Source organism: Oceanospirillum sediminis (assembly GCF_014164585.1).
GTDB lineage: Bacteria > Pseudomonadota > Gammaproteobacteria > Pseudomonadales > Halomonadaceae > Oceanospirillum > Oceanospirillum sediminis.
The window spans coordinates 96,068-265,265 of sequence record NZ_JACJFM010000003.1; the positions used below are offsets into that span (position 1 = coordinate 96,068).

Genomic DNA, 169,198 nt, shown 5'->3' on the forward strand with positions numbered 1-169,198 from the left:
TGAAGATGACCCTGATTTGAGAGAGGCGCTGGTTGATACGCTGGAGCTGGCTGATTTTGATGTCACTGAGGCTGATTGTGGAGAAGCTGCTATAGCCTGTATTTCAGGAGGTTCATTTGATCTGATAGTCTCTGATGTCAATATGCCTGGAATTGACGGGCATGAGTTGTTGAAGCACGTTGTGAATCGTCACCCAGGGCTGCCGGTATTGTTGATTACGGCTTATGGCAGTATTTCTAATGCTGTTGATGCTATGAGGCAAGGGGCGGTAGATTATCTGGTGAAGCCATTTGAACCGGACACTCTGGTTGATCTTGTGCGTAAATATGCTAAAGGTCAGGCTGAACAGAAGTCTGATGATCCGGTTATGGTCAGCGACAGAAGTCAGCATGCTTTTGGTTTGGCGAAGAGGGTTGCTGTAACAGACTCTACTGTTTTGATTGCAGGTGAAAGTGGTTCTGGTAAAGAAGTTATTGCCAGTTATATTCATAAGTACTCTCATAGAGCTGATCAGCCTTTCATTGCAATTAACTGTGCAGCTATTCCTGAAAGCATGCTGGAAGCGACTTTGTTCGGGCATGAAAAAGGTGCTTTCACTGGTGCTGTAAATAGCGCTCCCGGGAAGTTTGAGCAAGCCAATGGTGGAACGCTGTTGCTGGATGAGATTTCAGAGATGGCATTGGATTTGCAGGCAAAACTACTGCGGGTGCTTCAGGAGCAGGAAGTCGAGCGTGTTGGTGGCAGGAAAACGATCAAATTGGATGTTCGTGTTATCGCGACAACAAACCGTAATATGCAGCAATATATCGCTGACGGTAAGTTCCGTGAAGACTTGTTTTATCGTTTAAATGTTTTCCCTATAACGCTTGCGCCATTGAGAGAGCGCGCTGACGATGTGGTACCTCTGGCTGAGCGCTTGTTTGGCAAGCATACTCAGAAGATGGGGCGACCCGGAGTACGTTTATCTGATTCAGCAAAGATTGAACTCAGCAATTATTTGTGGCCGGGTAATGTCAGAGAGCTGGAAAATGTCGTGCAGAGGGCTCTTGTTCTTCAACCTGGGGATATCATAGAAGCGGAAGATCTTTGCATAGAGACAGGAAGTCTGGCGGAAAAAGTTCTCCGAGCGGATGTATCCGTAGCAGGGGAGCAGGGAAGTGGCGGACAATCTTTCAAAGATGTATCTGTTATGTCATCTCAGCCAAAAGACCAGTCCTCCGGAGGGGTGCTTGAATCCGGTTCGCTGGGCGATGATCTTCAGCAGAAAGAGTTTGAGATGATCATTGCTGTGCTGAAAGAGGAGCGTGGCAGAAAAAATAAAGCGGCTGAACGGTTAGGTATCAGTCCAAGAACATTGCGTTACAAGATGGCCAAAATGAGAGATGCAGGTATTGATGTGGATAAAGCCATTGCAATGATCTGATCTTAAACTGGCATTTTGTTATGTATCAGTTATAAAATACAGGAAATGTATTTTCAGTTTGCGTGTCAGGCGTAAATGAAGGTGTAGGAGAGGATTATGGTTGATCGGGCCGATATATCCAGTGTGTTGGATCAGATTCGCTCAATGCAGTCAGAGTTGAATCAGACAAGCAGAGTAGCAGCGCCAGTTAAGCCTGCAGATAATGTTCAGGGATCAGAGGATATCCCTGATTTTGCAGAGATGCTGAAAAATGCTATCGACAAAGTGAATGAGACGCAGAAGACGGCTAGCGCTTTGCGTGAGTCCTATGAAATGGGTGATCCTGAGGTTGATATTACTCAGGTAATGATTGCTTCTCAGAAGTCAACCGTCGCATTCGAAGCAATGACTCAGGTAAGAAATAAGCTGGTCACGGCGTATCAGGAAATTATGAGAATGCCAGTATAATCACTGGTCTAACTGATCTGGTTGGGAATCGGGTGAATGGATAATCCATCAGAGGAAAATGCGCAGGCATCAACTGAGCAACAGAATAATCAGGCTCAAGCTTCAGATCAGTCCTCCAAATCTGATCCAGCAAAGAAGCAGTCAGGCTTCAGCAATGTCATGGATGGGTTTAATAGCCTGGATATGTTCAGGCAACTGGGTTTGCTGGCCGGGTTTGCTGCGAGTATCGCGATTGGTTTTGCTATTGTTCTCTGGTCTCAGGAAAAAGATTACCGACCGCTGGTCAGCAGTATAGGCGAGTATGACTCTCCGGCTATTGTTGATATATTAGAGCGTAATGGGATTGGCTATAAAGTAGATCCTCAATCTGGAGCATTGCTTGTTCTGGCTGATAAAATTTATGAAGCCAGAATGAAAATTGCCGCTTCTGATGTAGCTCGAACAGATACGGTTGGTTATGAGTTACTTGATCAGGAACAAGGATTAGGTACCAGCCAATTTATGGAAAGCGCCCGATACAGACGTAGTGTAGAGGGTGAACTGGCCAGAACTATTTCCAGTCTTCAGCCTGTTCGTGGGGCGCGAGTTCATCTGGCTATTCCTAAGCAATCCGTTTTTGTGCGTGATTATCGAAAACCTTCCGCTTCTGTGTTTCTGAACCTGCAAAGTGGCGCTGCGCTGGATGCAAGTCAGGCTAATGCTATTGTTAATCTGGTCGCAACCAGTATTCCCCAGCTGGACCCGAAAGATGTCACTATTGTTGATCAGCGTGGGCGGTTGTTATCTCAGGTAGATGCCCAGGAATCGGATAAACAGATTCAGCGGCAATTCGAATATTCCCGTAAACTGGAGCGTGTTCTGACAGAGCGCGTCAGAAGTATTCTGGAGCCAGTTCTGGGGCCGGGCAGATATCAGGCTGCAGTGTCTGCAGAGATTGATTTTACCGAAACTGAGCAGACAGAAGAACTTTATAATCCTGATTTACCGGCGTTACGTAGTGAACAGGTTCTGAATGAACAGCGGGTTGGGGATTTTAATAATGCGGGTATTCCCGGAGCTCTTTCCAATCAGCCTCCTGCGCAGGTTGCTGTTCCAGAGGATGTTAATGGAGAGGGTGCTGGTGGCATAGGGCAAGCACAGAATAGCAGAAAGCAGGCTACCAGAAACTTTGAACTTGACCGGACAATCAGCTACTCCAGAAATCATCTTGGTCGTGTAGATCGGCTGACAGTTGCTGTCGTAGTGGATGATATTATTATTCGTGAGCCTGAAAGTGGAGAAGTTGTTCGGAGAGCCTGGGATGAGAACGAGTTGCGAAGGCTGGAGGTTCTGGTTCGGGATGCGGTTGGTTTCAATGCTCTGCGAGGCGATAGTGTCAATGTAGTGAATTCTCCTTTTGCTGATTCAGGCGATGGTCAGTTTGAAAAGCCTCCGTTCTGGCAAGAACCCTGGTTCTGGGAGATTGCTAAGCAGGTTCTGGCAGGTTTGTTCGTTCTTATCCTGATTTTTGGTGTACTAAGACCTATTCTGAAGAGTCTTGCAACCGCCAAAGATGCTGATGACGGTGTGGATGCAGAAGATGAACTGACGCCTCTTGATGATTTGGGAGAAGATCAGGTTACTTTGTCTGCGGCAGATGATCCTTTGCTAGCTGGACCAAACGAAGCCTTTGAGCGGCAGTTGAATGCTATTAAGGCGATGATTGCAGAGGATCCTGGGCGAGTGGCTCAGGTAGTAAGACAATGGGTGATTGCAGATGAGTGATGAGGAATATCAGGAACCGTTAGGATCTGTTGACAGGGCTGCTATTCTTCTCATGACACTGGGTGAGGCTGATGCTGCCCAGGTTCTGAGGCATATGGGGCCAAAAGAGGTTCAGCGTGTCGGGATGGCTATGTCTCAGTTGCAGCATGTATCCAAGGATCAGGTTGAAGAAGTTCTGGGAGATTTTCTGGATGCTGCTGGTAATGTAACCAGTCTTGGCGTTGGCGCTGATAGTTATATCAGGCGTATGCTGACAGAGGCGCTTGGTGAAGATAAAGCAAATGGCCTGATTGACCGGATTCTATTAGGCGGCAATACTACAGGGCTTGATACACTGAAGTGGATGGAGCCTCGTGCTATTGCGGATATTATTCGTTATGAGCACCCTCAGATTCAGGCGATTGTGATGTCTTATCTGGATGCTGATCAATCAGCAGAGGTGATGGCATTTTTTGATTCCAAAGTGCGGCTGGATGTTATTCTCAGAGTCGCTGCACTTGAGTCGGTCCAGCCCCAGGCTTTGCAGGAACTGAATGATATTCTTGAAAAACAGTTCTCTGGTAGCAGTGGTACACAGACTACCAGTATGGGGGGTATTAAGGTTGCCGCTAACATCATGAATAACCTTGAAAGTTCACTTGAGGGTGAGCTGATGGAGGCTATTAAAGAAGTTGATGAGCAGCTTGGCGAAGAAATTGAAGATCTCATGTTTGTATTTGATAACCTGGTGGATATGGATGACCGGGATATTCAGGTACTGTTGCGTGAGGTTAACCCTGATAACCTGGTGCTGGCACTGAAGGGTGCAGAAAGTCGGGTGCAGGAGAAAATTTTCAAGAATATGTCGAAACGTGCCAGTGAACTGTTGCGTGATGATCTTGAAGCCAAAGGGCCTGTCAGGGTTAGTGAGGTTGAGCAGGCCCAGAAAGAGATCCTGGCTATTGCCCGACGTCTTGCTGAAGATGGAGAAATCACTCTGGGCGGCGGTGCTGACGAAATGATCTGATAATGAGTGACTTATGGCCGCAAATAAGCAAGGTATGTGGACCAGCGAAGAGCTGGAAGCTTTTGAAAAATGGGAGATGCCGGACTTAACCGGCATCTCCCTTCGTAGTTTTAGCCGTGGGAAAATGTCTGATGGCATTGTTCCGCCCGAAGACGAGCAGGAAGACGTTGAAGAAGAGCTACAGCTCCCAACACAGGAAGAGATTGATCAGATCAGGCAGGAAGCTTATGACTCTGCTTATGCAGAAGGAAAAGCACAAGGTCTGCATGATGGCAGTGTTCAGGGACGCGAAGAAGGCTTTCTGAAGGGAAAAGCGGAAGGGTATGAAGATGGAAAGGAGCAGGGGTATCAGGAAGGTTTGTCTCAGGGGCAGAGAGAGATTGATGCGGCTTTAACTCAGCTGAATGATCTGATGGCTCAGTTGCATGAGCCAATTGAGCAGCAGGCAGACGAAATTGAAGGTGTTCTGTATGGATTGCTGGAGAAACTGGTAACGATTATAACCCGAAAGGAGCTGCACCTGTCATCTGACTCGGTACTGGAAATTATCCGAGAGTCGCTGGAGCTATTACCAAGAAATAGCGAACGAATCAGAGTTTTTGTCAGTCCTCAGGATCTTGATCTGGCTAAAAGACAGTCTGAAGGCAGTCTTGATCGATGGCATGTTTATGCTGATGCTGCCCTTCTGCCTGGAGGGTGTCGTGTTGAGACGATGAATAGTCTTGTGGATGCCTCCGTTGAGAACAGGTTATCAGACTTGTTAGAACAGGTTGTGGCGGGTCGCTATAGCCAGGATCTTCCTTAAGCAAATATTCTGTAAATGGATAAAGTTACTGCTTCCGGAGAAAATAATGAGCAACTTAGCTGAACGTCTTGTCCGCTATCAGCCTTCTGTATCGCTGAAACCCAGATTAAAGTCTGAAGGTCGCTTGATACGGATGGTTGGGCTAACGCTGGAGGCTGTAGGGTGTGATCTGCCTGTCGGGAGTTACTGTTCGGTTGAAACCTCATCTGGTGCTTTTGTTGAAGCGGAAGTGGTTGGTTTTTCTGAGGACAGGCTGTTCTTAATGCCGGTAGGTGTCGCAGAAGGGTTGAAGCCGGGAGGCCGGGTTATTCCTAATGATAAGGCCATGAACATCCCCGTGGGGCCTGAGTTATTAGGAAGAGTACTGAATGGTATTGGTGAGCCTATTGATGGCGGAGGGCCTATTGCCTCAAAAGAGACAACCACGCTGCATGGTAAAATTATTAATCCTCTGGACAGAAAACCTATTGATGCGACGCTTGACGTTGGAATACGCTGTATTAACTCTTTATTTGCAGTGGGTCAGGGGCAGCGGTTAGGACTGTTTGCAGGTAGTGGTGTGGGCAAGAGTATGCTGCTGGGTATGATGACCCGGTTTACTGAGGCCGATATTATTATTGTGGGGCTGGTGGGTGAAAGGGGCAGAGAGGTAAAAGAATTTATTGAAGAGATTCTTGGTAAAGAAGGTCTCTCCCGATCTGTTGTGGTGGCTTCGCCAGCTGATGATTCAGCATTAATGCGGCTGCGTGCTGCGATGTTAACGACCTCGATTGCCGAGTACTTCCGTGATCAGGGTAAAAAAGTCCTTATGCTAATGGATTCCCTGACTCGATTTGCTCAGGCTCAGCGTGAAATTGCTCTGGCTGTTGGGGAGCCTCCAGCCACCAAAGGTTACCCTCCCTCCGTATTTGCAAAAATTCCTCAGCTGGTTGAAAGAACAGGTAATGGTAAAGAAGGCACTGGCGGTTCAATTACTGCGTTTTATACTGTGCTGACAGAAGGCGATGATCAGCAGGACCCTATTGCTGACGCTACCAGGGCTATTCTGGATGGGCATATTGTTTTATCTCGTCGCCTGGCAGAAGAAGGGCATTATCCAGCCATTGACCCGGAAGCTTCAATCAGTCGAGTAATGCCTCAGGTTGTTTCTGAAGAGCATCTTAAAAGTGCGTACCGTTTTAAACAGATCTATGCAAGATATCAGCAGAGTAAGGATCTGATTAGTGTTGGAGCTTATTCTAAGGGTTCTGACCCGGAGATTGATCTGGCTATAACGATGATGCCGGTCATGAAGCAGTTTCTGCAGCAAAACCTTAGAGAAAAAGTGGATAGTGTTTCCAGTTTTCAGCAAATGCACATGTTGATGAATTACTCTGAAAACTCTCCGGAAAAAAAACCGTAGTGTGAGTCAGGAGAGATCCCATGAAGCGTTCTGAGCGATTGAAAAACATTATGACCCTGGCCGAGAAAAAAGAAAATGATGCGGCAACGGCTTTGGGAGTGCTTAAAAATAAAATTGAGAGTGAATTGCAGAAAAAAAGCCAGCTGAATGAATTTGAAGTGGAATACCATCAGAAAATTACTGATGCAGGGCGTCAGGGGGTCAAAGGCAGTGATCTGAGACGCTATTATGGGTTCATGTCGCACCTTAACTCTGCTGCAGAGCAACAGGAAAAGCATATATCTGAACTGGAAAAGCAGGTTGGACAGGTGCAGGCGTACTGGCTTAAGACCCGTGGAGAATTGAAAGCTTTTGAAAGTCTGGTTGATAAAGCAAAGCAAGAGGAAAAGCTGGTTGCAGACAAACAGGAGCAAAAAGTGTTTGATGAGCTATCAGGCATGATGCATTTCAGAAATAAAACGTCTTAACAATATGGCATGAGCCTTGCTGAATAACCTGATAAATGAAAAATATCAGGTGGTCATATGGCTTTACATCAAGCTCAATCTATATCTGTGTCAGAGTTTCTTGCCTCTGGCCAGGGTAGGCAAAAAGTAAAAGCTAATAACACTGGCATGCGCTTTCAGGATACTTTCAGCTCTTTCTCTGCTGAATATAATCAGCAGCGGCAAGTCGGAGGTGTGTCAGAACGTAAAGACTTTTCTGCCCCTGGCAATAACCGTCCGTCAGGCGGTAATAGTTTGCCTGGGAGATCTGATCGGATTGCAGATGCCCATGCACCGGGAAAACGGGACTCTTCTCCTGGCTCAGGTGTATCGGCAAACAGTGAATATGCTCCCAGAGCAAGGCTCTCGGACGTTGATAGCAGATCTGATACAGTCTCGTCTGTAAGTGATTCGGAGTTATCAGCTAAAGCTTCTTCCGAAGACTCTATTGATGATGAAGGAATAAATCTGTCAGAAGAGCTGGAGTCTCTGGGCCTGGACCAGAATGAGTTGAAAAAGCTGATATTGGAAAAAACGGAGCTGTCAGAGGCCGAATTTGATCGTTTGGCTGAATCACCAGAGCAATTCATGGCTGAGCTGGAAAACTGGCTGCAGGATGATGAGCTAGGGGCCGAAATTCTGGCTTTGATGGATAACCCTATGGCTTTTCAGCAGCTGCTTCAGATGACGCAGAATGTTTCCGTTAATCAGTCAAAAGATACGGGGCAGGTTAAAGAGAGCAGTGCTTACTCTGGCGATAAAAATGAAGGCAAGGGCAGTTCAATGGCTAATCTGGTAGATAAGCTGTTGAGTGGTAAGCAGGCTGACCAGGAAGCTATGGAGGAAAATTTAAGTAAGGAAAAATTGATGGAGCAGATAATGACGGCGCGCGTAGGTGCTCGCATTGACTCTGGTTCTGGATTTTCCTCTGTTTTTTCCGGTGAGGTTTCTTCTCTTAATGGGGCGTTATCAGGTATAACGTCTGCTACAGGTAATATCCCCCAGAGTGCCCAGAACTCCGGGGGGCATCAGCTACCGGTGCTAAGGGGGTTACCCGGACAGCCCGGTGCTACTGAAGCACTTTCAGAGCGCATTATGATGATGCGTTCGAAAAATATGCAGATTGCAGAGATAAAACTTGATCCTCAGGAGTTAGGAGCGCTTGAGGTAAGGGTGAAAGTTGTTAATGATGTAGCAAATATCCAGTTCCATAGTCCTAATCAAGGGGTAAGGGAGGCTTTAGAGTCTCAGATTGTAAAGTTAAGAGAGATGATGGATGAGTCTGGGCTGACTCTGGGTGATGTAGGGGTTTCTGATCAGTCCTTGTCTGAGCAGCCGGATGAACATTTTGCTGATAGTGGTGTTTTCTCTGATAGTGGGAATTCAGGGGCTTCGTTAACTGATGAAGAGTCTGTTCAGAATACATCTATGCATATCCAGAGGCATCAGGCTCTTGGACTGGTTGATTATTTTGCCTAGTATCAGGACGACCTGATTTAATTTACTATATCAGCTAACTTTTTGATAACTCAGATTATTAGTTAGAAATCAAGGGGCCTGAAATGGAAGATTTGAACGAAGAAAAAAAAAGCAGTAAGAAAACAATCATTATCATTGTTGTGGTTGTCTTGCTTTCTATTGCGGCAGCGGTAGGAGGGGCACTGTTTTTCATGGGTAAAATACCGGGAATGGAAAATAATGCTCCTGCAGCAGCTGCAGTACCAACAGGTCCGCAGATAACCCCTAGTAATTCTGTCTATTATGCTATGGAACCAGCTTTTGTTATTAATTTCCATGCAGGTAGAAAGCAGCGTTTTATGCAGGTCTACGTTGCGGTAAAGGCTCAGTCTGAAAGTGCTTTGTCACAGGTAGAACAACATAGCCCTGTTATCAGAAATAATCTGAATGTTCTTTTCGGTAAGCAGGATTTTGAGAGCCTGCAAACTCCGGAAGGTAAAGAAGAAATGCGTCAGGCTGCAACCCAGGCGGTTCAGGAAGTACTGGCTAAATATGGTAACGGAGCCACAATTGATGAGGTTCTGTTTACAAACTTTGTAATGCAGTAGGGGCATAAAATATGTCAATGCAGGATCTCCTGTCTCAGGATGAAATTGATGTTCTTCTGCATGGTGTAGAGGATGATGATCTACCGACAGAAGAGGAAGAGTCTGATGCCGGAGATGTGCAGTCATATGACATCACGAGTCAGGACAGAATTGTTCGTGGGCGTATGCCCACCCTGGAAATGATCAACGAACGTTTTGCCCGTTATACACGTATTAGTCTGTTTAACCTGTTGCGAAGAAGTTCTCACGTAACGGCTGGTGGTGTACAGATTATGAAGTTCGGGGAATATGTTCATACTCTGTTCGTACCTACCAGTCTTAATCTGGTAAAAATGAGGCCGCTAAGAGGTTCGGCCTTGTTTGTAATGGATGCCAAACTGGTTTTTAAACTGGTTGATAATTTCTTTGGCGGCGATGGGCGGCACGCCAAGATTGAGGGCAGGGAGTTTACGCCGACTGAGATTCGGACGGTTCAGAAAGTTCTGGAACAGGTCTTTGTTGATCTGAAAGAGGCCTGGAGTTCTGTTCTTCCACTGAACTTTGAATATATCGGCTTTGAGGTAAACCCCTCAATGGCAAATATTGTAAGTCCAAGTGAGGTCGTAGTTGTCAGCACTTTCCATATTGAACTGGATGGTGGTGGTGGTGATATGCATATCACTATGCCTTATTCTATGATTGAGCCTGTCAGGGAGGAGCTTGATTCTGGTGTTCAGAGTGATGTGGATGATGTTGATGAACGTTGGGTGAGAGCGCTTCGTCAGGACGTTATGGAAGCTAAGATTCCTTTAAATGTTAAAGTGGTAGAAAGGGAAATTGCTCTGGGGCAAATTATGGGTCTGGAGGAGGGCGATATTATCCCTGTTGATATGCCTGAACATGTGACCTTGCTGGCAAATAATATTCCTACGTTTAAATGCAAGCTGGGGCGCTCCGGAGAAAATATGGCCTTAAAAATAGTCGAGCAGGTTAAGCTTCAGCGCTAAAGCCAGTGGCTTTATGGAATTGAGTGGTGGTGATCTATGAGTGATGAAAATAACGAAGTAAACCAGGATGAAATGGCTGATGATTGGGCTGCAGCTATGGATGAGCAGACTGAAACTGAAGCTGGTGATGCCGATGACTGGGCTGCAGCGATGGATGAGCAGAGTGCTGATGGTTCAGATGATGAGTGGGCGGCTGCTTTATCAGAGCAGGAAGAATCTGAAGGGATTTCTGAGGATGATATAGAATCTGCCCCTCTGGAATATCTGGAAGATGATGGTGGCTCTATGTCGATGGATGATGATAATCCGAATCTGGATGTCATTATGGATATCCCTGTTACCATTGCTATGGAAGTTGGCAGTACTGAAATCGCCATTCGCAATCTGTTACAGCTTAATCAGGGGTCGGTGATCGAGCTGGACCGGCTGGCAGGTGAACCTCTGGATGTTAAAGTCAATGGCACTTTGATTGCGCATGGTGAGGTGGTCATGGTAAATGAAAAATTTGGTATCCGTCTGACTGATGTGGTCAGTCCATCAGAACGAATTAAAAAGCTACGCTAATTTGAAAATGCGATTTTTTTTATCAATTTTCCTGATTATTTTATTATCAGCATTGAGCCCGGTAACATGGGCTCAATCTGTTTCTTCGGCCTCCCCTGAAGCTGTAGTGGATGGTGCGGGTTCAAACACCTCTTTATTGATTGGCGCAGAAAAAAAAAGCATTTTCTCGGATCAGAATCATATTAACCGGAATCTGGAAAGTGTCGCCTTATCACTCGCACTTGTCCTCTTATTGATTTTTATTCTTGCATGGTTTGTTAAGCGGTTTGCACCTGCCGGAATATCTGTTAATCAGAAACAAATGAGGATACTATCCGTACTGCCTCTTGGAGGGCGGGATAAGCTAATGCTAATTGATATTTATGGTACTCAGATGGTGGTTGCTTCAGGATCATCAGGGGTCAATTGCCTGCATGTTTTTTCAGAACCGGTTTGTTCTGACAATCAGCCTGAAGATAATAAATTTCAGGGCGTATTACAGCAGTTTATGAAAGACAGAGCTAAAAACAGAGATCAGGATTGATGTTGCGTTTACTTTTGATACTGTCCGGCTTTATGTTCTTCAGCCAGGGAGTTATGGCTGAAACAGGAATTCCGGCTGTTACTATGGTGACAGGAGAAGATGGTTCACAGAGTTATACTGTGACAATTCAGATTCTGGCCATCATGACGGCTCTGACTCTTATTCCTGCCGCACTGATTATGCTGACGTCTTTTACAAGGATTATCATCGTTTTTGCAATTCTCAGGCAAGCTCTGGGGTTGCAGCAGTCTCCCTCAAATCAAATTCTGATTGGTCTTGCGCTGTTCCTGACTTTTTTTATTATGACTCCGGTCTGGGAAAGGATTAATGCTGATGCCCTTCAGCCTTATCTGAATGAGAGTATAGAAGCGCTGGATGCTGTTGAGCGGGCTAAAAAACCTATTACAGAGTTTATGCTGGCTCAGACCCGGGAAGATCATGTTGACCTGTTTGCACGTATTGCAGGTTATGAACAGTTTGCATCAGCAAAGGATATTCCATTTAGTATCCTTGTACCTGCTTTTATGACCAGCGAATTGAAAACTGCCTTTCAGATAGGTTTTATTGTCTTTATTCCATTTCTTGTTATTGATCTGGTAATTGCCAGTATTCTGATGGCAATGGGTATGATGATGCTTTCTCCTATTATTATCTCTCTGCCATTTAAAATTATGCTGTTTATTCTTATTGATGGGTGGGCTTTGGTGATGGGAACTCTTGCATCGAGTTTCGGTGCCGGATAGCCGGTAGGGAGCCAGAATATGACACCATCTGTAGTCGTAGATATTCTCCGTGAGGCAATGTTTCTTATTATGCTCATTGTCGCTGTTATGGTTGTTCCTAGTCTTCTGGTTGGCCTGATTATCAGTGTATTTCAGGCGGCAACCCAGATTAATGAGCAGACGCTGAGTTTTTTGCCTCGTTTATTTGCTACTTTGCTGGCTATTGTGATTGCGGGCCCGTGGCTGGTCAGGTCATTGTCAGAGTTTGCAACGCGTTTATACACCAATATTCCATTTCTCATAGGCTGACCTGTGCCTGCTGTAATTACAGATAGTATGATTGTGGAATGGGTGGCTGGATTTTTACTGCCTCTGTTTCGCATTACCGGCTTCTTTATGGCTATTCCTCTTATTGGCTCACAGATGTTGCCTGCAAATATGAGGCTTGCTTTATCTGTAATGATTACCTTGATGGTTATGCCGCTGTTACCCCCTGTTCCTGAGATTGACCCGGTCAGTGTTGAGGCGTTTTTACTCATTGCTCAGGAAGTTATGATTGGGGTTGCCTTTGGTTTTGTTGTCCAGATTGTGTATCAGGTGTTTGCTCTGGCAGGGCAAATTTATGCGATGCAGGCAGGACTGGGTTTTGCTTCTATGGCTGACCCTGCGAACGGTGTTAATTCGACTGTTATCGCACAGTTTCTTGTTATCGGCGGAAATATGTTGTTTGTTTCGATGAATGGACATCTGGCCCTGATACAAATACTGGCGGATAGTTTCAGGATGATTCCTATAGGTTTCGCAGGTGTAAATCAGGAGTTCTTCTGGCAGATAGCTAATATGGGAGGGTGGTTGTTTGCCGCATCTTTCCTGATTGTTATTCCGGGTATCACTGCTCTGTTGATGGTCCAGGCCGGTTTGGGTATCGTTACCCGTGCCGCACCACAGCTGAATGTTTTTTCTCTTGGCTTCCCATTTATGATGACATTCAGCTTGTTGATAGCCTGGATTGGACTCACTACAATTACTGACCATTTTGAAGCGGTTTTTGACTATGGTCTGGGGTTCCTCAGGGACTGGATTGAATCGAGGGCTGTTCACTAATGGCAAAGGAAAATGAAGACGGGCAGGAGAAAACCGAAGAACCCACCGCCAAACGGCTAGAGGAAGCCCGGAAAAAAGGAGATATTCCCAGATCAAAAGATCTTAATACCATGTTGTTAACGCTGGTCGCAGCCGGGTCTCTGCTTGTTTTTGGTCCTGGAATTGCTGATGTTATTCTGGATATCTTTCATTATAATTTTTCCATTAACCGAGAAGATATTTTTGATACGCAGGGGATGTTCAGGCATCTGACACAGTCCGTTAAAGAAGCTATTCTGGGGTTATTGCCTATGATGGCTGTTCTGGTGCTAGCTGCATTGATTGCTCCGATTTCTTTAGGCGGATGGAATTTCAGTACTGAAGCGCTGACTCCGAAGTTTAGTCGTTTAAATCCCATTGAAGGTATTAAAAGACTTTTCTCTCTGAACTCTCTGGTTGAACTCGTAAAGTCGATAGGCAAGGTCGCTGTTGTCGGAGTCTCTGCCTATCTGGTGTTTCATGCCTATAAATTAGAGTTGCCATCTCTTTCCTGGATGGCTCCTGAGTTTGCCTTTGGTAGGATGGTAGAAATTCTGGCCTGGGTCGCTATCTGGATTAGTAGCTCGCTTATTCTGATTGTGTTAATTGATGTGCCATTTCAGCTCTATCAACATAATGAGAAAATGAAAATGACCCTTCAGGAAGTCAAGGATGAGATGAAAAATACTGAAGGTAAACCTGAAGTTAAAGGGCGAATCAGACAGTTGCAACGTGAGATGGCGAACCGTCGAATGATGTCTGATGTTCCTCAGGCAGATGTCGTGATTACCAACCCGACTCATTTTGCTGTAGCTCTGAAATATGAAGATGGACAGATGGGGGCTCCGGAGTTACTTGCTAAAGGTGGGGATGAAGTCGCATTTAAAATCAGAGAGATTGCTGATGCTAACGATATACCTGTATTGCAAATTCCCCCACTTTCCAGGGCGATTTATTACAGTACTGAAATAGGTGAATCAATACCTGAAGGTCTGTATATGGCCGTTGCTCAGGTGCTGGCTTATGTTTATCAGTTGAAGCAGTCCTCTAAGGGTAAGGCTTCGCACCCGGGGAAAGCTCCGTCGCCTGATATCCCGGATGAGTACAAAAAGTAAAATAAATTAAGCAGTTGCTAACAACTATGCCTGATATAGTATTGTTGGTAGCATTAGCATTAATACGATTAATCGCTGCCAGAGCAAGGGCAAAATGGAAAAGACAGAAGTTTTCAACAAAATACGGAGTTTCCCTTATAGTGGGCTGGGGATTCCTGTACTGATCCTTGTGCTATTGGGCATGATGACTTTGCCCATGCCTGTTTTTCTGTTGGACCTTTTATTTACCTTTAATATCGCTTTATCAATCATTATTCTGCTAGTGGCTGTATATTCATTGCGGCCGCTGGATTTTGCTGTTTTTCCAACCATTCTTCTGGTTGCGACACTGCTAAGGCTGGCACTTAATGTAGCCTCAACACGTATTGTACTTCTGAATGGCCACGAAGGTGGTGATGCTGCCGGTAAGGTTATTGAGGCTTTCGGAGCTGTTCTGATTGGCGGTAATTACGTTGTTGGTCTGGTCGTATTCCTGATTCTGATGATTATTAACTTTGTTGTGATCACTAAGGGTGCAGGTCGAATATCTGAAGTAAGCGCTCGTTTTACACTGGATGCGATGCCCGGTAAACAGATGGCTATTGATGCCGACCTCAATGCGGGGCTGATTGATCAGGATGAAGCTAAAAAACGTCGTGAAGATGTGGCTAATGAGGCTGACTTTTACGGGGCTATGGATGGTGCCAGTAAGTTTGTCCGGGGTGATGCCGTTGCAGGTATTCTTATTCTGGTTATTAACGTTATTGGTGGTTTAGGCATCGGTATGATGCAGCATTCTCTGGAGTTTTCAGATGCTCTGGAGAAATATGTATTGTTGACGATAGGTGATGGCCTGGTCGCTCAGATTCCATCGTTATTACTTTCTGTTGCTGCCGCCATCATGGTGACACGTGTGAACAGTTCAGAAAGCATCGGTCAGCAGGTTACCGGACAGATGTTTGCTTCCCCCCAGGCATTGCTTGTTACTGCGGTAATTATGGTTGTGCTGGGTGTTATTCCGGGAATGCCGCATGTGGTTTTCCTGAGTCTGGCCGCAATCGCTGGTGGTGGTGCCTGGGCAATCAATTACTTCGGCGAAAAGAAAAAAGCGGAAGAAAGAGAAGAGAAGAAAAAGCAAGAGATGGAAATGCCTTTGCCTGATGCTGAAACTGTGAATCAGAAAGAGCTGGGCTGGGGTGATGTGCCTATGGTTGATTTGTTAGGGCTTGAGGTGGGTTACAGGCTCATTCCTCTGGTTGATAAAAACCAGGGGGGACAGCTTTTAGGGCGAATTAAAGGTATCAGAAAGAAATTGTCGCAAGAGTTGGGTTTTCTGGTACCTTCTGTTCATATACGGGATAATCTGGAGCTTTCGCCAACAGCGTATCGTATTTTACTTAAAGGTGTTGTTGTTGCTGAAGCTGAAGTTTATCCTGACCGGGAAATGGCAATTAATCCTGGGCAAGTTTTTGGTGAGGTGCCAGGCATCGCTGGTAAAGATCCCGCGTTCGGGCTGGACGCTATCTGGGTTGAAGCCCAGGATCGGGATGAAGCTCAGGCTTTAGGTTACACTGTTGTTGACTCCAGTACTGTTGTTGCTACTCAGCTGAATCAGATTATGCAGAATTATGCCCATGAGCTTATAGGGCATGATGATATTCAGCATCTTATGGATGGATTATCAAGAGGTTCTCCTAAGCTTTCTGAGCAGTTAGTGCCAGATAGTCTTTCGTTGAATCAGTTGCTGAAAATTATCCAGAATCTGTTGCAGGAAAGTGTGTCTATCCGTGATTTTCGAACCATTGCTCAGGCTTTGGTAGAGACAGCCCAGTCAACTCGGGATATTGGTCAGCTGACGTCTGCTGTGCGTGTTGCACTATCCCGGTCAATTGTTCAGTCTATTTGTGGTCCCGGGGTTGATTTGCCTGTTATTACATTAGAGCCACAATTGGAACAGGTTTTGCTACAATCAGTACAGCAGGCGGCCCAGTCAAATGTTGAAGATAATCTTGTGCTGGAGCCTGCTATGGCAGAGCGTTTACAGCAATCGCTGGCTGAGGTTGCACAGCAACAGGAAATGATGGGGAATCCGGCAGTGCTGGTGGTTGCCGCTCCTATACGGCAGGTGCTTGCCCGTTTTGTTCGCTATAGTGCTCAACCGGTCCATGTGCTGTCGTACCAGGAGATTCCTGACAATAAACAAATTACTATTGTGGCTACGGTTGGACAACAATAAACTTACTCGTAGTATGGGAATGTTTCGTAATGCCTGAATTGAAGGATATTGGATAGTATGAAGGTCAAACGTTTTTTTGCTCCGGATATGCGCCAGGCGATGAAACTGGTACGGGAAGAGTTTGGCTCTGATGCTGCGATTTTATCGAACAATAAAGTTGCAGGTGGTGTTGAGATCGTTACTGCAGTGGACTATGACGCGAGTGTTCTGCGTCAGCCTGCCAGTGGTTTATCTGAAGATCAGCCTGATGCACTTACAGAGTCCCTGGCAGATGCTCTGGCAAAAGCCAGGGATGTTATTGATCAGGCTCAGGATGATTCAGGCATTGTCTCTGATGCCAGTGCCCAGCTTAAAAGGCAGAACCAGTCACTTTCACAGAGAGATAATGCGGAAGCTATGGTAGGGGCTCTGGGCGGCACGCAGCGAAGAAGTGATGAAAGTGCAGCTATGAAGGCTATGCAATCTGAAATTCAGGGTTTACGGGAGTTACTCCGTGAGCAGATGAAAGAGTCTATGGCAGAGCGAAAGCCCGTTGAGGCAATGGTTCAGAAGAGGCTTAAGCGGATGGGGGCTTCAGAGGCCTTTATTCAGCGCATAATCAGTGCCATTGCTCTGGACGACAGTGCGCGTTTTGCTGATGCATGGAGTAAGGCTGTCGAGCAGTTACGTTCTGGTGTGATGTCCGGATCTTCAGATATTATTGAGCAGGGAGGAGTCGTTGCTTTTCTCGGCGCAACCGGAGCAGGTAAAACAACCGTAATAGGGAAACTGGCTGCGGACTATGTGTTGAAGCATGGTGCTGACAATATTGCTCTGGTGACAACAGACAGTTACCGTATTGCCGCATATGAGCAGTTAAGAACTTTTGGCAGAATACTGGGTGTGCCAGTCAGAGTCGTTGATGAAAGAAACCCGCTTGAAAGTGCTTTGAAAGCCCTGAAAAGCAAAGCACTCGTTTTAATTGATACTGCTGGGTTGAATAGCCATGACCCGGCTATGAATGATCAGTTCAGAATGCTTGAATCAGCATCAACGCGGATACGCAAGTATCTGGTTGTCAGTGCTACCAGTCAGGCCAGTGTGCTCCAGTCTTCTTATGATTTATATAAACCTCAGGGGCTGAATGGGTGCGTGGTGACTAAGCTGGATGAGGCGGTTAGTGGTGGTGAAGCTATGAGCCTGATTGCTGATAATCGCTTACCTGTCACTTACATTTCAGAAGGTCAGAGAATACCAGATGACTTACGTAGTGGTGATAGTCACTACCTTGTGGGCAGAAGTCTTGAGTTGCTCGAAATGCAGGAAGCGGGTGATTGATTATTGGGGGGCACTAGTTTATGGCTCTGGTAATGATGAACTCTGGGATGTATAACTCCCAGAATGAGCGAAGCAACCTGGTAGAGAAGCATGCCGGGCTGGTTAAAAAGGTAGCTCAGCATTTGATGGGCCGCTTGCCATCCAGTGTCCTTCTGGATGATTTAATTCAGGCTGGCATGATTGGTTTGATTGAAGCTGCACAGAAGTTTGATGGTTCTAAAGGTGCCAGTTTTGAGACTTATGCCTCGATACGTATACGAGGGGCTATGCTTGATGAAGTTCGTCGGTATGATTGGGCTCCAAGGTCTGTACATAGAAACAGTCGACGAGTCAGTGATGCGATTAAGGCTGTCGAGTCTCGCACAGGCAGAGATGCCAGGGATAAAGAAGTGGCTGAAGAGCTGGGAGTCAGTCTGGACGAATATAATGGATATCTTCAGGATTCAGCTGGCACTAAACTTTTTAGTTTTGATGAGATTACAAATCAGGAAGATAACAGCTTTGATATTCCTGATTCAGAATCTGAAGAGCCTTTTGAATCGGTAGAGGGGCATGCGTTTCAGGGGGCTCTGGCTGGTGCTATTTCTGAATTGCCAGAGAGAGAACAGACGGTTCTGGCTCTGTATTATACTGAGGGTATGAACCTTAAGGAAATTGGGGCTGTTTTGTCTGTTAGTGAATCAAGAGTCAGTCAGATTCACAGTCAGGCCGCTCTGAGGCTGAGAAGTCGATTGAGTGAGTGGAAATAATTATTTTAACTCTTTGATATATACATATTTGTAGTATTCTAGTAGTGGCAAATAGGTGAGTGGAGGTTGCCTTGGATAAGAATATGAAAATTCTCATTGTGGATGATTTTTCCACGATGAGAAGAATTGTGAAAAACCTGTTACGTGATCTTGGTTTCACCAATACACATGAAGCAGATGATGGCCTGACGGCTTTGCCAATGCTGGAGACCGGTAATTTTGATTTTCTGGTAACTGATTGGAATATGCCCGGGATGACAGGATTTGATTTGCTGAAAACCTGCAGAGCAGATCCTAAACTTAAGGATATACCGATTTTGATGGTGACTGCTGAAGCTAAACGTGAGCAGATTGTTGCTGCGGCTCAGGCAGGTGTGAACGGGTATATCGTTAAGCCGTTTACTGCAGCAGTGTTGAAAGAAAAGATCGATAAAATCTTTGAACGTCTTGAGCAGAAATAAAGTTCAGTTTCTGATTTGCGGGTAGACAGATATTCATTTAAATAAAGGTTTCTGGTTATGGCTCTGAATAGCCCGGGTGAGCAAACAAGTGAATTTGAACAAATTCTCAAGGAAAGTACTTCTGAACTTATCCAGAAGGTTGAAAGTGGAAACCTTTCTGATGCGGTGAATCTGATTCAGCGCATCAATGATGAAAGAAACCGCAATTTATATCTGGAAGTTGGACGACTTACTCGCGCCTTGCATGATGCCATCACTAATTTTCATATTGATGTTGGGGTTGCAAGCCCGGCTACAGAAGAGATGTCTAAAATGGCAAATGCAACCGACAGGTTGAATTATGTTATTAAAATGACACAAGATGCTGCAAATCAGACAATGGATAAGGTTGATGAGAGTGCTCCTGTTGCCGATCGTCTAAGAGATCAGGCCGGGGCGCTCAGGAAGGACTGGGCTAGACTGGTGCGCAGGGAAATGAAGCCAGAAGAGTTCCGGGAGCTCTATCGCCGTATTGATGATTTTTTAAGAGAGACTGAAGAGCAGTCTGATTCCCTGTCTGGAAATTTTAATGAGATTATTCTGGCTCAGGGCTATCAGGATCTGACAGGGCAGGTTCTTGTAAAAGTAATCAGCCTAGTTCAGGAGATAGAAGAAAACCTGGTTAACCTGGTATGTATGGCTGGCCAGGTCGATAAAATTTCTGGCATTACTCATGATGACAGTGACCGGGAAAAACCAGAAGCTCATGCTCCTGAAGGGCCAATCATTAACGCTGAAGAACGCGTGGATGTGGTTTCAGGTCAGGATGAAGTTGATGACTTGCTATCCAGCCTTGGTTTTTAAGGAGAGTTATGGATGAGCTTTGATGTCGATCAGGATATTTTACAGGACTTCTTGATTGAAGCTGGAGAAATCCTGGAACAACTGTCTGAGCAATTAGTTGACCTGGAACAGTCACCTGATGATCCGGATCTGTTAAATGCTATTTTTCGTGGCTTTCATACCGTAAAAGGCGGTGCAGGTTTCCTCCAGCTTACACCTCTGGTTGATTGTTGCCACGTAGCTGAGAACGTATTTGATACTTTACGTAAACACCAGAGGCAGGTTACTCCTGAGCTGATGGATGTTGTGTTAAGTGCTCTGGACACTGTCAATGAAATGTTTGACGAGGTTCGCTCGGGACAAATGCCAGATCCGGCTGAAACCGAATTATTGAATCAGCTGGAATACTATGCGCAGCCAGAAAGCGAAGCTGGAGAGCCTCCTGTTTCTGCTGGAGCTGATATTACTGAACCTCCTGCGGCTCCTGTTGAAGAGTCGGTGGTTCCAGAGCCTCCGGTTGCTGCTGTTAATGATGCCGAAGGTGATATTACAGATGCTGAGTTCGAATCTCTTCTGGATGCTCTGCAAGGGGAGGGTGGACCCCCTTCAACCCCGGCGACTGCATCCGATCCGGTCAGTACTTCTGGAGATGTGCCTGCTTCTGGTGGTGATGATATCACAGAAGAAGAGTTTGAGGCCCTTTTAGACCAGCTGCATGGTGCGGGACAGTCTCCTACATCTGTTGAAAATGAGAATACCCCTCCTGCAGCTCAGTCGTCAGCTGGTGTTGCCGGTGCATCTGGTGGTGATGATCTTATCACTGATGATGAGTTTGAAGCCTTGCTTGATGAACTGCATGGTTCTGGCGGTGCTCCTGTGCAAAAGTCAGAGCCTTCAGTTCCGACCGCTCCTGCCGTCAGTAAATCACCTGAGCCGCAAAAAGCAGCTCCTGCTGAAGTCGCTTCGACACCTGCTACTCCCTCGCCTGCCAGGCCTGCAGCAGAAAAGAAAGTTGTGGCGAAAAAGGATGCAGCGGCTCCTGCTGCTGAGGCGACAGTGCGGGTAGATACCAGCCGTCTTGACGATATTATGAATATGGTTGGTGAGCTGGTTCTTGTGCGAAACAGGCTGGTACGCCTGGGTGGAGAGAGTTCTGATTCTGAGTTAGCAAAAGCGGTTTCCAACCTGGATGTTGTCACCGCAGACCTCCAGACTTCTGTTATGAAGACCCGGATGCAGCCAATTAAAAAGGTTTTTGGCCGTTTCCCAAGGGTTGTGCGGGATCTGTCTCGTAAACTGAAGAAAGAAATTAATTTGCGTTTGATCGGTGAAGATACCGATTTGGATAAAAACCTGGTTGAAGCTCTGGCAGACCCTCTTATTCACCTGGTGCGAAACGCGGTTGATCATGGTGTGGAGCTACCTGATCTACGGGAACAAAAAGGTAAGCCCAGAGTGGGTGAGGTTGTCCTTGCTGCAGAGCAGGAAGGTGATCATATTCTGCTGACTATTACGGATGATGGTGCCGGCATGAATCCGGATGTACTACGTAGGAAGGCGGTAGAGAAAAATTTGCTGGACCAGGATGCAGCTGATCGTTTATCTGATCAGGAAGCGTTTAATCTTATTTTTGCAGCAGGCTTATCCACTAAAGAGCAGATTTCGGATGTTTCTGGCCGTGGTGTGGGCATGGATGTTGTAAAAACTAAGATCTCGCAGCTGAATGGTACAATTAATGTCTGGTCCGAAGAGGGTAAAGGTTCCAGAATTATTATTAAGGTACCTTTGACTCTGGCTATTATGCCGACTCTGATGATTATGTTGGGAGACCAGACATTTGCCTTACCTCTGGTGAATGTGAATGAAATCTTCCAACTGGATATTTCCAGGGCAAATATCGTTGATGGTCAGGAAGTTCTGGTTATCAGAGAGAAAACCTTACCATTGTTTTATCTGAAGGAATGGCTTGTTCCTGGTGCAGATGTCAGCAGAGATCTTAAAAGCGGGCATGTTGTTGTTGTGTCTGTAGGGACTCAGAAAGTGGGCTTTGTTGTTGATCAGCTGATTGGTCAGGAAGAAGTGGTGATTAAGCCTCTTGGTGATATGCTGCATGGAACGCCGGGTATGGCAGGTGCAACTATTACAGGGGATGGCCGTATTGCTTTGATTCTGGATATTCCGGGCATGCTTAAGCACTACGCCAGTTCAACCCGATAATATACCGGTTTAAGGATTTTATATGCCCATAACCGTATTAGTTGTAGATGACTCGGGTTTTTTCCGGCGCAGAGTCTGCGAACTGTTGAGCAGTGATGATCGGATTAAGCCAATAGGAACAGCCTGTAATGGCCGGGAAGCAGTTGAAAAAGCAATTGAGCTCAAGCCTGACGTAATTACTATGGACTATGAAATGCCAGTATTAGATGGCATTTCAGCTGTTCGTGAAATTATGCAAAAGGCTCCTGCCCCTGTACTAATGTTCTCTTCCCTGACACATGAAGGGGCCAGAATTACTCTGGGAGCTTTGGAAGCTGGGGCAGTTGATTACCTGCCTAAAAATTTTGAAGATATTTCCCGAAGACCGGATGAACTGGCAAAAGTTCTTTGTGAGAAAGTAATTGCTGTTTCCCGTAGCAGGCGTTCTGGTCTGTCAGCCAGTTTAACATCAGGTGGGCGTAGCAGCCGGTTAAACAGAGGAATTGAAAAAGCTCCTGCAGAACCTTCCAGACGAATGGCAAAACCGGCGATTGATCAGTTTGCTGTCAGGCCTGTAAAAACGTCTGTGGGAGTTGCTCCCTCCAGGGCTGTAGTGAAGGGTTCCCCCAAGCGATATGATCTGGTTGCTATCGGGACATCAACAGGTGGCCCTATGGCATTACAGTCCGTTCTTACCAGTTTGCCTGCAGACTTTCCAGCTCCGGTTTTATTAGTACAGCATATGCCCGCTGCTTTTACCGGAGCGTTTGCAGAAAGGCTTAATGGCTTATGTAAGATTACAGTAAAAGAAGCTGAAGACGGAGATCCGATTAAACCCGGATTGGCTTTACTGGCTCCGGGCGGGAAGCAAATGGTTGTGGATAAAAGGGGGAACTGCGTAAGAATTCTCCCTGGAGATGAAAGGCTGAACTATAAGCCCTGCGTTGATGTAACTTTTGGGTCTGCGGCAAAATCTGCATTGGGTAATATCCTTGGTATTATCATGACAGGAATGGGAGCGGACGGACGAGAGGGGTGCCGAATGCTGAAAGAAAAGGGTGCTACAATCTGGGCTCAGGATGAGGATAGTTCAGTTATTTATGGTATGCCTATGGCTGTTGCAAAAGCAGGGTTAACAAATGAGATTCTGAGCCTGGATGATTTAGGACCCCGGCTAATCTCTGATGTTGTGCGATAAGCTCTGTAACTAACTGGTATTTTTAAGGAATCATTCATGCATGTATGGGCTGTGGCTAACCAAAAAGGTGGTGTAGGTAAGACCACCTCTACGGTGACTCTGGGCGGTCTTCTGGCCGACAGAGGTCATCAGGTCCTGCTGCTGGATCTGGATCCACATGGTTCGTTAACCAGTTATTTTAAATATGATCCTGATGGTTTGCAGAAAAGTGCCTATGATCTTTTTCAGCAAGGAAAAAATATTCCAGAGGACTTACCCCAGAGTCTGCTAATGGACACGGGGCATGATCGGTTAAAGCTGATCCCTGCTTCAACTGCTCTGGCAACATTGGAGCGTCAGGTTAGCGCTCAGGGTGGTATGGGGTTGGTGATTTCACGGGCTCTGGCTTTATTGTGGAACAGATTTGATTATGTATTGATTGATAGTCCTCCTGTGCTGGGGCTTTTGATGATTAATGCTCTGGCTTCAGCGGAGCATTTGATTGTGCCTGTACAGACTGAGTTTCTGGCGATTAAAGGCCTGGAACGTATGATGCGGACCTTGCGTATGGTCACTAAGGCTCGCAAAAATGAATTGCCCTACACCGTGGTGCCAACTTTATATGATCGAAGAACTCAGGCTTCGGTACAGAGTTTACGATTGTTGAGGAACTCATATCCGGAGAATATCTGGAACTCTATGATTCCGGTGGATACGAAATTCAGGGATGCCAGTATGGCTGGTATGCCGCCATCGATGCTTGATTCGCAAAGCAGAGGGGTGCATGCGTATAGTGTTTTGTTGAAACATTTGCTGGAAAAGCAGGCGGATCATCGCCAGAGAGATAAAATATCCGGGGAGCGGTAATCGTTATGGCATCTCACAGCAGTAATGACTTTTCATCACCTCAGGAAGCTATTGAAGGGTATCTTGAAGCTCTGCTACAGGATGTAGCTGATTACGAGGAGCCTGAAGGGCTGCAATCCGACTCAGGTGCTGATAGTACTGAGTCTGACACGGTAATTGATGTAAAGCCTGATCTTGCTGATGCTTCTGGCTGGGAAGCTGAACCAGAGGATACCGGACGCGTCTTTTCTCCTTCTGGTTCTGTCAGGGAATTATCAGGTTTTGCTTCAGCTGATTATTCTCCTGAAGTACAGACTCAGGCTGCGACTCATGAAAGTAATGCAGAAGCGCCGTTAGCATTTAAAGAAGATGCTGCTGTTATTATGCCTGATCTTCAGATTGCTGAAGAGGAAATCACTCATGAGCCTGATATTCAGATCAGCGATGAAGTTCAGGTTGAAGATATTTCCATATCCGATGTTCAGGCAGAACCTGAAATTATCGTTGAAGATGAGCTGGAAGACGATATCTCTCTGGAAGATTACGGCGTTACAGAAGATATTGCGGATAGTATTGAAGAAACAGAAACAGAAACAGAAACAGAAACAGAAACAGAAACAGAAACAGAAACAGAAACAGAGCTTACAGAGAACTCTGGCTGGGCAAATGGTAAACCTGTATGGGCTCAGGAGCGGTTTGAGTGCTTATTGTTTAAAGTAAAAGGATTAACTCTTGCAGTACCTCTGGCTGAGCTGGGGGGGATACATAAAAGAGAGAAGGATCTGACACCTTTATTCGGACAACCCAGCTGGTTTCTGGGCATTATGCGCAATAACCAGATGAATATTGGTATGGTCGATACAGCCCAATGGGTTATGCCCGAGTATATCAATGGTACGCACAGCACGGATTATCGTTTTGCTATTCATATTCACAATAGCGAATGGGGTCTGGCTTGTGATGAGGTTGCTGAGGCAATTTCTCTTGATCCGGATGAGGTAAAATGGCGAACAAGTCTGGGCAGACGCCCATGGCTTGCTGGTACTGTTGTTGGCCATATGTGTGCATTGATTGATGTAGCAGCTTTCGCCAGGCTGCTTGATAGTGATAAAGTCCCTGTGGATCTTCAGTCCCTTGATATGGATGAAGAATAAGCAGGTTTGAGAAAGATTTAAACTTAAGGTTATCTTGTCTTTGCAAGGTTTTCGATTATAACGGAGCATTCGCATGGCTAATGTTGTTCAAGCTAAAAATGCAGGGTCTGAAGATCCGATTTTGCAGTATGTGACTTTTCGTCTGGCTGATGAAACCTATGGCATTAATGTTATGCAGGTTCAGGAAGTACTGCGTTACACTGAAATTGCGCCAGTTCCAGGTGCGCCAGCCTATGTTCTGGGCATTATTAACCTGCGTGGTAATGTTGTCACCGTCATAGATACCCGTCAGCGCTTTGGTCTTATGAATGCAGATACCACTGATTCAACTCGCATCGTTATTATTGAAGTTGAGAAACAGGTGGTAGGCATTCTGGTTGATTCTGTTTCTGAAGTGGTTTATCTGAGAGAGTCAGAAATAGAAACTACACCAAATGTGGGTAATGAGGAAAGCGCTAAGTTTATCCAGGGTGTTTGTAATAAGAATGATCAGTTACTTATTCTGGTTGAACTGAATAAGCTGATGTCTGATGAAGAGTGGGCTGAGGTTGCAGCTTTATAACAGGTTGCATACAGAGAGCACTTTTTTATGCAGGATTTACTTATCTATATTCTGATTCTGGTTCCTGTTTTACTGGCCATAATTGCTCTGGTTTCAGTTTCTGGTTCAAAGAAACAAATTAATGAGCTCAGACAGCAGTTGGTGGAAAGTAAACAAGAAACAGAGGCTCTGGTTCAGGCTTTACGAAATGAAACTCATGCGATGGGCAGTGGCTCTATAGGTATTGGTCAGAGACTACAGGAAGTTGAGAAGAAACTGAATCTGACAGTAGAGAAACAAGTTGAACTTGAACAGAAGGATTCTGGTAGCTTGCCTTATACTTATGCCATCAGGTTAGTCGAAATGGGCGCAAGTTCAGATGACCTTGTAGAGAATTGTGGACTGGCTCGGGTAGAGGCTGACTTGATTTCTCTGGTGCATTCTGGCAGCAAGAGGAAAGGTTATAGCTCAGGCAGGCAGAATGCTGCACATATCTGATTCTATCATCCAGAAAGAATGATAACGGTACTATATTAGTGCCGTTTTTATTTTCAGAGCATTATCATTCCAGGTTAAAAATAGTTGAAGAACTCTTTTGTTTGATGAACATCAGGCTAAACAGATATTTGTCATGAGTAGTGCTTTTTTAAGCGGGCTTTTCGGGATGCCTGGTCAGGAGTCACTTTATTGGATTTTTTGTTTTCCAGTTGGTAGACAAACGCAATGACTTCAGCAATAGCCAGATAAAGCGTTTCAGGAATTTCATCACCCAGTTCAACCTGAGCTAAGGCCATCGTAAGTTCAGGGTCTTCATAAATAGGTACATCAAATTCTTCTGCGAGCCTGAGAATTTCTTCCGCTATCAGGTCATCTCCTTTGGCAGTAACCTGAGGGGCACTATGGCGACTCTTGTCATACTTCAGGGCAATGGCTGATTTATTATTTTTTTTCATGCTTTCATATCAAGTAATGAATCTGAATGATTAGTATGGTCAGGTTTCCCTGTCAGACAGCGTGTTTCTTCTACTACTATACCCAGAGAAGATAACCTTTCTCTCAGATCTCTGATGTTCTGGCTGACAACCGGCAGGCTTTCATCTTGTTCAACCCATATTCTGCTGCTGAGCTGCTCATTCTGATATATCAGCCGGGCATGCATTTTTCCAAGAAGAGGAGGGTTGAAAGTAAGGTTAATGATCCAGCGCTTTTGGTATTCGCAGCCGGGTTCAGGCTGTTGATCTTCAGGCCAGACTTCTTGCTCTGCATTTATTTTAACTTCAGATAGTTGCTGGTTAAAGTTCACAGTAATATCTGTTTGCAGAGAAGGAGCAATCTCAGCTCCTTTCCCTGCCTGACTGCTTTGTAATTGATTGCTTCGAATCCTGGCCATTCCTTCCAGCAGCGCCCGGCTTAACTGGTTTTGCTGAAATAGCTTTGTGCCATCTCCGGCTCCATCATTTTTTTGCCTGTTTGTTCGTTCATCCCGATCTGATGTTCCTTTACCAAGTCTGGCCATATGGCGGAATAGCTGAGCAAAGGCACCTTTCAGATCATCTGAACCGATGGCCTGTATTGGTTGATTACCTGTCGTTATAGCTGTTTGTAGTGCCTGTAAAACAATAGCTTCATAAAACACCCCGCTTCTCTGAATGTTACTTCTGACCTCCTGACCTGATGGTGACCCTTTTACAGGAATATTCAGAGGATGTTTACTAATTGTTTCTATTGCTTGTCGAACGTCTGCTGATAGCTGCTGAACAGGCCCAAGCTGAGGCAGCTGGTTCTGCACTTTGGTCAGAGTTTCTCCCATTGGCCTCTGAATAGGTAAAGACTCTCTGAGAGCCATTTGTACCTTGTTCTGAATCGCCTCGTTTTTATTGTCCGTACGAGCAGAGGTAATTGCATCAGCTGTTTTTACAGGAAGATCAGTTTGCTGATTGGTTGTAGAGTTTGTCTGCTGGCTGACTTGAATCTGTGTCTGGGATGAGGGAGCTGTAGATCCTGCAGAAGGAGGTAGCAGGATATTGCCTGCTGTTGCTGGCCTCATCTGGCCAAGAGGTAAAGAAATACTTTGTCCAGAGGAGTTTGATATTGGCCTTACAGGGGTATCGGGCAATTGAGCTTTCACGATATCAATCTGTTGTCCCACCCCTTGTTTTATTACCAGCTGAGAGCCTGCAGCCAGAGGTTTTAGTTGAGGAATAACCACCGTTCTGCCTGTGTCTGGAATATATATCTGGGCTTTACTTGTCACCTGTTGCTGCTGGCTTGCTGCTGATTGTGTTTGCTGTACCTGTCCGGTTTGAGTCTGAGCGGGTTGGGCGGTTTGCCCGGTACTTTGTCCCTGGGCAGGCTGACTTTGCACCGGTTGTCCCTGAGGCTGCGTTGGATTAGCGCCCTGGCTGGGCTGAGGTTGTGCGGCCTGTTGTCCACCGGTCTGTGTTGTCTGAGTCGGCTGAGATGCTGGTACTGGCTGTTGTGTGGTTTGCGTCGGCTGAGATGCCGGTACTGGCTGTTGTACAGTCTGTGTTTGCTGTGCCTGTCCGGTTTGAGTCTGAGCGGGTTGGGCGGTTTGCCCGGTACTTTGTCCCTGGGCAGGCTGACTTTGCACCGGTTGTCCCTGAGGCTGCGTTGGATTAGCACTCTGGCTGGGCTGAGGTTGTGCGGCCTGTTGTCCACCGGTCTGTGTTGTCTGAGTCGGCTGAGATGCCGGTGCTGACTGCTGTAACGTCTGTGTTTGCTGTACCTGTCCGGTTTGAGTCTGAGCCGGTTGGGTTGGTTGCCCGGTACTTTGTCCCTGGGCAGGCTGACTTTGCACCGGTTGTCCCTGAGGCTGCGTTGGATTAGCGCTCTGGCTGGGCTGAGGTTGTGCGACCTGTTGTCCACCGGTCTGTGTTGTCTGAGTCGGCTGAGATGCTGGTACTGGCTGTTGTGTGGTTTGCGTCGGCTGAGATGTCGGTGCTGACTGTTGTACAGTCTGTGTTTGTTGTACCTGTCCGGTTTGAGTCTGAGCCGATTGGGTTGGTTGCCCGGTACTTTGTCCCTGGGCAGGCTGGCTTTGCACCGGTTGTCCCTGAGGCTGCGTTGGATTAGCACTCTGGCTGGGCTGAGGTTGTGCGGCCTGTTGTCCGCCGGTCTGTGTTGTCTGAGTCGGCTGAGATGCCGGTGCTGACTGTTGTAAAGTCTGTGTTTGCTGTGCCTGTCCGGTTTGAGTCTGAGCGGGTTGGGCGGTTTGCCCGGTACTTTGTCCCTGGGCAGGCTGACTTTGCACCGGTTGTCCCTGAGGCTGCGTTGGATTAGCACTCTGGCTGGGCTGAGGTTGTGCGACCTGTTGTCCACCGGTCTGTGTTGTCTGAGTCGGCTGAGATGCTGGTACTGGCTGTTGTGTGGTTTGCGTCGGCTGAGGTGCCGGTGCTGACTGTTGTAAAGTCTGTGTTTGCTTTACCTGTCCGGTTTGAGTCTGAGCTGGTTGGACGGTTTGCGTTGTCTGAGATGCCGGTGCTGACTGTTGTACAGTTTGTGTTTGCTGTGCCTGTCCGGTTTGAGTCTGAGCGGGTTGGGCGGTTTGCCCGGTACTTTGTCCCTGGGCAGGCTGACTTTGCACCGGTTGTCCCTGAGTCTGCTTTGGATTAGCGCCCTGGCTGGTCTGAGGTTGTGCGGCCTGTTGTCCACCGGTCTGTGTTGTCTGAGTCAGCTGAGATGCCGGTGCTGACTGTTGTACAGTTTGTGTTTGCTGTACCTGTCCGGTTTGAGTCTGAGCGGGTTGGGCGGTTTGCCCGGTACTTTGTCCCTGGGCAGGCTGACTTTGCACCGGTTGTCCCTGAGGCTGCGTTGGATTAGCGCTCTGGCTGGGCTGAGGTTGTGCGACCTGTTGTCCACCGGTCTGTGTTGTCTGAGTCGGCTGAGATGCTGGTACTGGCTGTTGTGTGGTTTGCGTCGGCTGAGATGTCGGTGCTGACTGTTGTACAGTCTGTGTTTGCTGTACCTGTCCGGTTTGAGTCTGAGCCGGTTGGGTTGGTTGCCCGGTACTTTGTCCCTGGGCAGGCTGGCTTTGCACCGGTTGTCCCTGAGTCTGCGTTGGATTAGCGCTCTGACTGGTCTGAGGTTGTGCGGCCTGTTGTCCACCAGACTGTGCTGTCTGAGCGGGTTGATTTGGACTGGTTTCCGTTAATACGATTCCCAGAGCTGATTGCCCACGAACCAGGCCTGTACTCCCTTCAACTGTGGTTCGGGCTGGGCCGTTCGGAGATGTGCTTAACTGTACCTGGGCTGCAGGTTGTGTATGATTACCCGCTTTTACCTGAGCTGGACCCTGGATTGATGTCTGGGCTGTATTAGCTGTAGTAGGCGTTGTTTGTGTTGATGCAGGAGAAACTGCAGCCTGACTTGTATTGGCAGTCTGAGGCTGTGTTGGTACAGCAGTAGTCTGACGAGCAGCCTGATTATCGCCCTGTGCCTGAGATGGGCTGGTTGCCTGGCCTGATGTGTTTCTGGCCGGAGCGTTTTGCCCTGATGAAGTCTGTTCCTGACGAGTTTTGTTTACTGGTTCTAACATATCAGCCTTTTCGCTACGTAAGACCTTGATGCAGGTCTGTGGCGCAAAATTAGGAATCGTAGTAAAGTGCGCACTCTTTTGATTATGTAGATATCGGCAGGTTCGTCAAAAAGGTTATATCTGTGCAAGAGCTGCTTTCCGGGCAAAACCTGGCCTGTGAACGGGATGACCGTTTGTTGTTCAGTGAGCTGAGTTTTTCGTTGAGTTGTGGTGATGTACTGCAAATCGCGGGTCCCAATGGTACAGGCAAGACAACCCTGCTGCGAATGCTGGCTGGTCTTTTGCCTGATTATGAGGGTGAAATCTGTTTTAAGGGTCAGCCTGTGCTGGAGGATCCGGAGCGATTCCGGGAAAATCTGCTATACATAGGTCATCATCCAGGTATAAAACTGAATCTGACACCTGAAGAGAATCTCCGTTGGTACCAGGCTCTTTACCGCCCGGCAAGTGCAGAGCAGATTCATTATGCACTGGCCAGGGTAAAGTTGACCGGATATGAAGATGTCCCCTGCTACACATTATCTGCCGGACAACATCGCAGGGTTGCTCTTGCCCGACTTTTTCTTCACCCGGCGCCGCTCTGGATTCTGGATGAGCCCTTCACTGCTATCGATCAGGGTGGAGTGAAAGAAATTGAACAGCTTCTGGCAGATCATGCCCGGCAGGGAGGGGGCGTGATTCTGACGACTCATCATAATCTTTCATTACCTGCGGAACTTAAAGTGATAACTCTGGGTCAGAGCAGGCAACAAAAAGAAAGTTTTCATGAAAAAGACAGTCAGTTGAATACTGAACAGGTGACTGAGCAAGATCCCTTTACTGTTGATCAGAGAGGTGAACATGACTGATTCATCTGTTGGTCAGATCAGTACCTGGCGGGCGTTTACCGGAACACTGAAAAGAGACCTGTTACTGGTGTTCCGTCGCCGTTCGGACATTGTCAATCCGCTGTTGTTTTTTTCTATTGCCGTGACGCTATTTCCTTTGGGTATAAGCCCGGAGCCAGAGTTTTTATCAAATATTGCCGCTGGTGTACTGTGGGTCTGTGCTTTGCTTGCGACCCTGTTATCACTGGATAGCCTGTTTCAGCAGGATATGGCCGATGGTTCACTGGAACAGCTGGTGATTAGCCCTCATCCGCTGTTTATTCTGGTGCTGTCGAAAGTGCTTGTGCACTGGCTGGTGACAGGGTTGCCCCTGACTCTGCTGGCACCTCTACTGGCTGTTATGATGTTTCTGCCTGACGAAGGCTTTGGCACCCTGTTTATTACCCTGTTACTGGGAACGCCAACCCTGAGTCTGATTGGAGCGATTGGTGCAGCGTTGACCGTCGGTTTGCGCAAGACAGGAGTGCTCCTGACGCTGCTGATTCTGCCTCTGTATATCCCGATCCTGATTTTTGGAACAGGGGCTGTAATGGCAACGAGTAATGGAATGGCTGTAGGTGGGCATCTGGCGATACTGGGGGCGATGTTTCTCATTGCCCTTGTGATGGCTCCTCTGGCGGCTGGTGCAGCGCTTAAAATTAGCCTGAATGGCTGATGGCGTCATTAACAGTCTGATGAAATACTCCTGACTGACAATGATCTGGCCAAATATGAAAATGAGAATTCTGGTAGATAATGATGTTTGAGACGTTTAGAACCTGGTTCCACCGGATGGGCTCTCCTAAGTGGTTTTACGATATCACTGGGCGCTGGATTCCCTGGTTTGGTGGTATTGCTGCTCTTTGCTTACTGGTTGGTACTGTCTGGGGGTTGTTTTTTGCCCCTCAGGATTACCAGCAGGGCAATAGCTTCCGCATCATTTATATCCATGTGCCAGCGGCAATTCTGGCTCAGTCGATTTTCTTTACTATGGCCATTGCTGGCGGTATAGGATTAATCTGGAAAATGAAAGTGGCTGATATGGTGGCGAAATCCTGTGCGCCAATTGGTGCCACCATGACATTTATTGCTTTATTCACCGGGGCTGTATGGGGTAAACCGACATGGGGAGCCTGGTGGGTCTGGGATGCCCGACTGACATCTATGCTGATTCTGCTGTTTCTGTATTTTGGTGTGATTGCTTTGCAGTCTGCATTTGACAGTAAGCAATCAGCTGCCAGAGCCAGTGCTATTTTGTCACTGGTCGGTGTTGTTAATATCCCAATTATTAAATATTCCGTGGAGTGGTGGAACACTCTGCATCAGCCAGCAACCTTTACGCTGACTGAAAAACCGGCGATGCCCATGGAAATGTGGATGCCATTGCTGGTGATGGTGATTGGCTTTTATTGCTTCTTTGCCACAGTGCTGATGATGCGTACCCGCAATGAAATTCTGGAGCGGGAGAAGCGTACACAGTGGGTTCAGGGTTTATTGAGTAGTCAGTGATGCATTTTGATTCTTTTGCCGATTTTATCAGCATGGGGGGGCATGGCCTGTATGTCTGGATGGCATACGGCCTGACAACAGTGCTGTTAGTCATTAATTTTGTTTTACCTGTGATGCACAAGCGTCAGTTAGTCAAGGAACAGGCGCGTAAGATGCGTCGGGAGCAGCAGACACCATGAACCCGAAACGTAAAAAGAAACTTATTCTGCTCAGTTCTATGGTGGTTGCCGTCGGAATTGCTGTTGGCCTTGTACTGTATGCGTTGTCAGAGAACATTAATCTGTTTTATACGCCGACTCAGATTGCTGAAGGCGAAGCTCCTGTCGGGCAACGTATCCGTGCCGGAGGCATGGTTGTTGACGGCAGTATTAAGCGGGCGACTGACAGTCTGATGGTTCAGTTTGCTGTAACGGATTATAAGCATGAAGTGGTAGTGCAATACACAGGTATTCTGCCTGACCTGTTCCGTGAAGGTCAGGGTATTGTCACTATGGGGGCTATGGATGCTGAGGGAATTTTTCAGGCATCTGAGGTACTGGCTAAGCATGATGAAAACTACATGCCGCCAGAGGTTGAAGAGGCACTGAAAGCCAGTGGCCATCAGGCAACCGCTCAGCAATAACAGACACCGCGTTATTTCCATATCAGCACAGCCTTCGGGCTGTGTTGTGTTATCTGATCTGCCGAGGTTGATATGACCGAACTCATGATCCCTGAACTGGGGCATTATGCGCTGATTCTCGCGTTGGTGATGTCTTTTATTCAGGCCATTGTTCCAATGCTGGGAGCCCAGCTGAAAATGACCAGCTGGATGAGCTTTGGACCATCGATGGTCTGGGGACAATTCTTCTTCACCACATTGTCATTTCTGATTCTGACTTACGCGTTCATTGCCGATGACTTTTCGGTGGCCTATGTTGCGAATCATTCTAATACGGCGCTACCGACACCTTACAAAATCAGCGCGGTATGGGGAGGGCATGAAGGTTCTTTATTGCTCTGGGTCTGGATTTTATCGGCCTGGACGATGGCTGTAAGCCTGTTCAGTAAGAGCCTGCCGGAAGATATGCTGGCCCGGGTCTTGTCTGTGCTGGGCCTGATCAGTATCAGTTTTATCTCTTTTGTTCTGTTAACGTCAAATCCGTTTGAGCGTCTGTTACCTCAGATTCCGCCAGAAGGGGCTGACCTGAACCCTCTGTTGCAGGATTTTGGTCTGATTGTTCACCCGCCAATGCTGTATATGGGGTATGTCGGTTTTTCTGTTGCTTTTGCCTTTGCGATTGCAGCTTTGATCAGTGGACGGCTGGATACAGCCTGGGCGCGCTGGTCTCGTCCGTGGACCAGTGTTGCCTGGGCTTTTCTGACTCTGGGTATTGCTCTGGGTAGCTGGTGGGCCTATTACGAACTGGGCTGGGGCGGCTGGTGGTTCTGGGACCCGGTTGAGAATGCGTCTTTCATGCCCTGGTTAGTCGGTACGGCGCTGATGCATTCTTTGTCAGTGACAGAAAAACGAGGTGTGTTTAAAAACTGGACTGTATTGCTGGCAATCTTTGCTTTCTCGCTGAGCTTGTTGGGTACTTTCCTGGTACGTTCTGGCGTACTGACGTCGGTACATGCTTTTGCAACGGATCCTGAGCGTGGCTATTACATTCTGGCTATGCTGGCAATCTGTATTGGTGGCTCTTTTGTGCTGTATGCCTTGCGAGCGCCTGAGATTAAAGCGAAAGTTGGTTTTACCTGGCGTTCCAGGGAGGCTTTATTACTGATCAATAACATCCTGCTGGTTGTGGTGATGGCAACGGTTCTTCTGGGGACCCTGTATCCTCTGCTGCTGGATGCCTTAGGCTTGGGAAAAATTTCAGTTGGACCTCCGTACTTTAATGCTCTGTTCGTACCTTTGATGAGTTTGCTGGGTATCTTTATGGGGCTTGGTGCGGTTTCCCGCTGGAAAGATATTAGTGTGGATGTGCTGAAACAGCGTGTCTGGCTAGCCGGTATTATCAGTGTGGTTGTTGGCGCGGCTCTGCCTTTTATCTGGAATGGTGAGTGGAATGGTTATGTCTTTGTCGGCATTATGCTGGCGTTATGGATTACCCTGACTCAGCTCAGAGACATGACGGACAAGCTGAAGCATAAAGGCTGGAGCGTAAAAAGTCTGAAAGGGCTGGGGCGCAGTTACTGGGGTATGGTACTGGGACATATTGGCGGAGCCATCACAGTGGTCGGTATGGCTATGGTGTCGAACTACAATGAAGCCCAGGATATCCGTATGGAAGTGGGTAGTGTTGTTGAAGTGGGAGCTTACCGCTATGAAATGACTGATATCCGTCATGCTGAAGGCCCTAACTGGACTGCAGAAGAGAGCGTTATTAAGGTCTGGAAAGGTGATTCTCTGATTACAGAGTTACATCCGCAGAAACGCCGCTATACCGCACGCAATCAGGTGATGACTGAAGCCGCTATTGACTGGGGTATTTTCCGGGATATCTATGTGGCGATGGGTGAACCTCTGGGGGATGGTGCCTGGGCAATCAGGGTTCAGCATAAACCTTATGTACGCTGGTTATGGATCGGGGGCGTCGTAATGACTCTGGGCGGATTGCTTGCTGCAATGGATAAGCGATACCGTCGTATGGTTGCCCGTAATTCTCAGACGAAAAAAGATAAACAACTGGCAGGAGCTTCCGCATGAAACGTCGTTTAATCCTGTTTATTCCTCTGATTGTCGCTCTGGTACTGGGCCTGTTTCTCTGGCAGGGACTGAAACTTGACCCCAGGGAATTGCCCTCTGCACTGATAGGTAAGCCTTTCCCTGAATTTACACTGAGTACCGTACAGGATAAGAACGCTCAGATGACTCAGGACGCTCTGAAAGGTCAGGTATCTCTGGTAAATGTCTGGGCAACCTGGTGTGTGTCCTGCCGACAGGAGCACCCGGAGCTGGTACGTATTGCTAAAGAGACAGGTATTCCTGTTTTCGGATTAAATTATAAGGATACTCGTCCGGAAGCGATTCGCTGGCTGGATGAATACCTGGACCCGTACCAGTTCAGTTTGTTTGACGCTGATGGTCGTGTCGGGCTGGATCTTGGAGTCTATGGTGCACCTGAAACTTACATCCTGGATAAAGACGGTATTATTCGCTATCGCTTTGTAGGGGTGATTGATCGCAATATCTGGCTGAATGAGTTACTGCCGGAGGTGAACAAATGGCGATAAATCCACTGGTTCACTGGCGGCAATCACTGCTGGCCATCACCCTGGTGCTGTTTGCTTCTCTGGCTCAGGCAACCATTGAAGCAATGGAGTTCAGAGATGAAGGACTCAGAGAGCGTTATCAGCACCTGGCTTTTATTCTTCGTTGCCCGAAGTGCCAGAATCAGAACATTATTGATTCGGATGCACCCATTGCAGCCGATTTGCGAAAACAGGTTCACCGCTTACTGCACGAAGGTTATCCGGACGATCAGATTATCGATTTCATGGTCGCCCGTTACGGTAACTTTGTGTTGTATGAACCTCCGGTGAATTCACTGACTTACCTGTTATGGTATGGCCCGGCTGTGTTGGTCGTGATTGGTGCTATTGTTGTGATCCTGCTGTTAAGAGGTCGCAAAAACAGTACAGGTAAACAGGAATCAGATATCTCTGAGGCTGATCGTGAGCGTCTGAATAATCTGCTGAAAGATAAGCGAAACTGATATGAATACACTCTGGATTGGCATTGCGGCACTGACTGCTATGTCTGCGATTTTTGTGCTGTTGCCTCTGGTCAGAAAGCGTAATGTGACATCTGAGCTGAGCGAGTCTGAGCGTACGGAACAGAACGTAGCTATGTTTCGACAACGGCTGTCAGAACTGGAAAATGAACTGACGCAGGGTAACCTGATGCCTGAACAGTTTGAGCAGATGAAATCAGAACTGGAACAGACCCTGCTCGATGATGTTGGCGATAAAGATGCGCCTGTGCTTCGCTCGACTCGTCCCGGATGGGTGCTTAGTCTGGCTCTGGCAGCTATGATTGCAACAGGTTCGCTGGGCTGGTATCTGACAAAGGGCAATGCGATGGCCCTGGAAATGACTATGGCCCGGCAGAATGGTCAGGTACCTTCGGTCGCTGAGCTGACAGAGAAGCTGGAACAGACTCTGGCTCAGAACCCGGATAGTGCTGAAGGCTGGTATCTGTTATCCCGAACCTACATGAATCAGGGGCGCTTTAATGATGCTGCCAGAGCACTGGAAAATGTAATTCGTCTGGATCGTTCTGCGGCAGCACTGGCGCAGTATGCTCAGGCACTTTACTTTGCCAACCAGAATCAGATGAACGCCCGGATCGATCAGTTGCTGACAGAAGCACTGGCACTGGACCCGAACGAAGCGGCAGCCCTGGGAATGCGGGGAATTGAGGCATTTGAAGCCGGTAACTATCAGCAGGCCATTGCCTTCTGGCAGCAATCTCTGCCTCACATTACAGATCAGAACAGTATCGCGGCATTAAATGCTGGCATTGCAGAAGCTGCGAAACGCCTGAAAGCCTCTGGCGTTGCACTGGACCCGGCTCTGGCTGGAGCAAGTATTACGGTTGAGGTCAGCATTTCTGATGAAATGAGAGCGAATACCAGCCCTGAGGATACGGTGTTTGTATTTGCCAGAGCACCTCAGGGTGGCCCTCCAATGCCTCTGGCTGCTGCCCGCCTGACTGTGGCAGATCTGCCTGTACAGATCACTCTGGACGACACCATGGCGGTAGCACCTATGGCGCGTTTATCCAGTGCAAAAGAGGTTAATCTGGTTGCCAGGGTGGCAAAAGCTGGTACACCGGAACCGCAGCCAGGAGATTTACAGGGGCTTCAGGGACCTTTCCCGGTATCTCATCCGGAAACTGTCCGGCTGATAATATCTGATCGTATACAGTAATTGCGTACTGTATTTATATACTGCACAATGCAGGTTTTACAAAGCAGGGCACAAGCCCTGCTTTGTTCTTTTGTGCGGTAGAAAGTTTTTGTTAGCAAACATCTTTATGTTCTGCTTTTGTTGGTCGACATACGTACTTTGTCCCATCTTTTCTGATTTTCTATCTGGATTCATCTGTTAGCAGGTAACAACCGGCTATGCGCCTGAAGTGTATTCGTCTCGCTGGCTTTAAATCTTTTGTTGATCCGACCACGGTGCCATTTACGAAAAATATGACCTGTGTTGTCGGACCAAATGGTTGTGGCAAGTCCAATATTATTGATGCTGTACGCTGGGTTATGGGGGAAAGCTCAGCAAAACATCTGCGCGGTGAGTCCATGACCGATGTGATCTTTAATGGATCTACTGCCCGAAAACCTGTTGGACAAGCTTCAATTGAGCTGGTGTTTGATAACAGCGATGGCAGTCTTCAGGGGCAATATGGTCAGTATGCTGAAATCGCATTGAAGCGTCAGGTAACCCGTGAGGGGCAGTCCAGCTATTTTCTGAACGGCACTAAATGTCGTCGAAAGGATATCACTGAAATTTTTCTGGGTACTGGCCTGGGCGCGCGCAGTTATGCCATTATCGAACAGGGCATGATTTCCCGCCTGATTGAAGCCAAACCTGAAGAATTACGAACCTTTATCGAAGAAGCCGCAGGTATTTCCAAATACAAAGAGCGTCGTAAAGAGACTGAAAGTCGCATGCGCCGCACTCAGGAAAACCTGGATCGTTTGCTTGATATCCGGGAGGAGCTGGAGCGTCAATTACAACGTTTACAGCGTCAGGCAGAAGCAGCCCATCGTTATCGTGAACTGAAAGCACAGGAGCGTCGTTTAAAAGGTCAGTTACGGGCTATTCGATGGCGTGACCTGGATCATCAGGTCCGGCAGTTTTCTGGTGTGATTGGTGATCTGGAAATTCAGTCTGAAAAACATCTGTTTGCTCTGCGCCAATCAGAAACTGAGATTGAAGAGAGCCGTCAGCAGCACCAGGAAGCTAATGATCAGCTGGAAAAAGTACAGGCGAGCTTTTATGAGCTGGGTAATCAGATTACCCGGCTGGAACAGCAAATGACCCACCGGCAGCAGCGTGGACAGCAGTTGCAGATTGAAATGGGTGAGGTTGATCGCCATATTCAGGAAAACCTGCAGGAACAACAGCAGGATAAGAGCCGTCTGTCCGATGTTGAGTTGACTCTGGCTGAGCTGGAACCTGAGTTCGAAATGCAGCAGGAAGCCAGTGAAACTCTGGAACTGAGTCTGGAAGAAGCAGAAGAAAATGTTCAGCAATGGCAGCATCGCTGGGATGGATTTAATCAGAAAGCTCAGCAATATCAAAGAGACGCAGAAGTTGCTCAGGGGCGTATTCAACAGCATGAGAGAAGCCTGCAGGATCTGAAACAACGTCAGCAACGTTTGCTTGATCAGCAAAGCACTCTGGAGAGTCCGAAAGAGCAGGATGAAGAGCTGGAAATGATGCAGGAGACAGCTCTGGAATATGAGCTGACACTGGAGCAACTTGAAGAAAAAGCCTCTGTGCTGAAAGAGCAATTACAGCATTGTCGCAATCAGCTGACTATGCAGCAGCAACAGCTGGATCAGACCCGGGAACAGCAACAGATTAACCGGGGACGTATGGCATCACTACAGGCATTGCAGGATGCGGCTCTGGCCAGTGATGACCAGAAACAGCAGGACTGGCTGAAACAGCAGGGGTTAGCCAATGCGGTCAGACTGGCTCAGCAATTAAGTGTTAATGAAACCTGGTCGCTGGCGGTAGAAACCGTACTTGACTCCCAGTTGCAGGCAATCCGCTGTAAAAGTCTGCAACTCCCTGAATTGGCCGGGCAGTTGGACGGTCTGGAGCAGGCTGAGTTGTCATTCAGTCTGACTGATCATGTATCAGGGCTGCCATCAGAACAGACTCTGGCTTCTCAGGTAACTTGTGATGGCGCTATACCTGAAGTGCTTTTTCGGGTAGTGATGGCCCATTCTCCTGAACAGGCTATGGAACGCCTGGCACGTTTACCGGATGGCTTCTCTGTGATTACCGCTTCTGGAATCTGGATTGGTCCGGGTTGGCTCAGGTATCAGAAAGGTAATCATCAGGCTCAGGGAATGCTGAACAGAGCCCGCGATATAGACGCTCTGCAGCAAGAACTGGAATTGAATGACGGCCATCTGTCTGAACTTGAGGCGCAGCTCCAACTCAAGCGCGAAGAACAACAGAATATTGAACATCAGTCTGCACAGGTTGCTGATCAGCGGATGTCTGTTCAGCAGCAGAAAGGAGAGCTGGATGGTCAGATTAAAACCCGGCAGATGAAGCTGGAACAGTTTAATGAGCGTCAGCGCCATCTGAGCGAAGAGCTGGATCAGGTCAGGCATAAACTGGAGGAAGAGCAGAGCCTGCTGGAAGAATCCAGGGAAGAGTGGCAACTGGCACTGGAACAGACTGAGTTATTCGCTGAAGAAAAAGAGGAACTGCAGGCCGATCGTAACCGTCATAGGGAAGAGTATGACCGCCAGAGGCAAATGGTTCGTTCAGAAAGGGAAAAACTGCATCAGTTGGCACTGAAAAGGCAGGAACTCACAGGCCAGCAACAACTGGCTGCAACAGGTATTGAGCGCATAGAGCAACAACTGGAGCGTCTGAGAGAAAAGCGTGAACAACTGACAGAAGAGCTGGAATTGCTGCGAGAACCCGCGGAAGGGGGGGATGATCTGCTGGATGAACTGATTGAGCGGCGAACAGAGGAGGAGCAGAAACTGATCCGATTCAGAGATCAGGCTCAGCAACTGAACGAAGCCATGCGTAAAATGGAAAAATCCCGTTCAGAGCATGAAAGAGATCTTGAGCGGGTTCGGACTGAGCTGGAAAAGATGCGTATGCAGCAGCAGACACTGTCGGTTCAGCGTGAATCGATCAATGAGCAGCTGGATGAAATTGGTGGTGACCTGCAGGAGTTACTGAGAGAGCTTCCTGAAGAAGCTACTGCGAGTGTCTGGCAGGATCGTCAGTCAGAAGTCACAGAGAAGATTAAACGCCTGGGGGCAATTAATCTGGCAGCGATTGAAGAGTATGAGGCTCAGCTGGAGCGTAAGCAGTATCTGGATGCTCAGAATGACGAACTGACTGAAGCACTGGATATGCTGGAAAATGCTATCAGAAAGATTGATAAAGAGACCCGGCAAAGGTTTAAGCAGACTTTTGATGATGTTAACAGCTGGTTGCAGCGACTGTTCCCGAAAGTGTTTGGCGGAGGCAGTGCCTGGCTGGCGTTAACCGGTGACGATATGCTGGAAACCGGTGTGTCTATTATGGCCCGGCCACCGGGTAAGAAAAACAGTACGATTCATTTGCTGTCCGGTGGTGAAAAAGCCCTGACGGCGATTGCACTGGTTTTTTCTATTTTTCAGTTGAATCCGGCACCCTTCTGTATGCTGGATGAGGTAGATGCTCCATTAGATGATGCAAATGTTGGGAGGTATGCCAATATGGTTAAAGAAATGTCGACTCATCTACAGTTTATTTATATCAGTCATAATAAAATTGCCATGGAGATGGCTGACCATCTGATGGGTGTCACCATGCAGGAGCCTGGTGTATCCCGCATTGTTGCGGTAGATATTGATGAAGCATCGGCATTAATTGATGTTTAGCAGACTGCATGTATAAAAAGTGTACAAACTATCGTAAAATAGTGATTAATTGACGTTTTTTATTGACAGGATTTTTTCTGCATGGGTTTACAAGAGTTGCTGATTGTTCTTGGCGGCGTGGTGATTGTGCTGATTATTGTCGATGGTATCCGACGTATGCGCAAACCGACTGAGCCGGATCAGCCAGAAGAAGAAACAGAATCTGATCCGGAAGATAAGGCTCGCCGGGAGGAGATTCGACGCGAACTGCCTAATGGCGGAGCTCGAGTGGTAAAAACTCATAATCCGGAAACGTTCGAAAACGATCCATTTCCAGTCCTGCGCAATGAAGTTGAGATTGATGCCAACTACGTACCCTCAGAGCAGACAGATGCTCAGGAAGATAAGATATCTGATAAAGCTTCTTTTACAATGCCTGAGCAGATGATGCCGGAGGCGACTGATAATGTCCATAGTGAATCATCTGTTAATATCGATAATCCTGCACCTGAGCCAGAAATAACGGCTCAGCAGACGGTTTCACCGGATGATATTCCGGAAGAGATAGATAGAACGGACAGCGCCTACTTTGATCATTTCTGTCAGCCTGAATCAGCCGAAGCTGATATTCAGGCTGAGATGCCCGCCACAGCCCCTGCTCCGTCAGCATTGGATGAGCCTGTTTATTATGCTGAGTCTTCTGAGCCGCCTTCTGCTGGTGAGGCTACAGCGATAACGCCTTCTGAGGGTAGTATCTCTTATGATAATGGCGTGGCTGCCGGCACTGCGGATAGCTTTCAGCCTGTTCAGGCTGATGATCATGGTTATGTTACGCAAGTTAATTCGTTCGAATCGCAATCGGGTTATGAACCTGAAGAGATTGTTTCTGACTATTCTGATATTTCAGGTGATTCGCCTGCAATTGCTCCGGTATCTGCTCCGGAAGACACTGTATCTGAAGATATTACTGTACCGATGGAGGAAGCCTTCCGGGAGGAAGTCGAACGCCGGGCTGATTCAGAAGAGGCTCTGCAGCAGGAAGTGGCTCAGATGTTTGAGCCTAAAGAGCCAGAAGCCAAAGAAGATCCGGTTCAGGCTGCCATACGTCGGATTAAGGGTAAGCACACCGGTCCAAGGCCTTCTGAAGTGGCAAAGCGTCGCCTGAAAAGTGATCTGGATAAACAGGCTCCGTCAATTACCGTTCCCCCCGAGCCTGCTGCTGATCCCGGAACTTTTGTTGCTGAAACATCTGAATCTGTTGAAATGATGAATCCGGCAAATATTCCGGGTATGGTATCTGATGCTATGCCACTTGAATCGGCTACGACAGCCAGGCCTGTACCTGACAATGGGGTTCGTATCAGAGAAAAACCCGTCAAACGTAAGCCTGTGATGTCTGAAGAGGAAGAGCGTTCTCAGTTCGCCGGAGCATCTGAGTTAATGATTCTTCATGTTAAGTCAAAAGATCCGGCTGGCTTCCCGGGAGCGACATTGCTGCACATTGCTCTGGCGTGCGGCATGCAGGTTGGAGAGATGCAGGTTTTTCACCGTTTCAGGAAAACCGATACCGGTCCAAAAATAGAATTTTCGATGGTTAGCTCGGTTAATCCGGGTACCTTTGATATTGATTCTATTGATGAACTCTATGTACCAGGTGTGTCTTTTATTATGGCTCTGCCTGCTCCTGAGAGCAGTCAGGAGTGCTTTACTCTGATGCTGGAAACGGCGAAAGTCGTCGTTAAAAACCTGAATGGTGAACTGCGGGATGAAAACAGAGGTGTGATGACTCCTCAGACTGTGGAACATTACCGGCAGAGAATTCAGGATTTTGAACGCCGTCGCCAGCTGGCTGAAAAAGCGGCGAGTCGTTAATACGTTTGCCTGCTTGTTGTTCTGATGTGAATTGCCTTATAAAAGGTCACAGAGATGTGACCTTTTTGACGTTTATCCCGAATAACTGATACTGAATTATCCACATGCCTGGCCTGACTGTTTTATCGACTACCTGATCCCGGGTTTTTGTTACCAGAACTATAACGAGTTCCCTCATGCCGTTACTCCAATCCGAAGATATGTTTTCTGACTCTGATGCTGCGAAAGAAGTAGCTGAGTTAACAGCTCAGCTGAATGATCATAATTACAGATACTATGTCCTGGATAATCCCAGTATTCCGGATGCAGAATATGATCGCCTGATGCGACGTCTGCAAGATCTGGAGGATGCTCATCCGGAGTTAAGAGTTTCTGATTCTCCTTCTCAGCGAGTGGGTGCATTGCCGTTATCCGAGTTTTCTCAGGTGCAGCATGTTATCCCTATGCTATCGCTGGATAATGCGTTTGGTGATGATGAATTTTCAGCATTTGATCGGCGTCTGAAGGACCGTCTTAAGTCTGATGAAGACATAGAATTTGCCTGTGAGCCTAAACTGGATGGTATTGCGTTGAGCCTGCGTTACGAAGAGGGCTTACTGGTTCAGGCTGCTACTCGTGGTGATGGGCAAACTGGTGAGGACATTACTCAGAATGTCAAAACCATCGGTTCTGTACCTTTGAAACTTCTGGGTGAAAATCTGCCACCGGTATTGGAAGTGCGTGGTGAAGTTTATATGCCAAAGACAGGGTTTGAGCGGTTGAATAGGCTGGCTGCTGAAGCCGGAGAAAAGGTTTTTGTTAATCCGCGTAATGCCGCTGCTGGCAGTTTGCGCCAGCTTGATAGCCGGATCACTGCCCGGCGTCCATTAGAGTTTTGTGCTTATAGTGTTGGCGATGTATCGGCTAACTTCCTGCCTGATAAGCATGCTGATATCTTGCAGATGCTGAGTGAGCGAGGATTTCGTCTGAACCCGGAGCTTCGTGTTGTAACCGGGGTGCAGGCTTGCCTGGAATATTATCGTGATTTAGGTGCCCGTCGCGATGAGTTACCTTTTGAAATCGATGGCATTGTCTTCAAGGTTAACGAGCTGGCATTACAGCAAAAGCTGGGTTTTGTATCCAGAGCTCCTCGTTGGGCTATTGCTTATAAATTTCCGGCCCAGGAAGAGATGACCGAATTGAAAGAAGTTGAATTCCAGGTCGGCCGTACCGGAGCGATTACACCGGTTGCTCGCCTTGAGCCGGTATATGTTGGTGGTGTGACCGTATCTAATGCAACCCTGCATAATGCTGATGAGATTGAGCGTCTTGGTGTGATGATCGGGGATACTGTTGTGATACGGCGTGCGGGCGATGTTATTCCCCAGATTGTTTCTGTGGTACTGGAGAAAAGGGCAGGCAGAGATAATTTGAAAGAGATTACTTTTCCGGATGCCTGTCCGGTCTGCGGTTCTGAAACAGAGCGCGCAGAAGGCGAAGCCGTTGTACGCTGTGCCGGGGGACTGGTATGTGGTGCTCAGCGTAAGGAAGGGCTTAAACATTTTGCATCCCGTAAAGCACTGGATGTGGATGGCCTGGGCGATAAGCTGGTTGAAATGCTGGTGGATCAGGGGTTGGTGCAGTCTTTGCCTGATCTGTTTCATCTGGATGTGGATAAAGTGGCTGCTCTGGAACGGATGGGGCCTAAATCTGCTCAGAATCTTGTTGATGCACTGGAGAAGAGTAAACAAACGACTCTGCCTCGTTTCATCTACTCTCTGGGAATCCGGGAAGTAGGTGAGGTCACTGCCAGTCAGCTGGCGAAATATTTCCTGGCACTGGATGCAGTCATGGCTGCAACTGAGGAACAGTTACTGGAAGTACCGGATGTTGGCCCTGTCGTTGCTCATCATATTGTGACCTTTTTCCGTCAGGAACATAACCTGGAGACACTGAAGGCTCTGATAGCTGAAGGAATCCACTGGCCAGAGATTGAGGCGGCTCCTGCAGCAGAAGAGCTGGCACTGGCTGGTAAAGTGATTGTGTTGACTGGTACGCTCAGCACTATGGGACGCAGTGATGCAAAAGTCCGTCTGGAAGCTCTGGGTGCTAAAGTAACCGGGAGTGTATCTAAGAAAACAGACCTGGTGATTGCCGGAGAGGCGGCGGGTTCAAAGCGGGCCAAAGCGGAACAACTGGGCATCGATATTCTGGATGAAAGCGGTTTGCTGGATTTACTGGCTGAGCATGAGTAAAGTACCCCGCTAATAAAATCGGGCAGGGAATGTTGAGGGGATTCTTTCTGTGAAGAGTAAAGGTGTGTCGGAGACAGTTCGTCGAGGTTCTGTACCCATTGTGATGGCTTTAACACTGAGCGGGCTGGCGGGGTGCGCTGTTGCACCTCCGAACAATACCAGCAATGCCTGCGATATTTTTACTCAGTATCCTGATTGGTATGCTTCAGCTAAAGCGTCGGAAAAGCGCTGGGGAACGCCTGTGCCTATTATGCTGGCGATCATCAATCAGGAATCAAACTTCAGAGCGGATGCTAAGTCCGGGCGTTATGACTTCCTGGGAATTCCTCTGTTCCGGAAGTCGACATCATATGGTTATGGTCAGGCTCTGACATCAACCTGGGATGATTATCAGAGTGCTACTCAGAAACCGCTGGCACGACGTAATAGTTTCCATGATACCGTCGATTTTATCGGCTGGTATAACTATCAGAGCTATGAGCGCAATAAGATTGCGCGCAATGATACCTATTATCTTTATCTGGCCTACCATGAAGGGCATACCGGATATGCCAACCAGACCTATAAAGATAAGCAATGGCTGAAAGATGTTTCAGATAAAGTGGCCAGACAGGCTATGACGTATGACCGTCAGATGAAAGAATGCCGGACTCGATTTGATCCGGATGCATCTGGCTGGTCACTATTCCGTTGATATCCAATCTGATTTTGTCATCAAAGCCAGTATGTAACTACCTTTACAAGGCATATTATTATGATTGAAGTGCCATACCGGGATATTTCACCGGATGCACTGCAAGGATTGCTGGAGGACTTTGTCACACGTCAGGGATATGACACTGCAGAAACGGAATTAAGTCTGGAAGATCTGGCTGCTCAGGTACGCCAGCAGCTGATCACAGGACAGTTGACCATCGTTTATGATGGTGTGACAGAGTCTGTGACAGTACTGACTAAACAGGAGTATCATGCTCGTTTACAGAGTGCCGGATTAAACTCCTGATGGCTTACACGGTGAGCAATGCAAAGGGTCTGTGTTGTACAGGCTCTTTTTTCATTTTGTCCTGATGACCTGTCTCTCTTCTGAATATCGACAGCATACTACATGCTGCCCAGCAACAGATATCCGTGAAAAAGCCTTGTCATATTGCAAGTGCGGAACTGACAATGCTCCGAAGTATAATTACTTCGATTTCAATCATCATACCGATCAATAGTTTTATCAGTGATATCACTCTGGAATGATTTTTCTTCACTGGATTATTAACTACCCTGATTAATGATGTGCTTTATATGAGTATTCAAGGGTGTGTCCCGGAACTGGCCATGATATGGACGACAGGATAAGTTTCTGGCGCTTTAAAGGTCTCTATCTGTTTTCCTCTGGCCTGGAGTAATCGAAAGTAATCCGATAAAACATCAGAGATTATGAATCCTGATACGGGTTACTAGCGTATATGAAATCAAGCTAGCGTTAAATGATCAGGTAGCGATTGTATGCTCTGGTCCGATTGGTATTTTAACAATACGGATCATGCCTGATAGATACAGACCTGTCGGCTTTTAATGGGACGACTATGAAAAAGATTATTCTACTCAGTGTACTTGCAGCCGTAATCGCTGTGTTTTTTGCCTTTGATCTGGACCAGTATCTGACACTGGAAGGATTAAAAGCCAGTCAGCAGCAACTGGAAACCTGGCAGACAGAATCACCTGGGCTGACAACGCTGGTGTTTTTTCTGGTGTATGTTGCTGTAACGGCCTTATCGTTACCTGGTGCGACCATTATGACTCTGGCGATTGGGGCTGTATTTGGTCTGTTCTGGGGGCTGGTACTGGTATCTTTTGCTTCAACTGTCGGGGCAACTCTGGCCTTCCTGGTAGCGCGTTTTGTGCTGAAAGACAGCGTACAGGCAAAGTTTGGTAATCGGTTAGAAGCGATTAATCAGGGGGTAGAGCGTGAAGGAGCTTTCTACCTGTTTACCCTGCGTCTGGTGCCAGTGGTGCCTTTCTTTCTGATTAACCTGTTAATGGGCCTGACCCCAATTAAAACCCGGACTTTCTACTGGGTGAGTCAGCTGGGTATGCTGCCAGGTACTCTGGTGTACGTTAATGCCGGTACTCAGCTGGGTCAGGTGGATAGCTTAGCTGGCATATTATCGCCGGGTATTATCCTGTCATTTGTACTGCTGGGTATTTTTCCGATTCTGGCGAAAAAATTGCTGGATCAGATCAAACAGCGCCGTGTTTATCAGGGCTACCAGAAGCCTGCCCATTTTGATCGTAACCTGGTGGTGATTGGTGGTGGTGCGGCAGGTCTTGTCAGTGCTTATATTGCTGCAGCAGTCAAAGCGAAAGTGACTCTGATTGAAGCCCATAAAATGGGTGGTGATTGCCTGAACTATGGTTGTGTGCCATCTAAAGCGCTGATTAAAAGTGCCAAAGTGGCTCAGCAGATGAAAGACGCTGAACACTATGGCCTGGAATCGGTACAGCCTCGGTTCAGTTTCCGCAAGGTGATGCAGCGTATCCATGATGTGATTGCAAAGGTTGAGCCCCATGACAGTGTGGAGCGTTATACCAGCCTGGGTGTTGAAGTGTTGCAGGGCTATGGCAAAGTAATTGATCCCTGGACGGTAGAGGTCAGGCTGAATGATGGCGGTGTGCAACGTCTGACAGCCCGCTCGATTGTGATTGCTGCCGGTGCTCAGCCATTTGTTCCACCGATTCCGGGGATTGAAGATACAGGCTATCTGACCAGTGATACTCTGTGGGAAGAACTGGCAAAAGAAGACGATATTCCTGAGCGTATGGTATTGCTGGGTGGCGGGCCTATTGGTTGTGAGCTGGCACAGAGTTTCGGGCGGCTGGGCTCCAGGGTGATTCAGGTGGAGCGTAATCCACGTCTGATGATGAAAGAAGATCCGGAAGTGTCAGAGCTGGCTAAGGCCGCGCTGGAGAAAAGCGGTGTGACCGTACTGACCAGCCATGATGCGGTGCGTTGTGAACTACGTGGTGATGACAAGGTACTGATTCTGAGTTATCAGGAAAACGGTGAGCCAAAAGAGAAAGAGATCGTCTTTGACCGTCTGATCTGTGCTGTAGGGCGTACTGCCCGTCTGACCGGTTATGGTCTGGAAGCTCTGGGTATTGAAACGGAGCGCACTGTGATTACGAATGAGTATCTGGAAACCCTGTATCCGAATATCTACGCGGCGGGTGATGTGGCCGGACCTTATCAGTTTACTCATACTGCGGCACACCAGGCCTGGTATGCGGCTGTGAATGCGTTGTTTGGCGAATGGAAGAAATTTAAAGCAGATTATTCGGTGATTCCATGGACTACCTTTATTGATCCTGAAGTGGCTCGTGTTGGTCTGTCAGAATCAGAGGCGAAAGAAAAAGGTATTGCTTACGAAGTAACCCGTTATGGCATTGATGATCTGGACCGGGCTATTGCAGACAGCACGGCAGAAGGTTTTGTTAAGGTGCTGACTGTACCGGGCAAAGATAAAATTCTGGGCGTCACTATTGTGGGTATCCATGCGGGTGATTTGCTGGCTGAGTTTGTGCTGGCGATGAAACAGGGACTGGGCTTGAATAAGATTCTGGGTACGATTCACACCTATCCGACTCTGGCGGAAGCCAATAAATATGTAGCCGGTGAATGGAAAAAAGCCCATGCACCGGAAAAACTGCTGGCCTGGGTTGAGAAATATCATGACTGGAAGCGTGGTAAGCCCCAAACAGGTTCTGCAGCGGAAAAGAGCCGTGCTCACTCTGGTAATCAGGCCTGAGATAATTGATTATCCGAGTCTGAAACCTTATAAAGCAGACCTGAGTAGCAGAGTGCTACTCAGGTCATCTGGTACTCAGTGTCATAGGCATCATACTGGATAATATGAACAAGGATGACTTTTTGTTCTATTGGGGGTCGCTATCGATGGCCTGCTCATGATGGTTGCTGAGGGTATCAGAGGAGGCTTGTCCAGCCAGATCCCGAGTATTTTTCTGAATTGTAACTGAAGCAAAGATACTCAGAATAAAAGACATGCCGTAAAAGCCTTTTTCACTTGGAGTCAGCGTGGCATTCCAGAGACCTGTCACCAGTAGAAGTATGGCGGCAATCAAAGACAACCAACATAACAGATAGTAAATTCGGGTGACGGGAATACCTTCCATTTTATCCCGCACAGATTTCTGCAGTGATATCGCAGCGAACAGACCAAATAACATAACGGTCAGGTAATAGCCTTTTTCATTTAGCGGCATATCCGAGTTCCAAAGACCTGACAGATAAGCCCCCAGTCCGGCTGATAAGGCCAGCCATGAGGCTGCGACAAAAGTCGGAGTAGGTTGATTGACCGGTTGATTCGACATGTTGTCTGATACTCCTTTTCCAGAATGGTTATCGCATATTACACATCTGATCTGCTATTCGCTATGAAAGCTCTGATCTGATATTGCCCCCCTGTGCCAGGATAGTTGTCCAACCAGGAATATTTTATTGGCCTTAAGGAAAGCTTAAGTCTGTTGCGCCAGGCTTATAGTCAGCAGAACCGGATAGAGGGGCAGGAAATGTTTCAGAGCCTGTATGCACTGGTTATGGTATATATCGTGATTTTGCAATTACTGAGCAGTTTTTAAAATAGATATGATAATTCGGGAATAACAGATGCGAATTTTACTGGTGGAAGATGAAATATCTCTGGGGGAAGGTCTGCAGACGGCGCTGAAACCAGAAGGGTATACTGTTGACTGGTTAAGTGATGGCGCACAGGCTTTGCAGGCTCTGGAAACAGAAGTGTTTGATCTGGTGATCCTGGATCTGGGTCTGCCACGAATGGATGGCCTGACAGTACTGAAAAAAGCCCGGAGTAAAGGAAAGGATCTGCCCGTTCTGGTTCTGACGGCACGCGATGCGATTCAGGATCGCATTGATGGCCTGGATTCAGGGGCTGATGATTACCTGACAAAACCATTTGATCTCACAGAGCTTAAAGCCCGTCTCAGAGCGCTGCTCAGGCGTAGCTCCGGTCGTTCTCAATCCCTGATCGTTTTTGGAGATATCAGCCTGAACCCGGCAGGCCAACAGGTGTACTATCAGGGAAACCCGGTGAACCTGACACGTCGGGAATATACGTTGCTTCATGAGCTGATTAGCCAGCCTGGACATGTTTTTACTCGGGATACACTACAGCAATTGTTATATGGCTGGGATGAAGATGTAGAAAGTAATGCAATGGAAGTGCATATTCATCATCTTAGAAAGAAGCTGTATTCAGAATTGATTCGCACGATCAGGGGGATCGGTTACGTGATCGATCCGCATCATTAATCTGTACTGTGGTAACTCTGTTGTTTTCAGTCTGAAATAATGCATCACTCTGATTGTTATCGTCAGAGTGTTTTTATCCGGAGAATCTGTCTTGCTCAGAACCTGTCTTTGTTTCAGCCGCTCATTAATCAGCCGTGTTACCCCATCTATGCCGGCCTGGCTCTCCCGGCGTTTGCCTCAGTCGATTCGTCGTCGGACTCTGTTGGTTGTACTTTTGCTGCTGACATTTTTTAGCCTGCTGATCAGTATTATCAGTTTTAAAGATGCCAGTCATGAAACAGAAGAATTGTTTGATGCCCGGCTGGCACAGCAGGCGCGTATTCTGCAGGCTTTAACCCTTGGGATTGATGCTGCTGATTTACCCGAGCAGAAAAAGCAGGCTTTGCAAACCAGCATCAGTCATGCTCTGATCCAGAACCAGGAGAAAGCGCACAAATATGAGAATAAAGTAGCTTATCAGGTCTGGCGTCGGGAGGAGCTGCTATTCCAATCTGACAGTGCGCCCGCAGGACAGTTGAGTACCAGGCAGAAAGGATTTGATCAGCGTGAGCACCTCAGGTACCAATGGCGGACATTTACCCTTTCAGATTATCAGAGTGGTATCAGGGTGATTGTGGCCGAACGAGAGGATGTTCGTGGTGAACTGGTTGATAAAATTGTGGCACAGACCCTGGCTCCTGATCTGATTAGCTTGCCGTTAATGGGGATTCTGATGTGGTGGGCAATTGGTTGGGGGCTGTCTCCTTTGCAACATCTTGCCCAACTAATCCGTAATCGTGATCCGGGTAATCTGGAAGCAATAGAACTCAGACCGTTACCTGATGAGCTGGCTCCTGTGCAATATTCTCTGAACAGTCTGCTGGAACAGATTCGTAGCATGATGGCCAGAGAGCAAAGGTTAATTGCTGATGCGGCTCATGAACTTAGGACACCGCTGGCAGTACTGAAAATTCATGCTCAGAACGCAATGCAGGCAGAAACATCAGATGACAGAAATCAGGCCCTTGAGCAGATGGTGAATGGGGTTGACCGTTCAGCACGCATTGTCTCTCAGTTGTTAACTCTGGCGCGTCTGGAGCACCAGCAGGGAGATGAGGCTTTTATTTCAACTCAACTGATACAGGAGAGTCGTCAGCAGCTGGCTCAGTTAATGCCTCTGGCATGGGATAAATCTGTTGAGGTCAGCCTTGAAGCAGATGAGACCCTTAACTGGGAGACATATCTGGAAAAAGGCTGTCTGGAAATTATTCTTCAGAACCTGGTTAGTAACAGTGTTAAATTCTCGTCGGAAGGCAGTGATATACAAGTGGAATGGCAACAGAGTGATGATGGATTTTCTTTGATTGTCAGAGATAAAGGGCCTGGTGTACCCGATGAAGTACTGAATCGGATGACGGAACGTTTTTTCCGCTCTGGTCATGGGGCAGGAGCAGGGCTGGGGCTGTCTATTGTACAGCGTATTGTTGAGCGTCATGGAGGGAGTATGCGATTAAGTCATGCATCTCCCGGATTACGGGTTTGTCTGGTTTTCCCGCGCACCGGGCTAGTCGATACAGGAGCTAATTCAGAGTTTTTCAGTTAAACTTCTTCACAATTTAATAAAGAAAATACTTGTTTTTGAGCGGCAATTCTGATCAGGGTTTTGCCGCTTTTTTATAGATAACACGCAACGAGCTGCCGCTTCCTTAAAAATAATTGTGTCTTTAGTAATTCCTTTTTTGCGGTTTTATCGTTTTTTGTTTGGTTTTTTGCTGATTTTATCATCCTTTTTTCTGATCTTTTTCTTTTGGCATAGCTTGTGCTTTGACAGGAAGTAGATAAAGAGTAAGGGGGTAAAACTATGTTAGGCCAGATCCTTAAAAGCACGCTGGGCATGCCTGCAAATATGCTGTCAGTGTCAAAACCTGATCCTAATGCCAGAGATGCCACAGATAAACGGCATCAGGATTTTGAAGAGTCTGCAAAGCATCACTATGAAAATATTGATCTGTCTGCAGCGGGTAGAAATTTAAAAAATACGGAAGATGAAATTGGCGTTGACTGGAAAGGGGTTACAACTCTGGCCGGGCGGCTGAATAGTAATCTGCAGGCTGTGTTTACCCAGTATGGCATTGACACCAGTAAACCAATCAGAATTAACGTTAATCCCTTTACGGGCGTGCCTGTGGTTGGAGATCATCCGGATAAAGATCGTATTACGTCGTTGTTGCAGAATAAACCAGAAATTGTAAAACAGATTCACACGATTAACTCTGTTGCCAGCTACAGTCATCAGGCAGCTCAGAGAGAGAATCCACCGCCATCGGCGCCTGTATCACCTCAGGCTAGTCGTGTTCAGTCTGCTTTGAACCAGTATGCGCAGAATTCGCAGACCAGTCTGGTATCGATTCAGTACGATAAGCTGAACGGTCTTATTGTGAATGTTAATAATCAGTCAGTGACTTCTGTTCCGGCAGAAAGTGCCTGATATGCTGCTGTTAAGCTGACAGAGCTTCCGGTGTCCCTGCTCTTTAAAGTCGGGGTTCTGTCCTGCATACCTGCGACAGAGCTGTATCTGTCTGCATGGTATATCAGAATAAAAAATGCCCCTGAGTTTTCAGAGGCATTTTTGTTTCGCATTTCAGTTAATTAATCCAGTCGCATTGCATCCGGATTTACTGAAATTAAGACAGAGCAGCAAATACTTTGTCGCGAATATCGCTGACAGAGCCAACACCTGCAATATAGCTATGTTTAGGCGCTGCATCCGCATCCTGAGCTTCCCATGACTTGTAGTAGTCAACCAGTGGGGCTGTTTGCTCATGGTAAACGCTCAGGCGGTGACGAACCGTTTCTTCCTGATCGTCTTCACGCTGAATCAGATCTTCACCGGTTTCATCGTCTTTACCTTCCACTTTTGGTGGATTAAAGACAACGTGGTAAGTACGACCAGAAGCAGGGTGCACACGACGACCACTCATGCGCTTGATGATCTCTTCGTCTTCTACTGCAATCTCTACGACGTGATCCAGCTGAACGCCAGCCTCTTTCATCGCATCAGCCTGCGGAATAGTACGTGGGAAGCCATCAAACAGGAAGCCTGCTTTACAGTCGTCCTGAGCGATACGCTCTTTTACCAGGGAAATGATCAGGTCATCAGAAACCAGGCCACCAGTTTCCATAATCTCTTTCACTTTCAGACCCAGCTCAGTGCCCTCTTTCACTGCAGCACGCAGCATATCACCCGTTGAAATCTGTGGAATACCATATTTCTCACAGATGAACTGAGCCTGCGTACCTTTACCTGCGCCTGGAGCGCCCAATAAAATCAACCGCATGGAGTAATGCTCCCTTCTAATTATTTAAAACACTTATTTATTCTGTTCAGGTAAACCGGCAGTTGGGCTGGTTTACCCGGAAATCTGATATCTCATGCCGGAATCAGGGAAGCCATAGATATATCGATGTTAGGATATATGGTTCGGGAGCACTCAACCCCGAAATCTTTCCCTTCCATTAGCTACTCCAGAGATTCTGCTAACATCCCGGAGGTTTTTCAGACACGGATTGCACTCATCAGGGAAAAGACAATACCCTTACCCTGTTACAAAGACAAGGATACGTTCGTTGTAACTGTAAAAAAACAAATTAAAACAATTGTTTGTTTCGTTATGGTTGGTGCCGGTTTATCTGCCGTCGCGCTGGGTGATATTATCTATAGCAGATTCAATGAGTTAAATTACGGGAAAGAAAAGTTTCCGTAGTGACTGACCAAACTGATGTGCCTTAGCAGGTCAGTCACTGTTATCGAAATTTCAGGAAGGGGGAGGCAAGAGTCAATCAGCTGTCAGTTGCCAGCTTGATACCAAATGTCATCATGACTGAGCCAATTATGCCGTCCAGATAGCGCATAGCTTTCTCGCTGCTCAGCCATTGGCGTGCTTTGGCAACCATGAGTATCAGTATCAACTGCCAGATATTTGAGACTATAAAATGCACGCCAGCCAGAAATACTGACTTCAGCATGACGGATTCATGGGGCTGGATGAACTGAGGCAGAAAAGCCATGTAAAATACAATGGTTTTAGGGTTCAGCACATTGCTCAGAAAGCCCTCCCTGAAAGAACGCCTCAGAGATGGAGTCACGCTATGGTTTTCTGTATTGGAGACCCCTGTCAATGTAGTGTTCGTCTTTCTGTCCCAGGCATTACGCAGGCTTTTCCATCCCAGCCAGATCAGATAAGCCGCCCCTGCCAGTTTTAACATTGTAAACAGGCTGGCTGACTGCAATAGAATAAAAGAGACACCTGCGGCAGATACAACGGCATGAACGAACAAACCACTGCAAATAGCTATGCTGGTGACAAGGCCGTCTATTCGTCCACCCCGGATGGTATTGCGAATAACCATTACTGTATCTACTCCAGGGGATATGGTCAGCAGAATAATTGCCGCCAGAAATGTCAGGAAAGAGGCATCAAAGTAAGATTCCAGTTGTAGAAGAATATCGGCCATTGGCAGCTCCGGATATACAAGTAATAAAAAAGCGGTATTCCGAAGAATACCGCTTCACAGGCACATGTATCTGTAAAGGATACAAAAGGAGTCAGTCAGAGCCTGTCATACTAAGAGTGGCACCTCTGAGTATTACATCAGCAGCTGACGGATATCAGCGAGAACTGCAGCAATAAACGCGGTAAAGCGTGCCGCATCAGCCCCGTTGATTGCCCGGTGGTCATAGGATAATGACAACGGCAGCATCTGCCGTGGCACAAAGTCACTACCATTCCACACAGGCTTTATGCTGGCCTTGGACACACCCAGAATAGCCACTTCCGGCGCATTAACGATAGGCGTGAATGCTGTACCACCAATAGAGCCCAGGCTCGAAATGGTGAAACAACCACCTTTCATATCATCCGCAGTCAGTTTTTTCTTCTGTGCACGAGAGGCCAGATCTGCAGTAGCATCCGCCAGTTCCCAGAGAGATTTCTGGTCAACATCACGCACTACGGGCACAAGCAGTCCGTCAGGCGTATCTACCGCAAAACCGATATGAATATATTTCTTCTGGATCAGCTTGTCACCGTCCGGATGCAGAGACACATTAAATTGTGGGTATTTCTGCATGGCGTAAGCACAGGCTTTCAGGATAAATGGCAGAGGCGTCAGTTTAGAACCACGTTTTTCTGCTTCAGCCTTCATCGACTTACGGAATTTCTCCAGCTCGGTGATATCCGCTTCGTCAAACTGTGTTACATGGGGGACGTTCAGCCATGAACGGTGCAGGTTCATTGCACCGACTTTCAGCAGACGCCCCATAGGTTTCTCTTCGATTTCGCCGAACTGGCTGAAATCAACCGCAGGAATTGGCGGAATACCTGCACCACCAGTTGCAGCCGGTGTTGCAGCTTTCTGTGGTGCAGATTTAACCTGCTGCATAACCTGCTTCACATAAGTCTGAACATCTTCTTTCAGGATTCGACCACGAGGACCGGTTGGCGTGACATCCAGTAGATCAATGCCGAATTCACGTGCAGTCATACGTACTGCAGGACCTGCGTGTACTTTACCTGTTTTACGTCCACTCTGGGCAGATGGTGTCGCAGGAGCAGAAGCCGTTGCGGTAGGAGCAGAAGCCGAAGCCGGAGCCGCTTGCTGAGCTGCTGCAGGTGCCGGAGCCGCAGCGGCTGGTTGAGCCGCTTGCGCGGGTGCGGCTTCCATTACTTCCATAACACCAATCAGATCGCCCTGATTCACGGTCTGGCCTTCAGAGATATTAAACTCGACCAGTTTACCTTTGTGAGGTGCCGGAACTTCCATAGTTGCTTTATCAGTCTCCAGAACCAGCAGGCCATCTTCGGCCTCCAGTTCGTCGCCGATAGCAACAGATACTTCAATCACAGGTACGTCATTGTTGCCGCTCAGATCTGGTACAAAAATCTCTTTACGTACTGGACCGGCCGCAGGCGCTGGTGCGGCAACAGGAGCCGGAGCAGCTTCTACAGCAGGTGCTGGAGCCGGAGCTTCGACTGGAGCAGAAACAACAGCCCCACCTGCGGTTTCAACGCGCAGGATCGGATGGCCCTGTGCGACTTTGTCACCTGTGTTGACCAGCACTTCCAGCACCTTACCCGCAACAGGGGAAGGGACTTCCATAGAGGCTTTGTCGGACTCCAGTACCAGTACAGAGTCTTCTTCAGCGATCTCATCTCCTACAGATACGCTGATTTCGATCACTTCAACTTCACCGCTGTCACCGATATCCGGTACTTCTACGGTCTCAATAGCCGGTGCTGCAGTAACGGGGGCAGGGGCTGGTGCTGTTTCTGCTACCGGAGCCGGTGCTGCTGCTGGAGCCGGTGCTGCGACAGGTGCTTCTGCTGCCGCCCCTTCAATTTCCAGTTCCAGAATGTCATGTCCCTGGTTTACCTGGTCGCCAACACTCAGTTTGATGGCTTTAACCACGCCTGCTACCGGACTGGGTACATCCATGGAAGCCTTGTCAGACTCCAGTACAATCAGAGAATCTTCCGCGTTAACCTGGTCACCCACTGCAACACAGATCTCGATCACTTCTACATCAGAATCGCTGCCAATATCAGGCACTTTGATGATTTCGGTACTCAAAGCTCTCGCTCCTATAAATCTGTCTGTTTCAAGGGCCTGCCGGGCTGAATGACGATTGAATGGTTCGTCTGACTTTTCAGCATAGCCGGATACCTGGATATCCGTTGGGCAGACCTGCCTGCTAATACGCTCCGACTGCTGTTATTGCAGCAGTCGGAAAACCGATCAGGGATTAACAGGTCAGTGGGTCACACTTTTCAGGGTTGATGTTGTATTTCGCGATGGCTTCTGCAACCACCTTACGCTCGATCTCACCACGTTTGGCCAGAGACTGCAGCGCGGCAACTGCGACGAAATAACGATCCACTTCGAAGAAGTGGCGAAGTTTCTCACGAGTATCGGAGCGACCGAAGCCATCAGTACCCAGTACACGGTAATCAGTAGGAATAAAGCTACGCACCTGATCGGCATGCAGCTTCATGTAATCGGTCGATGCGATAACAGGACCCTGGCGACCTTTCAGACAAGAGGTGATGTATGCGTCTTGCTCTTCTGCTTCCGGGTGCAGGAAGTTCTGACGTTCAACGGCCAGACCATCACGACGCAGTTCGTTAAAGCTGGTCACACTCCAGATATCGGCTTCAACACCGAAGTCTTCTTTCAGCAGTTCTGCACCGGCAATCACTTCACGCAGAATGGTACCGGAACCCAGCAACTGAACTTTACGCTCTGCGTCGCCGCCTTCCTGCAGCAGGTACATACCTTTGATGATACCTTCTTCGGCACCTTCTGGCATGGCAGGCTGCTCGTAGTTCTCATTCATGGCGGTCAGGTAGTAGAAGCAGTTTTCTTTCTCTTCATACATGCGGCGCAGACCGTCCTGTACCACTACCGCCATCTCATAAGCATAAGCCGGGTCGTAAGTAATACAGTTCGGAATCGTGCCTGCCATCAGGTGGCTGTGACCATCCTGGTGCTGCAGACCTTCACCGTTCAGTGTTGTACGACCCGCTGTACCTCCGACCAGAAAGCCGCGTGCCTGAATATCACCGGCCAGCCAGGCGATATCACCGATACGCTGGAAACCGAACATGGAATAGTAGATATAGAACGGAATCAGAGTGTAGTTGTGATTGCTGTAACTGGAGCCTGCTGCAACCCATGCTGACATTGCACCGGCTTCAGAGATACCTTCTTCCAGAATCTGACCCTGCTTATCTTCACGATAATACATGATCTGATCCGCATCTTCCGGCTTGTATTTCTGACCTTCAGAGGTGTAGATGCCCAGCTGACGGAACATACCTTCCATACCAAAAGTACGGGCTTCATCAGGTACGATAGGAACAATACGTTCGCCAATGGCTTTATCTTTTACCAGACCAGACAGAATGCGGACAAAAGCCATCGTCGTCGAAATTTCACGACCATTAGAGCCTTTCAGCTGGGCGTCAAAGACCTTGTTATCCAGTCCGGGAACCTGCAGAGATTCAAAGTCTGCACGGCGGGCTGGCAGGTAGCCACCCAGACGCTCGCGCTGAGCCTGCATGTACTGCATCTCAGGGCTGTCATCTGCTGGTTTGTAGTAAGGTACGTCTTCCAGCTGCTCATCGGTTAGTGGAATGCCGAAACGATCACGGAATTTCTTCAGACCTGCCATCTGCAGAGATTTGACAGAGTGAGTGTCGTTTTTCGCTTCGCCGTCTTCACCAATACCATAGCCTTTAACGGTATGAGCCAGAACAACGGTAGGTCTGCCTGTGGTGTTCACTGCTTCGTGATAAGCGGCGTATACTTTATACGGATCGTGACCGCCCCGGTTCAGGCGATAGATATCTTCATCAGACATATCCTTGACCATATCAGCCAGTTCAGGATATTTACCGAAGAAGTGCTCACGGGTGTAAGCGCCACCTTTCTGTTTGTAGTTCTGGTATTCACCGTCAACGGCTTCATCCATACGCTTCTGCATGACGCCTTTGCTGTCACGCTCAAACAGAGGATCCCAGAAACGCCCCCAGACGACTTTAATAACGTTCCAGCCAGCGCCACGGAATACGCCTTCCAGCTCATCCATAATACGGCCGTTACCACGAACAGGACCGTCCAGACGCTGCAGGTTGCAGTTGATCACAAAGATCAGATTATCCAGTTTCTCACGACCTGCCAGAGAGATGGCGCCCAGAGTTTCCGGCTCATCACACTCACCGTCACCCAGGAAAGCCCAGATCTTACGATCCTGCATTGGCTTTTTACCACGGCTATCCAGGTACTTCATCACGTGTGCCTGGTAGATTGCACCCAGGGGGCCTAAGCCCATAGATACGGTTGGGAACTGCCAGTAGTCCGGCATCAGCCAGGGGTGTGGGTAAGAGGACAGACCATCGCCATCTACTTCCTGACGGAACTTGTCCAGCTGTTCTTCGCTCAGACGGCCTTCCAGGAAAGAGCGGGAGTAGATGCCCGGTGCGGTGTGACCCTGGATGTAAAGCAGATCGCCTTCGAAATCACCTTTGGGTGCACGGAAGAAATAGTTAAAGCCTACATCGTAGAGGGTGGCGCTGGACATAAAGCTTGAGATATGGCCGCCAATACCTGAGTTCTTCTTGTTGGCGCGCATGACCATTGCCATGGCATTCCAGCGGATCACAGAGCGGATACGACGCTCCATAAACAGATCACCCGGCATACGGGCTTCACGGTGAACCGGAATGGTGTTGCGGTGGGGTGTCGTCACTGAGAATGGTGGTTGAGCACCATCCCGGCGCAGACGATTGCCCAATTCACTCAGCAGGAACTGCGCTCGATCTTCTCCCTCGCGATCCAGTACAGAATCCAGGGAATCCAGCCATTCCTGGGTTTCTACCGGATCAAGATCTGTTCGTGTATCCAGACTCATAATTATTAACTCTCCGCATTTTTCCGATTCAGCCATGACCACAGATCATGTGGTTTTATTATTTGGGGTATGTTCTGCTTTTCTGGCAGTTTGTAGTTAATTTACACCACAAATATTGCAGGCTTTTTAATCTGTGCAGACCTCTGAACTTTTATTTCAGGGGCTGCGGCCAACTTATATCGCATGTGCGAGATATAAATACCGGGTGTAGAACTGTTTTCTGACAGTTCATGTCTTTTTCTTTACAGAAAAGGGTGACTCTTCAGTTCTTGTAAAAATACTACAAAAAAAAATTAAAGACAAAAAATTACATGGATAAGACAGGGGAATGCAGTCACATTTTTGATAAAACAATGACCTGAGTTCCTGGAAAATCCCTGTAATCTTTGTGGAACCGGACAAAATGGGGCAAAGAAAAGCGCTTAACTCCTTTAACTGACCTGTTTTGTTCCTGTCCCTTCAGATCTTTGTGTTGCTATGGATTGCCGCTTACAGGCGTGATAACCAGGCTGCTCCTCGTACGCCGCTGGAGTCACCAAACTCCGGAGGTAGTATCCGGGTCATGATACTATCGCTGAACACAAAGGCATCCAGATAATTCTGAATATAAGTGTAGACTAATTTTATGTTGCTGATGCCTCCTCCCAGAACAATGATATCCGGGTCAACAATATTAATGACGCCAGCCAGCGCGCTGGCCAGTTGCAGGCTATAAATCTGGAGAGTTTGTTCTGCTCTTTTTTCTCCCTCCATAGCCTGGCTGGCTATCAGGCGGGTATCAGGGGTAATATTTCGCAGGCCATGAACTTCTGAGTGAGTCTGACTCAACCCCGGACCTGAGAGAAAAGTTTCAATGCAGTTATGGCGACCACAGTAGCACGGCCTGGGTTTAAAGTCTTTTACCAGATCGGCAGGCATAGGATTATGTCCCCACTCCCCGGCAATTCGATTAACACCCTGGACCAGATGCTGGTTCAGTACCAGGCCACCTCCCACACCTGTGCCCAGAATGACGCCGAAGACATTCTTTTTCCCCCTGGCAGCGCCATCTATGGCCTCGGACAAAGTAAAACAATCTGCATCATTAGCCTGTATAATTTTTCTGTTCAGTCTGTGCTGCAGATCGTCTGTCAGTGCTCTGCCATTCAGGCAGGTTGAATTACAGTTTTTCATCAGGCCAGTTTTTACTGAAATGGCTCCGGGAGTGCCAATACCAATCGAGTCAAAGATGCCCAGCTGAGACTCTGCCCAGGCTACCAGTACAGAAATGGCATCCAGAGTGGCGTCATAATTTCCCTGAGGCGTCGCGACACGTTCGCGGAACAGTACCTGCCCTCGGGTATCCAGTACCGCTGCTTCTATTTTTGTACCGCCTAAATCAATGCCCAGAAACATAATAACCCCTGCACAATATCCGGGTTTCTGTGAACAGAACTTTTTCCCTGATTTTTAAGCATATATCCCTTCTTAGCAGAAAACTGTGAACTCCCAGGCTTAACAGAGCCTGAAGCCTGTAAAAAGAGGTCTTAATATCGGAGCTTAATTTCTGAATATAAGATTCATTTACAGTTACGGCTAGCCTGAACTCTGGTTGATCTGAGATAATTACCTTATTTAAAACTGAAGCCTCAGCAGAAGAATATAGTCGTTCTGTGTCTGTTTCTGACGATTTGTGACAATCTTTCTGCATAACACCATAGCACTCAATCTGATAAATCGGCCAAAGGCGGACATATATGAGTTTTCTGAACACCCTGCAGCGTCATCAGGATACGATTAACCAGCTTTCTCAGTTTGAATCTGTTGTCAGCGAGATGGCTGACAGGGTGGAAGTGTGTATTCGTAACGGTGGTAAAGTGCTTTTTATGGGTAATGGTGGTAGTGCTGCTGATAGCCAGCATCTCGCAGCTGAATTTGTAGTGCGTTATAAAAAAGAACGTCCAACAATGGCTGCCATTGCATTGACAACTGATACCTCTATTCTGACCGCGCACTCTAATGATTATAGTTTTGATACTGTATTTTCCCGCCAGATTCAGGCGCTTACCCGCGAAGGTGATATTGTTATAGGGCTATCCACATCTGGGAACAGTGCTAATGTAATCGATGCAATAAAAGAAGCTAAGCAGCTTGGTTGCCATACATATGCCTGGACAGGAGAAAGTGGTGGTCAGCTACTTGAGATTGCAGATGCAACTCTGCGAATGCCATCCTCAGAAACAGCGCGTATCCAGGAAGCGCATATGCTGATTGGACACTGGCTGTGCGAAGAAATGGATGAAAGATTCTCCTGAATCACAGTTGTGATATCTGGCTGACTTGTGCCGGAACCCTCCATATTGTCGGATGAGTTCCGGTATTCCATGTCGTAGTGTTAGTGTCTGATAGCCATGCAGATATCGTAGAAGCTGGTAGGCTTTTCAATTTCAATGGCTATATGCAGTCGCCTTGCGATATCCGCTGCGGAAATTAAACCTCTGATTTGTCCTTGCGAGGAGTCGGTAACCAGGCAGTGCTGCTGATAGTTTTGCTGCAAAGTGTCCAGAATATTCTGGATGTTTGCATTACTGAGTTCTGAATAGTCCAGTGTTTGTAATTTGTTCTTTGGAATCATCAGATCTTTTACTCTGACTTCGTCTCTTTTAAGCCCTTCTTGCTGGAATGCCTGAATAAAGTTCTGTTCTCCCAGATCATTCAGGCTGATAGCCCCGACAAGTTCACCGTCATGATCAACAACAACCTGCATTCTGACATGTGCTTTTCTCATTTGCGATTCAGCGTGTATGGCAGGTAAATCATACATAACTGATTGAGGGATATGTTTTTTAAAGTCTGTAAATACTGCCAGAGCTGAATCATCTGCTGTCAGGTGATGGAATTCTTCCGGGTGCACCAGATGGTAATGGTTTTCTACAGGGTGTAGTGTAAGTACTTTCATAATCGTAACCCTTTGTTTGAATAGAAGTCGTAAAACATTGGCTATTCATGAAAAAGGAGGGGCTCTGATTAAATTTGTACTGACCTGCAGCTTTTCTGTATATGTCGCTAAAAAGCTGTAATGAACCGGTGATACCTCGCTTGCGAAGGAGTGACTGGCAGGCAGGTTGGCATCCGGTTCTTCATAGTCAGGAATATCAAAACTGATAAAGGCGTTGTAATGGTTATTGCTTTTTAGTCCCTCCAGCCCGGTACTTTTGATGACTGAGATCATCAAAAGCGTACATATAAAGAGGCTAAAGAGTTTGCGCATTGACTTTTCCTTCTGTTTGTTTATCTGATACTAGCCTCAGCGGTAAGTGAATACAATCAATTTGTTGCAAGCTGATATTTTTCATCGGGCGAAAATTAATCAGAAACTCAGCCATAAAAAAGGCCCTGACAGGCCTTTTTTATGGAGACTCATGAAATGGTATAACTTACTACTTTATTCTGTATTCTGCTGAACGGGCATGAGCTGTCAGGCTTTCGCCTCTGGCCAGAATAGATGCCGTTTTGCCTAGTTCAGACGCGCCATCCGCTGAGCACATGATCAGGGATGAGCGTTTCTGAAAGTCATACACTCCCAGAGGAGAAGAGAAGCGGGCTGTTCCTGACGTTGGCAGAACATGGTTAGGTCCTGCGCAGTAATCCCCCAGCGCCTCTGCTGTATAGCGACCCATAAAGATAGCACCAGCATGACGTATACGTTCAACTATGCTCATAGGATCATCAATAGAAAGCTCCAGGTGTTCTGGTGCGATTCTGTTGGTAACTTCCAGGGCTTCATCCAGATCTTTAACCTGAATTAAAGCGGCGCGGTCGCGCAAAGATGCCTGGATAATGCTTTCTCGTTCCATTGTTGGCAGCAGTTTTTCGATACTGGCCTGAACCTGATCAATAAAGCTGGCATCCCAGCTAACCAGGATTGGCTGAGCGTCTTCATCATGCTCTGCCTGTGAAAACAGATCCATAGCAATCCAGTCCGGATCGGTTTTACCATCGCAGACCACCAGGATTTCAGAGGGGCCTGCAATCATGTCGATGCCGACTGTGCCAAATACGGCCCGTTTTGCCGTCGCAACAAAAATATTACCAGGGCCTACGATTTTATCCACCTGGGGAACCGTTTCAGTACCGTAAGCCAGTGCTGCAACAGCCTGGGCTCCGCCCACAGTGAATACACGATCTACACCAGAAATACAGGCCGCAGCCAGTACCAGTTCGTTGACTTCGCCGCCCGGAGTCGGAACAACCATGATGATCTCTTTGACTCCGGCTACTTTGGCAGGTACGGCGTTCATCAGTACAGACGATGGATAGGCTGCTTTGCCGCCTGGTACATAAACACCGACACGGTCCATTGGCATTACCTGCTGTCCCAGCATAGTGCCATCTGCTTCAGTGTAATTCCAGGACGGCTGAAGCTGTTTCTCGTGATAAACTCTGACTCGCTCTGCAGCCAGTTCAAGTGCCCGACGTTGATCGTCAGGCAGCCCATCAAGAGCTTGTTGCAGACGCTCCTGAGACATTTCAAGCTGGCTGAAGTCGGCGACTTCCAGTCGGTCAAACCGGGCGGTGAACTCCATCACTGCTTTATCACCATGATGTTTAACCTGATGCAGAATATCGTTTACGGCCTCATTGACGGAGGTGTCAGATACTGCTTCCCAGGCCAGCAGCTGATCCAGCTGTTGATTAAAATTATCCTGGGTTGTGGTTAAACGAGTGATAGAAACAGGTGATGACATAGGTTTTTCCCGTTAGATTCTTACATTTATAGGGTTTGCCGGACTAGCTGTCCGTTTGTCTGGCGGCTTCCACCGCAGCAGACAATTTCTGAATGATTGGCTGGACCAGGCTGTTTTTCATTTTAATTGCCCCCTGACTGACGACCAGACGAGTGCTGATATCAGCAATCTCTTCGCGGGCTTCCAGACCATTCGCTTTAAGTGTGTTGCCTGTGTCCACAATATCGACAATCTCATCTGCCAGATCCATAATCGGAGCCAGCTCCATGCCGCCGTACAGTTTAATCAGGTCAGCCTGTACGCCCTGTTCTGCATAATAGCGCTTGGCAACATTCACGAATTTAGTGGCAACGCGGATACGTCCGGTCGGACGTTTCTGCTCTTTCATACCTGCCGTCATCAGACGGCAGCGTGCAATGTTCAGATCCAGAGGTTCGTAAATGCCTTTAGCGCCATGCTCCATCAGAACATCTTTACCGGCAACTCCCATATCTGCTGCACCCAGTTCAACATAAGTAGGTACGTCAACTGCACGGATAATGATGAGCTTAACGTTTTCGATATTGGTATCAAAAATCAGCTTACGACTCTTGCGTACATCTTCCAGTGGATGAATCCCTGCCTGTTCAAACAGCGGCAGGGTTTCATTCAGGATTCGTCCTTTAGATAACGCAATAATAAGCTCTTGAGACATAGGATTGATCAGCTCTTGGAGGATAATAGTTATAAACAGGGGACTTGTTTCAGACCCGCTTAACGAGGTACACGTCGTATCTTAGCGCCTAAAAGTTGCATCTTTTCTTCAATGCACTCATAGCCCCGGTCAATATGATAAATGCGGTCTACGAGGGTATCCCCTTCGGCAACCAGGCCTGCAATCACCAGACTGGCAGAGGCGCGAAGGTCTGTAGCCATAACCGGAGCACCTTTCAGGCGTTCAACGCCATCAATAATGGCAGTATTACCCTGGACATCAATTTTTGCTCCCATGCGCAGCATCTCCTGCACGTGCATGTAGCGATTCTCAAAAATTGTTTCGGTGATCCGGGATGTGCCTTCTGCAACTGCATTCATGGCAACAAACTGGGCTTGCATATCAGTAGGGAACGCCGGATAAGGTGCCGTGGTCAGATTGACCGCTTTTGGGCGGTTACCCTTCATATCCAGACTGATCCAGCCCGGACCTGTTTCAATATGAGCGCCTGCCTCTTCCAGCTTCAGTAGCACTGCATCCTGAATATCTGCACGGGTGTCTTTTACTTTAATACGCCCACGGGTTGCTGCTGCAGCAACCAGATAAGTTCCTGTCTCAATTCGGTCTGCAACCACATTGTGTTCACAGCCATTGAGTTTATCCACACCCTCAACAACAATCCTGTCAGTACCATGACCCTGGATATTAGCGCCCATAGCAATCAGGCATTCAGCCAGATCGACAACCTCCGGCTCACGGGCTGCGTTTTCGATAACGCTGACGCCGTCTGCCAGACAAGCTGCCATCAGCAGGTTTTCTGTGCCTGTGACGGTGACGGTTTCAAACAGGATATTTGCGCCTTTCAGTCGACCATTGACTTTTGCCTTGATATAGCCGTCTTCGACTTTGATATCTGCCCCCATAGCTTGTAAGCCTTTGATATGGAGGTCAACTGGACGACTGCCAATGGCGCAACCCCCTGGCAGGGAAACCTGAGCTTCACCGAAGTGAGCCAGAAGGGGCCCCAGTACCAGAATTGAAGCACGCATGGTGCGTACCAGATCATACGGAGCATAACAATTACGGATCAGACGGGCATCAGCTTCAATGCGCATTTTTTCGTCAATGATAGGTTCTATGCCCATACCACCCAGCAGTTCTATCATGGTTGTGATATCGTGCAGGTGTGGCAGATTGCCAATGGTGACCGGCCCTTCAGCCAGTAGGGTTGCCGCAAGAATAGGAAGTGCAGAGTTTTTTGCACCAGAAATCCGGATCTCGCCTGATAAAGGCTTATCACCGGTAATAATTAATTTATCCATCTGAGGTCCGTAATTGAATCTGAAAGCTTAACCGACGTGCAGTTGTTTGGCGTCTTCCCATTGTGCGGGAGTATAGGTACGAATTTGTACCGCATGTACGTCACCGGAAGCGATCAGATCATTCAGGCCTGAGTAGACATGCTGCTGTTTTTTGACCGGGGTTAAAGAAGCAAACACTTCGCCAATCGCGATGACTTCAAAGTGACGGCCATCATCACCCTGAACGATAAACTCACAATCTGACAATTTTTCTTCTAAAACTTTTTGCAATTCACTGGCTTGCATCTTTTTCTCCGATTTTAACTCAGCTTGAGGGAAGCGATTCTAGTAAAAATCCGCACAAAAGGCGATTTTCATTGCATCATGGGTTACTGCTTTTGTAATCCAGTGAGAGTAGTTCCCTCAAACCGGATACATCAATAATATTCTGCAGTATATCGGGCACGCCGGTATAGCGAATCTGCTTGTCTGATGCGCGGGCTGTTCTCAGCCAGCACATCATTACGGAAACAGCCGGGCTACCGGAGCGGGATACACCGGAAAAGTCTATCTCAATGGCTTCCGGGCCTGATTGAATCAGTATTTCCCCCTGACGACGTACCTCTGCGACTGTATTAAAATCCAGTACGCCGGATACCTGTAATCTGTCAGGGGTGATTGCTTTAACCAGACTCACTCCTTTACTCCACTGGTTTGTTCGGTTACTGCGTTGGAGGCATCACTGGTCAGCCAGTTGTCGATAACATAGTCAAAGTTACGACTATGTGCCTGCATGGCGCTATCGAACTGATTGCGGAACGTTACACCAAGGTTGATACCGTTAACGGTGACATTAGTAATACGCCACTGGTCGTCCTTACCTTTGCGCATCGCATAGATAATAGGATAAACCGTACCATCCACAGAGATTACCTCCATTTCAACGGTATCTCTTTCCGGGTCTCTTGACGGCGCTTTAGGTTCCAGTACCCGTATCTCTTCCTTAGAGAAAGCCAGTAGTCCCTTCGCATAGGTGCGAATCAGACTGTTCTGGAATACACTCAGAAAGCGCTGGCGCTGCTCTTTACTGGCGGCACGATAATATTTTCCCATCACACCTGCAGAGAAGCGACGCATATCAACAGCGGGCGAGAGTATCTCCTCAACGCGATTGTAAAAGCGCTCAGGTTCTTTTTCATGATAATCTCTGGCTTCTTCAATGAACGAAAGTAATTCATTGGCGGTTTCAGTGATAACCTCTTTCGGGGCTTTGTTACTGGCATGGGCCAGGCCTGCACCCATCATCGCAGTCAGTAGAATAAAAAACAGCGGCCTGGTCAGGGTGGCTACTGATTTGGCGAACGATCTCTGACGTAATTTGTTCATACATAACCCTTCTATGATGAGTGCTTCAGTGCTTTTTCGGATACTGAAGTCATGACCATGAATCCCACGTTATATAACGGATGTGGTACAGATTACTCTTTGCCCATACTGGACAGGAACTTGCCAATCAGGTCTTCCAGTACCAGGGCAGGCTGAGTATCTCGAATCTGTCCGCCATCCTGAATCATCTCTTCTTCAGCACCAACAATCAGTCCGATATAGTTTTCACCCAGAAGGCCCGATGTCAGAATCATTGCTGATGTATCTTCCGACAGCTTATTTTTCATACTGTTGTCTATTTTCAGTGTGACCCTGGCATCATACCACTGAGGATCAATCTGAATGGAATCAACCCTGCCAATAGTAACGCCAGCCATGGTAACTTTTGCCCGGGGCTTAAGCCCTCCGACATTATTAAAGTGTGCGTAAACAGTATACGTACTTTTATCATCTGAACGGTAATCCAGGCCACTGACTTTCATGGCCAGTACAATAAAGGCCAGTCCTGCGGCTACAACAAAAGCGCCCACACTGACTTCAATCCAGCGGGTAGTCATATCAGAAATCCCCAAACATCAAGGCAGTCAAAACAAAATCCAGCCCCAGCACAGCCAGAGAGCCATATACTACAGTTTTAGTGGTTGCACGGCTGATCCCTTCTGATGTCGGAATCAGATCATATCCCTGGAAGACAGCAATCCAGGTTACGACAATAGCAAACACAATACTTTTTATGATGCCGTTTAAGACATCATGTCCGAAGGTAACAGAGGCCTGCATATTGCCCCAGTAGGAACCATCAAAAACGCCTAGCCATTCCACACCCACCAGCATGCCACCCCATATGCCAATTACGCTGAATATAATGCAGAGCAGAGGTAGGGCGATAATACCGGCATACAGACGAGGAGCGATAACACGCTTAACCGGATCAACGCCAATCATTTCCATACTGGCAAGTTGTTCTGTTGCCTTCATCAGGCCTATTTCTGCTGTCAGGGCTGAACCCGCCCGTCCGGCAAACAGCAAGGCTGCAACGACCGGGCTGAGTTCTCTGAGCAGCGTCAGAGCAACCATCTGTCCCAGAGCATCTTCTGCCCCGAAGTCTACCAGTATTGAATAGCCCTGTAGGCCCAGTACCATACCAATAAACAGGCCGGATACACTTATAATAGCTATTGATAAGACACCGGTAACATAGATCTGTTTAATCAGCAGATGGAAGTTTTTCAGCACATACCTTACGCCCAGCAGAGCGGCGATTAACAGCTGAGCTGATCTGCCAAGGCCTGCCAGTATATCCAGCACGCGCTTCCCCGTTGTCTGCAGAAATGAGATCATGATTCTGCCCCCATCATATCACTGGCAAAGTCATTCGCTGGATAGCGGAAAGGGACCGGGCCATCAGGTAAACCTCGGATAAACTGACGAACTTCTGGCAGCTCACTCTGACGGATGTCATCAGGACTGCCTTCGATCAGCACCTTGCCGTCGGAAAGAACGCAGATATGGTCAGCAATACTCATGCTCTCATCAATATCGTGAGATACCAGCACTGTGGTCATATTCAGTGCATCGTGCAGCTGACGGATCAGTGTTACCAGAACCCCCAGGGTAATAGGATCCTGTCCGACAAAAGGTTCGTCATACATCATTAACTCAGGGTCCAGTGCAATCGCTCTGGCCAGAGCAACTCTGCGACTCATTCCGCCAGACAGTTCTGAGGGCATCAGGTCCCGCGCGCCTCGCAGACCAACAGACTCCAGTTTGATCAGTACCAGATCTCTGATCATATCTTCCGGAAGGTCAGTGTGTACCCTGATAGGGAACGCAACATTTTCAAAGACGCTCAGTTCAGTAAACAGCGCTCCACTCTGGAAGAGCATGCCCATTCTTTTGCGTAGGGCAAACAGCTCGGAGCGACTGATATCGGGTACGGAACGACCATCAACAATCACTTCGCCCTGATCAGGACGAAGCTGACCACCAATAAGGCGAAGCAGTGTCGTTTTACCTGTACCACTAGGGCCCATAATGGCTGTGATTTTTCCTTTAGGAATATGAAGACTTAACCCTGAAAAGATCCTTCTCTGGTCTCGTCTGAAAGTCATATCCGTGATTTCAACCAGACTATCTGAGTCGGACATAAGTCGGGTAAACCTTTATATAGGACGAAATAATCAGAAATAACAAAAAACAACGTAAAATAACCGCGTCACTTTACCCTGGATAAAGGCAAAATGCAGCCAGACATATTAATCGGGGCAATGCCGCTGTATTTAAAGTGACGATCCGTCATTTTTATGGCGATGACATATTTATGCAACCTTTAGCGATAATTCTGATCTCATACTTGCATTCCTGTCGGGATGCTTCTTTAATTGCCAGCCAACTTAACTCAGATATCGGAAAGTTATGATCCTGTACTCTGCATTAGCGCTTATCTTTGGTCTGGGCCTTCTGGTCTGGAGTGCTGACCGTTTCATTGACGGAGCTGCTGCAACAGCCCGTAATATGGGGATGTCCCCTCTGCTGATTGGTATGACTATTATTTCAATCGGTACATCAGCACCAGAAATTCTGGTGTCGGCTATTGCCTCAATGGAGGGCAATCCAGGGCTTGCTATAGGTAATGCTCTGGGATCGAATATTGCGAATATAGGCCTGGTGTTAGGGATAACAGCTCTTATTGCCCCTTTGCCGATCAATATGAAATTAATGAAAAAAGAGATTCCTCTGCTGCTGGGGGTTACTCTGATTGCCGGAGCGGTATTACTGGATGGCAATTTGTCTTTAATGGATGCCTTTATTCTCGTGACTTGTCTGGTGCTGAGTCTGCTCTGGATGTTTAAGGGTGATGGAGAGGGTGAATTCGATCATCCGGAAGATATTCCGGAAATGAACGGCAAGAAAGCCTGGTTCTGGCTGGTGATAGGGCTGGTGCTCCTGGTGGCCAGTTCACGTATCCTGGTCTGGGGAGCTGTCAACATTGCTCAGCATTTTGGTGTCAGTGATCTGGTTATTGGACTGACCATCGTTGCGATTGGTACCAGTTTGCCTGAACTGGCTGCCAGTGTCGCCAGTGCCTTGAAAAATCATCATGAAATAGCCCTGGGTAATGTAGTCGGGTCCAACATTTTCAATTTACTTGCGGTATTGCCTGTACCTGGCTTTTTCGCAGCAACAGCCGTTGAGGGTGAGGTAATGAGCCGTGACTTTCCTGTGATGGCTGGTTTGACCTTCCTACTGGCTGCCTTGATTATTCTGATGCGTAAGAAAGGACGTATAAGTCGGGGTGAAGGTGGCCTGTTAACGGCTATTTATGCGGGTTATCTGTACGTTATCTATCTGGCTGCAGTGTAAAGGCGACGTTATGCATCCTTATCTTAAATCTGCATGCCGAACCATTGAGATGGAAGCGGATGCTGTAAGGCAGCAGAGCGAAACCCTGGACGAAGCTTTTATCCTTGCCTGTGACCTGATCCTGAATTGCCAGGGACGTGTTGTCGTCACCGGAATGGGTAAATCAGGTCATATTGGCAATAAAATTGCCGCAACTCTGGCCTCTACAGGAACGCCTGCTTTTTTTGTTCATCCAGGAGAAGCCAGTCATGGTGATCTTGGGATGATCACCCGAGGGGATGTCGTGATCGCACTATCGAACTCCGGTGAGACATCAGAGGTGACGACTTTGTTACCTCTGTTGAAGAGGCTGGCTGTTCCTCTGATCAGTATGACTGGCAATGCAGATTCAACACTGGCCAGTTTTTCTGACGCCCACCTGCTGATTCGTGTACATCAGGAAGCTTGCCCTCTGGATCTGGCTCCTACCTCAAGTACTACGGCTACTCTGGTGGTTGGTGATGCTCTGGCTATAGCCTTGCTTGAAGCCAGAGGTTTCAGCGCAGAGGACTTTGCCTTTTCTCATCCGGGAGGCAGCCTGGGGCGACGTTTGTTATTGAAAGTCAATGATCTTATGCATACCGGTGAGCGTATGCCTCTGGTTGATAGCGGCACCGCTTTGCAGGCTGCATTACTGGAGATTTCTCGCAAAGGTCTGGGTATGACAGCGATCATTGATCCTCAGGGTAAGCTAACAGGTGTCTATACGGATGGTGATCTGAGGCGTACACTGGATCAGGGGCTGGATATTCGCAGTGTTATTGTGAATGATGTGATGACTCCGGATCCTGTGACTGTAATGCCGGAACAGCTGGCCGCAGAGGCTGTAGATATAATGCAACAGAAAAAGATTACATCCCTGCTGGTTGTCGAGCAGGACAAGCCCGTTGGGGTGCTGCATATGCATGACCTGCTGCGAGCGGGTGTGATCTGACAGAGATTTTTATGACCGTGAATGATTCTGTATTAAACAAAGCCCGTAAAATTCGTTTGCTTGTGCTGGATGTTGATGGCGTACTCACTGATGGCACTCTGTACTTTCATGCTGATGGCAGTGAAACAAAAGCTTTCAATAGTCTGGATGGTCATGGCATTAAAATGCTGCAGTCCAGCGGCGTTGAAGTGGCGATTATCACTGGGCGTCGTTCTCCTATGGTATCGCAGCGAGCTAAAGCGCTGGGGATCAGCACTGTATATCAGGGGCGGGAAGATAAACTGGTTGCATTGAAAGAGGTTCAGCAGGAAAAAACGTTGCAGTGGGAGCAGATTGCCTACTGTGGTGATGATCTGCCTGATCTTGCTGCTATCAGGATGTCTGGCCTGGGGGTTACTGTGCCTGACGCGCCTGAATACATGCAGCAGCATTCTGATTATGTCTGTTCAAAATCAGGTGGGCACGGAGCCGTACGTGAACTGTGTGATCTGATTATGCAGACACAGGGTACTTTGCAGGATGCGATTGATCATTATCTGCTGGGCGGTTAATCATGCTGTTTGGCAGGCGATTGAAAAAACGCTTTATTGGTATTCTGGGACTGGCTGTACTGGGTTTGGTTGTTCATTTTCTCGACAGTCAGCGGCCACGTAGTAGTAACCTTTTTGATGGTGTCGATGAACGCCCGTCGGAACCGGATTATTTTGCCGTAAACAGCCAGTATCGAAGTTATAATCGTGACGGTCAGCTGGAACATTCAATCAGAGCTGACCGTCTGTTGCATTTCCCTGATAGTCGTCAGACCCGTCTGGAACAACCTGAGCTGAGTACATATGGCGTGGAGGGGCAGGCGTTATGGAATGCCAGAAGTGATAAGGGTGTCGTTGAAGGTGACGGCAATCATTTTCAATTAAATCAAAATGTTATAGTCTGGAAAGGCACAAGTCGTCAGCCAGAGGATAAGACTCTGACGCCTGTACGCCTGACAACCGATCTGTTAAACATTGATCTGGAAAAAGAGCAGGCCTATACCGATAAGGCGGTGTTATTAGAAGCTGAGCAGGGCGATATGCAGGGAAAGGGATTACAGGCCAACCTGAAAAATAGCCAGATCTATTTGCTTGAGGATGTCAGGGGACTCTATGTTCAATAAATTTAACCCGCTTTTTCGACAGATCAGCTCGTTAATGATCGCTGCTATGCTGATATTTCATGGGCCCTTATATGCTCTGGACAGTGATAGTGCGCAACCAATCAATATCCAGGCGAATCAGGCCGAGTTTAACCCTGAAACAGGTATAGCAACCTATACGGGTGATGTGAAGTTGAATCAGGGTAGCCTGAAAGTCAAAGCGCATACTGTGACCATTTATCAGGATAATAACGGTGAGATCAGTAAGGTGGTAGCGATAGGTAAAGGCGAACGTGTGCATATGCAGCAGAAGCCAGAGCCAGACAGCCCTGAAGTACATGCTTTTGCTATGTATGCTGAATATCTGTCGGTTGAGCAGGAGGTACTGCTGAAAGATAATGCTGAGCTGGAAAATGGCAAAGATCGTTTTACCGGTGACCGTATCCGCTATAACCTTCAGACACGTAATATCAGTGCCTGGGGTGATAAAAACAGTGGTTCGCAGAGTCAGTCATCAGTGCCTGGCCAGGTAAAAATTATTCTGTATCCGAAAAATAATCAGAGCTCTGCCCAATGAAGACCCTGAGTGCCAGGCATCTGGCAAAAAGTTATAAGAAACGTCAGGTTGTAAAAGATATCAGTCTGGAGGTATGTCAGGGGCAGGTTGTCGGATTGCTGGGTCCAAACGGGGCCGGGAAAACCACATCTTTTTATATGATCGTCGGATTGGTACGCTCTGATGAAGGTCAGGTCAGTATTGATGATGAAGATATTACACCTTTGCCGATGCACGGTCGTGCTCGCAAAGGGGTCGGTTATCTGCCTCAGGAAGCGTCTATTTTTCGTAAATTATCTGTAGAAGATAATATTCTGGGTATTCTCCAGACTCGTAAAGATATGACAAAAGAACAACAGGGGCAGCACCTGGAGAAGTTACTGAATGAGTTCAGTATCACTCATATTCGTAAAAGTCTGGGTATGAGTTTGTCTGGTGGAGAACGTCGCAGGGTAGAAATTGCGCGGGCTCTGGCAACAGAGCCTGCTTTTGTCCTGTTGGATGAACCCTTTGCAGGAGTCGATCCGATTTCAGTCAATGAAATTAAATCGATTATCCGACAACTTAAGGCCCGGAATATTGGTGTTCTGATTACAGATCATAATGTTCGGGAAACGCTGGATATCTGCGAGAAAGCCTATATCGTAAGTGAAGGGCATATTATTGCAGAAGGTGATGCATCCGATATTATGGATAACCAGCAGGTCAGGGATGTCTATCTGGGCCAGGAATTCACGTTATAACAATCATTCGGGAATAAGCCGTAACCTATGAAACCGGCATTACAGCTGAAAATCGGTCAGAATCTGACCATGACGCCACAGTTGCAACAAGCCATTCGCCTGTTGCAGCTTTCAACTCTGGATCTGCAGCAGGAGATTCAGGAGGCGCTTGAATCTAATCCTATGCTTGAGCTGGAGGATGAGTTTAATGCTTCCTCAGAAGCTTCTGCAGATGCAGAGAACAATAACAATGAGGCGAAAGAAGCTGAAACGGTGACTGCTTCTGAAAATGAGTCTGCTGATTCTGACGAGTCGTTTTCAACGGCGGCAGAAGACAACTGGCAGGATTCTATCCCGGAGGATTTGCCTGTTGACAGTGCCTGGGATGAGGTTTATCAGGAAAGTTTATATACTTCTTCGGGCAGTGGTTCTGATGATGAAAATAACTACCTGGAGCAGAGAGGCACTGTAACAGAAACGCTGCAGGACCATCTCTCCTGGCAGCTGAACTTGTCTGGTTTGTCACAACAGGATCGTATTATTGCTGAGTCTTTAATTGACAGCATTGATAATGATGGTTATCTGACTTCATCTCCGGAAGACATTCTGGAAGGTCTCAAGGATGAAGAGTTTTTCCAGAACAGCGCTTTTGAATTGGAAATTGAAGATGTTGATGCTGTGCTTGGCTATGTTCAGCACCTTGACCCGATAGGATGTGGCGCACGCAATCTTCAGGATTGTCTGCTGATCCAGCTGGAACTGATTGAAACAACTCCATTTCTGCTGGAAAAAACCCGTAAACTGATTACCTACTTCCTAGATATGCTGGGTAGTCGTGATTTTGCTCAGTTAATGCGTAAGCTTCGTGTTAAAGAGCCTGAGTTGCAGGAAATCATTGAGCTGATTCGCAGCCTGAATCCAAAACCCGGATCAACTATTTCAACCGAACACGCTGAGTATGTTACACCTGATTTGTTCGTTAGCCGGGAACAGGATCACTGGAAAGTGGAACTGAATCCTGAAATTGCTCCGAAAATTCGTATTCACGATGCTTATTCTGGTCTGATTAAACGGGCTGATAACAGCCGTGATAACACCTTTATGAAAAACCAACTGCAGGAAGCACGCTGGTTTCTGAAAAGTCTGCATAGCCGCAATGAAACCCTGCTGAAAGTAGGTATTGAGATTGTGAGACGCCAGCAGGCGTTTCTGGAGCTGGGTGAGGAAGGTATGAAGCCTATGGTTCTGCACGATATTGCAGAAGCCATTGAAATGCATGAATCAACGATATCCAGGGTCACTACACAGAAATATATTCATACTCCCCGTGGTATTTTTGAGCTGAAGTACTTTTTCTCCAGTCATGTAGGGACAACGTCCGGAGGCGAAGCGTCATCTACCGCGATTCGGGCTATGATTAAGAAGATGATCGCAGAAGAGCCTCCAAGAAAGCCTCTGAGCGATAGTAAGTTGGCAAATATGCTGGCAGAGCAGGGTATTAAGGTTGCAAGACGGACCGTTGCCAAGTACCGTGAAGCAATGAATATTCCGCCATCAAATGAACGTAAGAAGCTGATTTAAAATCCATTTACAAAAAAAAGGTTTGCAAACACAGGAAAAACGATACAATCGAATTGCAGACCACGAACAAGTAAGGAGCTCGTTATGCAATTAAACATTACTGGTCAACACCTTGAGCTTACTGATTCACTGCGTGATTATGTTTCAAGTAAAGTTAGCCGTTTAGAGCGTCACGTCGATAACATCACCAATGTTCAGGTCACACTGAAAGTAGAAAAAGAGCGTCAGATTGCAGAGATCACCCTGCACGTAGCTGGAGCAGATTTACATGCGACAGCGGAAGCTGAGGATATGTATGCATCGATTGATGCGTTGATCGATAAAATGGATCGTCAGTTAATTAAGCACAAAGAAAAAGCTCAGGCCCGTAAACAGGGTGCTTAACCCTTCACTATCGAGCATTATTGATATCCCCATGCCTCTCAATTCTGTTCTTACTCCCCTGCGAACCCTGGATGGGGTTCCCGGGGGAAGTAAAAAAAGACTCCTCGAATTTTTCAGTAAATTTATTTCTCAGCAGATTCCGGCTCTGGAAAGCAATGAAGTTTTTGATAAACTGATTGCCAGAGAGCGCCTGGGCAGTACAGGAATAGGCGAAGGTATTGCCGTTCCTCACTGCCGAATCAGTAACTGCAGTGAAAGTGTCGGTACTTTTATCCGGCTGAAAGATAAAATTGACTTTGATGCTATTGATGGTAAACCCGTTGATATGATGTTTATCCTGCTGGTACCGGAAGAAGCTAACGATGAGCATCTGAACCTGTTATCATCTCTGGCAGAAAAGTTTGCTGACCCTGAGTTCTGCCGCAAGTTGCGCTCTGCACCTGGTTCTGAAGAACTGTATCAGCTCTGGGTTCAGTAGTTCCGGTCTAGGATTATCAGCAGGGAATATAATGATGCAATTGGTGGTTATCAGTGGGCGTTCTGGTGCTGGCAAAAGTGTCGCGCTGCATGTTCTGGAGGATCTTGGCTTTTTTGCCATTGATAATCTTCCCATTGGCCTGTTAAGCCAGTTGCCAGATCATCTGCCTGAAAATAATACGCGTATTGCGGTCAGCATTGATGCCCGTAATATTGTTACGGATCCGGGAGGGATCCAGCCCCATCTGATGGCTTTAAAGTCCGATGGTGTTAATGCCAGCATCATTTATCTTGATTCTGATCAGGCTACTCTGATCGATCGCTTTAATGCGACTCGCCGCAAACACCCGCTGTCTTCTGATAAAATTTCGCTGGCCGAAGCCATTGAAAATGAAGCCTGCCTGCTGGAGAGTGTTGCAGAGCAGGCTGACCTTCGAATTGATACCAGCAATCTGAGTATTTATGACCTGCGAGATATTATTAAGCAGCAGCTTCAGTCCAGCCCGCAGAAAGAAGTCGCTATTCAATTCCAGTCTTTTGGTTTTAAACGGGGTGCTCCAAGGGATTGCGACTTCCTGTTTGATGTCCGGTGTTTACCAAATCCTTACTGGGAAGCACATCTGCGCAGCTTTACTGGCCAGGATCAGGAAGTGATTGAGTTTCTGGAACAGGATTTCAGTGTGCGTGCCATGCTGTCAGATATATCCGGTTTTCTCGATAAGTGGTTCCCCTCCATCATTGCCAGCAGCAGAAACTACATTACGGTAGGTGTAGGTTGCACAGGGGGACAGCATCGGTCGGTATATATTGCTGATCACCTTGCTGAGAAGTTCCGGCATCAGTATCCGCAAACGCTGGTGCGGCACAGAGATCTCAGGCTGGCAAATAAGGAATAGTATATGTTAAGTCTGAAAGTAACTGTGACCAATGCGAAAGGTTTTCACCTTCGGCCGGCCTCAAAACTGGTTGAAGTTGCCGGACGTTACCCGGATGCCTGTGCCCAGCTGGTTCATCCAGAAAGGGGTAATAAAGCGGATTGCCGCAACATGATGGCTCTGATGATGATGAGTTGTCCTATGGGGACAGAGCTAGGGCTTGAGATTGAAGGGGAGCAGGCTCAGGCTCTGGCTGACGCTATCCAGGCGCTTTTTAATTCTGGCTTTGGTGACTGATTCCTTGCTGCTACAACGCTTTTCTATTTTGTCCACCGTTTGATCTACTCCTTATTTCCCCTGCCATTCAGAGAAAAATCCAGTTATTATCGCAACATACGCCACTCATTACCCTTTGAGCGATTGTATCGTCTTGCTTTTTAAGCCGTGAAGATCACTCTGTATTATTGAGCAATTGATATGGCCAGCGATAACCAGGATACCTCACCTCTTATTGAACGATTGAATGATGCAATGGATTCAGGGGCTTTTGCTCAGGTCCGGCGTATGATCAATCGCGGATTGCCGCCGCAGGATGTGGCCCATTTGCTTGAATCGTCGCCTCCTAAAGAGCGGGATTTGCTATGGCAGATGATTGATCCGGAGCTGCAGGGTGATGTGCTTCAGTACCTCAGCGATGATATTCAGATGATTTATCTGAAGCGAATGAACCCGGAAGAGTTCCTGACAGCTACAGAAGGTCTGGAAACCGATGATATTGCCGACCTGCTACAGCAGTTACCGGATACCATTATTCAGGAAGTACTGGTATCAATGGATGCCCAGGACCGGCACAGGGTAGAGGCTGTCCTGTCTTATCCGGAGGATACTGCGGGTGGCCTGATGAACACGGATACGATTACGATCCGTGCAGACATCACCATTGATGTGGTTATGCGTTATCTGCGCCGTCACCAGAGCTTACCCGAGTCGACGGACTCTCTGCTGGTGGTCAGTCGTAAGGATCATTTTATTGGTGTGCTTCCGATTACCCGGATGCTGGTGTCCGACCCGAACATCACGGTCAGGGAAGTGATGGATACGGACTGTATTGTTATCAAGGCCGATATGCCAGATAGTGAAGTCGCCAATCTGTTTGAAAAATTCGATCTTATTTCTGCTCCGGTAGTGGATGATGATGATACTCTGCTTGGACGTATTACCATTGATGACGTGGTTGATGTTATCAGGGAGGACGCTGATCACTCTCTGATGAGCATGGCAGGTCTGGATGAGGATGAGGACACTTTCTCTCCCGTGCTTCTGACAGCGCGTCGCAGGGCTGTATGGTTGGGTATTAATTTGCTGACTGCATTTCTGGCCTCAGCTGTTATTGGTATTTTTGATGAAACCATTGAGAAAGTCGTAGCATTGGCAGTATTGATGCCTATTGTAGCCAGTATGGGGGGGATTGCCGGTAGTCAGACTCTGACGGTTGTGATTCGTGGGATGGCGCTTGGGCATATCTCATCCAGTAATACCCCCTGGCTTTTGAACAGGGAACTGATTGTCGGCGTGATCAATGGTACTTTGTGGGCCGTGGTTGTTGCCGGTGTCGCTGTGCTCTGGTTCAATGATCTGACTCTGGGCTTTATTATTGGCGCTGCTATCGTGATTAATCTGATCGTGGCAGTACTGGCAGGTGCAGCCTTACCTCTGATTCTGAAATGGATGAAGATTGATCCGGCCCTGGCGGGCAGTGTGCTGCTGACGACGGTAACAGATGTGATTGGTTTTATGGCGTTTCTCGGACTGGCAACGGTCTTTTATCTGTCCTGAGTTGTCCCGGTCTTAATGCCTGTGAGCTGGTTATTCCATCGGGATGTTCTTCTGTATAACGATAAATGCTTATATTAAATGTTGTTAGTGCAACAATAAGAAAGAGCTGAACCTGAATGTTCAGCTCTTTTGATTATAAGAGAGTCAGAGGCTTAACTGCCTGCCAAAGACATCTGCTCTATCAGAATAGACCCTGTATGGGTATTTCCCCGAGTGTCAATATCGGTACCAATAGCCTGGATCTTTCTGAACATATCATTCAGATTACCGGCAATCGTAATTTCATGTACCGGATACTGAATCACTCCATTTTCTACCCAGAAGCCTGCAGCACCTCTGGAATAATCACCAGTGACCATATTGACTCCTTGTCCCATCAGCTCTGTGACAAGAAGACCTGTATCCATTTTTTTTAGTAACTGTGCAAAATCTTCGCCGGTTGTACTGACTTTAAGGTTACGGGCTCCGCCTGCATTTGCGGTCGTTTCCAATCCTAATTTGCGGGCAGAATAACTACCCAGCAGATAACTGCTCAGTACCCCCTGATTAACAAAAGTATTATCCCTGGTGGCAACGCCTTCACGGTCGAAAGGTGAACTGGAAACACCGGCTTTAAGGCCCGGTTGTTCGCTGATTGACAGAAAATCAGGCATTACCTGTTCCCCCAGCTTATCTTTCAGGAAAGATGCATTGCGGTACAGGCTACCACCACTGATTGCTCCCATCAGGTGACCGATCAGGCCAGACGCGACCTCTGCTGCAAAGAGGACAGGGACTTTCCGAGTCGAAATTTTCTGAGGGTTCAGTCTGGCCAGTACTCTTTCTGCTGCTTTTTTGCCGATAGCTTCAGGGGGCATCAGATTAGACCATTGACGCTGGCTGTCATACCAGTAGTCCCGCTGCATATTGTCACCAGAACCAGCAATTAACACACAGCTTGATGAATAATTGGTGCCGGAGAGCATGCCGGAAAAGCCATGACTGTTGGCATAAACCATGACTCTTTCACCGCTATAAAGCCCTGCACCATCTGAATTGGTAATATGCTGATCGGACCGGCCTGCATTTTCACATAGCAGAGCCTGTTCTGTCAGAGTATCCACTGAAAGAGATTGTGGGTAATACAGCTCCGGGTCCTGCCAGTCTTTTGCCATAAGCCCGGCATCAGCCAGTCCGGCAAATTCATCTTCTGCCGTATGGTCAGCAAAGGCCAACGCCATGTCGACAGCGTTATTCAGTGCTTTTTCTGTCAGATCGGTTACCGATACATGACCTTTCTTTTTGCCCCGGTATAGCGTCAGGGAGACACTCTGGTCCTGATTGAATTCAACGGTCTCTACCTCTCCCATGCGAGCATTAACAGACAGACCGCTGCTACCGGATACTGATACTTCTGCAGCACTTGCTCCGAGACTTCTGGCTCGTTCCAGCACCTGTTGTGCACATTCAGGTAACTGAGCGCGCCAGCTGTTCATCTGTTCTGTGTAGTGTTCTTCCTGCTGAGACATATGTTTCTACCTGATCATTGCTGTAGCCTCGGTCATAATACCCATCTGTGTTAAACTTGTGTTATCTGATAACTGTACAAGTGAGTGATATGAGCGAAGAAATATTTGACGAATATGAGGAATACGAAGAAGGTCCCAGTAAGACTCAGATAAAAAGAGAGATGCAGGCTCTTCAGGATATGGGGAAGAAGATTCTGGGTCTGTCTGCCGATCAGCAAAAGCAGCTGCCTCTGTCTGATGATATGTATGCGGCGATTGATGAGTACCGTCGTATTCGCTCTCATGAAGCCCAGCGTCGCCACCTTCAGTATGTAGGTAAGGTGATGCGCAGGGAGGATGTTGATGCCATTTCAGAGAAACTGGCATTGTTTGACACCACCAGTGATGCTTATAACAGACAATTCCATAAGCTTGAGCACTGGCGGGATCGGTTGGTTGCTGAGGGTGATAAGGCCCTGAATGAGCTGATGGCTGAAAAACCAGATGCTGATCGACAGTCTTTGCGTCAGTTAATCCGAACTGCTCAGAAAGAGCAAAGCCAGAACAAGCCACCAGCTGCGGCACGTAAGATCTTTCGAAAACTACGTGAAATCTACGACCTGTAAGTGAACTGTTCTCAGCCTTGTTCCCGGATGCCTGTATAGTGACAGATAAATATAGTCTGTTACCTGTAATCGAAGAACATGCCGGAGCCTGATCCCTATCAGGCTGCGGCTGCCTTCCAGGCTGAATTTGACAGCCCGTCAGAGGGTGATAGCCGGGTTTATCCGGGCCAGTCAGCATCCGGTTCATTACTGACCTGTTCCACCAACAGTCAGTTCATCGATTTTCAGAGAGGGCTGCCCTACGCCAACCGGAACACTCTGGCCATCTTTGCCGCAGACACCCACGCCATCATCCAGCTTCAGGTCGTTGCCAACCATGGATACTTTCTGCATGGTTTCCGGACCATTGCCAATCAGAGTTGCACCTTTGACCGGGGCGGTTATTCTACCGTCTTCAATCAGGTAGGCCTCATTGGCTGAAAACACAAACTTACCTGAAGTGATATCGACCTGGCCACCACCAAAGTTAACAGCATAAATTCCATGTTTAACGCTGGAAATCAGCTCTTCCGGGCTATGCTCACCTGGCAGCATATAGGTATTGGTCATACGAGGCATTGGCAGATGAGCGAACGACTCCCGTCGTCCATTGCCTGTTGGGGTATGTCCCATCAGGCGGGCGTTCATTTTATCCTGCATATAGCCCACCAGATGGCCCTCTTCAATCAGTGTTGTACACTGAGTCGGTGTGCCTTCATCATCAACAGACAGAGAGCCCCGGCGGTCGGTTAGAGTGCCATCATCAACGATAGTACACAGGGACGAAGCAACCTGTTCTCCGATTCGCCCGGAGAAGGCCGAACTGCCTTTGCGGTTGAAATCACCCTCCAGACCATGACCTACCGCTTCATGCAGCAATACGCCCGGCCAGCCTGCCCCTAGCACAACAGGCATATTGCCAGCAGGCGCTTCAATGGCCTCCAGGTTAACAAGCGCCTGACGAACAGCTTCTTTGGCAACAGACTCGGCAAGGTTTTTGTCCAGCAGTGTTTTCAGTGAGTAGCGACCGCCTGCACCAGCACTGCCTCGTTCACGACGTCCGTTCTGTTCAGCAATGACACTGACATTAATACGTACCAAAGGGCGAATGTCTGCTGCCAGAGTGCCATCAGAGGCCATGACCATCACCTGCTCAAAATTGCCGGACAGGGACGCTGTGACTTCTTTTACTCTGGAGTCTGCTGCCCGGGCAATTGCATCAGCTTGTTGTAATATGGCCAGCTTTTCATCCGCTGATAGAGCCAGAATAGGATTGTCAGCCTGATAAAGAGGGGAAAAGGTGGTTTTTTTCATGGCCTGTACGCTGCGGGACTCTCCTTGACGTACAATACTTCTGGCAGCCGTTGCTGCCTGTTCAATGGCCAGAGCGGTAATATCACCGCTATAGGAAAAGCCGGTTTTTTCACCAGACAGGGCACGAATACCTACCCCGCGATCAGCACTGTAGGCGGCATCCTTGACTATACCTTCCTCCAGTACCCAGCTTTCATTCATTGATTGCTGAAAATACAGGTCAGCATAATCAATTCCCGGTCCCATCGCCTTTGCCAGTAATGTTTCTGACTGTTCAAGGCTAAGATCGCCGGGGAGTAACAGTTCCCGGGAAACCTGTTCAATCATAATTATTCTCTAAGTGTCAGGCTAAAACACACGTTTTAGCTCAATTTCAGGATCTCCCCAGGCGCCTTTGACGTCATATCGGGCCCGGGTAACTTTATCGAATAAATTGCCCAGAATTTTCTGTGCAATATAAATGGTTCCACCTACCTGAGGCGCACCGGCCAGAAAAGCGGCCAGAGGCAGAGTTTCTGCAACAGGTAAAGTGACTATCAGTTCCTGATTCAGGGTTTCCTGAACAAAATCAATATCTCCGGATATTTCAAATTTGGTGGCAGAACCATCAACTTTCAGGGGTTCAGACAATGTACCCTGTCCATTGAGTATAGATAATTTACCTGTGACTTTATCATAAGAGAGACCTTTACCGGCAATATCAGAAAAATCGAGTTGTAAGCGCCGGATCAGCTCTCCAAAGTTAAACAGAGAAATCAGTTTCAGTGCCGGAGCAGAGTCGACCTGCTTAAACTCACCTTTTCCAAGCGCCAGGCTCGCCCGGCCTGACAGGGTGGTAGCAGAGAAGTCATGGGGATAGCCTAACCAGTTCAGTCTGGCGCTGATATCTGCTTGCTTGCTGCTCAGCATAGGTTTGATTGCAAAAGCCTGTTGTGCGTGTGCCAGATTCTGCCCGAAGATCCGGATACTGGCTTCAGATTGAACGGGCTTTCCCTGTTGTTCGGGCAGTTTCCAGTTCAGGACTCCGGTATAGGTAACCGAGTTTTGCTTCATCTGGTTCAGAGTCAGTGTTTTTTCTCTTCCCTGGTCCTTGAAGGACAGGGCCAGATCTTCAGCGATGATTTTGTTATAACGCAGATCTTTGATTCTGAGGTTTATTGCTGGCAGGTCAGATGACAGTACATCATCCAGGGCTGTATTTCTGCCCTGATTATCCGGTTGTTCCGGAAGCAGGGTATCTGGTAACACCAGTAAATCAGGCACTTCCTGAAGATCTGTTTGCTTCTGATAAATCAGAGTATCCAGATTGACTACCAGGTTATCGCGGGTCAGATGAGCCGCTCCCTGCAATTGAGGGCTGGCAAAATTCAGGCTGACTTCTCCGTGCCGTTGCTCAGCATCCAGTACCAGATCATCAAAATGAATGCTGCCATAGCTGATTCTGTCAGTTTCCAGGTGAAAGCGATTTGCTCCGGTTTCACTATTTTGTTCATTCTGAGCCTGTGTTTCAGTCATGGGGGAGCCATTGATAGCGGGCATTGCTCCTTGCCCGGATAAGGTAACTGATTCCACCAGGGCATGTCTGGCCTGTTCTTTTCTGGCAAATGCGACCCAGGGTTCAAGTGCCAGTGTTTGTTGATGGAAAATGATATCGCTGCGTCCGGTCAGCTGTTCTGGGAACGCAGTCACTACGGGTATATCTCCCAGCCAGATATTGGTGGCATAACCGGATTGCCCTGTACCGCTTTTCCAGATGCCTTTGGCCTGAATGGCTTTGCCTGTACTGACCTGGAATCGATTCATGGTATCTGAAAAACTCATGTTCAGTTCCAGTGGTGATTGTTGCTGAATCGGTTTACCAAAAGGGGCAGGTAAATCAATACTTACTCCCTGAAGATCACTGGTCAGGGAAAGCTGACTGATCGTATCAAGCCTGAGATCAAAGCCATACCGGGCGATACCGGATAACCAGGAGGAAAACGGCATGGGTTGCCATTCATTCAGTGCTTTAACCGGTACTTCTCCGGAGCCTTTAATCAGTACACTGCCATCCTGTATATCGGTACTGATGCTGAATGCTGTCGCGCCATCCAGAAAGTGAGCTTGCCCTTTATCAACCGATAGCCCCTTATCCAGATTGTAAACGACATTACCCCGGATATTTTCCAGTGGCGTGCCCAGCTCCGGGATTTCAAGTGTATTGCCTGACGTGCGTACAAGTATCTGCCCTTTGCCTGGTCTATTATCGATAGGAAAATCCAGACGGGTGCTGATATCCAGAGCATTTCCACCCAGTTTCCAGCCCAGCAGGCTTTCTGGGATGAGCTTATTTAACGGTGTGTCGGTAAATACTTTCCAGCCTTTCTCGGGTGATATACTGCCATCAAGCGCCAGCAGAATACGGCTGCCAATAGCATCATCAATCAGACTGATATTGCCAGTGATATCGTTATTCCCAAGATAGCTGCCTGACAACAGCTGAGCTTTCATTTCAGTGCCATCAACCCGCAGATGAGTTCTGATATTTTGTGCGGTAGGCCAGTCCGGAAGAAAAGCCAGTTCCCCCTTATCGATATTCAGCATTAACTGAGTCGACATCTCTCTTTCCGGGTTAATCGCATTGAGCATCAGGCTGCCGTCATAGATAAAGCCTCCTTCATCAACCCTGGCTGTTTTGACGGCTTTGCTCAACCACTCGGTCAGTTCAGGATTCACGACCTTGCCTGGCACCAGAGTCATTCCGAACTCTTTTTCCAGATCCGTGACACCTACATTCAGATAAAACAGGTCATGCTCGGGATTCTGATGAACCAGTACATCAAATTCTCCAGCGACATGAGTACTACCTCGTTTTAGTTCCAGGTGCTGACCGTATACCCTGATTTTATCGGTAATCACCCAGTCAATGCGCCCTTGTGCCTGCTCAAACTCCCATCCCTGGTCATAGAGTACCGGGAACCCCATATGAAACTGCTCCGAGGTAAATCGTATATAACCCTTATTAGCATCAGTTTCGAGATAACCGTCAATATTCTCCAGCACAGGTGCGCCATAATAGGCCTGGACACTGACTTTGCTGAGTTCTGTTGCTATAGAGAAGCCTTCTGTCTCAGACAGTGTCGCAGACAGATTTTTCAATTCACCGGATGGCTTTAGTCGGCGCAAGGCATCTATAGCATCTGCGGGTAAGTCAAACTGTGTCATGACCTGTGATAGGGATTCCAGGTTGAGACTGGCTAGCAGTAATTGCCAGTCCTGATCATTCAGGTTTCTTTTCACGATCAGCTGTTCCATTGGAAACTTCTGTCCCTGAAAAATGAAACTGAGCCTGTCCAGAATCAGTTGCCAGGCGTCTGGTGGTCGGGTCAGGTCTGCTATCTCAACAGTGGGTCCAGGGGGGGGATTATTCTCAGATAAGGTGTCTTTTGATACTGATTCCGTCGTAGCAACGTTTGCCTGTTGCTGCCCTGAAAATTTCATTGCCGAAGGCGGTGCTACGGGTTGAGTTGTCTGGTCAGAATGATTACTTTGAGCTAAAGCAGTGGCTGTATCTGGTTTACTGCCAGGCGATGCCGATGCGTTTTCAGGCAGTGCCACTGGCAGAGAACCTGTCACTCCTGTTTTTGCCTGATGACTGATAACTGACGCAGGTACCTCCTTTGTCGGAGTAGGGGCGACGTATTTTTCTCTATCCCAGAATATATCGGTGGACAACTCTCTCAGATGCATTTCAGGCATATCCTGACTCTGGATACGCACAGACCGGGCAGACAGGTTACCTTTTACTGTATCCAGTTTACCCGACTTCCATTGTGTCCAGAGTTCAAGTCCGGCATCCAGCTCTTTGACTTTGACTGGTAGCAGGTGAGCGATTTTCTCAATCCAGGAGGTCAGAGATTGCTGGTCCGCTTTCAGATAGAGCGCGATTTCCAGGGATTTCTGGTTAAATGGATCACCTTTCAGCTCCATTATAAATTCAATTTTCTGAGCGGATTCGGGATTAAGCTGAAGGCTGCCCTGGATGCGTTGCATACCGTTCTTTTCATAGACTTCCAGGCGCTGACTGAATGCTCTGTATTCACGTCCCAGACGGTCATAGAATTCCAGCCAGACAAATTCCATTTTCAGGTGTTGCTGGGCCATCAGTAACTCAAGTAAGCGGGCCAGAGGCTCTACATCCTGCCTGGCCTGACGATTAGCGCGGGATAGTTGCTGATTATTAGCATTACTTCTGCTTGCTTCAGTACCAGACGTTTTAGCACTTTCCCAGCCCTGTAAACGCCAGGTGAGATCATATTGCTGCTGAAGGCGTAGTGTTACTCCCTGGATAGAAGCCTGTCTGATGACGGGAAGCTGATAGCGGATGGAGGAAAGGCTGTCCAGCTCCAGGCTGAAGTAGTCGACTTCAATGGATGGTGTACCATTATTTGTCTGATAGCGGGAAAAAAGCTGAATACCTTCCAGTTCTACTGCCGGATCAAATCGGTTCCATTGCCCGGACAGATTCTTCACCTGTACCTGCATAGGCAGGTGCTGATTGGCCAGTTGCAATAACTCTTCTCTGTAATCGGACAGAACAGGAAAAAGATAGCGACCAATACTGAGATAAAGAGCCAGTATGACTACCAGTGGCAGTAGCAACCAGCCTATACTGTGATGAAAAATATGCCGGGACAAAGACATAGGTTCAGCCGTTATAGTGTATTTCTGAATGAATGATAATGATCGGCATTCTGTTATTCCTGGTCAGGAATATATTCAGAGCAACACAATGTCAAATTGTTCCTGGCTATACAGAGTTTCTACCTGAAACTTAATAGTTTTATTGATAAAGAGTTCCAGATCGGCCACGCTGGCTGATTCTTCATCCAGTAGTCTGTCGACAACAGGCTGGGCAGCCAGTACCAGATAGGTTTCAGAGCCATAGGCTCTCTCTTCTCGCAGGATTTCTCTGAAAATTTCATAGCACACTGTTTCGGCTGTTTTCAGAGTGCCTCGCGCTTCACAGGTTGGGCAGGGTTCACACATAACCTGCTCAAGACTTTCTCTTGTTCGTTTACGGGTCATCTGTACCAGTCCCAGTTCAGTGACGCCTGTCAGTTTGGTTTTGGCGTGGTCACGTTCCAGGTTTTTCTCCAGTAAACGCAGTACCTGACGCTGGTGCTCAGGGTCCTCCATATCAATAAAGTCAATAATAATGATGCCGCCCAGATTTCTCAGTCGGAGCTGACGCACGATTGCTGTAGCGGCTTCCAGGTTGGTTTTGAAGATGGTTTCTTCCAGGTTCTTGTGGCCGACAAAGGCGCCGGTATTAACGTCAATCGTTGTCATGGCCTCTGTCTGATCAACAACCAGATAGCCTCCGGATTTCAGCTGTACTTTACGTCCCAGTGCTTTTTGTATTTCATCTTCTACACCATACAGATCAAATACAGGACGTTCACCCGGATAATATTCCACTCTGCTTTCCAGAGCCGGGACGAACTCTTTGACAAATGCTTTCAGTTTTACAAAGTTTTCCCTGGAATCAATACGGATTTTTTCGATTTCAGGGCGTACGAAGTCACGCATGGTACGCATGAATAATGGCAGATCTTCGTAAATCACCGTTTTTTCTTTCGCCTGTTTGCAGCGACGTTCTACAGAACGCCACAAGCGATGCAGGAAATGGATATCAGCCAGAATCTCATCTTCACCAAAGCCTTCGGCAGCGGTTCGTATAATAAACCCGCCTTCTGGCTGCACCGGTGTGATTGCTTTTTTCTTTTCTTTCGCCGATGTTGCTGTATCCGGCTCGGGCTGATAGTTTTCAACAATGGCTCTCAGGCGCTCTCGTTCTGTATCATCTTCAATACGCTGAGAAACACCGGTATGTGGGGTATGTGGCATATATACCAGATACCTGGATGGGATCGACAAGTGAGTCGTCAGGCGGGCTCCCTTGGTGCCGATAGGCTCTTTAGTGACCTGAACGATCAATGACTGACCTTCATGCAGTAATGAGCTGATACTTTCTACGTCATTACTGCCGCTTCTGTCTGGGGGAGCGACATCTGCAGCATGAATAAATGCTGCACGCTCAAGACCTATATCGACAAATGCAGCCTGCATGCCAGGCAGAACCCGTACAACTTTGCCTTTGTAAATATTACCGACAATACCACGACGTCGAGTGCGCTCAATGTATACTTCCTGTAACACGCCGTTTTCTACTACAGCAACGCGGGTTTCCATTGGTGTAATATTAATAAGAATTTCTTCACTCATAGTCTTTTCCCCTGCCGCGATAAGCGCCTGAACAAACGTTTCTCAGCTAACAGCAGCTGTGCTCCCGGATCGTTGACCGGAGAATGCTGAAATACTTCTGTTCAGGTATGTAGTATAAGGATACCTGATGTGATGCTGCTGATTATTATGCATCAAGTATTTGAATATTATAGTTTTTTAATAACTCTGCTGTTTCATATAAGGGGAGGCCGACCACATTACTGTAGCTGCCAGCCACAGACTGGACAAAAACCGCAGCTAACCCCTGAATAGCATATCCTCCGGCTTTATCTGCCGGCTCTCCGGTTTTCCAGTATTGTCGGCATTCAGATGGCGTTACTTGCCTGAAAGTGACTTCAGTAATACTCAGAACAGAGTGAATCTGCTCCTGATCACAGACAGCTACTCCTGTCATGACCTGGTGAGTCTGGCCGGATAACATCATCAGCATTCTTAATGCGTCTTCTTCATCTACAGGTTTTCCCAGTATCTGCTGATCAAAAACGACGCAGGTATCTGAGCCCAGGACCGGCAGGTGCGTTCCTGATTGCGTAAGTCCGGCCTGTGCTTTCTCCCTGGCCAGACGTAGTACATATTGCTCTGCTGATTCATGCGGTAGTACGCTTTCATCCAGATCAACCGGATATTGCAGGCACTGAAGCCCCAATTGTTGTAATAAAGCCATACGTCGAGGTGAAGCTGAAGCCAGACAAAGATCAAATGCGCTCAAAGGTATTCCTTATTTATACATGTTCAGTGATCAGTTTAGTAACCAGAACCTGTTCTTTTCCCATAAATTAATCGGAGTTTTGTCAACGCACATGGAAACGGCGGCGTATGGTACGCATTGCAATAAAAAACCAGGGCCAGAGCAGTGTACTGGCCAGAGCGGGTAGCAGGAAGGCAACGGTATCAGCGGCTACTGTCGTCAGGTTCTGGATCCACTGATAAATCATGAGATTGATACCAATCAGAATGCCAACCATCATAGCCTGTTGCCAGGTGCTGTAATTTCTCAGGCGCTGATACAGCAGCAGGCTGAGATAAGCGATAATGGAGCAGGTCAGCGCGTTTTGTCCCAGCAGAGCACCTTCCAGCAGATCCATGCATAAACCAACAATAAAGCCTGTGAACACTCCGACTCTATGAGGTACAGCAATACACCAGTAAATCAGTACCATAAAAACCCATTCAGGTTGCAGCCAGAGTAATTTATCCGGCAGAGGCATGGCTGAAAGCAATAATGCCAGCAGAAACGTGGAGAAAATCACCAGGATTGCCATTATGTATTATCTCCTGAGGTATTCTGATCAGATAAAGGAGCCTCCGGGTTATCAGGTGTTTCCGGCTGAGACTCAGCAGGGCTGGCTGTTGCTTTATTTTTCTGACCCCCTTCTTCGGGGAGAGGCGTAGGTTCTCTGGGATTCAGAAGCAGTACGTAACGGCTACGTTCCAGCTGGGCAAGAGGGCGAGCTGTGACTTTGGCAAAGGGTTTTCCGGGTTGATGTTCCACTGTGTTCAACTCTGCAACGGGATACCCCGGAGGAAAACGTCCACCCAGGCCTGATGTCACCAGAAGATCTCCTTCCCGGATATCGGCAGTTTCCGGAACATGCGTCAGCTGAAGAGAGTTCATACTGCCTGTACCGGAAGCAATCGCTCTGAAACCATTACGATTGACTACGACAGGAACGGCATGAGACGTATCCGCAATCAGTAATACCCGGCTGGTAAATGCACTGACAGCTACAACCTGGCCGACCAGCCCCAGTACATCTACAACCGCTTGTCCCTCGTAAACGCCATCATTACGACCTTTATTAATCAGGACCTGATGCAGAAAGGCATCTGAGTCCAGCCCGATGACCTCACCGAGCATAAAACGATCATCGTAACCGTCCTGAGCATTTAACAGCTCCCTTAAACGGATGTTTTCTGCGATCAGCCATGCCATACGCTGATTTTTGCTGGATAACAGCAGTGCCCTTTCTTTCAGCATGGCATTTTCATCAAGGAGGGCATTTCGATCAGAAAAAACAGTAGCTCCCCAGGACCAGAGCTGGGTTGGCAGATCAACTGCCCACTGTAAGGGGGTGACGGCGACAGTCAGGACGGAACGAACCTTATCCATATGCTGGTATCGATAATCAGAAAACATCAGGACAAATGCCAGCACAATACTGAGCAGTAGTCTGAGCCCCAGAGATGGACCTCTTACAAATAGCGGGTTAATTTCTGCCTCCTTAAAATCTGACTGCACTGATACAGATAAACGACATTCCTGATAATTTTATGCCAGATTTACTGCAGGCAAAATAAAAATGGCGGTTGCTAACCGCCATTTTACTCTTATCTGGTACTGTCAGAAAGACTTAACACTGACACTCATATAAATGATGAGTCAGAGTTAACCCGGCTGGCGGGAGGACTCTCTGTACAGATAGTGCACAGGACAGGCTATCAGCCCTCGCTGGACAGTAAATCAAAGGTATGCTGGTCTATCATTTCCAGAGCACGACCACCGCCGCGGGCAACACAGGTCAGAGGCTCTTCTGCGATAATAACCGGCAGGCCTGTTTCTTCTGCAATCAGCTTATCGATATCCCGCAACAAAGCTCCACCACCGGTCAGTACCAGCCCTCGCTCGGCAATATCAGAGGCCAGTTCTGGAGGGGATTGCTCCAGGGCACTTTTAACGGCCTGTACAATAGAGGACAGAGGCTCTTGCAGAGCTTCAAGAATTTCATTTGAATTCAGGGTGAAACTGCGCGGAATACCTTCAGCCAGATTACGACCCCGGACATCAATTTCACGCATATCACTGCTTGGATAAGCGCAACCAATCTCTTCTTTGATACGCTCAGCCGTCGCTTCACCTATCAGGCTTCCATAGTGGCGGCGTACATAGGACACGATGGCTTCATCAAAGCGGTCACCACCAATGCGTACGGACTGAGAATAGACCACACCATTGAGTGATATAATCGCGATCTCAGTCGTACCGCCACCAATATCAACCACCATAGAACCGTTGGCTTCATCAACCGGAAGTCCTGCACCAATCGCTGCGGCCATAGGCTCTTCAATCAAGAATACTTCTCGGGCACCGGCCCCCATCGCAGATTCTCGAATGGCTCGGCGCTCAACCTGAGTTGACATGCAGGGTACACAAACCAGGACGCGAGGGCTTGGCGTCAGCCAGCTGTTCTCGTGTACTTTGTTGATAAAATGCTGCAGCATTTTTTCGGTAACATGGAAATCTGCAATAACACCGTCCTTCATCGGACGAATGGCAGTAATGTTACCCGGCGTACGACCCAGCATACGTTTTGCGTCCAGACCGACAGCCGCTACGCTGCGCTGGTTGCCATGATGACGAATGGCCACTACGGAGGGCTCATCCAGTACTACGCCGCGACCGCGAACATAGATCAAAGTGTTAGCAGTCCCCAGATCAATTGACAGATCGCTGGAAAACAGACCTCTGAGTCGTTTAAACATGTGATTTTTTTCACCTAAATCCAATTTACCCTGTGCAGGCAGAACTCTAACAACCAGCGGCACACACGGCAAGATACAAATGTGTCAGGCGGGTGGAAATATGTTAAATTGTGCGCCTATTTTCCTATTAAACCACATTTTGTGACTAAACTGGCTCACTCAGGGCAGGAAGCTACATGGCTCTAGAAAGATCCGATGTTGAGAAAGTCGCCCATCTGGCCCGACTTCAGATCGAAGAAAACGATATTCCGGAATACACCCGCAATCTGACCAGCATTCTGGATCTGGTCGATCAGATGCAGGAGGTAGATACCGGTGACATTGAACCGCTGGCACATCCCCTGGATGCCACTCAGCGCCTTCGTCATGACGAAGTGACTGAAAGCAATCAGCGTGAACACTTCCAGCAGAATGCACCTGCCACAGAAGCAGGTTTGTTCCTGGTACCTAAAGTGATTGAGTAATTCAGTCATTCCCGGGTAGCCAAAGAATTCCATATCAGGGCGTTTCCTGATCTGATTGACGCATAAAGATCGTTCCGATCGGCAGAAGCTGCTCGGAACGCCGGAAACGCCGGACACGGGTAGCGAAGGATTTATTCCACATGCACAACAAAACCATTGCTGAGCTGGCAAAAGGCCTGGCGGATGGAGATTTCTCCAGCGTTGAGCTGACCCAGCACTTCTTGCAGCGTATTGATGAGCTGGATAGCCAGTACAACAGCTTTATCACTGTGACACCAGAGCAGGCTCTGGCTGAGGCAAAAGCGGCAGATGACATTCGTGCTGCAGGTAATGCCGGCAAAATGGCCGGGATTCCGATTGCTCATAAAGATATTTTCTGTACCAACGGTGTATTAACCACTTGTGGCTCTAAGATGCTGTCCAATTTTGTTGCGCCATACGATGCAACAGTGATCAGTAACTTTAAAAAAGCCGGTATGGTGTCTTTGGGTAAAACTAATATGGATGAGTTCGCTATGGGCTCCTCCAATGAGACCAGCTTCTTTGGTCCGTCGAAAAACCCATGGGACCTGAATGCTGTGCCTGGTGGTTCTTCCGGTGGTTCTGCAGCAGCAGTAGCAGCACGCCTGGCCCCTGCTGCTACAGGTACAGATACTGGTGGCTCGATTCGTCAGCCTGCGGCGTTCTGTGGTATTACCGGTCTGAAACCGACTTATGGTCGTGTATCCCGTTGGGGCATGATTGCGTACGCCTCCAGTCTGGATCAGGGCGGCCCTATGGCCCGCACGGCGGAAGACTGTGCCCTGCTGATGAATGAGATGGCCGGTTTTGATCCTAAAGATTCCACCTCTCTGAAAAAAGCGGTGCCGGACTACACTGCAGATCTGGACAAACCTCTGAATGGCCTGCGTATTGGTCTGCCAAAAGAGTATTTTGGTGAAGGTTTGTCTGCAGAGATGGGTGATACCATCATGACTGCAATCAAAGAGTTTGAAAAACTGGGTGCCACCGTTCAGGAAATCAGCTTGCCAAATACGATGCTGGCTATTCCTGCATATTACGTGATTGCACCAGCAGAGGCTTCTTCTAACTTGTCCCGTTATGATGGTGTTCGCTTTGGTCATCGCTGTGATGATCCGGTGAATCTGGAAGATCTGTATAAGCGTTCCCGTGGCGAAGGCTTTGGTAAGGAAGTTCAGCGTCGTATTCTGGTCGGTACATATGCTCTGAGTGAAGGCTATTACGATGCTTACTATCGTAAAGCTCAGCGTATTCGTCGCCTGATTCAGCAGGACTTCCTGAATGCCTTTGAGGAAGTTGATCTGATTATGGGCCCTACGGCACCTACTGCTGCGTTTGATCTGGGCAGTAATACAGACGATCCGGTACAGATGTATATGGAAGATATTTATACACTGGCTGTCAATCTGGCCGGGCTTCCGGGTATTTCTGTACCTGCAGGTCTGATCAATAATCGCCCTGTGGGTCTGCAGATTCTGGCAGGACACTTCCAGGAGTCTCAGTTGCTGAATGCTGCGCATCAGTTCCAGAGCGCAACCAGCTGGCACCAACTGGCGCCTGGCGCTGGTCAGTAATTTACAGACCTGATTAGAGGATAATACGATGGAATGGGAAGCAGTGATCGGGCTGGAGATTCATGTCCAGCTTGCCACCCAGTCTAAGATTTTTTCCGGAGCCAGCATTGCGTTTGGTTCCGAACCTAATACTCAGGCCTGTGCCGTTGACCTGGGCCTGCCTGGCATTCTGCCGGTACTGAATGAATCTGCCGTTGAAATGGCAGTAAAGTTTGGTCTGGGTATTGAAGCTGAGATCGGCAAGAAGTCTGTTTTTGAGCGTAAGAACTACTTCTACCCGGACCTGCCAAAAGGCTATCAGACCACGCAGAATGATCTGCCAATTGTTGGCCCTGGTATCATCGAAGTGGAGCCGGAAGAAGGCAAAATCCGTCAGATCCGCATCCACCATGCACATCTGGAAGAAGATGCGGGTAAATCCCTGCACGAAACGTATTTTGATGAAAGCGGCCACGGCATGACGGGTATCGACCTGAACCGTGCCGGTACACCGCTGCTGGAGATCGTATCCGAGCCGGATATGCGCTCTGCCAAAGAAGCTGTAGCCTATATTAAAGCGATCCACAGCATTGTGACCTACCTGGGTATCTCTGACGGTAATATGTCAGAAGGCTCCATGCGTTGTGATGCTAACGTTTCTGTCCGTCTGAAAGGCGAAGAGAAATACGGCACCCGTGCTGAGATCAAAAACATCAACTCGTTCAAGTTTATCGAAAAAGCGATCAATCATGAGATTGAGCGTCAGATCGAATTGATTGAGGATGGTGGTAAAGTCGTTCAGGAAACCCGCCTGTACGATCCGGATAAAAATGAAACCCGCTCTATGCGTAGCAAAGAGGAAGCTAACGACTACCGCTACTTCCCATGTCCTGATCTGCTGCCTGTGGTACTGGATGAAGCCTATATCGAGCATATCCAGGCTGAAATGCCGGAACTGCCGAAGCAGAAGAAGCAGCGTTTTGTGGATGAAATGGGCCTGTCCTCCTATGATGCTGGCGTACTGTCTGCCACCCGCCCAATGGCGGAGTACTTTGAGCAGGTAAAAGAGCGTTGTGGCGATGCTAAGCAAGCCGCAAACTGGGTAATGGGTGAACTGTCCGGTCAGATGAACAAAGACGGTGTTGAGATTGAACAGAGCCCGGTATCTGCTGAGCAACTGGGTGATCTGATCAGCCGTATCATTGATAAAACGATCAATGGTAAAGCCGCCAAGCAGGTGTTTGCAGCCCTGTGGGCTGGTGAAGGTGCGTCTGCTGATGAGATCATCGAAGCGAAAGGTCTGAAACAGGTTACTGATACCGGCGCGATTGCCGCTGTTGTTGACGAGGTACTGGCTAACAACCCTCAACAGGTTGAACAGTATCAGGCTGCGCCGGAAGATAAGCGAGGCAAAATGGTTGGCTTCTTTGTTGGTCAGGTGATGAAAGCATCGAAAGGAACTGCGAATCCTCAGATGGTGAATCAGCTATTGAAAGAGAAGCTGGGTTAATCAAATTATCCCGATGACTCTGTTAAAAATCCCCATGATTGCAAAATGATGGGGATTTTTTTATCTGATAAACAGGTTTTTGTCTGACAACAGTTATCCGTGCGCAACAAGGATAGCTTTATGATGGTCATCAATCAGGTCGTCAGTGAAAAGGTGCTGGAAGAAACGGCTTCTTTACCTCGTTTATAACCCTTCATGGTATGTTGCAAGCAGCACAGAGTGCTATGCTGCCGGTATCAATCATCATCTGGCGTATGAGCATAGGGCCAGTCCATTCTCCTGGAGAAAGGCGATGGTTCTTTGGTGATCTCTTTTTACTCTTGTTTCAGAGAGGGCCGGAGAAAGCAGAAATACTATTTCTGGTCCATATCAATGGCGCCATCCCAGTTGCGAGCCACTTTTTTACTGAGTAAACGGGCGCAGGTCTGATAGTGGAATTTCAGTGCCTGATCTTTAGGGAACATCAGAGCGCCTTTTTTGAACCACTTTACAGCACTCTCAAAGTCTTTCTGGTGGCGATATGATAAACCATGAGCAATATAGGTCTCTGCTTTAATCTTGGCTTCCTGCACTTTGACCGGATCATTTTCCAGAATTTCATAGATTTCAACCGGCTCTTTTTTCCCTTTTACCCGCAGCCAGTCCAGAATACGGTGTTTGAAAATATCCCGATCTTCCAGAAGGTCCATTGTGTCACGGCTGACAATAATTCTGGCACCATAGTATTTCGTCAAACCTTCCAGTCGGGAAGAAATATTCACGGCATTACCGATAGCGGTAAAATCCATGCGTTCAGCACTGCCTACCGTACCTATCATTACCTCACCGCTATGGATACCTATGCCAGTCTGAATCGGCGGATAGGACACTTTTCGTCGATGTTTGTTATAGAGGACCAGAGCACGTTGCATATCAATAGCGGCCAGAATAGCTGAGTGAGCACTTTTACGCTCACTATCCAGTTCGAACAGAGCCATTATGGCATCACCGATAAACTTATCCACAAAGCCACCATGCTTCTGTATTGGTGGTTCCATACGAGACAGGTAAGAGTTCAGAAAACGGAACACTTCATCCGGTGTCATCAGCTCGGATAGTTCCGTAAAAGCACGGACATCACTGAAAAGAATGGTGATATTGCCGCTGTCAAAGTTCCCCAGGCTGATCTCTTCAAAGTCATGGGCTTTTTTTCGGCTGATAAACTGTTTAGGAACAAATTTTTCGAAGGTGTTGGAGAATTTCTGACGGGTCTCCATGACACTCTGGGCCAGCAGGTTTTCTCTTTCCAGCATTCGCATGCGATCGGCGATACCCAGTGACATAATCATGCCGCCGAAAGAGGCCCCGATATAAGCGGAATATTCGGTGTAAAAGTTACTGGGAATAAAGCCCATTTCCTGAAGGACAAAGTAAAATATTCCCAGAACCAGTAACATCCAGCTCATCAGGTAGTACTGAACGGAGAATACCGCGCGGTTCAGGCTGACCGCTCCGGTGATCAGGCTGGTTACTGCACATACAAACGCAATTCCCATTCCGAAAGGTACCATAATGTCGTACGGTAATAGCAGAGACAGAAAAGCTCCCGTGGCGGCAATGGACATAATAGCGATCAGTACATAATCAATAATAGGGGTATTTCTGCGTGTGCCAAGAAAGCGACGGCCGAGCAATGAAAAGCCTATTACGCCTGCAAACAGGAAAAATGGCAGGCTTTTATCCGAAAGAGACGGGTAGTATCTCCAGATAAACTCAAAGGCAAAACCATCGATAGACATAATAATGGCGACAAGGCATGCCATACTGGCGATATAGTACAGATAAATCTTATCCCAGCTGTTGACCAGAACCAGGAAGTTATAGGTAATTAACAGAGCCAGTACACCATAGAAGAGGCCATAAATATACTGCTCAAGGTTCAGTTTGCTCAGCAACTGTTCGGGCTGCCATAACCTGATTGGCATGGGCATAAAACCTTTGGTTTTCAGGCGCAGATAAGCTGTAACGTACTGCCTGGCTGGAATATCCAGTCTGAACAGGAAATGTCTGCTGGAGAGTTCACGTTTATAAACCGGATAGTTGGCATTGACCTTCCGGCTCAGACCCTGTCCATTAGCATCAAACAGATACAACTCCACCTGATCATAAAATGGATAGCCTACTTCCAGTATCAGTTCTTTATCCTTACTATCGGGATTGATCAGTTCTGCTTTAATCCAGTGAACGGAGCTGTACATATCTGAATCAGCCATACGAATGCTATTGCGTTCAAACAGTTGTTGTCCCGCTGCTCCTGCGATTTCTCTTATAGTAAGTGAGCCTTTACTATCCTTGAAGATGGAGATATGACTATTTAACAGATAAGGTCCAGATGTTCTGTCCAGTACCAGAGGTTCACGGGCAAATAGCAGCAATGGGCACATGACCAGGGTTAGTAGTGCCCATCTGAGTAGTTCTGGTTTCATACGGTCTCTATTTTCAAACTCCGCGCTTTTCCGAAGCCCCGTGAAAAATACGCCTTACCTGGCAGGATATTCAATGACTTATATACAGCACCGAACAAAGCCGGTACCTATCAGTTATAGCAGACTCAAAGGGATGCAGGAAATATCTGAAGGCTCATGATATCTTAAGGGATAACACAAAAATACCAGAAAATAATGTTCTGATTCATAAATGGATGATTTCCGTAGTGGATTGGAAATAGCCCACTACGGAGTAAAGGCATTCAGTGAGACAGCATTGAGTTATGTTTAATCTTCTCAGCTGTCCCCGCCAAACAGATCCCGGGTATATACTCTTTCAGAGATATCCAGCAGATCATCTGTCATTCTGTTTGCCACAATGACATCAGCCCTTTGTTTAAAGTCGGCCAGATCGGACAAAACTTCAGAATTAAGGAAACGATTTTCGTGGGCTGCCGGTTCATAAATAATGACTTCGATACCGACTGCTTTAATGCGCTCAATCACCCCCTGAATAGCTGATGCTCTGAAATTATCTGAGCCAGCTTTCATGACCAGTCTGTATACACCGACAACTTCAGGCTTTTTGCGAATAATAGAGTCGGCAATGAAATCTTTCCGGGTACTATTGGCGTCTACAATCGCCTGAATCAGGTTGTTAGGCACAGATTCGTAGTTGGCCAGTAGCTGCTTAGTATCTTTTGGCAGGCAGTAACCTCCATATCCAAAAGAGGGATTGTTGTAGTGGGAACCGATACGGGGATCAAGCCCTATGCCCTCAATAATTTGTCGGGAATCCAGTTGATGGGTTTCAGCATAGGTATCCAGCTCATTAAAGAAAGCAACCCGCATTGCCAGAAATGTATTCGCAAACAGTTTAATAGCTTCTGCTTCTGTGGAATCAGTGAACAGTGTTGGAATATCTGTTTTTCTGGCGCCTTGTTGCAGCAATGTGGCGAACTGCCGGGCCCGTTCCGATTGTTCACCGACCACGATGCGGGATGGATACAGGTTGTCGTACAGCGCCTGACCTTCGCGCAGGAACTCGGGAGAGAACATCAGATTACTGGTCTGATATTTTTCTCTGGCTGACGCTGTAAAACCAACGGGAATAGTGGATTTAATCACCATGACTGCATCAGGGTTGATTGCGATAACATCCTGAATAACAGACTCAACACTTCTGGTATTAAAGTAGTTGGTTTCCGGGTCATAGTCTGTCGGCGTGGCTATGATCACAAAATCTGCTTCAGCATAGGCTTGCTGTTTATCTAATGTAGCCTGAAAGCTGAGGGCTTCATTGGCCAGAAAATACTCAATTTCCGGATCGGCAATGGGAGATTGCTGCTGATTAAGCAGATCTACTTTTTCAGACAGCACATCCAGTGCAATAACCTCATTGTGCTGGGCCAGCAATAACGCATTAGACAGACCAACGTAGCCTGTACCAGCAATAGCTATCTTCATACTGCAGACTCCCGGTTCAGCCAGTCCAGATATTGTCGGACGCCTTCAGCTACTGTGGCAAATGGCTGATCATAGCCCGCCTCTCTCAGAGCAGAGATATCGGCTTCGGTAAAGCTCTGGTAAGCCCCTTTCAGGTGTTCAGGGAAAGGAATATATTCTTTATGGCCAGATTGACCACTATTGTTGTGCCAGGCCAGTACGGCATCGGCAACGTCATTAAAGCTCTGGCAACGGCCGGTACCCAGATTGAAGATGCCACTTTTATCCGGATTCTGCCAGAACCAGAGTTTGACTTTAACCAGATCCTGCACGAATACAAAGTCCCGGCGCTGTTCACCATCAGCATAACCATCGGTGCCACCAAAAAGTTTACATACACCAGATTCTTTCAGCTGATTGTTAAAGTGGAACGCGACAGAGGCCATTGAGCCTTTATGCTGTTCACGAGGGCCGTAAACATTGAAATAGCGAAAACCTGTGACCTGGCTTTCAAAGGTATGTTCAATACTGCGAACATACTGATCAAACTGCCACTTAGAGTAGCCGTATACATTCAGAGGTTTTTCAAACTCCCGAGCTTCTTTAAAGACATCACTACCGCCATAGACAGAAGCACTGGAGGCATAAAGAAAAGGAATTTTTCTGCCCAGACAGAAATGCAGCAGGGCTTTGGAGTAATCATAGTTATTGTGCATCATGAAGCGTCCATCCCACTCTGTTGTGGATGAACAGGCTCCTTCATGAAAGATAACTTCAATGTCAGGTAATGATTCCGGGGTGTTTTGTACCTGGCTCAGAAAATCGTCCTTGTCCATATAATCCGCAATATCACAATCGCTGATGTTATAAAATTTGCGGCCATCACTCAGGTTATCCACAACCAGAATATCCGTACGTCCCTGTTCATTCAAAGACTTAACAATATTGCTGCCAATGAAGCCAGCACCGCCTGTGACTACGATCATTCAGAAACCTCGGAAATCATTCAGTGATCCCGGCTTTTCTCCTGCTGCAGATTATTATCCGAAGCAGGTGAGCGGCTTTACGGGATGTCATCAAAAAGTATCAATGCGTTAAATGAGTCTGGCTGTACGCTGCATAGCCAGATGAATGGGGTCATGCATTGTTGCTCTGAGCAAACGCTATGTTATGGTGTATGGCCACTTGTTGAGGACGTCTGTCCCATCATCAGGGCTCAAGCCCGAAATCGCGAGCTTTTGTTCAGAGGCTTAGTTTGTGTCTGGTATTTTATATCAGCTCAGGGCTATCCGACACCGGCTAAAGCGTTTTGCCTCGCCCGATACCTGAAAAGGTCAGCCCGGCAGCTTCAGCCTCATCCGGATTAAATATATTACGACCATCCAGCAGCAGAGGCGTATTCATGGACCCGGCCAGGCGATACAAGTCCAGATTCCAGAACTCTTTCCACTCCGTCACCAGCATGACGGCATCAGCCTGTTCCGCAGCTTGCCAGGGGGAATTACAGTATTCAATATCAGTTCCTTCAGGCAAGGCTTGATCTGTAAAGTGCGTGCGCATAGAGTCCAGAGCAACCGGATCATACAGGCTGACTCTGACACCATGTGTCAGTAATGACTGAACCAGTACAACCGCCGGGCTGCCATAAATGCTGGCAGTACCGGGTTTGAATGAGCAACCCCAGATAGCGACTTTTTTACCCTGTACATCGGCATCAAAATAGCGCCAGAATTTACGGAATAACAGATCTTTTTGCTGTTCGTTAATGTCACAGACACTGCCCAGAAGACCGGACTGAAAACCGCTGCCCAGATTCTGTACCAGTTGCTCCAGGGTATTCATAAAGGCCTGGCCACCGAAACCACACCCCGGATAAAGGTACTGGAAGCCAATACGGGAATCAGAACCGATACCGTGCCGCACCGGCTCAATATCAATATCCATAGCATCTGCAAAACCTGCCAGTTCATTCATAAAACTGATGCGTGTGGCCAGCATGCCGTTAATGGCGACCTTAGTCAGCTCCGCTTCTTTGGGCTGCATAACAATCAGGGTGTCTTTACTGCGATTGAAAGGCGTTAGCAGACGTCTCAGATAATCAGTCGCATCATTATGCTGGCTGCCCAGAATAATACGTTCTGGTCGGGAGAAGCTTTCAATTGCACGTCCCGATTGAATAAAACCTGGCCAGTAGACAACACATACCTGATCAGGCAGGGCTTTATTCAGAGTCAGCTGCAAACGATCCGTAGTGCCAACCAGTACCGGATGGGTCAGCGCGATAATAACAGGGCTGTTTTGCAAAGCAGCCTGTTGACGGGCAAAGACCAGACAGTCTTCCTGCAGTTGGTCAAAATTCTCAGTATTGCGTGCGTAGATCAGCAGGCGAATCGCCTGATTGGAAAGTGGGTCAGGTACCGTCGTACTGTATGGGTTTCGGAGTATTTGTAAGCGCCCGCTGCGACTTTCCTCGTCGAGCATACGCTTAAGACCAGGTTCTCCGGACAGATCCTGATGACCTGTGGTGCTCAACCAGGTCTGACAGCCTGTGGATGCCAGTACCGTTGCTTTTGTCCAGGCCACGATATCATCGCCTGTCACCAGTACACTCATGCCTGCGATCCTTTGATTACTGCTGTGATTGCCATTGTCTGACTGATATGTCTGCTGATTATTGTGATCATGCCTGCTTATCACTGGATAACTGTCTGACCTGGCTGATTTGTCGGGACAGAGCCTGTGTCGAGCTGTCCAGATGGTTCGGGCTATCATTTTCAGCCACTGCACCAGAGAGTGCGGGCTGTAGTTGCAATGCCACGATTTTACCCAGCTCAACACCCCACTGGTCAAACGGATTAATGCCCCAGATAACCGCCTGGGCATACACTTTATGCTCATATGCTGCAATCAGAGCACCCAGGGATTCCGGATTGAGGTGATCCAGTAATAAGGTTGATGATGGCTGATTGCCCGGATAATGGCGATACGGGTTATCGGAAGGCTCAACGGCATGATTGCCAAACGCCAGTACCCGGGATTGTGCCAGGCAATTCGAAATATTCAGTTCATGCTGAGCCAGCATGGAAGCATAATGTGCACTGCCCTGAATACTATCATAGCGGCGTGCGGCCAGAATAAAATCAGATGCGACGGCATGGGTGCCCTGATGCAGCAGCTGATAAAATGCGTGCTGTGCGTTGGCTCCGACTTCTCCCCAAAGCACCGGGCAAGTCTCATAGCTGATCGCTTCGCCGGACTGCAGTACCGATTTACCATTGCTCTCCATCTCCAGTTGTTCCAGATAGGAGGGAAAGAACTTCAGACGGCCATCATAAGGTAAAATAGCGTGAGCATGGATTTTCAGGAAGTTAACATTCCATATACCGCAAAGCGCCATCAGTACAGGGATATTATTATCCAGAGGGGCCTGAGAAAAGTGGCAGTCCATTTTATGAGCGCCCAGCAGCAGAGCTCTGAAGGTTTTCATGCCTAATGCCAGCGCAATAGGCAGACCAATAGCAGACCACAGCGAGAAACGTCCGCCGACCCAGGACCAGAAATGTAACTGGTTTTCAATCGGAATACCCCATTGAGTCATTTTCTCAGCACTGGCCGAGACTCCAATGAAATGACATCGATACATCAGGGCGTCATTGTGACAGAACTGGCGTAACCAGGCGCGTACGGTATCGGCGTTGGACAGTGTATCTATGGTCGTGAATGATTTGGATGAGACAATAAACAGCGTGGTTTCAGCATTCAGATGACTCAGCAGTTCGAATAACTGACTGCCATCAATCGTTGAAGCAAAGTGGACTTTTAATGCTGAGGTCTGAGCATATTCACGCAGAGCATGGGTCACCATCAGAGGGCCAAGATCACTGCCACCAACACCCAGATTGACCACATCTGTGATTTTACGCCCGGTACAACCTCGCCAGATGCCAGACTGAATCCGATCCACCAGTCCGGCCATTTTGTCCAGTTGTCGATGGACTTCCGGCAGGATACGGCTGTCATCCGGTTGCAGGTGATCAGGGCCAGCCTGTTCTGGTGTACGCAGTGCCGTATGCAATGCCGCTCTCTGTTCGCTGTGGTTAACAGGCTGGCCTGTGAACAGATGTTTGATTTTTTCGGGCAGCTGGCGCTCTTCAGCCATCTGAATCAGCGTTTTCAGAATCTTATCGTCCAGTCGCTGCTTACTGTAATCCAGCGTCAGGCCATCGATGTGGCTGCAAAACATTTGTCCACGTAAAGGATGCTGCCGGAACAGCTCTGCCAGATCCGGAGCGGCTTCAGCCAGGGTATTAAGCTGTTTAAAACTGCTGCTCTGGTCAAAGGGCAGGGAGGTATATAATGATTCCGTATCCGATATCATATCGCTGAAATATTCCTGGTCACCGGTTATTACGAGCGGTTATCTGACCGGATACCTGCTATTTCACGGCTGAACAGGTTCCGGCTTCTGAAATGAGTGAATCTGCAGGAGTGGCCGCAGAGTCAGATTAACCCTGCTTCTGAGGCCAGTTGCTGATTGGCTTTCAGCCAGCCTTCGATATAGCCGCAATCAAATGTCCGGCCTTTCATCCGGTAAGCCTGAACACTATGGCCATTGGCAATCAGCTGATCAATGGCATCGGTCAGCTGGATTTCGCCCCCGGCACCCGGTGGAGTTTCAGCCAGTACAGACATAATACTTCCGGGAAGAATATAGCGGCCAATAACGGACAGACGGCTGGGAGCTTCCGATGGTGATGGCTTTTCTATCACAGATATCATCGCTACACTTTCACCGGCAGCAGGTTCCAGCCCGGAGCAATCGACAATGCCATACTGATTGACGCGTTCCAGCGCAACCTGCTCAACCATAATCTGCGCTGAACGGGTTTCTGCAAAACGCTGACACATCTGCCGGAGGTCATTGGCCTGCAGATCTGAAGGCTGATTTTTAACCAGAACATCCGGCAGAATCACTGCGAATGCCTCATCTTCTGCAATCAGGTGAGATGCGCTATAAACCGCATGCCCCAGTCCCAGAGCCTGATCCTGACGAACGCTGGTAATTTTCAGTTCAGGTGGTGCTATAGCTTTAAGGGTGTCCAGAATCGCTTGTTTACCCTTTTCTTCCAGCAGCGTTTCCAGCTCGAAATGAGGGACAAAATGGTCTTCAATGGCCGATTTGCCAGAGCGAGTCACCAGAATAATTTCATTCAGGCCTGCAGCCAGTGCTTCTTCTACCACATGCTGGATCACTGGACGATCAACAACCGGTACCATTTCTTTAGGAATTGACTTACTGATAGGCAGTAAACGGGTTCCCAGACCCGCGACAGGGATAACCACCTTATTTAACTGATTGTCTGAGACCGTCATTTTTCCGCTCTTACTGTTCGTCTGGTGCAATAGTACACCAAGGCTATGCTGATCGGCAGTCCTGAATGCGCTGAGGGACTATTTTCAGCGAAAAGATGTGAAAAAATTGCCGATATGTTGTCAGAGCTGAATACCCTGATCTTCTGACGCCGGATTACGGAAAAAATTTTGTCAGGATGTCAGAAATGTTCCGATTATGTTGCCTGACTGTTGAGCAGCACTTCCGCCAGTTCGGCAAAGCCATAGCCACCAGAGCTGGCGGTAATAAAGCGCGGGCTGTATTTCAGATCGGGTAAAAAACGGCGAATATTACCCACGCCAAAAGTGTGATCGAAGTGTTCAAACATCGCTTCATCATTCGGAGAATCTCCGATAAAAGCGCATTGTCCGGGGTGCAGATCAGATTGTTGTTGTAACCAGTGCAGGGCGGTATCTGCTTTACTGTAGTCTCCCAGCCATGCGTTGATATGAATAGAACTGAGCCTGGCGGATATGCCCTGATCGGTCAGCCATTGTGTCGCTTTGATCGCTGTTTCTGCCGGCACCTCGGCCTGCTGGCCTATGTCAAAAGCCATATCGGTCAGGCGGTATGGCTGATCAAGGGTATAACCCACATCGGGAAAGTGCTCTGATAATTGCTGGCCCAGTCTGAGCAGAGTGGTCCGGTTTTTTGCCCTGACTGCCTCCGGATAACGAAATGACGTTTGTACATGCCCCAGGCTGTCCTGAGTCATCCAGAAACTGCCATTTTCTCCGATAACGGTGGTGACAGGCCAGGTACGTATCATGCAATCACACCAGCCACCACAGGCTCCGGTAACCGGAATAACCTGAATACCAGCTTGCTGCAGGCGGGACATCGCCTGGAAGGTTTCCAGAGGCAGCTGTCCCTGCCAGGTCAGCGTATCATCCACATCGGTAAACAGAACTTTGACCGCAATATCCAGTTGATCAGGGAGAGGCTGGACAGAAACCGCATTCATATACAGGTTATCCTTAACAGTGATGACAGATAAAAATTCAATGATGTCTGACCCGGCATACAAGCCGGGCCAGGTTTTTCGAGTAGGGTACCTGAAGCCGGTGATGGTGCCCGAAGCCGGATCGTACTCACAGTGTCAGGCACTCTGCATCAGGCGCTCAGTGTCAGACATAAGGGCTGATGGTCTGAGGCATCGGTTTGAGTGTCTACTACCAGATTCTTAATACTCAGTGCCCGGTTCATCAGAAACTCGGTATTACACAGGAAGAAATCCCGGCAGTGCTCACCTTCTGGCCATTGCTTGTGGTCATGGCAGCCGCAGGTCGGCAGGTGAGGAGTTTCTTCATTCAGCATCGCCCAGCAGTCATGCCAGCCAAGATCATTGGTCAGCCAGTCGTAATCTTCGCCTTCCACGGCCAGGTTCAGATCACCGCATAACAGCACCTCGGCTGTTTCCGGTGCCGGCAGGTAACAGCCATGAGTATCCCGGGCGGGTTCCGATTCCCGTTTCAGTTCAGCCTGGTAGCGGATCTGGTTTAAGGCATCAATTTGCTGTCGGCGTTCACCCTGATGATGGAATGCCAGGTGAGTATTAATGATTCTGACAACACCATCAGAGCCATCTTCATTCTGGTAGCACACCAGGGTTTCTACGGCACAGCGGGGCATCTGCCAGATACCGTCAAGTGCCGGAGAGGGCAATACATGCACCCGATAATCTGCCAGTTTTTCAGAGCGAACCAGAGTCAGATTGCCAAACTCTCGCCGGACTGGAAGAGCCGTTGCAGCGGTTTGGTCCGATGTGCTGGTTTGATCCGATGTGGTGGTTTGATCCGATGGTGGTGGTGCTTCAGCCAATGGCCAGCTTAATGCGGCCCCCCAGACCGGGCTGTATTCCGGGAAGGCCTGACAAAATAATGCCAGTTGATCATTATGGCCATGTTCCGGAAAAAAACGTGCCACTTCCTGTAAACAGATCACATCAGCCTGTGGCCACTGCTTTAAGGTATCGACAATCCGCTGTACCGAAAAAACACCATCGCATCCCAGAGTCGCCTGAATATTCCAGCTGACAACCTGCATCACATCTTCCTCTATTCGATAATCTCTTCATAGCCTGGACAGAATAATCCGCTAAATCTACATAATCTGCACGTTCATTCAGTCTGGCCAGGCTATTTGATACCTGCCCGCATAAAGGATTGCACGAACTGTTTCTGGAACAGTAAAAACAGCACCAGCAACGGACCAACAGAGATCAGGGTGCCAGCACAAATAACCGGCCAGTCCACGCCGGATTCCGGGGCCCCAAAGATAGCCATGCCGACGGTGAGCGGGCGACTGTTTTCTGTGTTAGTGACCACCAGAGGCCATAAAAAGTTATTCCAGTGATAACTGACCGATACCAGAGCAAAGGCCAGATAAGTCGGTTTGGCTAAAGGCACGTAGACTTTGCGGATAATCTGCAGCTCTGAGCAGCCTTCAATTCGTGCCGCATCTTCCAGTTCCTGGGGCACGGTTTTAAAGGTCTGGCGTAACAGAAAAATACCAAAAGCACTGGCCAGATAGGGCAGGCCGACGCCGATATAAGTATCGATTGCATTCAGACTGGCCAGGGTCTGGTAGTTTTCTACAATCAGGATCTCTGGCACTACCATCAGCTGCATCAGAATCAGGGCAAAGACAATGGCCCGTCCCCGGAACTCAATGCGGGCCAGGGCATAACCGGCCAGTGTACAAAGAGCCAGCTGACAGATCAGAATCAGGCCGGTAATCACCATAGTGTTAAACATATACGCCATAAAAGGCGCCTGCTGCCAGGCAGAGTAAAAATGTTCCAGAGTCAGGGGGGCATTCAGGTCAAAACGCGTGGCGAATTCACCTGGATGAAAAGCCGCCCAGAATGCGTATAACAGCGGAAAGATCCAGATCAGTGCCAGCAACCAGGCCATGATGGCAGACAGCCATTCCGCCAGACGAATCAGACCGGCTTTGATACCTTCTCCGGGTATCGGATTCAGAGATGTATCCATTGATTTATTCATAATGATTCCCCGCCATTTTTACGACTGTTCTCTTTCAATTACTTGCTTATCGATAATGAACCCGGCGTTCCAGTACACCGAACTGAAGCAGTGCCAGCACGACCAGAATCATTAACAGCACGACCGTAAGCGCAGCGGCATAAGCGGTATCAAAGAAGCTGAAGGCATTTTCGTAGATGTAATACAGCAGCAGATTACTGGCATTATTCGGGCCGCCTTTCGTCAGAATAAACAGATGATCCACCAGCTTGAAGGCGTTCAGAATGGCATTGACCAGGACAAATAAAGTGGTGGGCATTAACAGAGGCAGCGTAATTCTGCGCAGCATTCTGAAACGGCTGGCACCTTCGATTTCGGCTGCCTGGTACAGTTCCGGGCTGATGGCCTGCAGCGCAGCCAGATAAAAGATCATAAAGAAGCCTGCTTCTTTCCAGATCGTCATGACCATCAGACTGGGCAGGCTCAGATCAGGATCGCCCAGCCAGTTATAACCATCACTGCCAAACCATTCCAGAATCTGATTAAACAGGCCAATTTCCGGGCTGTAGAAAAACAGCCAGATATTAGCCACCGAGATCATTGGCAGAATAGTCGGGGTGAAATAAGCCAGTCGAAGAGCGGCCTTACCGGACAGTTTGCTATTCACCCATAACGCCATCGCTAACGCCAGTGCCATTGAGGCAGGTACCGTAACAACGGCATACCAGAAGCTGTTATCCAGTACCTGACAGAACACTTCATCTTCCAGCAGAAACTGATAATTTTCGGTTGAAAAATCAACAGGAGTACCGGCACTGGTAGAAAAAAAACTGTTCCACACTGTGCTGACCGTGGGCAGATGGGTAAAGGCCAGTAAAAAGATCAGAGCAGGTAATAGCAGTAACCAGGCCTGAGCCTGGCGCACCAGATTGGGTCTGAACAGTCCGGGTTTAAGAGCGGCTGACGTCATAGATAATTCCTGACTTATAGCGATTCAGGGAAATAATAAACTTCGGGAAATTATTCAGGGCTGTGCCGATGGAGCAGGCCAGCCCTGATATCAGACCCTGTTGATCAGCGATAACGCTTCAGAATACGGTCTGCCTGCTTCTGAGCAGAGTTCAGAGCATCTTCAGCCGATTTCTGGCCAGACAGCGTGGCCTGAATCGCATCATCCAGCAGCTTACGCACACGACCAGCCTGATGAGTCGATAGTTCAGCGGTGGCGTGTTGCAGCTGATCCCGTGCTACTGCAGCGGGAGGGAACTGCTGGACATAAGCGGACAGCTCTGAAGTGTTATAAGCATCCTGGCTGACGCCCATATAACCCGTAGCGATACTCCAGTTTGCGGCCTGTTCCGGAGAGGTCATAAACTTAACCAGTTTCAGAGCTGCTTTGCGCTCTTCAGGAGAGGATTTTTTGAACAGGTAGAAATTACCGCCACCGGTTGGAGAACCCAGCTCTTTCTGTGCTGGCAGCTTAGCGACTCCAAAATCAAATGCGGCATTTTTCTTCACTGCCGTCAGGTTACCGGTGGAGTGCCACATAATAGCGGTTTTCTGATCCAGGAAGTTCTGGCGCAGCGTGCCCCACTCAATGGTGCCTTTGGGCATAATCTGGTGATCGTTGCCCAGAGACTGCCAGTATTTCAGTGCATCAACGACCGCCGGATCATTAAAGTAGGTCTGGTTACCGGCCTGATTCATCAGCACCTGGCCATTCTGTTTGGTCAGCGCACCAAACATCCAGTAGGGATAACCGGTGGATGGGATCATCGCACCCCATTGTTCAACCTTACCGCTACCACTTTTTTTCGTCAGCTTTTTACCCATGCTGACCAGCTCATCCCAGCTTTCAGGCGGTTGTTCCGGGTCCAGACCCGCGGTGCGGAACATATCCTTGTTGTAGTACATGACGATGGTTGAACGCTGGAAAGGCACCCCCCAGGTTTTCCCTGCTACCTTGCCGTTTTCCATCAGAGCCGGATAGAAGCTGTTCAGCCACTGGCGATCCTGATCAGAAGAGACCACTTCATCGAAAGGCACAATAGCGTCCAGATCCATCAGCTCGTGCACATCAATAGAGAACATCACCGATAGCTGAGCAGGTTTACCGCTTTTCAGTGCTGCCAGCGCTTTAACACGGGCATCGTTGTAGTTACCGGCATAGATCGCAGTAACGTCAATATCCGGGTTCTGTTTTTCGAACGCCTCGATCATACCGTCAACGACTTTCGTTAACGGACCGCCTACCGCCACCGGGTAGTACATAGTCAGATCTGTTTTTGCCTGAGCGAATGCCGATAATCCTGCAGCCAGTACACCAGCCAGCAGACTCTTTTTACGCAACATGGGAAGTATCCTTTTTAGTCTCTTTTGAGAGTGAGTGACGTGGAACGGAGGACGTGGCCAGACGCTGGCCTGTCTTCGAAGAAAAACGATGTTCGTGTTCAGCTTTCCAGCCCACCGTTAACCGGTGTCCCGGACTGAGCACATGATGTCCGGCCAGGCTGAGCTTCAGCACCTGACCATTAAAATCCAGGCAGATCTGAGTATCTGCCCCGTGGTAATCGCAGTTAATGACCGGCAGCGTATGCTGAATCAGATCTGAAGTCAGAGAGGTTTCTGCAACCTGATCAACAGGCAGGCTGGTTGCTATAGCCTGATCAGCAGAAGATAAACAATCTTCCGGCGGCACCCCGTTATCTGTAGTACCCAGCACCCGGATCTGCTCCGGGCGGATACCCAGAACATCCTGTTGCAGAGTCAGCAGGTTCATCGGAGGGTGGCCGATAAAGCTGGCAGCAAAGGTCGTTTCCGGTTGCGTGTACAGCTGGTGAGGTGCTCCCATCTGCTCAATCCGGCCCTGATTTAACAGAACAATCCGATCGGCCATGCTCATCGCTTCGATCTGATCATGGGTGACGTAAATAACCGTCAGGCCGAGCTTTTTCTGCAGAGCACGAATTTCACAGCGCATCTCATTACGCAGACGGGCATCCAGATTGGATAATGGCTCATCCATCAGGCAGAGCGGTGCCTGGGAGACAATGGCCCGGGCCAGAGCCACACGCTGACACTGACCACCGGATAGCTGGCCTGGCTTTTTATGCACCTGCTCCTGCAGATCCACCAGTTCCAGTACTTCCATCAGGCGTTTATGCTGCTCTTGTCTGGCCACTTTCCGGGCCTGCAGACCAAACAGAATATTGTCTTTCACACTCAGATGAGGGAACAGAGCATAGGACTGAAACACCATAGATAACCGGCGTTTGCCCGGTGGCAGGTGGGTAATATCTCGTCCATTCAGCAGAATCTGCCCTGCGGTAGGCGTTTCCAGACCCGCCAGCATTTTAAGGGTGGTGGATTTACCACAACCTGACGGACCTAACAGGGCGATAAATTCACCCTCTGCCACATCAAAACTGATGTCATCCACTGCTTTAACAAAAGGACTATCAGAGTGAGCAGAAGTCCGGGTATCGCGCCAGGCTTTGGTTAACTGACGTACAGATAAGAAACTCATACCAGACACCCTCCGCATTCAATGATATCCACACCAGCGGCTTCACAGGCGGGCGCCAGAGCTTCAGGTAATTCATCAATATAGAAGCGATCAATATCTGTCATCTGACCGGTACGGATCGGAGCGCTGCGCAGGTATTTACTTTTATCGGCTACCAGAATGCGTTGTTCGCAATTCCCCATAATAGCGGCAGAGATATGGGATTCTTCCGGGGAGAAATCCAGCAGAGCGCCGTTTTCTGCCAGGCCGCCAACACCGAAAATGCCGTAGTTGACCTGGAATTTACGCAGGAACTGAGTGGTATCTTCGCCCATCAGATCCTGATCGGAAGGACGAATACGGCCTCCGGCCAGATAGGTGTCAATGTTATCGTTCTGGCACAGCACCAGGGCCGCATTCAGGTTATTGGTTACCACGGTCAGACTGTTGTGATGTACCAGCTCCCGTGCAATTTGCTGAGGCGTCGTGCCGATCCCGAGAAAGACACTGGCCCCCTCCGGAATAGCTTCGGCCACCTTTCGGGCAATACATTTCTTCGCTTCCAGATTAATCACCTGGCGATTACTGAACGACAGATTGTGGGACTGCACAGGCAGTGTAATTCCGCCATGTACCCGTTTAACCAGTCCCTGATCACTGAGTTCATTCAGATCTTTACGGATGGTTTGTACCGATACATCAAACCGGTGAGTCAGATCACCGCTGGACAATGTCCCGGCGCCCTGACGTAATAATTTCAGAATGGCGTGTTGTCGTTCAGATAATTGCATTTCGTTCGATCCCGCTATCAGGTTTCGAACGAAATTATTCAATGTTCGTGTGAAGGTTTTGTGTGCTTAATGTGAAAAACAGAAGTCAGTTTTATGAATGTGATCGATTGATAAAATAATCTGCACCCTTGTTGTCTTTACCCGGGCCTCCTTGCTCTGATTACAGGTTTTTCCCGTACTTATTATTCAGTATAGGCATCGCTATCATCATTCAGCTGTTAATCCCGCTTGTATCAGGAGGTCTGTCACATGCTATTTTCTGACATAAATCTGCTTCGACATTTTTTATTTCATCGCACATCAGTCATTTTTATTACTCTGCTGGCACTGATGATACTCCCTGTTCACTCTGTTCTGGCTGAGTCAGAGACACTGCTGCTGGCTAAGGCAAATCAAATACAGGCTTCGAACGAAAGTCGTTTGTTATCGCTGATAGGGGCAGATAAGGCACTGGTTTTTGCTGGTGCTCAGTATACGCAGGAGCAAACCTGTCCGAAGATATTAAGGCATGAGTTCAGAAAACTGGATAAATCGGACTATCAAAGCCTTTGCGAGTACTCTGGCAAGCTTATTCTGGTAGTGAATACTGCCAGTAAATGCGCCTATACCCCGCAATATAAGGGGCTGGAAAAACTCTGGCAGGCGTATAAAGATCAGGGGCTGGTGGTGTTAGGTTTCCCGGCCAATAATTTTGCAGGTCAGGAACCGGGTGATGATCAGCAGATCAGAAACTTCTGTGAAGTGGCATATGGCGTCAGTTTCCCTATGTTCAGTAAAACAGAAGTGACCGGACACAGGGCCACAGATTTTTATCGTCAGCTGGCACAGGCAGCCGGTGAGCCGCCGGGCTGGAATTTTCATAAGTACCTGATTGCTCCCGATGGCAAAGTGCTGGCCAGTTTCCGAAGCCATATCGAGCCAGAACATCCTGAACTGCTTAATATGATCAGTCGGTATTTGCCTGGTACTCAGGGCCATCAGCTGTCCCGTAATACCTATATTGATGGTGCTGACTCTTATGGCTATGGCTCTTATGGTGCTGGCTTTTAACCGTAATAGTCAGATAACCCGACCAACCAGAAAAGGATGAGCTATGTCCCGTGAAACCGGAAAAAGTGCCCCGGTACCCAGCAGCCGTTTGTCTCGCATGATGCATTTAGGCGGTCTGGCCAGTCGTATTGCCGGTAATGTCGCGGTGGAGACCGGGCGTCACCTGCTCAAAGGTCAGAAACCGGAACTGAATGATCTGCTATTGAACACCACTAACCTGTCCCATGTGGCAGACAAACTGGCCAGTATGCGTGGTGCGGCGATGAAAATGGGACAGCTGATTTCAATGGATGCCGGTACGGTGTTGCCTCGGGAGCTGGCGGAGATTCTGGATCGTTTGCGCTCTGATGCTGTGACGATGCCGCCCAGTCAGCTGATTGCGTCCCTGAACCGGAACTGGGGCGAAGGCTGGGATCAGCGGTTTAAACGTTTCTCTTTTCAGCCGATGGCCGCGGCATCTATTGGTCAGGTACATAAAGCGGTTGATAAGAAAGGTCATGAGCTGGCGATTAAAGTGCAGTATCCCGGTGTGCGTCAGAGCATTGATAGCGATCTGGATAATGTATATGGCTTACTGAAGTTCAGTGGCATTCTGCCCAAAGAACTGGATCTGGAGCCTGTGTTACAGGAAGCCCGTTATCAGTTACATCAGGAAGCCAATTATCAACAGGAAGGTCAGAACCTGCAGGACTACCAGCAATATCTGAACAGCCTGAGTCAGTTTGAACACTGTGTGGTGCCGGGCTTTTATCCTGAGTTATCAACCGAAGAGATTCTGTGTATGGACTTTATTCACGGTCAGCCACTGGAATTGGCCGTGATGAATGACAGAGCGCTGGCAAATCGGGTGATGACTCAGCTGTTTGAGCTTTTCTTTGCTGAGTTACTGACCTTTCATTGTGTCCAGACTGACCCTAACCTGGCCAATTATCAACTGGAAGAAGGCACACAAAAGCTGGTATTGCTGGACCTGGGGGCGCTGTGTCGTTATCCCCCAGAGTTTGTGGCGACTTACAAAGCTGCCATTGTTGCTGCTCAGAATGAAGATAAAGATAAACTGTTATCGGCTCTGGAGCAGCTTGGTTTTTTTGAACAGGCGCAGACGGAGCAGAATCTGGAGATTATCCTGTCGATTCTGATGATGGCTGCTGAGCCGTTACGACACGATGGCCCTTATGATTTCGCCCGCTCGGATCTGGCTCAGCGTATCCGGGACAAGGGAATGGGCATTAGCCGTGACCCCAGTGCCTGGCACACACCGCCACCGGAAGTGATTTTTCTGCATCGAAAAATGGGTGGGTTGTATCTGATGGCGACAAAATTGCGCGCATGTGTGGATATTCGTGCTGTATTTGAACCTTATTGTGCCGACGTTGAGCTGAATAGTGAAAAAAACTTGTTGCCATCCATTTTCTACCCTCTCTGAAAAAGCGTTCATTTTGCTATAACACACACTTAACGTCGAGGAGTATCTATTTTTAATGCACTTTGGGTCTCTAATTAAGAAAAAATATTATTTCTGTAATTGGTTGTAATTGACTTTTTATATTGCATAATATTTTTTATATAGGGTTTGGAATGCTTTTGAGTTAATGTCTTGTTATTTTTATTTGGTTTTCCATGAAATAGTTATAATGGTGAAAGAATAATTTAAAATAACGAAGAAAGTGAATGATTAGTACTTGATGGATAGTAAAAATCACCTTGGGCCAAAAGCTTTTTTGATTATTAGATTAAGTTGATGAGTATTTTAGGCCAAATTTTGCAATGTTGAAAGTATACCTGCTATAGAATGGTAAATTGATTTAAGAGTGAGAGTGGTTTTTTGATTTTTCATGGTTGTTTGGTATGAATGGATTGGGGAAATATTTGGAAGAAATAGTCTGTAAATAGAAGGTGGTAGGTTTTATTATGATGATGAATATTTATTGTGTTTTTTTAATATTATAAGTGGTTTTAGCTATCTAGATGTGAGAGACGTATGCCGGAGTACTTTGAAGAAGATACTTTAGATGATTTGCTTAATAAGGTCACGAAGAAGGTTCTATGTTGTGGAAGTAAGCTCAATCCTAGTAGAGGGCAGATGCGAGAGCTTTTTGGTGTCAGTATTGTTCTTAAAAATCCTCGAGCTAGGCTAAGTCGTAGTGAGTCTAGAGGCAAAGTGCTCAGTGCATTGGGAGAGTTGCTGTGGTATTTGTCAGGGGAGAGCAAGTTAGAATTTATTCAATACTACCTTAGTAAGTACGAAGAAGAATCAGATGATGGTGTCTTAGTTAGAAGCGGTTATGGTGATAGGCTTTTTAAGTATAATAATATAAATCAAATCGATAATGTTATAGAAACTTTAAAGAGAAAGTCTTCTTCAAGAAGGGCTGTTGTACAAATATTTGATGGGAGTGATTTAGCTGGGAATTATAGCTCAATACCATGTACCTGCCTTTTTCAGTTTGCTATTAGAAATGGTAGGCTGCATATGATTACTTATATGAGATCAAATGATATACATTTAGGATTGCCGCATGACATATTTTCATTCACAATGATTCAGGAGATTATTGCAAAATCTATAGGTTGTGATATTGGTGAATATCAGCATTTTGTAGGTAGTTTGCATCTTTATGAAAGAAATGTTGATGCTGCAGAGCAATACTTGTCTGAAGGGTTTCATGATCAGATCGAAATGGATGCAATGCCAGATTCAGATCCTTGGGAAGCTATTAAGGTAGTATTGTCATTTGAAGAAAAATTGAGAGTATCAAGCTGCAGTCTTAATATCCCAGAGGAATTACATGAATACTGGAAAGATATATGTAGATTGTTGGTTGTGTTTAAATATATAAAGAACAAAAAAAGTGAGCTGCTGCCTGGATGTGTTGATACAATAAGTAATGATTACTTGAAGCTGTATGTGAGGGATAAAATTCATAGCTTTCTATCAGAGTAACTTTAAATTGCTTGATTTTTCTTCAGTGGACGTAATATATTTGAACTATACTTTAGTAAGTTTAAGGTGCTTAGCTTTGGCCGTATATGTCGATAATGTCAGGATTCCATGGAGGGGTAGAAAATGGTGCCATCTTGTAGCTGACTCTACAGATGAGTTACATGATTTTGCTAGGATATTGGGTCTGAAAAGAGCTTGGTTTCAGCCAAACGCCTCTTACCCTCATTATGATATTACAATCGAAACCCGTGAAATTGCTTTACGAATGGGGGCAATAGAAGGGTCTCGGAAAGAAATCATAAGATGTGCTCGTAAAATGAAGGAAGAGATGTGTGGTGTTCATGTTCAACAATTATCTCTGCTTTTATAACTAATAATGGGAGCTTTTGGATGTATGGACTCTATAGAAATTATATCGGAATTAATCTCTAGGATTGATAAATATAATTTGAAAGAAACATCTGTCATTCCATGGGCAGCACCAATTGTTTCATTTGGGGATATTTCTTGCGCAAAAGTTGCAACATTAGGTTTGAATCCAAGCAATCTAGAGTATGTAGATTCGAAAGGTATAGAGCTTACAGGAGTAAATCGTCGATTTCATACTTTAACATCATTAAATATTGAAAATTGGCATGAAATAAATGACGAGCATATAGATTTAATACTTTGTTCTTGTAATGATTACTTTAATCATAATCCATATGATGCATGGTTCAATGTTCTTGAAAAACTTTTTTTAGAAAACGGTCATACTTATTATGGAATGTTTTCTGATTTGGTTCATTTAGATTTAGTTCCATTTGTTACTGAAAAGAAATGGGCTAAACTTTCTCATGTGCAGCGAAGTAAGTTGTTAGAAGTTTCGGGGGATGTACTAGGCTATATATTGAGAGGTAATGATATAAGGTTTTTGGTTTTGAATGGTCAGTCGGTAATTAATCATTTAGAATATATAAGTGATGTTAGGTTTGATAAGGAAGTTATGCCTGATTGGGAACTACCTCGTAAAAAAGGTAATGGCATTGCTGGTTACTCATATATAGGGAAGTTAAACAGAATTCTTAGTGTTGATTTGGAAAAAGAGATAATTGTTTTAGGTTTTAATCATAATTTACAAAGTAGCTTTGGTGTTACCAAAGGTGTAAAAAAGTCTATTGAATTGTGGGTTTCAAAAGAAATAGGACGGTAAAGTGAAGAAGCTGACAGGGAGGAATCGTGAACTCTTTAATTCATTAAGTTCTAGGATTATGGAGTTTCATGATCGCCACGAGCCTTTGCCTGGTATTTTACATGACCAGCAATTAGATGTATTTGTTTATCAAATTATTGATAGTATTCGGAGAGTAGAGTTTGCTTCTCAGATAGGTAGTCGAAATGACTCCCATCGTCGTATGGATCCAAATGATGAAATGTTTGATCCACTAAAAGCAGCAAAACTACACTTTAGTGATGGAAATATTGATGAGGCCTGTTGGTTGGTATTTTTAGCAACTCATTGTGGCAAGCATGCGATAGATGGGTGGAAGTTGTCTCGGGATATATATGGAATGTCAGGAAAAAATATTATGAGCTGGGAGTGGGCTTGTAATAATCAGTACTATATAGAACAATGGATGAGTGATCATTTTGATAGATCTTCAACTGGACGATTTGGTAATCATAGAAAATATGAAACCTTAGACTCATCATCTAGAGTGTCAACAGCTAATGTTCTTCAAAGCTATATAAAGTGGGTTCAGCGAGAAGGTGGGCATGAAGCTCTAATTCAGAATGCTAGTATAAATACAGGAGGTAACCCTCGATCTATGTTTCGTTGGCTGTATAATAATATGGATGTGCTTAGATTTGGGCGTACAGGTAAATTTGATTTTTTAACAATGCTAGCGAAACTTGGCATTGTTAATATTGAAGCAGACTCTACGTATTTATGGGAGGCTTCGGGTCCTCTTGATGGAGCTCGCCTTTTGTTTTTTGGGTCAAAAAATTCTTCCCTCAATACCCTCTCTTCCAGAGAGCTTGATCAAAAACTGATCCAGCTCGCTGATTTCTTAGGAATTGGAATGCAAGAAATGGAAGACTCCCTTTGTAATTGGCAAAAAAATCCTAACAGGTATAATCACTTTAGGGGCTAAATTAATACTATAAGGCTTCTCGACGTTAGGTGTGGATTTATTGAAATGATTCCAATCTGAGCAAATAATCAGCCAGTAAATCAAATCCACACGCAACGTCGAAGAACCTATTATAATACTAGTTGGTTAATGTGTTCTTCAGAATATCTTTCTTTAAGTTTATTGTTATGACTTTTCTTGCATTTGTTTGAATGTTGCATTTGACCAACAACAATACCTGGGGATATCCCTAAAGTTTTAGAAAAACTAAGAATAGCTCTATAACTGCTTTGTGGGTTTAGCTTCGAAAACTCAGCCTGATATTCTTTTGGGATTAAGGTATCAAATGCAAAATCATTAGCCTCTTTTTCAATTTCTTTATTTGCATTAGGCTGGTTTTCATTGTCAACTAATATGCTGTTGTTTTCTTTTAAATATCTTTCATGAAGAACTAAATGTCCTGCCTCATGAAAAAAGGAAAACCAAAACTGATCATCAGATAGGCCTCTAAAACTAAGAATCATCAAAGCTTTATTTTCTGAAATAAATCGAACTGCTCCACTGGCTCTGCAGCCTTCAGGTTCTCTTGCAACAACAAGAGCTACACCACTATCAGCACAGATTCTGCGCATCTCTGGTATAAATTTTGAGGGTTCTTTTTGGCAGCTCAGTTTTTTGATTTCTGGTAAGCTTTCTTTAAATCTTTTTTTATTCCATGCTGAGCAATGAATTGAATTAGAATCTATCTCGCCTTTTCTTAGCCAGGTAATCGTTGCTATGTCATTAATACTATATGCTGTGGACTGTCTGAATGCTGTTACATTGGTTTTATTAATATAAATATCATACCAGTCTGATACCGATGTTACGTCGAAAAAATTAAGACAAGCTGTAAGTTTTTCTTTCTTACTAAATTTTCTATCAAACCAGCCACGTTTGATCATATCGCTTATAGGTAATTGATTAAGCCATTCTTCATTTTTTTTTATTTGTTTAAGAGATAGCCTATATTGCGTTTCCCGAGATATCCAAAACTTTGACGGAGCTCCTAGGGTCTTAGATAACAGGCACGCAAGATCATCATTTATTTCCAATGATCCTTTTATTAAGCTCTCTGTATCGATTACAGATTTTCTAATGCTGTGAGCAAAATACTCGATCGACCAATCTCTTTCTTCTAAGAATTCTTTAATGGTCTCACCAGGAGGGCAAGCCCACTCAGGACGAAAGCTTTGTAAATTATCCATGACTCTCTATCCTTAATAGCTTAACTCTATGAACTTTACTCCAATTAGTCGTACCGTCTGCATTTTTAGGAGGGGTTGCATGTCCACAAACGAGTACTAATTTATTTTGATTCATAAGAGTTATCTCTATTCTACCATTAGTTTCATTATCCAGTGCTTTTGACATGCCTGGTAACTCAAATAGATCAGAAAAGTCTGTTGCCGCAGATAAATCGGCAAGCCATCTTTTAAGTTTATTTGACAAAGCAGTACCAAAATGATCTTGGGCTCGATGCTCATGTATGCAGAGCTCTCGAAGCTCTTCGTCCTCAAATCTTAGCTCCAAAGGCGATGTTCTCTCTGTATTTGCAAATTCGACTGGTCCATACAGGTAACGCAACCTTGAATTTTACATGATTTAGCCTATTTCATAAATTACTTAAACTGCCAATTGCAATATTTATATCAGGTTCTTTTTACATCGAGTTTTGTTGTCAAAATTGCGCGCTTGTGTGGATATCCGTGCTTTATTTGAGCCTTATCGTGACAGCGCTGAGCAAAATAGCGAAACCGCAGTGCCTTGATTCAACGGATATCTTGCTGGCAAAGGCGAAAAATAATATCGGATTTAGTCAGGAAGTACTGGCAATAATTTTTTTACTGGATAAAAATACTGTATAAAACAACAGTATTGCCGGATGCGGTTATTCAGGAGTCATTATGTCTGCCCAGAAACAGCTTTTTCTTCTGCGTGATTTTACCAGCCAGGACCATAATCAACTGTGGCAGGAAGCCCTGTATCTGAAGCCCGGTCAGGATGAGCAATCCCCCCAGCCTGTTGTGCCTTTACTGGGTTGGGTAACAGCAGGCCAGCCGATGGATATCTGTGAAAGTCAGGAAAAGATCGCTATCCCGCCACAGCTGGTAAAAAAGAATACCTATGCCCTGAAAGTCCGGGGTGACTCTATGATCGAAGCCAATATCCATGATGGCGATATCATCATTATTGAGCAGCGTCAGAGTGTTGAGAATGGCGAGACCTGCGTGGTCATGATCAACAATCAGTATGTCACCCTGAAGCGTCTTTATATTGATCGGTCCGGGGTGCGGCTGGACCCGGCTAACAGCGATATGGCATCGATTTACCTGCGTAACGAAGATGTGCAGGTGCTGGGTATCGTAATGGGGCTGAAGCGTCGGCATCCACTACAGTGATGTTCTGATGATATCCGCAGGATATCGGCATTATATACCGTGATAAAAGTTTGGCTGATATCAAACTGAACATTGAGGGTTCAGCGTTTTTCATGCTCCTGTGTGCTCCTAAAGTCTCAATGCTCCGAAAGAGACTTATCAATATCCCGCCAGTTGTCTGAATATTTACTCCATGGATGGTGAGAGCTGACTGCCGGATAACGGTCAGAATGCCCGGGCACTGGCTATTAAAAAAATAATATTCAGGAGCTGAAGATTCATGAACATCAACTTGTCACTCAGGCACAAGCTGATCCTGATTGTTCTGGTAACAATCACCGGATTTGCGCTGATGGGCCTTTACAGTGCATCCACCCTCACCGGGCAAGGACAGTCTGCCCGCTATCAATCCGATATAAACCAGGCAGCCAGTGAAGCCAGTCGACTGCAGGCCCGATTACTGTTGCTGGATAAACTCCGGGATAGTGCTCTGGTGGAAGAGCAGAAAAAAGCCCGGGATCTGCTGAATCAACTGAATCAGAGCTCTGCATATCAGCTGGATAGCATTGCTCAGCGAGTGCAGAATCCCAAAGCGTCACAGATGCTGCAGCCAGTGCAGCGACAATTGCCGGGCTATCTGCAGATGCTGGAAAAAAGTCTGCAGCTGCAGCATGATCTGGGTAATGGTCAGAGCACAGGCGCTCTGGCTGGACTGAATCAGCAAACGGAACATCTGGCCGAGCGTTTATCAATCATGGATCGTTTTGCTTCCATGTTTAAGGAGGTCAGAACCGCTGAAAAAGCCTTTCTGCTGAATGCCTCTGAACATAACCATCAAACTTTGATACAGAAACTGAATGCCCTGAATAATCAGATCACAGTATTCAATTTCGACGATGTGTTTGCTGAAGATGTCAGTCGCTACCAGGCGGCACTGGAGCCGGTGGTTCAGCTGAGCCAGCAACAGGCTGTACTGAATAAACAGATTCAGGCTGCCCGGAACCGTATCATTCCGGCAGTAGAATCCGTTACAGATTACCTGATGAATACTCTGGTGGTATCTGCGCGGCAGGCAACGGAGCAGAGTCAGGAGCGGGCCTATCAGTCAATCCTGCTGGGCAGTGCACTGTTAGCGATACTGGTCAGTGGTATTGTCGCATCTGTCGCTGTGTCTATTGCCCGCAATATGAAGCAGGCATTGTCTGTACTGAATGATGTGGCTGCCGGTAATCTGACTCGGGAGTTTATGGCATCCACTAATCCGGAAGATGAGTTTAACCAGCTGGCTCAGGCCACGAATACCATGACGGGTAAAATGGGTGAACTGATTCGCCATATTCAGCGCAGTACCTCGACACTGAAGCAGATGTCAGAAGAGATGAATCTGTCGCAACAACAGATTCAGCAGGGCAGTGAAACCATCAGTGATAAAAGTAATGCGATGGTGGCTGCGACTGAGCAGATCAGTGTTTCAGCAGAAGAAGTGGCTCAGAGTACCAGTCAGGTCAGTGAAGCCACCCGTGAAGCCTGGCAGGCTTCGCAATCCGGAGCAGGAATTATTTCACAGGCTCTGGATTCTCTGCGTGAAGTGGCCCGTAATGTGGATCAGACCAGTGATTCCGTCGCGCGTCTCGGGCAGCAGTCCAAAGAGATTGACACCGTGATTGAGCTGATTGAAGGCGTGGCAGAGCAAACCAACCTGCTGGCGCTGAATGCGGCCATTGAAGCTGCGCGGGCTGGTGAGGCCGGACGGGGGTTTGCTGTCGTAGCAGATGAAGTACGTACCCTGGCTGAGCAGACAGTGATTGCGACCAGTAATATCACAGAGCGCATTGAACAGATTCAGCAGGAAACCCGAAGCGTGGTATCAGCCATGGCGCTGAATCAGAAGCAGGTTGAGCAGGGACAGAGTTTCAGCCAACAGGCTGAACAGGCGATTCAGCGTATTGAACAACAGACCTCTGAAGCGGCTGAGCAGGCCAGCGCCATTTATCAGGCAATCAGCGAAGTAGCGCAAACCACAGCCCGTATGGCGCAGGATATGGATCGAATCGCCAGTGAGATTAACAGTAATCACCAGGCCAGTAACCGGATCAGAGAAAACACCCGGGCGATTGTCACTAAGGCTGAAGAGCTGGAAGGTCTGGCAGCCACTTTTACTGTCTGACTCTTTGATCTTTCTAGCCTCACGCTGTGATCTTACAGGCCTCACGTTGCGATCTTACAGACCTGGCACTGTGCTATTCCAGGTCTGGCGCTGTGATTTTTCAGGCTGGATAGCCTGATGTGGGTATTTTATCTGTTGCGGTCTCCTGACGGCTGATAGCAGGTAAAATATCCACATTCGCAGATGACTACCCAGTCTGATTTTTTATTATATTTTAAGTGTCTAATTAAACTATCTTAATCCCTTCCCTTCATATCCTGGCCCGCTATACAATCGTGAAAACAGGAAAAACAGAGGCCTCCGGTGATTATCCGTAATAAGGACAAAATCCATTCTCCCGACACTATCAAGCAGCACTTTGAAGGGTTGGGCTATATCTGCAGTGATGCCATTGCTACCTCGGTATATCTGGCATGTCATCTTCAAAAGCCGATCCTGGTTGAAGGCCCTCCGGGCGTGGGTAAAACAGAGTTAGCTAAAAAGGCATCAGAGCTGTTGTCAGCCCCTTTGATCCGTATGCAGTGTTATGAAGGCCTGGATGAGGCTAAGGCTCTGTATGAGTGGAAATACGGCAAGCAGCTGCTGTATACACAACTGTTAAAAGACCAGCTTGGCGATGTGATGCGAGGTGCTAAAGGTCTGGATGAATCTGTTACCCGTTTGCATCAGTTCGGGGATATTTTTTATTCTGATGAGTTTCTTGAGCCCCGCCCATTACTGGAAGCGCTCAGAGCTGAAGATGGCGCGATTCTGCTAATTGACGAAATTGATAAAGCGGATCAGGAGTTTGAAGCTTTTCTGCTGGAGCTGCTATCGGATTATCAGATCTCTATTCCGGAGCTGGGTACCATCAAAGCGAAGTCCAGTCCTATTGTCTTTCTGACCAGTAATAATACCCGTGAACTGAGTGATGCCCTGAAACGACGCTGCCTGCATCTGTATATTCCGTTCCCGTGCAAAGAGATTGAGCAAAAAATTATCACCGCTCAGGTGCCGGAACTGAATGAACAGCTGAAGCAGCAATTGGTCGCCTTTATCGGTGAACTCAGAGATATGGCACTGAAAAAAGTCCCGGCGGTCAGTGAAACCATCGACTGGGCGCGCGCTTTATTGCTGCTGAATGTGGATAACCTGGATCACGACTGGATCAAAAACACATTGAATCTGCTGCTGAAATTTCAGGATGATATCGAAGCGGTTGAACCTGAAATCAACAATCTGCTTAAAGCCGTGGCTAAGCAGGTTTAATCCTCTGGCATTTTGTGTTTAACACTCCGGTGCAAAGGATGAATTCAGCAACAGGCGTCAGAACATGCAGAAAGTATTAGGTGATTTTATCCATGCCCTGCGGCAGGCGGGGTTACCCATCTCATCTGCTGAAACGCTGGATGCTTTAAAAGCGGCTCAGTTAACAGGCATTGAGAATGGTCCGCTGCTCAGACAGGCACTGGGCATGACGCTGAGTAAGCGGTTGGAGCACCGTCTGATTCATGATCAGATGTTTGATCAGTATTTTAATGCCTATGAGCATCTGGAGCAGTCAGATGACCCGAATCTTTCGGCATCAGATAAGCCTCAGCCTGCAGGCAGACCTGAGGCCGCACCGGCAACGGTTGATAACAGAGCCGCTGCTGATGCTGCCGGAGCAATAAACTCACCGTTAGCCCGGCAACTTTCTCCATTAGCTCAGCAGCTGATGGGCGGAGATATGTCCGCGATGCAAGTGATGATTGCCAGTGCCGGGACCGGTGCCGGAGCTCAGCAGATTACGTTTAATACTCAGATTCCTGTGGTGACGTACCGGGTAATGCAGGCACTGGGGGGCAGTGAGCTGCAGCAGGATCTGGCTGCCATGGCCAAAGATGACGAGAACAGTGCACTGGTGCAGCTGTTACGGCAACGAAGGACGCAATTACAGCAGCAGATACGGGACTATGTGGAACAACAGTATCTGTTATTTAACCAGAATGAAGCCCTCAGGCTGCGGGAGGACAAGCTGCAAAAGATCCGGCTGACCAATATTGACCTCAGCAATTATAAACTGATGGGAGAGCTGGTACGTAAGGCGGCGAAGCGGCTGGCCAGTATGCATAGCCGAAGACGGCGCATGACCCGTCGAGGTTTGCTGGATGTCCGGCGCACTATTGCAGCCAATGCCGCTTACGATGGTTTCTTATTTCACACTAAATGGAAATCAACCCGGATTGAAAGACCTGAAGTGATAGTGATTTGTGATGTCAGTGGTTCTGTCAGTCAGGTCGCGCGCTTTTTATTACTGTTTTTATACTGTTTACAGGATGTGTTACCCCGGGTCCGTTCATTTGTCTTCTCCTCTGAAATGGCTGAAGTCACTGAATTGTTCGCCAGTAAAGATATGGATGAAGCCCTGGCCGACGTGCTGAAACGCTGGGGGAATGCCCCCACCCATTATGGTAAAGCGCTGGCAGACTTTGAGCAGATGGCTCTGACCGATATCGATAATAAAACCACTGTGATTATGCTGGGAGATGCCCGTAATAATAATGAAGATGGCAACATTCCTGTCTGGCAGAAAGTCTACCGGCAAAGCCAGCGTGTGCTCTGGCTAAACCCGGAGGGCTCGCTGAGCTGGGATACCGGTGATTCCATTATGAATCAATATGCACCTTACTGTTCCCATATTGAAACCTGTAACTCTCTGCGTGATCTGAATCGCATTCTGGGCTCTGAGCTGAAGCGTAATACCTGAATGCAAGGGAGATAAACCTCCCTTGCAGGCATTATCGTGTTGAACAGATTGCGTTCCGGTGTGACGCTCATAATTGATAAAGCATCTGATCTTAAGGCATGACTTTTCTATCATCCGAATAAATCAATCGGATAGGGGGGCTGTCTGCCGGATGTGAGTAGTACGACCCTGAAAGCTTCATTAATTTGGCGGGCTGTTTTAACCCGTATAAGTGCAGGCCTGTCATGGCGACACTTATCGTTTTGCCCCCATTGCAGAAGGAAGTTTCGGGCATGGCTGAATTTGAGGATAAGGCGGGCTGGCGTACGCTCTGGTTTTTGATTGACAGACAGCGAACACGTCTGGCTCTGGCGTTTGCATTTACCCTGGTGGCTGCGACGATGGAACTGGTGCCGTTCTGGCTTCTGGCCCAGGGGGCACAGGCCGTACTGGGTTTTATTGATCAGCAAAGCACGACAACAGAGATGGCTGAAACTTTTTATCAGCTGGCACTCTGGATGGCAGCAGCGCTGGTATTAAAGACGCTGATTTATGGCATAGCCTATTTTCTTAGCCACCAGGCTGCTTTTTTTACTCTGGCTCATACCCGAAGAATACTGGTTACTCGTCTGGCCTGGGCACCTTTACACTGGATTCAGAGTTATCACTCGGGTCAGTTAAAACAGATGGTGTTGCAGGATGTCGATAAAATTGAAAATCTGATTGCACACCATACGGTAGAAGTTTCGGTTTCTCTGTTGACTCCTCTGCTAATCACTTTTTATCTGTTCTGGATTGACTGGCGTCTGGCTGTGGCAGCTTTACTGGTCGCACCTCTGGCGATTATCTGTTCCATGTTATTTATGCGTGATATGGATTCCATGCAGGATCAGTATCATCAGGTTGCCGTTAGCCTGAATAAAACGACTGTCGAGTACCTGCGCAATATTCCGGTAATGAAGCTGTTTCGTCAGGATGCCAGACGTTTTTCTGCCATGGTGCAGCACTCTCAGCATTATTACAGCCTGGTCGAAGCGCTGACTCGGTTAACCGTTCCCAGGTGGGCATTATTTACCAGTTTGCTGGGGGCTAATATGTTACTGGTACTGCCTGCTGGTGGTTTTCTGTTGCTGCATAATGAGATCGCTCTGACGGATCTGATTCTGGCGATTTTGCTCTGCGGCGGTATGTTACGCCCTCTGCTGAAAATCAGTCATTTCTTTACCGATAGCCGGGAAGTGCTGGCGAGTGTACGCCGCCTTAATCCTGTACTGAATGCTGACAATAGTGCTGAACATGCTCAACAGGCCGAAGGTGCTGATCCTGTATCCAGCAGAGAAGAAGGCATTGATGTTGAGCTGAGCAGGGTTCGTTTCAGCTACGACAAGACCCTGATCATTCCTGAAATGGATCTGACTCTGCCAGCAGGCAGCACAACAGTGATGACCGGCGCATCGGGTAGTGGTAAGTCGACCCTGGCCCAGCTGATCGCTGGTTTATTAATGCCGGAACAAGGTCAGGTTACCATCAATGGCAGAGCTGTCACGGACCTGAGTAACGAGCAAAGAGCAAGCCTGGTTGCAGTGGCAACTCAGGATGCCTTTCTGTTCAAAGGAACGATCAGAGACAACCTGATGCTGGCCAGAGATACAGTGCAGGAGCATGACATGGAACTGGCGATTAAGGTGGCTCAGGCTGAGCACCTGATTCAGCAATTGCCTGACGGTTATGACACCAGGGTTAATGAGCAGGGGACACGTTTATCCGGTGGTGAGCGTCAGCGGCTGGCGCTGGCCAGAGCGCTGCTGGCAGATACTCCGGTACTGGTTCTGGATGAAGCGACAGCCTTTGCAGATAACCTGACTCAGCAGGCATTCTACCGTGATCTGCAGGAACACTATCCGGATAAAACCGTACTGATCATTGCGCATCGCCTGGCAGGTATGGAGTTTGCCGATCAGATTATTGTTCTTCACAAAGGCCATATACAGGATGCAGGCAGTCATACTGAGCTGATACAGCGAAATGCTTACTACCAGAAAATATGGCAGTTACAGCGTGATAGTCACCACTGGACCCTGCAAGACGATCAGGCCTGTGAGAGCAGAAAAAGGAGTGATGTAACAGAAGGAGAAACAACATGCCTGCAGATCTGAAGTCATCAATGGATAGTAGTATATTCCGTATTATTGTTCGGGTCATACACAGCAGTGGGCGTTCTCCCGGTTTGTTTTTATCTGGCCTGAGCTGGCGAATACTGGAACGTATACTGGACCTGTTACCTTTGCTGGCTGTTTTTTTCTGGTTGCAGAATATCCTGTTATCAAAGGGAGACAATGACGAAGCGGAAGCCTCAATTCTATGGCTGGCTGGTACATTGTTATTGATTTTTCTGATTCAGTTAGTGGCGGCCTGGAAAGGACAAAGGAACAGCTTTCTGGGTGGTTATCGTATTATGGCGGGCTACCGTGAACAGCTACTGGATCGTGTGCACCAGTTACCTCTGGGCGTACTGGCAGAATATCGTACCGGACAGCTGGCGGATATGATGACGGATGATATCCAGCGCATTGAGAATATTTTTACTCATCAGGTCGTTGAGTTACTGACCTCTCTGCTCGTGCCACTGCTGTTATTTATTGCTTTGTTATGGGTTGACTGGCATCTGGCTATAGGATTGATGGCTGGTTTTCCTCTGGCATTGTTATTTCTTCAGCTCAGTCGCAATCTGTTTATTCGTGTTAGTCAGGCTAAGCAGGATGCGTTGCGGTATACCTCAGGCATGGTCGTTGAATATGTAACCGGCCTGCGTACTTTTCGTCTGTTCAACAAAGCGGGTGTCTGGCTGAAGCGGCTTTATCTGCAGTTCGACCATATCACCCGAACCAGTATCGGCGTTGAGATCTGGGGGGCAGGGCCTGTGGTGTTGTATCGATTACTGACAGAGCTTGGTCTGGTGGCATTTCTGACACTGGCCGCTATGCAGATAGCGGGGATGACTCCGGCACAGGATCAGACCGAATTACTGTCTTTATTGCTATTTATACTACTGGCTTATCGCATGTTAGGGCCGTTACTGGAAATGGCGGAGCACCTGGCAGTGTTGCGCTTTACCGTGCAGAGTGAGCAGAAATTACAGCAACTTTACCAGCGTAAACCTCTGTCTGAGCCCGGCTCTGCAGAAATACCCCGTAATAATGATCTTATTGTGCAGGATCTGTCTTTTGGTTACGACAATGAATCCCTGATACTGGATCAGCTGAATTTCAGAGTACCAGAGAACAGCATGACGGCAATTGTCGGGCCTTCCGGTTCAGGCAAAAGTACATTGATGGGTCTGCTGGCTCGTTTTTATGACCCTCAGCAGGGATCTGTCAGTTTAGGCGGGAGTGATTTAAAAGCATTAGGCAGTGAGCAGTTATATCAGAAAGTCAGTATGGTATTTCAGCAGGTTCAGTTATTCGATGGCACTATCGCAGACAATATCAGAATTGGGCGACCAGATGCATCTGAACAACAGATCAGGGAAGCCTGTAAAGCGGCCTGGTGTGATGACTTTATCAGCAAACTGCCTGAGGGCTATAACACCCGAATTGGAGAAGGAGGTTCCTGTCTGTCAGGGGGAGAAAGACAGCGTTTATCGATTGCCAGGGCCTTATTGAAAGATGCGCCGGTATTGTTGCTGGATGAAGCGACTGCTTCTGTTGATACCGAAACCCAGTACCATATTCAGCGGGCCCTGAGCCGTCTGGCACAGGGGAGGACTGTCATTATGATTGCCCACCGTCTGAGTACCATTCGCCATGCCAGTCAGATCATTGTGCTGGATCAGGGGAAAATCGTGCAGAAAGGCAGGCATGATGAACTTCTGGCCTGTGAGGGGATGTACCGAACATTATGGCAGGCCCAGGAAGGCCAGCACCAGAGCTCTGCAGCCTCGTAAACTCTGCTCTGCCTGGTTCAGTCATCCGTCATGTGTGGCTGAGTTCATATCAGTGCTCTGGTTACTCCTGGCCAGAGCCTGTTCCATCAATAGGTATTAGCTTCCGATACTCTGATCTGCATAGTATCTCTTTAGTTACAAAATGAGAATAAATATCATTTGCGAAAAAGATTTGACTTGTTAAGATAAGCAGGCAATAACACTTCCTGTCATTTTCCGAAGCCACTGAAAATGCCTGCAGCAAAACCTCTGCTTTTTCATGGAATAGATTCAGGAAGTGCTGACTCTGGCACGTTATATAAGGAGAAGTGAGGTGACTATGTGCTCGGTAGAATCTATTTATCCATCTGATTCCCTGCTACCAGAGATGCGTAATCCTCCCGCGACAGATCAGGACTGTTTCTTTGAGATCCAGCCAGGGTTATCAGTTTGTATCTCTCATTCTCATTCAGAAGGTGTGACAGCTTCGTTTCCCGGAGATCAGGAATATATTCATCTGAACTGTCTGCTGAAAGGATGTTTTGAGGCCAGAGTAAAAGATGTGCCTATGCACTATACGGCAGGAGAGATCACCATGGGGTATTCTGATGGTGAAATGTTCTATCTGAACAACTCGCCATCGTTCAGCAATCTGGCTGTGATGATTACTCCTGAGCTGCTCTGTGACATGGCTGGAGAGGAACTATCTGAGATTAACCCGGAAAAAGGCGTGCATTTTTTTGTACGTAATGCCGGAAAGAATCAGAAGGCCAGTTATTCAGCGAAACAGATTGCTAGTCTGATGAACAGTAAATCTCAGCATAAACTGTTGCTGCATTCTGCGGTTCTGGATTTTATTTACTGGCATCTGAGCGCTTTTAAAAATCAGCATAGTCAGATTTCCAGCATTTCATCCCGTGAGCGCCGCCAGTTGGATATGGCCAGAGATTACCTGTTAAAAGACCTGAGTCAGGCGCCGACCATTGCCGATGTGGCAACTACGGTTGGTTTAAATCAGTGTAAGCTTAAAAAAGGCTTTAAGACGTTGTTTGGTAACAGTATTTATGCTTACTACCAGAAAGCCCGAATGGAAGAGGCAATGACGTTGCTTAAAAACCATAATGTGACTGAAACAGCGATGCTTCTGGGTTACAGTAATGTCAGTCATTTCAGTACCGCGTTTCGTAAGCAGTTTAATATTCTGCCTGGCGATGCCCGTAAGGAGATTGCTCCGGATTTTTCGGGTATTGAGATTCTCTGAAAGGCATCATGCAGGCCAGATCCGAAGATTCGATAATCTCTGTGATCTGGTGTTAATCGCTTCAGTCGACAAGTTAAATATGCTTACAAGTTCTGCCTTCTATTACCGGTTATACCCATCAACATTTTCAGCGAACAGCTCCGTCATTGCTCTTTATGAGGCCGATTTTATCGTGTCGGAAATCAGTGCAGATACCTTTGCCGAACACGGTATCAGCTTACCTGAACGTTTTGAAAACATGGTTGCTAAGCGACGATGTGAGTATCTGGTATCCAGACTATGTGCCCGTCAGGCTCTGGAAGAGATTGGCTGTACACAGAATACCGACATCAGAAATAATACAGACCGTAGCCCTGTCTGGCCCGATGGCTTTACCGGATCTTTTACCCATACCACAACACGAGCAGCAGCCTGCGTTACCAGGTCCGATCATATTCGTAGTGCTGGTCTGGATATTGAGCCTGTGGTCAGTTCGGAATTGTACAGAAATCTGTATCAGGAAGTTCTGACACCGGGGGATATTGCATTGTCAGCCAGAGTAACGGGTGAAAAGCTGACAACAGAAGCTTTTTTTACCCTGGTTTTTTCTGCTAAAGAAACATTATTTAAAGCAATCTATAAGGATGTGGGTTATATCTTTGGTTTTGAAGCCGCTACCGTGACAGATATAAAGCAGGATACGCTGACTATTAAACTGAATCAGACATTATCTGAGCTATGGCCTGAAGGTAGTCTGATTCATATTCGGTATATGTTCCGGGGTGATTGTGTTTATACCCTGCTCCTGATTGGAGCAGTTAAAGATGATGGCCATTGTTGATAAATACCCTTGATTCAAAGCCGGGCGATAAAAGAACCCGCTTTATTTCATTACGAGATGTTCGGTCCATTCACTGTTGAAGTGTTTCTTTGCATACAGTCGTAAGCATCCGGATAAACGTTTCTCTGTTACAGACTGCCATATTCTCCAGTCATTGGCTGGAGAATATGAAATGATTTTTCCTCAGATAAGCTCCTGCACAATAGTCTCCTGGCATTTATACTTTTATCTTCCCCGGCTGCAGACCGGAGAAGATAGGCGTGTTTATGGGTTATATATAAGCGTGCCTGTAATACCTGACGTATCAGCTCAGGCGATTTCTGGCTGAGCCTCCGTGTTCTCTTCTGATCCGATGTGCTGTGTTACCGGAGCTGATGCCAGTAAACGGACTGTGGCTTCACCTTTATCATACTGAGTCCAGTCGACCTGAAGGCCTGTACCCCGAGCCATATGCTCCAGTGCTTCCTGTTCCATCTCCCGCACCAGATTACCCAGTTCAGGGCAGCCCAGCTTAATAAACATGCTGGCGTAGGCGCAGTCTTTAATCTCGCAACTCAGAAATACATGCTCTTCTGATGATGTTGCCGGGGTATCGTCAATGGTGAGTGTCAGCACCTCAATATCGGCATAACCTTTAACAAAGCTCAGCCAGTAATCCTTAACGGCTTCTGCCGGATTATCGAATGCCTGGAATATTTCTGGCTCAGGCCACAGGCAACGGGTTTCCATGCAACCTGTTTCAAGAAACATTTTCCGGTAGAGCTTAAACGCTGTTTCCTGTCCCAGAAGATCCCTGGCAGATGAATATCCTGAGGTAAACATACTGATATCCTGTGTCGCTCTTTTCCAGATAGCCGCCAGTTCTGGAGCGCTGTTCTTGTGAGCCTCCCGATAGGATTCCAGTTGCTTATTATGGGCTCGCCAGCGCAGCATCACTTTAGCGACAAAGCCAGCAAAACTCAGGGTATTTGTTGCGGATTTCAGAGCTTGCCAGATATCCGATTCCAGCAGAAATGTTTTTTGCAGTGGTACCATCTTTGGGTGAGCTTTATCAATGGTGTACCAGTTGCGACCGTAATTACGCAGTTGTGCCACATCACCGCAAACCGGCTCAACCCAGCCGAAGTAAATACCATCATCATGCAACGCCTGAATATCCGGTGTTCTGCTGCTAATACCACGTTTTTCCAGAGCCTGCCGGATATGCTGATGCGCATCGGGCTGCAGATGTTCGATACCATAGACGCCTTCATACTGGCTGAGTTTGCCCTGCAGCCAGCAGTCTGCGATGGAGCAGGCCATCAGAGCGGTAAAGTCGTAGGAAGAGATCACACCATGAATCAGTAAGCCCTGTTCAGGCGCGCCATCCGGATAAACCCACAGGGTTGTATCCGGGTCAGCATTCTTCTTCTGTTTCATGGACTGACCACTGGTATAGAACTTTTTCGCCAGGAAATTCTGTATTTTTTCACCAAAATTCCGATTAGCCATAAACCGGGCCATGCCCTGGCTCATAAACTGAATGGCATAGCGGCAATCCAGGGTTTTAATGCGATCTTCTGTCGGACAATGTGCTGCAGCGAGTCCTGCGCTTTCCAGAGCGGAGAACGGCACCAGTTCAGATGGCTTATCCTGTCCCGGGAAATGGAAATCCTTGTTCTGATCCTGCCAGGGCGTGGCTTTCTCTATACGCTGCCCTTTTTCGAAGCAGGTCAGTGTGTTGCTGAAGCTGGATAAAATGGCGTAAGGACTGGTTTCACCTCCTCCGTAGGCTGCTCCCATACAGGCTCTGACATGGTAATGACCACTGGGAGAAGTATTTTTCCAGGCCAGTTGCATCAATAGCAGAGTAGACAGGCCAGGTGTAAAGCCCATACCGGTAAAAATAGACTGTTTCTGCTGGCTGGCTTGCTCATGAAGAGCCAGAATCTGATCGGTCGCGCTCAGGCTGTCATTAATATCGATGCAATCTATACCCGCTTGCAGACACAACGTGTGAACCTGACTACCCAGATGCTCCATTGGACCCAGAGTAATAATAGCCAGATCATAGTCCTGCAGAATATCGATGGCTTTCTGGCGATCATTAACATCCAGGCGAACCGTGTCGATATTATCTGCTGATAATAACGATGGTTGCACGCGACGGGCAGCACTGGTGATTCTGGCATCAGGCCAGGTATGACTCAGATGATGGACAACCCGGCGACCGGTTTCACCACTGCCGCCAATAACAATAATTTTTTTCTGATAAACAGGTACGGAACTCATACGGAAGCCTCGGCGGTATGCTGGTCATTAAGCGTGCGAATATCGATAAAGCGAATCAGATCTTCCTGCTCGAAAAGCGACATAAACAGATCATGGGGAATAGCCTCATGCAGCATAAAGACACCCGTACCATTATGCTGGCCCTGCAGAATGCAGCGTGCTGTGATACCAATGACAGTGCCAGTGGCCTGATAGGTGTCTGTCAGCATCAGCTGAGCCGTAGCGGCCAGGCCGGTGGCATCATGCAGATCAACCTGAATGCCGTAGGCCGGTTCCATTTTGCGCATATCTTTTTCAGAGGCTCTGGCCAGCCAGCGTGCACCGCGATCCAGACCTTTGTCTGAGTTATAGAAGCGCATCAGCCTGGCCAGTATGCAGATCATGGTTGCTCTGGGGCCGATATTGGCTCCGAAAACGCGGGCGACTGGAATATTATGCTGATTAGCCAGACGAACAATTTCTTCTGCATAGATCAGCATGGTACTGGTTTTGCCGATAGGATGAGGGAATGCGGGTTTGGCTCCGGCTTTCCCCATAGGCACGGAAACTATCCTGCCATTATCCAGATAGCAGAAACCACGGTCATGGCCAAAACCGCCCAGACTATTGATGATGTCCCAGGCTGAGTTATAGGTCCAGGCGTCCCGTCCAACATAGTGAATATCAAGCTGACGGATATCTGTACCTGCACCTATGGTGCGCAGGATATGCTCCGGGAATAAGCCCGACAAACCTGGCAGCAAGCCAACATTGATGACCAGTGGCACCCGGGTCGGATCATCTTTTTCAGCCTGATCCAGGCTTTGAATGACCGGGTCATAGCCTCCGGCATCCACCAGAGGTGTCATGGTCTTTTTACAGGCACGGGCAACACTGTCGCCAACAATACCGGATGGACCTATACAGGAAATCAGTAAGTCAGTCTGCTGACAGGCCTCCTCCAGTGCAGCTGGCTGGGTCGCGTCCAGCGTCAGTGTACTGATTCTGTCGTGATACTGGGGATCTATTTCGCTGGGGATAGTCTTTCCGGTGCGGCTGGCCAGTGTCAGTCGGGCATCTGTGGTTTTCAGAAGGTACTGTGCGGCTTCAATGCCGACCCGACCAAAGCCACCTAACAGCAGCACGCGGGCATTCTGGATGGGATGAGTCATAGCCTCAATTCCTGGTCTGCAGTGGATAAAGTGATTCGGATATCAATGGGGAAATGCCGACTGCGAGGCATCAGAAAGGTCTGAATAGACACGGGGTGCAGCTTCGGAAGAGGGCATTCAGCTTTGGTACGCTCAGGATGACAGGCAGCAGGGATATCTGACCTACTGCCTCTTTCTCATCAGAATCGGGTGCTTAACGTCACACCGTAGCTGCGAGGGTCTCCGGCCTCAACGGTATGCCCGGCACCAAAGTCAAACTCAACGCTGGAATAATATTCATCCGTAGCGTTTTTAACCCAGGCATAAGCTTCCCAGTTTTCGGCTTCAACACCCATTTTTAGATTCACCAGCTGGTAGCTGCCCTGTTTGAACTTGTTCAGGCTATCGAAGTAATAATCTCCGATATGCTGAACATCAATACGGGAAAACAGATCCAGACTTTCCGTCAGGGGGTGGCGGTTCTGAATGGCAAAATTGGCTGTCAGTTCAGGGGTATTCACCATTTTATTGCCATCGCAGTTGCTGACCATGCCGGTAAAGTCACAACCCGAATAGCTTTTGTACTCTGCTTTAGTGTAGCTGCCGCCAAGGCTGATCAGCCAGCCTTCTGCGGGAGTATAGCGGGACTCAAACTCTAGTCCCTGACTACGGCCTTTACCGGCATTATCGGTCAGGATGTTACCTGTAGTTGGCACCAGCTGTTGTACCTGCTGGTCTTTAATATCGATATAGAACAGGGCTGCACTCAGTTCCAGTGAGCCATCCATAAAAGAGGACTTATAGCCCAGTTCATAGTTAGTGCTGGTTTCTGATTCGTAGGTTGGATCATTTTCGCTGGGATACAGGTGATCAAAGCCACCGGCACGATAGCCCTTACTGACGGTGGTATACAGTAGGGCATCGTTTTCAAGAGTATAAGACGCCCCCAGTTTTGGCAGCCATTCGGTGAAGTTCTTCTCACCTTTAATATCAACGCTGGCCGCACTTTGCATTCTGGTTTCGATATCGGCTTTGCGCTTTTCTTTATCCAGACGCAGACCCGCTGTCAGAGTCAGGCGGTCATTGATATCATAATCCAGCTGACCAAAAGCGGCATATCCGCTGTTGTCTTTATCCACCAGCGTACGGTCTGCGTAAGGGCCGCCCATACCAAAAGCGGTATAGTCCAGTGTATTCAGACCATCGACTTTATATTCGCTTTTATAAGCATATAAACCCGCCAGCCATTGCAGAGGCTGATTGTCAGTGGATGCCCAGCGAAACTCCTGAGAAATCTGAGATTGCTCTTCATCTGATTCAGAGTGATGCATATAGCCATCCATACTACCGGCGTCCTGGTCGGCAGAGTTCAGGCTATCCCAGTCACGCCAGCCGGTGACGGAGGTAAAGTCGATACCATCAAAGGATTTCGTAACCGACAGTGCCAGACCTTTTGAATCCCGGTTGTCTTCACCATCAAAATTATGGTCGACTTTCTTCGGATTTTTCTTAATAAAGTCGGCGTTACCCAGAGCGTAAGAATCACCTCGCAGCTTCTGGTAATCCAGAATCAGATTGGTTTCCAGGGTGTCCGTTGGTTGCCACAGGAATTTCAGACGGGCATTGGTATCTTCACGACCGCCATAGTCCTGACCGTTGTAAATGTTATCCAGATAACCACTATTATCTATCTTAGATAAACTCACACCAACAAACAGCTCATCTTCAATCAGAGGGGTACTGGCACTGATACCCAGCTTACGCTGATCCAGACTATCTGCTGAGAACGTCAGTTTGCCTTCTGTGTAATTGCCAGGCTTTTTCGTGATGACATTGATAATACCGGCCAGAGAGTTACCACCGTACAGCGTACCCTGTGGACCTCGCAGTACCTCAACGCGCTCAATATCCGCCAGATCCAGGTCAAACATACCGTTACTGGTATAGTTCACTCCATCCACATAAAAGCCAACGGTAGGATCGGTGAACAGGCCCGGACCAATACCACGGATAAAGATATTGTTTTCCCGGCTACCACCCCAGGTAAAAATATGCAGGTTAGGTGTGTGCTGACTCAGCTCAACAATAGAAGCAATCTCTGCATCCTGCAGCTCAATTTCGGTTTTAGCCGAAACACTGGAGCTGACATCCATCACGTCAGCATCACGTTTTTCAGCCGTTACTGTAATGGCATCCAGAGTATTAGATTCTGCCTGAGCGACCGTGGGAGCTATTAATGCCACACTGCTGATACCTGCCAGTAACAGAGTCGGGCTTAGTAGTGTTTTTCTGAATAACGTGTGCTGAATCAGGCGAGTCATAGGGCTCAGTGTAAAAGATTGCACTGGTGTTTTTTTGTAGAAAGCAGCCGAAGGCTCTGTCTGCGAATGTTCTGAAGTGGTGTTGAGGGTAGCGGCCCGCATGGCTCCATTGCTCCTTAAAAATCATCGCGATTGGGAATCGTTTTCATTATTACCCCCAAGTGTGCGTCCATGACTTGCTGGCGACTACCCGGAAAAGATTTTTGTTACCCCGTTCCGTAGTGGTTTTTAAATCAGACACAAAAATCGGATAGGGGCAGATCCATCCCGATTGGAGTGGCTGCGCCTTTTGGCACTACTTATCCTACTTTCCAAAATGCAATATTGATAATCGTTATCAATAAAAAGCCAATAATAGTCTGCAAACTCAATCGCTCTTCTCTGAGCGCTGAATCGAATGACCGTCAAAGACCTGATGTGCACACATCATTCTGAAGGAGGTGCTTTATGTCAGATCAACGTTATCCGGAAGGGTTTATTCCTGCGCCGGAACAGGATTGCTCCAGGTATAAACAAGCCGGTTACTGGCAAGAGAGAAATCTGGGGCAATGGCTCAGCCACTGGGCCAGTCAATATGGGAGTAACACGGCTCTGACAGATCAACAGCACCGTCTCAGCTACCAGCAACTGGATCATCAGGCCAGTCGTCTTGCTGCCGGTTTATATCAGGCCGGTATCCGGCAAGGAGATAAGGTGCTGGTGCAATTGCCGAACTGTGCCAGTTTCGTCATTCTGACATTTGCACTGTTTCGCATTGGCGCCTGGCCCATCATGGCGATGCCCGCTCACAGAGAAAAAGATATTGTTGCCTTGTGTCAGCAGGCCGAGCCTGTGGCTTATGTACTGCCTGATCGTTTTCTGGGGTATGACTATCACTCCCTTGCCGATCAGGCCCGTGCCAGCTGCTCAAGCCTGAAACATATCATTGTTGATGGTGAGACTGATACCTGGCTGTCACTGAGTGATTTTGATCATGAACCTTTACCAGCAGAAACGTTGTCTCAGCCGCAATATACTGATGTAGCTCTGCTGTTGCTATCCGGTGGCACCACAGGGACACCTAAACTGATTCCCCGTACCCATGCCGATTATGCCTATAACGCCATTGCTTCGGCAGAACTGTGCGGCCTGTCAGAGCAGAGTGTTTATCTGGCCGCATTGCCTGTAGGGCATAATTTCCCTCTGGCTTGTCCCGGCATTCTGGGCACCCTGAGTGCTGGCGGAAATGTCGTCATGGCCAGAACGCCGGGCAGTGATGAAACCTTCCCGCTAATTGAATCAGAGAAGGTTACTGTGACTGCTCTGGTGCCGCCTCTGGCGCAACTCTGGTTATCAGCCCGTGAGTGGGATGATTCTGATCTTTCCAGCCTGAAATTGCTTCAGATTGGCGGCTCTCGGCTTGATCCGGAAGTTGCTCGTCAGATTACTCCTGTCCTGGGTTGTAAATTACAACAGGTTTTCGGCATGGCAGAAGGCCTGCTCTGTTATACCCGTCTGGATGATCCGGAGGAGGTTGTAATCAATACTCAGGGGCGTCCGCTGTCATCTCATGATCAGGTTCGTGTTGTTAACAGTGCCGGACACCCCGTGCAGGCCGGAGAAACCGGCGAACTGCAAACCAAAGGCCCCTATACCATTCATGGCTATTACAAAGCCGACTCACATAATGCCACTACTTTCACTGCTGATGGCTTTTACCAGTCCGGTGATCTGGTACGCATGACACCGGAAGGCAATATCGTTGTTGAAGGCCGGATTAAAGAACAGATCAACCGGGCCGGAGAAAAGATTGCAGTGGCCGAAGTTGAGCAGCTGTTAAATGAGCATCCGGATATCGAAAGCTGCGTACTGGTGCCTGTACCTGATGAGCGTCTGGGCGAACGCAGTTGTGCCTTTATTATCACCTCCGGTGCCGAATTCTATCTGCATCATCTGCAATATTACCTGAGTGATAAAGGCCTGCCTCGTTATAAACAACCGGATCAGCTGGAGCAGGTCAGTCACTGGCCCCTGACGACAGTGGGCAAAATCGACAAGCAGCGTCTGATCAGGCAAGCCCTGCAATCTGATGCTCAACAAACAGCGCATCCTGTTTCAGACAAAAATGTACAACCGAATCAAAAGTCTGCAGCACAGACATCTGCCGTTTCTTCAGCGTCAACCTCAGCCCCACAATTATCTGATACAGAAAAAAATATGACTCAATACAGCGAACACCATCTGAAAACCAGTTATCCCGCCATCGATATCGCTATGGCTGTCGCCAGAAACCAGCTATCAGAGCATTACGCCATCTATGAACAACCCGGAGAGTGGTCTATTGGTATCGGACAATACGCACAACTTCAGGCCAGTAAAGATGCAGCAACTCTGAGCTGTGGTCCTCTGTCAGAAACCTATCGCCAGCCCCGCTTGTGCCAGGCGATTGCCAGAGCCACTCAGGCTATCCCGGCAGAGAACTGGCGCTTATACGGTTCTGCCCGCTTTGAACTGTCTCATATTTTCTATGATCTGGAGCATATGCCGGCAGATGGCACCTTGCTGGATCTGTTTGTGCCTGAATATGAAATTCGTATCCGTCAGGATGATGTGCTGTTACGGGCTATCAGCGAAGAAAAACTGGACCAGTTGATCAGCCTGTTCCATCAGGCAGAAGATCTGTGTCAGAGTGAAAATAAGGTGCTGGATGCTCATCAGCTGAATCTCAGCCTGCAGGATTATCAGCAGACAGAATACAAAAACAATGTGCAGCAGGCCGTTGATGATATTCAGGCCAGGCGTTATCAGAAAGTCATTCTGTCCCGCCGCATCCCTCTGCCAGAAGAGGTGGATCTGTTAGCCAGTTATCGTACGGGACGTTCGCAGAATACCCCGGCACGTTCGTTCTTTGTTAATCGTGGCGACAATCAACTGGCCGGCTTCAGCCCGGAAACCGTGGTTGAAGTCTCTGCAGATGGCTGGATCAGCACCCAGCCTCTGGCCGGAACCCGTGCTCTGGGCAATAGTGCCGATGAAGAAGCCCGTCTGAAGGCGGAGCTGCTGGCTGATACCAAAGAGATCGCCGAACATGCCGCATCGGTTAAGCTGGCTCAGGAAGAGCTGGAAGGCATCTGTACCCGTGAAAGTATCGCGGTCAGTGAATTTATGGCGGTTCGTCGCCGTGGCAGTGTGCAGCATCTGGCTTCCCGCGTAAAAGGTCAGTTGAAAGAGGATAAAAATGCCTGGGACGCTTTTGAAGCGCTGTTCCCAGCTGTTACTGCATCCGGTATCCCTAAAAAGCCTGCTATTGAAGCTATTTATCGTTATGAACAGCAGCCCCGTGGCTGGTACAGCGGTTGTGTCATGATTGTTGACAGCACAGGGGCAATGGATGCTGCTCTGGTATTGCGCTCCATCTATCGCGAAGATAACAACAGCTGGTTACAGGCCGGTGCCGGTATCGTCGATCAGTCCCGTCCTGAACGAGAACTGGAAGAAACCATCGAAAAACTCAGCTGCATTATGCAGTTCCTGGCCACCCGTTCTGCTACATCTCCTGTACAGGTTGAAGGTGCTATGGCTCAGAATGAAGCCTGTGCAGAGGAGGAAATAGCATAATGTCTTCTGCGATCCCGTCTTCAGATCAGAGTAATCGTCTGAATCCTCAGCATATTATCGGGCAGTTACAGGTTCTGATACCTGTGTCTCTGGATGGTCAGGAAGACGCCAACCTGATTCAGCTGGGCCTGGACTCTCTGCATATTATGCGACTGGTCAATCAATGGCGAAAAGCCGGTGCCAGAGTCACCTTTGCCCAGCTTATTGAACGCCCGATTCTCAGTCACTGGTTATCTCTGCTGGTGACCGATAACCAGGATGCTGCACAGCAGGAAAGCGCAGACGATTTTCAGGCGCTTCTGCAGAAAACACGTGATGATCAGAATTTGCAGGATCGATGCTATTCAGACCAGCCTTTTAACCTGACAGATGTTCAGTATGCCTACTGGATGGGCCGCCAGGATAACCAGGAGCTGGGCGGTAATGGTTGCCATGCTTATCTGGAGATTGATGGTGATCAGGTACTCGGTTCACGGCTGGAAATGGCCTGGCATCAGTTGATCCGACAGCACAGTATGCTCAGAGCCAGATTCACCGATGAAGGGCAGCAGTTTATTCCGGATGACTACGGGTTACCGGAACTGATCTGTCATGATTTCAGCGAATTATCTGCAGAGCAGGCAGAACAGCAGGCTCAACTGATCCGAAGCCGGTTATCCCATCGAAAACTGGCGATTGAGAGCGGTCAGGTGATGGGGCTGGAGCTTTCTTTGCTGCCTGGCGGTAAAACCCGGATTCATTTCGATGTGGATCTGTTGGTGGCTGATGTGCAGAGCCTGCATATTCTGCTCAGAGATCTGGCCGAGGCTTATAACACCCTTAACGATCAGCCAGAATCTGCTGCAACTTTATCCGCTGATCCTGACTGGCGTTTTGCTCATTATCTGGCGATTGAATCAGAGCGTAAAAAGAACCAGAGCGAAGCAGATAAAACTTACTGGCAACAGCGTCTGAGTGATCTGCCTTCTGGTCCTCAGTTACCTCTGGCAAAAGATCCTCATTCTATCGGCAAACCTGAGTTTATCCGCCGGACTCATCTGCTGAGTACAGAAAAATGGCAATCGCTGAAAAGTATAGCCGCCAGCTATAAGGTGACACCGGCCATGGTACTGGCCAGCGCCTACGCAGAAGTGCTGGCGCGCTGGAGTGCTTCGCCGGAGTTCCTGCTCAATATTCCACTGTTTGACCGTCAGACCGATCATCCGGGTATTGAAGATGTCGTCGCTGATTTTACCAATTTACTGCTATTGCAGTGCAATTGTCGGGATGCGTTGCCATTTCTGAACCGGACGCGCCAGATACAGAAACAGCTGTATAAAGATATCGCCCATGCCAGTTATTCTGCTGTCAGTATTCAGCGGGATCTGGCGCGTCAGGGATTAACGGACGGAGTCTCAGCTCCGGTTGTTTTTGCCTGTAATCTGGGTACACCGCTGCTGACAGATACCTGTCGTAATACCCTGGGTGAGCTGAATTATATGATCTCTCAGACCCCTCAGGTCTGGCTGGATCATCAGCTTTATGAAATGGAAGATGGCTTGTTACTGGCCTGGGATGCTGTCGATGAACTCTTCCCGCATAATCTGATCAGCGATATGTTCGCAGCTTACACACAGCTGCTGGAGTGGCTGGCAGAAGATAAAGGTCACTGGCTGCAACACAGCCCGGACCTGATGCCGGAATATCAGAACATCAGCCGCCAGCAGGCGAACAATACCCTGACCTCTTATCATCCGCATCTGCTGCATCAGGCGATGTTTGACACTGCCCTGCAAACTCCTGAGCGTGCGGCATTAATCGTAGCGGATCAGATTATCAGCTATGGTCAGCTGGCTGATCAGGCTCTTCGCATCGCGCGCCTGCTTCAGCAGCAAGGCCTGAAAACGAATGATCCGGTTGCCATTACTTTGCCTCGGGGCGTTGATCAGATCGCCGCTGTCTTTGGTGTTCTGGCTGCCGGAGGCTGCTATGTGCCGATTGGCGTACATCAACCCGCCAGTCGACAAGCCCGAATTCATCAGACCGCAGGCATTAATCTGGTCCTGACCTCATCGCAGTACCTGCCTGAAGCCGGTCAGGATGATGTACGTTATCTGGATATCTCACAAGCTGAATCCCTGACACCATTAACTAGTCCGGTTCCGGTCGCTGCTGAATCATCGGCTTATATTATCTTTACCTCGGGTTCCACCGGTGAACCTAAAGGGGTTGAGATGGCACACAGAGCCACTGCGAACACCATCGACAATATTAACCGTCGCTACAATGTGCATCAGAACAGTCGGGCTCTGGCGGTCTCTGCGCTGGATTTTGATCTGTCGGTTTATGACATTTTTGGCCTGCTCAGCACCGGTGGCGCTCTGGTATTACTGAGGGATGATCAACGTCGTGATGCGGCGGTCTGGCTGGATCTGGTACAGCAACACAAGGTTACCGTCTGGAACTCTGTTCCTGTATTGCTGGATATGCTGCTGATCGTGGCTGAAAATCAGACTACCGCTCATCCGGCGTCCTCTGAGGCTGGCTTGTCTTCTGATACTGGCTTGTCTTTTACCCCCGGCTTGTCTTCTGAATCTGGCCTGTCTTTTGAACCACAATTATCTTTTGAGCCCAGCCTGCCTTTTGAACCACAATTATCTTTTGAGCAAGTGATGTTATCCGGTGACTGGATAGGACTGGACCTGCCATCGCGTTTGTTCGCCCGGACATCAGAGCATACCCGCCTGATCGCTATGGGTGGCGCGACAGAAGCGGCGATCTGGTCTAACGCATTTGATGCTTTTGAACCGGATCAGCCCCTGCCTGCCCACTGGACATCCATCCCTTATGGTAAACCACTGGCCAATCAGCACTATCGTGTTGTCGATGCGCAGGGGCGGGATTGCCCAGACTGGGTTGCGGGTGAACTCTGGATTGGTGGTATCGGTGTGGCTGAGGGTTATCGGGGCGATACCGATATGACCGTATCGCGCTTTGTTATGGCCGAAACAAATACTGTCCTGAACCCGGCTGTTTTCCGTGGTGATATCTTTGATACCACAGTACCGTCCCGAACATCTGAAGCACAGGCATCAGCAAGTACTCAAACCAGTCGCTGGTACAGAACCGGTGATCAGGGGCGTTACTGGCCGGATGGTCATCTGGAATTCCTGGGGCGTCTGGATCATCAGGTTAAAGTACGCGGTCATCGTATCGAACTGGGTGAAATTGAAACAGCGTTATTATCTCTGCCTGAGATCAGCCGGGCTGTTGCTGTCACTATTACTTCTGAGGGCCAGCCTCCTTCACTGGCTGCGGCTGTGATTGTCGATGCTGCTGTGATTGACGAAGGCTCAGCAACGGAGCCGTCACAGAATAGCAATGCAGCCCTGGATCACAGTACATCTCTCGATAAAAGCGCGACTCTGGATAGCCATGAGATCACAGCAGCACTGCACCAGCTGCTGCCGGATTATATGGTGCCATCCACTCTGGTTGCCGTATCTGACATTCCACTGAGTGCTAATGGTAAAGTTGACCGCAAACAGGTCACTGCTCTGCTGGCCGATCAGATCAACACGCAACCCATTCAGCTGACAGCCCCTGAAACAGACAACGAAAAAGCCGTCGCAACCCTCTGGCAGGCATTACTGGATACTGATCAGATTGGTCGTGAAAGTAATTTCTTCAGTCTGGGTGGTGATAGCCTTCTGGCTACCCAGGTGATCGCCCGTTTACGTCAGCAAGGGCTGAGTGCAGAGCAGCCTTTGCGTCTGCTATTCGCCAAACCGGAATTACAGGCTTTTGCAGCTGAACTGTATCAGACTGAACAAACCGTTCAGCAGCAGGTGGTTGCTGAACCAGAACAGCGCTTCGAGCCGTTCCTGCTCACCGAAGTACAGCGCGCTTACTGGATGGGGCAATCTCCGGGTCTGCCATTAAGCTGTGGTACACACTATCTGACAGAACTGGATGGTGCCGATGTTGACCTGACACGTCTGGAGCAGGCCTGGAATAAACTGGTTCATAACCATGAAATGATGCGGGCTTTTGTGAATGCAGAAGGCCAGCAGCAAATTCTGGCCGAAGTGCCTGATACCACCATTCAGCAGTACTATATTCAGGATCTGTCTCTCCAGATCGATGTAGCAGATCCCGCGCATCCTGACAATGCAGAAGGGACAACCGCTGCGACAGATACCAGCAGAACGGATTCCTTAAAGCAGATGATAGTCCTTGAAAACAGTGCTCAGGGGGCTCAGCAATGGTTGCATCACTGCTGGCATGAACTGTCTCGTCAACAACAGAATAGCGATGCACCAGTATCTGAAGGCTGGACTCCATGCCAGATCAATGCGGTACATTACACGGGGACTCAGGGAGAAAGCCGTTGTCGTATCGGTATCACCTTTGATTACCTTACTCTGGACGGTTTCAGTATCAAACTGCTGCTCGAACAGCTGGCCGATCTGTATCATGATCCGGACTCCTCTGTTCACACACCGGGCCTGTCGTTCCGGGATTATGTGAATCAGGTCGATCACTCTGAATCAGAAAAAGAGCAAGCGGTTCGTTTCTGGCAGGACAAAATTACTACTCTGCCACTGGCTCCGGAACTGCCGCTGGCTACAGAGCCCGACACGCTGACAGCCCCTGAATTTAACCGTCGTGAAGCCAGATTAAGCGCTGATCAGTGGACAGCCCTGAAAGAAAAAGCCCGTCAGCATCAGATCACACCGTCAGTACTGCTACTGGTAGCTTACAGCCAGATTATTCGTCAGTGGAGTGGTGGTAATGATCACACCCTGAACCTGACACTATTTGACCGTCAGGATGTCCATGCTGATATCAACCGTGTACTGGGCGATTTTACCTCTCTGGCACCGGTTGGTTTTTACGCTGAACACGGCAATAATCTGCTGGCTCAGGCACGTGCTACTCAGCAGGAAATTGCTCAGGCACTGGAGCACAAATCCATTTCATCAATCTGGGTACAGCGTGAACGTTCCCACGAAATGAGCCTGACATCTGCCGCTCTGCCGGTGGTCTTTACCAGTACTCTGGGGCTGGGTAACGGGTTATTTGAAAATCCGCCAGCAGGATTCCCGGATCTGGTCGCAGGCGGGCTATCTGAAACGCCACAGGTCTGGCTGGATCATCAGCTGTACGAATATAAAGGCGAACTGGCTCTGTCCTGGGATTCTGTTGATGCTCTGTTCCCGGAGCAGATGCTGGATCAGATGTTCGAGGCTTATCTGGATCTGTTACAGGCTCTGGTACAGCAGGACTGGTCTGAAGATTTCAAACTGACATTGCCGGAACAACAGTTGCGTGTTCGTCAGCAAGTTAACCAGACTCATACGCCGTATCAGCCACACCTGCTGCATCAGGCGATGTTTACTACCGCGCAGCAGGCGCCAGAGCGTACGGCACTGATCGCATCGGATCATAGCGTCAGTTACGGTCAGCTGGCTGATCAGGCGCTGCGTATTGCTCAGCTGCTTAAACAGCAGGGACTGCAAACCGGTGATCCGGTCGCCATCACTCTGCCTCGTGGTACGGATCAGATCGCTGCGGTATTTGGTGTGTTGGCTGCCGGTGGCTGCTATGTGCCTATCGGTGTGCATCAGCCTGTCAGCCGACAGGCCCGGATTCATCAGACCGCTGGTATTAAGCTGGTGCTGACTTCCGTTCAGTTCTTACCGGAAAATTCAGTGCGGGATGAGGCTTCGGATAATGGCAGCACGCGTTATCTGGATATGGCTCAGGCTGAAAGTCTGACGCCTCTGTCAGCACCTGTTGATGTTGCACCGGAAGCATCGGCTTATATCATCTTTACCTCAGGTTCGACGGGTGAACCTAAAGGTGTGGAGATGGCACACAGGGCCACTGCTAACACCATCGATAATATCAACCAGCGTTATGGTGTTCATCAGGACAGTCGGGCGCTGGCGGTATCTGCACTGGACTTTGACCTGTCGGTTTATGACATCTTTGGCCTGCTCAGTACCGGTGGTGCTCTGGTGGTGCTGGAAGAGGAACAACGCCGGGATGCGGCGATCTGGCTGGATCTGGTGCAACAACATCAGATCACTGTCTGGAACTCTGTTCCTGTACTGCTGGATATGCTGCTGGTTGTGGCTGAAAACCAGGCATCTGCCACCCTGCTGCCCTTTGAACCTCGCTTGTCCTTTGAACAAGTGATGCTATCGGGTGACTGGATTGGTCTGGATCTGCCATCCCGCCTGTTTGCGCAGACTTCTCATCAGACCCGTTTGATTGCGATGGGTGGCGCAACAGAAGCGGCTATCTGGTCCAATTCATTTGATGCCTTTGAACCCGGTCAGCCTCTGCCACCACACTGGACGTCTGTGCCATACGGTAAGCCGCTGGAAAACCAGCACTATCGCGTGGTGGATGCTCAGGGTCGGGATTGTCCGGACTGGGTTGCCGGTGAACTCTGGATTGGTGGTATCGGTGTGGCTGAGGGGTATCGGGGCGATAGCCAGCAGACCGCTGCTCGCTTTGTGTTGGCAGAGACAGATACTATCCCGCAACCGGTTACCTTTGCTTCAGCAGAAAACGCTGAATCCGTTCAGAACGGTGCAACAAATACCAGCCGCTGGTACAGAACCGGAGATCAGGGCCGCTACTGGCCCGATGGTCATCTGGAATTCCTGGGCCGTCTGGATCATCAGGTGAAAGTCCGGGGTCATCGTATTGAGCTGGGTGAAATCGAAACGGCGTTGCTGACATTGCCAGAGATCAGCCGGGCTGTTGCTGTAACGGTTAAACCGGATGGTCAACAGCCATCGCTGGCTGCCGCTGTCACAACAGAGGAAAACGCTCAGATTCTGGATACTGATGGGATCAGAAGCGCTCTGCAGCAGCTACTACCCGATTATATGGTTCCGACCACTCTGGTCAGCATATCTGAGATTCCACTCAGCGCTAATGGCAAAGTGGATCGCAAGCAGGTGACAGCACTGCTGGCAGAACAGGTCAGTGCACAACCCCAGCAATTGACCTCACCCGCAACCGATAATGAACGTGTGGTTGCTGCACTCTGGCAGGAGCTGCTGGATACTGACCAGATCGGTCGTGAAAGTAATTTCTTTGCCCTGGGTGGTGACAGCTTGCTGGCGACACAAGTTATCGCTCGCTTGCGTCAGCAGGGACTGAGTGCTGAACAGCCACTGCGCTTACTGTTTGCTAATCCGGAACTGCAGACCTTTGCTGCAGAACTGAATCAGACTAGTCAGGCAGCTATGCAACAGGACGTTATAGCACAGCCGGAACAGCGCTTTGAGCCATTCCCATTGACCGAAGTGCAGCGCGCTTACTGGATGGGCCAGTCTCCGGGACTGCCATTGAACTGTGGCACCCATTATCTGGTTGAGCTGGATGGTGAAGCGGTTGACCTGCAGAAACTGGAACAGGCCTGTAACACCCTGATTCAGCGCCATGAGATGCTGCGGGTGAAAATTACCCCTCAGGGTGAACAGCAAATTCTGCCTGCAGACGCTGTCGAAAGCATTCAGGTTGATAGCGATCATACTGTTTATGCTGATCAGGATAATGCCCGTGCACAACTCGACAGCTGGTGGCAGTACTGGTCTGAAAACAACCGGATTACGCAGCAGAATGATAATGAACAGACCACTCTGTTTGCCATAAAAGCGGTGCATTACGGTCAGAATCGCTGTCGTCTGGGGCTGTTGTTTAACTATATGACTCTGGATGGCTTCAGTATCAAGCTGTTGCTGGATGAACTGGCTGAGCTTTATCAGAATCCGGATGTGGAGTTGCCTGCTTTTGATCTGTCCTTCCGGGATTATGTTAATCAGGTTAAACCTGATCCTCAGGCTTTAGCTCAGGCAGAAGATTACTGGTACAACAAGCTGGAAAACTTGCCTATGGCCGCTGCTCTGCCACTGGCAAGAGATCCACGAACCTTGCAGGACACACGTTTTTCTCGCCGTGAAGCCAGAATCAATCGGGATAACTGGGCTCAGCTGCGTCAGTCAGCCCGTGATCAGGGCATTACACCATCGGTACTGATTCTGACTGCATATGGTGAGATTCTCAGCCAGTGGAACGGTGGTAAAGCCCATACGATCAACCTGACATTATTTGACCGTCAGCCGGTTCACCCGGATATCAACAGGATTGTCGGTGACTTTACCTCTCTGGCACCTGTGGCCTATCACCCGGATAACCAGAAAAATCTGCTGCAATTAAGCCAGCAGGTGCAGGATGAAATCGCCAGCGCGCTGGAGCACCGTGAAATCTCATCTATCTGGGTACAGCGTGAACGTGCCCGGGAGATGGATCTGGTTGCTGCGGCTTTGCCGATTGTTTTTACCAGTACTCTGGGAATGGCCGATGGTCTGTTGGAGGAGAAATCGGTAGCAGGCTTCCCGGATCTGGCTGGAGGCGGGCTGTCTGAAACGCCACAGGTTTGGCTGGATCACCAGATGTATGAGCATCAGGGTGAACTGATGATCTCCTGGGATAGTGTTGATGCACTCTTCCCGGATGGTCTGATCGACAGCATGTTCGGCCAGTTTATCCAGCTGCTGAACACCCTGGCTGGACAATGGGATCAACCTCTGAAAACTGCTCTGCCAGAAGACCAGTGTATGATCCGTCAGCAGGTCAATCAGACTCATACGCCGTATCAGCCTCATCTGTTGCATCAGGCGATGTTCGCTACTGCGCAACAGACACCGGAACGAACGGCACTGATCGCATCGGATCAGAGCATCAGTTACGGTCAACTGGCCGATCAGGCCCTGCGCATCGCTCAGTTGCTTAAGCAACAGGGATTGCAAAGCGGTGATCCGGTTGCCATCACTCTGCCCAGAGGCACTGATCAGATCGCTGCGGTATTTGGTGTACTGGCTGCCGGTGGCTGCTATGTGCCTATTGGTGTGCATCAGCCTGACAGCCGACAGGCCCGGATTCATCAGACCGCTGGTATTAAGCTGGTGCTGACTTCCGCTCAGTTCTTACCGGAAAATCCAGCATCAGATGAAGCAGAAGATAGAGTGGTGCGTTACCTGGATATGGCTCAGGCTGAAAGCCTGACGCCTCTGTCAGCACCTGTTGATGTCGCGCCAGAAGCATCGGCTTATATCATCTTTACCTCAGGTTCGACGGGTGAACCTAAAGGTGTGGAGATGGCACATAGAGCCACTGCTAACACCATCGATAATATCAACCAGCGTTATGGCGTTCATCAGGAAAGCCGGGCACTGGCGGTATCTGCACTGGACTTTGACCTGTCGGTTTATGACATCTTTGGCCTGCTCAGTACCGGTGGTGCTCTGGTACTGCTGGAAGAGGAGCAACGCCGGGATGCGGCGATCTGGCTGGATCTGGTGCAACAACATCAGATCACCGTCTGGAACTCTGTTCCTGTACTGCTGGATATGCTGCTGGTCGTGGCTGAAAACCAGGCATCTGCCACCCTGCTGCCCTTTCAACCTCGCTTGTCCTTTGAACAAGTGATGCTATCGGGTGACTGGATTGGTCTGGACCTGCCATCCCGCCTGTTTGCCCAGGCTTCTCATCAGACCCGTCTGATTGCGATGGGTGGCGCAACAGAAGCGGCTATCTGGTCCAATTCATTTGATGCCTTTGAACCTGGTCAGCCTCTGCCACCACATTGGACATCCGTGCCATACGGTAAGCCGCTGGAAAACCAGCACTATCGCGTGGTGGATACTCAGGGGCGGGATTGCCCGGACTGGGTTGCCGGTGAACTCTGGATTGGTGGTATCGGTGTGGCTGAGGGGTATCGGGGTGATACCGACCTGACCGCATCACGTTTTGTGCTGGCTGAAACCGCTACGGTTCAGCAACCCGCAGCCTTTGCTTCAGCAGAAAACGCTGAATCCGTTCAGAACGGTGCAACAAATACCAGCCGCTGGTACAGAACCGGAGATCAGGGGCGCTACTGGCCAGATGGCCACCTGGAGTTCCTGGGCCGTCTGGATTATCAGGTGAAAGTCCGGGGCCATCGTATTGAGCTGGGCGAAATCGAAACAGCACTGCTGACACTGCCAGAGATCAGTCGGGCTGTTGCGGTAACCGTGAAACCAGAGGGGCAGCCGCCATCATTGGCTGCCGCTGTCATGACAGAGGGAGCAGAATCAGGCACCGAACAGGCGCTGGACACTAATGCGATCAAAACTGCTCTGCAGCAGTTGCTACCAGAATATATGGTGCCCGCCACGCTGGTTGCGGTATCTGAAATTCCACTCAGCGCCAACGGTAAGGTCGATCGCAAACAGATCACGACTCTGATGGCGGATCAGCTCCAGGGACAACAGGCGTATCAGGCTCCGGAAAATGAGCTGGAAGCCGATGTTGCGCGGATCTGGTGCCAGGTACTGAAAAGAGAACGTATTTCCAGAACCGATGACTTCTTCCTGATTGGTGGCGACAGTCTGAGCGCTACTCAGATTGTGCAGCAACTGCATCAGCAAAGGGTCAGTCCGGAAGCCGTTTCACTGATTACTCTGTTTACGTCACCGACCATCGCTGCCTTAAGTGAGCAGATTCAACAACAGTGGCAAGCTCTGTCGCAAACCACGGATACACAGGATATTTTTGAGGAAGGCTTACTATGAGCAACATGACCAGAGCTGTCAGCCAGATTATTGACGAACTCAAGGCCATGGGCGTCCATCTGTGGACCGAAGACCAGCAACTCAGATTCAAGGCCCCCGTCGGGGCCCTGACAGAAGAATATCGTCAGATTATCAAACAGAGAAAACAGGAATTTATTGATCACCTGTCTTCGGATAATAAAGACACTGGTATTCAGATTGACCCGGAAAACCGTTATGAGCCATTTCCTCTGACCGATCTGCAGGTGGCTTATATTGTCGGACGCCGAAATAATTATGAACTGGGTGGCGTGGGTTGCCACAGTTATATTGAGCTGGAACTGCCCCGATTGGACCACGAACGTCTGCAGCAGGCCTGGCACAAACTGATTCTGCGCCACGATATGCTGCGTGCGGTGATCGGCACAGATGGTCAGCAGCAGGTGCTGAAAAATGTCACCCTGCCACCAGTGATCAGCCAGGATCTGATGGGTCAGTGTGCTGAGGACTTTGATCAGGCTGTGCAGGCTGTACGTGAGAAGATGGCATTTCGCTGTTATGACTCTGAACGCTGGCCGCTCTATGAATTGCGTCTGTCGTCCCACGATGACAAATCTATTCTGCACCACTCTACAGATCTGCTGATTGCTGACTTTGCCAGTATTCAGATTCTGTTGGCAGAACTGGGAGATCTGTATGATCACCCCGATCAGGAGTTCCCTCCGCTGGCTCTGACTTTCCGGGATATTCTGCTGGATAGCCAGCAGGCCAGAAATCGTCCGGATACTCAGGCCCGTTATCAGCAGCATAAAGATTACTGGATGCAGCGTGTTGCCACGCTGCCTGGTGCGCCAGAACTGCCATTAGCCCAGCCTTCCTCTGCCGGGCTTCCGGAGAAAGATAGCAGCAGCGACAGCTTCCGCCGGTTAAGTCTGGAGCTGGATAAAACTCAGTGGCAGCAGCTCTGCCACCTTGCTAATGAACATAAAATCACGCCGTCTGCTGTGGTCATGAACGCTTTTACAGAAGTGCTGCGCCGCTGGTCACGTCAGGGTGATTTCTGCATCAACCTGACACTACTGAACCGCCCCGATAATCATCCGGATGTTCGTCGTGTGGTCGGTGATTTTATTGCGGTTAATGTACTGGAAGTTAACGATCAGCGTGGCAACACCTTTATCGACAGAACCAGGGCCCTGCAGCAACAGCTCTGGCAGGATATGGCTCACAGCGACTTTACCGGTATTGAAGTACTGCGAGAAATGACCCGATTGAATCAAAGCAATACGCTGATTCCGGTCGTGTTTACCAGTACGGTGGGTGTGACAGGGAATGACCTGCCCCGTAATGATTTTATGCACAATGCCCGTCTGAATTACGGTATTACTCAGACACCACAGGTCTGGCTGGATTGCCAGGCAACGGAACGCCGGGAAGCGCTGCATATCGACTGGGATATCCGCACCGACGTATTCCAGCCGGGTGTTATTGAACAGGCATTTGCTGCTTTCAGACAATTGCTGACAATTCTGGCTAATGATAGTCAGCATTGGCTCAGTACACGTCCTGTACGTTTACCGGACAGTACAACATCGCTGAGACACCAACAGAATAATGCTAAGAATGCGCCTCTGCCGAAAGGTTATCTGCATCAGGGGTTCTGTGATCATGCGCTGAACCAGCCTGATTCTGTCGCGCTGATCTGTGGTCAGCATCAATGGAGTTACCGTCAACTGGCAGTCTGGTCTCTGTCTGTTGCCGACCAGCTGAAAAGTGCTGGTTGTCAACCCGGTCAGCCCGTTGCGGTATTTCTGGATAAGAGCCCGGCTCAGATCGCCGCTATTATGGGCATTCTGCTGGCGGGCGGTGCCTATGTACCGATTGATATTATTCAGCCGGAGAAGCGCCGTAACAGCATTATTCAGGATTCTGATACCACACTGATCGTTACCGATCCGGCGCATCGGGAACTGAACTGGCCAGAGAATAGCCGGTGCATCCTGGTTGATACACTGGTGACCCCGGCCGATCTGACAGAAAGCGCTAATACGGATACCATAACCACACAGATCAGGCAGATTGTGGCTCAGGGCCTGCAGGCCGATACCGTTAACCAGCTGGCTTATATTCTGTATACCTCGGGTACAACAGGTAAACCTAAAGGCGTGATGCTGAGTCATCAGGGCGTCAGAAATACCATTGTTGGCTTCAATCGTCAGTTTGGTTTTAATTCGGATGACAGAACCCTGGCGCTGGTCAATTACAGCTTTGACCTGTCAGTACTGGATATTTTCTGTACCTTTACAGCCGGAGCCGCGCTGGTACTGCCGGAAGGTCAGTGGCGCAGTGATCCGGGTTGCTGGGCTCGCACTATTCAACAGCATAAGGTGACGGTATGGAATTCAGTACCGGCACATATGCAGATGCTGATGACCTGGCATGACCGGGAATCTGATACCGATATTTCCAGCCTGAGACTGGCGTTTATCTCTGGTGACTGGATTCCGGTCACACTGCCACCTAAGATCCGTCAGAAACTGCCTGCACTGAATCTGAACAGTCTGGGCGGACCTACTGAGATCTCTGTCACCTGTATCTACAACCCCATTGGAGAGGTGCCGGAACACGCTACCAGCATTCCGTACGGTACGCCGTTCAGTAATCACAAGCTCTATATCCAGAATGAGCGCTTTGAGGAATGTCCGGACTGGACTCCTGGTGAAATGCTGGTCGGTGGTCCGGGTGTGGCGCTGGGCTTTGTTAATGATCCGGAGCGCACCAAAGAACGCTTTATCACTCATCCGGAAACCGGAGAGCGGCTGTACCGAACCGGTGATATCTGTCGTTATCGTGCCGATGGTGTGATTGAGATTCTGGGGCGTCAGGATAATCAGATCAAAATCCGGGGCCATCGTATTGAACTGGGTGAAGTCGAAGCGTCGCTGAATGAGCTGGAATATATTGCGCAGGCCGTAGCGCTGGTACGCCCTGATCCGGTGGATCTGGTGGCTGCTATTGTACTGAATCTGGGTTATCAGACTTCCGGCTCCAGCAATGACGAGCACCTGACCACACGTATTCAGATGGATCTGGAAAATGTTCTGCCCGGTTATATGATGCCAGTTGCTGTCAGAACTCTGGCAGAGATTCCACTCAGCAAAAATGGCAAGGTTGATCGCACCACCCTTAAGCAGGTATTTAAAGATCAGCCTGTCCATCAGGATAGCTACGAAGCGCCACTGGATGATGAGATTGAACAGAAACTGGCCGCGATCTGGCAGGAACTGATTCAGGTTGAGCAGGTGTCCCGAGGGGATGACTTCTTTATGATCGGTGGCTCCAGCCTGACCGCAGTCGGTTTGCTGAACCGTTTATCAGAAGAAGGCTTTGTGCTGAATATCGATCTGATTTTCAACAACCCTGTATTCAGAGATATGGTCAACGCTCTGCAGCTGGCTGAGGATGAAGAGGAAGCTTTCCGTCAGTCCATCAGACTGGAAGACTTAGCCGATCATTCTCTGCGTAATCTGGATCAGGCCCTGCCGTATCAGCCTGAACAGGACAAGGGGCCGCAGAATATCTTTCTGACCGGAGCCACTGGCTATCTGGGCTGTTATATTCTTAAATCCCTGCTGGAACAGACTCAGGATACTATCTACTGTCTGATCCGCTGTAATGATGAAGAGAACGGTTACTTCCGTCTGCAGCAGATGGCAGAAGAAAGAGGCATGACGCTGGAGATTGATCGTGAGCGTGTGCATATTATTCCGGGCGATCTGATCAACGATCGCTATGGTCTGGATGATACTCAGTATCAGTGGCTGGCAGAAAATATCGATAAAGTGATGCATATCGCTGCTCTGATCAGCCTGATCGCACCGCTGTCCGGCCTGTATCCGATCAATGTGAAGGGCTCGGCTAATGCGATTGAACTGGCCACGACCCATCACGTTAAACCTGTGCATTATATGTCTACCATAGGTGTGCACTATCGTCTGCCTTATGATGAAAGTGAGCCACCTGTGCCTGAGTCTACCTCTCCTATGGCCCCGTGGCATAAGCCTGAACTGACTTATGAGCACACCAAATATATGGCTGAGCAGCTGTTCTATATGGCCAGGGATAAAAACCTGCCGGTGAATATCTATCGCTCTGGTGCTATCACCTGGGATGATACTCAGCAAACGCCGTATATTAACGATGATGCTTTTGTGAAGTTCTTCCGCACCTGTATGAGCGTAGCGGCATATCCGGAATCACGCATTCTGATCAGTACCACGCCGGTCAATGTGGTGGCTCGCTCTATCGCTATGATCAGCCACAAGGCTATTGATCAGACCGGTAAAAACTTCCATGTGGTATCCCGCTACAGTCATACCGGCGAACAGATCTATCGCTGGCTGAATGAACTGGGCTGTCAGTTTAAAGCGATGGACTTTGCGGCCTGGGATCAGCAACTGGCTGACAGCTTCGGTCGTGGTTTTATCAACCGTTACTTCAAACATGGTATGGATCAGGGCGGCCATCACCAGTATCGCATTGATAATACCGAGGCGGCACTGGCGGAGTACGGTCATCAACCGTATGAGATTGACCGTAACTACTTTATCCCTATGGTACGTCACTTCTTTGGTGAGGAAGCCCTTAAGCGTGCGGGTATCTCAGAACGTACCGCTTCGGATGATGGCGATCAACAAAAGCCGGATGACGTAACAGATAACACCTCAACTAACACCTCTATCAGTCAGGTCAGCCCTGCATAAGGAGACACTATGCTTACTGAAGCCCCAGCCAGTATTGCGGGTGCTCAGAGCCAGTACCAGCCCGGTCGATACCGGGCCTGGTTCCGTACTCTGAAAACCAGCGCCAGCGTTCATCAGCGTATTTTCTGTCTGCCTCATGCCGGTGGCACTGCCAGTTTCTTTCGCAACTGGGCAGATGCCCTGCCACAAGGTACAGAGCTGATTGCGATCCAGTATCCCGGACGGGAAGAACGACTGGAAGAAGCCTGTATCGATAATATGCAGGATCTGGTCAGCGGCATCGAACAGAGTCTGTCTATGCAGCCCCATTTACTTCAGAAGCCCTATCTGATTTTTGGTCATAGTATGGGGGCGGCAGTGGCTTATGAGCTTTGTCTGCGCTTGCAACAGAATCAGCGCCGTTTGCCCTGTCATCTTGTGGTCTCGGCCAGCGAAGGCCCTGGCAGGATACAACCTTCTGCTTTTCATCAGGGATCGGATAAAGATCTGCTGCAGGAAATTATCCGTCTGAATGATCAGCTGACTTACCTGGCTGAAGTACCAGAACTGACGGATATGATCATGCCGATGCTGAAAACAGATTACCGTCTGATCGAAACTTACGGGGGGCAGGTACCTTCAATGGCGCAGGTTGAAATGCCGATTACTGCCATGACCGGTCAGCAGGATACCGAGTTGACCTACGCCGATGCAGAAGCCTGGGCTGATGTCAGTCAGGGGGATTTTCAGTTGCATTCCTGGCCCGGTGATCATTTTTACCTGAGCCAGCAGTACAAGGAGATGATTCCGGTATTACTGCGTTTATTAAAAGATTCGGGAGCGGTACAGTATCCGGCATGGGGGGCTTTGCCTTGATCTGAACCTGTTTATGGGACATTGCCCTGTAAAAGAACGCCCGTCACACACTCAGGACACTGAGCATGTGACGGGCATTTTTTTATTCTCCCTGCCCTTATTATTATCTCTTATGTCTTTACATCACTCGCAAATGCGGGGCTTATATTCCCGATTCGGGTAGCTGGTTTTACTGCCATCAGACACAATTGCTTTCTGCACATCCGACTTCATTCATCCGCTGTTCAGAGGTTCATGAAAGTGTCAGCCCCTATTCCTTATTCACAGCAAAACGACTCCCGGCGTCATACTCCGTTTACTCAGGTCAGCTCGCAGGCTATGACTGATAACCACAGCGCCTTTTACTGGCCAGTGATGCTGATGACTACTTTTCTGGCGTCATTGATCACCTTATCCAGTGCTATGGCAGATTATCCGGTGACCGTGCAAGATGATCGGAGTAAAAGCATTACGTTCGAGAAACAGCCGCAATCCGTAGCGTCTATCTCGGTGTTTGGTGCTGACCTGATGTGGGCACTGGATCAACAGGCGACCGGTTTATCCACACTGAATCACCGGCAGTCAGCGTATCTTGGTGATCAGGTCAGTCGGATGAAAGACCTGGGCGAAGTGCATGAAACCGATATGGAGCGTCTGACAGAGCTGAATCCGGATCTGATTATTGGCTTGCGCCAGTACACGGAACCTTTTGCCAGTAAGTTTGAAGAGATCGGACAGTTTCTGGCATTTGATCTGGTCACTCAGGAAGATTCTGAACAGGCCATTATGACGGTTACCCGAGCGTTAGATCAGGCTCAGCAGGGACAAGCGCTGAATCAGAATTTTCAGGCTCTGAAAGAAGAATTTAAGCAAAAAGCTCCGGGAGAAGTCAGCGCCATTCTGATCTGGCACTGGGCTGACACTCTGTACGCATTTTATAACCACTATCTGAGCACCGATATTATGCAGAGTCTGAAGGTTGAAAACGCGATGGGACGCTCACCGACACCTGCTCTGAAAAAACCGGATTCCAGTGTACTGTCTATGGAGCGGTTGCTGCGATTGAACCCGGATGTGATTTTGTCCTTTACCGGCGATGAGGCTCCTATCAGTTATCATCCGGTCTGGCAGCGACTAAAAGCAGTTCAGAATAAACGTGTCTATCGTATTAATGATCAGTACGTTATGCCTCATGGCCCGGTTGCCAGAGAGATGGTACTGAGAGAAATGGCTCACCTGTTTTATCCCGATCAGTTCCCGGCACCGGATAATATTCCGGATGCGGCACGGGCTAAACCGCTGACCTTTTCAGAAAGATAAATCCTATGTCGCAGCTATCAAGCCCGGATAAAACCTTCACTGTCAGTGCCGGTCATTCTGTGGGAAAACGCCAGAGAATCTCTCTGCTTCTGCCAGTCGTATGCCTGTTTATTATCATGCTGGCAGGGCTGGCATCTTTAGCACTGGGAGACACACTGTTTTCCTGGTCTGCGGTGTTCCAGTCGCTGACATCATCAGAAGACAGCATGACCCGTTTCATTATCATGGAACTGCGTATGCCCCGGTTGTTGACGGGGTTACTGGCTGGAGCGGCTCTGGGCATGGCGGGATGTATTGTACAGTCGATCACCCGTAACCCCCTGGGGACTCCGGATCTGATGGGTGTCAGTGCCGGGGCATCCTTTGCGATTGTACTGGGCTTTGTTGTATTGAGTCTGCCGCCATCTGCGATGCTGGTGATGGGTACGGCAGGTGGTTTTGCCGCCGGATTTCTGACCTTTGCAATCGCCTGGAAAACTCATCTGAATCCGATTCATCTGACTTTGTCGGGTATGAGTATCGCGCTGTTTTTTACCGCTGGCCTGACTCTTCTGCTGGTGTCGGCAGACAGTGATGTCAACGGCCTCTACTACTGGCTGGCGGGGAGTCTGCTGAACCGAACCTGGCAGCATGTGGATCAGCTCTGGTTATTTGTTTTTCTGGGACTGGGAATGGGAGTGATCTTCTCCCGGCCTTTAAATCTGCTGATGCTGGATGATATGACCAGCCGGGCGCTGGGCTTTCCGGTACAACGCTGGCGCCTGATTCTGGGCCTGACCAGTGTGGTACTGACTGCCGCTACGGTGGCGGTAGCAGGCCCAATCTCCTTTGTGGGGCTGGTGGCACCTCATGTCGTCAAGTTGTTGTTAAAACAATCCTTATCCCGGAGCTCATTATCAGATGCGGCTGAATCGGCGCAGCCCCTGCAGATGGATCACAGAATTTTACTACCTTTGTCTGCTATTGTCGGTGCGACCCTGGTATGCGTGGCTGATCTGGTGGCCAGAATACAGGAAGTGCCTGTCGGCATTCTCTGCATTCTGACTGGCGGCCCTTTATTTGTTTACCTGATCAGAAAGCAGGGCGGTTATGACCACTAATACCGTGCATCCTCAAAGTAATCCCGCGTCAACAGCATCTGGCTCTTTAAAGGATAGCAATGGCCGGTTAAAAGATGGCCATGACCGGACGCCGGGCTATTATCGTCTGGTAAAACTGGCGTTATTGCTGTTACTGACTTTACTGATGGTGTTGTCTCTATTGCTGGGGTCAGTCAACCTTGCGGCCAGCGATATTGTGTCGGTTCTGATGGGCAATATCACAACAGGCACTACTTATGACGTGATCTGGAACCTGAGACTCCCCCGAACGCTACTGGCGGCGTTAGTCGGTGTTCACTTTGCGTTATCGGGCCTGATTCTGCAGTCTGTGATTCGTAACCCTCTGGCAGACCCCGGAGTGATTGGTGTCTCCAGCGGAGCCAGTCTGGCCATTGTCGGCCTGTTGCTGCTCTCCGATATGATCAATGCCACTCTGCTGAAAGACTCACCAGTTGAGTTATCTCTCTCCTGGCTACCGATGGCTGCTATGGTTGGCGGTATCGTTATTTCGGCCCTGGTGCTGTATCTGTCATCGCAAAAACATCAGGGTATGAAAACCGGTATCAGCCCGGCTCGTCTGGCCCTGAACGGTGTTGCCATTGGTGGCATTCTTAATGCTATCGTGATGTGGATCGTCGTCGTCTGGGGTGGCGGTCGAACAGAAACCACAATTTTATGGCTGGCGGGCAGCCTGTACGGACGGGACTTTACCCATCTGTTTATCTTACTCCCCTGGACCATACTCGGTCTGGCAGCACTTTATTTGATCAGACATCCGTTATCGCTACTTCGTTTTGATGAATCTCAGGCACTCTCCATGGGCGTTAATGTTGCCCGCTGGCGTGTGTTCTCAATTGCTCTGGCGGTGATACTGGCCGCCAGTGCTATTGCTGTTGCAGGACCTGTGGGCTTTATCGGCCTGGTGGTTCCTCACTTATCCCGACTGCTGGTCGGCGGTGATATTAAACATCTGGTTTCAGTGTGCTTGCTGGCCGGTGGCTGCCTCTCATCCGGGGCAGACATAATCAGTCGCACTCTGCTCAGTCCGCTGGAATTACCGGCAGGCGCACTGACCACTGTGATTGGCATACCTGTTTTACTTTACCTCTTACAAAAACAAAGTGGGCGTCGACCGTAATGGGGGCGCCCCGATAACAGGAATATTTTATGACACTGTCTGCAGAAAACCTGGTGTTGAGCTATTCATCCGGACAGAGCGCATCCAGTACAACGTCTGAGGCATCGCCTGTGGTGTCAGAGGTTTCGCTGACTCTGCAAGAAGGGGAAATTACCTGCCTGATCGGGCCAAATGGTTGTGGTAAATCCACGCTACTGAAAGCCCTGGCTGGCTTATTGCCTCCGGCATCCGGTCAGGTGTTTCTGGATAACAGACCACTGCCCCACTGGTCTCGCAAAGCAATGGCCCGTCGTATGACCTTGCTACCGCAAAACCCGGTCGCACCGGATGACCTGAGTGTGTACCAGCTGGTCAGTCATGGTCGTTTTGCCTGGCAGGGGTTATTCGGAAGAATGACTCAGCAGGATCTGGACGCCGTTGAACAGGCTTTACATCTGACCGGGATGGATCAGCTGCGCCATCGTAGCTTTAATACCCTGTCAGGTGGTGAACGTCAGCGTGGCTGGATTGCGCTGGCACTGGCACAACAGGCCGATATTCTGTTGCTGGATGAACCGACCACCTATCTTGATATTGGTCATCAGCTGGAAGTGCTGGAGCTTCTCGCTCAGCTGAATCGGGAGCATCAGCGGACTATTGTGATGGTGCTGCATGATATTAACCAGGCCAGTCAGTATTCCGACAGAATACTGGCTATGCAGCAAGGGCGCATTATTGCAGACGACTCCCCGGTTAATGCGATTACCCCGGAGATGATGCAGCAGGTGTTCGGGATTCAGGTTGAGCTGATGATGCGTCAGCAGGGAGATAAAACCTGGCCTTATGGTTTACCGGTTGGCCGTAGCAGCCATTTTCCGGGACAGGATGTGGATACCCCATCCTCAATGACGGGGAATCCTTCAACAACAGGTAATCCCCCCTCAAAAACAGACAATCAATGTATGCAGAAAGCCGGTTAAAACCGGATGCCAATATCCGTTGCAACCTGACAAAAGCCTGTACTCTGATGCGGCTACAGGCTTAAGTAGCAGCACTGTTCTGTGCGTACCACTACTCTATGAGGGCAGCAGTTCATTCGTTATTTTTTTGCTTAATTCGGACTGTCTTTGCAACACAAAATCAGCCAGCATTTGAGTATAATTTTCTGCTACGGCATGCTGGACGGATTCACAACGGCTCAGATGATTCCGCCATTGTCTGACGCGAGGTGCTGAGGCAAAAAAGTCTGTCTCACTGATTTGATCAAACAGATCAAAATAGCGAAATACCGGCGCAAACACGGCATCCACCATACTGAAGTGCTGCCCGTTAAAAAAAGGGCCATCACTGATCTCGGCTTCCAGCTGCTCAAACTTTTGCTGAATTAATCCGGCCTGATGGTTCAGTCGATCGCCATCTTTCGCATTATAGTAACCTCCGATCGCATTCAGGACAGAGCTACCAAACTCCATCCAGCCTCTGTGGCGGGCACGGGTAACAGGATCTTCCGGATGCAGTCCGGGCTTAAACACATCATCCAGATATTCACAGATAGCAGATGATTCGAATATCGCCTGCTGGCCTGTGAGCAGTACCGGCGTTTTGCCTAACGGGGATATGTTAAGAAACCAGTCCGGTTTATTGGCCAGATCAATATAAACTCTTTCAAATTCAATGCCTTTCTCTGCCAGCACAATAGCAGCACGTTGAACGTAAGGGCATAATTTGTGTGAGATCAGAGTAATGGTTTGTTGAGTGCTTGCTGAGTGAGTATCTGGTTGAGTATGCATATGTGGCTCCATCTGACTGGAATGATTGACAGGGCCAGTCTAGTATTGCGAAATTGCATTTAAAATAAGTAGAATTGCAAACTATGAATGCAAAAATGCAATACAAGCTTACAGCTTCAGATCTGGAAGTTTTACTGGCCGTATACCGGGGAGGCACGTTGGCAGCGGCGGCTGAGAGAATCGGCGTGGATTCTTCTACTATTTTCCGCTGTGTTCAGAAGATGGAGCGGGGGATCGGACAATCCCTGTTTTCCAGATCCCGTTCGGGATATCGTCCGACGGAATTAGGGTTACAGCTGGCCGAAAAAGCTGAAGCGATAGAAGTGGAACTGGAATCGGCCCGCTCGGCCGCCCAGATGGCACCGGAAGATATTGCCGGAAGTGTGCATATCACAACAACCGATACAATTCTGCATGGCCTGCTGGCTCCGCAGTTATCGTTGCTGAACCGGACTCATCCTTTATTGCAGTTTGAACTGGAAACAGCCAATCGCCTGGCGAACCTGTCACGCAGAGATTCGGATATTGCACTTCGGGCGACACGGACACCACCAGAGCACCTGATTGGCAAGCATCTTGGGCCTATCCGGGTGGCTTTATTTGCCAGTCAGATATCCGGGCTTGCTGCCGGAGACCGGATAGACAATAAGATTTGCTGGATTGCACCGGATGAAGCCTTGCCGGATCATCCATCTGTGCACTGGCGTAAACGATATTATCCTAAGGCTAATGTGGCGTATCGGGTGGATAGCATCCTGACCGTTACAGAGTTTATTCGTCTGGGATTCGGTATCGGTATTATTCCGTTATTTCTTGCTGAAGATTATCCTGATCTGGTGCAGCTCACCGATGTACTGGACGAATGCCAGACAGAACTCTGGCTATTAGCACACCCTGAATCCAGACACCTGCGCCGTGTTTCTGCTGTTTTCGGGCATCTGTCTCAGATTATTCGACTGGAATGAACTAACGAAAGAAGGCACTAACTTCTATCACTCGCCCGGATAAGTCTGTGACAATAATGCCCTCCATAACGTTATTAAATACTCTGGAGGCAATCTTTTTCTGTCTCTCGGTTTCATATTGTTCTGTGACATCCCGACTGATGCCAAATAAGCCAATCACATCACCATACTGATCTGTCACGGGCCATTTATTGGTATGAACCCAGCCTGACTGACCCTTTTCGTCATAATAAAAAAAGCCTTTCAGCCTTCTGATGCTATTGTCAGGCACATTTCGGCAGGCAGCTCTGTATATATTATCTGACAGATTGAAATGCTTTTTCTTCTGAATAGTGGCTGTCTGCATTTTACATGGCATTATATTTATTCCGTCTTATATTGCTGTTTGCGACATTTTTCTATCCCCTTTAGTCGTTTTTGATCCTTTTCTGTGCACCATATCTGGACACGGCCAGCTATGAAACGTAATAGTCTGTTTCATAGTGAAGAAATAAAGACAGCAAGTCCTTTTCCCGAACGCAAAAGTGGTTGTTTTGTTTATATCTTTTTTACAGGGATAGGGCTGTTACCCCCGAATGTTTTCAGGAGAGAAAAGTAATGGCAGAGTTTCCACAAAAAGCGAAAGTGGTCATCGTTGGCCAGGGCGGTATTGTTGGTGCGTCAGTGGTCCATCACCTGATTGAGCGAGGCTGGGATGATATTGTCGGTATTGATAAATCGGCGATTCCGACGGATATCGGCTCTACCGCCCACGCATCTGATTTCTGCTTTAACACCATGCACGATCAGATGACCATCTTCACCACCAAATACAGTATCGACTTCTTTGAGAAGATGGGCCGTTACGAGCGTATTGGCGGTATTGAGGTGGCCCGTAAGGGTGATGATGAGCGTATGGAAGAGCTGAAGCGTCGCGTATCGTCCGGTAAAGCGTTCGGTAACCGGGTGGAGATGATCAGTACCGCTGAAGCCAAAGAAAAATTCCCTCTGCTAGAAGAAGACGTGATTCAGGGCGCGCTCTGGGACCCGGATGCCGGTCTTGTGGTGCCCCGCTCTCAGGCGGTATCCGGTGAACTGGTGGATATGGCTGTCGCGACCGGTAAGCTGCAAACTTTTGCGAATACCCCTTGTACCGGACTGAAAATTGAAGACGGTCGTATCAAGGGAGTGGAAACACCGCGTGGTCTGATTGAAGCGGAATATGTTGTCGTCTGTGCTGGTCTGTGGGGACGTTTAATCGCTGAGATGGCAGGAGAAGACCTGCCGATTATGCCAGTGGATCACCCGCTGACTTTCTTCAAACCATTTGATGAATTTGCCAATACTAAAAAAGAGATCGGTTACCCGCTGCTGCGTGATCAGGGCAACTCAGCCTATATGCGCGACACCGGTGATCCAAAAACCTCAGAAGGCGGTCAGCTGGAATGGGGCTATTACGAAGAGCGTGAACCTCGCCTGTGTCATCCAAAGGATATTCTGGAAAAAGAAGAAGCCCGTCTGTCACCATCCCAGCGTGATCTGGAGCTGGAAGAGGTGATGGACCCTCTGGAGCGCGCTATTGAGTTAACCCCTATTCTGGGCGAGCTGGGTTACGATGAGAAGTACTCCTTTAACGGCCTGTTGCAGGTAACCACCGATGGCGGTCCTTCTGTCGGTGAGTCCGCTAAAGTCCGTGGCCTATGGTACGCTGAAGCGATCTGGGTAAAAGATGGTCCGGGTATCGGTAAAATCGTTGCGGACTGGATGACCGATGGCGTCACTGAGTTTGATCACTCCAGCATCGATGTATCCCGTTTCTACCCGTTCCAGCTGGAAAAGCAGTTTATCCATGACCGCTGCTACGAGTCCGCCTTTAAGATCTACAATCCACCGGTTCATAACCGCGAGCCCTTCTCTAAAGGCCGTGACCTGCACCGTAGCCCGTTCTGGGAGCGTGAAAAAGAACTGGGCGGTTACTTTATGGAAGCCGCAGGCTGGGAGCGTGCTCACGGCTATGCCAGCAACGAGCATCTGTTAGAAGAATACGGTGATAAGATTCCGGTGCGGGAAAACGAATGGGACAACCGCCACTTCTGGCGCGTATCCAATGCCGAGCACCTGAAAATGTCAGAAGATGTTGGCATGGTTAACCTGTGCCACTTCGCTATCTACGATGTGACCGGTGCTGATGCGGCAGGTCTGATGGAGTATCTGTGTGTCGCTAAAGTAGCTGGTGATACGCCGAACGGCAAAGGGGTCTACACTCACTTCCTGGATAATCAGGGTAACGTCCGCGCCGATTTGACGGTACTGCGTCTGGCCGAAGATCATTTCCGTGTGATTGATGGTGGTGATGCCGGTAACCGTGACTTTGTCTGGATGAAGCGCATGGCGGAAGACAAAGGCTTCAATAATGTCACCATTGAAGACCGTCGTACCGACTTTGGCTGTATTGGCCTGTGGGGGCCAAACGCCCGTACCACATTGGCGAAACTGGTGGATGATCCTGATGGCATCAGCAATGAAAACTTCCCATTTGCAGCAGTAAAAGATATTACCGTTGCGGGTGTGACCATCTCCGCCTTCCGTATTTCTTACGTGGGCGAACAGGGCTGGGAGCTGCACTTTAAACTGGATGAAGGCCTGGCGGTCTGGGATGCGCTGTATGCTGCCGGTGTTACGCCGATTGGTATCGAAACCTATGCTAATAGCCGTCGTCTGGAGAAGAGTCTGCGTTTGCAAAATGCTGACCTGTTAACCGAGTATAATCTGGTTGAATCCGGTCTGGAGCGTCGTGTGGTCAAAGCGGCTGATTTCCACGGTAAAGAGCCTTATGTCGCCATGCGTGAGCGTGAACAGCAACCGGCTTATCTGTGTACGTTGACTATGGTGGAAAATACTGACGCCAAAGGTGTTGCCCGTTATCCGGTAGGCATCTGCCCGATTATCGACCCTGCCACCGGTGAAACTCTGATCGACTCTCAGGGCCGTCGCTCTTACACCACCAGTATCTGTTATGGGCCGAGTGTGGGTAAAAATATCGCCCTGGGCTACCTGCCAGCAGACTACTGTGATGTAGGTCGTGAACTGCAGATCGAATACTTCGACGAGTCTTATAAGGTCGTGGTCGAAGCGATTGGCTGTTACGGTCTGTACGATCCGGAAAACCTGAAGCCTAAATCGTAAAATAAACGCAGAAAAACAGCGAAAGCAAAGCGAACAAATACCGGTTGCGATCAACCGGTATTTGTTTCAGTTAATTGCTAATTAAATGTAGTGGTTCTTGGTCTCTGAAAAGCTGTGCTTCAAAGTCTCAGCTCTTAAAGGAGATTGATCCGATATATCAATTAGAAAAAACGATTTTATTTCTGTCTAAATCACGTACATAGGCAGAAAAGCGTGGTCCGCGCTGATTGGGCTCTCCTTCACAAGTACCTCCTGACTCAATCGCCTTCTTGTACAGCCTTGTCACTTCTTCTGCAGAATCCACGCTGAAACCTACCATGGTTCCATTACCACTCGTTGCAGGCTCCTGATCAAAAGGGATCGCAACCGCAAAGGCCGAATCTTTATCTTTACCCTGCCAGAAGGCCATTCTGTCGGTTGAGAATGTCTGGCTCAGCTCGGTTTGCTCGAACAGCGCATCGTAGAATTTAACCGAAGCTTCAAAGTTGTTCGTGCCCACAACGAAATAGTTCATTTTCATCATTTCTGATCTCCTGATTGAACAGGAGGAAGATTATGAAATGCCCCTGCTGACAAGGAGTGTCAGCAGAATTGTGATGCCTGAACTAAGCGCTTACAAAGAATAATCGATAGTCTTGAAAAGGGGATGTTGCTCATATTATTGGCTTGTATGAGTTGTATTTATATTCGGGGTTATGAATGGTTATTTTTTAAATAATTAAAAGACTGTTTGATGGTTTTTTAATTGTTGCTAAATATTTTTTATTTGAGTCAATATATGCACGATTTATTTATATAAATAAACTTTTTATTATCTTTTTGGAACACTATTTTACAGTGGTGGTGGAACTTTTACCTATAATGGCAGATAAATAATGTCGCATCAGATAATGGAAGGTCTGATTAAAGGTATGGATACTATTTACCTGAATAAATATCTTCCCTGATGCATTCTATTAGTACTAAAAAAGGAAGTAGTAAGAATGCAGTTTTCTAAATCCCTTTTGTCCCTGGCCATTATTGCTACATTAACCGGATGTAATGGCGAAACATCCTCGAACGCATCAACAAATGATAACTCTGCATCACTGCTGTCCGGTTAAATATAAACCAGTTCCATTGACAGCTGATCGGGGGCTTCTGGAGGTGATGAATATCCAGCTGAATCAGGGTGGAG

134 protein-coding genes (1 of these 134 only partly in view) are annotated in these 169,198 nt (G+C 48.2%); 87 read left to right on the plus strand and 47 right to left on the minus strand.

Annotated features, from left to right (window positions below; genetic code table 11):
• From H4O21_RS03395 to H4O21_RS03525, 27 genes are all read left to right on the plus strand, one after another.
• Positions 1–1,423, plus strand: the 3' portion of a protein-coding gene (locus H4O21_RS03395; RefSeq protein ID WP_182807441.1) for a sigma-54-dependent transcriptional regulator. Its footprint begins 23 nt before the window's first position; the window shows 1,423 of its 1,446 coding nt (coding positions 24–1,446); its start codon lies beyond the left edge, outside the window; the stop codon is at positions 1,421–1,423.
• A gap of 96 nt (positions 1,424–1,519) precedes the next feature.
• Complete coding sequence (gene fliE / locus H4O21_RS03400) at positions 1,520–1,870, plus strand: flagellar hook-basal body complex protein FliE (protein WP_182807442.1); 351 nt, start codon at positions 1,520–1,522, stop codon at positions 1,868–1,870.
• A 36-nt stretch (positions 1,871–1,906) separates the two neighbouring features.
• Positions 1,907–3,634 carry a flagellar basal-body MS-ring/collar protein FliF gene (gene fliF, locus H4O21_RS03405; RefSeq protein ID WP_182807443.1) on the plus strand — a complete coding sequence of 576 codons (1,728 nt, stop codon included), beginning with the start codon at positions 1,907–1,909 and terminating at the stop codon, positions 3,632–3,634.
• Positions 3,627–4,640, plus strand: a complete 1,014-nt coding sequence (gene fliG / locus H4O21_RS03410; protein WP_182807444.1) for a flagellar motor switch protein FliG — start codon at positions 3,627–3,629, stop codon at positions 4,638–4,640. The genes fliF and fliG overlap by 8 nt, the downstream gene beginning before the upstream one ends.
• 13 nt (positions 4,641–4,653) lie before the next feature.
• Positions 4,654–5,445: a flagellar assembly protein FliH gene (locus H4O21_RS03415; protein WP_182807445.1), complete on the plus strand. Its 792-nt coding sequence runs from the start codon at positions 4,654–4,656 to the stop codon at positions 5,443–5,445.
• Positions 5,446–5,491: 46 nt separating this feature from the next.
• On the plus strand, positions 5,492–6,847 hold the full coding sequence (gene fliI, locus H4O21_RS03420; RefSeq protein ID WP_182807446.1) for a flagellar protein export ATPase FliI: 1,356 nt from the start codon (positions 5,492–5,494) through the stop codon (positions 6,845–6,847).
• 20 nt (positions 6,848–6,867) lie between these two features.
• Positions 6,868–7,314 carry a flagellar export protein FliJ gene (gene fliJ, locus H4O21_RS03425; protein ID WP_182807447.1) on the plus strand — a complete coding sequence of 149 codons (447 nt, stop codon included), beginning with the start codon at positions 6,868–6,870 and terminating at the stop codon, positions 7,312–7,314.
• Positions 7,315–7,371: 57 nt separating this feature from the next.
• A complete protein-coding gene (locus tag H4O21_RS03430) occupies positions 7,372–8,811 on the plus strand; it encodes a flagellar hook-length control protein FliK (RefSeq protein WP_182807448.1) in 1,440 nt (479 codons plus the stop codon).
• Positions 8,812–8,894: 83 nt separating this feature from the next.
• Positions 8,895–9,398 carry a flagellar basal body-associated FliL family protein gene (locus tag H4O21_RS03435; RefSeq protein ID WP_182807449.1) on the plus strand — a complete coding sequence of 168 codons (504 nt, stop codon included), beginning with the start codon at positions 8,895–8,897 and terminating at the stop codon, positions 9,396–9,398.
• 11 nt (positions 9,399–9,409) lie between these two features.
• Positions 9,410–10,384: a flagellar motor switch protein FliM gene (gene fliM, locus H4O21_RS03440; RefSeq protein ID WP_182807450.1), complete on the plus strand. Its 975-nt coding sequence runs from the start codon at positions 9,410–9,412 to the stop codon at positions 10,382–10,384.
• Between the two features lie 36 nt (positions 10,385–10,420).
• Positions 10,421–10,948 carry a flagellar motor switch protein FliN gene (fliN, locus tag H4O21_RS03445; protein ID WP_220495486.1) on the plus strand — a complete coding sequence of 176 codons (528 nt, stop codon included), beginning with the start codon at positions 10,421–10,423 and terminating at the stop codon, positions 10,946–10,948.
• A gap of 7 nt (positions 10,949–10,955) precedes the next feature.
• Positions 10,956–11,471, plus strand: coding sequence for a flagellar biosynthetic protein FliO (gene fliO, locus H4O21_RS03450; protein ID WP_255487115.1), 516 nt, complete (start codon positions 10,956–10,958; stop codon positions 11,469–11,471).
• Positions 11,471–12,214 (plus strand): flagellar type III secretion system pore protein FliP, encoded by a 744-nt coding sequence (gene fliP, locus H4O21_RS03455; protein ID WP_182807452.1) that lies wholly within the window; start codon positions 11,471–11,473, stop codon positions 12,212–12,214. The genes fliO and fliP overlap by 1 nt, the downstream gene beginning before the upstream one ends.
• Before the next feature lie 18 nt (positions 12,215–12,232).
• Positions 12,233–12,502, plus strand: a complete 270-nt coding sequence (gene fliQ, locus H4O21_RS03460) for a flagellar biosynthesis protein FliQ (RefSeq protein ID WP_182807453.1) — start codon at positions 12,233–12,235, stop codon at positions 12,500–12,502.
• A 3-nt stretch (positions 12,503–12,505) separates the two neighbouring features.
• On the plus strand, positions 12,506–13,297 hold the full coding sequence (gene fliR, locus H4O21_RS03465; RefSeq protein ID WP_182807454.1) for a flagellar biosynthetic protein FliR: 792 nt from the start codon (positions 12,506–12,508) through the stop codon (positions 13,295–13,297).
• Positions 13,297–14,430, plus strand: a complete 1,134-nt coding sequence (flhB, locus tag H4O21_RS03470) for a flagellar biosynthesis protein FlhB (RefSeq protein WP_182807455.1) — start codon at positions 13,297–13,299, stop codon at positions 14,428–14,430. The genes fliR and flhB overlap by 1 nt, the downstream gene beginning before the upstream one ends.
• A 94-nt stretch (positions 14,431–14,524) precedes the next feature.
• Entirely contained in the window at positions 14,525–16,645 is a 2,121-nt protein-coding gene (flhA, locus tag H4O21_RS03475; protein ID WP_182807456.1) for a flagellar biosynthesis protein FlhA, read from the plus strand.
• Between the two features lie 57 nt (positions 16,646–16,702).
• The gene (gene flhF / locus H4O21_RS03480; protein WP_182807457.1) at positions 16,703–17,962 is read left to right on the plus strand and encodes a flagellar biosynthesis GTPase FlhF; all 1,260 of its coding nucleotides are present in this window, start codon (positions 16,703–16,705) and stop codon (positions 17,960–17,962) included.
• Between the two features lie 20 nt (positions 17,963–17,982).
• A complete protein-coding gene (locus tag H4O21_RS03485; RefSeq protein WP_255487116.1) occupies positions 17,983–18,711 on the plus strand; it encodes an RNA polymerase sigma factor FliA in 729 nt (242 codons plus the stop codon).
• A gap of 83 nt (positions 18,712–18,794) precedes the next feature.
• Positions 18,795–19,172, plus strand: a complete 378-nt coding sequence (gene cheY, locus H4O21_RS03490; protein WP_440590218.1) for a chemotaxis response regulator CheY — start codon at positions 18,795–18,797, stop codon at positions 19,170–19,172.
• A 57-nt stretch (positions 19,173–19,229) separates the two neighbouring features.
• Positions 19,230–20,015, plus strand: a complete 786-nt coding sequence (locus H4O21_RS03495; RefSeq protein WP_182807459.1) for a protein phosphatase CheZ — start codon at positions 19,230–19,232, stop codon at positions 20,013–20,015.
• A gap of 12 nt (positions 20,016–20,027) precedes the next feature.
• Entirely contained in the window at positions 20,028–22,211 is a 2,184-nt protein-coding gene (locus H4O21_RS03500; RefSeq protein WP_182807460.1) for a chemotaxis protein CheA, read from the plus strand.
• Between the two features lie 22 nt (positions 22,212–22,233).
• Complete coding sequence (locus H4O21_RS03505; protein WP_182807461.1) at positions 22,234–23,388, plus strand: protein-glutamate methylesterase/protein-glutamine glutaminase; 1,155 nt, start codon at positions 22,234–22,236, stop codon at positions 23,386–23,388.
• 36 nt (positions 23,389–23,424) lie between these two features.
• Positions 23,425–24,234, plus strand: coding sequence for a ParA family protein (locus tag H4O21_RS03510; protein WP_182807462.1), 810 nt, complete (start codon positions 23,425–23,427; stop codon positions 24,232–24,234).
• A gap of 5 nt (positions 24,235–24,239) precedes the next feature.
• A complete protein-coding gene (locus H4O21_RS03515) occupies positions 24,240–25,367 on the plus strand; it encodes a chemotaxis protein CheW (RefSeq protein WP_182807463.1) in 1,128 nt (375 codons plus the stop codon).
• Between the two features lie 73 nt (positions 25,368–25,440).
• The gene (locus H4O21_RS03520; protein ID WP_182807464.1) at positions 25,441–25,929 is read left to right on the plus strand and encodes a chemotaxis protein CheW; all 489 of its coding nucleotides are present in this window, start codon (positions 25,441–25,443) and stop codon (positions 25,927–25,929) included.
• A gap of 27 nt (positions 25,930–25,956) precedes the next feature.
• Positions 25,957–26,406 carry a DUF2802 domain-containing protein gene (locus tag H4O21_RS03525; protein WP_182807465.1) on the plus strand — a complete coding sequence of 150 codons (450 nt, stop codon included), beginning with the start codon at positions 25,957–25,959 and terminating at the stop codon, positions 26,404–26,406.
• 131 nt (positions 26,407–26,537) lie between these two features.
• Here the strand turns inward: H4O21_RS03525 and H4O21_RS03530 are convergent, their stop codons facing one another.
• Together H4O21_RS03530 and fliK are read right to left on the minus strand one after the other, a co-directional pair.
• A complete protein-coding gene (locus H4O21_RS03530) occupies positions 26,538–26,861 on the minus strand; it encodes an EscU/YscU/HrcU family type III secretion system export apparatus switch protein (RefSeq protein WP_182807466.1) in 324 nt (107 codons plus the stop codon).
• The gene (fliK, locus tag H4O21_RS03535) at positions 26,858–30,463 is read right to left on the minus strand and encodes a flagellar hook-length control protein FliK (protein WP_182807467.1); all 3,606 of its coding nucleotides are present in this window, start codon (positions 30,461–30,463) and stop codon (positions 26,858–26,860) included. Before fliK ends, H4O21_RS03530 begins: the two co-directional genes overlap by 4 nt.
• A 122-nt stretch (positions 30,464–30,585) precedes the next feature.
• Here fliK and ccmA point away from each other — a divergent pair, with 122 nt between their 5' ends.
• The 15 genes from ccmA (at position 30,586) to H4O21_RS03610 (ending at position 49,344) form a co-directional block, all read left to right on the plus strand.
• The gene (gene ccmA / locus H4O21_RS03540) at positions 30,586–31,311 is read left to right on the plus strand and encodes a cytochrome c biogenesis heme-transporting ATPase CcmA (protein ID WP_182807468.1); all 726 of its coding nucleotides are present in this window, start codon (positions 30,586–30,588) and stop codon (positions 31,309–31,311) included.
• Positions 31,304–32,005, plus strand: a complete 702-nt coding sequence (ccmB, locus tag H4O21_RS03545; protein WP_182807469.1) for a heme exporter protein CcmB — start codon at positions 31,304–31,306, stop codon at positions 32,003–32,005. Before ccmA ends, ccmB begins: the two co-directional genes overlap by 8 nt.
• Before the next feature lie 116 nt (positions 32,006–32,121).
• The gene (locus H4O21_RS03550; RefSeq protein ID WP_255487117.1) at positions 32,122–32,838 is read left to right on the plus strand and encodes a heme ABC transporter permease; all 717 of its coding nucleotides are present in this window, start codon (positions 32,122–32,124) and stop codon (positions 32,836–32,838) included.
• Positions 32,838–33,017, plus strand: a complete 180-nt coding sequence (ccmD, locus tag H4O21_RS03555) for a heme exporter protein CcmD (RefSeq protein WP_182807471.1) — start codon at positions 32,838–32,840, stop codon at positions 33,015–33,017. Before H4O21_RS03550 ends, ccmD begins: the two co-directional genes overlap by 1 nt.
• Positions 33,014–33,460, plus strand: coding sequence for a cytochrome c maturation protein CcmE (gene ccmE / locus H4O21_RS03560; protein WP_182807472.1), 447 nt, complete (start codon positions 33,014–33,016; stop codon positions 33,458–33,460). The genes ccmD and ccmE overlap by 4 nt, the downstream gene beginning before the upstream one ends.
• Before the next feature lie 84 nt (positions 33,461–33,544).
• Entirely contained in the window at positions 33,545–35,530 is a 1,986-nt protein-coding gene (locus H4O21_RS03565; protein WP_182807563.1) for a heme lyase CcmF/NrfE family subunit, read from the plus strand.
• Positions 35,527–36,057 (plus strand): DsbE family thiol:disulfide interchange protein, encoded by a 531-nt coding sequence (locus tag H4O21_RS03570; RefSeq protein ID WP_182807473.1) that lies wholly within the window; start codon positions 35,527–35,529, stop codon positions 36,055–36,057. Before H4O21_RS03565 ends, H4O21_RS03570 begins: the two co-directional genes overlap by 4 nt.
• Entirely contained in the window at positions 36,048–36,539 is a 492-nt protein-coding gene (locus H4O21_RS03575) for a cytochrome c-type biogenesis protein (RefSeq protein WP_182807474.1), read from the plus strand. The genes H4O21_RS03570 and H4O21_RS03575 overlap by 10 nt, the downstream gene beginning before the upstream one ends.
• A gap of 1 nt (position 36,540) precedes the next feature.
• The gene (ccmI, locus tag H4O21_RS03580) at positions 36,541–37,755 is read left to right on the plus strand and encodes a c-type cytochrome biogenesis protein CcmI (protein WP_182807475.1); all 1,215 of its coding nucleotides are present in this window, start codon (positions 36,541–36,543) and stop codon (positions 37,753–37,755) included.
• A 197-nt stretch (positions 37,756–37,952) separates the two neighbouring features.
• Positions 37,953–41,462, plus strand: coding sequence for a chromosome segregation protein SMC (smc, locus tag H4O21_RS03585; RefSeq protein WP_182807476.1), 3,510 nt, complete (start codon positions 37,953–37,955; stop codon positions 41,460–41,462).
• 81 nt (positions 41,463–41,543) lie between these two features.
• Positions 41,544–43,313 carry a cell division protein ZipA gene (gene zipA / locus H4O21_RS03590; protein ID WP_182807477.1) on the plus strand — a complete coding sequence of 590 codons (1,770 nt, stop codon included), beginning with the start codon at positions 41,544–41,546 and terminating at the stop codon, positions 43,311–43,313.
• Positions 43,314–43,489: 176 nt separating this feature from the next.
• Positions 43,490–45,547, plus strand: a complete 2,058-nt coding sequence (ligA, locus tag H4O21_RS03595; protein WP_255487118.1) for an NAD-dependent DNA ligase LigA — start codon at positions 43,490–43,492, stop codon at positions 45,545–45,547.
• A gap of 64 nt (positions 45,548–45,611) precedes the next feature.
• Positions 45,612–46,241, plus strand: a complete 630-nt coding sequence (locus H4O21_RS03600; RefSeq protein WP_368737513.1) for a transglycosylase SLT domain-containing protein — start codon at positions 45,612–45,614, stop codon at positions 46,239–46,241.
• 60 nt (positions 46,242–46,301) lie between these two features.
• Positions 46,302–46,550 (plus strand): YheU family protein, encoded by a 249-nt coding sequence (locus H4O21_RS03605; RefSeq protein ID WP_182807478.1) that lies wholly within the window; start codon positions 46,302–46,304, stop codon positions 46,548–46,550.
• A gap of 574 nt (positions 46,551–47,124) precedes the next feature.
• A complete protein-coding gene (locus H4O21_RS03610) occupies positions 47,125–49,344 on the plus strand; it encodes a dihydrolipoyl dehydrogenase family protein (protein WP_182807479.1) in 2,220 nt (739 codons plus the stop codon).
• 127 nt (positions 49,345–49,471) lie between these two features.
• On the opposite strand, the gene yiaA is transcribed toward H4O21_RS03610, so the two are convergent.
• On the minus strand, positions 49,472–49,927 hold the full coding sequence (gene yiaA, locus H4O21_RS03615; protein WP_182807480.1) for an inner membrane protein YiaA: 456 nt from the start codon (positions 49,925–49,927) through the stop codon (positions 49,472–49,474).
• 105 nt (positions 49,928–50,032) lie between these two features.
• Between yiaA and H4O21_RS03620 the strand changes: the two genes are divergently transcribed.
• The 4 genes from H4O21_RS03620 to H4O21_RS03635 all read left to right on the plus strand — a co-directional run bounded on the left by H4O21_RS03620 (position 50,033) and on the right by H4O21_RS03635 (position 53,352).
• On the plus strand, positions 50,033–50,194 hold the full coding sequence (locus tag H4O21_RS03620) for a hypothetical protein (RefSeq protein ID WP_182807481.1): 162 nt from the start codon (positions 50,033–50,035) through the stop codon (positions 50,192–50,194).
• A gap of 28 nt (positions 50,195–50,222) precedes the next feature.
• A complete protein-coding gene (locus H4O21_RS03625; RefSeq protein ID WP_182807482.1) occupies positions 50,223–50,885 on the plus strand; it encodes a response regulator in 663 nt (220 codons plus the stop codon).
• A gap of 91 nt (positions 50,886–50,976) precedes the next feature.
• Positions 50,977–52,467, plus strand: coding sequence for an ATP-binding protein (locus H4O21_RS03630; protein WP_182807483.1), 1,491 nt, complete (start codon positions 50,977–50,979; stop codon positions 52,465–52,467).
• Between the two features lie 258 nt (positions 52,468–52,725).
• On the plus strand, positions 52,726–53,352 hold the full coding sequence (locus H4O21_RS03635) for a hypothetical protein (protein ID WP_182807484.1): 627 nt from the start codon (positions 52,726–52,728) through the stop codon (positions 53,350–53,352).
• Between the two features lie 196 nt (positions 53,353–53,548).
• Here the strand turns inward: H4O21_RS03635 and adk are convergent, their stop codons facing one another.
• The 5 genes from adk to H4O21_RS03660 form a co-directional block, all read right to left on the minus strand.
• The gene (gene adk, locus H4O21_RS03640) at positions 53,549–54,202 is read right to left on the minus strand and encodes an adenylate kinase (RefSeq protein ID WP_182807485.1); all 654 of its coding nucleotides are present in this window, start codon (positions 54,200–54,202) and stop codon (positions 53,549–53,551) included.
• A gap of 502 nt (positions 54,203–54,704) precedes the next feature.
• Entirely contained in the window at positions 54,705–55,379 is a 675-nt protein-coding gene (locus H4O21_RS03645; RefSeq protein WP_182807486.1) for a LysE family translocator, read from the minus strand.
• Positions 55,380–55,511: 132 nt separating this feature from the next.
• Positions 55,512–57,494 carry a pyruvate dehydrogenase complex dihydrolipoyllysine-residue acetyltransferase gene (gene aceF, locus H4O21_RS03650; protein ID WP_182807487.1) on the minus strand — a complete coding sequence of 661 codons (1,983 nt, stop codon included), beginning with the start codon at positions 57,492–57,494 and terminating at the stop codon, positions 55,512–55,514.
• 172 nt (positions 57,495–57,666) lie between these two features.
• Entirely contained in the window at positions 57,667–60,333 is a 2,667-nt protein-coding gene (gene aceE / locus H4O21_RS03655) for a pyruvate dehydrogenase (acetyl-transferring), homodimeric type (RefSeq protein ID WP_182807488.1), read from the minus strand.
• 489 nt (positions 60,334–60,822) lie between these two features.
• Positions 60,823–61,728: an ROK family protein gene (locus H4O21_RS03660; RefSeq protein ID WP_182807489.1), complete on the minus strand. Its 906-nt coding sequence runs from the start codon at positions 61,726–61,728 to the stop codon at positions 60,823–60,825.
• 341 nt (positions 61,729–62,069) lie between these two features.
• Here H4O21_RS03660 and H4O21_RS03665 point away from each other — a divergent pair, with 341 nt between their 5' ends.
• Complete coding sequence (locus H4O21_RS03665; RefSeq protein WP_182807490.1) at positions 62,070–62,627, plus strand: D-sedoheptulose-7-phosphate isomerase; 558 nt, start codon at positions 62,070–62,072, stop codon at positions 62,625–62,627.
• Positions 62,628–62,707: 80 nt separating this feature from the next.
• Here H4O21_RS03665 and H4O21_RS03670 read toward each other — a convergent pair whose 3' ends face one another.
• The 10 genes from H4O21_RS03670 to H4O21_RS03715 form a co-directional block, all read right to left on the minus strand.
• Positions 62,708–63,271 (minus strand): CBS domain-containing protein, encoded by a 564-nt coding sequence (locus H4O21_RS03670; protein ID WP_182807491.1) that lies wholly within the window; start codon positions 63,269–63,271, stop codon positions 62,708–62,710.
• 481 nt (positions 63,272–63,752) lie between these two features.
• Entirely contained in the window at positions 63,753–65,060 is a 1,308-nt protein-coding gene (hisD, locus tag H4O21_RS03675; RefSeq protein ID WP_182807492.1) for a histidinol dehydrogenase, read from the minus strand.
• A 43-nt stretch (positions 65,061–65,103) separates the two neighbouring features.
• Entirely contained in the window at positions 65,104–65,754 is a 651-nt protein-coding gene (gene hisG / locus H4O21_RS03680) for an ATP phosphoribosyltransferase (RefSeq protein ID WP_182807493.1), read from the minus strand.
• Between the two features lie 59 nt (positions 65,755–65,813).
• On the minus strand, positions 65,814–67,076 hold the full coding sequence (murA, locus tag H4O21_RS03685; protein ID WP_182807494.1) for a UDP-N-acetylglucosamine 1-carboxyvinyltransferase: 1,263 nt from the start codon (positions 67,074–67,076) through the stop codon (positions 65,814–65,816).
• A 27-nt stretch (positions 67,077–67,103) separates the two neighbouring features.
• Positions 67,104–67,361 (minus strand): BolA family protein, encoded by a 258-nt coding sequence (locus H4O21_RS03690; protein WP_182807495.1) that lies wholly within the window; start codon positions 67,359–67,361, stop codon positions 67,104–67,106.
• A 76-nt stretch (positions 67,362–67,437) separates the two neighbouring features.
• Positions 67,438–67,752 (minus strand): STAS domain-containing protein, encoded by a 315-nt coding sequence (locus tag H4O21_RS03695; RefSeq protein ID WP_182807496.1) that lies wholly within the window; start codon positions 67,750–67,752, stop codon positions 67,438–67,440.
• Positions 67,749–68,441 carry an MlaC/ttg2D family ABC transporter substrate-binding protein gene (locus tag H4O21_RS03700; RefSeq protein ID WP_182807497.1) on the minus strand — a complete coding sequence of 231 codons (693 nt, stop codon included), beginning with the start codon at positions 68,439–68,441 and terminating at the stop codon, positions 67,749–67,751. The genes H4O21_RS03695 and H4O21_RS03700 overlap by 4 nt, the downstream gene beginning before the upstream one ends.
• Positions 68,442–68,533: 92 nt before the next feature.
• A complete protein-coding gene (gene mlaD, locus H4O21_RS03705; protein WP_182807498.1) occupies positions 68,534–68,998 on the minus strand; it encodes an outer membrane lipid asymmetry maintenance protein MlaD in 465 nt (154 codons plus the stop codon).
• A gap of 1 nt (position 68,999) precedes the next feature.
• Positions 69,000–69,782, minus strand: coding sequence for a lipid asymmetry maintenance ABC transporter permease subunit MlaE (mlaE, locus tag H4O21_RS03710; protein WP_182807499.1), 783 nt, complete (start codon positions 69,780–69,782; stop codon positions 69,000–69,002).
• Positions 69,779–70,588: an ATP-binding cassette domain-containing protein gene (locus H4O21_RS03715; protein ID WP_182807500.1), complete on the minus strand. Its 810-nt coding sequence runs from the start codon at positions 70,586–70,588 to the stop codon at positions 69,779–69,781. The genes mlaE and H4O21_RS03715 overlap by 4 nt, the downstream gene beginning before the upstream one ends.
• Before the next feature lie 268 nt (positions 70,589–70,856).
• Here H4O21_RS03715 and H4O21_RS03720 point away from each other — a divergent pair, with 268 nt between their 5' ends.
• From H4O21_RS03720 to mgtE, 12 genes are all read left to right on the plus strand, one after another.
• Positions 70,857–71,804 (plus strand): calcium/sodium antiporter, encoded by a 948-nt coding sequence (locus tag H4O21_RS03720; protein WP_220495488.1) that lies wholly within the window; start codon positions 70,857–70,859, stop codon positions 71,802–71,804.
• Positions 71,805–71,814: 10 nt separating this feature from the next.
• Positions 71,815–72,777: a KpsF/GutQ family sugar-phosphate isomerase gene (locus H4O21_RS03725; RefSeq protein WP_182807501.1), complete on the plus strand. Its 963-nt coding sequence runs from the start codon at positions 71,815–71,817 to the stop codon at positions 72,775–72,777.
• Between the two features lie 11 nt (positions 72,778–72,788).
• Complete coding sequence (kdsC, locus tag H4O21_RS03730) at positions 72,789–73,328, plus strand: 3-deoxy-manno-octulosonate-8-phosphatase KdsC (RefSeq protein WP_182807502.1); 540 nt, start codon at positions 72,789–72,791, stop codon at positions 73,326–73,328.
• Positions 73,329–73,330: 2 nt separating this feature from the next.
• Positions 73,331–73,930 carry an LPS export ABC transporter periplasmic protein LptC gene (lptC, locus tag H4O21_RS03735; protein ID WP_182807503.1) on the plus strand — a complete coding sequence of 200 codons (600 nt, stop codon included), beginning with the start codon at positions 73,331–73,333 and terminating at the stop codon, positions 73,928–73,930.
• A complete protein-coding gene (lptA, locus tag H4O21_RS03740) occupies positions 73,920–74,486 on the plus strand; it encodes a lipopolysaccharide transport periplasmic protein LptA (protein ID WP_182807504.1) in 567 nt (188 codons plus the stop codon). Before lptC ends, lptA begins: the two co-directional genes overlap by 11 nt.
• Positions 74,483–75,208 (plus strand): LPS export ABC transporter ATP-binding protein, encoded by a 726-nt coding sequence (lptB, locus tag H4O21_RS03745; RefSeq protein ID WP_182807505.1) that lies wholly within the window; start codon positions 74,483–74,485, stop codon positions 75,206–75,208. The genes lptA and lptB overlap by 4 nt, the downstream gene beginning before the upstream one ends.
• Before the next feature lie 27 nt (positions 75,209–75,235).
• Complete coding sequence (locus tag H4O21_RS03750) at positions 75,236–76,768, plus strand: RNA polymerase factor sigma-54 (protein WP_182807506.1); 1,533 nt, start codon at positions 75,236–75,238, stop codon at positions 76,766–76,768.
• A gap of 84 nt (positions 76,769–76,852) precedes the next feature.
• The gene (hpf, locus tag H4O21_RS03755; protein ID WP_182807507.1) at positions 76,853–77,152 is read left to right on the plus strand and encodes a ribosome hibernation-promoting factor, HPF/YfiA family; all 300 of its coding nucleotides are present in this window, start codon (positions 76,853–76,855) and stop codon (positions 77,150–77,152) included.
• A gap of 31 nt (positions 77,153–77,183) precedes the next feature.
• Entirely contained in the window at positions 77,184–77,630 is a 447-nt protein-coding gene (ptsN, locus tag H4O21_RS03760; protein WP_182807508.1) for a PTS IIA-like nitrogen regulatory protein PtsN, read from the plus strand.
• A 31-nt stretch (positions 77,631–77,661) separates the two neighbouring features.
• On the plus strand, positions 77,662–78,525 hold the full coding sequence (gene rapZ, locus H4O21_RS03765; RefSeq protein ID WP_306667864.1) for an RNase adapter RapZ: 864 nt from the start codon (positions 77,662–77,664) through the stop codon (positions 78,523–78,525).
• A 3-nt stretch (positions 78,526–78,528) separates the two neighbouring features.
• Positions 78,529–78,801, plus strand: a complete 273-nt coding sequence (locus H4O21_RS03770; protein ID WP_182807509.1) for an HPr family phosphocarrier protein — start codon at positions 78,529–78,531, stop codon at positions 78,799–78,801.
• 180 nt (positions 78,802–78,981) lie between these two features.
• Entirely contained in the window at positions 78,982–80,340 is a 1,359-nt protein-coding gene (mgtE, locus tag H4O21_RS03775; RefSeq protein ID WP_182807510.1) for a magnesium transporter, read from the plus strand.
• Between the two features lie 152 nt (positions 80,341–80,492).
• Here mgtE and pmbA read toward each other — a convergent pair whose 3' ends face one another.
• Positions 80,493–81,848: a metalloprotease PmbA gene (pmbA, locus tag H4O21_RS03780; protein ID WP_182807511.1), complete on the minus strand. Its 1,356-nt coding sequence runs from the start codon at positions 81,846–81,848 to the stop codon at positions 80,493–80,495.
• A gap of 89 nt (positions 81,849–81,937) precedes the next feature.
• Here pmbA and yjgA point away from each other — a divergent pair, with 89 nt between their 5' ends.
• The gene (yjgA, locus tag H4O21_RS03785) at positions 81,938–82,453 is read left to right on the plus strand and encodes a ribosome biogenesis factor YjgA (RefSeq protein ID WP_182807512.1); all 516 of its coding nucleotides are present in this window, start codon (positions 81,938–81,940) and stop codon (positions 82,451–82,453) included.
• Positions 82,454–82,639: 186 nt separating this feature from the next.
• Here yjgA and tldD read toward each other — a convergent pair whose 3' ends face one another.
• From tldD to H4O21_RS03820, 7 genes are all read right to left on the minus strand, one after another.
• Positions 82,640–84,073: a metalloprotease TldD gene (gene tldD / locus H4O21_RS03790; protein ID WP_182807513.1), complete on the minus strand. Its 1,434-nt coding sequence runs from the start codon at positions 84,071–84,073 to the stop codon at positions 82,640–82,642.
• Positions 84,074–84,094: 21 nt separating this feature from the next.
• Positions 84,095–88,429: a YhdP family phospholipid transporter gene (locus tag H4O21_RS03795; protein ID WP_182807514.1), complete on the minus strand. Its 4,335-nt coding sequence runs from the start codon at positions 88,427–88,429 to the stop codon at positions 84,095–84,097.
• A gap of 75 nt (positions 88,430–88,504) precedes the next feature.
• Complete coding sequence (gene rng, locus H4O21_RS03800) at positions 88,505–90,013, minus strand: ribonuclease G (protein ID WP_182807515.1); 1,509 nt, start codon at positions 90,011–90,013, stop codon at positions 88,505–88,507.
• A gap of 145 nt (positions 90,014–90,158) precedes the next feature.
• On the minus strand, positions 90,159–90,743 hold the full coding sequence (locus H4O21_RS03805) for a Maf family protein (protein WP_182807516.1): 585 nt from the start codon (positions 90,741–90,743) through the stop codon (positions 90,159–90,161).
• Positions 90,744–90,825: 82 nt separating this feature from the next.
• On the minus strand, positions 90,826–91,296 hold the full coding sequence (mreD, locus tag H4O21_RS03810) for a rod shape-determining protein MreD (RefSeq protein ID WP_182807517.1): 471 nt from the start codon (positions 91,294–91,296) through the stop codon (positions 90,826–90,828).
• Positions 91,296–92,273: a rod shape-determining protein MreC gene (gene mreC / locus H4O21_RS03815; protein WP_182807518.1), complete on the minus strand. Its 978-nt coding sequence runs from the start codon at positions 92,271–92,273 to the stop codon at positions 91,296–91,298. The genes mreD and mreC overlap by 1 nt, the downstream gene beginning before the upstream one ends.
• A 200-nt stretch (positions 92,274–92,473) precedes the next feature.
• Positions 92,474–93,514, minus strand: coding sequence for a rod shape-determining protein (locus tag H4O21_RS03820; RefSeq protein ID WP_182807519.1), 1,041 nt, complete (start codon positions 93,512–93,514; stop codon positions 92,474–92,476).
• A 176-nt stretch (positions 93,515–93,690) separates the two neighbouring features.
• On the opposite strand from H4O21_RS03820, the gene gatC reads away from it, so the two are divergent.
• The 3 genes from gatC to gatB all read left to right on the plus strand — a co-directional run bounded on the left by gatC (position 93,691) and on the right by gatB (position 97,062).
• Entirely contained in the window at positions 93,691–93,978 is a 288-nt protein-coding gene (gene gatC / locus H4O21_RS03825; RefSeq protein ID WP_182807520.1) for an Asp-tRNA(Asn)/Glu-tRNA(Gln) amidotransferase subunit GatC, read from the plus strand.
• 140 nt (positions 93,979–94,118) lie between these two features.
• Positions 94,119–95,573 carry an Asp-tRNA(Asn)/Glu-tRNA(Gln) amidotransferase subunit GatA gene (gatA, locus tag H4O21_RS03830; protein WP_182807521.1) on the plus strand — a complete coding sequence of 485 codons (1,455 nt, stop codon included), beginning with the start codon at positions 94,119–94,121 and terminating at the stop codon, positions 95,571–95,573.
• 28 nt (positions 95,574–95,601) lie between these two features.
• Entirely contained in the window at positions 95,602–97,062 is a 1,461-nt protein-coding gene (gatB, locus tag H4O21_RS03835) for an Asp-tRNA(Asn)/Glu-tRNA(Gln) amidotransferase subunit GatB (RefSeq protein ID WP_182807522.1), read from the plus strand.
• Positions 97,063–97,415: 353 nt separating this feature from the next.
• Here gatB and H4O21_RS03840 read toward each other — a convergent pair whose 3' ends face one another.
• From H4O21_RS03840 to H4O21_RS03900, 13 genes are all read right to left on the minus strand, one after another.
• The gene (locus H4O21_RS03840) at positions 97,416–99,527 is read right to left on the minus strand and encodes a 7TM diverse intracellular signaling domain-containing protein (RefSeq protein ID WP_182807523.1); all 2,112 of its coding nucleotides are present in this window, start codon (positions 99,525–99,527) and stop codon (positions 97,416–97,418) included.
• 297 nt (positions 99,528–99,824) lie between these two features.
• A complete protein-coding gene (locus tag H4O21_RS03845; protein ID WP_182807524.1) occupies positions 99,825–100,994 on the minus strand; it encodes a nucleotide sugar dehydrogenase in 1,170 nt (389 codons plus the stop codon).
• Positions 100,991–101,959, minus strand: coding sequence for an ADP-glyceromanno-heptose 6-epimerase (rfaD, locus tag H4O21_RS03850; protein WP_182807525.1), 969 nt, complete (start codon positions 101,957–101,959; stop codon positions 100,991–100,993). The genes H4O21_RS03845 and rfaD overlap by 4 nt, the downstream gene beginning before the upstream one ends.
• Before the next feature lie 313 nt (positions 101,960–102,272).
• Entirely contained in the window at positions 102,273–103,586 is a 1,314-nt protein-coding gene (locus H4O21_RS03855; RefSeq protein WP_182807526.1) for a nucleotide sugar dehydrogenase, read from the minus strand.
• A gap of 67 nt (positions 103,587–103,653) precedes the next feature.
• A complete protein-coding gene (pgi, locus tag H4O21_RS03860) occupies positions 103,654–105,351 on the minus strand; it encodes a glucose-6-phosphate isomerase (protein ID WP_182807527.1) in 1,698 nt (565 codons plus the stop codon).
• Between the two features lie 122 nt (positions 105,352–105,473).
• Positions 105,474–106,346, minus strand: a complete 873-nt coding sequence (locus H4O21_RS03865; protein WP_182807528.1) for a UTP--glucose-1-phosphate uridylyltransferase — start codon at positions 106,344–106,346, stop codon at positions 105,474–105,476.
• 194 nt (positions 106,347–106,540) lie between these two features.
• Entirely contained in the window at positions 106,541–107,329 is a 789-nt protein-coding gene (locus H4O21_RS03870) for an HAD family hydrolase (RefSeq protein WP_182807529.1), read from the minus strand.
• 149 nt (positions 107,330–107,478) lie between these two features.
• The gene (locus H4O21_RS03875) at positions 107,479–108,411 is read right to left on the minus strand and encodes an endonuclease/exonuclease/phosphatase family protein (RefSeq protein WP_182807530.1); all 933 of its coding nucleotides are present in this window, start codon (positions 108,409–108,411) and stop codon (positions 107,479–107,481) included.
• Between the two features lie 92 nt (positions 108,412–108,503).
• On the minus strand, positions 108,504–109,373 hold the full coding sequence (locus tag H4O21_RS03880; protein WP_440590219.1) for a carbohydrate ABC transporter permease: 870 nt from the start codon (positions 109,371–109,373) through the stop codon (positions 108,504–108,506).
• 46 nt (positions 109,374–109,419) lie between these two features.
• Positions 109,420–110,322 (minus strand): carbohydrate ABC transporter permease, encoded by a 903-nt coding sequence (locus H4O21_RS03885; protein ID WP_182807531.1) that lies wholly within the window; start codon positions 110,320–110,322, stop codon positions 109,420–109,422.
• A gap of 104 nt (positions 110,323–110,426) precedes the next feature.
• Positions 110,427–111,704, minus strand: coding sequence for an ABC transporter substrate-binding protein (locus tag H4O21_RS03890; protein WP_182807532.1), 1,278 nt, complete (start codon positions 111,702–111,704; stop codon positions 110,427–110,429).
• Positions 111,694–112,878, minus strand: a complete 1,185-nt coding sequence (locus H4O21_RS03895; protein ID WP_182807533.1) for an ABC transporter ATP-binding protein — start codon at positions 112,876–112,878, stop codon at positions 111,694–111,696. Before H4O21_RS03895 ends, H4O21_RS03890 begins: the two co-directional genes overlap by 11 nt.
• Positions 112,875–113,648, minus strand: a complete 774-nt coding sequence (locus H4O21_RS03900) for a DeoR/GlpR family DNA-binding transcription regulator (RefSeq protein WP_182807534.1) — start codon at positions 113,646–113,648, stop codon at positions 112,875–112,877. The genes H4O21_RS03895 and H4O21_RS03900 overlap by 4 nt, the downstream gene beginning before the upstream one ends.
• Positions 113,649–113,897: 249 nt before the next feature.
• Between H4O21_RS03900 and H4O21_RS03905 the strand changes: the two genes are divergently transcribed.
• From H4O21_RS03905 to H4O21_RS03930, 6 genes are all read left to right on the plus strand, one after another.
• Positions 113,898–114,698, plus strand: coding sequence for a glutathione peroxidase (locus H4O21_RS03905; protein ID WP_220495489.1), 801 nt, complete (start codon positions 113,898–113,900; stop codon positions 114,696–114,698).
• 43 nt (positions 114,699–114,741) lie between these two features.
• Positions 114,742–116,124, plus strand: coding sequence for an ABC1 kinase family protein (locus H4O21_RS03910; protein WP_182807535.1), 1,383 nt, complete (start codon positions 114,742–114,744; stop codon positions 116,122–116,124).
• A 555-nt stretch (positions 116,125–116,679) separates the two neighbouring features.
• Positions 116,680–117,642 (plus strand): thymidylate synthase, encoded by a 963-nt coding sequence (locus H4O21_RS03915; RefSeq protein WP_182807536.1) that lies wholly within the window; start codon positions 116,680–116,682, stop codon positions 117,640–117,642.
• A 25-nt stretch (positions 117,643–117,667) separates the two neighbouring features.
• Positions 117,668–118,012 (plus strand): DUF4031 domain-containing protein, encoded by a 345-nt coding sequence (locus H4O21_RS26250; protein ID WP_368737514.1) that lies wholly within the window; start codon positions 117,668–117,670, stop codon positions 118,010–118,012.
• A 24-nt stretch (positions 118,013–118,036) separates the two neighbouring features.
• Positions 118,037–118,834: a hypothetical protein gene (locus H4O21_RS03925; RefSeq protein WP_220495490.1), complete on the plus strand. Its 798-nt coding sequence runs from the start codon at positions 118,037–118,039 to the stop codon at positions 118,832–118,834.
• 1 nt (position 118,835) lies between these two features.
• Entirely contained in the window at positions 118,836–119,777 is a 942-nt protein-coding gene (locus H4O21_RS03930; RefSeq protein WP_182807538.1) for an alpha-glutamyl/putrescinyl thymine pyrophosphorylase clade 3 protein, read from the plus strand.
• A 110-nt stretch (positions 119,778–119,887) separates the two neighbouring features.
• On the opposite strand, the gene H4O21_RS03935 is transcribed toward H4O21_RS03930, so the two are convergent.
• Both H4O21_RS03935 and H4O21_RS03940 read right to left on the minus strand, forming a co-directional pair.
• Positions 119,888–121,003, minus strand: coding sequence for an ImmA/IrrE family metallo-endopeptidase (locus H4O21_RS03935; protein ID WP_182807539.1), 1,116 nt, complete (start codon positions 121,001–121,003; stop codon positions 119,888–119,890).
• Positions 120,996–121,328: a hypothetical protein gene (locus H4O21_RS03940; protein WP_220495491.1), complete on the minus strand. Its 333-nt coding sequence runs from the start codon at positions 121,326–121,328 to the stop codon at positions 120,996–120,998. Before H4O21_RS03940 ends, H4O21_RS03935 begins: the two co-directional genes overlap by 8 nt.
• Before the next feature lie 374 nt (positions 121,329–121,702).
• Here H4O21_RS03940 and H4O21_RS03945 point away from each other — a divergent pair, with 374 nt between their 5' ends.
• The 8 genes from H4O21_RS03945 to H4O21_RS03980 all read left to right on the plus strand — a co-directional run bounded on the left by H4O21_RS03945 (position 121,703) and on the right by H4O21_RS03980 (position 133,053).
• Entirely contained in the window at positions 121,703–122,197 is a 495-nt protein-coding gene (locus H4O21_RS03945) for a LexA family protein (RefSeq protein WP_182807541.1), read from the plus strand.
• A gap of 259 nt (positions 122,198–122,456) precedes the next feature.
• The gene (locus tag H4O21_RS03950; protein ID WP_182807542.1) at positions 122,457–124,343 is read left to right on the plus strand and encodes a methyl-accepting chemotaxis protein; all 1,887 of its coding nucleotides are present in this window, start codon (positions 122,457–122,459) and stop codon (positions 124,341–124,343) included.
• 303 nt (positions 124,344–124,646) lie between these two features.
• Complete coding sequence (locus H4O21_RS03955; protein WP_182807543.1) at positions 124,647–125,591, plus strand: AAA family ATPase; 945 nt, start codon at positions 124,647–124,649, stop codon at positions 125,589–125,591.
• Between the two features lie 64 nt (positions 125,592–125,655).
• On the plus strand, positions 125,656–127,071 hold the full coding sequence (locus tag H4O21_RS03960) for a VWA domain-containing protein (protein ID WP_182807544.1): 1,416 nt from the start codon (positions 125,656–125,658) through the stop codon (positions 127,069–127,071).
• A gap of 272 nt (positions 127,072–127,343) precedes the next feature.
• Positions 127,344–129,206, plus strand: a complete 1,863-nt coding sequence (locus H4O21_RS03965) for an ABC transporter ATP-binding protein (RefSeq protein ID WP_182807545.1) — start codon at positions 127,344–127,346, stop codon at positions 129,204–129,206.
• The gene (locus tag H4O21_RS03970; RefSeq protein WP_220495492.1) at positions 129,191–130,993 is read left to right on the plus strand and encodes an ABC transporter ATP-binding protein; all 1,803 of its coding nucleotides are present in this window, start codon (positions 129,191–129,193) and stop codon (positions 130,991–130,993) included. Before H4O21_RS03965 ends, H4O21_RS03970 begins: the two co-directional genes overlap by 16 nt.
• A gap of 319 nt (positions 130,994–131,312) precedes the next feature.
• Positions 131,313–132,233 carry a helix-turn-helix transcriptional regulator gene (locus H4O21_RS03975; protein ID WP_255487127.1) on the plus strand — a complete coding sequence of 307 codons (921 nt, stop codon included), beginning with the start codon at positions 131,313–131,315 and terminating at the stop codon, positions 132,231–132,233.
• Positions 132,234–132,312: 79 nt separating this feature from the next.
• Entirely contained in the window at positions 132,313–133,053 is a 741-nt protein-coding gene (locus H4O21_RS03980; RefSeq protein ID WP_182807546.1) for a 4'-phosphopantetheinyl transferase family protein, read from the plus strand.
• Between the two features lie 309 nt (positions 133,054–133,362).
• Here the strand turns inward: H4O21_RS03980 and H4O21_RS03985 are convergent, their stop codons facing one another.
• The 3 genes from H4O21_RS03985 to H4O21_RS03995 form a co-directional block, all read right to left on the minus strand.
• Positions 133,363–135,324: a saccharopine dehydrogenase NADP-binding domain-containing protein gene (locus H4O21_RS03985; protein WP_182807547.1), complete on the minus strand. Its 1,962-nt coding sequence runs from the start codon at positions 135,322–135,324 to the stop codon at positions 133,363–133,365.
• Positions 135,321–136,475, minus strand: a complete 1,155-nt coding sequence (locus tag H4O21_RS03990) for a saccharopine dehydrogenase NADP-binding domain-containing protein (protein WP_182807548.1) — start codon at positions 136,473–136,475, stop codon at positions 135,321–135,323. Before H4O21_RS03990 ends, H4O21_RS03985 begins: the two co-directional genes overlap by 4 nt.
• Positions 136,476–136,654: 179 nt before the next feature.
• Complete coding sequence (locus tag H4O21_RS03995) at positions 136,655–138,877, minus strand: TonB-dependent receptor (protein WP_220495494.1); 2,223 nt, start codon at positions 138,875–138,877, stop codon at positions 136,655–136,657.
• 345 nt (positions 138,878–139,222) lie between these two features.
• On the opposite strand from H4O21_RS03995, the gene H4O21_RS26085 reads away from it, so the two are divergent.
• The 8 genes from H4O21_RS26085 to H4O21_RS04035 all read left to right on the plus strand — a co-directional run bounded on the left by H4O21_RS26085 (position 139,223) and on the right by H4O21_RS04035 (position 163,081).
• Complete coding sequence (locus H4O21_RS26085) at positions 139,223–142,372, plus strand: salicylate synthase (protein WP_182807549.1); 3,150 nt, start codon at positions 139,223–139,225, stop codon at positions 142,370–142,372.
• Positions 142,372–152,988 (plus strand): non-ribosomal peptide synthetase, encoded by a 10,617-nt coding sequence (locus H4O21_RS25745; RefSeq protein WP_182807550.1) that lies wholly within the window; start codon positions 142,372–142,374, stop codon positions 152,986–152,988. The genes H4O21_RS26085 and H4O21_RS25745 overlap by 1 nt, the downstream gene beginning before the upstream one ends.
• On the plus strand, positions 152,985–157,730 hold the full coding sequence (locus H4O21_RS04010) for a non-ribosomal peptide synthetase (RefSeq protein WP_182807551.1): 4,746 nt from the start codon (positions 152,985–152,987) through the stop codon (positions 157,728–157,730). The genes H4O21_RS25745 and H4O21_RS04010 overlap by 4 nt, the downstream gene beginning before the upstream one ends.
• Before the next feature lie 9 nt (positions 157,731–157,739).
• Positions 157,740–158,585 (plus strand): thioesterase II family protein, encoded by an 846-nt coding sequence (locus H4O21_RS04015; RefSeq protein ID WP_182807552.1) that lies wholly within the window; start codon positions 157,740–157,742, stop codon positions 158,583–158,585.
• A gap of 234 nt (positions 158,586–158,819) precedes the next feature.
• Complete coding sequence (locus H4O21_RS04020; RefSeq protein ID WP_220495495.1) at positions 158,820–159,884, plus strand: ABC transporter substrate-binding protein; 1,065 nt, start codon at positions 158,820–158,822, stop codon at positions 159,882–159,884.
• A gap of 5 nt (positions 159,885–159,889) precedes the next feature.
• Positions 159,890–160,984, plus strand: a complete 1,095-nt coding sequence (locus H4O21_RS04025; protein ID WP_182807553.1) for a FecCD family ABC transporter permease — start codon at positions 159,890–159,892, stop codon at positions 160,982–160,984.
• On the plus strand, positions 160,974–162,122 hold the full coding sequence (locus tag H4O21_RS04030) for a FecCD family ABC transporter permease (protein WP_220495496.1): 1,149 nt from the start codon (positions 160,974–160,976) through the stop codon (positions 162,120–162,122). The genes H4O21_RS04025 and H4O21_RS04030 overlap by 11 nt, the downstream gene beginning before the upstream one ends.
• 29 nt (positions 162,123–162,151) lie before the next feature.
• Entirely contained in the window at positions 162,152–163,081 is a 930-nt protein-coding gene (locus H4O21_RS04035; protein WP_182807554.1) for an ABC transporter ATP-binding protein, read from the plus strand.
• 96 nt (positions 163,082–163,177) lie between these two features.
• On the opposite strand, the gene H4O21_RS04040 is transcribed toward H4O21_RS04035, so the two are convergent.
• Positions 163,178–163,891, minus strand: a complete 714-nt coding sequence (locus H4O21_RS04040; RefSeq protein ID WP_182807555.1) for a glutathione S-transferase family protein — start codon at positions 163,889–163,891, stop codon at positions 163,178–163,180.
• A 95-nt stretch (positions 163,892–163,986) separates the two neighbouring features.
• Here H4O21_RS04040 and H4O21_RS04045 point away from each other — a divergent pair, with 95 nt between their 5' ends.
• Positions 163,987–164,856, plus strand: coding sequence for a LysR family transcriptional regulator (locus tag H4O21_RS04045; protein ID WP_255487119.1), 870 nt, complete (start codon positions 163,987–163,989; stop codon positions 164,854–164,856).
• Position 164,857: 1 nt separating this feature from the next.
• Here the strand turns inward: H4O21_RS04045 and H4O21_RS04050 are convergent, their stop codons facing one another.
• Positions 164,858–165,214, minus strand: coding sequence for a PAS domain S-box protein (locus H4O21_RS04050; RefSeq protein ID WP_182807557.1), 357 nt, complete (start codon positions 165,212–165,214; stop codon positions 164,858–164,860).
• A 239-nt stretch (positions 165,215–165,453) separates the two neighbouring features.
• Here H4O21_RS04050 and H4O21_RS04055 point away from each other — a divergent pair, with 239 nt between their 5' ends.
• The gene (locus H4O21_RS04055; RefSeq protein WP_182807558.1) at positions 165,454–168,021 is read left to right on the plus strand and encodes a GcvT family protein; all 2,568 of its coding nucleotides are present in this window, start codon (positions 165,454–165,456) and stop codon (positions 168,019–168,021) included.
• A gap of 157 nt (positions 168,022–168,178) precedes the next feature.
• Here the strand turns inward: H4O21_RS04055 and H4O21_RS04060 are convergent, their stop codons facing one another.
• Positions 168,179–168,544 carry a VOC family protein gene (locus tag H4O21_RS04060; RefSeq protein WP_255487120.1) on the minus strand — a complete coding sequence of 122 codons (366 nt, stop codon included), beginning with the start codon at positions 168,542–168,544 and terminating at the stop codon, positions 168,179–168,181.
• Positions 168,545–169,198 lie beyond the last annotated feature (654 nt).

Coding starts and splice junctions, on each gene's coding strand:
- fliE (WP_182807442.1), top strand. CDS start 1,520: ATGGTTGATCGGGCCGATATATCCAGTGTGTTGGATCAGATTCGCTCA.
- fliF (WP_182807443.1), top strand. CDS start 1,907: ATGGATAATCCATCAGAGGAAAATGCGCAGGCATCAACTGAGCAACAG.
- fliG (WP_182807444.1), top strand. CDS start 3,627: ATGAGTGATGAGGAATATCAGGAACCGTTAGGATCTGTTGACAGGGCT.
- H4O21_RS03415 (WP_182807445.1), top strand. CDS start 4,654: ATGGCCGCAAATAAGCAAGGTATGTGGACCAGCGAAGAGCTGGAAGCT.
- fliI (WP_182807446.1), top strand. CDS start 5,492: ATGAGCAACTTAGCTGAACGTCTTGTCCGCTATCAGCCTTCTGTATCG.
- fliJ (WP_182807447.1), top strand. CDS start 6,868: ATGAAGCGTTCTGAGCGATTGAAAAACATTATGACCCTGGCCGAGAAA.
- H4O21_RS03430 (WP_182807448.1), top strand. CDS start 7,372: ATGGCTTTACATCAAGCTCAATCTATATCTGTGTCAGAGTTTCTTGCC.
- H4O21_RS03435 (WP_182807449.1), top strand. CDS start 8,895: ATGGAAGATTTGAACGAAGAAAAAAAAAGCAGTAAGAAAACAATCATT.
- fliM (WP_182807450.1), top strand. CDS start 9,410: ATGTCAATGCAGGATCTCCTGTCTCAGGATGAAATTGATGTTCTTCTG.
- fliN (WP_220495486.1), top strand. CDS start 10,421: ATGAGTGATGAAAATAACGAAGTAAACCAGGATGAAATGGCTGATGAT.
- fliO (WP_255487115.1), top strand. CDS start 10,956: ATGCGATTTTTTTTATCAATTTTCCTGATTATTTTATTATCAGCATTG.
- fliP (WP_182807452.1), top strand. CDS start 11,471: ATGTTGCGTTTACTTTTGATACTGTCCGGCTTTATGTTCTTCAGCCAG.
- fliQ (WP_182807453.1), top strand. CDS start 12,233: ATGACACCATCTGTAGTCGTAGATATTCTCCGTGAGGCAATGTTTCTT.
- flhB (WP_182807455.1), top strand. CDS start 13,297: ATGGCAAAGGAAAATGAAGACGGGCAGGAGAAAACCGAAGAACCCACC.
- flhA (WP_182807456.1), top strand. CDS start 14,525: ATGGAAAAGACAGAAGTTTTCAACAAAATACGGAGTTTCCCTTATAGT.
- flhF (WP_182807457.1), top strand. CDS start 16,703: ATGAAGGTCAAACGTTTTTTTGCTCCGGATATGCGCCAGGCGATGAAA.
- H4O21_RS03485 (WP_255487116.1), top strand. CDS start 17,983: ATGGCTCTGGTAATGATGAACTCTGGGATGTATAACTCCCAGAATGAG.
- cheY (WP_440590218.1), top strand. CDS start 18,795: ATGAAAATTCTCATTGTGGATGATTTTTCCACGATGAGAAGAATTGTG.
- H4O21_RS03495 (WP_182807459.1), top strand. CDS start 19,230: ATGGCTCTGAATAGCCCGGGTGAGCAAACAAGTGAATTTGAACAAATT.
- H4O21_RS03500 (WP_182807460.1), top strand. CDS start 20,028: ATGAGCTTTGATGTCGATCAGGATATTTTACAGGACTTCTTGATTGAA.
- H4O21_RS03505 (WP_182807461.1), top strand. CDS start 22,234: ATGCCCATAACCGTATTAGTTGTAGATGACTCGGGTTTTTTCCGGCGC.
- H4O21_RS03510 (WP_182807462.1), top strand. CDS start 23,425: ATGCATGTATGGGCTGTGGCTAACCAAAAAGGTGGTGTAGGTAAGACC.
- H4O21_RS03515 (WP_182807463.1), top strand. CDS start 24,240: ATGGCATCTCACAGCAGTAATGACTTTTCATCACCTCAGGAAGCTATT.
- H4O21_RS03520 (WP_182807464.1), top strand. CDS start 25,441: ATGGCTAATGTTGTTCAAGCTAAAAATGCAGGGTCTGAAGATCCGATT.
- H4O21_RS03525 (WP_182807465.1), top strand. CDS start 25,957: ATGCAGGATTTACTTATCTATATTCTGATTCTGGTTCCTGTTTTACTG.
- H4O21_RS03530 (WP_182807466.1), bottom strand. CDS start 26,861: ATGAAAAAAAATAATAAATCAGCCATTGCCCTGAAGTATGACAAGAGT.
- fliK (WP_182807467.1), bottom strand. CDS start 30,463: ATGTTAGAACCAGTAAACAAAACTCGTCAGGAACAGACTTCATCAGGG.
- ccmB (WP_182807469.1), top strand. CDS start 31,304: ATGACTGATTCATCTGTTGGTCAGATCAGTACCTGGCGGGCGTTTACC.
- H4O21_RS03550 (WP_255487117.1), top strand. CDS start 32,122: ATGGGCTCTCCTAAGTGGTTTTACGATATCACTGGGCGCTGGATTCCC.
- ccmD (WP_182807471.1), top strand. CDS start 32,838: ATGCATTTTGATTCTTTTGCCGATTTTATCAGCATGGGGGGGCATGGC.
- ccmE (WP_182807472.1), top strand. CDS start 33,014: ATGAACCCGAAACGTAAAAAGAAACTTATTCTGCTCAGTTCTATGGTG.
- H4O21_RS03565 (WP_182807563.1), top strand. CDS start 33,545: ATGATCCCTGAACTGGGGCATTATGCGCTGATTCTCGCGTTGGTGATG.
- H4O21_RS03570 (WP_182807473.1), top strand. CDS start 35,527: ATGAAACGTCGTTTAATCCTGTTTATTCCTCTGATTGTCGCTCTGGTA.
- H4O21_RS03575 (WP_182807474.1), top strand. CDS start 36,048: ATGGCGATAAATCCACTGGTTCACTGGCGGCAATCACTGCTGGCCATC.
- ccmI (WP_182807475.1), top strand. CDS start 36,541: ATGAATACACTCTGGATTGGCATTGCGGCACTGACTGCTATGTCTGCG.
- smc (WP_182807476.1), top strand. CDS start 37,953: ATGCGCCTGAAGTGTATTCGTCTCGCTGGCTTTAAATCTTTTGTTGAT.
- zipA (WP_182807477.1), top strand. CDS start 41,544: ATGGGTTTACAAGAGTTGCTGATTGTTCTTGGCGGCGTGGTGATTGTG.
- ligA (WP_255487118.1), top strand. CDS start 43,490: ATGCCGTTACTCCAATCCGAAGATATGTTTTCTGACTCTGATGCTGCG.
- H4O21_RS03605 (WP_182807478.1), top strand. CDS start 46,302: ATGATTGAAGTGCCATACCGGGATATTTCACCGGATGCACTGCAAGGA.
- H4O21_RS03610 (WP_182807479.1), top strand. CDS start 47,125: ATGAAAAAGATTATTCTACTCAGTGTACTTGCAGCCGTAATCGCTGTG.
- yiaA (WP_182807480.1), bottom strand. CDS start 49,927: ATGTCGAATCAACCGGTCAATCAACCTACTCCGACTTTTGTCGCAGCC.
- H4O21_RS03625 (WP_182807482.1), top strand. CDS start 50,223: ATGCGAATTTTACTGGTGGAAGATGAAATATCTCTGGGGGAAGGTCTG.
- H4O21_RS03635 (WP_182807484.1), top strand. CDS start 52,726: ATGTTAGGCCAGATCCTTAAAAGCACGCTGGGCATGCCTGCAAATATG.
- adk (WP_182807485.1), bottom strand. CDS start 54,202: ATGCGGTTGATTTTATTGGGCGCTCCAGGCGCAGGTAAAGGTACGCAG.
- H4O21_RS03645 (WP_182807486.1), bottom strand. CDS start 55,379: ATGGCCGATATTCTTCTACAACTGGAATCTTACTTTGATGCCTCTTTC.
- aceE (WP_182807488.1), bottom strand. CDS start 60,333: ATGAGTCTGGATACACGAACAGATCTTGATCCGGTAGAAACCCAGGAA.
- H4O21_RS03660 (WP_182807489.1), bottom strand. CDS start 61,728: ATGTTTCTGGGCATTGATTTAGGCGGTACAAAAATAGAAGCAGCGGTA.
- H4O21_RS03665 (WP_182807490.1), top strand. CDS start 62,070: ATGAGTTTTCTGAACACCCTGCAGCGTCATCAGGATACGATTAACCAG.
- H4O21_RS03670 (WP_182807491.1), bottom strand. CDS start 63,271: ATGAAAGTACTTACACTACACCCTGTAGAAAACCATTACCATCTGGTG.
- hisD (WP_182807492.1), bottom strand. CDS start 65,060: ATGTCATCACCTGTTTCTATCACTCGTTTAACCACAACCCAGGATAAT.
- hisG (WP_182807493.1), bottom strand. CDS start 65,754: ATGTCTCAAGAGCTTATTATTGCGTTATCTAAAGGACGAATCCTGAAT.
- murA (WP_182807494.1), bottom strand. CDS start 67,076: ATGGATAAATTAATTATTACCGGTGATAAGCCTTTATCAGGCGAGATC.
- H4O21_RS03690 (WP_182807495.1), bottom strand. CDS start 67,361: ATGCAAGCCAGTGAATTGCAAAAAGTTTTAGAAGAAAAATTGTCAGAT.
- H4O21_RS03700 (WP_182807497.1), bottom strand. CDS start 68,441: ATGAACAAATTACGTCAGAGATCGTTCGCCAAATCAGTAGCCACCCTG.
- mlaD (WP_182807498.1), bottom strand. CDS start 68,998: ATGACTACCCGCTGGATTGAAGTCAGTGTGGGCGCTTTTGTTGTAGCC.
- mlaE (WP_182807499.1), bottom strand. CDS start 69,782: ATGATCTCATTTCTGCAGACAACGGGGAAGCGCGTGCTGGATATACTG.
- H4O21_RS03715 (WP_182807500.1), bottom strand. CDS start 70,588: ATGTCCGACTCAGATAGTCTGGTTGAAATCACGGATATGACTTTCAGA.
- H4O21_RS03720 (WP_220495488.1), top strand. CDS start 70,857: ATGATCCTGTACTCTGCATTAGCGCTTATCTTTGGTCTGGGCCTTCTG.
- H4O21_RS03725 (WP_182807501.1), top strand. CDS start 71,815: ATGCATCCTTATCTTAAATCTGCATGCCGAACCATTGAGATGGAAGCG.
- kdsC (WP_182807502.1), top strand. CDS start 72,789: ATGACCGTGAATGATTCTGTATTAAACAAAGCCCGTAAAATTCGTTTG.
- lptC (WP_182807503.1), top strand. CDS start 73,331: ATGCTGTTTGGCAGGCGATTGAAAAAACGCTTTATTGGTATTCTGGGA.
- lptA (WP_182807504.1), top strand. CDS start 73,920: ATGTTCAATAAATTTAACCCGCTTTTTCGACAGATCAGCTCGTTAATG.
- lptB (WP_182807505.1), top strand. CDS start 74,483: ATGAAGACCCTGAGTGCCAGGCATCTGGCAAAAAGTTATAAGAAACGT.
- H4O21_RS03750 (WP_182807506.1), top strand. CDS start 75,236: ATGAAACCGGCATTACAGCTGAAAATCGGTCAGAATCTGACCATGACG.
- hpf (WP_182807507.1), top strand. CDS start 76,853: ATGCAATTAAACATTACTGGTCAACACCTTGAGCTTACTGATTCACTG.
- ptsN (WP_182807508.1), top strand. CDS start 77,184: ATGCCTCTCAATTCTGTTCTTACTCCCCTGCGAACCCTGGATGGGGTT.
- rapZ (WP_306667864.1), top strand. CDS start 77,662: ATGATGCAATTGGTGGTTATCAGTGGGCGTTCTGGTGCTGGCAAAAGT.
- H4O21_RS03770 (WP_182807509.1), top strand. CDS start 78,529: ATGTTAAGTCTGAAAGTAACTGTGACCAATGCGAAAGGTTTTCACCTT.
- mgtE (WP_182807510.1), top strand. CDS start 78,982: ATGGCCAGCGATAACCAGGATACCTCACCTCTTATTGAACGATTGAAT.
- pmbA (WP_182807511.1), bottom strand. CDS start 81,848: ATGTCTCAGCAGGAAGAACACTACACAGAACAGATGAACAGCTGGCGC.
- yjgA (WP_182807512.1), top strand. CDS start 81,938: ATGAGCGAAGAAATATTTGACGAATATGAGGAATACGAAGAAGGTCCC.
- tldD (WP_182807513.1), bottom strand. CDS start 84,073: ATGATTGAACAGGTTTCCCGGGAACTGTTACTCCCCGGCGATCTTAGC.
- H4O21_RS03795 (WP_182807514.1), bottom strand. CDS start 88,429: ATGTCTTTGTCCCGGCATATTTTTCATCACAGTATAGGCTGGTTGCTA.
- rng (WP_182807515.1), bottom strand. CDS start 90,013: ATGAGTGAAGAAATTCTTATTAATATTACACCAATGGAAACCCGCGTT.
- mreD (WP_182807517.1), bottom strand. CDS start 91,296: ATGGCAATCCTGGTGATTTTCTCCACGTTTCTGCTGGCATTATTGCTT.
- H4O21_RS03820 (WP_182807519.1), bottom strand. CDS start 93,514: ATGTTTAAACGACTCAGAGGTCTGTTTTCCAGCGATCTGTCAATTGAT.
- gatC (WP_182807520.1), top strand. CDS start 93,691: ATGGCTCTAGAAAGATCCGATGTTGAGAAAGTCGCCCATCTGGCCCGA.
- gatA (WP_182807521.1), top strand. CDS start 94,119: ATGCACAACAAAACCATTGCTGAGCTGGCAAAAGGCCTGGCGGATGGA.
- gatB (WP_182807522.1), top strand. CDS start 95,602: ATGGAATGGGAAGCAGTGATCGGGCTGGAGATTCATGTCCAGCTTGCC.
- H4O21_RS03840 (WP_182807523.1), bottom strand. CDS start 99,527: ATGAAACCAGAACTACTCAGATGGGCACTACTAACCCTGGTCATGTGC.
- H4O21_RS03845 (WP_182807524.1), bottom strand. CDS start 100,994: ATGAAGATAGCTATTGCTGGTACAGGCTACGTTGGTCTGTCTAATGCG.
- rfaD (WP_182807525.1), bottom strand. CDS start 101,959: ATGATCGTAGTCACAGGCGGTGCTGGCTTCATTGGCAGCAATATTGTT.
- H4O21_RS03855 (WP_182807526.1), bottom strand. CDS start 103,586: ATGAGTGTACTGGTGACAGGCGATGATATCGTGGCCTGGACAAAAGCA.
- pgi (WP_182807527.1), bottom strand. CDS start 105,351: ATGATATCGGATACGGAATCATTATATACCTCCCTGCCCTTTGACCAG.
- H4O21_RS03865 (WP_182807528.1), bottom strand. CDS start 106,346: ATGACGGTCTCAGACAATCAGTTAAATAAGGTGGTTATCCCTGTCGCG.
- H4O21_RS03870 (WP_182807529.1), bottom strand. CDS start 107,329: ATGAATGCGGTTTCTGTCCAGCCTCTCCCTGATCAACTGGATATTGCG.
- H4O21_RS03875 (WP_182807530.1), bottom strand. CDS start 108,411: ATGCAGGTTGTCAGCTGGAATATTCAGGCGACTCTGGGATGCGATGGT.
- H4O21_RS03880 (WP_440590219.1), bottom strand. CDS start 109,373: ATGAATAAATCAATGGATACATCTCTGAATCCGATACCCGGAGAAGGT.
- H4O21_RS03885 (WP_182807531.1), bottom strand. CDS start 110,322: ATGACGTCAGCCGCTCTTAAACCCGGACTGTTCAGACCCAATCTGGTG.
- H4O21_RS03890 (WP_182807532.1), bottom strand. CDS start 111,704: ATGTTGCGTAAAAAGAGTCTGCTGGCTGGTGTACTGGCTGCAGGATTA.
- H4O21_RS03895 (WP_182807533.1), bottom strand. CDS start 112,878: ATGAGTTTCTTATCTGTACGTCAGTTAACCAAAGCCTGGCGCGATACC.
- H4O21_RS03900 (WP_182807534.1), bottom strand. CDS start 113,648: ATGCAATTATCTGAACGACAACACGCCATTCTGAAATTATTACGTCAG.
- H4O21_RS03905 (WP_220495489.1), top strand. CDS start 113,898: ATGCTATTTTCTGACATAAATCTGCTTCGACATTTTTTATTTCATCGC.
- H4O21_RS03910 (WP_182807535.1), top strand. CDS start 114,742: ATGTCCCGTGAAACCGGAAAAAGTGCCCCGGTACCCAGCAGCCGTTTG.
- H4O21_RS03915 (WP_182807536.1), top strand. CDS start 116,680: ATGCCGGAGTACTTTGAAGAAGATACTTTAGATGATTTGCTTAATAAG.
- H4O21_RS03925 (WP_220495490.1), top strand. CDS start 118,037: ATGGACTCTATAGAAATTATATCGGAATTAATCTCTAGGATTGATAAA.
- H4O21_RS03935 (WP_182807539.1), bottom strand. CDS start 121,003: ATGGATAATTTACAAAGCTTTCGTCCTGAGTGGGCTTGCCCTCCTGGT.
- H4O21_RS03945 (WP_182807541.1), top strand. CDS start 121,703: ATGTCTGCCCAGAAACAGCTTTTTCTTCTGCGTGATTTTACCAGCCAG.
- H4O21_RS03950 (WP_182807542.1), top strand. CDS start 122,457: ATGAACATCAACTTGTCACTCAGGCACAAGCTGATCCTGATTGTTCTG.
- H4O21_RS03960 (WP_182807544.1), top strand. CDS start 125,656: ATGCAGAAAGTATTAGGTGATTTTATCCATGCCCTGCGGCAGGCGGGG.
- H4O21_RS03965 (WP_182807545.1), top strand. CDS start 127,344: ATGGCTGAATTTGAGGATAAGGCGGGCTGGCGTACGCTCTGGTTTTTG.
- H4O21_RS03970 (WP_220495492.1), top strand. CDS start 129,191: ATGCCTGCAGATCTGAAGTCATCAATGGATAGTAGTATATTCCGTATT.
- H4O21_RS03975 (WP_255487127.1), top strand. CDS start 131,313: ATGTGCTCGGTAGAATCTATTTATCCATCTGATTCCCTGCTACCAGAG.
- H4O21_RS03980 (WP_182807546.1), top strand. CDS start 132,313: ATGCTTACAAGTTCTGCCTTCTATTACCGGTTATACCCATCAACATTT.
- H4O21_RS03985 (WP_182807547.1), bottom strand. CDS start 135,324: ATGAGTTCCGTACCTGTTTATCAGAAAAAAATTATTGTTATTGGCGGC.
- H4O21_RS03990 (WP_182807548.1), bottom strand. CDS start 136,475: ATGACTCATCCCATCCAGAATGCCCGCGTGCTGCTGTTAGGTGGCTTT.
- H4O21_RS03995 (WP_220495494.1), bottom strand. CDS start 138,877: ATGCGGGCCGCTACCCTCAACACCACTTCAGAACATTCGCAGACAGAG.
- H4O21_RS26085 (WP_182807549.1), top strand. CDS start 139,223: ATGTCAGATCAACGTTATCCGGAAGGGTTTATTCCTGCGCCGGAACAG.
- H4O21_RS25745 (WP_182807550.1), top strand. CDS start 142,372: ATGTCTTCTGCGATCCCGTCTTCAGATCAGAGTAATCGTCTGAATCCT.
- H4O21_RS04010 (WP_182807551.1), top strand. CDS start 152,985: ATGAGCAACATGACCAGAGCTGTCAGCCAGATTATTGACGAACTCAAG.
- H4O21_RS04015 (WP_182807552.1), top strand. CDS start 157,740: ATGCTTACTGAAGCCCCAGCCAGTATTGCGGGTGCTCAGAGCCAGTAC.
- H4O21_RS04020 (WP_220495495.1), top strand. CDS start 158,820: ATGAAAGTGTCAGCCCCTATTCCTTATTCACAGCAAAACGACTCCCGG.
- H4O21_RS04025 (WP_182807553.1), top strand. CDS start 159,890: ATGTCGCAGCTATCAAGCCCGGATAAAACCTTCACTGTCAGTGCCGGT.
- H4O21_RS04030 (WP_220495496.1), top strand. CDS start 160,974: ATGACCACTAATACCGTGCATCCTCAAAGTAATCCCGCGTCAACAGCA.
- H4O21_RS04035 (WP_182807554.1), top strand. CDS start 162,152: ATGACACTGTCTGCAGAAAACCTGGTGTTGAGCTATTCATCCGGACAG.
- H4O21_RS04040 (WP_182807555.1), bottom strand. CDS start 163,891: ATGCATACTCAACCAGATACTCACTCAGCAAGCACTCAACAAACCATT.
- H4O21_RS04045 (WP_255487119.1), top strand. CDS start 163,987: ATGCAATACAAGCTTACAGCTTCAGATCTGGAAGTTTTACTGGCCGTA.
- H4O21_RS04050 (WP_182807557.1), bottom strand. CDS start 165,214: ATGCCATGTAAAATGCAGACAGCCACTATTCAGAAGAAAAAGCATTTC.
- H4O21_RS04055 (WP_182807558.1), top strand. CDS start 165,454: ATGGCAGAGTTTCCACAAAAAGCGAAAGTGGTCATCGTTGGCCAGGGC.
- H4O21_RS04060 (WP_255487120.1), bottom strand. CDS start 168,544: ATGATGAAAATGAACTATTTCGTTGTGGGCACGAACAACTTTGAAGCT.